The sequence below is a fragment of the Methanosarcina vacuolata Z-761 genome, assembly GCF_000969905.1.
Classification (GTDB): Archaea; Halobacteriota; Methanosarcinia; order Methanosarcinales; family Methanosarcinaceae; genus Methanosarcina; species Methanosarcina vacuolata.
Map to the genome: position 1 here is coordinate 980,414 of NZ_CP009520.1, position 230,686 is coordinate 1,211,099.

Consider the following 230,686-nt stretch of genomic DNA (forward strand, 5'->3'; position numbering starts at 1 on the left):
ATCGAACATCAACGCCTGTTACTGGCTGAACCAGACCTGATTCAACCTCTTGTTAAGTCTCTTGAAGATGTTTTACGCAAGGAGCTGATGGCTCAACAAAAGCGCTATGCAGATGAACTAAAAAAACAGAAACAGCAACTGGAAGCAGATTCCTCCTGGAAGGAACTTTCTGAGGATGAGCGCGGGCAACTACTGATCAAGTGTGACATTACAGAAGTCCCGGGAATTACTGTTGGCACACATGATGAACTTTTGAAGGCACTGAAAAAGTATCCAATCAATTCTTGGAGCGATCGGATTGATGCCCTGAGCAATCGTTTTTCCAAAGCACGAGAGCTAGCAGCCAAATCCCTTGAACCGAAAACCCAGACCATCGATCTCCCACGCCGCACCTTCAAAACCGAAGATGATATTGATGTCTGGGTTCAGGAAGTAAAAGAACAGATCAAGACAGCCCTGGGCAAGGGCCCAGTTGTGATTCGGTAATTGATTAGGGGGATTTGAGAATGAAGCCTCTTGAAAAAACATTACGAAATAAACTCGAAAAAACTGTGAAAGAAGCCAGGGATATTGCCGAAGCCGCTGCCAGGGCATCATTGGAACAGCTTGGTGTTGGTGAAGCTTCTCCTTTTGCCTATCTTTCTGAAGATCAGAAGGAACTCCGTCGTAAACTCCGTGCTCATGGTCGACAGCTTGGGGATCAGCGTAATCCTGAAACCGGAGCTCAGGAAATTAGCCAGCTTGTCGAAGAAGTAGCCTACGAACACTGGCACCGTATGTTATTCGCTCGGTTCTTGGCAGAGAATAATCTGCTCATGTATCCAGATCCAGTTGATCCTATTGCTGTGACTCTTGAGGAGTGCGAAGACATGGCAGTCGACGAAGGCGCGAAAAACGGATGGGAATTAGCTTCCCGTTACGCTGCCCGGATGCTTCCACAGATCTTCCGACCGGATTCACCTGTATTCCAACTTATTTTGCCACCAGAACATCAGCAGAAGTTGGAAAGGTTACTGGCAGATTTGCCTTATGAAGTATTCAACGCTTCCGATTCACTGGGCTGGGTTTACCAGTTCTGGCAGGCTAAGAAGAAAGACGAAGTTAACGACTCTGGGGTAAAAATAGGCTCCAGGGAACTTCCTGCTGTCACACAGCTTTTCACAGAGCCTTACATGGTTAGCTTCCTTCTGGATAATTCACTTGGCGCTTGGTGGGCAGCACATCGATTGACTAGTGAAGATTTAAGAAGTGCTGCAAGTGAAGAGGAACTCCGGCAAAAGGCATCAATACCAGGTGTGCCGTTGGACTATCTTCGTTTTGTCAAAACAGATGATGGCGTATGGACACCAGCTGCTGGAACTTTTGACGGCTGGCCGAACCATCTGAGCGAACTAAAGACTCTAGATCCATGTAGTGGATCTGGGCATTTTCTTGTTTCTTCTTTCCTTATGCTCGTGCCCATGCGTATGGAAATGGAAGGTCTCTCTGCCAAAGATGCAGTGGACGCAGTTCTCAATGATAATTTGCATGGATTGGAGATTGACCAGCGCTGTGTGGAACTGGCAGCCTTCGCCCTTGCTCTTTCTGCTTGGTGTTACCCCGGAACAGGTGGATATCGCCCGCTGCCGGAAATGAATTTGGCTTGCTCGGGCCTTACTATAAGCACTAAAAAGGAGGACTGGCTGGCACTAGCAGGAGACAACAATAACCTTTGCATGGCCCTTGAAGAACTGTACAATCAGTTCAAAAACGCTAATGTCTTGGGAAGTCTAGTCAATCCAGAGGCTGGTCTTTTCAGAGGCACACTTGTAGAAATGGAATGGGATGATATTGCTCCAATCCTTACCAAAGCGCTTTCTGGTGAAAAAGATTGCGAAAAAACGGAAATGGGTGTAGTAGCTCAGGGAATCGTAAAAGCCACCAAAATGATAAGTGATAGCTATAATTTGATATTTACAAATCCTCCATATCTAGGAGATAGAAAGCAAAGTAAAACGCTAAAGGAATTTTGTTATAAGCAGTATCCAAAGGCAAAGAATGAACTAGCAACTGTATTAATGGAGCGCAGTATAAAACTGCTATCTGAAAACGGCCTGTTTGCAGGTGTTATGCCACAAAATTGGATTTTCCTTAAAGGATCTGCCGACCTAAGAAAATACTGGCTAAAGCATATTTGTTTCAAAAACATAGCAAGAGTTGGCGGTAAGGGTTTTTCTAGTCCTCAAGCGCAAGGAGCGTACATTGCTCTAGTATTGCTGGAAAATATTAATGTAAAAAATGAAAGCCGTATAGCGTGTCTTGATGCTTATGAATATGGCACATTAGAAGATAAGGTCAGGGAACTTATTATTGGTGACATAACACAAATTAATCAACTAGATCAATTGAAAAATCCTGACGCTCGTTTGCTCTTTGATTCTCAAGCAAATGGAATACTTATTGGACAAATTGCATGTGCACCCCAAGGCATCAAGACTGGTGATGATGAAAAGTGGAGAAGACGATACTGGGAAGTTCTCTTTCCTTCAGATGATTGGCGTCCTTTCTTGTCTACTGTTGCCAAAAATACATTTTGGGGTGGGCGTTCATACGTCATTGACTGGAGTACGGGTGGACAAGGGATGATTCGGCCACGAAAAGACAATGTTGCCGTTGGAAATAAAGGTGTAGCAATAAGTCAAATGGGTCAGTTTCCTTGCACTCTTTATGCTGGCGAGCTTTACGATAGCAATATTGCTCCAATAGTACCCAAAGAAGAAGATTATATCGAAATATTATGGCGCTACTTTAGTAGCCCTGAATTTCATACAGAGTTAAGAAAAATCGACAAGAAAAGGTCGATTACAAACGCAACCTTTCTAAAAGTTCCTCTTCAAAATGTGGAAGTTCCATCCTTTGCTTTGCCTAAACCCTTCTCTGAAGACCCCACACAGTGGATATTCCATGGTCACCCAACAAAGAGTTATGAGCCTCTACAGGTAGCAGTAGTCCGTCTGATTGGCTACCGCTGGCCCGCCGAGCTGGATGCGAAGATGGAACTCTCCGATGAAGCTCGGACTTGGGTAAAAAAGTGTGACGAGTTAATTCCTTATGCCGATGAAGATGGCATTGTCTGCATCCCCCCAGTCCGTGGGGAGGCTTCTGCTGCTGATCAGCTCCTTAATCTACTGGCTGCTGCATACGGTGAGTCGTGGAGCAATGACAAGCTTTCGGAATTACTTAAACAAGCAGATCATGCAGGTAAACCATTGGAAACCTGGTTGCGTGAGAAATTCTTCACTCAACACTGTAAACTCTTCCAGCATCGGCCATTTATCTGGCACATATGGGACGGTTTAAGAGACGGTTTTGGAGCACTAGTTAACTATCACAAGTTGGACAAAAAGCTACTCGAAACACTGATTTATACCTACTTAGGAGACTGGATCAGCCGCCAGAAGCAGGATATAGCAAATGGTGTTGATGGCTCACAAGAAAAGCTTGATGCTGCTGAGGGCCTGAAGAAAAAACTTGAACTTATCCTTGAAGGTGAAGCCCCTTACGATATTTTTGTCCGCTGGAAACCCATTGAAAAGCAGCCTATTGGTTGGGATCCTGACCTTAATGATGGAGTACGTCTCAACATCCGACCATTTATGAGTGTACCTGATATGAGCAAGAAAGGTGCAGGGGTTCTCCGAGACAAGCCTAATATCAACTGGAATAAGGATAGGGGAACAGATGTTGAATCCGCTCCATGGTATAATCCCGACCCTAAAAAGCATCCCAATTATAAAGGTAAAGAAGGAGAGCGAATCAATGACTATCATCTGAGCCTGAAACAAAAGAAGGAAGCACGAGAGGCTGCAAAATGATCAAATCCGTAAATGATGATTCTGTCTCTCGACTAGATGGGATGCTAAACCTTTTGCCCTGAAGGAGAAGGAATAAATGCGTGTCATAGAACATTTTATCAAAAAAATTCGTCAGGCTGCAGTCTACAATCCAGATGTGCAGGTAGCCCCTGCCTGCATTTTATGGCCGGACATCGACAGGCAATGGGAGGCTGTGATTCCTAACCTGCAGAATGAGTTGCCTGAACTTTTTGTCCTTGGTGACTACAATCCTGAAAAACGATCAGGGCCTGCTATCTGGCTGCGCTGTGTAGTTGCAGATAAAGTTGATGATGTTGATCTGCCGTGTGACAGGACGCCTATTTTCTACCTTCCGGGCTTCAGCCGCCAGGACTTGCGAGCTGTGGAAAGCTGTCCTGACCAGCTAAAGCCTCTGGTTTCACTCCAGTACCTTGGAGTGATCTGGTCGCAGGTCAATGCCAAGGACTGGACTATCCTCGCTTTCCTCAAATCTGACCAGGGGGGCATGGGCTTGGATGTCGCTCTGGACAACGATACCAAGAACGCCATGCAAATGGCACTTTGCCCTCTGCTGGATGAAGAGGTAGAACTCCTCAAAGGTAAACGGATAGACAAGGACTACTTCAATGCCTTACTTACTGGGGGTGACCCTGTCCGTGACTTGCTTCAATGGCTTGATCATGGGGATACCTTCCGTGCTGAACATGATGAAAATGAATGGAAAGCTTTCGTGGAACTTTGCAAGTCTCAGTTCGCTTTTGATCCGGAAAAAGATGGAGTTATTGTTGGAGCGACAAAACTGGCTTGCCATGAAGGATCCTGGAGTCCTGTTTGGGATAGATACCGCGAAGCTCCAAAACGATATCCTAATATTCCTGCCCAAATACGCAAATGCAAACCGCCCAACGGGACGATTCAGTGGCACCTAGGTGGGGGCAAATTTGATGGCTGGCCACAGTGGAATGAAACCCAGGAGAGTAAACTTCGCACAGATTTGAGTACTCTAGAGAGCATGCCATCTCATGAAGCCCGTAAAAAGCTTACAGAGCTTGAAAGCCAGCATAAGTCAAGACGCAGTATGGTGTGGATGGAGTTGGGCGAAGCTCCTCTTGCACGTGCTATGGAACACCTTTCTGTTCTTGCCTCTACCACGAATACCGCTCTGGCTGCAGGTTCCGTTGACGACCTCATGGCTGGTTACACGAATGCGGGTTGGAGAGCTGACGATGCCGTGATGAAGGCTCTTGCCTGCGTGGAAAAAGAAGAGGATTTTGAGGCAATTAAAAAAGCAATTCAGTCTATTTATATTACTTGGGCTGAAGAATCCGCCAGATACCTGCAGAAGATTGTAGAAAAATCAGGATATCCAGGTGGCAGTGCATCCAGCTGCAAAACACTTCAGTACAAAGATAGGGAATGCGTCCTGTTTGTAGACGGACTTCGATTTGATACAGCTAAAAGGCTTGTGGAAATGCTTGCTTCTCAAGAATATAAGGTAGAAGAAAAAACAGTATGGTCAGCTCTTCCCAGCATTACAGCAACGGGTAAGCCTGCGGTGACCCCTGTGAGAGATAAGATAAAAGGCGAAGATTCCAATACTGACTTTGAGCCCGTTGTTGCTGAAACGGGTCAGTCCCTTAAAGGTGGTTACCATCTGAAAAAGTTGCTAATTGATGGAGGATGGGAGATTTTAGAACGCTCATCGAATGGCAATGTAAATGGTCGTGCCTGGTGTGAATTCGGCAACATTGACCATGACGGTCATGACAGGGGATGGAAACTCTCCAAGCATCTTGAGAGCACATTGAGCGAGATTCAGGACAGGGTAATTCGTCTTCTTAAAGCTGGGTGGAAGAGTGTCCATATAGTCACTGATCATGGATGGCTTCTATTGCCAGGTGGACTACCAAAAATCGATTTGCCCAGTGCACTGGTAGAAAGCAAATGGGGACGCTGCGCCTCAATCAAACCTGGTGCCACAACAAATGAAAGGCTATATCCCTGGTACTGGAATAGCAATCAGTATTTTGCTCTTGCAGATGGCATTAGTTGTTTCCGTAATGGTATGGAATATGCTCATGGTGGTTTGAGCCTCCAAGAGTGCCTAACACTGGAACTAAACGTTTCGTCTGGAGTATCGAAGGTTTCAGCTGTTTCCGTGGAACTTACGGATATAGTTTGGAAAGGGCTGAGGTGCACCATTGCCGTTGATGGAGAATTCTCTGGGTTATCACTTGATATTCGCACTCAACCAGGAGATTCGTTTTCCAGTGTGGTTCTGAAAGTAAATCCGTTGAAAGACAACGGAACAGCTTCTGTAGTTGTTGAAAGTGAAGAATTGGAAGGGGTCAGTGCAACTATCGTTCTGCTTAATTCCAATGGTGAGCTTGTGGCCCAAACTGATACAGTCATCGGTGGAGGTAAAGAATGAGTGAATTGGATCAGATAGACAGGCTGGCTGCCTCGTCTCTTGATGGATATCTGGTCAGGAAAGATCTTGTTCGGACTTTCAGTCGTCAATTTCCAGTACCTACCTACGTTGTAGAGTTCCTTCTGGGACGTTACTGCGCAAGTATAGATAATGATGAGATAGAGGAAGGACTTGAAATCGTCCAGCGGCAGTTAAATTCTCGCACCGTAAAGGCAGGAGAAGAAGAACTTTTTAAATCCAGAGCAAGGGAAAACGGTGAAGTGAAGATTATAGATCTCATTACTGCCCGCCTTGATGCTAAAACAGACTCCTATGTAGCAACATTACCTAGCCTTCAGTTAACAGATGTTAGAATCAGCTCTGAACTGGTAAATGAGCACGAAAGAATGTTGACTGGAGGGTTCTACGCTGAAATTTCTCTCAATTATGATGCAGCCATTGCCCAGGAAAGCAAGGGACGACCTTTTGGAGTTGAAAGCCTTAGGGAGATCCAGCTATCTAAGAGAGATGTACTGAATGTTATGGCAGAGGCTAGGAAAAAATTTACTACCGAAGAATGGAAGGCTTTTCTACTTCGAAGCATAGGCATCGAACCAACAGCCCTTTCTGAAAGAGTCAAGAACGCATTCCTTCTAAGGATGGTGCCTTTCGTAGAACGCAACTATAACCTTGTGGAGTTAGGGCCTCGCGGTACCGGGAAAAGTCATCTCTTCCAGCAGATTTCACCTTATGCTCATCTGATCTCCGGCGGAAAAGCTACAGTAGCAAGGATGTTTGTAAATAACTCCACTGGTCAGCGTGGACTTGTCTGTCAGTATGATGTAGTCTGTTTTGATGAAATTTCTGGCATCAGCTTCGATCAGAAGGATGGTGTCAATATCATGAAAGGATACATGGAATCTGGGGAGTTCAGCCGGGGCAAAGAGAGTATCCGTGCCGATGGAAGCATGGTCTTGGTCGGTAATTTTGAGGTAGATGTTGAGCATCAACAACATGTTAGCCATCTCTTCGGCCCCATGCCTCCGGAAATCCGAGATGACACTGCTTTCATGGATCGTATTCATGCTTATCTGCCAGGCTGGGATGTTCCCAAGATCAATAAAGAATTACTCACTGATCACTTTGGCCTAGTCAGTGATTTCCTTTCGGAGTGCTGGAGTCAGCTTCGCAATCAGAGCCGAGTTTCTCTGCTGCAGAACCGTGTTTTTTACGGAGGTGCGCTCAGCGGCCGGGATACAAATGCGGTAAACAAGACTGTTAGCGGGCTTTTGAAACTGCTCTATCCCGGAGATACCACAGAAATTCCAGAGGAGGAACTTGAATGGGCTGTCCGGATTGCTATGGAAGCAAGACGCCGTGTTAAGGAACAACAAAAGAGAATCGGTGCAGCAGAGTTTCGGAATACCCATTTCAGCTATGTTATGGGAGAAGATGGAATAGAAAAGTTCGTCTCTACACCTGAGCTTCAGAGTGAAAACAGCATCGGAGGAGATCCTTTGGAACCCGGACAGGTTTGGGCCATTAGCCCTGGCAGTATAGACGAACATCCTGGACTATACCGTATCGAAGTAAATGAAGGCCCTGGATCAGGTGTGAAAATTCTAAATAAACCGGTTCCACAGGCTTTCCGTGAGAGTGTGAACTATGCTGAACAGAATCTCTATTCTAGGTTTATGCAACTTGTAGGAGACAAAGATCCTCGCCATCATGAATTTACAGTCCAGTTACGAGCTTTTGATGTCTCAAAGTCTGGAGCAAAGCTCGGAATGCCCTCTTTAGTTGCCCTCTGTACTTCATTATTAAGGAGGAGTGTTCGTGGTGGTTTGATCATAGTTGGCGAAATTGCTTTGGGTGGTTCCATTGAGCCTATTCATAATCCCGTGACTATTGCAGAAATTGCTGTTGAAAAAGGTGCAACTGCCCTTCTTATGCCCGTTTCTTGTCGCCGTCAGCTTTTCGACCTATCTGATGATATGGCAACTAAGATTGATATTCAGTTTTACTCGGACGTTCGAGATGCTTTAGTCAAAGCTATGGTTGACTGATTTGAGGTAAATTATATGTCTAAAGATAAAAGAAAAGATGGAGATTCCTCTGAACAATTCGTGCTCATTTGAACAATTCGTGCTCATTTGAACAATTCGTGCTCATTAATACCTAAGGGAAGAGATCTTAATTGCCGCAACTAAGGTTTTTGAGGAGATACGATCTAACTTTTCCCGTTGGATTTCTTCTTCTATAACTTGCCAACTAAGGATTAAATTTCAAGAAGTATGGCTGAAAATACAGCCATTATTTGGCTTTTTGGGTGTACTTTTAAACGTAAAGCACGGATTCTGATCTGCGCTCATCTATGTTTATCCTTGGTTTATTGATAATATAGGGGGATCGATACACATTTTTTGTACTATCCAATTTTTCGCGATCATGGTCTCTTTAATTTGGAGTTCAGATACTCCTTTAAAACTACGGCGTTATTAAAATCTTCATTTTTTGCGGCGTAGAGTAGGGTCAGGTCAGTTTCTTTCGCTTTATCTATGAGTTTCTGTACATACTCTTCTTTTAGCTCCAGTTCTTCAAGATAGCATTTCCTGAACTCTTCCCATTTCTCAGGATTATGTGAAAACAGTTTTCTAAGCTCGTCCCTAGGAGCTATCTCCTTTAACCACAGATCAATCCTGACTTCATCTTTTCGAAGCCCCCTAGGCCAAAGCCTATCGACAAGTACCCTGAATCCGTCCTGGTCTGATGGCTGTTCATAAATCCTTTTCAGTCGAATCAACTACTTCCCCCCCCTTTTAATTATTTAAACATTTTCTGAGTTCATTTAGTCATTTACTCATTTTTGACTTTCTGGATGGGCTCTAAGAGAAACATCAGCTTCTTGAGTTTCAAAAACTGGATTTGTGCTTTTCAACCAATTTCTCATATACTTCCAACGTTTTTTCCGCTATGGTTTTCCAGTTGTATTTCTGTTTAAGAAGATCGTTCCCTTTTTCTCCCATCCTGTTACGACCAAGCCCTTCAAGGATATAATTTAGACCCCAGGCAATAGAAGAGGGTTCTTTATAAGCAATAATACCTGTTTTGAAGTTTTCCACAAGGGCGACTGCATCACTTGCGACTATCGGTTTACTTGCATCCCAGGCTTCAAGTACGACAATTCCGAAAGGCTCGTTCCTACTAGGAATGCAGACAAGGTCACAGGCATTAAACCAGTCTATCACAGTATTATCCGGGGCATACCCAAGAAAGTTACAGGAATTACCGATCCCAAGTTTATGAGCTTGATACTCACAATGGGCGCGCATTTCTCCTTCTCCTATGAGTACAAACTGTGCATTCTTTTTCTTCAGAACCCTTGCCGCAGCTTCTATTAGCAGGTCAGGCCCTTTCTGATATGCCATCCTTCCAGTAAAAAGCACAACTGGAAGACACGGATGAATGCCATAATGCTTTTTTATATTCCCTGGATCGACTTCTCTTTTAATCTTTCCCACATTTATGCCGTTAGGAATTTTCCAGAGTTTGTAATCGGGAATTTTGTAAATTTGCTGAATTTCTTTTTTTAATATTGTCGAAGTAATGATCACATCGGAGCATTCGTACCCTCCGAGCCATTCCCTATGCGAGATTTCCTTTGCCTCCCACCAGTCTCCATAACGATTTCCATTACGTCCCCATTCAGTGCTGTGAAAAGTCAGAACAAAGGGCAGCCCGAACTCGGCTTTTATTCTGCAGAGAACATTTACAGGATGCCAGTCGTGCCCATGCAAGACGTCAAATTCACCTGCTTTCTCTCTTACATTCAGGAACCGATTGTACATATTTTCGCACATCAGGTTCATCTGTTCCACTATCCCCCCAATTTGATCACAGGTAACTCTGTGATAGTGGACGCCAGTAATTATCTCATCATTATTTTCGTGGCCCCGTGTAAAAAGGTGAACTTCGTGTCCCTCAGCTGCAAGAGCTTCTGAAAGTTCGGATACATGGGGGGCAATTCCCCCAACACGTATGGAATACAAACTTTCCCAGGAAAACATTCCTATTCTAATTTTTTTCATAGGTTCACTTATCCCTTTTTGTCAAGGTGAGGGTCAAGGAACTAAATCCCAAACAGAATACTGTGTGCCTGGCGGAGTTTAATCCTGGTTCCCAGGTGAAGACAAATTCCTTAACTGTTCCATCAGGCCGAGAAGGTTAGCCTCACCCCATAACTCGACAATCTTACCATCTTTAATACGGAAGATCTCTATACCAGTCATAGTTATTGGTTTTCCTGTGATCGGCAGACCCATAAAATCGCCTTTATGTATACCATGGGCTGTGAAGCGAGCAGCCACATTATCTCCTTCGGCAATCATATCTTCTATTGTAACATTAAGATGCTCGAAGGCTGCTCTGCATGAGGTGATTACTTCTTTTATTCCATTTATTCCTGAAGATACAGGAAGAGGAACATGAAGAGTGAAATCAGATGATAGCAGTTCATTGGCAATATTTAGATTTCCTTTAGAGGGCCCTTCCTCAAAGAATCGACGGACTATTGCTTTATTCTCTTCTGTAGACATATTTCTCCTCTATTGTTTTATTTATCCTGTTCGTGTGATTAAATCTTACAGCAAACGTGTGGATTCAGTTTGCCTCGGGACTTTAACAACAAGTACTCTAAAGACTCCATCTCCAGGATTCAAAAGGCGATGAGGAACTTTTGCAGGACTTTCAATTAACGTATCCCTGCTGACCTCCTGTTGTTCATCCCCAATCTCAACTACGCCTTTTCCCTCCAGAATATAGAAAAAGACATCTGTTGGAGTGATATGCTTTTTTAAAGCTTCTCCTGGCTTGAGTTCTATGTGTACTGCTTGGGCATGTTCTGTATCATAAAGAGTCCGAACGCTTACATTGTGAGGATTTGGTTTTTCAGGTGAAGACTTCATCTCAATAACTTTCATATTGTTCCCTCTTTTTAACCATAATTTTATGTTATCCTGTATATTTTTACAAATTATGCTAGTGTTGCATCAATGTTTGTTGACGCAACACCAGTTTCTTCCTGAAGCTCATGCTTGATTCAGAAGCACTTTCATATCCGCTTCAACGGTTGTGTTTGGCCTGATATTGAAATTATCAACCAGCACTTTAAGAACGTTTGGAGATACACAAGCCGGAAGTGTTGGGCCTAGGGTGATGTTCTTTACTCCAAGACTCAAAAGAGCAAGCAGAACAAGCACGGCTTTTTGCTCATACCATGCTATGTTGTAGGAAACAGGGAGATCATTTATGTCCTTGAGACCGAAAGCCTCTGCAAGTTTCTGAGCTATTACTACAAGCGAGTAACAGTCGTTGCACTGCCCGGCGTCGAGAACTCTCGGGATTCCTCCTATATCTCCAAGATCCAGTTTGTTATAGCGGTATTTGGCACAGCCAGCTGTCAGAATTACTGTGTCTTTTGGCAGGGCTTTTGCAAAATCTGTGTAGTAAGCTCTTTCCTTATGTCTGCCGTCACAGCCTGCCATAACTATGAACCTGCTGATTGCTCCACTTTTTACGGCATCTACGATCTTATCTGCAACAGAAAGGGCTGCATCATGTGCGAAACCTCCAACTATTGTTCCACTTTCCAGTTGCTCGGGAGGCTTGCTCATTTTTGCCTGTTCTATAAGGGGATTAAAGTCCTTTGTGCCATCTTCTTTTTCGTATATGTGGGTAAGCCCTTCAAAACCCACGACTCCTGTAGTGTAGATCCTGTTTCTGTATGATTCCCTTGGTGGGATTATGCAGTTTGTTGTTAGCAGGATGGGGCCGTTGAATTTTTCGAACTCTTCGTTCTGTCTCCACCAGGCATTTCCGTAATTGCCTACGAAATTGTCATATTTCTTAAAGGCAGGATAAGAGTTTGCAGGCAGCATCTCACCGTGGGTATAAACATCGATTCCTGTGCCTTTCGCTTGTTCAAGGAGCTGTTCGAGATCTCGAAGGTCGTGCCCACTGATAAGTATTCCAGGCCTATCTCTTACACCTATGTTAACTACTGTTGGTTCAGGGTTTCCATATGTTTCTGTATTTGCTTTGTCAAGCAGGGCGAGGACAGCTACACCTTTCTGTCCACACTCCAGGACAAGACCGATTAGAGCTTCCACTCCTAAGCTGTCGTCTGTTGTTGCAACCAGTCCTTTTTCTATAAACTCAAAGCTTGCTTCATCTTTATATCCCAGAATATAGGCATGGTGTGCATAAGCGGCCATTCCCTTCATCCCGTAGGTAAGAAGTTCTCTAAGGGATCGGATATCTTCATCTGCAGTTGAGTGAACAGCAACATCCAAATTTCCTATGTTTTCAGGGGTAACTGTAGCCACTGCAGGCAGGTCTTTTTCGGCATCTATTATTCCCGAAGGAAGCTTTGCCTTAATGTTGTCTCTGAGCTCAAATCCTTTCTTTATAAAGGATTCAATTTCCTCCTTGTCAAAATTAGTGTTAGTAAGAGTGGCAAAGAAGCCGTCGAGAATAAAACGATCTGTTGCTTCTTCATTCAGACCTGCAGCCCTTGCTTTAAGATTATAAAAAGAGATGCTTTTGAGAACATAGATTAATCTGTCCTGAAGATCTGCAACTTCTCCTTTCTTGCCACACACTCCATTTTTCGTACAACCTATTGACTTAAAAGTTTCTTGACATTGATTACAAAACATACTTTATCACCTTTAAAACTGTTATTCAGTTTACTCCCAGTTTTTTCATCCTATCATATATAACGATTCAGTTTCTTAATCATTGAGGTGTAGTGTAATATAGTTGTAGAATGTATCTGTAAAAAATACAATAGGGAACTATTTTCTATACGATAGTGGCTCATATATAGGAGACAGTTTCGATATGGGTACTTTAATAATAAAAATTCAATTTCACAAGCTAGAGCTTGGATTTTGTTTTCTAGGCTGCAAACAGTAGAGATTTTTCTTTTTGTTGACACTTCATTCCGTCTTCAACAGTTTCCCTTATGACATTCGATCTTGTGCAGGATAGTAGCCCCGGGTAAAGGATATTTCTCCGAGCAGTCGGTACAGGGATAGAAATTCCACGTTTCGGGTTCGGATTACAAATAGCAATCTATAAGGAAAATCGAATCATTAACAATTTTTATATACATCCATAATAATGCCTTTTCAACAAGTGACCTTATATGAGTGAGAAAAAAATAGATGAGTCTTTACTCAAAAGTAAAGGATTTCTGCCTCAGAGGCAGGAAAACATGGTTTCAATGCGGGTTAGAGCTACTAGTGGCAGGATTGACGCAGAAAAGCTGCGTGCAATTGCTGATGCTGCCGAGAAATACGGACATGGATATATCCACATAACTTCAAGGCAGGGAATTGAGATTCCTTTTGTCAAACTCGAAGAGGCTGAAGAAGCAAGTTCTGAACTTGAGAAGCAGGGAGTTTTGAGAGGCTCGTCTGGAAAGCGAGTAAGAGCAGTAGTTGCCTGCCAGGGAAATGAGGTTTGCAGGTTTGGGTTGATCGACTGCCAGCAAATAGCAAACAGGATAACTGAAAAATATGTAGGAGAAACTGTTCCCAAAAAACTCAAGATTGCAGTAACTGGCTGTCCATCGGCTTGCGTAAAACCCCAGGATACCGATTTTGGAGTAATGGGTACGACAAAACCACAACTTATCTCAGAAAACTGTGTTGGCTGCAAGCGCTGTGAAAAAGCATGTAAAATGGAAGCAATAAAGGTTCTCGATGATAAAGCCAGCATAGATAGGGAAAAGTGCATCCTTTGCGGGTTATGTATAGCAGCCTGCAGGAAAGATGCGCTGAGGGCGGAAAAAACCGGATGCACAATCTTTGTCGGAGGTAAGCTGGGAAGGAAGCCTGGGCACGGGACAAAGCTTCTTGAGCTTGCTGACGAGGGGCAGCTATTTTCGATTCTAGAAAAAACCTTTGAGTATTACAGGAGAGAAGGCCTTGACGGAGAAAGGTTAGGAGATCTCTTTGACAGGCTGGGATTTGAAAAATACAGGAAAGAAGTTCTTCCCTGAAATTTCTGAGGTTTTTCCGGTAGCACTGATGAACTCATAATACTCCACCAGAGTATTGACTTTGATTCTGTAAATATTAAATTATTTTCAATGTATGTCGAGAATTTCAGTCATTATTTGACTTTTTGGGTATACTCTGAACCATAAATTAACCTACATATGTATTAAAATAATTAGATGTTTGAGGCACTCAATTTCCGTTTCTTATGAGTTCTGAGGCACGAAAATTGTCCCATCTCTATCAGGATAAAAGCTAAATCATAAAGCTAAATCATGTGCAGAAGAGATAGCTCCTAAATCCCCGAATTATTAAAAAAGATCAAAACATGCGTAATTATATACTAAAACTTCATAGCTATTTATGGGGATTTGCTCACCCCGTTACATCCCACATGCCAGGTCCGGAGAAGGTCTTTCGAGATCGTTATTCTCCATGACCAGCTTTTAATCTCCATTTCAAAAACGGATACATTTTCTCACTACTGGCATCCACTTTTGAATTTTGGTATCATCTCTTTCTGATTATTATCAGGTTGCAATCATTATTCTAAATAATTTTTTGGATTTATTCATTCTTTCTTTTTCTCCGTGACCTTTGTTTTTTCACTTTCCTCACTTTTCCTTTCATTTTCATTTTTCATCTGACTATTCAGGCAAGAAAGTGTTTAAAGGAAGCGTTTTTAATTCAGCAGGAGAAATTACTGGGATAGGTGAACTATATATGAAAATCGCAGTGTGCGGAAAAGGAGGAAGCGGAAAAAGTACGATTTCGGCGCTCCTGGCAAAGGAAATGGCAAAAACTAAAAACGTGCTTGTACTCGACATTGACGAGTCCAATTATGGGCTGCACAGCCAGCTAGGAATGGTAGCTCCTAAGGATCTTATGGAATATTTTGGAGGAAAAACCGGCTTTAAAGAAAAACAAAGGGCTGCTCCCAAAAAAACGCAGTTCCTGGAGCTTGCAGCCAGTGGGAGTACTTCAGGTCAGCCAGCTCAACAGAAGTCCCGCTTTTTCGACAAGAGATGGAGTTTTTCCGATCTCCCGCCGGAATTTGTGGAAGAAAAGGACGGAGTTAAGCTGATGGCAGTTGGCAAAATTCACAATTTCGGAGAGGGCTGTGCCTGTCCAATGGGAGTTCTGACAAGGGAATTTCTTGAAAACCTTGACCTTGGAAAAGATGATCTTGTAATCGTGGATACCGAAGCCGGCACTGAGCACTTCGGGCGTGGGGTTGACAAGGACTTTGACCTGATCCTTGTTGTTGTTGATCCTTCTTACGAGTCTTTAAGGCTTTCAAAGAAATTTGATGAATTTGGCGCACAATGCGGCTGCAAGGTTTATTTCGTGCTTAATAAGGTTGAACCGGACATAAGGGAAGAGATGCTAGCGTCGGTAAATTGCACGAATGTAGTGGCCGAAATCCCGGAAAGAAGAGAAATATTTAAGACGTCACTTAAGGGCAAAGAACTTAATTTAGAGCTAGATGAGATCAAGAATCTTGCAGAGTTTCTGAGGAAAAGTTAAATTGTTTATTCATAAGCTGGACAGTGAGCAAACTGTTACCAGCATTTAAATCTATTTTTATGTTCTGTCAAAAACTGTAACTCTCATCATTTATTATTTTTTTCTGCAATTTGAGGTCGTACAAGAAGAGAACTTCAGGGCACTTATCCGAAAGTATATTATTGATCGTGTTATTTGAATAATGCAAAAGTTTTACCTGGTTTCGGACAGCAGGTATGGTTTGTTAAACTGTCCTTATGAAACTTCAGATTTGCTGTCACCAATCGAGTAAATCACTTAAATTTGCTGATATGAATCAATAAGAATATATTTAATCTGTTATCTGAACTATATTTTTTCCTGTTTAAATACTGGAGACAATAATTATGACAATGCGTGAGTACATGCTTGGAAACGTGGCAATTGCCCGCGGGCTTCTTGAAGGTGGCGTGCAGGTTATTGCAGGCTATCCCGGGACTCCGTCGTCGGAGATTATAGATACGCTTGCAGCCCGAAAAGACCGGGATTACCATATTGAATGGTCTGTTAACGAAAAGGTGGCAATGGAGGTTGCAGTCGGAGCTGCCTGGACAGGAGTTCGTTCTGTAGTGACAATGAAACATGTCGGGCTAAATGTTGCAGCCGATCCCTTTATGACTCTAGCGTACGCAGGGACAAAGGGTGGGCTGATTGCCATCGTTGCTGATGACCCATCGTGCCACTCATCCCAGAACGAGCAGGATACGCGGCGCTATGCCCAGTTTGCCCTTGTGCCCTGTTTTGATCCCTCAACCCCCCAGGAAGCAAAGGACATGCTGCCCTATGCCTTTGAATTTTCCGAAAAGTTTGAAGTTCCTGTGATCTTCAGGCCCACAACCCGGATTTCGCACGGAAAGTCAGATATTGAGCTTGGAGAGATACCCGTCGAAAAACCGGCTCCTAATTTTGAAAAACTTCTGGACCGCTGGGTCATGCTTCCAAAGAACGCACGCCCACGCCATACACATCTCCTTTCTATCCAGCAGCCCATTGAGGATGCCCTTGCCGAATCCCCATGGAACTCCCTTGAGCTTAAACCAGATGCAAAATTCGGAGTAATAGGGGCAGGCATTGCCTCAGCGTATGCAAAAGAAGCACTTGTGGAGCTTGGACTTGATGTTTCTTACCTTAAAATCGGAGTTTATCCAGTTCCGAGAAAACTAATTCTTGAGCTGCTTGAAACCGTAGACGCCGTACTGGTGTTTGAGGAACTTGAGCCTATCGTGGAAGAACAGGTAAAGATGATTGCACAGGAAGCCGGGATTGAGGTTTCAGTGCTTGGAAAAAATAATGGTTTTGTGCCAAGAGAAGGAGAACTGGATGTAAGTGCCTTCCTTGAGGCCCTTAAGAAAACCTTCGACCTTGAGACTGAAGCTGAAACATCAGGCACATCTCTTGAACTTGCTCCTCGCCCGCCTGCTCTCTGTGCAGGCTGTTCTCACAGGGCGACTTTTTACTCAATGAAAAAGGTCTTTGGAAAAGATGCAATTTACCCCAGCGATATCGGTTGTTACACCCTCGGAATTCAGAGCGGAACTGTTGAGACCACACTCTGCATGGGCTCAAGTATCAGCGTTGCTTCAGGGCTTTACCATGCAGGAGAAAAGCGGCCTATCTGCTGTTCCATAGGAGACTCGACCTTTTTCCATTCAGGCATGAACTCGCTCCTGAACGCAATTGTTAATAAAGCGAATATCACGGTTACTATTCTGGACAACCGTATTACAGCCATGACCGGACACCAGCCAAATCCAGGCGTCGGGTATACGGCAACAGGAGAGCAAACCGTACAGGTTTCACTTGAAGAGCTCTGCAAAGCAATGGGTGCAGAATTTGTATCGGTTGTCGATCCTTATAAGCTTGAAGAAATACAGGAAGCTTTTAAGGCAGCAAAGGAATTTGAAGGCGTAGCTGTGGTTATTGCCAGGCAACCCTGCGTGATTTCAGGAAAAAGGGCAGGTATACGTCGGACCCCATATGTTGTTGATCCTGAAAAATGCGAAGGCTGCAAGCAGTGTGTTAAGTTCGGATGCCCTGCAATTGAGTTTGACGAGCAAAATAAATGTGCTGTAATTACGGCTCTTTGCAGTGGGTGCGGAGTTTGTGCCCAGATCTGCAAGTTTGATGCTATTCAGGAGGTGAAGCGATGAGCCAGGCTGAACAAAAGAAATTAGATCTCCTTATTACAGGAGTAGGAGGACAGGGTGCAATTCTTGCCTCCGACATTATAGGAAAAGCCGCAGTTACTGCAGGAATGCCTATCAGGGCTGCGGAAACTCACGGCATGGCCCAGCGTGGAGGTTCGGTTGTAAATCATATTCGGGTTGGAAATGACTACGGGTCCATGATTCCGAAAAAAGGTGCAGACCTTCTGCTTGCCCTTGAGCCTATGGAAGCAGTCAGGTATCTGGATTTCCTGAAGGACGGCGGAATTATTATAATGAATACTCAACCCATAGTTCCTGTAACTGTTACCTCAGGCCTTACGAAATATCCGGAAGTCTCAGACATTCTTGATTTTCTTTCGGAAAAATACATAGTCAAAGCCTTTAATGCAGATGACCTGGCTTACGAAGCCGGGAACAGGCTTGCAATGAATGTTGTGATGGTGGGAGCAGTCTCAGGCTATCTGCCGATTCCTAAAGAAACTCTGCTTGATAGTGTTAAAGCCCTTGTGCCGCAGAAAACAATTGAAGTGAATCTCAGGGCTTTTGAAGCGGGAAGACAAAAAGTAGAGGAAAGTTAAATCTTTCCTTTTACTCCTTTTCAGTGAAGACTTTTTACTTCTTGCAGTGAAAACTTTTTACTTCTTGCAGTGAAGAAATTGCTTATCATCCTATTTTAATCACTAAGACAGGCGTGTTAATTGCACAGATACTCATTGTAAATCTTTTTAATTCTCTATAGATTCCAATAAGCTACTAATGCTAATAGCTCTGTACATTTCTATTCAGAGCTTGAAGGATCACTCATTAAATTATATGCACAAACAGAACATATCTATCTAGAATTTTCGAAATACTTGTTAATTAATCCGGAAGCCGGAGAAGTAATTTACACTATTTAAGAATTAAAGTTTAGGAGAAAACTTTTTTATACTATTACGTTATTTGTATCTTAAACTATAACATTCTTTTAAGGCACTTGCAATACCTAAGCAGGTATCTTATCATTTAGAAAGGAAATATCATTGGTGGAAGGTGTTACTATGTTACTAAGTAGTATCTCATCTAGTATTGTCTCAAGCGCCGCTGCATCAAGCGCGGTAACTATGATCACGACTCCAGGACTTCCTCAGTATGGGGCTGCAATAGTTGTTGGACTTATAGCTCTTCTCTCTCTAAAAGAGGTATTTTCAGCATCTGAGAAGTGGAACAAATATCTGAACAATTCCTTTAATATGGCAATTATTCCTTTGTTCTTCAGCTTTGTGGCAATTGTGGCTTTTAATGTTGCAGCGATTATTTTTGTCTGATTATAGCTATTAAATAATATTATGAGCTCGTCCCAAAACCAATATTATTTCCACATCAGTAAGTGTTTCAGGATTATTTTTCAGAATCATAAGCTCTATTGATAATCCAGAATACAAATATTCAGAGAAGCAATTTTGAGTTTTGGGATCGGCTCTTATATTATTTTTTATCTTTTTTTAGATATCAGCAATTATATTTTTATTTTTTGCATATTTTTGATCAAAAAAACCTGTTTTATCTCACATTTCTCTTTTTGATACTTTTGTATAATTAAAGATCACAAAAGTATAATTATTATAGTCATTCATTAACAAAACGATCAAATACCAAGGGATTATTATCCCAAATTGGCAGGGGTTCGAAATGTGCATTTTATGTTTAATCCAAATAATTTCCATGCGTCTTCGGTTAAATGAGGAATCGTGATAATTGCACCGATTTCCTCAACTGTTATCAAATAGTTGAATAAGTTATAAGCTGGACCAGGGTATCTATTTAACGTAAATAGGCCAAAATTTAAGACGGCTTCTAATGCAAAACCGATAGCTTTCAGGCAAGAAAATTTCTTAACCGATGACCAATGAAATAATTTCTGTGTCTATTCAACTATCCATTATCAATACCAGCTCTAATTTTCCAGTGCACCAATTTTCCTATAAAATTGAAATATTAAGAAGTTGGGGAGTAGAATCTTCAACGTCGGAAGATTAATTTCCACCATACACAAAAATTTGATTTCAAATATACAGCAAACTCGCGACACTGCCAACAACTGAATACTTATACTGATTTTAAGAACGTTTCAGAATACTGTCCAGCCACTCAGATAATGTGGTAAAATCCCAAAAAGGAAAACATTGACCAAGCCGTGCAGAACAACAACAAAGGGCAGGCTTTTTGTCTTGTAGAAAGCAAAGCCCATGAAAAGTCCTACAAAACCTGTATATAAAACTTCATGGAAGGTACCATATCCCGAGTGCATGAGACCGAATAGAAGCCCTGCAATTAACACTGCTTCTTTCACACCGAGTGCATCTTCGAGCCTTGTCTGGAGGATTGACCTGAAAATAAGTTCTTCAACTAAACCTACGAAGAACACCATTATAAAAGTTAGTATAAGCAGGTTTACGATAGAAAGTTCCTTTATAAGGTAGCCTGGATGGATGGTCAGGTATTCTCCAAGCCCAAGCAGAAAGCCCAGTGGAATTGAAAGGATAATATAAACCGGAAGATTCTTTGCAGTAATCCCTATACTCTCAAAAGAAGAACGTTGATTAATTACTATAAGTGCTAGGGGAACTAAAAGAGGGCCATAGACAAAAACGAAAGTATAAAGGGTGGTATTAAAAAATACAGGCATGGAAAGATTTACCAATCTAAGGATAGGGAGAAGCATTAGAGCCTGATAAATTCTGTATACTTTGAGGTTCTTTATGATTATATCGGAAAGAGATAACGCAATTAAAACTCCGATATGTATCCAGATAGCGATTTGCATTTTACCTGCAAAGATAAGGAGTTCGGCCAGGCCTATGAATACAATAGGTATTGCAGTAAAGAGCCTGATTCTTTCTGCCTCGAATTCTTCCAGATTTATGTCTTCAAGCCCTAATTTTTTCCAGGTTTTATGTGGATAGAGCTCTTCCGGAGGACTTTCGATCAGTTCTTGTTCTTTTGAAGCCATGTGTCGATATATTAAAATAATCAGAGCTGCTGCCCCAATTCCTGCAAAAGCGTAAATAATATCGACATATTGTCCCATTTTCTGGAAAGGCCCCGAATTCTCATCGGATAAGACAAATGTGGAAAAGCCTGGTTCTTCCGTATTGTTGGAAGGTACCAGTTTCAAAACAGGCCCTGTCTGTGAGGATGAGGAATTATTTAAGTCACTACAACATGCAGGAGAAACTGCCAGTAAAACCAGACTCAGCACTGAAATAATTATTAGAAAATCTAGCTTTTTTTGTTTAGTATTAATAAATCTTTTTTTCATTGGAACTCCTTCTTTCACTCAGGGCTAACTTACTCTATTTGTGCAAACCTGCCTGATATTCCACAACCTCTTATTGTGAATAATATATAAAGTTTCGTATATAGTTCGTGTTTAGTTTCAGTCGAATACCCCGCTAGCTTGCAGGCTGTCCGACAATTACAGACAGTAATAATCGAATTCCTTTTTTTTCGATTTAAAGATCTTAAATACCTTCTTTTTGTTATCTATTTATTACCAATAGTAATTGTCGGACAGCCTGCTTGCTGCGGGGATGGAAACTTCCCCGGTAACCGTTGATGATTATATAATTATCAATTCCATTTTTCGGTTGTTAACTTCTGTTCAAACTAAACCGTTTAGGGTTACTATTTCCTTTGACGGAATTTCGAGCGGTGGCGTGAACATACCCCGTTGCTTGCAGGCTGTCCGACAATTACTTTCGGTAATAATAGAATTCCTTCTTTTTTTATTTAAAGGTCTTATTTGCTTTCTTTTTAGCACTTTTTTATTACTACCAATAATTGTCGGACAGCCTGCTTGCAGCGGGGTTCGCCAGCGCAACTTTGATTTTTAATTTAATATTCCACCAGTGTCATGAAAATTAGCTATTGGTAATCGAATAGGCTCAAAATCGTTGTATACTATTGAGAAGCTACCAAGATTATGCTCAATAATTAAATTGCCAAGATATTAGCTTGCTGTAGAGATCGAACCTTTTCCAGAAACAGTTGATGATGATATGATTTGTCAACTACATTTTCGGTGTTAACTTCTGCATAAACATAGTTGTTTATGGTTATTGTCTTCCTTAACGAAATTCAAGCAGTAGAGCGAAAATATCCTGCTGAAAGAATGAAGTATTCCAGTGTAATCTTGATTTTAAATAAATTATTTTTTACATTCTTTGACCATAAGGAGAGTCTTATTCCATACAGTTTTTTCATTTTACTCTTAATTTCCCTTCTGCCAGGTGCGGCGACTGGAATCAACTCTTGAATATATAGGAAGATCTTTTCCGATGTAAATAACTATTCTTAAACCTGCGTATGAATATTTTTAGGCTTCAACGTTTTCTGTTTTTGATTTTATTACATATTTTAAAAGATTATTCTCGGAAGTATTTTTTCCAAATTTTTAGATCAATAATATAGTTTGATATTAACTCTACTCATAGATCTTCTAAATAATGTTATTTCTGACTTAGTATTATAAAACTGTTTATTTTTCATTAACTTTATATAATATTTCTTCTAATTTGTTCATAAAAATATTACAATGGAATCTGTTTAAAGGGGTATACTACTTAGGTTACGTTACCTTTCAGATCTATACGCAAATTCACTCAAGATATTGTGTTTATGCTTAAGAGTATCTAAACCGAGCAATGAATTTAGTGACCAGTTTCTATGCTACTCCCACAAAATCACGAGATATCTATTATGACTCTAACAATAGCGGCAATGCCTGCTTATAATGAATCAAATTCAATTGCAAACATAATCCTGGAATGCAGGAAATACGTCGATGAAGTAGTTGTTGTCGATGATGGTAGTTCGGACAATACTGCCGATATTGCTGAATCCCTTGGTGCTTATGTTGTCCGCCATGAAACAAATAAAGGATATGGAGCAGCTCTAAAAAATTGTTTTGAGACTGCACGTAAGCTCGATGCATATGCAATGGTCATAATAGATTCTGATGGGCAGCATGACCCCTTTGAAATTCCTAAACTTCTGGAGCCCTTAAATAATGGTTTTGATCTAGTAATCGGTTCAAGGTTCGTCAACGGTAACGGTAAAAACGTTCCCCTTTATCGTAAGTTCGGAATGAGAATTCTAGACATTGCAACTATCATGGCAGGGGGTATCCACGTTACCGATTCACAAAGTGGCTTCCGCGCCTACGGGAAAAAAGCCATTGAATGCATAAATATAAACGGTGTTGATATGTCCGCAGGATCTGAGATTCTTCTTCAGGCTCAAGATCATCGTCTGAAACATACCGAAGTGGAAATCCATTGCAGGTACGATGTGGATGACTGTTCCAGCCAAAGCCCATTTTTACATGGATCTAAGGTTCTATTGCGGCTTTTAAGAGATATGGAATATAGAAAACCTTTATACTATTTTACTGTTCCTGGAATGCTTTTGGGTGCAATAGGGATATTTATGGGACTAAAATTTATACAGGTTTTTTACCTTGGTGGAAGCTTAAGTTTTGGACCGACGTTATTGATGATATTACTGACTATTGTTGGGATGTTTATGGCGTTTACGGGAATTATATTGCATGCTGTATCGCGGATGATCTTCGAACTAAAAAGATACAGTTATTGAATTGTTGATGGTCAATCTTTATTTGATTGATGTTTTAAAACACCTGAATGTCAGCAATTCCTTTAAGGTCCATATTGAGTCCACAATTCCTGCCTCTCTTGCAGGTGTATTTTTACATTCTACCCCTCTTTCATCTTTGTACTTTAATCCTCCATGACCTCTACAGAAGTTAAAGTGGGTACAATATAACCTCATTTGATGCTCTAACCATTCTTTGACTTTTGAAAACCCTATTGTTTTTCTTGAAACTCTGTTGTTATCCTGCCTAAAAGTCAGGTTTTGTCTTTCAAGTAAAGTTGTTGAGATTTCACTTTGTTCAATATTGTTTCCAAAGATAATCTTCTTCTTGACTTTCTTAAGTAACCCATTTATTCTTATTTTGACTACCTGTGCATACTTCAAATCATCACGGGGAAAAATTTCTGGTTTCTTTGGTCTTCCTCTTTTCCCAGTTCTTGGATACTCAATTAAAACTCCAAAATGTTTCAAAAGGGCTTCTCTATAAAAGTTCAATCCATCTGTGACAAAAAGAGGTATTTTATCCGAAAGATGTTTTTTAACTGACTCGACTAACTTATCCGCAACATACTGTTTTCTTGGTCCTATTACAAAGTCCAGTATTAGCCTACAACCTGGTGCAAAAGCTACCCACATCCATGGCCCATTATCTTCATAATCCTTCATTCTAGGAACTTTTTTTTTGAATTATTACCCATAGTTCATCCATTTCTATCTTGGGTACATCCACGTCTTTCATCATACTGTCATTTACTTTATCGCATTGTTCAGCTGCACGAGCTAACCATCGTTTTACACTGGCAGATTCTACCTCTAAAACATCGGCAATGGCTTCAATGCTCATACCTTTCATAGACATTTTTAAAGCTAAATCAATAGTTTTCTCAGCTTTCCGAAGATTATGATAAAAAGTGTCTGTATGGTCGTTGAATACTTTACCGCAATGACGGCAAAGATATCTTCTTGTTTTTTCTCCACGACTTATATATGTTCCATTTCCAGTAATATTGCCTTGGTTAGTAAGACCATAGAGCTTGCAGTTTTTGTTAGGACAGGCAACGTCAATGAATCTTGGTTTTGGACCTCTTTTTCCCATAACATAAACATATGATGTTAAAAGATATAATACCAATCAGATACAAAGTGACCATCGAATTGTTTGTTTTAATTATTTTTGTATTTTTATGATGGGTCGTTTGGCTTGGTGGAAAAAATGAGAATATATATTAATATTACGGAAGAGCCTTTGTATATCAACCGTTTTATTGAAGATATTATACAATCAAACTCTGATGAAATTGTTGGTATTAATATTGTTTCCGGGTCCTTTTTAGAAGGAAATAGCTTTAAAAGAAAGATAGAGTATGTAGCCACCATAGCTCTGATTAGTGGTCCAATCAAACTTTTAAAGAGAATTTGTATAATGGGATCTTTCTTCATTTTTGATGGAATCAAGATTTTGAGACCAAAAAATCCTCTCTCAATTTCTAAAGCTGCTAATAAGTATAATATCCCTATCACATATATCGACGATGTCAACTCTATACCATTTTTGGGCCGCCTTAAAAAATTGAATATAGATTTGATAATAAATCAGGCCAACTTAATTTTGAAGAAAGAATTTCTTGATGTGCCTAAAATTGGTTGCATAAATAGGCACAGTGCACTTTTACCTAAGTATAGGGGCCAACTTGCACCTTTTTGGGCATATCTGAACAAGGAGACTGAAACCGGAGTTAGTATTCATTTTGTTGAAGAACAAATAGATAGTGGAGACATTATAGTTCAGAAAAGAGTCCCTATAATGAAATTTGATACGTTTGATTCTCTTTTAGATAAGATTTTTTTAGTTACTCCTCACGCAATGAGAGAAGCTCTTGATATTATTAGAACTGGTAATTTTGAAGAAAAACTGATTGAAAACAACGACAATAGTTCATCCTACTATTCGATACCTAGGTTTAAGGACGCAGTAAGATTTAGAACTGTCATGATTAAAAATTGGTTATCGGGATCTGCTAATCCCAGATGAACATCTATTAAATTTGGAGGAATAATAATGGTTAATGCTCTAAGTGTTGATTTAGAGTTTTGGTATACAGCAGAGCTTGTTAAGAAATTTGTCCCTCAAAAAATAGATGATCAGGTAGTCGAATCTATAGAGCCGTTACTTTCTCTTATGGACAAATACAACACAAAAGCAACTTTTTTTGTTTTGGGTAGCTTAGCAGAAAAATATCCTGAATTAATTAAACATATTCATGATAAAGGACATGAGATTGCTTCTCATGGTTACTCACATAAGACTTTATACGATTTAGACAAAGAGAGTTTTGATGATGAAATTAAAAGATCTGTAACTATATTGAAAAAAATAACAGGAGAAAATCCTATTGGATTTCGCGCGCCTACTTTTTCGATAAACAACTCAACTAAATGGGCTTTTGAGATACTTGAGAAGTATGGGTTCAAATATGATTCAAGTATATTTCCGATAAAAACAATGTTATATGGAGAACCTACAGCACCACTACATGTATACAAACCTTCTAAACACAATGTTACTATTAACGATCCTTGTGGAAACATTATTGAATTCCCAATGACTGTTGCCAGACTAGGAATGAATATTCCTATTTGTGGTGGTTTCTATTTCCGTTTGTTTCCATCATATTTTTTTTACTTAATACTGAAAAAAATAAAAAATATAAGACCAGTTGTGATTTATATTCACCCATGGGAGACTTACATTCAAACACCACGTTTAAATTTACCATTTTTTTCAAGTTTTATCACTTATTATAATATTAAGTCCAATTTAAGCAAATTTGAATATTTGTTGAAGAATTTTGAGTTTACTACAATGAGAAATGTCTTGGAACTTTAAATTCTGTCTGTGTAATAATTATTAATATAAACAATCATCATACCTTACGCAGATGTCTTCAAAAAGGTAACATTTTCCGTGTTATCGTTTTTGGAAAATTATTCGAAAATCTGTAGTTATTGTCTCAACTGAAGCTTCGGAAATGTGTACTGGAAATTTTCAATAAAAACAAAAGGTCGAAATTGTAGGAAATTTCAAAAACACATGTTTGAACAACCGGACAATTTTCAGAAAAAACGATAGCATGAACAATTGTGAAAATTGAAAGGATATCTGCGAAAAGTGGGATCATCTGTCTAGTGTCGAGTCAACCGCAAAATGTCGTATAAAATCAATTGCAATTATTCAGAACCACTGAATCTTTGATGATTGACTCGACACTAGTTTAATATTAATGGTTTGGCGTTTATTATGAAAATTCTGATAAGTTCAATAATTGATTTAAAAAGGACACCACATAGCAGACTACATCAATTCATACTACATCTATGTAAAGATCATGAGGTAACCGTAATATGCATTAATGATTGGTGGAAGTCTAAACAAACAAGCGTTGATTTGCACTCAAAGAACAGTATCCAATTTATGGAGTCCGTAAATATAAGATATATTACTCAAAAGAAAATAAGTCCTATACTTCAGGAGACAGTTCTTAGTTACAATGCAGTAAATAAAATGAGAGATATTAAAAACTTTGATATACATCTTAACTATGGCAGTCTTTTTACAGGTTACTTTGTTTCAAGAAAAGTCTCACCTACTATCTTTGACATTATGGATGATTTGCCAGAAATGATTCAAACTTCACCACAGATTCCTTATGTTTTGAAACCTTTTGGAAAATTTCTTGGACTTTTTATTTTAAATTTAAACATTGCTAAATCTAAAAAAATAACTTATATTTCTCAGTCCTTAAAAAAAGATTATAACTTTCCTGATTTAAAATCTGAGTATGTTCCTAATGGAGTTGATACTGAACTATTTAAGCCTTGTTCTGTTGATTCATTAAGAAAGCAACTCAATATTGGTGATGATATCTTTTTAATCGGGTACGTTGGTGCTTTAAGAGAATGGGTAGATTTAGAACTTGTCTTTAAAGCGCTAAAATTATTTGATCCAAAACTGAATATCAAATTTATAGTTGTTGGTAAAGAAGCTGAGTTCTTAAAAAATAAACAGTTAGCAGACCTATGTGGCGTTTCAGAAAATGTAATATTTACAGGAGATGTCCCTTATTCAGACGTTCCGAAGTATATTTCATGTATGGACGTGTGTCTCATTCCGTTTAAGACGAGTGATGTTGCAAAAAATTCATTACCATTAAAACTTTTTGAATATATGGCTTGTGAAAAACCAGTAATCTCAGTCAGATTGCCTGCTGTTATTGATGCTGTTGGTGATAGGGTCATATATGCTTCAGATTTCCATGATTTTTATGATAACATCCTTCGTTTATATCATAATAAATTTTACAGAAACTTACTGGGTTCAGAAGGCAGAAAGTTTGTAAAAAGTCAATATGACTGGTCAGTAATATGTAAAAAATTAGACAAATTATTGGAGGCATCAATTTCATGAGAGTGTATTTTTTAAATCCTCCGTTTTTACCGAATTTTGTAAGATGCGGACGTTGGCAGGGCTGTTCTTCAAGAAGTGGAGGGTTAGATTATCCTAAATGGTTAGCTTATGCTACAGCAGTTGTAGGCCAATCTTTTAAGGATGTAAAGCTTGTTGATGCTCCTGCTAAAAAATGGGATCTAAATAAAGTTTATGAAGATGTGAAGCTTTTTCATCCAGATATTCTTGTAGTTGATAGTAATTTTTCTAGTCTAAAAAACGACATTGAGATCACAGAATATTTGAAAATAAATGTTGGGATTGATACAACTATAGTCGTAGGGCCTCCAGTATCTCAATTTCCAGATGAAATTCTTAATCACGAAGGAGTCGATTTAGTAGCAAGATTTGAATATGATTTTACAATTAAAGAAATCGCTGAAGCTATTCTTCATGGAAAAACAATTGAGGACATAAAGGGAATATCATATCGAAGAAACGGAATAATTATTCATAATCCTGATAGAGGGTATACTACTTCAAAAGACTTGGATAGCATTCCATTTGTGTCAAAAATTTATAAAGAACATCTTGATATTAAAGACTATTTTTTAAGTCAATCTCTATATCCTGAAATTCAGATATTTACAGGAAGGGGATGTCCTAACAGATGTTCTTTTTGCTCTTGGCCGGTAACATTAATGGGAAGAAAGTATCGCCATAGAAGTTCTGAAAATATTGTAGATGAATTTGAATATATAAAAAAAGATCTTCCCGAGGTTAAGGAAGTTTTCATCGAGGACGATTCTTTCACAATCGATGAAAAATTAGTTCTAGATGTGTGCAATGATCTAATCAAAAGGAAACTCAATATGGTGTGGTCTTGTAATTCTAGAGCGACACTGAACTATGAAACTATGAAACTAATGAAAAAAGCAGGTTGTAGGCTTCTTATCGTTGGTTACGAATCAGGGAGTAATGAAGTACTTCAAACTATTAAAAAAGGGGTAAATAAAGAGAGGATGATAAAATTTACTCATGACGCAAAAAAAGCTGGATTGCTTATCCATGGAGATTTTATTATCGGTATGCCAGGTGAAAAAGTAGAGACCGCTGAACAAACTCTTCAGTTCATAAAGGAATTGAAGCCAAATATATTGCAAGTAGCAGTTGCAACTCCTCTTCCAGGCACAGAATTTTATCGTTATGTTAAAGATAATGGGTATATTACTGTGGATGATTTAGGTGATAGTATCGATAATAATGGGTTTCAACGATGTATTGTCTCGTATCCAGACTTCTCTAAGAGCGATATTGAATTTTTTGTTGACAAAACTTTGAAGAATTATTATTTAACCCCTTCGTTCATTTTAGTAGCAGTTAGTAATATTTGTAGGAAGAATGGATTGCATGAACTAAAATCTATGTTTAAATCAGCTAAGACATTTATCAAATATGTAGGTCGAGAAAGATGAGAGTCGGACAATATATTACCCTATTTCCTTCCGACGATTTGACAGGTGACGAAAGAATATATGGGTCTACTAGAGCTGCTTATGAACTAACTCTTAATTTAGCCAAGAGAAATCATGAGCTTTCTGTGTTTTCTACCTCTGATACATTAAATGATAATATTGAAACTAGAAAAAATCTAAATATCTATAGATACGGCTCTCAACTGAAGCTGTTTTCTACACATTTCTCTTATAGTATTTTTTATAAACCTCAAAGATGTCATCTTGATATTGTTCATGTACACTTTGATATTCCCCCAGTTCCATTTGCAGGACTAAAACTTTCTACGGAAACAAAAACACCATTAGTTGTCACCTATCATGGAGATTGGGATGATAGTTATGGAAGTTTCTTCCGTAAAACAGGAGTTCGATTTTTTAATCGATTTTTTGTAGATAAACTTCTTACTCAAGCTGATGTCATTATTTCGCCCTCTGAAAACTATATTAAAGAATCAAACTTTTTAGTAAAATACTCAGATAAAACAGTAGTAATTCCAAACGGTGTTAATATAGAACAATTTAAAACTGTCATTTCGAAAGAAGAATGTCGAAAACTATTACATTTGCCTCTTAATTGTAAAATTATCTTATTCTTAGGTGCTTTGAATTTAAGAAAGGGTCCAGATATTTTGTTAAATGCTATGGTAAATGTCATTAAAGAATATCCCACCTCCAAACTACTTTATGTTGGAGACGGTAGTTTTAAATCAGAATTATTTACAATGACAAAAAAACTTGGACTAGAAGATTCTGTAATCTTTACAGGATACATTGCTGAGAATTTAAAACCTTTATATTACAAAGCGTCGAATTTATTTGTTGTTCCTTCTACAATAAGCACTGAGGTTTTTCCATTGGTTATCTTGGAAGCTATGGCATCGAATATTCCAATAATTGTAAGTGACCTTCTCACTTTTAAAAGTATTGTTGATGATGGTCAAAATGGATTAATAGCAAGAAAAAGTGATCCCAATGATCTTTCAATAAAAATACTTCAGTTATTGGATTATCCTAATCTTGTCAAAAAGCTGTGTCAAAATGGTCTTGAATATGCTGAAAAATATTCATGGGAAAATGTTGCTAAGGAAACTGAGAAGGTTTATAAGAATTATGTCTAAAGTTTATTTGAGGTGGTACTATAAAGATCGGTTTTCTTGGTAGTGGTTTAAACTTGTTGTCAGGGTCTTCTAAACCTATTTTCCAACTAATGATGAATCTTGAAAAAAACGGTGTCCAAACAACTATGCTCTCAGATCATTTAAGTGAAGCCACGTTAAATATTCACAACATTTTATTAAATAAATATCGTGTTAATTTAGATATTCAGCGTACGAATAACTTGAATAAGGGCCTTCTGAAAAGTAGAGAAGATGTAATACATGATATAATATCTTGGTGGAGCGATTGTGACCTACTAATTTCTACAGACTTCCTTATCCCGTGGCTTTTAAGTCATAATAATATAAAGCTAAATACTAAAATAATTTTCCTTGGTTCAAACAATATGAATTTTAAATTTAGATATCTTATTGATTCCGGTTTTCCAGCTCTTATCAATCTATATAAACCTTCGTTCTTTAGTAAATATATTTTTCGAGGTTTTCTGCTTCAGAATCTGCTAAACCGTTTTGATTTTATCTTGACAACTAGTAATTATGTCAAATCTGAAATGAAAATATTAAATTTGAATGTTCCTATTTTTTCCTTACCTATTGGTGTGGACGTAAAACAGTATTCACCTCTCAATTTAAGTGAAACCAGTTTTTTATATTTTGGGTGGGGGTCTGGTATAAGAGGGTTACAAGATGTTTTAAAATCCTTTGAAGTTTATTCTGAAGAATATGACAACTCTTATTTAAATGTCTGTCTGCAAGGTCAACATGGTCCTGAAGAATCATTTTACGCAAATATGATAAATAAATCTAGAATTAAAAATAAGATTCATGTCCATTTTTTTACTGAGAATATAGAAAGCTTAATAAAGTCTAGTACTGCGGTTATATTACCTTTTAGAATTCCATTCGGTTATTCACAACCCCCACTTGCGGTTCTGGAGAGTATGTCTTTTGGACGCGTTGTAATCTCTACAAATGTAGGCTGTATTCCTGAAATTATTTCTCATAAGTCTGATGGTTTTTTGATAAATCCTAATTCACCCAACGAAATTTTAGATGTTCTTATGAGCTTAGACAATTCTGTTGTTAACAATATCGGTTCAAAGGCTCATGAAAAAATTCATAATTTTTTTTCATGGGAAATTGTTACTCCTCAGTATATAAGATTATTCAGTGAAATATTGGAGGGTTTTTATGACTAATAACATAAATACAAAATCAAAAGAATACTATATCCAAAAAACTGTTGCTGAAGATTATGATGCAGAAAGATTCACTTCTCTAGGTGGAAAAATGTTCGATATGTTCGAAAAAAATGTGGTAATATCCAGTCTTCCACAAAATAAGAATGCAAAAATATTAGATGCAGGGGCAGGTAGCGGCAGATTTACGATTGAGATGTTGAAAAAAGGATATGTTAATGTTCACTCATGTGATTTTTCTCCTGCCATGCTAGACATAATTAAATCAAAAGTTAGTACATTTGGCTTTCAAGATCAAGTTAAAATATCTAGAGAAGATGTAACAAATCTTAGTTTTTCAGATAATTACTTTGACTATATTTCTTGTATCAGGGTTACAGTGAATCTCGACACCCTTGAAAATGTAACCAAAGCTATTCGAGAGTTTTATAGAGTTTGTAAGCCTGGAGGGGTAGTTGTTTTCGATATCGTTAATCCGATGAGTATCGCATACTTTGGATCTAAAAAGAATTCTATGATTACTATGAAAAAGGCAAAAGCAATAATAAAGTCTATCCCAGGAATAAGGGTCAAAAAAGTATTTGGAAGTAGATTTTTAAGTCAGACTGCTTTTGAAAAAACACCTGCCAGCTTAATGGGAGTTACAAATAATATAGATAAATTATTTTCTTACTTATTTCCATTTTTTTGCGTAAGGATATATTTTGTTTTAACAAAAGATTAACGCGATTACTATGAATCTCAACTCCTTTATTTTTTTGTTGATTTATTACTCATTTGCAAGGTATCTTCCTGTCTCATACAGTCCATTAAGTTTCAGTGTAGTTAAACCTTTTAGGGGTTATATATGTAAGCATATTTTCGAAAAATGTGGAACAAATGTAAATATTGAGAGCAATGTTTTCTTCGGTAGCGGGGTAAATATAAAAATTGGAAATAATTCTACGATTGGAATTAACGCTTATATCGGAGGCATTGGGAGCGGTGGAAGATTAACAATTGGCAATAACGTCATGATGGCAAGGGATGTAGTTATTTTAACTAAAACACATAATTTTGAAAATGTTTATCAACCAATGAACACACAAGGTGGTGAAAATTTTAGTGTTACTATTGGAAATGATGTTTGGATTGGCGCCAGAGTTATTATATTGCCTGATGTAGTAATTGGAGATGGTGTGATTATCGGAGCTGGAGCGGTGGTGACTAAAGATATTCCGGCGTATTCAGTTGTAGGTGGAGTTCCTGCTCATCTTATAAAAATGAGATGCTAATTTAGTTTCAGTTCCATTATATTCTTGCAGTAAAAGTAAACATTTACTCGATTAAAAAAATATATGTAACTATTCAGCCTATCAAAACATGTCTGTTGATATTGATTCTAGTGAAAGTAAGAACTCAAATAAATAACCTATAGAAGAGGACGACATGAAGTCAATTGTCAACAGTTCCATAAAATCAATTTGCAGAAATTTGTCTATTTAATTTTAACAAAGATGGCTATTGATTCTGTTTTATATGGGCTGAATAGTTACAAATATATTTAATTTGATCTTAATGCATAATCTACCTTACTATGGTTGAAAAGTCTATCTCTAACTGAAAATTTAACATAAAGTTGTGATCTATTTATTTTTATTCCTAATTTGACAGATTCTGTTAATTAATACAGTATTTTCTTACAAAAAACACATCGCATTGACATATTACTTTGTGGTAAAATAAAATATATTAAAAATCAAATTGCGGGCGGCCACCCCATCCTAAACAGGCTGTCCGACAATTACTATTGGTAATAAATAGATAACAAAAAGAAGGTATTTAAGATCTTTAAATCGAAAAAAAAGGAATTCGATTATTACTGTCTGTAATTGTCGGACAGCCTGTAAAGGATGGGGTATGCTTCGCGCCGCCCGCCCGGTTACTTGGAGAAGATGATTAAATATCCTTTAACAAGGTTTCCTTAACATAAGTGATTGAAATTTTTACCTCGGTTTCCTTCTCCGATTTACTATCTATATAATAGGAAACTATGGTTTAGATATTTAAAGAGAAAACGAAGAGGCGAGGGTTCACTTCATCTCCCAACCTGAAGGATAGGGTATTCGTGACCCTCTTCGCTCCCGTAGTAATAAATAAACACAAAAGATAAATTTGAATTGTATGAAGAAAACAGAAGCTTGAAGTCTATTTGTACATTATAAAATGTATGCTTTTGTCAAATTAGGGTTTTATGGTGTTTTATATGAAAGTTTGTATAGTTGCATTAGGTGGAGGAATTGGTGGCATGACTCAATATACATCTCAACTTGCGAATTCAATCTCAAATTTTAACTTGGATGTACATGTCATAACTCCAAAATGTACAAATGAAAATGTAAATTATTTTAATGAAAATATTTCATTTAACTATGTTCCCCAAATTAAGAAACTATTGAGTTTAAACTCATTTAGATTTGATATCTTTATAAAATGTATCTTTGATATAAATCCTGATATTATTCATATTACTATGGAACACCCTTGGTTGATTCCATATCTGTTAGTGTTTGAAAATAAATGTCCAATCGTTTCAACGATTCATGATAGCAAAAAACATCCTGGAGATTGGAGTCCTTATCCATACTTAATCTCTTTGAAATTACTTAAAAAAAAGTCAAGTAGAATTATTGTTCATAGTAAAGCCGTAAAAAATCAACTGCTTACAGAAGGAATTCCTGAAAAAAAAATTAATGTTATACCACATGGAGCTCATTCTTTTTTTTCTAAATATTGTATAAAGGATGTAGCAGAGGAAAATTGGATTTTATTTTTTGGTAGGATTGTTGACTACAAGGGAATCGAATATTTAATTAAAGCCGAACCTCTAATAACCAACCAATTTCCAAATACAAAAATTGTTATTGCCGGAAATGGTGATGTTTCAAAGTATAAAAATTTTATTTCAAATAAGGAAAAATTTATATTTATTAATGAGTATATATCCGATGAAATGACTGCACAATTATTCACCAAATCTAAGCTGGTTGTTTTGCCATACATTGAGGCATCACAATCTGGTATAATTCCTATTGCCTATTCTTTTAAAAAGCCAGTTATCACTACACAAGTTGGAGGTCTACCTGAAGTTGTTAAAGATGGGATCACTGGTTATGTAGTACCTCCTAGAAATTACGAATTATTAGCAAATGCTATTATTAATTTGTTGGGAAACGATCAGTTAAGAGTTAAGATGGGTGAAAATGCTTACATTTTCATGAATGAAAATTTATCTTGGGATCAAATTGCTTATAATATACTAGATGTATACAAAAGCGCATTAAACCAAAAATAAGTAGTTACTCCAAGTTCTAAACTTAATAATGCCTGTACTTAATTATGCCAAGTAGGACTTACACACTTGAAGAATAAAATCAATCACGGGAACGACTGTAAATTAAAATCACGTCTTAGCAGTTAATGGTCTGATACTGTTTATTCCTCAGTTCAACTGCTTAAATCCTAATCAAGTTTAAATGGGTTATAGTTTCAATTGAATTTTAGATACTTGAATATTTTTTCATGATAGATGTACTTACGTTGGTTGGTTCAATATAAGTCTAAGGATTTCAGTGAGTATTATGGAATACAATAACTCTATATCTTTGAATTGTTGGGACAAGAATAAAATATTCAAAATAATTTTTTCTATGCAACTGATGATGCTAGGATCAATAGGAATAGATCTCATTGGTTTTAATGTTCCACTCTTAAGACAAATCATTTGCACAATATATCTATTATTTGTTCCAGGCACGTTAGTTTTCATGTTTCTGAATATACGCAAAGATAATATTTTAGATGTATTTTTATATGTAATCGGGCTAAGTATTACGGTACTGTTTTTTTTAGGGTTTTTTATTAATCTTTTTTCCTCTTTTGTTGGGATTTCCAAACCAATGTCGCTTTTTCCGATTTTATGCTCCCTTATTTTATTTTCATTCTTTATGCACCTACTTTGCTTTTTTTTCAGTAGTAGGTGTTCCAAGGTTTCTTTTACATACATTAATATATTTTCGTTAAAAAATTTATCTTTGATAATCATACCATTTCTTTCTATTTTTGGGACATATTTGGTAAATTATTATAATTCTAATATTCTACTTATGATATTAATTTTTATACTTTCTATCATTATTATTTTTATTGGATGTCATAATAATATATCTGAATATCTGTATCCTTTATCTCTATTTGTAGTTGCTATCTCTCTTCTATTGCATAATTCATTAATATCTCCGTATATATCTGGCTATGATGTTCATTATGAACTTTATATATCTAACTCTGTAATGAGTAATTTTACTTGGAATCCTAAAATTCTTGATACATTTAATTCTATGCTTTCAATTTCCATCCTAATTCCTTTTTTTTCGATAGTTAGCAATATAAGTCCAGTTTGGACTATAAAAATTATTTATCCTTTTTTATTTTCTTTAGTTCCCATTGCTCTATATCAGGCATTTAATAAACAAACTAATAACAGTAAACTTTCATTTTTGGCATGTTTCTTTTTCATCTCAGTCTTTGTTTACTATACGGAAATGATCTCATTAGCTAGGCAGCAAATTGCAGAAGTGTTTTTTTCCTTGTTAATTCTTTTAATAGTTGATGAGGATCTTGATTCTATAACTCGATCATTTTTGATGGTTCTATTCAGCGCCTCTTTAGTCGTATCTCACTATGGGTTATCATATATCTATTTAGGCTCTATCCTTTTTAGTTGGTGCATTTCAGTAGTAATTAAAGCAAACCGAACCTTTTTTTCTAAGTTTTTTCATAAAATTTATATTTTTGATGCTATTCTTTCATCAAAAAGTAATTTTTTAGTACTATCACCTAATTATGTGTTATTGTTTTCAGTTTTAAGCCTCTCTTGGTATATTTTTACATCACATTCTTCGGCTTTCTCTTTATTGATAAATGTGAATAACCATATATATAACAGCATTTTTACGAATTTTTTAGATAGTAAGGTAACTGAAGGGCTATATTTAGTAACTCTAAAAACATCTTTAATTCATGATGTAACTAAGTATCTTCATATATTTACTCAAATATTTATTTCAATTGGACTATTATACATATCTATAATACCAAATAATTTATTCAATAAAGACTTTTTGTTAATTAGTTGGATATATTTCTTAATATTTATCGCAAGCATAATCATCCCTTCATTTTCAAGCTCCTTGAATACTACAAGACTATATCATATTGGACTCTTTTTTTTAGCTCCTTTTTTCATTATCGGAACCATTAAGTTTTTCAGTTCAATTGAAAAAATTATTAATCATCGGATTGACGAAAAGGTTCCAATAAAGTTCATATCAGTATTTTTGGCAATATTTTTACTCTTTAATTCTGGTTTTATTTACGAAATCACAAAAGATCATCCCACTTCAATATCTCTAAGTCAAAAAAGCATCCTGAGATTCGGTGACGAATCTGATATTATGAATTTTTACGATAATTATATTCCAGAAGAAGATCTTTTTGGAGCAACATGGCTTTCACTCCATAGAAATAATACATATAAACTATACTCCGACGATTCAGTTACGCCCTTAAAATGCAATGTATTAGTTTCTAAAGGTTGCATTAGTTATCTTAACATACATGCATTGTCAAAATTCACTACTGTGATTCCATCAGATTCTTATCTGTTCCTTAGATATGTAAATGTAAGGGAAAATCTGATTCAATATAGATCACCTAGTCTTTTTATCAAAATGCCTATTATCTGTAAAACAGATAATATTGATCTTCTTATTGACAATAATTCAAAAATATACTCCAACGGTGCTAATTACATTTTTGTGTACTGATTTCAAGTAACTCATAAGTAGATGAGAAGGAAAATACTAAAAATATTAATTCTGTAATATATCCGCCTAAGAATCTGATAGAGATTTTTTATTTCAGTCGAATACCCCGCTAGCTTGCTGCGGGGATGGAAAACTTCCTCAGTAACCGTTGTAAAATACTTGATTTTATATTGTTAATTACCTTTGTAATGTAGATGGAATTAAGACATGCAAACCATTGTGTCTACAAAATAAGATACCATATGGTTTTTTGTATAAAGTATCGTAAAAAGCGACTCAGTTTCATAATTTAGTGATTTCTCATTTTTTCTGTCCTTAAAACTTCACTTTTCTCTGCTAACTGCTCAAATAAACTGTAATAATCCTTGAGAAATGATTTCTTTGGCAGGAATGCCCAAGAATTATTCCACATCTTTAATTTTTTTCACTGAATTTTTTGATTAAAATCGATACGCTTCGCTACTTAATCCTTAACTCAGCTCTCAAAAATATCTTTTACTAAAGCTTAAATGGAGTAAATAATCTGAACAATTCCAGAAATGACTTTTGTGGTTTCTTGAGCAAATTTAATCTTCTCATTGAGTAAGTTTAATCTGATTCTCAATTCCTTTATCAGTCCTGAACTGCTTCTTGTTATCCGTTTTTAGACTTTTTGAATAATAGCTTTCAATAGGATTATTTGTCGCTGGCGCTCTTGGAAGATAATGGAACAAAGTAAGATTTAGCCAGTGTTTATTGATCATCCACAATCGTTTTTGAACAATTCAGGCAGTGTAGCGAAAGTTCTGTAAAATATGATTGACTCTATATCCTTTTTCTTCACCACAAAAAAATAGGATGTAGAGTCAATGGTTAATCTATTTTCATTTATAAAAGATTATCTTGTCGATCAGGAAGATGGAATTCGCCAGTTAATTACCTGGTTTTTAAATCTTGTCATGGAGGAGGAAGCCCTCCTCCAATCTTGTGCACAACGTTATGAGCGTACTGCTTCACGGAAAGCCAGTAGAAACGGCTACAAACCCCGAACTCTCCTTACCAAATATGGAGAACTTGAATTGTTAAAGCCTCAGTTCCGTGAATTTCCTTTTGAAACTCAAGTATTTGAAAAGTATTCCAGGGTTGAAAAGTCCATATTAGCTGCTGTAGCGGAATCTTACCTTCAAGGTGTTTCCACCCGACGGGTAGAAAAGGTCATGACTGCTTTGGGAATAGAGGGAATCTCAGCTTCTTCTGTTTCCAGAATTACTAAAGAACTTGATGAGAAAGTTGAAGAATTTCTCTCAAAGCCAATAGAACATGAAATTCCTTACCTTTTTGTTGATGCGACTTATCTTAAAGTAAGAGATGGACTCCATTATGAGAATAAAGCTCTTTTTGTAGTTGCTGGAATCAGAGATGATGGTTTACGTGAGATTCTTGGAGTAAGATTGGCAGACAGTGAAGACTCTCTATTCTGGGAAGATCTATTCGAAGACCTTAAAGAAAGAGAGTTAAGAGGCGTAAAGTTAGTTGTTTCTGATGGCCATAAAGGAATACAAAAAGCAGTAAGAGAATCCTTTATTGGATCAAGCTGGCAGATGTGTCACGTTCATCTGATAAGACAAGTTCTAAAAAAGGTTCCAAAAAAGAAACAGAAAGAAGTATCAGAGAAAATAAAAGAAGCATTGGTAGACCGTCAGAAGTTACAGGATTTGATAAGGGAACTGGATAATATGGGATATAAAAGTGCAGCTGATACTCTTGAACATTTTCAGTATGATGTAATGAACTACATGCAGTTTCCGCAGAGTCACTGGAGAAGAATAAGGACAACAAATATGATGGAGAGAACTAACAAGGAAATAAAAAGAAGAAGCAGAGTTGTGGGAGCATTTCCGAACCAAGAATCAGTATTGAGACTGGTAGTCTCAATACTGATAGACATTAATGAAGACTGGATCACAGGAAACAGGTATATAGTAATCGAGCAGTAATCAAAAAAGAAGAATTAGGGGTGTATAGAGTCAAATTTACAGAAGATTAGGCACACTGCCTCTACTTTGAAAATTAGTGGATAAAAAGTAAGTTCAATTTGTTTTTATCATTCGGAAGTCAGTCTGATCGGAACTACTGATAATATAAGCAATAACTTCAGGGTTTGAAGCACATAGAGCAAGAATCTCTTCACGTTTCATCAAGGAGAAAAAGAACTCATTTTATATCCAATTTTTCCTAGGAAAAAGGAAAAATTGTGTAGCCTTAACAAGGCTACCTGAATAGTTACAAGATTACTTATGAAAAGGTACAAGAAATCCCTTATAACAGTTTAGGTTTGACTCAACACTAGTCACTTTTTCTGTGCGATCATGAATATATCAGGTACGAAGAAAAAAATCATAGCCTTTCGTCTTGTTTTATACGGTAATAATGAAATTAATTGTTCTACAGCACACGAGTAAGTGAGATATATACTGCTAACCTTAGGTTTGATATAGACTCCAGTTAATTGAGTCAGTGTGTTAGGAATGTGAAACACTCCGTAAATATCCTTAAAACCAGCTTTTTCTAATGAATTTTTAAGTTCTTTATATGTGTATTCCTTCAAGTGCATTCCAAATGGTTTTTCACATTTAAATACTCTAGAAATATCCGCTGGACCCATATGCTTATGAGGAGTAATAAATATATATTTGCCTTCACTTGAAAGTATAGAGTTTACATTTTTGAAATGCTCAATTATATCATCAGGATGAAGATGTTCAATAACTTGGTCAGAAATCACAACATCATAAGATCCAGATTTTTCAAATTTATTTAAATGAATACCATCTGAAATACCCCATGAAAGGTTAGGTACTTCTGAAGCATATTTTCCACCTCTCTCACGTGTGATTTCGGTAGCTTTGCACTCAAAACCACAACTTGCTAAATAGGTAATTAGCTCTGCTTTACCAGATCCAATTTCGTAAATCTTTTTCGGTGGATATCCGAGAATCTCAATTATATTTTTGTATTTTATGGAAGGAGATATATTATTGTTCGAATTTGTAAACTTATTAAGCCACCATAGTTCTCTATACAAAGTAGTATAGCATCTATCAGTTATTTCCCAACGATTTTCAGAATTTGATTTTAAAATCTCGCTTGTCAAAGTTTTTTCAAGATTCCAATGTTTTAAAATCATTTCTTCTGTGATATCATCTTCTGCAGACATATGATAGTTTTTTTTATACCTATCAATAAGTTCCTGACCTCTTGGTTCCTTCATAGTTTTATCCCTTTCTGAATTTTTGCAAAAACATTTGGACTCTTCGTTGTTTTGTGTGGATGTCCTCATAATATTCTCATGAAAACCAATGCAGTCTTGAGTTGAAAATCATCTTATCCACAGGGAATGACGAAGAGCTAACATTTGTTACTCGTATAAGGGGTAATATGCAGCTTTAGTATTATAGCTAGAGGCTCTCAAATTAGACTTTTGCCTTAAAAAGTTATTCTCTTTTTCACTAACTCTAATAGGATTTGCCTTTATTCGATAGTGACAACTTTAAACAATGCTGTATACGTTGTTCTCATGTCGAAAAACAGTATTTTATACAAAGGAGTCCTCTTCGAGGACTCCTTCGAGAACTATCTTAACAGAGAAAGCACTTCAATTTGCCAATTCCTGCGCTTCCTTTGCATTGACGATATTGCAAAGCACGTCGAGCGTACTTTTTATACCAACAAAAGTTGGCACTTTAAGTACAGTGTTTCTTCTATGATAAAACTGTTTGTTGTTAAGTGTTTTAGGAATGATAAAAATATAGGCTCTTCGTCATTTCATATGGGTAGTTTGAAATCTAACTTTTTTAATTTTAAATAGATCATAGTAATAAAATACTTAGTGTTTTGATATCCTCTTGCATTTCTTTTTATTAACTGTACAATACTGTTAATACCTTCTACAACTCCGTAAGTGACCCTGGAATCAAAGTAGTTTAGAATTCCATCCCAATGACTCTTAATGGTTTTAGCAACCTTAATTATTGCCTCTAATCTGCTATGAGTTGCCCAAAAATACCACTTTTTAGATATTGTTCAGCTTCCTCTCGGCTTTTGCATTCCCATAATTTTCTAAGAGGCTGTCTTATTAAATACTACATGTAATTCTATTGTTCGCTAGTATCGTGACAATATAGTTATGAGTCACTTATATACTTTGAATTCAATATTATCTCTTATGTTAAATATAAATCTTAATGATAGTGAAGTTCTATTTCTTAAAAACTTTCGTAACTATTCAGGTAGCCTTGTTAAGGCTACACAATTTTTCCTTTTTCCTAGGAAAAATTGGATATAATATGAGTTCTTTTTCTCCTTGATGAAACGCGAAGAGATTCTTGCTCTATGTGCTTCAAACCCTGAAGTTATTGCTTATATTATAAGTCTTGAGTCTCAAATAAAAGAACTCACTGAAAGATTGACAGCCTTAGAATCTCGCTTAAATCAAAACAGTAGAAACAGCAGTAAACCTCCTTCTACTGACTATTTTTCCAAAGGAAAACCTAATCCCAAGAGTCTTCGTAAAAAGAGTGGCAAGAAACCTGGAGGTCAAGAAGGTCATTCAGGAACAACTCTTGAAATGGTTGATAATCCTGAGTAGATAATTGAACATTCTTTGAGTTGCTGCAAAGAGTGTGGACATCTTCTTGAGGATATTGAAGCTGAAGCTTATGAGAAAAGACAGATTTTTGATATTCCACCTGTAAATCTTACTGTTACGGAACACCGAAGTCAGATAAAGACCTGTCCTTACTGTGGAAGATTAAATAAAGCTGATTTTCCAGAATCCGTAAAATATCCATTTCAATATGGCCCTAATATTTTGTCCTCTGCAATTTACTTTAAAAATCACCATTTCATTCCTTACGAAAGGATTTCTGAATTGTTTAATGATGTAATGGGGATAAAAATCTGTTCTGCTACTATTATTAAAGCAGAAAGAGATTGTTTCCAGAATCTTGAAGAATTTGAAAACATAATTCGAGAAAAGGTACTAGCTTCTCCTGTTATCCATTGTGATGAAACTGGAATGAAAGTTCAAGGAAAAAGACATTGGCTTCATGTAGCTTCTACTGACAAATACACCTGTTATTTTTCTCATCCAAAAAGAGGTTCAGAAGCTATTGATGCTATGGGAATTCTTCCCGAGTTTAAAGGGGTAGCAGTTCATGATGGATGGAAACCTTACAACGGTTATAATTGTGATCATGCTCTTTGCAATGCTCATCTCCAAAGAGAACTTACTGGAATTGAGGAGAATTATAAACAGCAGTGGGCTAAAGATATGAATGAGCTGTTATCTGAAATGAAAAAGTATACCGATGAGTGTAAAGAGCAGGTTAACTATCTTGATTTTGAACAAGTTAAGGCATTAGAAAAAAGGTTCAATGCTGTAATCGCGAAAGGAATTGAAGAAAATCCACCTTCTCTAAATCCTGAAAAACAAGGAAAACGTGGTAAGAATCCAAAAACCAAAGCAAGAAATCTGCTTGATAGGTTTATAGGACATAAAGAAAAGATTCTGAGATTCCTGACAGACTTGAAAGTTCCGTTTGAGAATAATCAAGCAGAAAGAGATGTCAGGATGATGAAGCTACAGCAGAAAATATCAGGAACTTTCAGAACTGAACGGGGAGCGGAAGCTTTCTGCAGAATTAGGGCATATATTTCGACAATAAGAAAGAATGGTTTACCTGTTTTAGAGGGTATTCTCGCGGCGCTCAAAGGAGCGCCGCTAGCTAAATATACCCTGAATAGTTACAAAGAATGAACTGAATGTTTGTATCCTCTTCAAATTGAGTGGAAACCCCTCAATTTCCACTCACTGAGCTTTTTTCTCTGATGATTTGAGCTAAAGATGGCATCTCAAATATACTGCTGACTCTATCGCATATGTACTGATATGCACTTACCCCCAGTTTCTTTGCTGTCTGAATAATCGTCATAAATGTGTCATTTGCTTTTGTTCCTTCCTCTGTTATGGTTTGAAGGCTCACATCTCTTTTTCTGACCTTTGCTCTTGCTGCCAGTTCCGCTGCATTGTTATGCAGCGGAATCTCTGGCAAAATCAGTACCTTTAACAGCTGTTCCTTGTTCTCTTTCGTCTTAGCGATTCTTTCATCCAGCTGTTCATATCCTGTTTTGGTAGAAAACAACTGATCAAACTTAATGGATAATTGCTCCGCTACCTCTGAATCTGGTTTTATTCTAAACTTACAAAGCTCACCATAAAAGTCCCAGTACCTGTCCAGAAAAGCTTCCAGCTTTTCTCTATGATAAGGAACTACTGGCCTCAATTTCTTGTAGTTTCTACCATCATGAATCCAGCAAAGAGCATGATGATATGCAATTTGCCTGAATTGACGTGCATCATCACTCAAAAGTGTGGTAACCACAGGTATGTTTGTCATCTGATGATATGCCGCAATTGCACCGGCTTCAAGAACTTTCTTCTTAGTAGTTTTTCTACCATGCAAAAAAATACAATCCAGTTTTCGACGCATTTCCTCGTCACTGAATATTTTGTTTTTTAAAGAAGAGAGCTTTTCTATCCATCTTTGGGAAACATTAAACGTTTTCATCAGATCAAATGCTTCCTCATTAAAGCAGTACGTTTTTTCTTTTCCACATAAAAGCACATCTAAAATGGTTTCCCGGTTCTTATTTGGAACTGTAAAATAAGCAGCATAATAAAGATTACAAAGAATCTGAGTATAATAATTGACACCATTGACTCTTGCACCTGTATCATCAATCTGCTGATAAGGCGTAGCCTTAAGACCTTCCAGAAAAATCTCGGCTTTCTCCTGATGAAAAATATCAATATCTTTTGTCAAGATTCGAGAAATAGTGGCTTTAGATATATGGACACCAATATTTTTTAGGAATTCATGTATCTTGGGTTCTGAAACATTAGCAACATGATTAAGAGTGATTATAAGAGATTTGATCCCAGGACCAAACTCACCCTTTACGCTTTGTGGCAATTTTCCTGCGTATGTTTTATGCTCAGAAGGAGAATAAAATATTTCTATCCTGTATTTTGTGTTCTCAGGCTTTATGGATATATCCTGAATTATTACGTCTCTATAACCTTTAAGATACGCATCACTGGGTAAATTGGATCTATTAACTTTACATGTTTCAGTTCGATGAACCTCTACTTTGTCCAGTTTAGATTTAGGCTCTTTATCCTATGGAATCTTTCTTTTTCTTCTCTCTTTTTCAGAAGAAATGTCTTCATGCTTTTTAGAGCCACGAATCTTAGGTTTGGCTTTTTCACCTTTGAGTAAGTTGATTTCATCTCGAAGCTTCTGGTTCTCTGCCTTGAGGAATTCAATCTCTTCATTCTGTTTTTCAATTATAGCAAACAAAATGCGAAAAGCTTTGGCATATCTTTCATCTTTAATTTCATCAGGATTGATGTCCAGTGAAGCAAGCAATTGTTTTAAAGCTTCAAGTTCCATTTTTCTACTCCAAAATATGATAAGGGAAAATGGAACTACTATTATAGTTTTTATGTGGTCGAAAATACATTACTGCTTTCGCCCATACAATTTGAAGAGGATACGAATGTTTTGGAGGCTATTTTAACGGCGCTCAAGGGAGCGCCGTTATTAGCATGAGAATTCAAGCATTTAGCTCCAAAACATACTTTTTTACATTGGCTGAATAGTTACAAACCAGAACAGATAGCTGGATATTACAGCTCTATTATGATTTTTCAACATGCATTACTGACTTTTCGGATAGGCTCTTAGTAGGATTATCTCAAACAGAAGGGATAGAGTCTAAGCAATACGTTTTATAACTTCTTGTCGCACTTACAGAACTTTTGAGAGATTGTCTCTAGAAAATCGATTCCAACTTTTTTTTTATTTTTTCTAATAGTTTAAAATCATCTTCATCTAGAGATTTAGTAAGTGGTATTGATAGTATATATGTTACTAGGAATATTGAGTAAAATTTCCATATTGTCCATACTGTTTGAGCAATTAAAGTTCTAAACGTGTAAAAGGCAATTATCAATAAAACTGTTGTCAAAACAAATTTGATATACATTTTCGTAAATAAGTGAACCCTAAGAAACTGATATAATTTTATAGTCATATATATTTCTATAAATGTAAAGGAGACTGCTGATGCAATGGCCGCTCCAAGCATACCATATGGAGGAATTAATATCAGATTCAAAATTATGTTCATTATAGCACTAATTATAGAACAGTTCATTAAGAGACGAGATTTACCTGCTGAGAGTAATGTGTAGTAATTTAATCCAAATAACGAATTCATAATATATCCTAGAGCAAGAATTTGCAGAACGTTGCCAGCTCCGCTATATCTAGATCCATAGAGAACATTTATTATAAACTCTGGATACATAAATAACAAGGCAAACACTGGTATAGTTGCTATGAAATTCCATTTTGTTGAGCTTTCGCTAATTTTCCTGATATCTTTTATCTGATTTTTGCTATATAAGTTTGATATAATAGGTAAGTACAAAAAGCCTACCGAATTAATTCCTGTTGATAATAAGGTAGCTAAAGGATACACTGCATTGTAAGAGGCCACTATTTCAGGTGTTTTAAAATATCCAAGCATTAAGGTATCAGTCCAAGACATTATCATTATTAAAATACTCACTCCTAAAAGAGGAATGGAGTTTCTTAATAGTGTCTTTGTATTGTGGTTAATATTTACATTTTTCCAGTTAACTAAAATAGGATTTTCTTTAACAAAGTATATTATTATCATTATAAATGTACTCAAAACTGAAATCAAATAAACAGTAATCATTTTAATAAATGAAGGATTAAAGTAAACTACCACTCCAAGAAGGAAAAGATATACTATTGGTTGTAATATATTGTTAAAATAAATCTTAGTAGTAACTTTATCGAAACCTCTAAATATAGCTATAATAATATTTATTAATACAGTGAAAGGAATTGATATCGCCATAATTCTTAATATATATGAAACCTCTTGAGAATGAAAAATATCTACTGCAATATAATCTGCTACTGTAAATACCAGACTAGTTATTAAAATGCTTGCCATCAGTGTACTTATTATAGATGAATAAATTATATCTTGAACATTTTTTGTTTCATTTTTTCCTCTGAAATATGCAACATATCTTGCAGTTCCATCTTGTAATCCAAGCGTAGATATTGTCGTACAAATAGTTATTATAGTGAATGTAAGGGAATAAATTCCATATTCATTTTGAGTGGTAAATCTTATCATAATTATCCTAGATAGAAATCCTAAAAAGAGGCTTACAATTGTTCCTACAAATATCACTGTAGATCCTTTTACTATTTTTCGAAGTGATTCATCTATATTCTTTGACATAATTTACCAAATCTATGTTTGTTTTTCTATAATTTTTAAATCTATGATGCCTTCAATATTTGTTCATCTGTCAAATCTCTACATCATTTCTGCTTTGCGACGCTTTCATATTAGTTTATAATAAGTTTAGAAATATTTTCATTGGTCTTCAGTTAAGGAATTTTCTTGCCAGAAAGCTATCGATTTTGCATTAAAGACCAGCCTTCAATTTTGGCCTATTTACATGAAATCGATACCTTGTTCCATTTCACAACCTATTTAACTATCTGCCAAATGTTGAGAAAATAGACTCAATTTATCAAGATTCCTCACTTAACCGAAGACGCATGGAAATATTTTCAATTTCATAGGTATCTCTTCAAATTGTATGGGTAAAAGTAAATTTCATGTATTTGCTGAAAATTTAAGAATTTATCCAAGTCTGAGAAACAACCTCAAGCAATGCATTCAACTTTATAACTGTATGCTAAAATTGTTGTACATTTTTTTGAGTTGGAAAATTATCCATTGAATTTGAAGAGAATACTTTCGTAAGATTTTTTCGTTCCAATTAGAGTTGAACTTTTTTCTTTCTTTAATCTACTGATGAAAAGGGAGTCAATTTTTCAGGGTACTGGTAGGGCCGAAATTGTTTGTACAACGGGTTATAAATACAGGCAAGCCGTATGTGTATAATGATGCAAGGAGATTGGAACCTTCTTTACTAGTGTCATGGCAACTTAGTTATTATGATACTTCAATACATAGAAAATACTTCATCTGTAGTCCCGTTCTTAATTTAATGATCCATAACTAAATTGCTTAGACACTAGTGTTTTGACAATTTAATTATGGTGTATAGTATTTTGACATTTTTTCGTCAGCAATTTTTCGAGTAAACTTCCAGTTGATCTTACATTCATGTTCGTTTCTCCTCTTAGTCCATGAATCTACTTCATGAACCAAAGTACCCATGTTACCAATCCGCCTTCCAGTGCATTCTATATCCATGACATTAATTTCTATTTCTGCTGCATTCAGCCAACTCGCATGTTTAGGAGTATAATGGAATTCTGCATTTTTTAGAATCTTTTCTGTTTCTTCTTTTCCGAAAGCTTCTTCACGCAACTTTTCTTTGTGGGTGTTGAGATTATCCATGACCAAACGTGTAGTTTTTGTTTTCTAATTCCTTTCTACAAGTGCCTTAACAAAATGTGCAAAATCTATCTTAGTCCTTCTATTGGTAACCAAAGTCATCCTTTTTCCTGCTTTAAATTCTACTGCCATGAATATGTTTGCAGTTCCATTCCTAACATATTCATAATCATATTTTTCTGGACTTCCAGGTTTCATCGGAATGGACTTTCTCTTATCCCCAAGAATTTGCTTTGGTTTTTCGTCATACATATTAGAGGTTTTTCCGGATCATAGTCTTCTTCAAAGACTGAGAACGTCATACATTCTTTTCCTACATTCTGCGCCTATAGTTTGGATGCACCACATTCTCTTCGACTAGGGCTTATTTTTGCTTTTTTTAAAACAAGCCTGATGCTCTCTTTGTTTATTGTCTCAAAACCTTCTTTTTTCTTCAATTCTTCAGTCAGCAGTGCAAGTGTCCACTTTTTTCTTCCATCAGGAGGTGTAGTACATGCTTGAGCTATGATTTCTGCAATGTGTTTCTCTGTATATTTTATGGGTTGACCAGTCTCTTGCATCTTTCTGTCCTTTTTTAACAAAGTCTTGAAGGTATTGTTCTTCGTGATCTTTAAGTTTGATTTTCACCATTAAGAGTTATATAGCATTTAATGTATCTAAAAAACACCAAATTTAAATTGTCATGACACTAGGGGTAGGGACTTGAAGGATTCAAATTATCTGTTTCGGTAAAAGAACCTTCCTTTGTGCTTCTGTAAACCTTATCAGTAGAGAGATTACTGAACTTTTTGATCTTATTCGCAAGGGCACTCTGAAGAAGGACACTTGTTCCGAGTACATTTCCCCTCACAAAGATTGAGCCGTCATCAATTGAGCGGTCTACGTGACTTTCGGCTACAAAATGGACAACCTTATCTGCTTTTTTCATGATTTCATTTACAATCACAGAGTCACATCTATCACTTTTAATGGAAGAGTAGTTTAAATTTGCCTCAATATTTTTGAAATCTGCGGGGTTTACGACGTAGGTAAACTTATCAAGGTTTACAACTTCATAATCCAGATATTTTTTCAACATGTAACGGATAAAGTTGCTGCCTATGAATCCGCAGTCTTCTGCAACCAGAAGTCTCACTTAGGTCACCTCTTGATCAAATAGTCAAAGTCAACTGTTTGTGCTTATTGAAAATATCGAATTCTCAAAAACTTATTATGTATTTTAATACTTTAGTAGGAGTTTATCTTTCAATGAAAGTCTTTTCAATGCCAGTTTATTCCAATAGTTTGTACTGAAACTCGGCTCGGTATGTATTTTTAGCAAATAGTACCATCCATTAATTCCTGGAAACTTTTTTCCTTAAAGGGTACTTTGCCTGCTTTGAGAGTATCTACAGTACGTTTGTTTATATCAACCCCTACAAATTCATGACCACTGTTTGAGAAAATCAGGCCTCTCTGTATTATCCCGGAGCGCCACGCAAGGAACTTTGAGGATACAGCTTTCTTCCTCCACACCTCCACTGTCGGTCAGGATCATTCTTGCCCCGCTCTCGAGCTGTAAAAATTCTAGGTAGCCAAGAGGTTCAATCAGCCTTGTTCTTTTAGGGACTTCAACACCGAATTTTTTGATCATTTTCACAGTTCTAGGATGGGCTGGAAAGATGGTAGGAAGACCAAATTCTTGGTATATCTGCGAAAAGCCGTAAAGGATCCTGCCGAGGAGTTCTTTGCCGTCCACGTTTTCGGCACGGTGCGCTGTAGCTGCAAAATATTCTTTTTCCTTTAAGCCGAGTTCTTTAAGGATATTAGCTCCATTTTTAGAAATCTCAAGGTTCTGATAGGCTGCATCAACGACCGTATTTCCTGTGACAAAGATTTTTTCTTCGGGAATACCTTCATTTAGCAGGTACTTTCTTGAAGTTTCGGTAGGGGTGAATAGGTAATCAGAAATGTGGTCTGTAATGATCCTGTTTGTTTCTTCGGGCATTGTGCAGTCAAAAGATCTCAAACCTGCTTCAACATGTCCGATTTTGATCTGAAGTTTGGAAGCTGCAAGGGCCCCGGCAAGGACAGTGTTTGCATCTCCCTGGACAAGTACAATATCCGGTCTGTCTTGAATCAGAATTTCTTCGATGGCTACAAGCATTTTTCCGGTTTGTTTCCCATGTTTGCCAGCGCCGACGTCAAGATTATATTTTGCGTGTGGGAGTTTTAGCTGCTCAAAAAAGATTTTGTCCATTTCGTAGCTATAATGCTGACCTGTGTGGAGAATATAATAGTTAATGCCCTGTTTTTCACATTGCCTTATAATAGGGCTCATTTTTATAATCTCAGGCCTCGTGCCGAGAATGATTGCAATCTTCATAATTTTGCCTTGCCTGCGCCGGGTAATTTTATTTTCTTTAAAAATTTACATAGAATTGTATCAATTTTCACCCAAAAATAACTAAGGAATGATATAATATCAAGGAATTTTGTTACCATGAATGGTTATTTGGGAAATGGAACTATAAGAGCAATTCCTAGATTGAAAATTTGAAGTTATATGTTTAACATTATTCATTCTCTGACCCTTGAAAGACCATCTAAAGTTCCAAACCTGACATAAATACACTAAAATAATATCACGCAGACCCATTTTTTGTATAACTCCTCAAAAACCCCACTTGAGTTCTCGTTTATATTGCATTTTTATTACTTCAGTAGTAGTCCCCTAAATTTTTTGCTCAGAGTTATCTTACCCAGTTTATTAAATTACAGAGGTACAGGTTTTAATCTTATTTACAGATCTGAGTAGTAAATTTTAATATCATAGTAGTAAATTTAATTATGTTTTTGACTTTATATATATGTCGATTCAGTTAAAATTTTCGATATAGAAAGTAACAAATGTGTTGAAAGTTTTCTCAGTAAAATGACTAAATTTGTCAGAAATAACAGGAGTAAAATCAAAAAAGAACTCAGGATTAAATTAATCAATTACCAACCAAGTTGTGCTGATATTCCGGCAGAAGCTTTAATCCCGTATCTACTCTTTTGATTATCCTGCCGACTGTTATCAAAAGTTTTATTATTTTTGCAAGAATTTTATTATGTTTAATAACCGGCTTGATTAAATATGCCGTAAAACTTGCCTTTCAAAGATGTGTGAGTTTACGTTATCTAGAGACTTTGTTTGTGTATGCCTAATAAAAGAATAGTCCTTAAGGTAACGATTTTGTTAGGATGACAGGTATTTCTTTAACAAAATTTTTGAAAGATTTTAGTTTTCGTACCTGTAGCTTTATTACTACGGGAGCGCATAGGGTCACGAATACCCCATCCTTCACAGGCTGTCCGACAATTATCTCAGTTAATTGAGGTTTCTGCTTTGAATATATTAATGATTATATAATATTTCACTAATTTTTAGATTTATGGCGTTTATCAAATCTTCAAAGAATCAAGTTTGGACTTTACCTCCAGATATTCGAGATCTAATTCCTATAGATCATATCTGCTACTTGGTTGAATCTTTTGTAGATGAGATGGATTTCAGCGAATTTGAAACAAGGTATGAGGGTTCTGGACACCCAGCTTATCATCCGTGCATAATGTGTAAAATTTTGATTCAGTCGATGCTTGATAGAGTTCGATCATCGCGAGCAATAGCTCGCAATGTCCGAGAAAATGTAGTTTACATGTATTTGGCTGAAAACCTACAACCGGATTTTAGAACAATAAGTGACTTCAGAAAAGATAATGAAAAATTGATTACAGAACTGTTCAAAAACACAGTTAAAGCAGCTAAAGATCTAGGTATAATAGGTCTTGAGCAGTTAAGGAATGACAAAAATATAAATTCAAATATATTCATTGCCTAAAGCTAATTCTGTTTTAACTGATACAACCAGAAAGGACTTTACTTAAATGCTACGCAAAAAATACCCTGAAGAAACAGAAAAGCAAATGAAATCATTTTTTGATTCTTTGAATGAGAGAGACAGAAGGAGATACGCAGCCATAGAAACAATGAAGTTAGGTCATGGCGGACAAAAGTATATAAGTAGTGTAATGAGCTGTCATTTTCAAACTATCATGGCTGGAATTAATGAAATCACTAATGGTATAGAAACTCCAGATAACAGGATTCGAAAGCCTGGTGGAGGTAAAAAGAAAATCATCGACAATGTGGAAAATATAGATGAAGTTTTCTTTGAGATCTTAAAAGATCATACTGCTGGAAGTCCTATAGACGAAGAAATAAAATGGACAAACCTCTCCCTTAAAGATATTTCAAATGCTTTCAAATCGAGAGATATGAATATATCACCATATGTAGTAAAGCAGCTATTGAAGAAACATGGTTTTGTAGAAAGAAAAATGACTAAAGCTGTCACAATGAAAGACTGTAAAGACAGAAACAGGCAATTTGAGAGAATTAAAGAGCTGAAAGAAGAGTACTCTAACAGCGAAAATCCGATTATCAGTATAGATGTTAAAAAAAGAATTCATAGGTAATTTCTACCGAGACGGAAAATTTTATTGTACTGGACCGGTAAAAGTATATGATCATGACTTCAATACATTTTCAAATGGTGTCGTAATTCCACATGGCATATACGACGTGAAACTTAATGAAGGCTATATCACTTTAGGAACCAGTAAGGATACGAGTGAATTTTGTTGTGACTGTATTAAATACTGGTGGGAAAATTACGGCAAGGAAAATTACCCCAGTTCATATAGCATTTTGGCTTTTGCAGATGGTGGTGGAAGCAACTCAAGTAGACATTATATTTTCAAGGAAGATTTACAAAAGCTGGTAAATGAAATTGGAATTGAAATTCGAATGGCTCATTACCCACCATACACTTCGAAATATAACCCAATTGAACATAGGTTATTCTGCCATGTAACGGCTGCCTGTAAAGGTGCCGTTTTCAGCAATATTGATGTGGTTAAAAGTCTGATTGATAAGACTTCGACATCAACAGGATTGAAAGTGTTTTCGACTATCAAGGATAAAGTTTATGCGACAGCAAGAAAAGTAAGTGAAAACTTCAAGAAAAATATGAAAATTGTATTTGATGATTATTTGGGAAAATGGAATTATAGAGTAATTCCAGAAGTGAAAACTTGAAGTTATATTTCAAACGTTCCTAAGCATTGACGGATCCATAGTAAAAGCTTCTGCGTCAAAAAATAGTGTGGTTTTGGAAGAGGTCTTGAAAGTTATTGGAGAATACGTCAACAATGAATTAAAAAAAGGTATAGAAGTAGACAAACTTGAAGATGAGCATTTTGGTAATTGCCGTGGTTACGATCAATTGAATGAAAATGAAAAGTACAAAGTAAAAGCTGTAGTTGCAAGGTACATAAAGCAAGTAAATAAAGATAATTCTGATGACCGTAAAAATGAGATAAAAAACATAGTTGAAGAATCACTTGAAGAATTTAAAAAAGACGGTATTGATAAAGTAAGCTTGACCGATAAAGAATCTCGTTTTATGAAAAACAAAAAGAGAGTATTTGAACTGGCATACAATTCTCAAATAACTGTGGATCATAAACTGGGGATTATTGTTGCAAATGCTGTATCTCAAGATAGAACTGATATGTATCAATTGGAGCCACAGATTAAACTTGTGGAAGAAAATTGTGGTTTATTAAAAGAAGGCACTAAAATATGTGCAGACAGTGGATACTATAGTGGAAATAATATTCATTATTTGAATGATAAAAAATTGGATCCATACATTCCAGGGCAAAAAGAAATAGCTAAATCAAAAACAGAAAACGTTGAAGATACTATATTCGACACTAGCAATTTTCAATATGACGAAGAAAATGATGAGTTTATATGCCCTGAAAATCAAAGATTGAAGTTTTTATACGAGGGTCATGAGAAAGAAAGGAAGAAAAAGTATAGACTTTACAAGGGGACTAAATGTAAAAAATGTGAATTCGGCAAAAAGTGTACAAATAGGATGGATGGAATTAGGCATTTAAAAATAGATGAATTTTCAAAGGAAAGAAAGCAATTAGCCGATAAAATGGGGACAAAATAAGCTAAAAGAATATATGGACAAAGAAAGCAGGTAGTGGAACCTGTAATTGGGAACTATAAAGAGAATTTAGGGTTTAGAGAATTTTTAACCAGAGGACTGAAATCAGTCAGAAACGAATTTAATTTAGTGTGTACTGCAGCTAATTTAAGGAAAACATGGATTTACTCAAATAAAAACGAGATCATTGGAAAGAATATTGGAAATAGATGGAATTTTTCATTTTAAAAATTGAGTCACCACAAAAAATAGATAACAAATTTGTATAAAGAAAAAATTCTAACCTACCAACATACTACTTTATTTCATTACTATCAGTAATTGTCGGACAGCCTCTTTAGGGTGGGGTGGCCGCCCGCAATTTGATTCATATATTGCCTCAAGCGACCCTGTATCCGACATATTTTGGAGACACGCCACCAAATGCGAATTTTATCTGCAAAATATAGAAAAACGTGCCCTACAGTTTACAGGATAGCTTTTTTGGAGTCTCAATTTATGCTTTGCAAGAGATCATTCACGGAAAATTTATATTTATGGAGCTATTTATACATGACTTTCCCTAAATAACTTAATTTTATATTCATTTATACAAAAAAGGATAACTAATAAGATTATTCTCCAATTATTTTCATTGATTAAATGAATTGCAGTAAATTTATATGATAGTTTTTCATATTAGTCTCCAAAAAGTTAATATCGCAGTATATATTAGACACTTATAATATTATCGGAATTAAATGGCCTTTCAGGCTCATAGGCAAATTCACTTTAAATTGCATAATATCCAGGGGTCATCCAAATTGAGCAAAGAAAAAATAGTGGATAAGAGTGCCCAGCGCATAGTCCAAAAACAAAGTGAGTGTGTAAAGAGCACAGCCCCGCAGAATGTCACAGTGATCCTTCCTGCCTATAATGAAGAAATTTCCATAGGAAGTGTAGTCCTGCTTGCCAGATACTATGCCGACAGCGTAATCGTGGTCGATGATGGCAGTTCGGACCGGACAGCCGAGATTGCAAAAAAAGCAGGAGCTGAGGTAATTGTTCATGAGGCAAACAAAGGGAAAGGCGCAGCCCTCAAGACCGGTTTTGCAGCCGCAGACGACCTGGGCGCAGATATTATAGTTACAATGGACTCTGATGGTCAGCACAATCCTGCCGAGATCCCCAAGCTTGTTGATCCTATTATTAAAGGTGAAGCCGACATGGTCAACGGCAGCAGATACTTAAACGGCCTGGATAAAAATACGCCTTCCTACCGTCGGGTCGGCCAGACTATTCTTGACGGGGCCACCAAGCTAAATTCAGGGCTTCAGATTACCGATTCCCAGAGCGGCTTTCGTGCCTTTTCAGCCTCAACGAAAAATGTTTTCCGCTTCAAAGCTCAGGGTATGGCTATTGAAAGCGAAATGCTTGCAGATGCAGGCAAATCCGGCCTTCGTATAGCCGAAGTTGAAATTGGCGTCCGATACGACGTAGACTGTTCAACTGTAAACCCGATAAAACACGGCTTTGGAGTTCTTTTTATGATTTTAAAAGATATTGAATTCAACAAACCTCTTTACTACCTTACAGTCCCGGGATTGATTCTTGGAATAAGTGGTTTTATTATGGGCGCTTATTTTGTACAGGATTTCACGATGGGAAAAAGTTTGTATTTTGGGCCTACAATGCTCATGATTCTGTTTATTATCGTAGGAAGTTTCATGGCTTTGACAGGTATCTTACTGCATTCCATATCTACAATTTTGAAGGACGTGAAAATCGCGTAATTTCTTTATGTAAGTGGCTGGCAGTTTATAAACTTCATTTTTCAGGCAGTAGATAAATTGGAGCTTTATATTTGTTATATAATTCTCTTGAGATACCAATACTGTGCTGATTTCAGTCTAATAATTTCAGTCTAATAATTTCAGTCTAATAATTTCAGTCTAATAATTTCAGTCTAATAATTTCAGTCTAATAATTTCAGTCTAATAATTTCAGTCTAATAATTTCAGTCTAATAATTTCAGTCTAATAATTTCAGTCTAATAATTTCAGTCTAATAATTTCAGTCTAATAATTTCAGTCTAATAATTTCAGTCTAATAATGTGTTAGTTCGATCCACAATATGGCGAATACAAACGACATGATATTCTTCGAATAACATGCACAACCAATGAAAGTGTTTGCAGATGGCAGCATTTTCATGCTAAATATGGTGAATAATACTTGAGAATTTATGTTGAATTGGTTGCTAAAGTAATAAAAACTAAGATTATTAAAAAAGGTGTTAATAGCAATGATCGGTATTATTCTAGGTACACGACCGGAAATTATCAAAATGTCTCCTGTCATAACAGAATGCGAAAAACTAAACCTGAAATATTTCATACTTCACACTGGTCAGCATTATTCCTATGAAATGGATCGTATTTTTTTTGATATGCTAAATCTCCCTCAACCTGACTACAACTTAGATACAGGTTCTGGAACCCACGCTTCACAGACTGGTAAAATCATGCTGGGTATTGAAAATGTTCTCTCCATGGTACAACCTGACATTGTTCTTGTACAGGGAGATACTAATACCGTTCTTTCTGCAAGTCTTGTGGCAGCTAAATTAAATATTAAAGTTGGGCATGTTGAGGCTGGTCTCAGGAGCTTTGACCGAAATATGCCAGAAGAGATAAATCGCATTGTCTCAGACCATATTTCCGATTATCTTTTTGCTCCAACTGAAACTTCATATCAACAATTAGTAAAAGAGGGAATTGATCCTGAAAATATCTTTGTCACGGGAAATACCGTTGTCGATGCAGTATATCAAAATATCAAAATTGCAAAAAATAAAGTAGATATACTGAAAAAACTGGGCTTATTTCCTAAAAAATATATCCTTGTTACCTTTCATCGAGCTGAAAATGTAGATATTAAAGAAAGGCTGGAGGGAATTATTACAGGACTAAAATTGATTAAGGATTATTTTTCACTTCCAATAATTTTTCCTATTCATCCAAGAACTGAAAAAATGGTAAAACAGTTCGGCTTTTCTCTAGAAGGAATTAATATTATCCCCCCACAGGGATTTCTTGAGTTCCTTCAACTGGAAGCTAATGCCAAATTTGTATTAACAGATTCCGGAGGCTTACAGGAAGAAACCTGCATACTGGGAGTACCTTGCATTACTTTAAGGGATAATACTGAGCGTCCGGAAACTCTGGAAGTCGGGTCCAATGTTCTTGCAGGTGTGAACCCGCTTGTAATACTCAGCCATGCTAAGAATGCAGTTAGGGAAAAACATTGGAGTAATCCCTATGGCAATGGGACTGCGGCAAAATTAATCGTAGACATATGCAAGAATGCAATCAAGGAGAAAAATTGGAGTAATCAATATAAAGATGAAGCTACGGAAAAAATTGCTTTAGATATATGCGGAGAAGTTTCGAAATAATACCGTCAGTTAAATATTAATAAATTATTATTAAAGACCCGGAGAAAAAATATGGAAACCCAAAGAATACTTGTTACTGGTGGAGCAGGTTTCATCGGTACAAATCTTGTTAATGAATTGAAAAGTAGAGGTCACGAAGTAATCGCGGCTGATCTCTATAACACCAGGCGTGAAAATTACATTAGAGCTGATGTCAGAAACTATAGACAAGTTGAAAGAATTTTTGAACAATCAAAATTCGACTATGTCTATCATTTAGCAGCCGAATATGGCCGATGGAATGGAGAGGATTACTATGAAAATCTCTGGCAGACTAATGTGATAGGCACTAAGAATATGCTTCGGCTCCAGGAGAAACTCAAATTCCGCATGATTTTTTATTCCAGTGCAGAAGTGTATGGAGATTATAATGGGGTTATGACCGAAGATGTGATGGAAAATAACCCCATTAAAGATACTTATCAAATGAATGACTATGCCATCACTAAATGGGATGGGGAACTTATGTGTATGAACTCTGCGAAGATGTTTGGAACAGAGACTGTCAGGGTTCGTCCCGTAAATTGTTATGGTCCCTATGAACATTATACACCTTATCGAGGTTTTATTCCTAAATTTATCTATCTGGCCCTCCATAATAAACCGTACACGGTGCATGGCGGACATAAACGAATAATCGACTTCGTTGAAGATTCCTGTAATACCTGGGCAAATATTGTTGATAATTTCATTCCTGGAGAGGTCTACAATGTAGCTGGAAGGCCTGAATGGGAGAAAGATATTAAAGAATATTCAGATCTTGTGTTGAAAGCCGTAGGTATAGATGATTCCCTTGTTACTTATGAAGGGGCAGAAGAGTTTACAACAAAAGTAAAAACAATTGATTGTTCTAAAGCCATAAGAGACCTTAAACATAATCCAAAAGTTTCTCCAGAAGAGGGGATAAGCAGAACAGTAGAATGGATGAAAAAATATTACAGAATAGGTGAATAAAGTGAGAGACTATACAAGTGATTATGAAGGAAAAACTATACTTGTTACTGGAGGAGCTGGTGCTATTGGAGGAAACCTCTGCCGAAAACTCTCCGATATGAACGCACATAAGGTTATCATATTAGATGATCTCTCCTCTTCTTATGAGTGGAACATACCAGAAGCAGATAACATCTTTTTTGTTAAAGGGAGCATTTTGAATGATGAAATGCTCAAGCGGGTCTTCAAAGAAAAACCTGATTATGTATTCCATCTAGCTGCCCATTTTGCAAACCAGAATTCTGTTGACAACCCTGAGAAAGACCTCATGATCAATGGTATAGGGATTCTCAAAGTTCTTCAGTACGCTCAACTTGTTAGTGTAAAGCGGTTTGTTTATTCCTCATCCGGATGCGGAGTTTATGGGCTTGATTCCAAAATGCCATTCGAAGAACATGATATTTCAATCAGTCTTCACACACCTTATCAGGTAACGAAACTTCTTGGTGAACTGTACACCAATTACTTCCATAATCTTTACAATATGCCCATTGCAAACGCTCGCTTCTTCAACTCCTATGGGCCAGGGGAAGTTCCAGGAAAGTATAGAAATGTAATCCCCAACTTTTTCTACTGGGCGATGAAAGGACTGTCACTCCCAATTACTGGTAACGGCACAGAAACAAGAGACTGGACTTATGTAGGAGACATTGTCAATGGTCTGGTTGCCATGGGTATAGAAGAAGAAGCCATTGGTGAGGCTTTTAACCTTGGTTCAGGGATAGATCATCAGGTCATTGAAATGGCAACAATTGTCAATGGATTAACGAATAACGAAGCTGCAGTTTCTTTTAAAGAACGCAGGGACTGGGATGTAAAGACAAAACTTCTTTCCTGCGTTGATAAAGCGAATAGGGTACTTGGTTATAAACCTCAGATGAAATTTGAGGACGGCCTGAAAAATGTACATGCCTGGTTTGAAGAAAATTGGGAAAATATTGAGAAGAGTGCAGAGTTCTGATGTGTGATGCTGAATGAATATCTTAGTGCTTCAGGAAACCGATTGGATAAAAAGAGGGCCTCATCAACAGCACCATTTAATGGATAGAATGGCGTTGAAAGGCCATAAGATAAGAGTAATTGATTACGACTACCTATGGAAAGAAGACAAAGATACAGAAATAATCACCGGTCGGAAAGAGATTAACGGAGCTTACAAAATATTTAAGGAAGCTGATATTACTCTTATCAGGCCAGGAATGATTAAAGTTCCTATCCTTGATGTAGCATCTATCTTTTACTTCCATAAAAAAGAGATTAAAAAACAGATTAAAGAGTTTAATCCAGATGTAATAATTGCATTTGGCATTCTTAATGCATATATTGGTATGCAGCAGGCTAAAAAGCACAATATTCCCTTTGTATATTATCTTATAGACCATTTACATACATTGCTTCCAGGTGAACTCAAACGAAAAACCGCAGAACAGTTTGAGAAATGGACAATCAAGGGCGCAGATAAGGTATTTGTTATTAACCAGGGTTTAAGAGACTATGCTATGGAGATGGGTGGAAATAGCAATAAAATATCTGTAGTACCTGCAGGCGTTGATCTTGAAAAATTCAATCCTCAGGTAGATGGTTCATTGATCAGAGAAAAATATGGGATCAAAAAAGATGATATCTTATTGTTCTTTATGGGGTGGATATACGAGTTCTCGGGAATGAAAGAAGTTGCAGAAAGTATTTCTACCACTAAAAACGAACACTTTAAATTAATGGTAGTCGGAGAAGGAGATCTCTTCAAACCTTTACTCAAAATGAAAACTGAAAAAAAAATGGATGGAAAATTGATACTAACAGGAAAAATCCCGTTTGAAGAAATTCCGGAACATATTGCTGCTGCTGATGTTTGCCTTTTGCCAGCTTATAAAAATGAAATTATGATGAACATAGTGCCGATCAAGGTCTACGAGTATATGGCTGTAGGAAAACCTGTAATAGCCACCAACCTTCCTGGTATACAAAAGGAGTTTGGATTTAATAGTGGAATTAACTATATTGAAGACTCCGCTGATACGTTAGAAAAAGCAACATGGCTTTACAAATCACATAAAGTTGAAGATGAAGGTGAAAAAGCATACTCCTATGTTCATAATTTAAGTTGGGATAAAGTTACTGTTCAGTTTGAAAATCTCTTGAGCAATTGTTAAAAAGAAGAGAAAGATGAATATGCCAACTAACAGCCCTAAAGTCTATATTAACACAATTAATGAACAAAATCTTTTAGAAGAAATTCAAAAAGGATTAGAATTCATACAAGTAGATGAAATTATCAATAGAAATTCTGTAATTTTTATTAAACCGAATTTAACTGATTATATTCACAAACCTGGAATAACCACAACTCCACAAATGATTAAAGCAGTAATAGAAACGTTTTCTCCACGCGTAAAAAAAGTATTTGTGGGAGAATCAGATGGAGGAAACTATTCTTACTCAGCGGATACTTCTTTGAAGAACCATGGCATTTTTGACGTTGCTAGTCATTTTTCCAATGTAGAGGTTGTCAATCTTTCAAAGTTGCCTAGAAAGAAAGTTATCGAAAATGTATGTGGAAAAGAAGTGTGGGTTGATCTTCCAGACTTATTACTTAACGAAATAGATTGTCTTGTTTCAGTACCTGTCCTGAAGACTCATGCAATGACCCATGGAACTTTTAGTATTAAAAATCTATGGGGATGTTATCCTGATCCAATGAGGCTACTTTACCATAAAAACCTTGACTATAAACTGGCTCTTATCAGCAAATTAACTAAAAATAAGATTCAAATAGTCGATGGCTTCTGGGCACTGGACGGTCACGGTCCTATGGAAGGAACTCCTGTAAAAACAAATAAGATTTTAATCTCGAATAACCCTGTTGCAGTTGATTCTTCAGCAGCATACTTAATGAATCTAGATAAAAGTAAAATAAAACATCTGGGTGTAGCTGAACAATTTGGCCTGGGAATATCTGATATTAATAAAATTCAATATAATAGAGATGTGCATAGAGAGAAGTTACAAAGTTTCAAGCCTTATAAAGTAAGACTTGACTATCTTTCAGTTTTACTGTTTAAAAGCGAAATCCTTTCAAAAATTGTATTGTCTTCTCCAATTACACCTCTTATTTATAAAATCGTGAATGTTTCAAGGCCAAAAAACAAAAGGACATACTGTGCAGAGCATAATAAGGCTAAAAATGAATTCCGCGGCAGGTAAAATACTTCCATATGTGGTACTATGAAAATACTACAGGTCATTCAATTTTTTTCTTCAAACCATGGGGGTTCAGCAGTAGTTCCCTATGAATTATCAAAAAATCTTCAAAAAAGAGGGCATGAAGTTACAGTCCTGACAACTGATTTTCAACTAAATAATGATTTTATTGATTCATTAGAGGGAGTAGAAGTTATTCCTTTTCATTGTCAATTGAGTATAGGAGGCTTATTAGTTTCTCCTTCTATAAACAAGTACTTAAATGAAAATATTGCTAAATTCGATATCATCCACATGCACAACTTTAGAACTTATCAAAATATTATTGTTTATAAATATGCAAAAAAATATAATATTCCTTGCATTCTTCAGGCGCATGGCTCGGTATCTCGAATTGTCGAAAAAAAAAGTTTAAAATACATTTATGATGTGTCTTGCGGAAATCGATTGCTAAAAAGCGTATCAAATGTTATTGCTGTATCTAATGTCGAAGTTAATCAATATTTACAAATGAATGTCCCTCTTGAAAAAGTGGTTGTTATCCCAAATGGTATAGATATTGGTTCATTTTCTAACTTACCTAAAAAAGGTAGTTTTAGAGCCAAGTACCATATTAACCAGAAGCATATGATATTGTATTTAGGCAGGCTGCACGAAAGAAAAGGTATTGATTTTTTAATCAGATCATTTGCAGAGCTATTAACTGAAATGGATAATGTTATTTTGGTACTGGCAGGTCCAGATGATGGACATCTAAACAAGGCAAAATCTATAGTTGAAGAATTAAGCCTAAATGATAAAGTCAAGTTTACTGGTTTTATAAGTAGTGCTGAAAAACTCGAGGCATATATGGATGCTGATGTCCTGGTTTATCCCTCGGTTCTTGAAATATTTGGTCTTGTTCCATTCGAATCTATTACATGTGGGACTCCAGTGATCGTAACTGATGATTGTGGTTGTGGTGAATTTATAAAAAAAGCTAATTGTGGATACTTGGTAACATACGGGGATATAATTGATTTGAAATACAAAATTAGGCAGATACTTGAGAATCCTGATATTGGAAGCAAATTTGTTGAGAATGGGAATAAATATATTACAAATAATTTAACCTGGCCACTGATTTGCAAAAAAATAGAGACGCTTTATGAGGATTGTATTCATAAAAAGTGAATGTGTTACAATCCATTTCGAGACCCTCGGAAGACCCGGAAATATATTTTTAAACATATTTTTAGACAATGCTAATAGACGAAGGAGCATATATGGTTATCAAAAGAAAAAGTATTTGCGTAATCACTTTTCCACCCATGAAAGCAGGGCTTACTCCATTATCTAATCTTATTGATATTTTAACTTCTTCTTTTAAAGAAATACATCTTATTACTGGAAATGATGGTTATAATTATTTTACGAATAATAAATATATTCATTTGTATGGTATATTTCATTCCCAGGGTACTGGCAAAATTAATAGGATTAAAAATTATATCTTTACTCAGTTGAAAATAGCTCATGTACTTCTCAATATAATTGGCAAAATAGATGTATGCATCTTTTTTTTGGGAGGGGAAACGCTGACTTTGCCATTAATACCCGCAAAGCTATTTAATAAAAAAACAGTTATTATACTTTCGGGCTATTCGATAAAATACGAAAAAAATACTCTATCGAAAATAGTTGCAAAATTATGTACTATAAACTTAAATCTTGCCGATAAAATAATTTTATATTCCCCACGTCTTATTGATGAATGGAACTTAAAAAAGTATTCTCATAAAATTTTGATAGCTCCTCGACACTTTTTGAATTTTTCCAATTTTAAATTAAATACTGAGTTTACTCAAAGAAATGATTTAATCGGGTATGTGGGTCGTTTGTCTGAAGAAAAAGGCATTCTAAATTTTGTAAAGTCAATTCCTCTTCTTTTAAAGCAAAAGCCATTTCTGAATATTTTGATAATAGGTGATGGAGATTTGAAAAATAATGTTAAAAATTATCTTTCCAATAATAGTCTTGAAAACAATGTAAAACTTGTCGGATGGAGTTCGAATGAAGACCTCCCTAAATATCTAAATTTATTAAAGTTATTAGTCATACCTTCGTACACAGAAGGTTTGCCTAATGTCATGTTAGAAGCAATGGCTTGTGGCACACCTGTACTTGCAACAAAAGTAGGGGCAATACCTGACATAATTAAAGACGAAGAAACCGGTTTTTTAATGGAAAATAATTCTCCAGAGTGTATCGCAGAAAATATTATTCGTGCTTTGGAGTTTCCAAATCTTGGAAACATTGCGACTAAATCCGAAAAGTTAGTAGAAAATAATTTTACTTATGAAAAAGCAGTCGAAAGATACTCAATAATATTCAATAAGATTTGAAAAAAAGATCAGAGCCTATCTCGAAACTCAAAATCTGATGTTTTATATCATGGATTTGGAATAGTCAATCGAATACTTAATCATGGAAAATGATCCTGAAAACTCCTGATAATTGGAATAGAATAAGTTTGGAATTAGTTTTACATGTATATAAGTATAACTTTAGTTGACATTACCAACAGTTTTAAATCTCATCATAGCCGTAATAGCACGGAAATTTATATTGGTGACTTATATACTCTGATTCCTTATACATATATAAACTACTCAAATATTATATTTTATAATTAAATATTTTGCAGCATTAATTTTGCTATTAAAACAAAATGTCATTATGGCATAAAAGTCAACTGTAGTTAGTAGAAATCATTACATCTTCAGGGAGTGACTAGTATCTTGAAAATTTAGTTATTGGTCACATGTTAACTCTGAATCGCTATCTGTTGATGAAAAGCTATCAAAGATTTGCTCAATAACTAAGTTGCCATGATACTAGTATCATGGCAACTTAGTTATGATACTTCAATACATAGACAATACTTCATCTGTAGTCCCGTTCTTAATTATAATGATCCATAACTAAATTGCTTAGACACTAGTGTCAAGAAAATTTAGTTATTGGTCATTTAATGCTCATAATCATTGTGTGTTGACAAGAAGCTATTAAATATTATGCTCTATAATTAAGTTGCCATGACACTAGTGTCACGTCAACAGCAAAATGTTGTATAATATCAATTACAACTATGCAGAATCATTCAATCCTTATGAATTTACGCGACACTATATATTAGTTTAATATGTCCTGCTAATTGATATTATTATCTTACAAAAATTCATTGTTTCAGCATAGTATCTTCCAAAAAATAAAAAATTTTGAAAGTCAACAAATAAAGAAGATAAGAATTTGAACCGTATTGAGAAAGAATAAAGCACACGGACCACTACATTAAAATATGTGATTTTAACATATGTGATTTATCAAATCAGGCTATATAAAAAGAAATATTATAAATAAAGTTACTAAAAGGAACATAAACGAATGAACGAAAAATAAAATATTACGGATTTCAGTGTGGTTGTCAGATGTTTTCCAAAAATGATCATTTTAGTATTTCTAGATTTAATAAAATAATGTCAATATTTGGATTCATGTTAATACTTTCGACATTATCTATTATTATTCATAACTCTTCTGCAAATGTCTATAACTTTTCAATATATGAATCATATCCAGAATACTTTTGGGCACTTATTATTATAGCTCTCTTTATAGGTCAGATTATACTACTGAACAGTGCATTTTCTAAATCTAAAACTAATTCCTGGATAGCTGGATTTCTAATTATTATTATCTCAGACTTAATTTTGTTACTTATGCCAATTATAAAAGGTTATTTTGTAAATGGTAGGTATGATGCTTTAACTCATATTGGTTATATGGTTGATATCGGGAAATATCATAATATTGGTTCGAACCCCTATCCCATACTTCATATATGGGGTTTTGTACTAAATTATATGTCCGGTCTGAGTTATAATGATATATCTATGTTAATACCTGCTTTTCTTTCATTATTCTATATTTTTTCATGGTATTTATTAGGGAGATTAGTATTCAAAAAGAATAATATGATATTATTTATGTTATCCATGTCTTCAATATTATTATTTGGTAGTAAAAATAGCATGCTTAGTCCAAACGGAGAAACACTTCTTTTTGTTCCTTTTTTTCTTTACATTTTTTTCAAATCAAGAGTAGCCAAGAAACCTATACCCTACGAAATTTTATTAATATTAATTAGTTTTTTTGTTGTGTTTTCTCATCCATTAATATCAATTTTACTTATAATGACTCTTATAATCTCAGATTACCCAATTTTCACTACCGTTAAATGGAGGAAATCAAATTATATTGTTTTAATAATCTTATGTTGTTTTTTAATGTGGTCTTCTTATATTCCTATTTTGACTAACAATATAAAACTAATATTAGATAATATGATTTTATATGATGGAACTGGTTCCGAATTAGGAAGATATTCTAATTCTCTCAATTCTATTCATATTCCATTTTTATATATAGTTATAATAGGTTTGAGACTTTATGGTTTAGAGGTTTTGTTAGGTGTTCTTTCACTTATTTGCATATCCTTAGTATTTATATTTTGGAAAAAATATCATGTAGAAGTAGACTACTACCATAAATTTTCAATAGTAGGCTGGCTATTTTTTGTACTTCTTTCATTGTTAATCTTAATTTTTGCTGATTCATTTGGTTTTATAAGAATTTACCAATATTCTATACTTTTTTCTATTATGCTTATTCCCTTATCAATAAATATGTTATTAGAAAGAACTGAAGTAAAAGAAAAAAAACATCATTTTAAATTGTTGCCGCTATTGTCTCTTTTTTTACTACTAATTACATATTTTTCAACATATAATTTGTTTTTCGCTCCAATTAACTTAAATATAGACCAACAAACTCCAGAAAGCGAATTTTCTGGAATGGAGGTATTTTATCACGTAAAAAATAATTCACAACCTACCTTAGAACTTGGAATTACAAATTTTAGAGTTTATGACGCAGTTTATGGTGTGGCAGAAGGCAAAAAAGAAAAGATACGCTATACGAATCCCGTTATCGAGCACTTTGACTACACAAGTAACTCTTCGATAAACAGTTATTATAATGAAACATCATACCTTTTAATTAGCGATGTAGGTAGATATCAAAAACAAAAACTGTTTCCAGATCTTAAAAGCGAATGGGATTTTACTCCTAAGGATTTTAATAAATTAAACAATGATGCAGGAGTTACTAAATTTTACTCCAATAAATTCTTGGAAATGTATATAATTAACCATTAATAATATATTAATTTCAATATACTTTGTATATATCGGAATGTATTCAGGACTTACGCACTTGAAGAACAAAATCAATTACGTCAAAGACTGTGGATTAAAGTAAAGTTTTAAACAGTTGGCGGTCTAATGCTGTTGATTCTTCAGTTCAACTGCGTAAGTCCTAATATTGTTAAAAATGTTTTAATATCGTATATATATTAATGAGGGCTTTCCATTAAAATATTGTATCTAATCTCGGCAATGGCATATAATTCCGGAAAAGGTGGCCATTATTATAGTTTAAGAACAACTTCTGAAGCAATTAGTATGAAGTTTGACTGTACAATAGTTGTTATTGGAACTAAAGAATCCCCAGTGATAAATCAGTCTAAACTAAAAGTATATAACTTAGTATACAAAAACCTAGGTTTTTTTCAAGTAATGAAAGACCTGAAAAAAGTTGTTGATCTTGAGTGTCCTGATGTTATTCACAGTTTTGATGAGGATGCTTTCTTTTTTGGAAGTTTACTTAGTTTTGTTTACAAAAAACCATATATACATACGAAATGTGGGGGTGCCAATCCAAGAATAGCTCTCCCAAAAGTTAATAATTTAATACTATACTCCCAGGAAAATTTTAAATATTATCAGTCTTCAAGAAGATTTAAAAAAGCAAACATTCAGTACATTCCAAATAGAGTAGGGACAATTAATCAAAATTTTTATAAAATAAATAATCTCAAGTCTTCAATAGGCAGTGATAGCTCAAAAATCTTTTTGATAATCTCAAGGATCGATGAATCTAAAAAAAATGACATATTACAGACAATAAACCTTGTAAAAAGATTAAATATTGAGGGCGTAAAAGCTAAATTGATAATTGTCGGAGTTATTCAGGATGAAAAAACTGGTGAAGAAATTAAAACCACTGTCGATAGCAACATATATCTATTTACAGATGATGAATATGCAATCAATGCCAGTCAATTAATTGATGTTGCAGATTTTGTTGTGGGGGGAGGAAGAAGTTTTATGGAAGCTGCATCAAGAGGTAAGATAATGTTATGTCCCTTAAAGAATTCAAAGTATCCTTTACTAATTACCGAAAAAAATTTTGACAAAGCATTTAATCAGAATTTTTCAAGTAGGATAACTATTGACGACTTTGATCCAGATGAAAATTATCAACAAATATCTCAGGCATTAATAGATGAAAAGTATGCAAATGAAATTACAATATTTATAAAATCGGCTTCGAACAAGTACTTTGAGATTGACAGTCAACTCACGAAATACTACGAGATTTATAGTAAAATAAAATACAAGCCTTGTTTCAATATCTTTGATCTGACGGCCCAGTTTTTTAGACTGAAGGTATGTAATAAATTAACGTTTTAATATATATCGACCCGTGCTCTGTAGCTTTTAAACATGAAAGCAGAGAAACTTTAGTTCGATTTTGATGATACATTTTTTCCCTTAATAATTTTCAAAATTACATTTAACAGAAAATCAAAATCATTTTTATTACAAATAAATAACTCTCTTAAACTCAACTGAGTAATTCGTAGATAATAATATAAAATTGATATCGATGCAAGCGTATAACTAACGGTTGAAGCAAAAGCAGCACCACAACCTCCAAAATCTGGTATTAAAATTATATTAAGCACTATATTGATCAAAACGGCTGGTAAAAACAATTTTATAGTAATATCAGGTTTCCCTCTACCAGCCAGATCCATGTTAATAATTTTAAAAAAACTCATCATAACTATTCCAGGTAATAGTATTTTTAGCATTTTGATACTTGGAATATATTCTTCTCCATACAAAAAAGGAATTATATACCCACTTGCAAAATACAAAAATACTGATCCGAAAAGGACAACAGGGAAAATAATCCTTACCATTTTTGCAATATCTTGAGAGAATTTATTTGAATCCTTTGCGTTTGCACTATACGCAAAAATAACTAGCCCAAATGCAGCTGGTAGCTGCCATAATAATTCAGCAAAACCAACTCCTATTGTATATTGACCTATTTCTGCAACATTACTCAAGTGTTCAAGTATGATTATGTCCACTCTATAATTTAGATTCAAGATAAACAATGACAGAGCATATACAGATCCTATAGAAACCATCTTTTTAATTATTTCAGATTTACAGCATATCTTCAAAGAATATTGACTCTTAATAGACAAGACTGCATATATAGCAAGCCCCATTTTGGCAATCAGTGTGGCTAAAACTGCGCCTAATATATATAATTTTATAACAAATACAAAAAAGATAATGAGTACAAAATTAATTATAGGTACTAAATACGTTATTTTATTGAATTTATTTATTTTTTGTTTGCCGATTAAAATTCCAGTAAAGTAATTTATAGTCAGATCTGCAGGAACTGTAAGCGAAGCAAGTAATATTAACATCAGGTTATAATCTGGATTTTTAGTGTACGCAATTATTGCAACTGAAGTTAAAACTCCAATTATGCTCGATGAAATAAGTAATAATAATGTTACACCTACAATGTCTGACTCTGAATACTTTTTCCTACCAAGATAATAAACAGTTGCCTGACGCATTCCCATACTTAAAAGGCTAATCAAAATTGTAGGATAAACTAAAAGAGCCGTGAAGGCTCCTCTTCCCGCAGGTCCAAGCCATCTCGCAAGTAGTACTCCTGATACGAAACCTATAATCAATGTTAACATCTGAGTGCCAAAAACAGATATACCATCTTTTGCCAAACTGTAGTTCTTTACCATTTTATACCCTACGTTATTCAATTTTTTTTGCAGGAATTCCTACGGCGGTTGTGTTTTTAGGTACATCAGTCAGTACAACTGAATTTGCACCAATTACAGCATTTTCATGAACAGTTATTCCACCTATAACTTTTGCCCCAGAATAAATTATTGCTCCTTGTTTTATTGTGGGGTAGGACTTTGGTTCGCCTTTATGCCCATGGCTTCCAAATGTAGTTTGTTGAAAAATTGTAACTTCATCTTCAATAATTACTCCCGCTCCAATTATTACGCCTGAAGGATGAGTAAATTTTATTCTATTACCTAACTTAGCTCTATAATCTATTTCATTGCCGCCAAGAATATATTGTCTATATTTAATAAGAGGAAGAGCTCTCCTGGCCATTTTTGATTTTAGATAACAATATCTAGAAATACGATACCAAAATATCAGTTTAAAAGAAATATTCAAAGAAAAGATCACAACCTTACCCAATAAATTTTTGCCACCGTAGAAAATTAAATCTTGATTTATATCTTTCAAGCAGGTCTTTAAACTGTATTCAGGTTCATCTTTTTTCAATTATTCCAACCTCATGCAACGATCTGAGACTTCCCAGCTCTCCTAAATACTTTACTTCGCTTTCTAAACAAATTCCATAACGTTGATATACAATTTTTCGAATATATTGGGCAATAGAAATCACATCTTTAGCTGTAGCATTCCCCAAGTTTACTATAAAATTGGCATGCTTTTCCGAAATTTGAGCACCACCTATTTGATAACCTTTTAAACCTGCTTCTTCAATTAACTTTCCAGGAGGTGCAACAGTGTCGTTCATAACAGGATTACTTAAAAAAACAGATCCACAATTTGGATAATTAAGTGGAAATTTGTTCTTACGTTTATTTAGTATATTTCTCATTTCGGACTTTATTCGTTCTTTTTCTCCAATTTCACATTCTAACTCAATTTTACAAATTATATAACCAGAATCCTGAAATACTGATTTTCTGTAAGAAAAATCACATTCTTTTTGAGAAAAAGATATCAAATTATAATTCCTGTCAATAACCCATATTTTTTTGACAATATCTCCTATGCATTTTCCACCGCTTCCCCCGTTCATAAAAATAAGTCCGCCAAGAGTGCCTGGAATTCCAATAGCATGTTCAAGACCTGATAAACCATTATCTGATAATATTTTTGCAAATTTTGGAGTCCAGATACCTGCTTCTGCGCAAACCTTTTCACCTTTAATAGTATACCTGGAAAAATTATTTCCCAACTTTACAATGATTCCACGAAAACCTTCATCAGAAAAAAGTAAATTTGTTCCATTTCCTATAATGGCTGTGGGAATTTTCATTAAATCAGCGTATTGTATAATTTCGATTATCTGTTCGATATTATATGGTTCAATTAAAACGTCTGCAGGACCGCCAATACGCCAGCTACTATGTTTTGAAAGAGGCTCTTTTAAATAAATATCTCCTACATTTTTATTAATCAAATCATTTATTTTATCCATATCTCACATTTCCCCCCAATGAAATTAATTTTTCCATAAAATTGTCGTATCCTCTTTCAATCTGCCAGGCATCTGAGATCCGGGTCTCGCCTTTTGCCACCAGGCCAGCTAACGTTAATGAGATACCAGCTCGGAGATCAAGAGCTCTTACTTGAGCACCATTAAGGGGATTCCCACCGATGATTTCCAGTATATTACCATTGATATTATATTGCAAGCCCATTTTGGCCAGTTCACTTGCATAACAATATCTACCAGGAAAACGCAGGTCAATAATTTTGGAACTACCTTTTGCACAGGCGCCATAAACGGCAAATAAAGGTTGCATATCTGAATTAATTCCCGGGTAAGGGCCGGTACTAATCTCTATTGGATAGGGGGTCCCTCCTCTGACGATCAGGCTATTTTCACCAATATAGTACTTTGCTCCACTTTCACGAAGATGTATTAATGGAACTTCAAGATCTCGGAAAGGAAAATTGATAATTTCAATATCTCCACCTGTAATTACTGTAGCAATTAACCAGGTAATCGCTTCCATATTATCAGGAATTACAGAATATTTAACCCCATATAATTTTTCTACCCCTGTAATTTCTATATGTTCCTGTCCAAATACCTGGATTTTTGCACCCATCTTATTAAGAAAATTAATTAAATCTAAAATTTCAGGACGAATATGAGGGTTCCAAACTCTAGTTATACCTTCAGCCAAACATCCACATATTATTGAATTTTCAGTAGCACCTGTCGAACGAATAGGTAAGAATATATCGGTGCCTTTTAGCCCATCTTCTGCTTTGGCACAAAGCATATCATTTTCAACCCAAACTTTTGCCCCCATGTTCCTGAGAATCATTTCGTGCAAATCAAATTTTCTCTCTCCGAGATCACACCCTCCGGGAAGGGGGACTTTCGCTTCGCCTATACGGCTAACTAAAGCACCTAATACAAGTAGGGTGTTACGAATTGAACGTTTTTTCCAGTTAAGAACTGATAAGGGAGTTTCTTTCTCAGAAATGATTATTTTGTCTTCACTTATATCACAGTTTTTCCCAAGAACTTCTAGCATACCAACGTGAATTTGAGCATCAAGTAACTTAGCAGGATAATTTGTAAGTTCTATTTTTTCCTTTGTTAGCAATGATGCTGCAAGGAGCCTTAAAGCGCTATTTTTTGCTCCACTTATTTTTACTTTCCCTTGAAGTTTAGATGGTTGAATAATATATTCACATGTTGGCACATTCATTTTCATCACTTTCTTATTTAATGACCTTTTAAATCTGTTGTAGATTATTTAAATCAATTCTCATTTATGAACCACTTTGAATACATCTCAAGCCCTTCATCTATTTTGATTTTTGGTTTCCATCCGATCTCGTTCCATGCTTTTTGATAACTTGCAAGGGTATGGTCTGCATCACCTTTTACAGGAGATGTGTAGACAACTTCCGATTTGCTATTATTTATTTTTATGATTTTTTGTGCAAGTTCATTAATGCTGATAGAATGCCCACCACCAATGTTATACACACCTTCTCCTTTTTTCATAAAGATCAAATTTGCCTCAATTATATCATCAATATAAGTGAAATCCCTTGTTTTTTCACCATTTCCAAATATAGTTATAGTTTCATTATTCAAAGCTGATCTTGTAAATATGCTGATTGCAAGATCTGGTCTCATTCGTGGTCCGTAAACAGTAAAATATCTTAAAGATACACTTTTTAAACCATAAAGCTCGTCGAAAACCCGGCAATAGTGTTCTGCTAACAGTTTCGAAACTCCATAGGGAGATAAAGGTTGATTTGGATGTTCTTCATCGAAAGGGAGATATTTTACCTTTCCATATACAGAAGAAGAAGAAGCATTTATGATCTTTTTTACATTAGAGTCCATGGCCGCTTTAAGGAGATTCAAGGTTCCAGTGGCATTTACGTCGTGAGATTTCATGGGATCAGTAACCGAGGTCCTAACTCCCGCTTGAGCAGCCTCATGAAAAACATAATCTACTTCATCTAATATGCTTTTCAACAAATGTTCATCTCTTATATCTCCTTCAACGAGTTCAAAATTCTTATTTTCCATGAAAAAATGTATGTTTTTTCTTTTTATTGAAGGATCATAGTAGCTATCAAAATTGTCCAGACAGATAACCTCATTCCCCAATTTTAATAAACGGTCAATAATATGAGAGCCTATAAATCCTGCTCCACCAGTTACCAATATTTTTTCCATTTATACTCTCCCTTGCACATTTCAAAATCCAAAAATTTCCGTTTATGTTTTTATTTTTTTAAGTTTATTACTGGACATTTTTAAACCACTCTACTGTTGCAATTAATTCTTTTTTAAATTCATTTTTCGGATTATACCCGAATTCTTTAGCTTTTGATATATCTGCCAGAGAATGTTTGATATCTCCAGGTCTTGGTTCTGCATGTATTGATTTTATTTCCTTTCCCAGTATTTCATTAATGTAATCGGCTAGTTGATTAATTGTAATTCTTCTACCACATGCTATATTGAAAATTCCAGTTTTCTTAGACTCACAGGAAAGAATATTCGCATCAACAACGTTTTTGACAAAAGTGAAATCTCTGCTTTGTTCTCCGTCTCCGTATATCACGGGACTCTCATCGTTTAAAATTGAAGTTATGAAGTTTGGGATTACAGCTGCATATTGAGAATTTGGGTCCTGACGTGGGCCAAAAACGTTGAAATATCTTAAGCTGACTGTTGGAAGGCCATAAAGGTCTTGAAAAACCCTGCAGTACATTTCTCCGGTTGCTTTTGTAATTGCATATGGAGACATCGGGTTTATTGGCATATCCTCTCTTTTTGGGAGAGTTGGAGTGTCACCATATACCGAAGAGGACGACGAAAATATTACTTTCTTAATTCCAGCGTCTTTTGCAGCTATCAGAACATTCAGTGTTCCTGTGACATTCGAGTTATTTGAACTAAAAGGATCTTTCACGCTTCTTGGAACACTGGGAATTGCTGCAAGATGGAAGACATAGTCCTTGTCTTTGAAAATTTCTGTTAAGTTCAAGTCTACTATACTACCTTTTATTACAGTTAAATTTTTGTGGTCGAGTAGATGTCTTATATTTTCAATCTTACCTGTAGATTCATTATCAATAATTGTTACTTCATTATCTTCAAGTAGTTTCTCAGCAAGATGGGAACCAATGAACCCCATTCCACCTGTGACTACTACATTTTTAGTTTTCAAATAATCCCCTCTGTAAAATTGTAATTGCAAAGTTATGAAAGCTGTTGCAGTTTTCTTTTCTGGACTTCTTTTTTGATTTGCTGAATATGGCCTCTTCCAAGGGCTTTAACTTCACAGCCAAGTTCGAAATATCTTTTGATATTCTCATCCGATAGTATTCCAAAACAGTCAATAACTGCAATAGGCCCGCCTGCCATCTCTACAATAGTTTCCGGCTCAAAATTAAGATATTCCTTGTGTGGAACTGCGAGGATCAGGGCCTCTATATCTTTAATTGCTGCTGGAAAATCACTTTCGATTTTTAACTCTGCCAGACCTTCCTGGTTTCTGAAGAAATGTTTCCAGGAATGACCAGATGCTGGATATGTATCCTGGTTTTCCATCTCGTACCAGTGATCTACGTATGGATCATGAACACGAATCTCAGCGCCCATTTCAGTCAGTTTTCTGACTACAATTTCACTTCCACTGTATCTTGTATCGCCAACATCCTGCCTGTAACTGGCCCCGCAGATAAGAACATCTGCTCCGGCTATATAGTGCCCCATATTCCGAAGTGCATCTCGAGTAAGTTCGGCTACGTGAAGAGCTCTTGTGTCGTTTACATCAATTGCTGTGGGGGTGATCTTGAAGACCTCATCTCCATCCTCAAAGCCCAGAATATGCTTATAAGCCCAGTAACCCAGACCTCCGTCTTTTGGAAGGCAATAGCCTCCAATCCCTGGGCCTGGGAAGATTATATTACTGTGAGTTGGGCGCATTTTGATTGCATTAATAACTTTTATGAGATCGACACCGTTTCTTTCTGAAAAAAGACTCCATTCATTAAGGAAAGCAAGTATTGTTGCACGGTAGGAGTTTTCAATGATTTTTGCGGTTTCAGACTCAATAGGTCTATCCATTATAGTCAGAGGGTAATCTTTAGTGTTTATTACTTCACTGAGAAACTTTTCAACCTTTTCTCTTGCTTCGTCAGTACAACCTGCACAGACTCTCCAGAAGTCACGTACACTTGCCACATAATCTCTTCCAGGCATTACACGTTCAAAACTGTGTGCAAGTAACGGGGTTGAATCAATTCCACGCTTCTGGAATGCTTTTTTCAGGAGAGGAAGTGCAACGAATTCGGTAGTCCCTGGAGCAACAGTTGTTTCTATTAGCACAAGACAATTGGGGCAGATGTTTTCTCCAATTATTTTCATGGAAGCTTCAAGTGCTGCCATATCGGCTTCACCGGTCCTGACATTTCCAAGTTCACACTTTACATAATCGCACTGGATATCTACCACAACAACATCGGCAAGTTTTAGACATTCGTTTGTGTATGTAGCTACAAGCGTTTTTGTTTCAAGAACACAGCGTTTTATAATCTCATCTACTTCTTTATCTTCTGATTTAACAGGAGATTGTCCTCTGTTTAGCAGTGGTATTTTCCAGTAACTGCGAGTACTTGGTCTCTGACAACCGATTACAAATTTACTATAATTCCCGTTTTCGTCTTTCGTATCTGCAATAATAGCAGCCATTACAGCTCCAACAAACCCGACACCCATCACAACGACAATCTCTTTCCCTTCTTTACGAGCTTTGTCCACAAGACCTTTAACTCTTTTAAATTCTTCTTTGTATTCTTCAGGTTCAGGTATTGAAAATTGTTCTCCTTCCGGACTAACTGAATAATTTATAATGTTAGAAGTAAGGTCAACGGACCCACTCTTTTCACCCTGAAAGCTTTCCTGAACAGCCGAATAATTGTTTATTTGAGAAGACATCACTCATCTCTCCAAAAATTTTCAATAAAGTTAATTATTTTCTAATCAAGTTCTGTATTTTATCTGGCCTTGTGCCAAGAATAATTACAAGCTTCATATTTTTACCTTGTCTGTGCCGGAAAATCTCATTATCTCAACTAATTTTTATCGAAAAACACTTCATAGTTATTTAACTTCTTTGATTGACATTTATGCCATATCCCTTTGAGATATTTAGGATTTCTTTCTCTTGATTTATATTCTGCTTTGTTTTTATATAAATTATTTTTATGAACTCTTTTGCAATATAATTTTTAAATAAATCCTGTTATACATAAAAAAACTTTCCTAAATTGTACTAATATCAATGCTTTAAAGGTAAAATAAGAGTTATTAATGTAGAACTGTCTACCTTTGAACTTGAGTCTTCCCATAAACGGTTTAATATTTAGGAATTTTTTATAATTATGGGAGACCTGAAATATATCCTATTGACCATAATAATTCTCTTGAAAAATTTAACTGGCCCACAGAGAGACTGAAAAATAAAACAAATCCAACAAAAGTTATACTTTGTCCGAACTAGTCACAATTGCCAAAACAGTTCTTTTACCGATTATGAAGTATATAGAAAAGAGAACCTTTAAACTGACATTCCGACCATCTGCCAAATTGGAATAATAATCACTTGATGCTGGCCATTTTGCTAATGGATTACTACCATAATTATACTTTTGTGATTTGAAATTATACAAAAGTATCAAAGATCGAAATATGAATTTGAACGAAGAATTATTAAAAATAATTTAGCATGAACGTACGGAATAAAACTGGTTCTCCATACTCTTTTTTGATTTTCTGCTCCTTATCACATCTAAGCCTTGTATGGTAATTCATGGATTCGTTTAGCATGGTTTGAAAAACCAAAACTAGCGTCATGACAATTTAGTTATTGATTATATGTTAAATTTGAATCGCTATCTATTGATGTAAATCTATCAAAAATTATGCTCGATAATTAAGTTTCCATAACACTAGGACAACCTTACTACCTAATGTAATCATGCGATCGATAGTCAAAAAGGGTGAGGTGAAAAGTACTTTCATTTCTTTGTGCCTGTAATTTGAAGAATTTCATGTGTGTTTAATGAAATAATTATATATTTTCAAACTATACTACCGAAGAGTACAGATAAATGCAAATGTTCGTATCATAAAAAGACAGTGTTTCAAATTTGCTGTAAATTTCAAGTAAAGTTTTTGCGTACGATGAAGAAAATTAATCTCTTGATATGTAATTTTCTACACAATAACTTCTTGATATTTGTGATTTTACAGAAAAATTGGCACACTGCCTAAAAACCTATTCTAATTTCATAACACTTAGTATATTTATGCAAAAAGATTTAATTCTCACAAAAAACACACATGAAATCCTTCTAATCACAGGCATTAAAAATGAAAGTACTTGAAAGAACTTTCATGCTAGTATAATGAAATAAATGATAGCTACACAGAACTTATTACTAAAATTGGAGATTAGATTATGATCTCTCGGTCCTATTCAGAAATAAAAGACAAAATTACTTTAATTGATGGTATTAGTATTATTTTTATCGTACTCTTTCATGAGTTAGGCGGGATAAATCGGCCAGATTCTATATTTTTGTTAAAATATCTTGCCACATTTGGTCTAGTTTTGTTTACGTTTTCATCTGGACTTAAGATGGGGATAAATCATTCTTCAGAAATCAACGACAAATCATTTGTAAGTAAGTATTTTGTGAAGAGATTTACTCGGCTGTATAAAGCGTATATTGGGTATACACTGCTGGCATTTGTTCCTCTATATTGCATTAGTTATATCTCAATTAATTACCTTAACCTAAATTTTGAAGGTATTGCAAATTTTTGGAATAATTTAAACATAGACGGTTTATTTAAAACTCTGATTGGAAATAATATCGTTTCTTATCAATTATGGTATCTGATTGCACTAATTGTAATAACAACTATTTGTTTTACAATTATATACTATTTTCAGATTGATACTTTATTTTATTTAGGAATACCACTACTGGCATTTGACATTATGTATAAGGACACTTTAAAACTGTACCCTAGTATTTTGTTTAATATCATGATGTATATGCCAGCTTATATTTTTGGGATAGCCTATGGCTACAAGCAATTAGAACAAAATAAACTCTCTATTTCATATATTATTTCAATAGTTTTTGTCGCAATATTTACGGTCTCCATAATTTACCCACAATCGTTTGCATCTAAATATGCTATTTTATTATATGGAATAACATTTCCACCATTTATGATGTTATTTTCTAGACTACTACTAAGTTGCAAATATTTAAAAAAATCATTATTACTGTGTGGAAAATATTCATTCCAAATTTATTTATTTCATTGGCCGATTATTTTACCTGTGTTGAACAGATTTATTATTAGTATTCTCAATATCAATTATTTTTTCACTCCATATGGGGTAGCAATCCTTACAATAATTGTCTGTGTCTATGTGTACAAAGTATGTAAAATATTAAAATTAAATCAGATATTTGAGTAATAGAACCCAGGCAGTGTCTCAAATTTGCTGTAAATTTGAAGTCAAGTTTTTGAGTACTATGAACAAAATTGATTCTTCCGATTTGGAATTTTCTACCCAATAACTTATTTAGATTTCTGATTTTTCAGAAAAATTGACACACTGCCAATTTTAAATATGGAAGAGATTCACTGGAAGATATTGAGTCTCATAGGGGAGAAAATATGAAAAAATCTATCTATAATTACGTTGACCTGCCGAATCCAGGTAAAATGCCGAAAATAGATTTAAAAAAAGAGAATAAAGAACTTTACAATCCATCTGCAAAAGAAGTGTCAACTGTAGACGTTCCTGAAATGAGTTTTCTAATGATAGACGGCGAAGGCGACCCCAATACATCACAGGAATATCAGAACTCCATAGAAGCATTGTTTTCAGTATCTTATAAAATTAAATTTATCTCCAAAAAAGATAGCTCGCAGGATTATGTAGTAATGCCTCTTGAAGGACTCTGGTGGGCTGAAAATCTGGCAGATTTCAACATTCAAGATAAAAGTGGCTGGAAATGGACTGCAATGATAAGGCAGCCCGACTTCATCACGAAAGACATGATAAAAGAGGCCATACAGGAAGTAGAAAAAAAGAAAAAACTACCTGCGCTTTCCAGTATAAAATTTCAAAGCCTGCATGAAGGCTTATCAGCCCAGATAATGTACATTGGTCCATATTCACAGGAAGGCCAAACGGTAGAGAAATTACATAATTTTATTGAAGAAAAAGGATATGAGTTTAATGGCAGCCTGCCTGGTGAAAAACACCATGAGATATACATAAGTGATATGCGCAGAACAAAACCGGAAAAACTTAAAACTATCATAAGACAACCCATGAAAAGAAAAAAAGTAAAATACTGAACAGATAACAAAATTATATACAGATAACAAAATAACGAATAGATAACAAAATAATGAACAGATAACAAGAAATTAATAGAGATCGAAACTCATTGAGAACTGCTTAAGATACTTTTTTGTTTGGATTGTTCAGATTTGTGTTTTTCCTTATTTTTCAATAATTATTAAATTTCAGGAAAATTTATTCTATTATATTTATTTAGTTTCCAACTGTGTAATAGATACACATAAAGGAGCAAAATTTGTTTTTATCATAATATAATATCTGTTGAAGTTAAGTTATATACAAAATCTCAATAAGTTTTGACAATTTGAAGGAACTGAAATGTTGACTGAGGATGAAATCTTTGCCAACGAAAATTATATTCTGGATCTCTTAAATGAAGTGAAGAGAGAAGGGATCAAAGATTACATCCAGTACATTGAAAATTCCGATTTCTTTTCGGCACCTGCAAGTACAAAATATCATAGAGATTATCCTGGCGGACTTGCGGAACATAGCCTCAATTTATTAGAGCCACTGAAATTATCGAATTCCCGCCTTAAGAAAAAAGAGCAACTTCCTGAGGATTCTCTAACAATTATTGCTTTGTGTCACGACGTCTGTAAGGAAGGGTTATATGTTGGAGACTATGGAAATTATCGGGCGTTGCAAGGCCATCCTGCAAATAATAAACATTCAGGTCTTTCTATTGAAAAGATTAAGAAACACATAAAACTGACACGCATTGAGAGGGACATAATCCTGTATCATATGGGGCTGTTTTCATGCTATGAATATGGTATGGAATATACCCCAGAGGATTTGATGAGAGCTATAAAAAGACACCCTCTTATACAGATTTTTGCGGCCATTGATATGGAAGAAACCCATTGGCAAAGATAAAAATCAAGCTTTTTAAGACAAAAAACCAAGCTTTTTAAGACAAAAAATCAAGCTTTTTAAAACTAGTTTTTGAACTTTTTAATACAAGTCATATTTTAAGTTCAAAGCTCCTTTTCATAATAGAAAGGACGTACATTTAAATTCCTATCCGGCTCTTTTACGCTTTAACTCTCTTTTATACCGCATCAAGATCTACAGCCCTGATTTCAGGAAAACTTTCTACAAGCATCTGTACGGTTTCAGGATGGCAAGTGAAATAAAAAATCTGATTATCTGATGCAAGGTCCTTTATGGCTTCACATGTGCTTTTGCAGCGTTCAGGGTCAAAATTCACCAGCACGTCGTCAAAAACAATCGGGAGAGATTCCGAATGCCTGCCGAATTCCCTGATGAAACCAAAGCGCAGGGAGAGATAAAGCTGTTCAGCCGTTCCCCTACTGAGTTCCTGAATGCTCTTCTGGCGTCCGTTCCGGTCTTCAACATAGATTTCGGTAGAGTTGAGTGGGGAATAAATCCTCGTGTACCTGCCTCTGGTAATCTTTGAGAAAAAAGCCTGGGCTTCCACGATAACTGCAGGCTGCCTTTCCTTTTCATAGACTTTGACTGCTTTAGCAAGGATCTCACGGGCTAAGACTAGAGAAGCCCATTCCCTTGACTTTTCGTGAAGTTCTTCCAGCAGGCTTTCCTGCATTACTCTTGCAAGGGAACCTTCACTTCCTTGTTCGAGCTGTTCAATCTGATTTCGTATCGCTCCACGCCTGTCTATAGTATCCGAGGTCTCCTGTTCCAGTGCTTTCAGGCATTCTTCCAGACTGTGGTTTTCTTCTTTCAGGCCTGAAAGATCAGAATCTTGCAGTTCTTCTACGAAAACCCCGTAATCCTTTTCGCCTACGGAAACCCTCTGGATCTGCTGTTCAGCTTCTCTTTTTCTGTTTTCCAGTTCGGTCCGCTGAGCCCAGAGCCGGGCGTTTTCATAGAATTCTTCTCCGGTCTCTGCAGAACCGGAGTTCAGAAGAACTGCAAGCTCTTCAGCAGCTTCTTTATATTTATCCAGGGCTGCCTCAAGTTCAATTTTAAGTTCTTCAGATCTGGTTTTCAGTTGCTGCAGGTTTCTTGTCTCATCGGATGCCTTTTCAAGGTCTGAACGAAGTTTTTCAACCTGGGAGTCAAAAGAGATTCCGGAAAGTGAACGTCCACATACCTGCAATACTCCCGCTACCTTTGCTTCATAGGCTTCTATCGATGTTCTGCTGGAAGCTATCTGTTCTTCAAGTTTCCGGATTGCCCGCTGCTTGTCAAAGCACGTCCGAATTACCGAAAATATTTCAAGCACACTTTCTACTGAAAGTGAAGGGTCAAGCCCGTAAGTCCCAAGCCAGCCAGTCCACTTTTCTGCCAGTGCATCACGTGCCTTTGTCTCCTCAAGGAACCGGGTTTCCAGCTCTTCTTTTTTACGGTTAAGGCCTTCGGACTCAGCCTCAAGTTTTCTCACTCTTTCGGCCTGGTTAAATGCGAAACTCACGTCCTCCCTGAGCTTTGCGATTTCACTTTCAAGTGCAATTCCCGAAATAGGCTTTCTGCAAGCCTCCAGAATACTACAGGCTTTTTCTTCGTACTTTTTAACAGTGGCTTCTTTGAGCGTTACCTGCTTTTCCAGTTCGTTTATATTCTTTTGTTTTTCCAGGCAAGCCCTGATTGCAGAAAGGATCTCAATCACATGCTCAGGAGAGAACTCCGGGCTGAGCCCTGAAGAAGTAAGCCACCCTTTCCATTCCTGGAGAACTTCTTCCTGCTTTGCCTCTTGTGCCCGGATAGTATCTTTAAGTTCTATATAACTTGCATTTAACTTATCCAGCTTCTTCTGGAGCTTCTCCTCCCTCTGGCGCAGCTCCCAGGTAGTCTTCAACTCAACCACGACCCTCTGCAGCTCATCGGCTTTCTGTTCCCGTACTGAGGGGTCAGGAATGTCTTCAAAGCCACACTTTTTTGCACGGGTTTTCATGGATGCTTTCAGTGAATTAATCTCTCTGAACAGCTTTTCCTTTGAGTCCTTTACGTTCTGTTTTCGGGACTCAACGTCTTCCAGATGCTCTTCCCCTGCAAGGTGGACTGAGGACTTATTAGTAGCTTTTAAGAAGTATACCGCAGAAGTCGCGAAAAGGAGTAAAAATATGACAAGTCCGGAAAACATGGTGCCACTAATGCTTTCGTATACCAGGCCAATGCAGCCTGCAAGCAGAACCATTCCTGCAGGCCAGAGGGGTAGACCATCCTTATTTTCGGTTTCCCGAGGTCTTAAAGCTGCAAAAAGCATCTCTTCTTTTTCCAGGCTTTTGAGTTCGCCTTCTTTTTCCCTCAGGAGAGGGTGGGCCACCCTGAGATAACTTACAGCTTCAAGCTCCTGCTTCACCTCTTCAGGCCTGGGAAGAGTCGGGTATACCTCAAGTTTCTCTTTTAGGGCTTCGATTTCCTCACAGACGTCTTTAATTTCCCCAAGGGCAAGTTTGAGCCTGTCGCGGTATCTCTCAATTGTTTTTTCTGCTTCGTCCATTTCCCTTCGTTTTCGGAATACAGTTTCTTTTGAAGGGATTGAGTGCTCAAAAAGATCAAGGGCGTTTTCGTCCCATCCTTCCCCAAGCCCTGACAGATTTTCCCTGAGTTCTGCTTTTCTATCCTGAAGTTCCTGAGTTCCGGAAAGGAGAAACTCTTTATCAGACTGGTATTTTTCGATTCCGTTTCCAAGTTCGATAACCTGGTCTCTGTGTACGAGGAGGCTTTCTTCAAAAAGGTCGTTTTCCTGAAGGACTCTTTCAATGCTGTTAAGGACCTGCTGGAGTTCGTTTCTGGTCTCTTTTATTTTATCCTCAATTTCGTCTACTGACCTTCTCATCTGAATGACGGCTTCCTTTGCAGGAATAGAACGGTCAAAAAGCTCCAGAGCTTTCTCATCCCAGGCCGGACCAAGTTCCAGAAGAAGCTCAGAAAACCCGGCTTTTTCCTGCCTGAGGTTCATTTCCAGAGAAGGGAGCAGTTTTTCTTCAGACCTGTACTTCTCAATTCCGCTTCCCAGTTCCAGCACCGCATCTTTTTGCTTCAGAAGGCTTTCGTCAGGGGAAAGGCTTCGTTCTTTAACGGCATTTTTATCCAGGTCCTGCTGCAGCCTTGAAATGGTCTCCCTTATCTCTTCAATTCTTTCCTGGAGCCTCTTAAGCTTCTCTTCCCCTTTTTCGGGGAAACTCCCAAGCCCAGGTAAGCTTTCAAGTGCAGTTTTTGACTCACAGAGGATCTCCCAGTCTTCCCAGACGGAAAGCAGGTTTTGAATGTCGTTTAATTTTTCCCTTATATTCTGAGACTTTTCTTTTAGTTGGGCAATCTCCAGGGTTTTCTGTTCCAGTTCAAAATGAAGAGAATCGTATTTCTTCTGGGTTCCTTCAAGTTCGGTAATTTTTACTTCAGTTTTCCCTATTTCCCTGAACAGCTCATTTATAAGAGGTTTACTACCTCTAGGCCTATACAGGTTGGTTTCAATGCTGCTGATAGAGTTCATCAGTCCTGAAATCGAAACTCCAACTCCTGTGCCTGCACTGTAGAGTTTACTGTTGATGCTCTGGTCGTTCAGGGTCTCAAAACTCTGCAGTTCTTCAAGGCCAAAAGCATAGATATTTTCAAAGACATTTCTGTCTGCGTGGCCCAGCAGTTTAATAAGTTCAACTTTACCCCCTGTATTCCCATCTGGAAGCACAACCTTTACATCTTCTTTTCTGCCCGCATTTCTTTCGATGACCCATCGGTCTCCAATAGAATCGATGACTGCAAGCCTTCCCCCATGCTTTCCTCCTCCAAGTGGAGGATAGAGGTTGCAGAGCCTTGTGTTGGGAATACCGAAAAACATCCTCCGGATAAAAGTAAATAATGTCGATTTTCCTGCTTCGTTTGCTCCCGTAAAAATGACCAGGCCGGCGGGCAGGTCTTCCATCGACAAGCTGGAAAACTTGCCGAAACCATCAATATGGATGGCATTAATTTTCATTATCTTCCTCCGTGAGTAAAGCATCAAGCAGAATATTTTCAGCGCGCTGAAGCAGGTAGTTCATTTCTTCATCATCAATTCTGGCAATGTGCTTTCTCCCGTTTCTGGAATCAAAAAGAGGGGACAGGACTTCACGAAACTCATCCAGGGCTTTTTCATCGGTCTTCAAGCCCTCTACAATTTTTACCAGATCTCCCACAAAATCTTCCCTTTTCAGAAGAAGCTCTCTTTCTACGGGAAAGAGTGTATCATCCTCTATTCGGTCTACCCAGATGAACTGCCGGCCCCAGGTCTCGCCTTCCCTGAGCAAACGCAGGAGGTCTTCAAGAAATCCCTCCTGCCTGAGAATGTGATGCAGCGGTCCCCTCCCTTTAAGGGCAAAACTGCAAATCACAGACCTTCCTCCGGAATTTTCCCTTATGGCATCAAGCTGGCTTTGAAGGCTTTCTATTAGCTCCCCTTCTTTTTCCAGGCCTTCTATGGAAATTTCCCTAATATGCCAGCGCACAGAGTCGGTCTCTATGAATCTGGTAGAAATAGCTCCTCCTGAAGAAACATCCACAACAAAGCATCCACGGGCACCGTTTTCTCCGGGATGCCTGCCCTGCGGGTTTCCAGGATATATCACAACCGGAGCCTCTTTACAAACTATAGAAGGAGTATGAATGTGGCCAAGCGCCCAGTAGTCATAATTGAGCTCCCTGAGGTCCTGCAGAGTACAGGGTGCATAAGGTGCGTGCTCCGGGTTGCTTCCCACGCTGCAATGCAGCAGTCCTATAGTAAACGGCCAGTTACCTTCTTTTTTTGGAAAGTTTTTCACAAGATTTTTCATTATGTGCCGTGTTGGATAGCTCATCCCCACTATAACAGCAGCAGTTTCTCCTTCTTTTTTGAATTCCACAACTTCAGCCCTGTCCCCTTTCATGATATGTACGTTTTCGGGCCATGTAAGGCTTGCAGACCAGCCGTCAAGAGGATCGTGGTTCCCGTGGCATATAAAAACCTGAATTCCGGCGGTTTCGAGCTTCCTGAGCCCCTCTATAAACCTGACCTGAGCATAAAGACTCTTGTCGGCACTGTTATACACATCCCCCGCAATAAGCAAAAAGTCGACTTCTTCTTCCATACAGAGCTCTATAATTGCCTCATAAGCCTGAAAGGTAGCTTTCGCAAGCCTTTCCCCAAGTTCAGGATCAATTCCTGAAATTCCTGTAAATGGACTGTCAAGGTGTAAATCCGCAGCATGGACAAAACTCAAAGTCCCGGCTCTGCCAGAATTTGCCGACATTTTTGTTTTTTTCATTGGAGATACCACTAACATATTTATAATATTTATACCTCCAACTGTATATAAACCCAATTAAATATTCTGGTTTGAGGAGTTCTGGTTTGAGGGCTTTAGAAACGAATTTTAAAAATTAGTAGTAATTTTATAAGTGTTTCTTAAAAGTTAAAATCTTCAACTAAGGAGCTTACTGGAACTTCAGATTTGTACAGGTACGGTAAGACTTTAAAAACTATTCAAATTAAGAGTACGGCTTGTTTTACAGTGATGGACTTTACGTTTATTTTTTGTATGTTTTATATATAGAGATGCCTTTTATTACCTGAATTACAATCTACCTCTATGTCCAAACAGATTATGGATGCAATATCTCGGATTCTCGATACCTCTTTAATGCAAATTAATACTGAAAAATCTAAAAAAGCGCTTGAAAACCTTGCAAAAGCCGAAAAACTTTCTGAAAAGACAAAGCGACCTGACTACATATGTTCGATCCTTATGTTAAAAGGGAGAGCTTTGCTTGCCGAGAAAAGGAAGGAGGAGGCCCTGGAAGAGTTCCAGAAACTAATAGAATTTATTGTGCCCCTCTTTCAGGCTGACCCCGGAGAACCTGTGCATCAGTACTATACCTACAATTCATTTGGTTTTACTATAAAGGCACTCTCTGAGTTTGACAGTGTTTCAAAAATGGAGGAGTATTTATACAGAAATAAAAAAGATATAAATCAAATTCTTGCCACTTATGATAAGCTTATTGCCAGAGTTCCGGATAACCCGGAGTACATACATAATTACTTGAAATTTTTGGAAAATATCAGTACCTTTCACCTGAGGGCCCAGAAGACTGAAGCTGAGCCAGACCTGGTCGAAAGAATCGTGCAAAATTATGGGAAATTATTTGAACTGATATCTGGAAAACAAGAATTATTTGATAACCTGAAGATGATAACCGAACAGTTTAGAGATTATTGTCTTGTATTTGAGAACTTTGAGGAAGCAAACCGGGTCTTTGGGCAGATCGAAGAAATCTATAAAAAAATCCTCATAAAAGAACCCGGCAACAAAGTTGTTTCTTCTCAGCTTTTATCCTTATACGAAGTTTCCGGGGACCTGTACACAAAACTTGGAAATATAGAGAAAACTGAAGAAACATACCTCCGGGCTATCGACTTCCTGAACGAAAAACTCCAGAAACATCCTGGGAATAGTTCTTACATCAAGAAACAGCGCGAAATATACCTGACTCTCAGTAGGGTCTTTTATGAAGAAAATAAATATGAAAAAGCGACTCAATATGCTGAAAAATCCCTTGAAATACTCAAGGAATTAGCCGGGAAAAAACCGGAGAACCTGCGATATCAATACAAGATTTCCGACTATTTTACCGAGCTTGGGGAGCTTTTTGGAGATATCGGGAACACAGAGCGTGCAAAAGAATGCCGCATGCAGGAAATCGAAATATACAGGAATATTCATGAAAGAGACCCTGAAGACGAAATAAGTGTAGCAAATATAGCCGCCACCATCGACCAGATCGGCCACCTCTACGCAGGAAAGGGAGATACGGAAACTGCAAAACAGTACTATGAACAGGGCCTTGAAGCATTTGAAAAACTGTTTGAATCCTATCCCGAAAATACTGACCACAAAGTAAGTATCTCAAATACCCTGGATTACATCGGGAGAATGTATGATGCGGATCTTGATCTCGAAAATGCTCTAAAATACTATGAAAAATCCCTCGGAATAATCGAAAACCTGGTGCAAATGTACCCGGAAAATGACATTTACAGGGAAAATCTCATCTGTACACTGAAGGACGTTGAAGCCTTTGCTGTCAGGCAAAAACAATATGAAAGTGCAATCAAGCACCGTGAGCGCATCACAGAACTGAGCTTCCAGATTGCCAGCGAGAATCCCAAAGACCGGGACTACAAAAAAGAACTGGCTCTTTCCCACGAAGAACTTGGGATGCTTTTTGAAAAAGTAGGAAAACCGGAACTTGCAAAACAGCAGTACTCAAAATCAGCCAATGTTTACAGGAATATCCTGCAAGATAAAAACGAAGAAGATATCGTGAAAGACCTGCTGGCTATGGGATTCCAGAGGCAGGCAACTGTGTTCATGCATGACAAAAAGTATGGTCTCGCGAAAGAATACCTGGCACTTGTCCGCGATTACTATGAGGACTTATACGAAAAAGCTCCTGAAAAACCGGAAAACTGGAAAAGAGTCTGTGAAATTCGGATCCTTAACGGGATTTTACATGAAAACCTTGGGAATTACGATGTAGCTATCCCAATTTATGAATCGGTCTTCCCGATTCTGAATAAACATCTTGAGTCGGACCCCGATAACCTTGAATACCAGTCAATAATGAGTGTTTTAGAGACCCAGTTAGGCATTACATTTCATTCAACCGGCGAGTATGAGAAATCAAAAGAGGCCTTTGAAAAAAGTATTCTCCTAAACACACAAATACTTGAGGAAGGCCCTGAAAATTTCTTAAATCTTGGTGCGGCAGCAATAACATTTACAGAATATTCAAAGTTACTCACAGATATGGGCAAAGAAGAAGCAGAAGAATACGCTGCAAAAGCTAACAAAATAAAGGAGAAACTTGATAAAATGTGCGGGTCTGATGGAGTTATGACGGAAGATCAGGAGCCTGGAAAAGAAGTTTGAAATCCAAAAGAACAGATTTTCATAAAAACAAATTGCATGACAGGGTGTGTAATAACACCCTTATGTTTTTCCTGGCAGCCCATCAGTAATAAATTAATGTTTATTCAGGTTCTTCGTGTTTTTGTGTGGGTATCCCATAATATTCTCATAAAAACCAATGCGGTCTTGAATTGAAGATCATCTTATCACAGGGAATGACGAAGAGCCAAATTAAATAGAACATGAAATTTTGTTCCCTTTATGTTCTCATTGCCCTTTTTGGATTGATTTCTCCTTTTTACAAATGATTAATCAAATTAGATTAATAATCCCAAAGACATTTCTTCTTTGGCAAATGCTCAACTCGAAAAAATCAGGGAATAAGCTCTTCCAGTTCCCATACAAGGAATCCATCATCTTCCAGGTGTTTTCTGCCTTTGACTTTTCTGGCCACTATCCCTACTTTCAATTCCTGACCAGATATTCCTCTTACTAATTTTGCTTTATCGAGTGTTAACTCCAGGATCTCTCTGGCCTCGCTTTCACCCAGTTCTTTATTCTTGACCTCAATTGCCAGGACTTTTCTCCCCTGGCGATTTACTCCAAGAATATCAATCTCATCCCCCTTCCTATTCCACCAGCTCCCTATATCCGGATAATCGCTGATCGTTTTTTCAACCAGCAGTTCACGAACAATATCCTCGAATATCTTGCCTGTGTAACTCTGCCATTCCTTTCGAACCTTTTCCAGCATGGGAGAATAATTGCCTGCCATATACTGGCTGTACATAGGATATACGAAGCGACCATAGAACCTGAAGAAATTATCTTTCAGGAAATACCGTCCTCTTTTGCTTTTTTCAGGACTGTCCGTGACAGGTATCCGGTGTTCCACTACTCCCAGCAGGTCTATGAGGTCGTAAAAATATGGTGACAATGAGTTGGAAGAGACATGCGTCAGATCCGAGATCTCGCTCATCGAGCATCTTCCCTGCGATATTGCTGAGATTATCTCATAATATGTGGAGTGCTCCTTCCCAAATTCTTCAATTAGAATGTCCCTCACTTCATTTTTAAGCGGTGCAAACTCGCTGAATATCAGCTTTTCAAGGGCATCGTCAAATCCTGTGCACTGATACTTTTCAAACAGGCGATAGTAATAGACAGTCCCTCCGAAAAGGAAGTACAGATTCAGTTTTTCTTCCGGATCTTTTATGCCCATGTCACCGAGCATCTCAAATGTCTCAAGGACCGTAAAGGGTTTTATAGTCAGAATATTGTCAGCACGTTTGAAGAGTGGAGCCTGTTCCTCAATGAATATTTTTCTTATCATGCCAATCGAAGACCCGGAAACGATAAGAAAGACTCTGCAATTGTCTGGCTTCATGTCCCAGTACCGCTGAAGCTGAGTAATGAAGGATGGGTATACTTTCTGGAACCTCTGGAATTCATCAATCGCTATTATCAGGTCCCTGTCATAAGAGGTTATAAACTTGAGGAAATTCTCCGTTTCATCGACTTTTATGTAATCCGGCAGGTCCAGTTTCTCCTTTAAAAGCTGGTCGAATTCGTCCATCAGAATGTCGATGCTCTTGTTGCTGTCAACGAAAAGATAAAGTGCTTTCCTGTTCCCTGTGAACTGCTTGATCAACTCGGTTTTTCCTACCCTTCTCTTCCCTGTTATAACGAGAAAAGATGGTTTCCCCTGATCGAGCAGTTCCATAAGTTTAAGTTCTTTCTGCCGGTTGTAGAATTGCATAATGATTATTTTTGTAATCATTATATTTAAAATTATTCTTGAGGGGATTTCGGATTCATTTTAAAGCACAAAGAATGTTATGCCTGCTGTATCCTTCTCGTTTATAAGCCATTAATTCAGTTTTTACAGGCATATGAAAGGACTGTCAACTATGCCTGAATAATAACAAACAACTCCCTTCAAAGCTTCCTCTGAAAGGTTCTATATGCCTAAACTGCAAACCCTGCTTATGGACAAAAAAGTGTTTGTTGGTGTAGACGGGTGCAGAGCAGGTTGGTTTGCAGTTACACTAACAGAAACTGATAGCTTTGGTGTATTTCAGTTTCCTAAAATCTCGGATCTCTATAGCTATTTTTGTGATGGCAATACTCATGTGCGTATACTTGTGGACATCCCTATTGGTTTAGTAGATAGCAAATCCAACTGCAAGAAAAGGTTCTGCGATATAGAAGCTAGAAGCTTATTAAGACCCTACAGGCAATCCAGCGTTTTTCCAACTCCCTGTAGAGAAGCCATCTATGCAAAAAGCTACGAAAGCGCTTGTGACATCAATGAAGAAGTTACAGGCAAACGACTTACAAAACAAACATGGGGAATCGTTCCAAAAATCAGAGAAATGAATGATTTTCTTATAGCCACAGATTCTGCTAAGGAAAAAATAATAGAAATCCATCCTGAGATTTGTTTCTGGGCTCTTGCCGGAAAGCCGATGGAGCATTCTAAAAAAGAAAATGAAGGCTTTAACGAAAGAAAAAAGCTGCTGCAAGAAATTTGCACTTTTACAGATGAAATTGTGCAGAATGCACTTTCCAAATATAGACGTAAAGACGTAGCAAGAGATGATATCCTTGATGCTCTGGTCGCCTCTATAACAGCAAAGTTATCTTTTCAGAGAGGATTAAAATCTATTCCCGAAATTCCTGAAAAAGACTCTCAAGGACTTCCTATGCAGATAGTTTATACAACGATTTGATAATAGGATTCATAATGTTGGAAAATGAAACTACAAAAATCAAGTACAGAAACCTGCAAAGATTAAAATGGACTTGCAAATCAGAAGAAAGCAGAGAAAAGCAAAGAAAAAAAACTAAATGCGAGGGATGGGATTCGAACCCACGAATTCCTACGAAACTAGGCCCTCAACCTAGCGCCTTTGACCTGGCTGGGCAACCCTCGCATAGCGATATCTTACAATAAAGAATTTGAAATTCTTTACAAAAATAACTTTTAGAAACGTATGAAAATTTGAAGTTTTTAAGTTAAATGTTTTAAATTGACAGATTAAGAAATTTAGTGCGAGGGATGGGATTCGAACCCACGAATTCCTACGAAACTAGGCCCTCAACCTAGCGCCTTTGACCTGGCTGGGCAACCCTCGCATTTCGTATTAATCTGTGTCTAATCTATGTTTAATACTGTTTCATTATGATAATCCGGCGCGCTTTACGCCTTGTACTCCCTCACAATATCGTGGATAATATATAAACGTTTCGAGCCGTGAAGGTCACCGGGAATAAGTTTTGGAAGAGCACAAATAAGACAGAATGTCTCCTGCAGTACTCAGATACAAAATAATAATAAAATAATAATATGTAAGGCGTAGAGAGTCCAAAGAAATATCTACTCATTGAAATATTCCGGGCTCTATTGGGCCTTAACCTCAAAAAATTGGATATGGGCCTGTACCCGAGCTGGAGCTCAGAACTGGTCCAGAATGCTCAAAAGTTCTTCAGCTCTGCCTTTGACCACATTTGACGCATTAAGGGCAAGATCTTTGGCTGTGTAAGAACCATCGGACTCCATTGTAAACACAAAAGCGTTCTCATCGAAGCTAATGTTTATTGCGTGGATGTCACAGACCTGCTCACAGAGCTTGCAGAGTGAGCACTTCAGGATATCCTCGTCAGAAACTCTGGCACCTGATTCTTCAAACCGTATAATGCCTTTCGGACATTCGGTTGCACAGTGCCCGCATGCATCACAGTTTGTAATGGTTATAATAGGCACGTTCTTGTAGCCGCAAGCGACTCCTGCCTGCCATTTAACACTATCCCTGCCGTAGCCCATATGAGCGAGAGCCTCAAGCACAAGTTTCTGCCCTTTTTTCAGTTCAACAATCGGGATATTGAGATCAGCAGGCTGTATCTTCGGGTCAGAGGATATAAGATCCCGTGAATAAACCGTGCACGGACCTTCTGCACTCAGGGTTAAGGAAACCTCGCAGGCAGGACAGCCCTCTCCTCCGCAGACATCGCATTCTGCCTGTGGCACATACGTCTCTACATCCGTAACAAGCGGGATTAAGGACAGACGTAGAGCCAGTTGCTCATCATAGAGTACCGATGTATTGTCGTAAAGATTCACATATTCAATCGCAAGCGTTGGTACATCTGCGACCATAGCGCGCCGAATGCCGTTGGCAAAAGATGTGCTAACTTTTGAAAGCACGAATTTTGCAGATCTATCCGATAACTCCAGAATGTCTACTTCCATCGTCATATTCCTTAATTTCCCTTATATTTTAATGCATTCAAAAAGAGAATTTTAGAAGAATTTCCTGAAGAAATTCTCTGGAGAATTCTCTTAAACACGTCTTCCGCCTTTCGGGCGAGTGCCGTCGTGCGGGACAGGAGTAACATCTTCAATCCTGCCAATCCGGATTCCTGCTCTTGCAAAAGCCCTGATTGCAGCCTGAGCGCCCGGGCCCGGGCTTCTCTGCTTGTTCCCGCCAGGTGCTCTTACCCTGATATGGATACCGTGGATACCCTTATCCCTTAGCTGGTCAGCAAGCTGTCCTGCCATCTGCATGGCAGTATAAGGAGAGCTCTCATCTCTTGCAGCTTTTACAACCATACCACCGGAAGACTTTGCAATGGTCTCAGCCCCTGTGATGTCGGTTACAGTAATAATTGTGTTGTTAAACGAAGATTTGATGTGAGCTACGGCCCATTTCATGTCTGCCACGATTATCTCCTCCCTCTCTTTCTCTTTCCGCCGCCTCTTTCAGGAGGTTTCTCTCTAGCCTGTTTTGCTTCTGCAACAGCCCTTAAAGTAGTTGTGCTGTCTGCTAGGACAGATGCCACCTGCACAGGCCTTTCAGGGTGAGATTCGCTAACAAGCGGAGAGGTTCCATAGTACCCGATATGCATTTCATCTTCCTTGGAGACGAGCATTCCAGGAATTGTAGCCTTTCTACCGTTTATTGCGATATGTCCGTGAGTGATAAACTGGCGAGCCTGGATGACTGTCCTGGCGAGCCCGAGACGGAGAACCTGGGTCTGGAGTCTCCTTTCGAGAATATTTTCAGTTTTTAAGGAGAGAATGTCGTCAATGTCAGCGTCCGACTTGATGATACCATAGCGGATAAGCTTCGCAAGAATTTCCTCGGACTGGGTCTTTTGATGTCCTTCAAGTCCTCTTTCCTGAGAGTTTGCAGCGCTTGCAAGTAATGTTCTGGCTTCAGACCTGTACATCCTGAGCTTACTGGCTGCTTTCCAAACTTCTCTCTTGTTTCTGAGGCCGTATGCTTTTACAAGCTGGACTTCAGATGCCATCCTGGCTTCCTGCCAGGGGTGCTTAGGAGTCTCGAAACTTTTACTTTGTTTACCTGGATATGCCATTTAAAATCACCTGACCGGAAAATCACTTCTTCCTGCTGACACCGACAGTTGACCCGCGGCGGCCTGTAGATTTTGTTCTCTGACCTCTAACCTTAAGGCCTCTTTCATGCCTGAGTCCTCTGTAAGCGCGGACCTTCTTCAGGTTGTTAATATCTTCCCTGAAAGTCAGTAAGATATCTGTTCCAAGCAGGTGCTTGTCCTGTCCTGTTGCCAGGTCTTTTTGCCTGTTCAACATCCAGGATGGAACAATCTCCTCAAAATTCCCGATTGCGCGGTCTAGCTTTGCTACTTCTTCATCTGGCAGATATCCAAGTGTAGCAGTAGGGTCTACCCCTGCGCCCTTTGCGATAAGGATAGCTGTGCGCCTCCCTATTCCTGGGAGACCTGTAAGGGCGTACTCTACGGGTTTTGCCCCCTGCAGGTCGGTATTCATAATCCGAACAAGATGCCTTAATTCTTCATTATTCTTTTCTTCTACCATATATTCCCTCCAGGGGAATGTATACAGCATCCTGTAGCCCCTGATCGAATACCCTAAAAGAATACACGAAAAAGTCAGGAGCAGCTCTCTAAAGGAGCTTCTTTACAGCACATACTGATGAATTCATTTACATGCTGTTACCAGTATATAAGGATATCTGCGTTTATCCCTAACTGAAAGCGATGTTCGGAAGGACTAAAAGTCAATAGCAGTTATGTTGGCCGTGGCTTGATATCAGATATGCTGTAAAAATGTAGAAAAGCATCTTCACCAGCAGCAACATAGTTTTTTCAAAGAAATAAAAATAGGTCGGTTCAAAGGCAGTCCTTCATAAAACAGTAATGCTGTGACCTTAACCACCCTTCGGGAAATATTTCCCGAAGAGAGTCTTCAAGAGTAAATGTGGGACGAAGAGACATGGAGATACAGCTATAAAGGTAATCTCAGATAAAAACACCCATAAGAGAAGGAATTTAGTGCTTAACCGATGACCAATGGAAGATAAGGAGTATGAACAATGGAAGAAATAACAATCCACGAATTTGATTTTGCCCTCATCAATGAATTTTTCACAGAGCTTGACCGGCAGGGACCCGGCAGCCCCGAAGAAACCATCAGAGCATTAGGTTTTATCGACAATCTTTCAAACAAAACAAAAATCGCCGATTTAGGTTGCGGTACAGGCGCTCAAACAATGGTTCTGGCACAAAATACAGAAGCAACCATCACCGCCCTCGACCTCTACGCCGGCTCGATTGAGAAACTTAACGTAACAGCCGGAAAATTTGGTTTACAGAACAGGGTAAAAGGTATTGTCGGTTCAATGGACAATTTGCCGTTTCAGAATGACGAATTTGACCTTATATGGTCTGAGGGGGCTATTGCCAATATAGGTTTTGAAAAAGGCTTGAATCACTGGAAGAGGTTCCTCAAAAAAGATGGTTATATTGCCGTAACATATGAGTCATGGTTTACTGATGAGCGCCCCGCTGAAATTGAGAAGTGGTGGTTAGACGCAGTTCCTGAAATTAGCACAATTGGGCATAATATTTCCATCATGCAAAAAACAGGTTATATCCCTGTTGCCGCATTTACGCTGCCTGAGACTTGTTGGATAGACAATTATTTTATTCCGCAAAAAGCAAGGCAAGAGGAATTTTTGAAAAAACATGCGGGAAATAAAACCGTTGAGGATCTGATTGCACTTATGAAGCGTGAGGCAGACCTATATTCAAAATACAAACAGTATTATGGATATGTATTTTACATTGGGAAAAAGATGTAAAATAATAATGGTTTACGCCGCCACTTCTATTGGAATGTATTGAGGAAATGACACGGTTTGTGGATGGTGGTGGAAACACGACACTTAGATAATTTATAGTTAGTTTTTTCTCCTCTTCGCCATACCACTTCGGACCAACTTGGCCTGAAGTCCCGGAAAAGAGTTACCCTTATGAATAGAAAACGCAATAATATCTGACCTCTTTTTTAGTTTACATAAAGCCGCTATTACCGCAGCTTAAATGTCTTTGGTGCAAGCCTGTATGCAAGAATCAAGGCGACGGCGATATATACAATGCAAAATACTGAAATCAACGTGCCGAAAATTAGAGTCGGGACTTTCTTACCGATGGCAAAATAACAGACAAAATAAGTAAAGGAATTAACAATGGCAAAAGTGCCACTTTTTATTTCTAGATTGATATTATAGGGCTGCAAAAGATAATATAACACCATGTTGTGCACCGAAAAAAATACCGACATGGCGATAATGGAAACAAACAGCAGCACATAATTAAGTGCGTTATCCGTTCCGCCTGTAAACCATAACAGAATCGGGAGCCCGAGTGCAATTACCGAAGCGGGCATCAAGTTTATCAATAGAATGGATTTCAGCCGTTCCGTAAAGAGAAACAGAATTGCACGCGGTTGCCTGTAAAACCGGTAGGCAAGCATACTGTGGTCACAGTTCATAAACATGGCCTGGGTAATAACCTTTCCGCGATTAATAAAATACATGATGAACAGAAAATAAGGCAAAAAGGTCAGCATCATCCCGTTTATTTTCGGTTTTGCTTCCGGGAAAAGAAAACAGGCCATGATGGAAAGCACAAGCACTGCAAGGGAAATCAAGGTGATATGTTTGGCCGATTTGGTCAGCAGACTGCTGTGCCGCTTAACAAAAAGGTCGTTGAAATACTGATAACCGCTTTTGCTACTTGTTGCCTTAAAGTCTATATTATTTTGCAAAGATTTTTGAGTAGCACGTGCAGCCATATCTTTTCTGTTCATAGCAAAATTATCCGCTGTGAGAAGTTCCTTGCAAATCCTCCGGTATTCAGGGAATTTGAGTACATACGAAAAAGAAAACACAGCCATAACAGCAAAAATGACAAACAGAGCGAGAAAAACAGCTCCGTTCATGGCATAGCCGATAAACGGTGGGAGATATGCCGCAGCCAATGATACAGCAATGCCAGCCAGAGCAACCGAATTGAGCTTATTTTCATTTTTTGCATGGCCGGTTCTGACATAATCATGAAGCGCGAGGGCAGTAAAAATCAGTTTTACGGAAACAACAAAAAGCGGCATCAAAAGGCAGATAGCGGTAGGCACTCCGGAAAGCCGTCCGAGAAGCAGCGTGAAAGGCAAAAACCCGACAACGATTTTCAAAAGGAAATAGAAGTAATTCGAAAGCGTATACTCCCGCGCGTTCATTCGCATGAGAAAAATGGCATAATACTTGTCTCTGGTGGGATGAAATATGTGCGTGTTAAGGAAACCGCCCGTAATAGTGAGAAAGAAAAACATATGCATGAAGCTGTTCGCGGGGCTGCTTTTCATATGATCTTTTAGAAGAAAAATAATAATAAACAGATAGAGCAGTTTGCCAAAAAACATCGAGATGATCTCCCACAGGATGCTGACAAAATTGGCAAATATTTTCAGCCCCGGGCTTCTATAGAGCGAGACCGGCAGCAGCCTGTTGATGACAGGGATGGATTTGAGCGAATAGATGAAGCCATTAGCTTTATACGTGTTTTTCAGCCTGAAGGACATAATGAAAGCTTCAATCATACTCATCCCTCCTGAGGGCCTGAATAATTTTATTCTTAAAGGCCTCGTTGTTGAGGTCATCCTTTTCCATTTTTTCCAGAACCCCGCCGCTCAGGATTACTATCTCGTCGCATAAATCCAGCGCAAGCTCCATAATATGAGTGGAAATAATAATAATGTGGTCTTTTTTAATCTGGCGAAGCAGAGTCTTCATCTCGTCGGCGACCACAACGTCAAATGAGGTCAGCGGCTCGTCTAAAAGCAGAATGGCTGGATTTGCGATGAAGCTTACAAGCATTTGCATCTTGTTTTTCATACCATGGGAATAATCTTTCAAAAGCCTGTCGCGGTCCTCGCGTCCGATCTTTACAAAATCGAAATATTCGTCAATAGGCTTAATGTCCGGAATTTTATTCACGTTGATGTCAAGAAAGAACTTTAAAAACTCCCTCCCTGTTAAGAACTCCGGAACGACTGGTGTCGACAGAACATATCCGATATCGTCTGGATAAACTTCTCTCTTTACTCCATTTTCTTCAAAGAGAATTGAGCCGCCGTCAATCCTCAAATCCTCATTGATGCAGTTAAACAGCGTGGTTTTGCCTGAGCCATTTCTCCCGAGAAGTCCGTAAATTTCCCCCTTTTCAAAGGCAAAGCTCGCACCCCGCAAAACCTCTTTTTTGTCAAAACTTTTTACGATATTGTTCAGGATTAATTTCATTTTCAATGTTCCTTCCCTGTTTGTTTCCGATTATTTTATTTCGTTCCCGCCTGAAATCAATCGATCATCTTTCAACGGTATTCGTACCCTGACATTGTCAGATCAACTTCTTTTTTCGATAATAATTCCTGTATTATTCCATCTCTCCCATGCTTTTAAAAGATTTTTATTCACAGTTTCATTCTGCAAATCCTATCTCTTTTAATTGAGAACCTTTTCTTTTACAAACTTACAACCAGTTCCAGCAAAAATATAGGCATATTAGTCCCAGGAGCAAGAACTTATTCAACTTCAATCAAAACCTCAAGTATTTATGATCCTTTTAACCTGCTTTTTATAGGAGAAGTACTCAACACTTCAGGTACAGTGGAAATCTTCCTCTTGGTCTTTTTTTTGAAGGGATCCCAACTATGGTTCTTCAAGATAAAACTGAGTATTAGAAACTACATTCACAACAAAACCGAGATGCTGCAGATTTAAACATAATTTTGAAAAGGTTTAGAAACGTAATGTAGTGCATCGATTCCAAAGTATGTCAGAAATGAATTTTTTGAAAACCACTGAAAGCACGGAAGACACGGAAATCAGTAGTAAAGGCGTGTTTCTTCCGTGCTTTCCGTGTTTTCCGTGGTTGTAATATCCAGATAGAATCACTCTGCGACCGGCTGCGTTTTCCGTGTTACAAAATTCCATATGACTTTAAAGTAATATTTGCGTCATAAACTATGTTTATTTTCTTATTATGTGCATATTTGAGAATCGATATAGTAGAAAAGACTTAGAAACGTAATGTAGAAAAGGCTTATAGCATAATTTAATAGAGGCTTATAAACATAATTTAAAAGAGGCTTCAGAAGATACGCCGAGGGGGAGATTCGAACTCCCGAGGGGCTAGGCCCCACAAGCTTTCCAGGCTTGCGCCCTACCACTAGACTACCTCGGCACATGCATTACAAAACTTATACCTAACCTTTGGTCAAGCTTTCTTTTAGAAAGGTTGTGGTCAAGCTTCCCATTGGAAAGATTGGCATAAAGCTTATGGCACGACTTATACCATAACGGAAATAGTGATATATAAACCTTATTCTAAAAGATGAGGGTTCCAAAAATATTTTATGTGTTATGGCTTACCGCCATACTCCTTTTACTCCTTCTACTCCTTTTTATTCCAACCTCTTGGATAAGTTCCCGTCTCCATCATAATCCGGACCGGGGTAGCTGCAAGTCCGGTCGAAGCTTTGAGGAGCTCTTCTGTACTCATTTCAGCCTTTGCAAGGGCAACAAGCTCACCTTTAAGAGTAAACAACGCTGTAAGCTCTCCTTTCTTAAGGTTTGCATCTAGGCTTGTTATGCCCGGAACTGCCAGAGTAGCTCCTGAACAGACTGCATCTACTGCACTGTCCCGCAGGATAATTTTGGGAAGGTGAGATACAGCCGTTTCCATTGGCATGATTACACGCCGGATTTCGGACTCATCCCTGTCTTCCTTCCAGAATACATATGCATCTTTGAGATCCTGGAGAGTGACAAGTGTTTCCTCGGTAAACGGGCCTGCTTTTGTCCTTCTGAGTTCCTGCATATGTCCGCCGCAACCAAGAGCAAGCCCAATATCATGGCAAAGTTTCCTGATGTAAGTACCGGCTTCGCATCCTACACGAAAGAGCACAAAACTCCCTTCAATTTCAAGCACTTCAAGGTAATAGATCGTCCTTACCCTGACAACGCGTTTGACAGCTGATTTGATAGGAGGCATCTGGTAGATAGGGCCAGTAAATTCCTCACAGACCTTCCTGACTAGTTTTTGAGGCATTTCCTTATGAAGCTTCAAGAGACAGACGTATTCCTTTCCAGAAAGACGCAGAGCAGGGACCGCCTTTGTAGCCTTTCCAAGTAAGGCGGGCAAAAGCCCTGTAACCTTGGGATCAAGTGAGCCTGCATGCCCTGCCGTACCTACGCCCAGAATAGCTTTTACCCAGGCTGCAACCTCGTGGCTTGTCGGCCCCTTTGGTTTATCAATATTTACAACCCCTTTCTCGATATATTCGAGAATAGGGCGCTTTTCAGGGTAAGAACCGTAAGAGGGGTTTGTCCAGGCGCCGGATTTCCGGACCAGAGTTCTTTCAGTTTCGGACGGCAATTTGCCAGCAGGTGACATAGTTTTTCAAAAACTCCTGAATTGAATTTATAGACGTAAATATGATAGATATACAGTAACTTGTAAATAGGCATAATGAAAGCGAACCATAGTGAAAATAAACCCGAGATTTATAAATTTGAGAGTCATAAACCTGAAATTTATAAATTTGAGAGTCATAACCCAGAGATCTATAAATTAAATAGTTATAAATTAAAGAGTTATAAATCTAAGATTTATAAAAAGATTTACGGAAATTCCCATATGCATATAAAAAGGAATTCCAGCATTATTAATTCAGCATTAATTAAGAGAGAGCATATGCCGAAGACCTGTGGTTGCTGTAATATCAGTATATCACGTTCCGGCAAATAAAACTCTACGCCTTGTATAAAAATCCAGCCTTTAACATATTAAGGGAAATTACTCCGGCCCCACGATGGAATCGATAGCGGCCCTCAGAATATCAAGAATCTGGTACTGGTTCCATTTTTCAGAATCAATAACAATGTCGTAAATAGAGAGGTCATCAATATTGATATTGTAATAGTTCATATAACGGAGGGCCTCAGATTTTTCCCTCTCAACTGTTTTTTCGAGCTCTTCGTCAAAAGAAACTGATTTTTCTCGCCTCAGGATTCTTTTTACCCGTACAGGCAAGGGAGCCTTTATCCAGATTTTAAGTACATTCGGGACATCTTTAGCCATATGGCCTGCAAGCCTGCTTTCAAGGATGAGCTGTTCATGACTGTGGATAACATCCCTCTGATTTTTATCAATAGCCAGGTCAATTGAAGGGTCTTTTTCGGCCATAGCTCCGAATTCTGCCAGGCTCATTCCCTTCTCCCTGGCTATCTTCCTGAAAATTTCACCAGAGGAGATCAGTTCAAGTTCATAGTATTCTGCAAGGAGCTTTGAAACTGTTGTTGTCCCACTTCCGGGAAGCCCGCTAACCGTTATTCGCATCAGACCCCACCGATATCCAGTGCCTTTCTGATAAACTGGCTAACTCCAAGAGAACAAATGAAGTACCAGTACAACCAGTTCTGGAAGTACCAAAAAGCATGGGTTGTCAGCAACTGTTTACCCCAGAAAGGAAAAACCATCGTGGCACTCCCGTGCCCGCTGATGTAATAATAAGCCCACATGAAGAGAGGAACGGAAATGATACTGATGTAAGCCATAGGCTTGAACTGCTGCTTGGACATCTTCATCTGGTCTTCCATCATTGCCTGGCGTTGTTCTTCCAGTTTTTTAAGCATATAAGTGTTCTGAGAAAGCTGTGCCTCTCGGAATTCCTTCTGGAAAACCTTCATGCGTTCCTGGGTATTCCTCATGAGGTCCCAGTCAATTGTGTATTTCTGGATAAGGGATGCGTAAATAGCAGTAATAGATGCCATTACCAAAAGGATTAGAAAGAAATTCTCCTGTCCGATCAGAGCAAGTATGGGATTCATTAAAGTCCCTACGCCTTCCCCGACAGCCTCCCTGAAACCCTGTCCAAGGACCATAATCCCAATCATAAGGGAAAAACCGAGAGCCAGCAGGAACCGGTCTATCTGATTTTTTAATGTCTCTGAAACCAAGTTGTCCTCACCATTCAGATTCAATAGTTATTCTGAGATCTTCAAATGTAAAAGAATTCCAATAATAGAAGCTTGGCAAGCTTAAAGTATTGTAAAGTCGTGATAAATCAGCTCAATTACGGAGCCAATTTTAAATGATTACGCAGGTTGTTCTGGTTAATAAGTGTCGATGTATATATAAGTTATACTATTCAATGAAATTACGGCAAAGTACTCCCCGGAATAACAATGAAATCATATGAGGGGATAAGCAAGCGAAACCTTGCAGAGTTTAAAAAATCCGTTGTTAGAGCAGACTTTGAGCTGGTAAAAATATGTCGTAATAAGATATGAAGACCCTCAATTTGAGGGCAAAACTCAGCGTTTAAGCAAATTATAGAAAAAGCGAAACCGAAGAGACTCAAAGCCTTGAAACCCCCTGAGTAAAAATTCTTTGTTTCAGGTTAATACTTTGATTATTTCAGGTTACTACTCTGATCCTTTCAGGCTAATACTCTGATTATTTCAGGTTAATACTTTGGTTGTTTTAGATTAATACTGAGGGTTGTTTCAGATTAATACTCTGATCCTTTCAGGTTAGTACTCTGATTATTTCAGGTTAATACTCTGATCCTTTCAGGTTAGTACTCTGATTATTTCAGGTTAATATATCGGTATTTTCGGTTAATTTTTCGATCAGCGTTAAAATAGATTAAATCTGGCTCCAATAATCCCAATAATCAAAGGTATTTCCCATCCAGTTCTTCTAAAATTTTTTTTCCTTCTTCTGTCAGGATATACTTTCTCCACGTGGTTTTTTCAGGAGTCAAACACTGAATTAAGCCCTTACTCTCAAGTTCCTTTAAAGCATGGCTGATATTCTGTGTGGATCGGCTTGCCTCATGAGCAATATCCGAAGCCCTTACAAAGGGGTGCCTTTTCATGGAGTCCATCAGAATCAAACGGCGATCAACGCTGATAACCCAGTTCACCAGTTCATCGATCGAGTTTTCAGTCATATTAACTCAGCTTCTCCGTGTGTAGTTTTTGTTGATATAAATAGCCACATATTATTTAAATACAAATTATTTGAATCAAATGAATGCGAAAAAAGCAAGAACATTTCGATAAATACAATATCCGCTGATAAAATAGAAAGGTCAGAATATTAAATAAAACGGAAAAGTCAGAAGATTTACTATAATAGAAAAGTCGGAATATTTAATAAAATAGATAAGTCAGACGATTTAATAATATAAAAAGTCAGAATATTTAATAAAATAAAAAAGAAATGAAGAATTCAGGCAAATTTTGTAAGAACTGCCTTTATTACTTCAAAGACCTCATCAATATCTTTTGTACCGTCTAGAGTTACCAGAAATCCCTGCGTTGTGTAATACTCAATAAGGGGTTCGGTCTGTTTTTTATAGACATTGAGACGGTTCTTGACGGCCTCTTCTTTGTCGTCATCGCGCTGAAAAACCTTACTCCCGCAAATATCACAGACATCATCTTTTTTCGGCGGGTTAAAAGTCCTGTGATAGCTAGCACCACAATTGCACATAAGGCGGCCGCTTATTCTTTCTACCAGTTCTTCATCAGGAACTTCGAGGTTGAGAACAACATCTATGGGCTTATTGATCTCATCAAGGATGCCTGCAAGAGCGTCAGCCTGAGGTATTGTTCTTGGATATCCGTCAAGGATAAAACCTTTTTCACAGTCCTGTTCTTTCAGACGGTTCTTAATAATCCCTATAAGTACCTCATCAGGAACAAGTTCTCCTTTGTCCATATATCCCTTGGCTGCAAGCCCAAGCTCTGTTCCTTCCCTGACATTTGCCCGCAGGATATCCCCTGTGGAGATCTGCGGGATTCCATAGTTGTCAACCATTTTTTTGGCCTGGGTGCCTTTTCCGGCACCGGGGGGCCCAAAGAGTATTATATTCATTTGAAGATCCCTGTGTTTATCCTTTAGTTTGTTTACATTACATCTCTCTTATTCGAGTCCTTATAACAGCTCAAAAAGAACCTCTTACTGTTCCCCAAAGAAGGAGCGGATCATTGGGTGCATTTCCATCATCTGCTCGGAAGCTATGTCCTCATAGAGACGATATACGATACTGACAGCCAGCAAAAGTCCGGTACCACTTGTACTTCCAAGAGTACCGAGCAAGCTTGCAATCAACGTAAGAATCCCTATGAAAGCTCCACCTATTACGGTAACTTTTGGGATATAACGCTGGGTAACTTTTTCAATACTGCTAATATTCCTCCTGAAACCCGGAATCTGCATACCTGAATTGAAAATCTTCTGGGCAGTGGGTTTAGCTCCCATACCAGTTGTTTCTATCCAGAAAAGTGCAAAGATGATTCCACCTACGATAAGCATAGTAGCATCTGTAAAGACATGAAGTACAATCTGCCAGTTTGCAGGTGTGACCGCCCCATAACTTGAAAAGGACTCTTTCACAAGAGATGGAATCCAATCGTAAGGACTGTGTATTGGAGCAAGATAATACATAATCCCGTTTAGAGGCGTAGATCCATGGAACTCTCCAAAGAAAGTGATTCCACGACTGGCAAGAATAATTCCAATCATCTGGATATTAGCCTGAAGAGCTCTGACAAGAATCATCGGTAAGACTGATGCATATATCAACTTAACAGGAAAACGGCCCCTAGCTCCTCTAACCGCACTATGGGCGAGAGGGATTTCGATTCTTGTACTTTCCACGTATACCACAAGTAAGAAGATAACAACTGTGCTTAGCAGTGCAAGAATTCCTCCTCTTACCAGCATGAACACTACACCCTCACCTGAGAAGAGGTAATCTGCTCCGACGTTCTGGGCGATATAAATCCATTTTGGAATCAGCCCGACCGGGAGCCCGGAAGAATCATACTGCCAGTTAAAGATCCCTGTAACAATCTGCTGGGAGATTCCCGCAACAATGAAAAGTCCTACTCCTGACCCTATGCCCCACTTGGAAACCACTTCATCCATGAAAAGGATCAGCGCGCCTCCAATAAAGATCTGGATAAGAAGCAGGAAGGTGATTACTCCCGGGCCTACACTTAGAGCAGAAGCAAGTCCTGTATCCGGCTGGATATATCCACCAAGTAGCTGCGGCAGAGCTTCCAGTATGATCATGACAAACACAAGGAACTTCTGAGCTCCCTGAAAGAATGCCTGATCTTTGGGATCTGACAGGTCCAATTTAATGATATCTGCTCCAACAAGAAGTTGCAGGACAATCGAAGCCGTTACAATAGGCCCGATACCTAGGAGAATTAAAGATCCCGACGCGCCTGCAAAGAAGGCACGATAAGATTCAAAAAGGTCAACCGAGTCCTGGGACATCCCAAAAAGCGGTACATTTGCCAGAGCAAAGTACAGCAAAAGGACTCCCAGAGTCCACCAGAGCTTATCCTTAAAATGGACGTGTTTTTCCGGACTTGCTACTGCAGGTAACTTGTTAAAAAACGGTTCTAACGTATCCCTGAGAGTCATCGATTACACCATTCAAAATATAGTTTATTATAATATTTAAAATGTTAGATCACGTTTTACCGTAAGACATTGGTAAGTATAGTACATCTAATATGAAAAAGTTACCAAAAGAATTAAAATAAGTAATGCCAGGTGACATTACTTATTCGGCATCGATGCAACTTCCGCCAGCGGCTTCAATTTTTTCGCGGGCAGATGCGGAGAATCCTTCAGAAGTGACCACAAGGTTCTTCGTAACACGTCCGCTTCCGAGTACTTTTTCGATTTCGAGGTTTTCAAGGTTAATGTGGTACGCACCATCTTTGATTTCTGCAAGCCCTTCCTCAACAAGGTAAGGAGCAAGTTCGTCAAGTTCTCCCACATTTACTATGGAAACATCCCTGGAAATCTCAGCAGGGAGCTTGAAACCATGCTTTCCGTAGCTGTATCCCCTGAGCATAGCTCTTACAAAGTGGTGCTTACAGCCTCCGGCTTTTCCACGGCCTCCGCGGTTTCCGGCTCCACGCCTGTTTTTATGAGTCCCGCCTCCGCAGGTCCTGGATCCTCTGAACTTCTTTGTATCCATTCAAACCACCTTATCTCATTTTGTGCAGGAGTGCATTGATACCATCGCCGTGGTCTCCGAGTTCGCCGCCCTGCTTTACGGTTCTTTTAATCCCTGCATGTCCTTTTCTTGGAGGGTGAAGCCTAAAAACGGGCTTCAGTTTTGGAACGTCCTTAAGGGTAGCTTCTCCTTCAACAACAGCTTCGGCAAAAGCCTGAATTGAATCATAGGCTGTGTTTTCCCGGATGTATTCCTCAGTCAGGCGAGTATTGCCTTCGAGTCTTCCACGGTTTTCGAGGATCTCTGCAAAAGTCTTTGCATCAATTTCCCCAAAGGCAACGTAGTCCTTCACCTTCTGGACCATACCTTTGAAATGAGGATTCTCGGGCACAAACACACAATGGTTAACCTTGTGCAGACGAAGCATCTTCATTGTATCTTCAATCGTGTACCGGACATTAACCTGACCTCTCAACCTAACAATGGCATACATATCAGGCATCCTCCTTACAGTAGACTGGCAGCCTCATAACATTCACCTGGTTGAGGGCGTCAAAGGTTGCCTTTGCGAAGTTAAGAGTAGACCGGGTAGTACCGAAGGTCTTGGTCCATACGTCTTTAATTCCGGCTTTTTCCAGCACTTTAGTTGCAGTATTTCCTGCAGCGATTCCAAGGCCTCTTGGTGCCGGAATAAGAGTTACGCTTACACTGCCTGCCTTTCCGGTTACTTCATAAGGAACGGTGTGAGGCAGACCGCAGGCGCATTCCCATGAACCGCAACCTCTGCGGATATAGGAGATCTCGAGCTTTGCAGCATCAATCGCTTTACGGATAGCAGGCCCTACCTGCACATCCTTTGCCTGCCCGAGCCCTACATAGCCATTTCTGTTCCCTACGATTACGGTTGCTCTGAATTTCACACGGCGTCCGGAGTCAGTCATCCTCTGGACCATGTTAATATCGAGCACCTCGTCTTCCAGGTCAGGAAGCAGCATATCAATTATCTGAGGCTCCCTGATAGGCAGGCCTGATTTGATTGCTTCTTCCATGGAAGCAACCTGTCCTTCCATGACTAATTTTCCAAGCCTGGTTTTTGGAACCCAATCTTCATCGAATGCCATTTAATCACCTTAACTAAATTCAGCAAAGATTTTCTCTTTGGTTGCTTCAAACTGCTCTGGCAGGTCTGAGCTCTCTTCTCTATATTCAGCAATGTGCTCTCCCCGGATTCTCTCTTCCGAAGGGAAAACTTCAGGGCTGCAGGGGACTTCAAAACCCGAGTCTACTATGCCTTTAAGCGCAGCATAGACTCTGGAACCTGCAGAGGAAGCCTGAAGTCCTATATCCAGGATTCCTCCTTCATATCCCTTATTCAAGCTTTTAAGCCCGAAAAGGAGCCCTGTAAGGTATGCAGCCGTTGTGTTTCCGGTAGATCCTGTATAACCGTACTTAGCAAGCTCACTCGAAGCGGCTGAGGAATAAGTTATATCCCCCTCTGGGGTCGGAGCTATTAACTGGATTTGAACATTTCTTGCACTCTTCCTGACAACCACACGGTCCTGCCTTGAGAGCAGTAACTTGAGTCGCAGGTGGTAATTAGTGCGTCCTTCTCTTCTTCGTCTAAAAGGAACCTTATATCTTGGTCCTGTTGCCATATTTAGCTCCTCCAGGTTATTTCTTTAACAGTTTTTCAGACCCAAGGTGGGAGTTCAGGTGGGAAACGCTTCTGTATTCTCCGCCTTTTGCTTTTCTGTAAAGTCTGCAGTACACGGATTTATCAAGTGTTCCATCTGCACGCAGTTCCTTGAGCCTTCTTCTAAGAGCCCTGATCTTTTTGATCCACTGCTCCTTCTTAGGAGTGCGGGCCCCTTTCTTACCTTTTCTTGAACCTTGACCTTTGCAGTGCCCATACTTGCGCTTGGCAGCAAGAGCTCTGGCTCGGCCTCTGCTGACTCCTTTGATCGGCTTGGCTTTAATAGTGCCTTTCTCAATGAGCCCGCGAATATCTTCCCTGGTAATTGCCGATGCGATCTCTTCGGAGGCTTCCGGATTAAGCCATACCCTGTCAAGTCCGCATTCGAGAATCTTGGAGGCTAACCTTCTTTGATTGGCCAGATCTGACATTTTTATTCACTCCTTCCAGGGTTCAGTACTTTAATACCGAGTTCTCCAGCTTTTGTGATAATAACAGCTTTCTTTCTTGAGCCTACTGTCGATGCTATCCTGATAGCTTCATAAGAAGGATCAACGAGCTCAAGCTCAGCAACGCTGGAAACAAGCACATCAGAATAACCGGAAGGGTGCAATCCTTTTACTGCAGCAGGACTTCCGTACCCTACCTGGGCATGGGCACCTTTTGAGACATACTTTCGACGCTGTTTACCCTGAGAACCTCTCGGACGCCTCCAGTTGCTGTCAAGCCTCTTAAATTTATGACAGGCTGCTCTTTTAAACTGGGGCTTCTTTCCCTTCTGGACTTTTCTCACATTGAATAATCGCCTGGATTCAGAGTCCATATCAAGGGTGGAAACTGAAGTACTTTCTGATTTGAATTCTTCTGCCATCATAACCACCTCAGGGCTTCTGCACAATGTAGATTCCGTCCTGGAAAATCCTTGGGTCGAATCTCTTGATCTTGGTCTTCTGTTCAATATTTGCGGCAGTCTGCCCGACATCTTCCTTGTTGATTCCGGAAACAGTCACCTCATTTCCAGAAACCTTAACCTTTGTTTCACCAAGAATCTTTGCAACTCTTGGCTTTTTTTCTCCAAGGAAGTTTCCTATTATGAGGGTCTTACCATCAACTTTTACCTGCATAGGGAAGTGAGCGTACAGAATAGTCATCTTGCACTCAAAACCCTCATTTACGCCTTTTATAAGGTTTTTGATGTGGGAAGTAAAAGTGCCTACCATGGCTTTCTGTTCTTTCCTGGAAGATTCTGCATCTACCTCTACTTCGCCGTCCCTGACGTAGATCTTGATTCCAGGATACCATAGTTTTCTTTCTACAGTCCCCAGAGGGCCACTGGCTGTAAACACATCCTGAGAGATAGAAACGGAAATTCCTTCAGGAATCTCTATTTTTCTTGCAATTTCCTTAACCATTTCCTGTTTCCTCCATCAGTACACATAAGCAAGAAGTTGCCCACCAATCTTCTTCTCACGGGCTTCGTACTGGGACATAACTCCGCTTGAAGTAGTTATTATAAGGGCGCCAAAGTTCTTTGCCGGCAGGAACTGCTTTTCCCAGCGTTCAAAGCTGCCAGTTCCTACGGAATACCGCGGCTTGATTGCACCGCATTTGTTGACTCTTCCCACAAGGGTTACACTGTAGATTCCGGCTTTTCCATCATCGATAAACTCGAATTCTCCAATGTAGCCGAGATCTTGCATAACCTTCAACACGTTGCCAATGTTTTTTGAGGCAGGCCTGATAATACAGGAACTTTTCCCAATAACTTCGGCATTTTTAATTGTGGAAAGGGCGTTTGCAAGAGGATCAAGTAATACCATTTTAATCACCTTATGAATATTTCTCAAAACCCATATCGTGGGCAATTTCCCTGAAACAGTGCCTGCAGAGGTAAATGTCATATTTGCGGACAAGTCCCTGCTTTCTTCCACACCGCTTGCACACGTTTACTCCTTTTCCGGACTTATTTATAGTCTCCGCCATTTACATGACCTCCACGCCATAGCTATCGTTAAGGAAAGCAATGGCATCCTCAACTGTGACTCTGTGGTTAGCCGGGATCTTCCTTGTTGCAATCCTTCTCTTGCAGATTCTTTCTCCAGGGCGCTTGATAACAACTGTTACGTCCATTCCGAAAACCCCGATATTCGGGTCATATCTCATGCCCGGGAAATCAGTGTGTTCTTCAATTCCGAAAGAGACGTTTCCAAGGGAGTCAAACTGGGACCTGACAAGAGTCTTATCAACGATACCAAGGGCGGTCTCGAGAAACTGCTGGGCTCTCTGGCCTCTCAGGGTTACTTTGCAGCCGATAGGCTCGTTCTTTTTGATCGAGAAAGCCGGAAGGGTCCTCTTGGCAAAGCACCTGACAACTCCCTGCCCTGTAACAGTCTTGAGGATTTCTTCGGCATTTACTAGATGCTGGCCACTTTCTCCAACACCCATGTGGACAATTACCTTCTCAACAACGGGAGTGCGCATAACATTATTCAATTACCTCACCACCGAGCCGGATCTCAGGCTTGTCCTCGCCAATAACAATAACGTAATCTTCAATTGTTTCGAAATCGGTTTCCCCTGAAATCGCGACAGTATTGTGTCTGGAACTCTTAACTTCCTTGATTTCAGTGATCTTTCCGATTTCTCCAGAGTGCTGGCCGCCTACTACCATTGCCAGATTGCCGACCTTGAACTGCAGGTGCTTTACTATCTGCTTGTCAGGCAATGAGAGAATCAGAGAGTCCTTTGTACCGTACTCGTTAGAACCCGGAATGTTGGTCCCGTCATTCAGGTTAAGCTGAACCTTTCCTCCTTTGAGAGTAGTTTTGTTGTTGATCCTGCACAATTTGTTAACGTTTGTTGCATCCAGCTTGTGAAGTACCAGACGTCCCTTTTCGTCCTGGAACATCCTGTACGTTTCATTTATGAGAGGGAGTGTAATTACGTCAAAAAGCCCAACCGGGAACCTGAGGTCTTTTCTGGGAATCCCATCTACAAGAACTTTGCCTTCCGAGAGAATCTTTTTGCCTTCCCTGCTATTATCTACAATCTTGAGAATATCACGAATTATAATTCCGAGCGGAAGACTGCGTGCCTGACTGTGAGGCCCCGGGCGAGTGGTGGAGACCCACTTATAACCTTTTTTTCCGGCCTTCCAGCTTCTTGGAATTGATAATCTTTTCTGGTGTGTCACAAAATCACCTGCCTCACTTCTTAATACTTGATGCTCTGCGCCCGTCCTTCAGTTCCAGTTTTGTGATCATAACATTGGAGGGGTATATCGGTCTTGAGACTTCGGTACCATCCACTTTGGTGGAAATAACTCCGTCCACAGAAATTGTGCCGTACTGAAGCGAAACGGCCTGGACCTTTCCTTCAGTGCCCTTATAATCTCCACGCATGACCTTCACGGTGTCTCCCGCTATAACTGCGGCGCTTCTTGTGCCGTACTCCTTTGAGAGTGCTTCACTAAGCCTTGCGCCCATGAATTTCTGTCTGACGTGCAGAGGCGCATTATATCTTGCCTTTCTCTGCTTTCTAGGCTGTTTGGATACCATTTTCGCCACCTCAGACAATGATAGATGCTGTGGTCCCGATCTTGGGGTACCTCTCAGCTACTTCTCTTGCTATAGGACCTTTTATGTCCGTGCCTTTTGGAATTCCTTCTTCATCCGTGATTACCATGGCATTGTCCTCAAAGGACACATGCAGCCCATCCGGACGGCGGAACTCCTGTTTCTGGCGAACCACTACTGCAAGGAGTACCTGCTTTCTCATTTCTGGTGTGCCTTTTTTTACTGAGACGACGCACATGTCCCCAATTCCTGCGCAGGGCATTCTGTTCTTTACCCCTCTGTATTTCTTGACAGAAATAATCTCAACGACCTTGGCTCCGGTGTTGTCCACACAGGGAACCTTGGCACCTGCATTGAGAGCCCTTGGGATGTTGGAGCGTATGCCTTTCATTTGGGCACCTCCGCTTTAACTACCACATAGGACTTTGTTTTGCTTATACGTCTGCATTCTGCAATCGTAACGATATCCCCGACTTTTGCTGAAATGCAGGGTGGGTTGTGTGCGTGAACCTTCGAGCGTCTCTTCTCGTATCTCTGGTATTTCGGCACCAATTTCATGTATTGCCTTTCAATAACTACCGTATTGTCCATCTTGCTGCTGACCACGGTGCCCACAAGGATTTGACCTCTTACTGGAAGTGTTCCGTGGAAGGGACAGTATGAATCATTACATTCTTCTGATGGCGCCGGTATGTTCAATCCAATATCTTTTGCCATGAGTTTAGCCCCATTTGCGTAACTTTTTAATGTTCTTGATCCGATTTTCGGGTTGTGAGAGCAGCAGGTTTCCCTGAATTTTAACGAATGTATCGGATCTGCGGCCTTTTTCTGAGAGCTCGGCAGGGATTCGGAAGAGAAATTCCGAATCCGCCTTTGGAATCTTCAGTTCCCGCGACCCTGAGTTTTCTATGATTAACATATTTTTCGTTTCGTCAATCACCAGGCCGCGGATTCCTATCAATGCTGGATTAGTGGAACGAATCACCTGAATTTCGAGCCCTATCAGTTCATGGTAGATAAGGGTCGAAGGTAGAATTTCCACTTTAGATTTCATTTAGCTCATGCTGAATTGTCTTTATCCGGGCAATCGTTCTTCTGATTTCTCCGATTCTTCCCGGGTTTTCAGGAGCTCCGCCTGCGGAAGTAAGGGCACGTTCCCTGACCAGTTCACTATTCAGGGTCTCGAGTTCGTCAGCTCTTTCGTCAAGTGACATATCCCGGATTTCTTTGGATCTGAGGATTGCCATTATTCCTTAGCCTCCTTGTGAACCCTTGCCATCGGATGCCAGTAGTCATAACCCTCATGCTTGTGCTGCCAGACTCCGTTGACCTGTCTTCTAAGTTCTTCCGAACCTTCAACCTGAATGATCTCAGCCTCTTCAAAGTCTTCTGCTGCTTCAGCCTGAGGTTCTTCCTCGGCTTCTTCAGGTTCTGCAACTTCAGCTACTTCTACTGGTTTCGCAGGTGCTGCTGCAGGAGTTTTGGGTTTTGCAACGCTTTCCTTTTTAGGAACTTCGGCAGGTTTTTCAACTGGTTTTGCAGCAGGTTTTTCTGCAGGCTTTTCAACCGGTTCAGTTACAGGCTCACTTGGTTCCCTAGTAGTATATGAGTCAGGAAGGACAACGTCCGGCTGAATGATCCTGACTTTACAACCAAGGGTCCCGAGCTTTTTGACTGCTACTGCAAACCCTTCGTCTACGACCTCTTCTACAGGATGTCCGGAATGCTTTACGTACCCGTCAATAAATTTTTCAACTCTTGACCTGGCACCTGTGAGTTTACCGGAAATGACAACTTCACAGCCGAGTGCGCCTGCATTCATGACTGCCCGAAGGGTGTTGTGTCCGGCTTTCCTGAAATACCAGCCTCTCTCAATTGAAGCTGCAAGCCTTGATGCCATCATCTGAGCGTTAAGTTCAGGTTTCTTAACTTCCTGAGCGTCAATCTGCGGATTTTCAAGATTGTACTTGGTTGCTACGTCCCTGGTAAGCTTTCTGATGACCTTTCCGGCTTTCCCTATTACCATTCCAGGCTTTTCAGAATAGATAACAATTTGGGTGCCCATTGGGGTCCTGTTAAGCTCCATACCGCCGTATCCAGCTCTGTTCAGCTGTTCTGCGAAATACTCGTCCATGGAGGCTTTGACAAACCCATCATTTACGAATTTTCTCTCTATTGCCATTTAGCGCACCTCGGAAAGAATCATCTCAATATTTACAGTGTCTGTGTCTTTGGGAGTGGCCCGTCCTCTGGCTCTCGGCATAAACCCGTGAATTACCCTGCCGCGTTGAATTGCAGCATGGATAATATACATGTTTGCGGGTTCAAGGCCTTTGTATTCGGCATTGCTTTCTGCATTCTTCAAAATCTTGAGGATTTCTTTTGAAGCGTTAACAGGGTACCTGCCTGCAGCCATTGGACCTTTTCGGTGTCCAGTTCCATCGTGGTGTCTTTTGAAGGGAACTGCCTGCTTTAAAGCAACTACATCTTCTAAAAACTTTCTTGCTTCAGCAACTTTCATGCCTTTAATTTTGCAGCAGACTTCACGGGACTTTTTAGGGGAAATATGGAGTTCAGAACCCATAGCCTTAGAGGTTGTCTCAGGGTCTCCTTTAACTGAATAATTAATTCTTGCCATTCCCTCTCACCTCATTTCAGTGGCACGAACTTGCTTGAACGGGTTGCTCCCACACCGGCACTGCCGTGTGAAACTTTTGATCTTGTGGGTGCGAATTCTCCAAAACGGTGCCCGATCATTTCAGGCTGGAGGTCCACACTCACGAAACCTTTCCCATTGTGGATTTCAATAGTCTGTCCGATCATTTCCGGAAGGATGATCAGGTCTCTGTGATGAGTCCTGACCTTCTTTCCTTCCTTAAACTCATGCAGGACTTTTTTCTGCCCTTCAGTGAACCCGCGTTTAATGCTCCTGCGTTCTCTCGAAGGCAGGAGTTCTGCAAACTCTTCAAGACTCAGTTCCTGAAGTTCTGAGACGGTTTTCCCGCGGTAGGTATACTCACCCTTTCTCTTTGGTAATCTTGATGATGATTTTTTAACCATAACGAACACCCCTCATCAGCGCTTCATTCCGGTCCTTCTAGCTGCAATCAGTCCGACCTTCCTTCCGGGCGGAGCGTTTCTGCTAACCGTTGTGGGCTTGCCCGGGTGCTTCCAGGCACCTCCACCGAATGGGTGGTCACGTGGGTTCATGGCAACTCCTGAAACCCTGGGATACTTAGCAGCTCTTGTTTTCATTTTGTGGTATTTTTTCCCGGCTTTGAGCCATGGTCTGTCCACACGGCCTCCGCCTGCAACGATACCGACAACTGCTCTGCACTTCGGATTAAGCCATTTAATGTTACCTGAAGGCATTGCTACTGCAGTTCTGTTAGGTTCATGGGTTACGACAGTTGCGTATACACCAGAGGAGCGCACGAATCTGCCGCCGTCATTTGGCTTTGACTCGATATTGCAGATAAAGAAACCTTCAGGCACCTTTCCTATAGGAACTATATTTCCTGGCCTGACATCGGCATCGTCTCCACACTCGATTGTGCTCCCTACTGCAACTCCTTCTGAGGCCAGCAGGAGAAGTTCTTCCCCAGTTTCAAAGGCAACTTTTGCTATCGGAGCTGAGCGAGCAGGGTCGTGCTCGAGATTAATGACTTTCCCCTGAATCGACGTGTTCTCGTCAACACGGGGGTGCCTCAGTTCTGCCTTGTACTTGTGAGAAGGAGCTCTGTAGGTCGGAGTACCTCTACCCCTGTTTTGTGATATGATTCTTTTACCCATACATCACACCTCACATTAGTCCTATCCGGGTTGCAATCTCGTGTGCAGATTCAGGATCTTCGAATGTCAGGATTGCTTTTTTCGTGCCCTTCATGGTTGTCATGGTTCGCACGGCCTTTACCTTGAACCCGTACAGTTTTTCAACATCTTCTACGATCTGCTTTTTGTTTGACCTGGTATCCACGATAAACTGGAGCTTGTTTTCGTCAAGCAGCATCATCGCTTTTTCAGTAACAAAAGGATAATTAATGGAACTCATTGGAATGCACCTTCCAGTTTCTCAACTGCGGATTCTGTCCAGATAGTAAGGCGCCCTGCGTGAGTACCAGGTGCGAGCAGTTCGGCATTCAGTGAATCCACTGTTGCAACGTCTACTCCTGAGAGGTTTCTTGCGGCCTTCAGGATAGGCGCACTTTCTCCTGCAACAATAAGGATACTCTTTTTGTGCTTGTATTTTCTACCTCTAAGCTTTCCGCGGCCTGCCCTGATGTGTCTTCCGTATTTTGCCCTGAGCACGTCTTCGTAGACTCCGATAGCCTGCAGGAATTCTATTACCTGCTTTGTCTTATCCAGGTCTTCAAGAGCGTTTTCCGTAACAATCGGAAGCTCGGCTTCAAAGATATGGCCCCTCAGGCTTACGAGGGTCGGATCCCTGGTTGCTGCGATTGCGGAGCGGATTGCATAGCGGCGTTCTTTGGTGTTGACCTTTTCGCTTCTGTCAGCTTCCGGTTTTGGTGGGTGGGCTCTTCTTCCGCCTCTTGCGTGCGGGACTCTTGCAGCTCTGCTGCTGTTTACGAGCCTTGGAATATGGGATGCGCCTCGCCCTGAACCCCAGCCTCTTGCGGAAGTTTCCATTCCTGCATAGAGACGGGGACCATAGGGTTGAAGCCTGTTTGCCTGTGCCGCAAGCACTGCCTTTTTAATCAGGTCAGGTCGGTAATCCACGTCAAACACGTCGGGAAGCTCAATCTCCCTGACAACCTTCCCTGTAAGGTCTATTGTTTTTGCTGTAGCCATTTCACTTCACCCCTGCTTGGATTCCCTGCTTATGTGAAGGATATTCGGTTCGCCAAGGTCGGCTTTCTTTGCCCTGATCGGATCTCTGAGTCTAATAAGTCTCTTGGAAGGCCCGGGAACGCTGCCTTTGATCAGCACGTAATCCCCACGGACAAAGCCATAATTCATAAAGCCGCCTTCTGGAGTGACTTCTTCTCCATCGGATCCAATCTTAAGGATGCGCTTGTTGAACTCGGTTCTCTGGTGATATCCTGTTTGACCCATCTGCGGGACTCTCCAGGAGACGCGGCGAAGGCCAAAGCCACCAAGAGTACCAATCTGCCTGAGACTGCCCTGCCTGGAGTGTTTGCCTTTCATAAGCTGGATGCCCCAGCGCTTGACAGGGCCCTGAGTACCTTTTCCGATAGTAATCGCAGCTGTGTCAACAAGTGTTCCGGTCTTGAAAACATCGGTTATGCTTACAAGGGTGCCGAGAATGGATTTTGCGTACTCGAACTTGGTGTTGAGATCTCTGGCGCTAATTCCGGATTCCATGATATCGGGCGTCTTTTTGGGGACCCCGGTAAGGCTCTTTGGCAGAGTATAGGTAACTGCTTTAATATCGCTTACCTTTCCTTCTTCTATCATTTTACCGATATTCCCAAGGGTTTCAGCCATGTTCTCCCCTTTTGGTATAGGGATCCTGCGTTTGAGTTCAGGATCAAGGTCTGTTGCCCATACCTCAGCGATTGCCTTTTCTCCGGTGGTGTCTTCTGCATAAGCCCGGATGGCTGCAACCCTTATTGCGGGAGTTTCGATGACAGTTACAGGTACGGAGATTTCCATACCCTGGGTAAGGCTGTTCTTTGTGTCATCAACCATGATCACGTGGGTCATGCCCACCTTGTACCCTGCAAAACCCTGTAGCCTTGGTTCACCTGTAGCCTCCGGCCAGGCTCTGAACCGTGGAATGTGGCTCTTTGCCCTTTTGCGTGGACTATATGCGAGGGAACCTCGTTTTGGTCGGTGTATGCTTGCCATATTTCTACTCCGTAAATTTCAATTAAAATGCCAGCCCCTCCGGTCGGCCCAACATGAGTGGAAAAAGAAAAAAATACACTGGATTCCCCGAACGCTACCAGGTGGGGAGGGACGTATTTAGACCTGCCTGGCACGTATGCCTCGAGCAGACCAGAGCTTTATGCTCCCGGTACCCTAATTCCTTCAGGCATCTGCAATATCCGATCCTCTTCCCAGCTTGTCTAGCAGGAGCATACTCTTAAAGGATCGATTTTACGATCCTGGCAGACCCTAATCCAGGCATCTGGCACTGATTTGAAACATTCAGTAGTCTGATTTGAAACTTCAGTATATGGTAACCTGATTTTAAATTCAGTTCCCTAATTGAAACTTCATTATTCAGTGACTGCAACCGCAACTCATCGAAAACTTGAACAGCTTCGTGCGATTTTAGGCGTCTCAGGACGCCAAAAGCGGGCGTTTCAAAGCATTGGCCCTTTAACACTCATGTTGATCCGACTTTTCTCACTGGATTTATCTTCAATGCAGGAAATCTTCCGTAAAGCACGGCAGAAAACCCTATCTCCCGGAAATTTCCAGGATATTAGCATTAAGCATCACATTGATCTGATTAGATAATTTCAAGCACTAAAGTGCGTGAAACTTCCATCTTGCATGTACTTTGCCTTTACATAGCATATCTAATATATAAAGCCTTTGCAGGGCGAGAAGAGAAGTCAGAAAGAAGAATCCATCACAGGAGAGAACAAAAATAAATAGACAAAAGCGTTCGAGCTTATACTTTCTAAATCAAAGAGTTGAAATATGGGATCACAGTTGACAGAATACCATCTCTACTTATCGGCCAGCAAAAACTTATAGACCGACCTGGATGTACGTTAACAGTCGGCCTGTAAGCAATATAATAACTATTATATGCTAGCTTGTTTAGTAGACAACTTTACAGAAATAAATTTAATGGAATCTGGTAATTGAAGTTTGTATCGAATTTCCCTATTTTTTAGTCTGAATTCGAATATTTGCTCATAAGACTATGATTTCAGTTCTGCTACTACAGTCCACCGGAATTATGTAGCTATTAAAGGAGAAACGCTATTACTCTGCTCATATTCAGATATTGAGAGGCAGTGAAGAGTGCAGTAAACAGCTTTCTTCTCCATGGTTTCTAAGACAATAAATTCATTTCCACAAACAGGACAAATCTTTTTTATATAAACATTTCTTATATAACTCATTGGACATCACCACTTTTTACACTTAGCTCTGGAACTAATTTTATGAATGAATTTTAAATCATATTTTATAAAGACTAAAAATAATGAGCTATTCAAGCTGCAACCGATAACCATGAGAATGAATCGTGTATTTTTTCCGCAAATTTCATTATTATTAGTCAATTATGCCGATATGATTTCACCCAGGATCATAAATATTAAGATAACCAGGTAAATAGTTTTAAGAATCATAATTTCTAATAAATAGTACTTTTTAATTTAAAACATAAAGTGCCTCTTTTAGATGTTTTTTGATGTTTTTACCTGAAATGAGTTGTTGGACAGCCTCTAAATGTTGAAGTGTTCATGGGTCTCCGCCTGCCAATACATTTAAACTAAAATATTTTTATCAGACGCCGGTTAAGGAACTTTCTTGCCAGAGCTATCGATTTTGCATCAGAAACCAGCTTCAATTTTGGCCTGTTTACATGAAGTCGACACCCTATTTCAGCCTGCAACTTAACAAAATATTTAATAAATATTATGGAAATGGATGCAGTTGTCACGATTTCTCACGTAACCGAATACGCATGAAAAAATCTGTTCTGGTGACTAAAACTTTGGTATTTATTGCCTTTTCTGACACAGTTGCCTCAGTGCCTGTGAAATTATTACAGAAAATTTTGCTCTTTGTTGTTTTGCATGGACATCCTCATAATGTCCTCCATGAAAACTGTAGGACTTACGCACTTGAGGAACAAAACCAATTGCATCAAAGATTGTATATTAAAATCACGTTTTAGACAATTAACATTCCAATGCTGTTGATTTTTCAGTCAACTGCTTTATAGTTCTAAACCAATGCGATCTTGAACTGAAAACCGTCTTATCCGTAGGAAATGACGAAGAGCCGAAAATTTGATTATTGAAGACATTACCCCGCGGTCAAGCAGAAATCTGCAGAAAGCCTGGCTCTGGAAGTAAAACTTCTTTTTGATCCAAGTCAAATCCAGAAGGAAAATATATTAAGGGAATTTGAACTAAGAAAGAAGAGTTTAAGTAATGAAAAGTCGAGATAAGTAGACTCAAGAGTCCTAATAATATTATTGTTACTACAGGTTATTCAAAGATAAAAAAATTTGAAAAATGAAAAGACTTTACAGAATATAGTTCATTATAAAATATAAACATGTTATTAAAATTCCCTTAAAATCTTTGTAATAAAAGATATTTATCTTGATAAATTTGCAGAATAACAAATCATGCTAAAATAAAACTTCAAATCACATATAAAATGCATAAAGAAATGTAAAAACCTAAACTTACGCAGAAAAGAGGATAATTAAGGGGTGCACTTATTGAAGAAAAAAACAGGAATTTACAATGAAACATCTGGTAGAAAATGGAGATTAATCTGTATTACTTTAGTTCTAATTTTTTCAGTAATTTCAATATCAGCTACAGGTGCGGAAAGCAAAACCAATAGTCAGACAGGGGACAAAATAGTACATGAGTCAGATACTGGAGTAAGTAATGAGACAGAGGATAACTGTTTGTACTGCATAGTAGACGAAAATTATGCCGAAGTTGACTGCTTTGACTGCACAGAAAGTGGCGAAGATAATAATACCGGAGATAAGTGCTCCTACTGCATAGAAAGTGATGAAAAAAACGATACCGGGAGCAAATGTTCATCCTGCACGAAAAGTGAAGAAAAAGATGAAAACGAGGATGAATGTCTGTACTGCATAGAAGATGAAGAAAATCTTGAACAAAAATCAGGAGGAAACAGTACAGAAACCCCGGAAACAGTAGTATATAATAAGTCAAAAACCGGAACTGGAACAAGTACCAAAATCCCGGAAACAGTAATAGATAATAAGTCAAAAACCGGAACTGGAACAAGTACAGAAACCCAGAAAACAGTAGTATACAATAAGTCAAAAACTGGAAGCGGGACAAGTACAGAAACCCAGAAAACAGTAGTAGATAATAAGTCAAAAACTGGAAGCTGGACAAGTACAGAAACCCAGAAAACAGTAGTATATAATAAGTCAAAAACCGGAACTGGAACAAGTACAGAAACCCCGGAAACAGTAATAGATAATAAGTCAAAAACCGGAACCGGAACAAGTACCGAAACCCCGGAAACAGTAATAGATAATAAGTCAAAAACCGGAAGCGGAATAAGTACCGAAACCCCGGAAACAGTAGTAGACAATAAGTCAAAGACTGGAACCGGAACAAGTACCGAAACCCCGGAAACAGTAATAGATAATAAGTCAAAGACTGGAACCGGAACAAGTACCGAAACCCCGGAAACAGTAATAGATAATAAGTCAAAAACCGGAAGCGGAATAAGTACCGAAACCCCGGAAACAGTAGTAGACAATAAGTCAAAGACTGGAACCGGAACAAGTACCGAAACCCCGGAAACAGTAATAGATAATAAGTCAAAAACCGGAAGCGGAATAAGTACCGAAACCCCGGAAACAGTAATAGATAATAAGTCAAAAACCGGAAGCGGAACAAGTACAGAAACTCAGGAAACAGTAATAGATAATAAGTCAAAAACAGGGGCAGAAGGAAGTACCGAAACCCCGGAAACAGTAGTAGACAATAAGTCAAAAGCCGGAAGTGGAACAAGTACAGAAACTCAGGAAACAGTAGAAGATACTGAGCAAGGGACTGAATTAGCTAACTCTCTTTTACATTACAATGTGTATAAAATAGGAGAAAACAAAAGTACAGAAACTCAGGAAACTGTAGAAGATAATAAGTCAAAAACAGAAGCAGGAACAAGTACAGAAACCCAGGAAAACAGCGAAGAAAATGACTCAAAAAGTTCAGAAACTAATGTATCTAGCGGGTATAAACTAATAACAGTAAATAAAACAGTCGCTCAAGAAAATGAATCCGACAGTGAAGATACGGATAGCCAGGAATACAGCGAAGAAAATGACTCAACGAGTTCAAAAACTAATGTATCTAACGGGTATAAACTAATAACAGTAAATAAAACAGTTGCTCAAGAAAATGAATCCGACAGTGAAGATACGGATAGCCAGGAATACAGCGAAGAAAATGACTCAACGAGTTCAAAAACTAATGTATCTAACGGGTATAAACTAATAACAGTAAATAAAACAGTCGCTCAAGAAAATGAATCCGACAGTGAAGATACGGATAGCCAGGAATACAGCGAAAAAAATGACTCAACGAGTTCAAAAAGCGATGGATCTAACTGTAAATGCAAAATAATAACAGCAAATAAAACAGTAGTTAATGAAAATAAAACAACCAGTTCAGAAAGCAATGTATCTGACTTAAAATATAAAATAATAACAGCAAATGGAACAGTCGTCCAAAACAATACCAACGCGAAAAATGAAACAAAAACCGAAACAGTTACTGAACCGAAAAGCGTAAAAAGTTCAGAAGTGGACACTGAAACCAAAACCTCCAACGAAACTTCCAAAGGCACAGGAACTTCCAATGGCACAGGAACTTCCAACGACACCGGAACTTCCAACAACACAGGAACTTCCAGCGGCACAAATAGTGTGGAAAGTGAAGTAGTGAAATCTGAAGAAAACTGGACGAATAGTCTGAGTCAGGAAGTAAATGAAATAAAAGTATATAACTGGACAGACAGTCAGGGAAATGAGTCGGAAACACCTAAGATAAAAACAGAGAAAAATAGCTGGAACAATATTAAATTAATACTGTCATATTCCTATCCCCTTCGTTCGTTTTATACTACAAATGATAATGTGAATATAAGCTATAATGGACCTGAAGCTTTAGGACATCAGAATGTGGACATATATCTTATCAAGAAATACAGTCCGAGTTCTCCAGAAAATGGAACTTCATATAATATAAATGAGAGCACAATTAGTCTTGAGGATGTCTTAAACAATGATACAGAAGCTTATGTCAAGATACCTGCGACCCTGAACAAAGAAGGAGACCTTACTCCACTGAGGCTGGACCCTCTTCAGGCCGGTCACTACTGGATCCTTATAACTCCTGCAGAAAACGAAGAGGAAAATACAGGATCAGAAAATAAAGTTCTTTTAGCAAAATATTTTGAAGTTCTCCAATATCAACTGGAAGCCAGAGCTCCGTATGCCCTTCAAGAAGGCGAAAACCTAGAAGTCAGCCTGGATCTGAAGAATGCATCTAATGAAAATAATTATACTTACTGGGTTGTACTGATAAAAGATAGCGCCTATACAGCATTTGAAGGCACGAACCCAACTTGGAGAATGACCACCGGAATCAGGCCTATCGTGAATGGAGTTGACCTTATCAAGAGTTTGGAAACAAATTTGAGTGGACATGAATCCGAAAACGAAAAAAACGAACTTAGGCACGAGATCCAGACCCTTATAGGGAAAGATAATGGTACGATAAGCATAGGTGAGAAAAACCAGAACAACCTTTCACTGAAAAGCCTGGACCTTCCCCCAGGAAACTACCTGCTCCTTACAGGAGCATATGAAAATAATGAGGGCCTGACAGGCATATCTCAGGGAAATCTGAGGATATCCGCCGAAAACTTATCAGGATTGGGTTTGAAACCCGGCTCAGAAAATACCTTCGGTGATGAATCTTCGACGAAATTCAAAGACTCTCCGCTTATGGGAATTAAGTCTATTCTCGAAAATCCAAAATCATTCATACTCGAAGATGTCAAGCCATATATTCAGGCAAACTCATTAGCAGAAGTCTTAAGAAACCCTCCAAAACTTCCCTCCTTCCTGTTAGGATTTGCAGTAACCCTACTGATAGGATTTGCAGTACTGAGGAAAAAGAAATGAAACCCGTAAACTAAACTTAGTGAAACAGGTCGGAAAATTTCCATCCAGTTACAAAAAAATCAAAAATCTTGAAAAAAAGATCGAGAGAAAGGGTGTAGAAGGCTACAATCCTTTCTCTTTACAGCTAGATACAAAAACCTGTACACTGGATGGGTTTTACTGCAGCAATACAAGATACTAAAAAGAATAAATATATAAACCAGTTTTATTATTTGTCCTTATGTCTGTCTAGAATTTTTACAAATAAGTTAGGTGTAAGAAGTAAATCCATAATACATCGATTCATAATACATCGATTCATAATACATCGATTCATAATACATCGATTCATAATACATCGATTCATAATACATCGATTCATAATACATCGATTCATAATACATCGATTCATAATACATCGATTCATAATACATCGATTCATAATACATCGATTCATAATACATCGATTCATAATACGTCGATTCACAATGCATCGATTCATGATACATCGATTCATAATACATCGATTCATAATAGCTATTCAATGGACAATAGCCTTTCTAGTCAAGAAAACACAAAGAGGAGAGGTTTAAAAAATTGCTTCCTGAAAAAATTAAGTTAATAGAGCCCGTTTTTACATTCATTAAAAATCCAAAGAATAAGGAAAGTTTGAGACTCCTGTTTTTGCTTCCTGTTTTTCTGTTCCTGATTCTTCCTCACGGAGCAGCTGCCTCAAGCAACTGGGAACTTACTCCTCAAAATCCAGTTGTTGGGGATACAATGGAGATAAAAGGAACTGGTTTTGAGGGAGATACTGCGAAAGTACTGGTATCTTTCGAAAAAGATGTGGAAGTTCAGGATGGAGAATATGAGTATCTGCTTGAAGATGTAGTAATCCCCTCTGGTTTTGACAACAGTTTTACCGTGCAGGCTGTAGGAGCAGATGATTTGAATGTGAGAGCAAAGCTGCTCCTATGGTTAACTAAAGGTGCAGAAGCAAAAGATGGCATTGCTACCGTTTCCCATACAAATGTCCCTCCAGGAACATATGAAATAAGGATTGACGGAAAGGCAAATGGTTCCAGTGTCAAACTCAAGATAACAGCCATGCAAGAGATAGAGGTAGATTCTGATGGAAATCTCAGCTATGAATATAATACTAAGTCTATACCGGCAGGTAATTTTGAAGTAAATGTTGAGGGCATTACAAAGCAAATAGAATTACAGCCATCAGAAAGCCTTCCTTCAGAAACAAACTCCTCGGAACAGAACTTAAGTGAAGAACAAAATAACGAAAGTCTGCCTTCAGAAATGAACTACTCTGACCAGAATTCAACTGAAGGAAATGATGACGAAAGCCCTGGAGATACATCTGAAGTAAAAGCATATAACTGGACAGACAGCCAGGGAAACGAGTCGATAACACCTGAGATAAAAACAGAGAAAAATAGCTGGAACAATATGATATTCATATTGTCATATCCCTATTCCCTTCGTTCATTTTACACCGTAAATGAGAGCATAAAGTTAAGCTACTACGGACCTGAAGCTTTAGGACAACAGAATGTGGATATATACCTCATCAAGGAACACAGCCCGAGTTCTCCAGAAAATGAAATTTCAAGTCTGAATGAAAGCACAATTAGGCTTGAGAATGTCTTAAACAATGATACCGAAGCTTATGCCAAGATACCTGCAACCCTGAACAAGAACGGAGACCTTTCTCCTCTGACACTGGGCCCTCTTCAGGCCGGAAGTTACTGGACCCTTATAACCCTTCCCGGAAACGAAACGGAAAAAACAGGATCCGAAAAAGAGATCCTTTTAGCAAAATATTTTGAAGTTCTCAAATATCAAATGGAAGCTAGAGTCCCGTATACCATTCAAGAAGGCGAAAACGTAGAAGTCAACCTGGATCTGCAGAATGCACCTGATAAGGATAATTATACTTACTGGACTTTACTGATAAAGGATGGGGCCTATACAGCATCTAAAGGCACGAAATCAATCTGGATGACCACTAAAATAAGGCCTATTGTGAACGGAGTTGACCTTATCAGGAGTTTGGAAACAAATTTGAGTGGATATGAATCCGAAAATGAAAAAGATGAACTTAAGAACGAGATCCAGACCCTTATAGGAAAAGATAATGGTACAATAAGCATAGGTGAGAAAAACCAGAGTAACCTTTCCCTAAAAAGCCTGGAACTTCCCCCAGGAGACTATCTCCTCCTCTCAGGAGCCTATGAAAATAATGAAGGTCTGGCAGGTATAGCCCAGAAAAAGCTGAGAATATCCCCCGAAAATTCGTACGGATTGGACTTGAAATCCATATCCGGAAAATACCTTCGGAAGTATATCTTAGATGAAATTAAGAACCTCTCAGCTTACGGGAATTAAGTCCATTCTCGGAACCCAAAATCACTCATATCCAGATATGTCAAGCTAAGTATTCAGGCAAACTCATTAGCAGAAAATCGTGCGAAATCCTCCAAACCTTCCCTCTTCATGTTAGGATTTGCAGGAACCCTGTTGATAGGGTTTGCAGCACTGAGGAAAAAGAAGTGGAACCGATAAATTAAACCCAGAAGACCAGACTGGAAAATTTCCATTCAGCCTTAATAAAAACAGAAAAACTTGAAAAATATAAGGAGAAGGATTTAACTATCTCCATTCTTTCTCCTTAATACTTGATGTAAAACCTACAGCCTCAAATTTGCTGTATATTTGAAGTCAAGTTTTTGCGTACAATGGAGAAATTGATCCCCTTATATAGAATTTTCTACCCCGTAATTTATTAGATTTGTGATTTTACAGAAAAAATTGTGCACTGCCTAAAAACCTGTATATGGATACACATTTTTTATTGTAAGCAGTGTGGAATACTAAAAAGTAAAATATATAAACCAGTTTTATCATTCATTATTATATCTGTCTAGAATTTTTATAATTAGTCCAGATATAAGAAGTGGACCTTTAATACACTATTCAATGGACAATAGCCTTTCTAGTCAAGAAAATACCAAGAGGAGAGGTTCAAAAAATTGCTTCCTGAAGAAATTAATCCAATAAAACCAGTTTTTACATTTATCCATAATTTGAAAAATAACGAAAATTTGAGACTCCTTCTTTTGCTTTCGGTTTTCCTATTCCTTATTAGTTCTTCCGGAGCAGCTGCCTCAGGTAGCTGGGAAATTACACCCCAAAATCCCGCTTCTGGAGATACAATTGAGATAACAGGGACCGGCTTTGAGGGAGATACTGCGAAAGCGCTGGTATCCTTCGAAAAAGATGTGGAGGTCCAGGATGGAGAATACGAGTATCTGCTTGAAGATGTAATAATCCCCTCCAGCTCCTACAACAGCTTTACTGTGCAGGCAGAAGGGGTTGAGGATCTGAATGTGAGAGCAAAACTGCTCCTATGGTTAACTAAAAGCTCAGAGGCAAAAGATGGCACTGCTACCGTTATCCAGACAAACGTTCCTCCAGGAACATATAAGATCAGGATCGATGGAAAGGCAAGTGGCTCTAGTGTTAAACTCAAGATAACAGCCGTGCAAGAAGTTGAGGTAGATTCTGATGGAAGCATCAGCTATGAATATAGTACTAAGTCTATACCGGCAGGTGATTTTGAAGTAAATGTTGGGGACGTTACAAAACAGATAGAATTACAATCTTCAGAAAACCTGACTTCGGAAATGAACTCTTCGGAACAGAACACAAGTGAAGAACAAGATAACGAAAGTACTGGAGATACGGTCCAGGAAAATGTGGGAAAATCTAGTGGAAGTACACGCGGGTCGGTCTTGATATCTAGTTCTGAGAATTCTACCGGAGATAATGACTCTTCAATAATAAATAAAATTTCTTCGCTTATGAGAATTAAGTCCATTCTCGAAACTCCAAAATCATTCATATTAGAAGATGTCACGCCATACATTCAGGCAAATTCATTAGCAGAAGTCTTAAAAAACCCTCCAAAACTTCCCTCTTTCCTTTTAGGATTTGCAGGAACCCTGCTGATAGGGCTTGCTGTGCTGAGGAAAATGAAAAAATAAGAAAGTAAAACCATAATACCAGATTGGAAAATTTCCATTCAGCTTTGATAATAACAGAAAAACTTGAAAAAATAGTGAGAGAAGGGATGTAGCAGGCTATAATCCTTTCTCTTTATAGCTGAATGCAAAAACCTGTATACTGGATATGTTTTGCTGCAAACAACGCTAAATACTAAAAAGAAAAATATATAAACTAGTTTTATTATTTGTCCTATATCTGTCTAGGATTTTTATACTAAGTCCATATATAAAGAAAAATAGACCTATAATATAGCTATTCAATGGACAATAGCCTTTCTAATCAGAAAATATTAAGAGGAGAGGTTAAAGAAATTGCTTCCTGAAGAAATAGAGTTTGTAAAGCCCATTTTTACATTTATCAAAAATCCAAAGAATATGGAAAGTTTGAAGCTCCTGTTTTTACTTCCTGTTTTCCTGTTCCTGATCATTTCTCCTGGGGCAGTTGCTTCAAGTAACTGGGAACTTACTCCCCAAAATCCAGTTGTTGGGGATACAATGGAGATAAAAGGAACCGGTTTTGAGGGAGATACCGCGAAAGTGCTGGTATCCTTCGAAAAAGATGTGGAGGTTCAGGATGGAGAATATGAGTACCTGCTTGAAGATGTAGTAATCCCCTCTGGTTTTGACAACAGTTTTACCGTGAAGGCTGTAGGGGCAGATGACTTGAACGTGAGAGCAAAGCTGCTCCTATGGTTAACTAGAAGCGCAGAGGCAAAAGATGGCACTGCTACCGTTTCCCAGTCAAATGTCCCTCCAGGAACATATAAGATCAGGATCGATGGAAAGGCAAGTGGTTCTAGTGTCAAACTCAAGATAACAGCCATGCAAGAGATTGAAGTAGATTCTGATGGAAGTCTCAGCTATGAATATAATACTAAGTCTATACCAGCAGGTGGTTTTGAAGTAAACGTTGAGGGCACTAAAAAGCAAATAGAATTACAGCCATCAGAAAGCCTCTCTTCAGAAACAAACTCCTCGGAACAGAACTCAAGTGAGGGAGAAGTCGGGGAAATAACTGCGAAAATAAAAGAAGAAATAGACAATGGAAATATTTCCAGTGAAGAAAATATACTTGCCGAGAGTTTCCAGAACCTGAAATCTCAGAAGATATGGATAGCAGGAGTCTTAGCCGTATTAATATTATTTGTGGTTTATTTAAAGAGGAAAAAGTCATAATAATGTACTGAGGGATTTTAAATACGATTGTTTTTAGAATTCTTTGAAGACACTTTCGATAAACTATAAATACATATTAATAGTAGACATGTCTAATAGACAAAATATATGAATATGAATTAATTTAATTAAAAAAGAAATTCGCGGATGAAAGCTTAATAATTAATGAAGTAGATAATAGACAAAAGTAGGAATATATAGCAAAAGTCCGGGATAAAACAAATATTAATTTAGGGGTGTAACGATTGAAGAAAAAAATAGGAATAAATGGAATAGATCTCAGAAAATGTAAATTAACCGTTGCTGCTCTAATCTGCATTTTCGCACTTATTTCGGTATCAGCCGCTGTTTGCGAAAAAGGACTCTGGATTGCATCTATAGAGAAAAATGGAGATAGCGCCATTTTTGCAGATCATGATGACAGCCAAGATAATGGCGGATGGATTCAACTCACCGGAGGAAAAGAAATCCAGCTTCCACAGCCTCTTAGCTTTACTTACAGTGGGACTAATTGTGTGGAAAAAGAAGGAATTGTATTTAAAATAAATAAGGACAAAGACGAGGAACTGAAATACACATATCCATACTCCACACATCCGTTTTATACTGAAAAACAGACTGTGAAAATGGACTATAACGGTCCTGTAGCCTTTAAGAAACAAGCAGTGAATATTTATCTTGTCAAGGGGCTTGATGTGAGTTCCATGGAAAAAGCTCTTGTGGATGCAAAATGCAAGAGCCTGAATGAAATCTTAAAAGGCGTTGACTACACTAAAACATGCGCGACTCTGGACAAGTGCGGAGACCTGTCTAAACCCCTTACATTTAACTCTCTTGAGCCTGGGAGTTACGGCATCGTCATAACACTTGCGGGCGACAAAGAAGAAAACGTAACGAAAGTTCTTTCAGCCACTTGCTTTGAAGTAGTTGACTATGAACTGAAAACGACGGCCGCCAACAATATTAAGGAAGGCGACAACCTTGATGTTCAGATGAGCCTGAAAAATGCACCTGCCGGAGAGTTTACCTACGGTGCCCTGCTGATAAATGAAGAAGCCTATAAAGCTGAAATGAAAGTTGACAGCAATGGAACAATAGATGGAACCAATGTTTCCGTTAACGATGTCGACCTCAGGACCCTGGGCATAAGCTCCGTAAACAAGAGTGAACTTGCAAACGGATTCCAGACGCTTATTGGAGAAGGTAACGGTACGATAAGCATAGGCGAGAAGAACCAGAATACCCTTTCCTTGACAGCCTTTGATCTCACGCCAGGAAATTACCTCCTCTTTACAGGCGCCTATGAACCTGGCAAAGGTCTTGTAGGCATAGACCAGCAAAAACTGAAAATAAGCGCAGACGGAACCTCTCCGATATAATCGGAGACTCCGAAGCTGACAGAGATCCCGGACTCCGAAAACATATTTAAGCCGGATCTGATCTATGTTGGAATTCAGAAAAGGTTAAAACAAAGCTAAAACTCTAAAAACAGCAAAAGACAGAATAGAGTTTAAGGCTTAAAAGGCGGATTTCTTTATGAAACCGCCTTTTTTTTGATTTTTTCACCATTGTATTTTGCTTTTCTCTATTTAATTGTAAAATCCTCATCAATAGTTCCAAACTGTTCTATATTTATTTGGCATGAAAGTTCTTCCAAGTACTTTCATTTATTTGTGCCTGTGATTAGAAGAATTTCATATGCGTTTTCAGTCAATTGCCTTTCTTATTCCTTTTGCGCAGATCAATATTGATATAGCTTATTAGCGATAGAGAAAAACACTATTAAGAAAGACTACTGGAAAACAGAAATCAATATTAAGAAAAAATATTGAGCTCATCCCAAAACTTAAAATTGTTTCTCTAAATCCCATGTTCCAATAATTAACTGAGTTTCTGGCCATGAAAGAGGTATGAAACTTTACTGATTTGAGAACAAAATTGGTTTTAGGTAAGCTAATTAAGTAAATCTTTTGGAGCTATCAGTTTATTCCCATAGATGCTGCAGTAAATCCAAGATATCAGTTTATTCTCTTATATGCTGCAGTAAACCTGAGATAGAGTGAAGCAAAATTCCGGTAAAAATCATGCCCGTCCCTATAACGGTAAGAATTACCATCAAAACCGTTGGCCCGAAGGTAAGACTTCCGCCAAGATAGAAAGTCTGTAATAAATCAAGACCTACGTATAACCCTACTGAACAGAGAACAAAACCTGGAAGGGTAAACCAGTATAGAGGACTAAACTCCATGTTTATAAAATTGTTAAGTAATACCGTCAGACTGTGCTTAAAAGGACTTCTAGTCAAACCATTTACATTATAGAACTGAATTATATTTTTAAACGTAAACTAACCTCCAGGTCAATAGATCCCACTACTATTTATATATCCTGACGAATTTTCTTGAATAAGGTAGTTTTAAAATATAAATACTTTTCTAAAAGCTCGGGTATGAATAAATTAGATATTTGTGAAAAAAAGATCACTTCAAGTACTATTTTACAGAAACGCAAAATCCACAAAAAAGAGTCGGTGGGATTTCCAGGTCAAATTGGAGTTATTTTACCTGATAGCCCCACGATAAAGTTAGAATTCAGGACTAGATTATGCTCCAGGCCATCAGGGGTAATTTCATGTAAAAAGCAGGCCTGGAAAATCCATATTCTTTTTTTGGAATCCAGCAGCATTCCTGTGTCCTCCTCCGCCATATTGTTGAGCGATTTCGGCACAATCGGGCGAGTTGGGATTTCCTGAATCGGATCTCAAGCTGAATACCACCATATCCTCTACAGCCTGCCACATGACAGCAATATCATATTCAGGCTTCTTGTAGATGAACTCTCCAAGCTCGGAGATGTTTCCGGTAGTGTTTACAAGCCTGGCTTTCCAGTTATGGAAAGTACAATCCACCCCACGGTCAAAGGCTTTTTGGAGCTTGTAGTTTTGAGCTTCGAGAAGCAATTTCCCTATAGATATCATATTGTTTACGGTATCCTCATATTCCGGACCAAGAAGCACATCCCATACGGCATCATAGGGGGTTTTCACCATCAGATTAAATCCTGCGTTGAAAGCCCTGGTTTCAGGGTATTCAAACTTCCACAGGTCTTTATCTCCAATATAGGCAACAGCCGCCGGAGGGGAAGTAAGTTCAGGATGCGTAAATTCCCATGTAAGTACACAGGCTGCCTTTTCAAGAGATCGAATACCCGGAATACTGCTTGAATTCCAAAGATCCGGAAATTTCTCTACAGCGGTCTTATGATGATCAATCCATATCAGTTTAGGCCCGCAAACCTTTACAAATTCATCCATTTTATCGCTGGTAAAGTCAACAAGCCATACTTCTTCCGCTGCCTTTATTTCGCCCTCACTCCACGACTCTTTTCCATAATTTATAGCAACAAATTTTATGTCAAATTCATTTCGGTCATAGGAATTACCAGCAATAACGGCTGCACAGCATCCGTCATTATCATCATGGTGATAAATTAAAATCATGCGTTTGTCATCTGTCATTTTTGATTCCCCATTGTTTTATTGGATTTCTTTCTCATATTTTCTGCTGTGAATTTAATTTCAGAATATATTTAAAGAAAACCCGATGTGGAAGATTCTCAATTAAGTGATAATGCATTTAAATAAAAATAGTTTTAAACATCTAAGTTGATATAATTATAATATAAGCCAAAAAGGGATAAAGTTGAGTGAAAAAAAGGAGACATTAAAACCCCTGCAGGCTTAGTGCATGATTTTGTGAAAAAAACTATTTTGAAGAACAGAGGTGACATAATGAAGGGAGGCGACAAGACTAAAGAATATTGCAATATCTGTGGTCGGGAATTGCTGGAAGACGTGCTGGTCGTTGATACCAGCCAGGACATGAAACCAATAAAATTCAAGGACGTTCACGGGGATAAGTCTGATCTGATATGCATTGAGTGTGCAACTGAATCGGTTGAGAATCCGCCCTTCTTATGTTCGAGATGCGGGCAACCCGTCGAATTCGGTGAACACTTCTATGTATTAAAGAAAGGAACTATAAAACCTGGTGGCCCCAAGGTGGACTCTGAAGACATAACCGCTGAAGATAAATGTATCTGTATTATGTGTTATGAAGAGTTTCTGAACCCTGAAGAGAACGAAGAAAAAGACTAAATGGATAGTTCTGTCTCTAAACTTTGCTCTATATTCTGCCCTTATTTTTTTAATTTATGGGCAAAAATCAGGATCAAGTGCCTGAGATAATTCAACTCATGTGAAATAGAGCAGAACTGACTTTTTAGTCTTTTTATAATAGTTTTATCATTTAACTTTTTTTATTTATATCCTGAGCTTCTTCAAAGCTTTCATGCTTTGGGATATTTAGCGAAGGTTAGTATTTTTCATCTCTTTGTAGATAAAGTGAAAAAAAGTGAAAAATAAGTAAAAGAAAAGAGAAAGTAGATCAGTATTCAACCTGCTCTGTTTCTTTTATTTTCTCCTTGAACAAAGTATATGCCCAAAGCTGATAGATGATGACTATGGGCACGAATACCAATGCTCCTCCAAGCATAACGCTCAGAGTCATGTGGCTTGATGCTGCTTCAAAGATATTTATTCCGTATTCAGGAGATATAGAGGACTTAAGCATGTAAGGATAGATACTTGCAAGCCCACTTTCAACAACAAAAAGAAGCGTCAGGAGATTGCTGCAAAAAGCCGGGAATCCCCTGTCCTTTTTTGCAAAAAACACAGCAAGGACAGCTCCCACTACCGCAAGAACTGGCAATAAATACAGAGCTGGAGTAGCTGAATAGTTGATCGTAAAACCTTCGATACCCACAAAGGAATATGCCAGATAGACCAGGGCAAGTACAAGTACAATAAGAGTACTCTTCTTTGCCAGATTACCTGCTTTTGCAGCTATGGCACCTTCAGTTTTAACATTGATCCAGAGCGCACCTGAAGTAACACTCATAAGCACGAAAAGGACGCCACCTAGCAATGCATACGGACTGAAAAGTCCTAGAAGAGTACCTTCATAAACTCCTCTTGATGCGATTTCGAGCCCCTTGAAGAAGTTCGCAAATGCAACTCCCAGGACCAGAGAAATCAGCAGGCTTCCAGCGAACCATCCCAACATAAGGATCTTCTGTATCTGGGGATTCTCGTCCTTGTGGAGATATTCTATGGAAATTCCCCTTGCAATTAAGCCGATAAGCAGCAGCAGCATCGGAATATAAAGGAATGTAAACATCTTCGAGAATACCAGAGGGAACGCAGCAAATGTTCCGCCTGCAGCCAGGATGAGCCATACCTCATTACCGCCCCAGAAAGGGCCAACAGAGCTCTGGATTTGTGTCCTCTGCACCTTATCTGTGGCAATAAAGGGTGTTAGAAGACCTGCTCCAAGGGAAAAGGAATCGGCAATGAAGTAAACCCCCCATATTACACACCACAGGAAGAACCAGATAACTGCAAGCATATCATGAGTAAGGAAATCAAACATATTCACTCAACTCCTGTAGCATTAACTACGGTTTTCTTTATGAGGTATATCTCAAAGATCATCAGGATCAGATAGAATGCGCTTATAAGGGTAATACTTAACAACACATCCGATATGGGAACCGATGATATGCCATTTGCTGTCTTTAGCAGACCATATACTATCCATGGCTGCCTTCCAACCTCAGCTACAATCCAGCCAGCAGTTATGGAAATATATGGAAGAGGAATAGACCACATCATCAGCTTCAGATACTTATCTGATGTGTACAGCTTGCCTGATTTTTGAAGATATAAGCCTAAAAGAGCCTCGATAATGAATAGGGACCCCAGAATTGTCATCAGCCTGAAGCTCCAGAATATCATTTCCACGGGTGGCAATTCATCATGAGGTAGCTGGTTAAGTCCTGTTATTGTTCCACTGAAACTTCCTGTATACAGGAAACTTGCAAGACCTGGAATTCCCAGCAACTGAACACTATTTGAACCAGTGCTTGAATCAGGTATCTGTATCAGGTACATGGGTTCTCCTGAACCTGTTTCCCATATCGCATCCATTGCCGCTCCTTTAGCAGGCTGAAGCTCAGTAACATATTGTGCATAACCGTGACCAAGAACAGGAAGCACGACTGCAGTCACAAGTGCTATGGCAACTGCTATGCTGAAAGACTTCTTGAACACTTCATTGTTGTTTCCTTTAAGGAAATGATATGCACAGATCCCCATCATCAAAAATGCGGTCAACAGGTAAGCTGCAAGCAGAGTGTGTACCATCATGTACCAAACATAGCCGTTCGTTATTAGAGCAAGGAAATCTGTCATAACAACCTTACTCCCATCAGCAGCCATATTATAGCCGACTGGATGCTGCATAAAACCGTTAGCAATGATAATCCATAATGAAGAAATGTTAGTGCCCAGAGCGACCATCCACATCGAAAATGCCTTTAGTTTCTGACGGTCGCGGTTCAGGAATATCCATGCGCCAAAGAAAGTACCTTCAAGGAAGAAAGCCAGTAATGCTTCCACAGCTAAAGGCGGTCCAAAGACATCTCCCATGAATTCTGCATAGGCACCCCAGTTAGTGCCTAACTGGAAAGTCAATGTAAGACCTGATACCAGACCTATTGCAAAATTTATCTTGAATATCCTACCCCAGAAGTCGGCCATCTTTCGCCAGTTTTCATCTTTGTTCTTATAGTACATTGTTTCCATACCTGCCACTAACAATGCAAGTCCCAATGTTAGTGGAACGAACAGGAAATGGAACGCAGCTGTTATGGCAAACTGAAGCCGACTTAATAAAAGCAATTCAATCATTCATTACCCCTCGTTTTCCCTCGTTTTGTTACTTACTTCACAGGATCATATTTGCAAGCATATTTGCGTTGAAGCAAGCCGATGTCTTCCGTCCATGATTTGCAGATCATCTTCATGCTCAATCTCATCAGTGAGAATCTGAAGTAAAATGCTGTATGTCACCGGATCTATATATTTGACTATCTGAAGAATATACCATTGTACACCCGGATAACATATTGTTTCCCCTTGATGTTCTGCTCAAATTATGTTTCCTGAAACTTTTTAGATTCCTGAGACTCTTTAGATTTCTGAGATCCCTTAGATTCCCCGATACTCTTTAAATTTCTAAGATCCCTTAGATTTCCTGAGACTCCTTACACTTCTTACAGACACCATAAAAGTTAGTGCTCGTTGAAACAATAGTAAATCCTTCTATCTCCTCAGCTATCTTCATCGAGTAATCCAATAATTGTTCAGAATTGAAATCCTCCATCATTCCACATTCCCGGCAGATTAGATGGTGATGTGGAATGAAATTTGCTTCAAATCTTGAGACTCCTTTTACATTCACCTCCTCCAGTAAACCTTTCTCCGTAAGAAATTTAAGATTTTTATATACAGTAGCCTTGCTTATACGCGTCAGTTTTTTCCTGACCCCATCATAAACTTCGTCTACAGTGGGATGACCATCATGTTCGCGCAGGAAAGTAAGTATTTCGACTCTCTGGTTTGTGTATTTCATGTCAGCTTTCTCTGTGGGCTTCATTGATGTCCACCTAAATTACCTGTGAAAGCAGGTTTACTCAGATATACATGATATCTATTACTAAATGATATTTATTATTATTTAATAATTACTATTATCTTTATTATCTCTTTACTCAGAGAAGCCTTGTAATTGCTTTCTTTTTCTGGCGCCGTAGTTTGCAGTTTTCCCCACTAAAAGTACAGCTAAAGAACAGTAACGTTGGATAGAACTTGCCAGAGCAAGATTGTACGTCTTTTGAATAAAATTTACAGTTTCCTACATCCTTATTTTGAATTTAATATAATTCGTTAACTACTAAACTTCTGAACTAACCTACACTCCTGAACTAACCTACACCCCTGTGCTATATCTAAGGATTGCGGCAATTCCACCGAAAGCTATCATAAGTTGAGAACCTTCATCGAAATCTGTTGATATAAAAGCAGTCCTTGCATTGCCTATGTCAGAGAGTTCTGAGAATTCGCCAACGATATCAGTAGTATCCGTAACTTCAAGTGCAGAACCACATTCAGGGCAATTTCCAGCCGCAGGAACAGCTTCATTGGACTTCCATTTTCTTGTTCTTTTATTCTCATATCCGCAAACACTGCATTTGAGAGTTACTCTTTCAGATCGCAGGTCTTCAGAAAGTAAAAGCACATCAACTGCCTTTAGTTCCAGATTTGCCCTTACACTGTCTTCTCCATAAGATACTTTACCAGATTCAGTAGCGAGTTCTTTATAAAATAATTTCATATTTTTCTTTTGCTTAATCAAGTCAATACCCTGGAGTGTATCCTCTGCTGCATTTATTAACTCAGAAAAACCTGATTCATCCGTATACCCTGTATCGAAAAGTCCAAGAACCTTTTTCTGAAGCTCATAATGTAGAAATCCACCTTCATTGAACTCTTCTTTAGTCGGGGAATGCCCTCCTATAAGAATGCCTTTAAGTTCAGATGGCTCCACTTCAAGAAATGCCTCACTTGCAGCATTCCCTATTCTTTTGTAAAAATCATGAATCGAAATGCGTCTGAGCTGTTCAAAACGATGTGCACTCTGCCCTCCTTTTCTTTGTTTTCCAGGGACGGTGGAGTGGAGATGCTTAATAACCTCAGTTTGCCTGCCCACAAGCATACCGATAGTTGCTTCTCTTAGATCTAGAAGTATGAGCCCATAAGTACTGCACTCTCTGAGCATTTCCTCAAGGGGCTCAAGATAAAAAATGGAATCACAGTGATATATGTAATCTACAACAGGTTCCGGAGAAAAAAGAACTTCATTTACCATGCCTGTCCTGTTAGCTCCGGCACTGACAGTTCCTGCAAAATAAACTATCCCGTTTTCGGGTATTTTGTTAAGAGATCTTAACTTTGCCAACAAAAAATCAAGGGTTCCCTGTACGTTATTGCCGGTAAGTTTTGACTTAATGTTTGAAGCCTGCTCATGTTCTTCTCTCAAATGAGATATGACATCTGAAATCTGTTTCTCAGAAGGAATATAAAGGGAAATTAATTCTGTGTTATTTCCACTTTTATTTTTAAGAATCTCAAGCTTCTTTTTTAATACATATTTTTCATATGTACAGTATTCAGCCGTTTCGACTTCCTCCTATCTCATAAAAATGCAATTCAGTTGGTATGGCAAAATAAAACCGACTTAATAAAAGCAATTCAACAATCCGTTATCCCTTGTTTTTTATTTGTATCAGGAAGTCATCGAAACCCGTGGAAAAGACTCCGAGTTGTAAGTATCACCGATGACTACTATATATATACTTATATTTATATTTATAAGGGTGAATTTGCAAATACATAATGGCTTTGCACATAAAAATTATGGAAAGAACAGGGTTCATGGGCATTATATGTCCATGAACCGTTGCATGCGATCAATATTTGCACCGAAAAGAGTTGAGATCTTCCATCACAACCTTATTTTCTGGTGCCCGTTTTTGTTGATCCATCCGTTTTTTCTTGGTGGCATAAATCCATTCGCTTTGATCCGTTCGTTTTAATCTGTTCTCTTATTCGTGGGGTTACAACCTACAATTATTCCTAAACTTATTTAAAATAAATTATATGAAAAATTGGTTCTGAACAAATAATATTTCCATGTCAAATGTTTTGTTAGCAAACAACATTTAAATATTAATTATGATTTCAAATTTTCTTAGATACTCAATTGAAGATCTCATATTCCACAGTACTGATTTTCAAATTAAATATTGTCTAATAGCGTTTTTAATCAGATTCAAGTAATTTGGACTTTTAATGGCACTTAGAACCTATCCGAAAAGTATTGTGACTTACTTTGCGACTTACTTTGTTACTTACTTTATATTTACAACTAGCAGTTTCATACTCAGATTGGTATTGTATATTACAGACCGATAGTAACTTTACGATATGCATTGACTTTCGGATATGCTCATAATCTCTCCATTTTATACTCTATCGATTTACTCATGTCCTTTCGGTTGCTATTCCTTTTTAGCTGATACACTAAATTTATTGAACAACGGCGTAGACGAAAGACTTCAGGCTATCAACTATTCTGTTTTTATTTATTCCTTGAAAATAGGCTTTTTTACAATCTTCCATAGTTACATTGTATACCTGTGTAAATCCACGCTGTGTAAGGAATATATCAACTGTTCCTTCCTTGATACCGAACTTAAACGGTTCTCCCAGCTGTGATACTTGATTCCGAATGTTCCTCCCCGCCTCAAGTTTAGAACTTCCATCAACTGCAGACTGGGGAAAATAATCAAAGAGAATGCTACTGTTCTTTCCTGAGTTCTTTACAATAAAGGATAGGATTTCATCTACCACCTTTGGCTGAAGATACATTAAGAGCCCTTCCATCAGGAAAAGAGTCTTAACGTGCCGGCTATATCCCATGTCTATCAACCTTTGACCAAAGTCTTCGGTTTCTAAATCGCAAGGGACATAGACAACGTGATCTGGCAAACTGCCAAAGATAATTTTTATTTTTTCCATTTTTATATTTTGTGTAGCAGGATGGTCTACCTCAAAAGTTTTGATTTTCTCCAATCCTTCAATCCGATAGGCACGTGAATCATATCCTGCACCTAATATAACCAGTTGCTCGATACCTTCATCTATTGATTTTTTAACAAAGTCGTCAAAGAATCTGACTCTAGCAGCGATTGAGTTATTTCTTCCCGGAAAAAATTTGTCCAGCTGCTCATGCATTTTTCTTGCTTCATCTGGATGGTTAGCTCCCCACTCCAAAATCTCCGGGTTGATGAAATAGACTGCATACGGGTCATAACAGATTCGTTCGTCTTCGGGCTTCTGCGATTCAAAATGTCTGGCAAGTAAAACTCCCATGGCTGTCTTGCTGCCTGGTCCTGTTATTTCCTTAAACATTTTGTTCATATTGTTGAACTCTTTCTCTGCATTCTCAGACATTTCCATACATAATATTCTCCTTTATTCTCTGCTCATTTAAGGTCAACATTAATCAATTTTTCAAATTAAAAATCTATCTTTTGCAGAGGCAAAATTTAAAGCGACTACTGAAGATACAATTTAATCGTAAATGATTTTCAGGTCTACTTGATATAATTCCGTTTATAGTACCAGCTCAGATGCCATCACACAAGAAAGCCTATTGAGTAATTTATGGGGAAAAGTACTAGATTTTCCTGGACTGCTCTATGTTAGCTCCTAATCTGATTTTCTACAGGATTATTCTGCGTGCAGAGGTAATAGTTTATCAGCGAGGAAAAGTATGAAAAATAAAGTTCTTTTAGCATTTTTAATTTTCTTTCTTTTCGTTGCATTAGTAACAGTCGCATCGGCTGGAACAGAAACTCAGCTCACTCATGGTGAGCGATTAACATCAGGAATATCATTCTATGGAAACCATGTTTTTTGGACGGAAAGTGCTGGAAATGATGTACATGCTTATGACCTGACTACAGGAAAACGAATAGATATTGATGGTCATGCTGCAGCCGGCCGAACTCATGCACATGGAAATAAGGTCGTATGGACTGGTGATATGGGTGATGCCGTTTATATGTACGACGTTTCTACAGGTAACGAAACTATGATAGCATCTGAACGGCGTGCCCCTACTATGATAGCATCTTACCGGCATGTCCCTGATATTTATGGCAATTATATAGTCTATACTAATAGCAACTATTCTTATGGTCAAGATCACAAAAATGACGGAATTTATCTGTACGATCTCAATACTGGCAATGAGACTAAAATAGCCACTGTTCACGGATATCCTGCTATATATGATAAGACAGTTGTATGGTCTCAAGCTGACAACAGCGGTGGTTATGATATCTACATGTATGACAGATGTACTCACCAAACAAGCATAATAACAACTACAAATAGTTCAAGTTACGAGTCCCGCGGACTCGATATCTACGGAAATGTCATTGTATGGACAGAATCAGGCAATGTGTATATGTATGATATTACTACCCACAAAATAACTCCGGTTACCAAAAGTGGAAATGCAACTGATTCTGCAATCTATGGCAAACGGATAGTATATACATTAGCTATCTTTTCTGGTATTGGGGACATCTACATGTATGACATATCTACTACCAAAAAAACCCGCATAACTACCAGCACCAATGCATTTAAACCATCTATATATGGAGATAAAATCGTATATGTAGATGGCAAAAATTCGAAATATCCTGACGTAAGAGACATTTATCTATGTGACCTCAAGCTCAAAGCTGAGAGCTAAAAGCAATATTTACTGTATATCTGGCAGAATGCTACTAAGCCGCCTACATCGACTTTATTGAAAATAGACATGATATAATCACAATATAGAATAATGACCTTTATTACTTACTTTTTAATTACAGTTTTGAATTTATATCGCAGATATGACTATTATATTAATAAGACTAAACAATTCATAAGATATGCCTAACAATCTGGCTGCGCTTACATCAAACATGGAATTACTTTTATGTTTCAGAACAAATGATTCCATAGTCTCCAATGCTTTTTTGATAATATCTCAGTGTGTAAAAATGAATTTCAGAACTAAAGAAATTCAGAAATATTGGTATTCTAAAAGTGGTTAGATATGCGGGTAATTACAAAGATTTTACTGAAAATTTTAGGTTTTTTTGTTTTATTGCAAATTGCATTAAGAATTCTAAAAAGATTTTATGTATTTTCACCACCAGCATTCATGGGACCTTTTTTAGATAGTGGTTTTAGAAGAAAATTGCAACCTCCTGATAAAGTAATAAGGCGAAGCGGGATAACAGAAGGAATGCGTATTCTGGAAGTTGGATGCGGAAGCGGAGCGTTTACAACCTTCGCTGCAAAGGCCAGTGGAATTAAAGGAGAGGTATACGCTCTTGATATTCAACCAAAAATGTTAATGCAGCTAAAGAAGAAACTATCCAGACCAGAAAACAGAGATATCAAAAATATCAAGCTTGTAGAAGGAGATGTGCATAAACTACCCTTTGATGATAATTCATTCGATTTGGTGTATACGGTAACAGTTCTTCAGGAACTCCCAGACAAAAATAGGGCTTTAAAGGAGATGAAAAGAGTTATGAAACCTGGTGGAATTCTTGCAGTAACAGAATTTTTACTTGATCCAGATTACCCTTTAAAATCTACTACTATTAAGTTAGGAGAAGAAGCTGGTTTTATCCTGGATAAAGTTGCAGGAAATCTCTGGAATTATACTGTAAGATTTAAGGCACAGAAATCTATGTGAAAAAGTTTGTTTACCTGTCAAGACTCGTTTCGTTAATACAATTGGATAGTGGACAATGTTAACTTTAAAAGTTGTCAACAGCGGTTAATAATTCCCATTTTCAACGGTTTGAAATTCTCTAATTTTCAATTTTTGAGAAAAGTGTGAAGACTGCAGGTAATGCTGAAAATGGAAAAGTGGTTATTGATACGAGATAACTAATAACTTTTTCTATTATTGTATTTTACATGATTTTTGGTATTCCATCTTTACTTTAGTATATCTTGCTCTTGAGTCTCTAGCGAATAATCTGTCAATACGATCCCATACGACAACCCATAAAAATTTAGCATAAGAAAAAGGATAATTCACCCAAAAAACCAACTTCTTGAAAAGCGATAGATTTCCATAGTCTTCTACCCACATAGATTCGCTTAGAAACCCTCGCCAGAAAACAGATTTTTGCATATGTTTCCATCGCTTGAACATATGACCTATTATGAATAAGAAGGTACAAGTGATTGCAAATAGTTTTTTAGTCATATTTTTCACCTCAACGACTCATAAACTTAACAATAATAGGTTAACGGGAAAATGCATTAAAAGCAACACATTTTATAAATCGTATCTTAACCGAATACAAAATAATATTTTTTCAAAATTATACTTTTTTTCTTCCCATTTTCTTTCGTACATATCGTAAAACCCCATAGGAACAACCCAATAGAAGCATAATTTTAAAGGGTTTCTCACCTGCTTTGAGGAGTTCTTCGATTTTTTCATGATCAAATTTTGGTTTCTGACCTCTCCTTTTTGGAGGAAATTGGTGACTCATTAAGATTTCACCTCTTCATATAATTTACTGTACTTTTAAGTTTATGATAACTGGTCGTTTTATAGGTTCAACTGTAGCTGAAAAAAAGTTCTTAGCTTCCATAGACTTGACAGAACATCAAGAAGGTTGAAAGAATCACTTACCAGCCTCATATTATCCTTCCCCACAATATAAGCATATATAATAAAAATATAAAAGCTTTTCATATCAATTATTAATTTAAACTATTAATAGTTCTTGTATCTTTCAAGCAGGTAGGAGCAAAATTCAACTTTGTGCTGGCGCATCCTGCTGCAAGCAACGTGGTATGTTCGCGCTTCCGCTCCAAAAAAGATGAGAGGATCAACCTCTCATTTCACATCTAATTCTGGATTTTGCCTTTTTTACTTCCTTTTATACAGGAGCACTGCAAACAGGCTGGCTATTCCGTAATAAATCTCAAAACCTGGTGTGCTTGGAATTTCGTTTTGTTCAGTCTGTGGTTCTTTACTTGAGGTATTGTTAATTGTTTCAGGGTAATCAATCTCTATCTTCGTTACAATTTCTTCAGGTAATGGTTTCACTGTACCCGTTATTGCAAATGAAGAGAACCCTGAAGTTTTGGCTGTGAAATATAAGAATTCATTATCTTCTCCTAAAAGACTTACTGGAAATTGCTCCCATTTTTTATCGTTGTATCTATTAAGAGTAATAGAAGATTTATCGATATCTTTGTCCTTTACCCAGGATTTTTCAACCTTGAAACACACGATTGGATTTTCCATGTTCTTTGAGGTTGCAATTCCTCCATTTCCTACCCAGACATTAAAGGATCTGTAGACTTCACCGTCGGGCAGTATGGAAACCAGAGAAGATTTCTCTTTGAGCTGTTCAGTAATGGCTGTTGTCTTCCCGAAAGTTTTCTTCGAATCAAAATTCACATACACAACACAGGTTACATTTTTTGGGAAATCGAACGTTACAGATTTCCCATTTATAACAGCAGCTTGTGAAAGTTCCTTTACCTGGACATTACTTTGAAGCTCCGGAGACCCGCCTCCACCTCCTCCAACACTAGAGCTGCTATGGCCACTTCCACTACTGTCACCGCTTGAGCTCCTATGACCACTTCCACTAGTGCCACCACTTGAGTTGTTTTCTTCAAACACAATTATTGTAGCAGTTTTTGAGGCCGTATGATTTCCATTGCTTACTGTCAGGTTAATAATATAGGTTCCTGCTGCAGAGTAAGTGTGCAATGGGTTCTGCTCAGTTGAAGTGTTTTCATCTCCAAAGTTCCAATTCCTTAATATTGCGTGTTGCGACAAGTCGGTAAACTGGACTGAGAGAGGGGTATAGCCACTCGTGACACTGGCGCTGAAGTCCGCTACAGGATCTAATTGAAACACTTTCCAGATGTTAGAATAATTTCTTTCGTATCCCAAAGCCCAAAAACCTACTCCACCTAGATTTTCGGATTTTGCATATTGATATTTTAATTTAAGTGATTCATCGTCATCGTACCATACTTGATGCCATGTATCACCAGCCTTATAAAAATACCAGGGAGTATTGGAATCGGAGTCCCAAATTCTGCCATGAACCTGAGAATTATTCACCGCAGTTCCTATAAATATGGCTTGTTCCCTGGTAATATTTGCTCCTGGTTGATTGGAGTCTGTCGAATAATCATAACCATAAAAAGGCAAGCCTAATATTATTTGACTTTTATTAAAATATTTTGATGTTTCACTTATCGAGTCAATCGCATCATATCGAATTGAACTGTTATATGGTGAATTGGGAGCAGTGGTTTTACGATTACAATAATCATAACTCATGAGAAAAACGGAATCGGTATATTTTGTCAGATTTGCGTTTTTGAAGGTCGCAGCATATTTTATGCCCCAGGGAACATCGAGAGAAATATGATAAGCGGGATTCGCAGCTTTTAACGTTATATGAAGATTTGCCATTAAATTTTCAAATAAAGGAACATTTGAAGTCCCGGTGATACTGTTTATATCGGTCGGTGTTTCCAGGTCTAAATTTACTCCATCTGCACCATACATCTGTAATGAATTTGAGATATTGTTTATGAAATCTGTCTGGTGGTTTGCAATTACACTGTCCATTACATATGGGTCATTTGAATAGATACACAGTGTTACTTTTACTCCACGTTGATGTGCCTGATTCCTAATTACATAATAGTTACTCATATTTGCGGGGTCCGTAAGTGTGCCATCACTGTTTACAGTCCATTTAGAATATGAAACATGAGTTAAGGTATTCCAATCTGGTTGATAGGATTCAAGGTAAGACCAGCTGGGCCAAAAACCATATACTATAGTATTGTTAGGCGCAGCGAAATCTGCCACCTGTGCTTGTGGGGGAGTTACATTAATACTATTCGGTTTCGTCACCGTACTATTGCCAGCGTCATTTTCTCTTACATCTGGATTGGTCTCTAGATTGCGATTATCTGCATATACGATTTTATCGTTATAGATAGATGGACTAAATGCAGTAGTACTTGTTTTTATGCGGGTTTTTTCATGCGCATTAATTTGGCCGTCTGCAGCATGACCACTAATATCTGTTCGTTTTCCTGTAGTCAGGTCATAAGCATGTACGTCATTCCCAGCACTCTCTGTCCAAAAAGCGTAGTTGCCAGAGAAAGATATTTCTGATGTTAATCGCTCACCATGAATGAGCCGAGTTTCTGTTCCAGCCGATGCTATACATGAGCCAAAAATTAAAAAAAACAAGAGTGATGCGGTTAAAGGTATTGAATTCAATTTTTTCTTATTTGTCATTTATTTTCCTTCGCTCCCCAACATTTAAAAAATATATTTAGAGATTGCATTTCAATATTCTTTAAGCCTTTCCTTCTAATTTTAACCTGTATTGGCTGGATACTCAAAATATGACTATAATTCCTACTGGTTCATATGACCCCATGACTCAAATGTATCTTTGGCAGTTCATATGAACGACATATATGTTTTAAAAAGTGAGATGACTCTGGTCCAAAATCTAGTGATTTTTGTATTTTTCGATTGAAATCATGAACTTGCAGGAAGAATTCGTTCTTCAATCAAACTCAATATTTGATATCGAAAGACTTCCATCGAGAGGACGTATTTAATGGATTATAACCAATTACAAAATCTAGTGATTTTCAATTTCACGTTTATCACTGGATTTTGGTACTGAGTCAGTGAGATGACGAAGGAACAAATGTTTCGTCTTCGCCTAATAAACGGGTTCAATTTTGCCCCTATAGTTGCAGATGCAATAGTTGACCTGAGTAAAAATTTCTTTAAGAATGAGAATTCTGGGGTTTGTAATGGTCAAATTCTTTATCTTGCCATCGTAAATACAACGTGGCTTACGATACAGCAAGGAATGATATGCAATATCTTGTAAAGCTTGGTTACATTGAACTGATAAAAAGAGGCCGGAGTTATATGTACAGGTGTAAAGGAGTAAAAAATAATGGTTGATACTCTAATGTCAATTACTACCAAAAACTACCAATTCCTACCAAATTGGTAGTAACCCATTTAAAAACATAATATCTTCAGAAATAGCCAAACATAACCTACTCCGGCAGATTCCATCTTCCTGATCGAAAAATAATCTTTTATAAATGAGACAATATCAACCATTGACTCCGCATCCTGTTTTTTGTGGTGAAAGAATTGAAAGGGCTCTTCGTCGTTTCCTATGGATAAGATAATTTTCAATTCAAGACCGCATTGGTTTTTGTGAGAATATTATGAGGATAGTCACACAAAACAACGAAGAGCCAAGAGAGAGTCAATCATATTTTACAGAACTTTCTCTACACTGCCTACAGTACTATGCCTTAATGAAATTCCAAGTAAAAAATTAGGACAAAATAGAAAGAAAGTGCTTTAATCAAAAATAAAAAAAAAGCCTCGGGCGGGATTTGAACCCGCGACCTCGTCCTTACCAAGGACGCGCTATACCCCTAAGCCACCAAGGCACTGATGCTCAAAGAGCATCTCCAAAATATCACAGCAGAGATATAAAGGTTTCGAGTGAAAGCAGAAATCAGTGGGATTTTTCCCCTAACTGCTGGAAAATTTGCGAGTTTGTATTAAATAAATTGGAAATAAATTGCTTGAAAAAAGCTGTTTTATTCCAATTTTATCGCTTAAGTTGTCATTCCCTGAGGTTTCCCGTTATAACTTCCAGCGCTCATCTATAGGGAAGCGCTCGTTAATCCACATGAGGACATGGTTATTGTGGACTATCTTATAGGAGCGAGAAAGGACAGGTATGCCGTCGAAAGTTGATTCCCCTTCCAGGATTTCAAGTTCAGCCATGTCGCGTCTGGTTTCAAGGTTATGGCTGCGCAGGATTCTGCCGATCGGGATGTCAGCCCGCATGAGCTGTTCCTTCATGGTATTAGGCATGCGATCCAGAGGGGAGAGGGACCTTGCATGGACAAAAGTTGTGTTCCCTGCAGAGAGCCTGACTATTCTATCGTTTACCTCACTGCCTTCTTCTACGCCGAGAAGCGCAGCAATCGTTTTGTCAGCCTTAATGGTATACTGAGACTCAGTTGTTACATTTACCGGCTTTCGGGTCATTATTTCCAGCAGAAAGGTCACAGAGCCGTCGGTTCCGCAGCAGACCCGCAGGCAGGTGGGAATCTCAAAGCTCTTCAGTTTTTCCAGAAAATCGCCACTCAAAAAGATACCTCAAGGTAGGGGTGTCAGGTAGAAAAAATTTCAAAATAGGATTAAGTCGTCAGGAGTTTTACTCCTCACCGACTTCTTTCTTAGCATTTTTTACTCGCTCTTTTGCTGTGTAACCGGTAGCCTTATACAGGAAATCCCGGAAGGCCTTATTGGTCTGCAGGGCAGTTCCATCATCAGTTACTGTTTTATCGGAAACTGTGTCTACATAGAGCATTTTTTTCTCAATCCAGACTTTAATCTCTGACATAGCTCCATAGGAGGTTTCAAGGACTCCTTCGCTTTTGGAGATCTCCCCGGAAAAACACTCCGCCATTACAGAATAAATCCTGTCAATATCAGGCTTAAAACCGCGCTTCAATTTATACTGCTGCATTGCTATCCTCTTATAAGAGAGTTTCATCTCAGATAAAGTTTGCTCAGAATCGATCTGCTTAGAACCATTTTCCTCATATTCCCTTACATTTTCCTATATCCTTGAAATACAGTATGTTTACTTACGTTCCTGTACATCATAATAAGTAAAGGAGGCGTTACTATTTTTTCAAGTTGTACCCTAATACTTTAACTCTGCTCATATTTAACATTAGTTATTATTTGACATAGAATTAAATAATTTTTCATATATTCCGAATATACTCACATTCCGATTTTTGATACTTTTGTATAATTAAAAATCACAAAAGTATAATTATTATAGTTATCCATTAACAAAACGACCAAATATCAAGGGATTATTTTCCCAAATTGGCAGGGATTCGAAATATGCAATCTAGTGCATAGATTCCAAAGTATGTCAAAAATGAATTTTTTGAAAACCACTGAAAGCACGGAAGACACGGAAATCAGTAGTAAAGGCGTGTTTCTTCCGTGCTTTCCGTGTTTTCCGTGGTTGTAATATCCAGATAGAATCACTATGCGACAGGCTGCGTTTTCCGTGTTACAAAATTTCATGTGACTTTAAAATAATATTTGCGTCATAAACTATATTTATTTTCTTATTATGTATATATTTGAGAATCGATATACTAGGAGTACATAATACGTTTTTCATTACTTTCGCCCTCAAATTCGCATCTAATTACATCCAGAATTAGAACTTAGCTTCTTGAATTATGAAACAATTTTATAATTTAATAATTATATAGTTCGAATTAGGTATTCAGGTCTTAACAGATAATGCCAATGAGAATCAATCATAAATATGATTATACCTATCATAAGTTGATACAAAAAAGATCTGAGTAACTACCTGAGATATCTCAAAGTTTAATATCGTAATGTTTAGTTTGATTTACCTTATTAATTAGTTTGATTTACCTTATATTACTTTAACAATGTCCATTACTTTAGCAATGTCTATTACTTTAGCAATGTCTATTACTCTAACAATGCTATTACTTTAGCAATGTTCATTGCTCTAACAATGCGCAAATAAAAAACCTTTCCGCTTGACTAAACCTGCTTCTTTTTATTGAAGCTGACCAAAACTGATAGAAGATGCAAACAGAAAAATAGAAGGAAAAATAGAAGGAAAAATAAGAAGGTGACCCAAGGATGCATAAGATACTTAATCTGGAAGACTTAATTGCCTCAAAGCAACTTGAAAAGGAAAAGGAAAAAGGGAACGGATGTGAAGATCTTAATATTGAAGAACTGTATGACCTTATAATCCCCCCAGGCACGGTTGTATCTATTATTTACGATATTGTTGAAGAGTTCGGGCTTGAACCTGTTACCAGGAAGGTGTTCGTGGGTATAGCAAACAGCGAAGAAAGAGAACTCCTGGTTCTCCGTGGCCCTCTGGAGAAGGTTCAGGCTGCTGAAAAATTCCTCTATGATGAAATGAAAGACTGGATAGAAAGCCAGTAACTAATTGAACTCTCAATTCGGCTAGATTTTACAAATAACCCCAGTAAGGTTTCTCAATCCGGTAAAATCTCTTTGGGTCAGTAGCTTGAAGAAAATGGAATTCCGGATTGAAAAACAACAATGAAAATTTAATCTTTTTTGGCTCTTCGTCATCCCCTATGGATAAGATTATTTTCAATTCAAGACTGCATTGGTTTTTATGAGAATATTATGAGGATATCCACACAAAACAACGAAGAGCCTCTTTTTTGACGAAAAGTGAATATCTGAACTTTAAAAGAGAAAATATGTTAAATAGGAAAAAGGCAGAAAAGTTCCTATTATTCGGAACAGATGCCTGTAATGCTTTCCCTTGAAAAATCAAATACCGTAACTCTATCTGTTTTATTATACATATCGAGTTTTGAACCTTCCTCAATTTTTCCGATAATAGCAGCCGTAAGCCCAGCCTCTTCAAAGACCTTTCTGCATTCTTCGGCCTTTTCCAGATCAGCAGTAAACACATAGCCTGTTCCGGGATGCACTTTTAGCCACTGCTCAAAATCCACGTTTTCGGGTCTCGGGACTTTTTCAAGGTCTACGGCTGCGCCAACTCTGCTTGTTTCACAGAGCATTCCAAGCGTTCCTATGAGCCCGGGATTGCTTATGTCTTTTCCTGCAGTAACAAGTTTTCTTTTTGCAATTTCCTGGGTTACAAGATAGCTCTTTCTGAGCACTGCCGGATCTTTAAAAGATGTTGTGTCCCAGCTATAAGGGGAATTTGGCCCTATTTTTCCGTCCATATCGTAAGCGGCAATAACCAGGTCTCCAGGCCGAGCAGTATCGCTCCGGATTACGCAATCTTTCTTCACTATTCCGATAATAGCAACGGAAATGGAGTTATAATCAGTGTCAGGATGGACGTGGCCGCCTACAACCGGGACCCCGAATTTCCTGACCCCTTCAGCCAGGCCTTCCATGAGTTCCTTACAGGCTGTCTCGGAGTTAGAGGAAGCAATATCTACCATAGCAAGAGGTTTTCCCCCCATTGCTGCAATATCATTTACATTAACGACTACGGCTCCATAGCCTGCCCACCAGGGACTGGCATCCAGTAACTTTCCCCAGATCCCATCTGCTGCAAAGAGGATAACATCATCTCCTCCTATATCGATAACTGCCGCATCGTCTCCGAAATCAACGATAGCGTTCTGATATTCCGGACGAACGGCTTTGAAAACTGAAACGATATCCTCAATCTGTTTTTTTCGGGTAACCCCTTCAAAGTTTTTTATCCTTTCTGCAAGCTCTTCCAGGTTCAATGTCAGGCTTCCTTTTTTGTTTTTGAATTTATACGAGTATTTCAGTAGCATATATACGAATATTAACAGTACAAGTGCGAGTAATCAGTAGAATAAATACGGGTATTTCAGTAGTATAAATACGAGTATTTCAGTAGCATAAATACGAGTATTTCAGTAGTATAAATACAAGTAATTAGTACAAATATGAGAGCATGTCGGTAATACAAATATGAGAACATGTCGGTAATACAAATATAAGTAGTACGATTAGTACGCTATCGATGGGCTTAGATAAATTACAAAACATCTCTTATGAAAGAATCCTGAGATATTTTCGTGAGTACCTATTCGTTTATCCTTTATCTTTTTTGTTCTTTGTTTCACAGAGAAGAAGCGACAGCTTTTTATTAGGTAATTCAATCTTATTAAGGCAATTTAATATATGTATAGATATATAAAAAACCCTTACTGTTAGAATAGGAGTGAAAAAAATGGTAGCAAAAGTTAATGCCGATTCCTGTACTGGCTGTGGAACCTGTGTAGACGAATGCCCAGCAGCTGCAATTTCTCTCAGCGACGATGATATTGCAGTCGTCGATGAAAATGAATGTCTTGACTGCGGTGCATGCGAAGATGCCTGCCCGAACAACGCAATCACAATCGAGTAATTATTATAAGTGTAATTTGAAGTGCATTTTTAAATAGGTCTGAGAAGCGGAGTAATCTTACTCCGACTTTTCAGGTATTGGTCCTGAATTCTTTTATCAGGTTTTCAAGCCAGAACTTTTATTTGACCTCATTCCTGAATTCTTATTAAAAAGCTTTTTTGATTCCAGAGCTAAAAATTACTCATGCTACTAGAGAAGTAAGGCCTTGAGTTCTTTCTCTTCTCAAGCTTCCTGCTCACCGTTTTCCTTAAGGATTTTTCTTGCTTTTTCGATATCTTCTTTTGTCTGGATTTTTATGAGCTTTCTGCGTTCTTCACTCATCTGCGACATATCCTGAGCAAGTAATCCATATGCATCAGCTCTACACTGCCTGCAATGGCGCATCTGCAAGACGTAGGGTTCACATGCCTGCTGTACAGCTTTTCTTTCCTCTGCGGTAGGCGGCTCAATGTCTGCAAAAGCTCCCTGGTTAATAAGGGGCATGATATTCATTATGTATACACCGAGTTCATTGAGTTTTCTGGCAATCTCAACCACATGTTTGTCATTAATTCCCGGGACAAGTACGGTGTTTACCTTGATAACAATGCCTGCATCGACAGCCGCTTTAACGCCCTCAAGCTGGTTCTTTATCTGGATTTTTGCGCCTTCGATTCCCCTGTAGACCTTCCCGTGATAAACTACATGATCCACGATTTTTGCCTGAATTTCGGGATCAATCGCGTTTATTGTTACCGTTAATGTTGAAACTCCTACACGCAGAATGTCCTCCAGTTTTTCGGGAAGCAAGAGCCCGTTTGTACTCATGCAAAGCGTGAGTTCAGGAAATTCGTTTTTGATCAGTTCAAAGGTTTCAAAAGTCTCTTTATTGGCCAGAGGGTCACCAGGACCTGCAATTCCGACAACCTTGATAAAGGGATAATCTGTTATAATCTGCCTTGTCTTTTCAAGGGCTTCCTGTGGAGTAAGGACCTTACTTGTAACTCCTGGGCGGCTCTCGTTTACGCAGTCAAATTCCCTTACGCAGAAATTACACTGGATATTGCATGAAGGAGCCACAGCCAGGTGAATTCTCCCGTACTTATGCTGGGCTTTCTTGTCGTAGCAGGGATGTTCGGCAATTTTTCTCAGGAGCCCTTCGTCAAATTCAGGGCGGTTTGTGTTATCTATAGGATTGTCTTCTGGCAAATGTGTTCTCCTCCGTTCAGAGTTTAGAAGTACAGCAGGACCTCAGTGCAGGGGGATTTCAGAATATTTAACCCAGTTTATGATGAACCCCTTGATATACATTGTGAATTTATCTGGAATCATGAGAATTTTTAGATGCTTCCTCCGAGTTCCTACAGTTTTAAATTTAACTCAGATATAAAAATACCTTTAATTATATAAAAGTTCAGTATGATATGATGAGCTTTAAGTGAATTTATATACATTCGGTAGATTTTTCTCAAAAATCCTGGGTAAAATGGAACTAATAATTAAATGTTATCAGGATAAACATCGTCCAATCTGATCATTCCGAGAAATTATCCATTTCGCACCATTTACCTTCCCCTTCCCATACCCTTACCTGAAGGGGAAAGCCAAATCTCTCCAGGAGCCGGGAGTGAATGTGCTGGCAGAGGTGCTCGGAACTTGGAAATTCGATGATTTCATTTAACAGGGTATGGTCATATTCTTCAAGGGTTTCCTTAATTCCCTTCTTCAGGTCGTAAAAGTCGATAACCATTCCATTTTCCCTGACTTCACCTTCTACCAGGACCTCAATTTTATAAGTGTGACCGTGTACTCTTCCGCATTTTCCATGTCCAGGAAGGTAATGGGCACTATCAATATAGTCAATAACTCCCAATCTCATTTTTGTCATCTGGTACACTCCGTTTTCAATAAATGTTTTTTCAATAAATGTTTTTTCAATAAACGTTTTTTCAAGAATTTATTCACATATGGAGTTTATTTACGTCTCAGTGCGTTCTTTGTTCTTTTTAATTCTGGTTTATAAACAACCCCACATCCTGTGAGTCTGGGGGATAACTCGTGTATCTATAATTTCAAGCAGGCTTTTCTGCAGTTCCATAATATTCTGGACGGAGGCCTGTATAGATTGCGAAGGTCGCGGATTTGTAACGTCACGTCCAATAGGGGTTTCAGGCTGGAGGATCACGCAGGATACGTAAGGAGCTATAGCTTCTACGGCCGGAGTTACAGTTTCTAATTCCGTGTTGCTATCTACAACAACCTTGCAAAAGCAATCTCTTGATTGGTTTTTTCTCAGAAGCCTGAAGCACTCTACCGTATTTTCCATGTGAGTCTCCCTAGCTTCAGACCCCATACCCCGGATTAATTTGGGAAGTTTGAAATCTCCAGACACATAAGCAACCTTTTCAGTCAGCTTTCTGGCCTGCTCAGGCAAGGTCATATTGGATTCGAGGTAAAGCGGCGAGTCCAGATTCAACTTTTCTATGAAATCCGCATGTAGGAGAGGTTCTCCTCCTGTCAGGGAAACTGAATGGAGCTTTTTGAAAGGCTTCAGCATAGATTCCAGCTGGCTGATACTCACAGGATTTTTAATTTTCTCAAAAATTCCGCTCCCTTCCACCTGCTCATAGTTACAGGTTCCGGGATTTGAAAAATCCGTATCACAGTAATTGCAATTGAGATTGCAGCCAGAAAAGCGGACAAAAGCCTGCCTTGTCCCAACATACGGACCTTCTCCCTGCACAGAACAGAAGACCTCCCTTATAGGAGCAGAAGTAAAATCCGAAGCTGCCATTATATAGCCCCCAGAGGCCTGGATTTTCTCAGGTCCTTTTCTATATCCTCAAATTCGCGGACATAGGCTTCTCCTACTGCTTTCATGAAGCTTGCAACCTGTTTATCTTCTCCTATCCCTGCATCTTTCAGATTTCCGTATACATCATGAGAGACGTTGATGCCGAAGTGGATTTTCTGGGACACTGCCGAGGTACTGGCAATCGAAACTGTCAGTTTCTTTCCATCAAGGAAAAGGTCATCTCCTTCCCGTGTTGTCCGTACCCCGAGATCTGCAAGGTATTCTCTTACAAGGGCTGTGAAAAAACGCTGCCGCGCATAGATAAGTTTCAGGTCCGTAGAATCAAAATGTTCAATAATGAAACTTACCATATCTTCGGACCAGATAGATTCATTTGCCCGTCGGTCTTCCAGGTCGATCATGTGCTCGATTTTTACGTCGCAGGCACCTCTGAAAACTACAACCGAATCTTCCTGAACTCCAAAACTGTTGTAGGCCCAGAGAGAGGAAATCTGGCTCCCGTCATAATCAAATTTCTCAGGTAAAACAATGCATTTCATAGAATTCTCTCTGCAAGTTTTTGCAAGTTTTTCTGCAAGCTTCTTCTTAATTCTTTCTTAATGTACTTTGTTGGCCGACATCCTGTCCGGTTCTGTCTATTCAGATTCCAGGCATTTCTTTTCGGCTCAAATTCCAAGTCTTTCCAGAAGAGGGTCTTTTACACCTGCATTATTAAACGCACGTGCTCTGCGCACGCAGCTCTCGCATTCTCCGCAGGGAATTTCTTCTCCGTGATAGCAGCTCCAGCTGTACTCAAGAGGAGCTTTTACTTCCAGAGCCTTTCTGACGATTTCCGTTTTCCCAAGTTCAATAAGAGGAGCCAGTATTTTTACCCCGTTTTGAGTGGAGTAGGAAAAAGCCCTGTCCATTGTCTGCACATAAGCAAGGGAATTGTCAGGGAAAGTGCCTGCTTCTTCACCGTTAAAGCCCACTACAAGGTAATCACATTCCCTGCTTTCGGCAAAGCTTCCTGCGATATTGAGCATCACCCCATTTCTATTAGGGACCCAGACAGCTTTTGCTGAAGCATCTGTGATCTCTGCAGGGGCCGCTTCGCCAATATCTTCAAAAGATAAAGATGGGACTTCAACATCCCTGTTAACGAGAGAGGTGGATGTTATTTCCGAAAGCCAGTCCAGTTTTATAACCCTATGTTCAATTCCAAAGTATTCACATACCTTTCGCGAGTACTTAATTTCCCTCTCTCTGGCCCTCTGCCCATAATCAAAAGTAATAGCCATCTCTATGTCAAAATCTTCCGCTGCGATTGCGAGCGCTGCAACTGAATCAAGCCCGCTGCTCAGGAGGGTTATAGCTTTCATATTTACTCACTAATTTAATTAATTTTAACTCGAAATTTTAACTTTCTAATTAAACTCACTATTTAAACTCAACAGGAAATTTAACTGATTATTTAGACTTAACAGGAAATTTAAGTTATTATTTTAACTTCACAGGAAATTTAGCTGATTATTTAAACTTCACAGGAAATTTAACTGATTATTTAAACTTCACAGGAAATTTAACTGATTATTTTAAGCTCAATAGGGGACTAAAATTATCATTTAAACTCAATAGGGAATTTCGTGAATTTATGATTACAAGATTTTCCAGGTTCATTGACTCAGGATTATCCAGGTATATTCTTTCAGGATTCCTGTAATATTCTTCAGGGATTATCCCAATAATATCAGCACCTCATATTTAAAAGTAGCTGTATTCTTAATGGAGGTTAAAGGTCAGCCTGTGGATTTGCATTGCTTCAGATTGATTATAGGTACAAGTGAAAAAGCATTCCGAGCGCAGGTGTAGAAACATTTCCTGTTACGGTTTAATCCTAAAGTTCCTGCTATAAACTTCGATTAAAAAGGTCTGATTATAAACACTAATTTTAAAATTTCAATTCTTGAAGACGGCTCTATAAAATCTGTTTTACCAAATTCTTTTTAGCAAACCGCACTATATATTGAATAGGGAAAGCTAGTCGAAGAGGTGGGGATACTTGATTGGAATTATTTCGGACTCACACGATAACATGAATGCTATCCGGAAAGCGGTGGAATTTTTTAATGAAAAAAAGGTAAAAACCGTGCTGCACGCCGGAGATCTCATTTCTCCGTTTACCGCAAGAGCCTTTGAGGATTTGGAGTCAAAACTTTACTTTGTATTCGGAAACAATGATGGAGATAAAGTAACACTTACGAAGCGGTTTGAAGAAATCGGAGCGATTTCCTGCGGGAACTTTGGAGATCTGACAATTGACGGACTGCATATTGCCCTTCTGCACGGGACAAATGAAGCCCTGGTCAAAGCGCTTGCCATTTCAGGGGAATTTGACGTCGTAATTCGGGGCCATACTCATGATCCAGGTGTCAAAATCATTGAAGGGGTTCCTGTGATAAATCCAGGTGAAGCTTCAGGCGTGCTTTCCGGAAAGCAAACGGTTGCCCTTCTTGAAATCGCAAACCTTAACGTTGAGATAATCCAGCTTGAGCTGGACTAATTTTACTCCTCTCTTATTTTTTAGCGTGATAATTTTTTTGGCTTTTTGGTATTTTTTGGCTTTTATGATGTTTTTTGGCTTTTTGGCATTTTTTGGTGTTTTGGGACAGGCAAACTGAGCCTGATTAGCTGGCAGTAATACCGGAAATTATATCAGCTTTCTCGCCATTCCCATTTCAATCGTTTTTGAAACAGCTCATCATTAAAGGTTCTGAAACAATTTTTCATTAAAAGTTCTGAAACATTTCTCATTAAATGTTGTATTATTCATAACGATTGTATTTCCCACTAATGTTTAGCTTTCTCATTAAAGGTTGTAATATCCATGGAATCAGCAGGAACGGAATCTATAAACTCTTTACCCGGCAAGACAGATGAAACTAAAAAAACTTCCGGAAAAAGGAAAAGTACCCTCATTTTTGCCTGCTCTGGCCTTTCTAACACCGGAAAACTTACAATGCAGGCAGCATCAGCTCTTGCTTTCAGAAGGCCTGACCTTTACAGGGCTGCGGCTGCTCACAAAGGAGTTGATGCGGTTGAAGATGCCATATCAGACGGCTTTAAGATTCTTGCCCTGGACGGCTGCTCGGACCGTTGTGCCACAAAAAAGCTCGATGAAGCCGGAATGAAAGCTGACACATATCTAATGGTTACGGAACTCGGGGTCGAGAAAACAAGACCTTCGGATGTGAAGCCTGAATATGTGGAAAAAATTGTCAGAGCTATAAAAGAAGCCTGAGCCCAACTTCCCATCATTATTTTTTAATTTCTTAAATACAGTATCAGTATCCTCGCCTGAGAATAGCTATCAATTCATCTGGATGAGGCATTCGTTCTTTGATTTTTGTGCAAACAGATTCAATGTCATAATCGAGGCGCAGGTGCTCTACTTTTCCGTTTTCGGTGTCAAAAATGGCGCAGCTTGCCCGGGGATCTCCATCCCTTGGCTGTCCGACTGAACCCGGATTTATTATTTTCAAGTTTCCGAGTTTTCTGTTCATGGGGATATGAGAGTGCCCGACAACAAGAAATTCTGCTTCCAAAGGCTCCATTGCTTCGTTAATCATATTCTGGATCTCTTCGTCAGTAGTTTCGGGCTTTATGTATTCAAACATAGAGCGAGGGCTGGCATGGGTCAGATAGAGTCTTTTTCCGTCGATTTCTTCTCTAATCAGGAGGGGGAGGTTCTGAAGGTATTCCATTCCGGATTTATCAAGGATTTCCCAGGTGTATTCCCTGGTCGCAATTGAGAGATGTTTATATTTGTATCCACACTGACAGTCTACCTTGAAAGCAACTGCATTATCATGGTTTCCTCTTATTACAGGAATTTCTTTCATGCGCAGAAGGTCAATACATTTGTCTGGATCAGGCCCATAGTCAACAATATCTCCGAGACAGATGACTCTATCATGAGGAATTTCCAGAACAGTCTCTAAAGCTTCATAATTTGCATGGATGTCGGCAATCAGCAAGATTCTCATATCTTCCACTTCTCACTTCATTCACTCTATTTTGGTTTTTTTCTATTCATTCTTAAAATTTTGTTCTTTGTTTTCCCCTTTAGATTCCTTATTTTATCTCTCTATTTTATCTCTCTATTTTATCCCTCTAAATGCAACCCACGTATTCCTATTCCCATTACCAGTAAATTGGTTTCCATAGGTGGATGGTTCCAGCCATCTGGGGAGATTGTCTTTTTCTCAACGGAAATTTCAATCTGGCTTCCGCTAAGGCCGCAGTCTTGCATGTAATCCATAGCAAGCTTTTTCCCAAGTTTGGTTGCAGTATCAAGGGCTTCTGAATACGTATCAAATTTCAGCCTGCTGCCCGGGGCAAAGACCAGGAAATCCTTATCTGGGGACATGAGGCTTGCTGGTCGTATCAGGATTTCAACTCTTTTAATACCTTTTCCCACCAGGGCTCCGACTGCGTTTCCTACCTCGGCATGTTGGGGAACGATGATTTCTGCATCAATTATTTCCTTTAGCTCTTCCCTATATGCCCGTACAGGTCCTCCAAGCAGTACAACCGGAATGTCCAGCTTGAATTTAGCAGGATAGTTTCCGTCCAGGATCTTTTCAATGGATTCGTATGGAACATCTGACAGGATATAAGACAGCAAATGAAGTGCCATGCTCCTTGCAACCCGCTTTTTTACTGCAGTACATAACTCTCCTGGGGTCATATGCATAAGTCTTGCAATCTTTTCTGCGCCTATTTGTGAGGCATCAACATCCCATTCAGTGTATTCCCCAAGTACATGCAGAGCGTCAGTAGGCGTGAACCCGATTGCCTGGACGAGGCGTTTTCGGATAAGGGAATCTAACGTCTGAGGATAGACGTCTTTTTGGAGAAGGACATTGATTTCAGGTACCGATACGGGTTCTTCCCCTATGACCTTCATTACCTCAGCTTCAGTCCTGCTTAATTCTCCGGCCTGATAACCGGATCTTACAAAAAATTTTGTGGGCTGGATGTTCTCTCCCAGATCTTCTCTGAAAGGCATGGGCGTTCTTTTGAGGTTATTCAAAAAGCTCGGGTATTTTACTGCAGCTACTGCCAGTGGGATGACTCGCCTGGGCCCAAGGAAGAGTTCCTTGTTAACGGTCCAGATATGGCTATCCCCTCCTGTAGCTGTTGTCTCCATTCTGATTGCCCGGACGCGGGTTTTCCAGCCTCCGACGACGGCTCCTTCATCGTTAAGGTCGGGAACGCCCATGCAGATTGAGGAGATATCCGTGCTTGTGCCTCCGACGTCAACAACTTCACAGGTCTTTAACCCTGAAAGGAAAGAAGCTCCTACAAGACTTGCTGCAGGGCCTGAAAAGATAGTTTCAATGGGTTTTTTCAGGGCATCTCTTATCCCCACTACCGAGCCATCGCATTTAAGCATAAGGAGCCGTGCGTTAATCCCGCGTTTCGTGATCTCTGAAATAACGGACTTCACGAACTGTCTTGTGATAGGGATGAGCTGGGCATTGAGAAAAGCCGTCACCGCCCTTTCGTAAGCTCCCAGTTCCTGGGAAAGTTCATGTCCGCAAACCGCAGGCAGACCCGTAAGTTCAAGAATCAGGTCTCTGGCCCTTATTTCATGTTCAGGATTTCTTGTGCTGAAGTAAGAAGAGATTGCAAAAGCTGAAACCTTATCCTTGACTTGCAAAGCAAATTCCTCTATAGCCTTAAGATCAAGGGCAGCGACCTCTTCTCCATTATGGTTATGCCCACCGGCAGCAAAAAGCACATGTTCGGCCGGTAACTCTTTATCAACTGGATGGTCACCTATAAGGATAAGGGCTACCGGAAAACCTGTGCCTTCAAGGATGGTATTGGTGGAAAGGGTCGTTGAGACCGAAACCAGCTTTACGTTTTCTAAATATTCAGGATTGAGCCCATCAATTACGTTTTTAATGCCTTCAAAGGGGTCGGGATAGGTAGTAAGCGCTTTATTTGAGTCTATAATCTCTCCATCCGAATCCCTTACAAGCACCGCATCAGTATAAGTGCCTCCGGCATCAATCCCAAGACTGTAATGCATATTGAGAATGGCTCCTTTTTTCTTTTTCAGGAAGTGTCTTTTGACAAATCTTTCTTTTCCTGATTCACTTTCAGGAAAAATAAATAAGAATTAAAAACTGGTTTAATAAAACAATATAGTCTTAAAGTAATAATATCTAAAAATATAAATATTTACTTATTTCATAATAATTTGAAATAATTAGGAGTTATAATTCCATAGGAAATATAAAAAAGAATCTCCAGTATATCTTGTCAGAAGTTTCTTAATATTAGCTTTGCGAAACCTTCTACTTTTCTGGCTTTACTTCTTCTTTTTATTCTTTAAAGATGTCTGGATGAAAAATTCGTGATTTTTAAGGAAAACAATTAATTACCCTCATTTCCGAGAAAAGGTAATAACTTTTCAACTCGATAACAAATAAAAAGGACCCTGGTAATATGACTCCTACGACTCCTGTAAAACCTGCCCAAAACGCCACCCCTCACCTTCCTGAGGACTTTGATTCCCGGATTTCCGGAGTTCTTCCTTATTACTCCTGTTTTCATCAGGAAACTATAAATTTCGTCAAATCCATGCCGTCAATCCCAAAAGTCTGGATGGATACCGGATGCGGAACTGGATCTCTGGTTAATAAGGCAATTGAGGAATTTCCGACTACAAAGTTTCTTTTGCTTGACCCCTCAGAAGGTATGCTAAATCAGGCAAGGAAAAAACTATCATCTTGCCCTGTTAACCGGCTGGAATTCCTGAGAGCGTCTTCTACCCAGGAATTCTCTCAGGAGATAGAGGAAAAACCGGACATTATAACTGCGATACAGTGTCATCACTATCTTAACCGTGAAGGAAGAGCAAGAGCCACTGATATGTGTTACAATCTTCTAAAAGAAGGCGGAGTTTACATTACCTTCGAGAATATCAGACCGTTAACCGAAGAGGGAATTCTTGCAGGAAAAAGATACTGGCAAAATTTCCAGTTAACTCACGGCAGGACTGAGGATGAAACTAAGGAGCACCTGAAGCGTTTTGATACCGAATATTTTCCAATAACTGTTGAAGAACACCTGGAACTCCTAAGAGAAACAGGGTTCAGAACTGTGGAGTTATTCTGGTACTCTTACATGCAGGCTGGCTTTTATTGCATCAAATAACTGATTATCTAATTCTTATTCTCCTTATTCATTTCTGATTTTTCTATTACAGGATTTAAAATCACCCCAGTTAGCTGATGAACTCCACCTTATTGATAAACAAGATAATTTTTTTATTAATGAAATGATATTAATATTCATTCAGCGTCTGTTTTTGTGACGAAAAACAGAACACGTCGAAGATTCATTGGAAACATATTTTGGCGGTAAAACTTTATGGAAGATTTAATAATTTATTTACTGATTGGTGCTGCAGCAGGTATTTTAAGTGGACTATTCGGGATTGGTGGTGGGGTTATAATTATTCCTGCACTGGTTGTTTTACAGGGATTTTCTCAAATAAAAGCCCAGGGAACTTCTCTGGTCGCACTGCTTCCGCCTGTTGGCATACTTGCATTTCTTGAATACTATAAAAGGGGAAATGTTGATTTATATGCGGGTATAATCATTTGTATTGCTATGGTTATTAGTGCAAAATTCGGAGCACAATTCGCAAATATGCTCCCGATGGATGTGTTGAGAAAGGCTTTTGGTATATTTGTTATTTTAATAGGAATAAAGACCTTTTTGGGAAAATAAGAATTCTACTCCTAAGAATATCAGTAGTTATTCAGCCTACGCAAGATTCGTCTATTAATTTTGATTTCAACGTAAATCTGAAAAATAAACTAAAAAGCCTGAGTAAAAATCCGAAGTTTGAATAAAGGATTAGGGGTAAAATTATGATCTCAGAATTTCTCAGAATTTGTCGAAATTTCTGAAACTTTGTATCCCCCGAACTCTTTAAAAAGAAATGTAATTAATACGAAGAATATTTTTTCTTCGCAGTTCGTGTATCTTTTGTATAACCTTTGCTGTTCGTATTGCGAGAGTCACTGCGAGAACCATTCCAGGAATCATTTCGAGAATAACTCCGAGAGCCGTTGCGAGTGTCACCGTGAGATTCACCAGCACTTTTTGAGCTTCTTCCCTTTGATTTCTGGGCAAGCTCTATAAAGGGTTTTCGACCTCTCTTTTTGTCTTTGAAGATTTCAAGCAGGGCTGAAGCCTGAGCAAAAGGTACAGTTACGAAGGAGAAGTGTGGGAAAATTTCCGCATCTCTTATTTTAAGGTCGTTTTCTCCGGTTTCTTCCTGCATAAACTCACATAGCTTCTCAGGGGTCATGCCATCAGCTTTCCCCATTGCGATGAAAAGCCTGGTTTTACCTTTCCGGTCGACATATGAACTTCCGGAGATCTCTGTGTACATGCTTTCATCGAACATCTCTTTGAAAGAGTACTTCAGGAGGGCAGCCAGGATCTTTTCAGCCGGGTATTCTTCAAGAAGCTTCTCACTCATCTCAAGGCAGTCGCCGTACTCTTCGGTTTTTATAGTCTCTTCGAGTTCGGCTTTTACTCTTGCCCTTTTGGCTTTTATTACATCTTTTATCTCGGGAATTCGGCCTTTTTTCATTTCGGACTTTGAAGTCTTTTTTATGTAGGTGAGCCGCCTGTATTCCGTGGATGTAACGAAAGTGATCGCAGTTCCCTGCTTTCCTGCCCTACCGGTCCTCCCTATCCTGTGTACGTAGGATTCAGGGTCCTGCGGAAGGGAATAATTGATTACATGGGTCAGATCCAGAATATCGATACCTCGAGCTGCAACGTCGGTTGCCGCGAGGATGTTTATTTTTTGCTTTCTGAACCTGTTCAGTATCTTTTCCCTTTCATTCTGGGAAAGGTCGCCGTGCAGGGCATCGGCTGCATATCCTCGGTCTCCAAGCTTCTGAGCAAGTTGGGCGGTATCGGTTTTTGTTCTGCAGAACACAAGCCCGTAGAACTCGTCTTCAATATCGATAATCCTGCACAGGGCTTCAAATTTGTCGCTTTCCTTGACTTCGAAATAAATCTGCTCGGTCAGGTTTACATCAAGGTCTTCTTTCTCAATGGCAACATGCTCATAGGTCTTCATGTATTTCTTGATGATTCCAAGGATTGGCTTTGGCATTGTAGCTGAGAAGAAAAGCATTCGCTTATCAGGCCCAGTTGCCTTTAAGATTTCCTTAATATCGTCAATGAAGCCCATATTGAGCATTTCATCAGCTTCGTCCAGTACGAAGTACGCGATGTCCTCAAGGTTCAAGCTCTTTCGCTCAAGGTGATCGATTACTCTTCCGGGGGTTCCCACGACAATATCAACTCCGCTTTTCAGCACTCTGAGTTGCTGGGTCATGGACTGTCCCCCATAAATCGGGACGATATGCAGCTTTTTGTCCCCTTTAAGGGAATTGAGTTCTTCTGAAACCTGGATTGCCAGTTCTCGAGTCGGGGTCAGGACTATCGCCTGCACCTTTCCTGATTTCTCCGGAATTTTTTCTATAATGGGGGCTCCGAAAGCCGTTGTTTTTCCGGTTCCGGTCTGAGCCTGCCCTATGATATCACATTCTCCTTTCAAAAAAAGCGGGATAACTTTTTCCTGAATTGGGGTCGGTTCTTCAAACCCTTTCTTTTTAAGGGCTTTTAACATACTGTCTGAAAGCCCTAATGCCTTAAATTTTGCTAATTTTTCCATGTACTCACTCTAATATTGACATTTTTTTACAGATCGCTCAATTTGCAGGTCTGCTGCTTACATGCTCTGCCGCATACCCGGCAGTATCCTTTGCGGAAGAGGCCATTTATTGAAACCAGTACATGATACCAGCTAAAAACAGGTAAACACGTCGTATAAATGGTTGATATTCCCCGGGAATGCGAGAAGGTGCCTAAGGACCAGGGAAATTCACAACCGAGATACATTAAACTTATACAGCAAAAATTCGATTTTCTTGGATAAGTTCCGGACGCTTTTTTGAGTTCTTCCCTGTGATACAGGCAGACGAAATTATTAGATTAAATAAGATTAAGTTAGATAACCTTTGACTTAAGTAGTACCCTGTTACCCATTCCTGTATATAACCCTTTGCAACTCCTCTAATGAGGTTTTCAATAATAAAGCTTTCTATCATCCAAAGCTTTCTATCACCAAAGAGGCCCCAGAGTCAGATGCTATTGGTTTTCAGGAAAAACCGTTTGTAGGTATCAATTACAAGTATCCATTACAAGTCTCAATTACAAGTCTCAATTACAAGTCTCAATTACAAGTCTCAATTACAATACAGGTAAAGTAGTGGCTAATGCAGATATAAGAAGTAATCAAAAGACGGAAAAATTTTCAGATACCGTCTGTTCATTAATACCAGCCGTGAAAACAAAGCTCATCGGTTAACATTTCTTTAAGAAGGTTCAGCCTCTCGATAGAATTCCTTATCTGTTCGGGTTTGTCCAGTACTTCTTCACACCCGGTTTCTTCCTGTATTGTTGTGATCCTCAAAAGCTCGGCAAAGTTAACGCACTCATCCAGAAAGCTGTTGAACAGCTTGCGGGCTTTTACAAGACCATCCGAAGTTCTGAAATCGGGCTGAACAGTTTTTTCGTACTCTGCTCTCTGTTTCATTTCTGAGACCAGGAAACGGGACTCAACGTAATCCCTTTCATCCAGAAGATCCCCGAGGTTCCTGAGATCAGTCCCTATATGCTGAGTAAAGTAAGCAATTTCAAAAGCCCATTGTTTATCAAAATTAGTTTCCGGCCCTTTATTGGAAAAAGGAACTCCATTCATCAGCCAGCTCATCTCCGATTAATATTTGCCTTTTTTCATTATTAACATCTAAGAGAAAAGAATAAAAGTTTAACGTTTAACTAATTTTTCTGGCTCTATAATGTGTTTTCTGGATTTTCTTTGGGAGTAACTCACGGAGGGCATATGTCTTTAGAGTTTGTCCTGATTAAACTCAGGACTCCTTTCTCAATCAGCTTCTTTACTGCTTTTTCATTCTCTACTTCTCCAGAAAAAGCTTTCTTTTTTGCTCTCTCATAACATCTTCCAACAAGTTTGGGACTGCCTGCCACCCTTGAAATTTAGGCCCTGGCACTTATAAGGATATGTTTTAATATTGTCATGTTGATTTTTTCTTAAAATGGGTGATGGGTAAAATGCAACTGGAATACAGTGTAAGAGGAGCCGAACTTTCGGATCTGCATAAAATTATGGTGCTTTATAAGACTGTTGCAGCCCGCTCGGGTGGAATTGCAAGACATGCCGATGAGGTCACTGAAGCTTATGTCCGAAATTTCATCGAGAGATGCCATGAGACAGGAATTATTCTGACAATTGAAGACCCTTCAAACCCTGAAGCCCTGATCGCGGAAGTTCATACCTGCAGCCCGGGTATAAGGGTTTTTTCACATCTTTTCAGCGACCTTACAATAGCCGTGCACCCCGATTATCAGGATAAAGGAATAGGATCATTACTCTTCCAAACCCTCTTGCAGGAAATTGAATTAAAACATCCCGAGATTCTCAGGATTGAACTCATTACAAAGGAAAGCAATCAAAAAGCCATAAAGCTCTACAAGAAATTTGGTTTCAGGACTGAAGGCAGACTTGAAAAGCGAATTTCAGGCAAAACTGGAGAACTGGAAGCAGACATTCCTATGGCCTGGATCCGACAGGAACGAGAACCATCATTTTAAGGAAAACAAACGAAGCTAAGCTTTCTAATTCATTGGTCATCGGTTAAGGAAGTTTCTTGCCTGAAAGTTATCTATTTTGCATTAGAAACCGACCTTAAATTTTCGCTTCTTTACATGAAATTGATACTCAGTCCCAGCTCATAAGTTCTTAAAATATTTAACAAAAGTTGTGGGGATGGACGCAGTTTATCACAATTTTTCACTTAACCAAAGACGCATGGAAGAGCCTTTTATGAGCTGATATAGGAACTAAGGTAGAGAGAAATTCTTGAAATTCAGACGAAGTACAGTAGTCAACAGAAAAACAAGAATAAGAGAGAAAAGTAACAATCAGTAGAAAAATGGGAAATCAAGAGAAAAATGGGAAATCAAGAGAAAAATGGGAAATCAAGAGAAAAATGGGAAATCAAGAGAAAAATGGGAATCAAGAAAAAATGGGAAATCAAGAGAAAAACAGAAATTAAGAAAAAAATGTTTTTTCTGACTGAGTGGCTTTTGGGAACCCCATTCAAGGATTCCCTTAACTGCCATATTAGACCGGAGAGTATTCAGTATTGTTTTTCAGGCATAATATTTAAAAAATTAAAAAAAGCAGTATCAAAAAAGAATTAATTTAAAAATTAGTTCTTATTTTGAAGATGCTTCTTTTGGAGCTTTTGGCTTGTCTACTATTGGAACCGCTATCTTAATAAATTCCTTAGCACCAGTCTTTGCTCTTTCATTAGAGATTGATATACAGTCTTTAGGGCAGCCGTTAACGCATTCAGTGCACATAATGCATCTAAATACATTGAGTTCCCATGTTTTGTTGGCCTTAGTAACTGTTATTGCATCAGGTGGACATTTCTTTTGACATAATCCGCACAGAATACAGTTATCAGGGTTAAAAACAATTCTTCCTTTGAACTCCTTAAAAGGTGCCCTCACCTCGAAGGGGTAAAGTCTGGTAGCAGGTTTACGAGAAATATTTGCTATTACAAGGTTTAACATGCCCATTAATATCACCCTTCTTTTTATCTTTCAGTGCAGCTAATGCAGGGGTCTATAGTAAGTACAACTATAGGCACATCAGCGAGTTTGACGCCTGGCAGCATAAGTAACAGTGAAGGTATGTTTGCAAAGGTAGGTGTCCTTACTTTAAGTCTCTCCAGGTTTTTGGTACCATTGCCTTTCACATAGTATACAACTTCACCTCTGGGCTGCTCTGATCTCATAACCGCTTCACCGGTAGGGAAACCCTTTACACGTGTTGCAATCTCACCTTCAGGCAGCTTGGAGATAGCATTTCTTACCAGTTTGATAGCCTCGTATATCTCATCTATCCTTACTTTAGTTCTGCCGTAACAATCTCCTTCACTTGCAGTGGCTGCCTTAAAACCGAGATCCTTGTATATGTCCCAGTCTTCTGTATTTCTTACGTCAATAGCGTTTCCGCTTCCTCTAAGTGTAGGCCCAGCAGTTCCTGCCTCATATGCAAGCTGCTTTGACATTACACCCAGTCCCACAAGTCTTTTCTTTACGGTGTAGTTGTTTACAAACACCTTTTCTATATTTTTGACTTTGGGTTCCAGGTCATCAAGGGTCTTCAGGATCTGATCAATCTGTTCTTTAGTCAAATCTCTGGAAGCTCCTCCGACTTTGGACATCGAGTGTATAACTCTGTTTCCAGTGAATCTCTCTAATAGATCCAGTACGTCTTCTCTGTACTTCCAGCATTCATAAAAGAGACTTTCAAATCCGAAACCATCTGCGAACAGGCCAAGCCAGAGAAGGTGACTGTGAATTCTGCAGAGTTCACTATTTATTACTCTTAAATACTGAGCTCTTTCAGGGACTTCAACATCGAATAGTTTCTCGACTGCCCTTGAATAAGTTATACCATGGATGCCACTGCAGATTCCACAGATTCTTTCGCAAATGTACATCGTTTGATTGTAGTCCTTTGTGTCTATGAATTTCTCAAGCCCTCTGTGTACATAGCCCAGTGAGGGAAGTACTCCAACAACAACCTCGTTGTCAATCTCGAGTTTTAAAGAAACTGGCTCGGGTAAAACGGGATGCTGAGGACCAAATGGTATTACGGTTGTCATGTGATTCTCCTCTCAAACTGCTTTAAGCCAAGGGAGTTTTTGGACTGTTTGGCGTTAAGTAAAGGTGGCCCTTGTAGTCGATTGCTAAACCTTCGAAAGTCAATCCGAAAAGATCCTGGTACTCGTTCTCGATCAAAAGTGCACATAGGTAAATGCCTGACACACTCTTGGGTTTCTCACCTGGTTTCACAAAGTACCTCAGATGCTTTAGTTTGTCGTCTTTCTCGAAGATGTATATCAACTCGTGGCCTTCGTTAGCTTTCAGGCATATCATAGTAACATATCGATAGCCATCACTTTTCAAACCCTCAACAGCTTTTAGCACTTCTGGCATGCTTTTAATTTCTGTTATATTTGGAATCACATTATCAAGCATTCGATGGCACCTCGTTTCCTTTCAATTTTACTTCCTTTCCTCTGATATTCCCTTTCTTCTTTTCTTCAAGTATTGAAAGTGCTGCTACTACGCCGTCAAGTATGGCTTCAGGCCTTGGGCAGCATCCGGGAACATATGCATCTACAGGTATGACCTGGTCTACTCCACCTATCACATTATAGCAATCATGGAATATCCCACCTGTAGATGCACAGGCGCCTACAGCTAAAACGACTTTTGGATCAGGGATCTGGTTGTAAATGTTTTTAAGCACATTTACACTCTTGTAATTCACAGAGCCTGTAACCACCATTATATCAGCTTGCTTGGGAGTGCCGATGTTTAAAACACCAAATCTTTCAGCATCATATAGAGGAGTAAGACAGGCCACTACTTCAATATCACAGCCATTGCAACTGTTCACGTTTACATGTATGATCCATGGGGATTTTGCCAAACTCATAAGTGTCCCTCTTTTTAAGCTAATTTGACTCCGCTAACGTACAGGAATGCTATGTTCACAATCGAAATTATTAGCAGGACTGTCCAGCTCAGTTTGAGCATCCACTGCCAGTATACTCTTGCAGTAATGTTATCTATAACAATTATAAGCAAGTAAGCAATGATGCCTAAAAGCACACCTATTATTGGGTTTGATGCCCAGAATAAGAATATGAGTCCTGTTAAAAACACATATTCATAGAAGTGTGCAATCTCGATGGTGGCAAACCCTGGCCCTCCATATTCGGTTGTCATACCTTTAACCAGCTCCTGGTGACCATGGTGAGAGGTTGAGTAGTCAAAGGGAGACTTTTTCAATTTTATATTTAGGACAACTATCATTGCTATGAATATAAGAGGCGTATACATTAGCAGAGGGGATGACGCATCTAACAGCGCAGATAGTTTGAAAGTGCCGGTAAGCAAGTAGATTGCAAGAGCATATAAAATTAAAACTGGTTCATAGGACAGTATGGCCATTATTTCTCTTGAACTTCCTACTCTAGCGTACGGAGAACCAGTGCTCATTCCTCCTACAATTAGAGCTACCGAAGCTACTGTGTAGACGAATATTATCATCAGAAAGTCTTGTTTGAAAACTAACATAAAAAGACTCAAAATGATAAAGACGAGGTACACGATTACGTAAAAGTTTTGAGATGAATTTACAACCATGTTGTCTTTGCTGAGGAGCTTCTTAACATCATAGTATGGCTGCAAAAGAGGAGGACCTACTCTACCCTGCAGTCTTGCAGTGATTTTCCTGTCTACTCCTGAGGCTAAACAGCCGATGATAGGAGCAACAATTAAGACAAGAATAATTGTTAGAATCTCATTCATAATCCTACTCCTCCTGCTAATGCAATTACAATCAGAATTATGGAAATTGCATATCCAAATGTTGTAAGTTTACTTTCTCCAAAAATATTCTGGAGATAGATGTTGGAAACGCTGCTTTTTTCGTAGCTGCAAAGTCCATTTCTGAACATTAATCTGTCCCTTTCAAGGTTGTTTTCTCCACACATATAGTAGCTAGACATACGAGGAGTAAACATGTTTTTGGTAGCAAGATATATCAGAATAGCCAGAGCAAGCACTGCGAATATTGCTGCGTAAGTAAAGGCCCCTATTTCAGAGGCAAATTGCCCAGCCTGTCCTGTAACATTAGGAGCATTTCCGAGTAGAATTGCGACCTGGGGTTTAATTAAGTAATCATATATTGAAAATATAAAGATACTTGTACCTATTATGGATAATCCAAGAACTGATAGTGGGAAATATGTTTCCAGTTTTTTATGGGGAACTGCATTTTTATCCATGCTGGATGATAAGATTGTTCCAAGCCACTTAGAGTAATAAACTGTAGTGAGTGCACTTCCGAGTACTAGGAATACTATCACAACAGGGTTGTTTGAAGCAGCTTCCATTGATACCCATTTTGTGAGCAATACTCCGAAAGGAGGTAACAGCATGGACACCATTCCCAGAGCTGCAATGGAGGTGAGAAGAGGAGCCTTATTTATTAATCCTGACATGTCCTCTATATCTCTGCTTCCTATGGTGTGCTCAATTTCACCTGTGCACAGGAATAAGAGACCTTTTGATATAGCGTGGAACAGAATAAGCATCATCGAAGCAGCTACAGCCAGAGGTGTGCCTATCCCGGCGCTTGCGATAATTAATCCTAAATTTGCAATAGTTGAATAAGCAAGCACTCTTTTAGCGTTTCTTTGAGATAAGGCTAAAGCTGAGCAGATAACGAAAGTAAAGCTACCGTAAACTGCAATAGCTGTTCCGAGAGAGGTATTAGCAAAAGCTGGTACAAGCTTGACAATTAAAAACACACCTGCATTTACCATCGTGCTTGAGTGCAGTAAAGCAGAAACAGGAGTCGGAGCTACCATTGCACCTAAGAGCCAGCTATGGAAGGGCATCTGAGCAGATTTCGCAAAGCCTCCAATACAGAGTAAAGCAACAGGAAGTGCTAAAGCGGCCAGCGCTACTGCATCAGTTCCAGCGTAAGTTGCAATCCCGGTAAGGGAACTTATATCATATTTAGTTGCAAGCAGAATTATGCCTACAGACATAGCAACTCCGCCGACCAGGTTTAAGGCCAGAGCCCTGAAACCGTTGTTTATTCCTTCTTCATCCATGTTATATGAGATCAACACGAATGAACACAGAGTTGTTAGTTCCCAGAAAAGATACAGCCAGCCTAATGTGTCAGACATTACCAGGCCATTCATGGCTGCCAGGAAGAAGCTCATTGTAAAGTAAAATATTCTTTGCCTATTAAGATGTCTGTGCTCTTCATACTGATCCATGTATCCAGTTGCGAATAATATAATCGCTGTACCGACTATATTCACAATTAATATCATGAGCTGAGACAATTGATCAATATTAAAAGAAGCACTTTCAGCACCTGGAACATTGGCATAAGTGTAAGCAAATAAGGCTGCTGAAATTATTCCAAGTCCAAGTGTAGGCCAGTTTTTATATTTTGCTGATATAGCAAGAATAAATAGTATTACCACTACTTCGAGTACAAGGACAATGTTTTCAAACATTGCGAAATTTGGTTCTTCAACCGAAACTACTCCAGTACCGCCTAATACCAAACTAACTGATAAAACTACTCCAATTATGAAAAAAGCCCAAGCCAAGTACTTGTATAGCGATTTGGGAAGGGCTACAAATAATAACGAAAACAGTAGGGGTACTATAATTAATAGCATAACGGTGTTTTCTATCATACAGCGTATCCTCCGATCTATTAATCCTCCGATCTGTTATTCTCAACTTATAATGCTAGAATTTATGCAGCTGAAAAACAGAATCCAATATTTGGGACGTTTTTATAACCTATTTTCTATATACCCGAATGACTTAGTATATTGATTTCCCAGTTCAACTGCGCAATTCCTGAGTATATAAGAATATGGACTAATATTCCACAAATATTATAGTATTCTTATATCAAAATTACAAGAAATAATAATCTGCGAATAATGTCGATATAAATTCGACATGTTGCCAATTCTTAATATAACAAAGGCATATTTAAAGATAGTGATTTTCTTTTTACTTTTATATTACTAACGAGAATAATGGACAAAATAGCCCCCAAATATTGTTTTTTTTCTTGTTTACATTCTCGTTATGAAAATTATTGAGTGCCAATAGATACTACCAAAGAGTTCCAGTACTACTTAAGTAGTATAAATTAGCATGAACAAAGCTATATTTAAATATACTGATTTTAATTTACTTTTTTATTGCTCCTGAAACTCATTTATCGAATAACCTGTGAAAATCACAGTTTTAAATTAAAACATCAAAATAAACGATAAATAATAATATCAAATTATTACAATAATTAATATAACAAGGTGATATTTAAAGAAAGTGATTTTAACTTTCTATTTATATTAATCTTGATATTTCTAATATATTAATTTTCTTATATTTTTTATAATAATTTTAGGTCGTGGGTTTGAATCATTGAAAACCGAAAGTGAGAGAATCTCCCAAGATATTCATCAAATACGAGAGATGTACTCGCTTTTTCGAAATTGATCTATAATTCAGGGACACGACCTAATTTTAATATGTTTTTTAAATAAATTGCATTATGTACGGAAAGAGAAAATTGAACTGTAATACTTGGATAATTATACTGTAATAAATGGATAATTACAATGTACTACATGGATAGTTACAATGTACTACATGGATAGTTACAATGTACTACATGGATAATTACACTGTAATATAGAGAGGGATAATTACACTGTAATAATACATGTATAATTATACTACGAATATAGAGAAGAATTTGATAGCTTATTTCAGAAATGCTTCTAAATCAACAAATAAAGTAAAAAGATAGGAAGAAAGGAGCTTAAGTACTGATTACAACAGTATATTGAATAGATATCCTGTAAAGATTATCGAAATTGCTACGATTGAGACAAAGATTGCTATTAGCTCTTTTTTCAGCACCTTTTTAAGGATAATCATTTCAGGCAGGGAAACGGCTGTAACGGACATGAGGAACGCAAGAGAAGTTCCTATGGGAAGACCTTTTCCAATCAGGCTTTCTACGATAGGAATCATTGCCATAACATTTGAGTACAGTGGAACTCCGATCAGAACGGCAATCGGCACCGCAAGCAGGTTGTCTTTGCCTGCATATTTCTCTAAAATGCCCTCAGGTGCATATCCGTGGAAAATACCTCCTATGCTAACGCCTATGATTACATAGATCCATACCCTTCCTACGATGTCTTTTACGTTTTCAAAGGCAATACTTACTCGTTCCTTTACCGTCAACTCTTCGGGTTTTGCATTCTGCTGTCCTACTTTTATCTTATAAACAAAGTCCTCTACGTACCTCTCCAGCTTAAGGAGGCCAATTAAAGTACCTCCAAGAACTCCCAGTATAACTCCTGATATTATATAGATCAATGTTGCTTTAAGGCCGAGCGTTGCCCAGAGAGCAGCAACTGCAGCTTCATTTACAAGAGGCGAGGTTATCAGAAAGGAAAAAGTAATTCCAAGAGGTACGCCTGCCTCTACAAACCCAATAAAAATCGGAACGGATGAACACGAGCAAAAAGGAGTTACTGTTCCGAGAAGAGACGCAAGAAAGTGATACTTAATCCCTTTTTTGTTTCCAAGCACTTTACGGGTTCTTTCAGGAGTAATATAGGTCCTTAGATAAGAAATGAAAAAAATCATCACTGCAAGCAGCACGAAAATTTTCATTACATCATAAATAACGAAGTTAACACTCGCTGCAAGGCGTGTATCAGGTGCAATCCCAAAAACCTCGTATGTTACTTTGTCTGCAATCCATTGAAGAGGGTAAAATATATCGACCATTTTGGGTTCCTTCTTCCAGTTATTCACACTTTTTTTGTAATTTACACATCGGTATTATATCAATATATATTTATATAATTATTACAAGATATATATTTATCGCTTTAGTACATATAATATATGAATTAGAGTGAAATTAGATTGAGACATTGTCACACCAACATTCAATACTGGCACGAAACAATAATTAAAAGCTCAAACGTTATCAAAGTTTAATTGTAAATGCACTAATCGAGGGTTTCAAGTATGTCTAAATGCTCTATTTGCGGGAAGGATGAATCCTCACTTCTTAGAGTAAAGCACAGGAAACTTGGCACAATAAAGCTCTGTTTTGAATGCTGGGAAGTGGAAAGCAGCAACAAGAATCTTCTTCCTTCGTGTAGCAGATGCGACTGCTGCAAATGAATTCATTTTCAGATACATTGCAATTTACTTTCACTTTTCTTCACTTTATAACTCCCTCCAACCCTGCTGGCTCTGTTTCCTGAATAATAAAGATAAATCGGTCATTAAAACGACTCTGGTCCAAAATCTAGTGATTTTTGTATTTTTCGATTGAAATCATGAACTTGCAGGAAGAATTCGTTCTTCAATCAAACTCAATATTTGATATCGAAAGACTTCCATCGAGAGGCGTATTTAATGGATTATAACCAATTATAAAATCTAGTGATTTTCAATTTCACGTTTATCACTGGATTTTGGTACTGAGTCATTAAAACCGGGTTAAAATGGATAAATTAACACCTAAATTAACATCTAAATTAACACCAATAAGTTTTAGTGGTAGAAAACAGTCATAAAAAGGTTAAAAAACCTTTAAACAAGCTTAAATTTTTGTCCTCAATTTTGTGCAGAGCGGTTTTTTACAGAGTTATTGGGAAAGACTTCAAATTAAGACATAAAAGATTAAAATGGGAAATCACTCGGATTGAAGGATTTCCAGGACTTTTCCAAGAGTATCTGCCACTTCCTGGTCTTTGAGATCTTTTTCCTTGCTTTTCTTGATCCCAAGTTCTGAAATCACGATATGCCTATCAACGTTAAACCCTGCAAGTTCAAGGGTCTTGCTGGCGCAGTTTACAGGACAACCGTTAATTGCGATAATACGATCAGAAGCTTCGGCAGATTTCATAAGTCCCGGAGCTCTTGCACCGATTCCGGCAGTGCACATAAGATTTCCTATACCCTGCTTTTCAAGTTCGATTGCGATTCTGTTTGATAGTTGACCGACATTTGCTGCTCCCACACATGGGAAAATTGCCACATTTGCCGAGCCGCATGCACATTTTGTTTCTTCTGACATGTTTTTCACACTGACCTTGGATTTATCTGATAGTAACTTTAATACTGGAATTATCTGAAAGTACTTTAATACTGGAATTATCTGAAAGTACTTTAATACTGGATTTATCTGAAAGTAACTTTAACACTGGAATTATCTGAAAGTAACTTTAACACTGGATTTATCCGAAAGTAACTTTAATACTGGAATTATCTGAAAGTAATATAATACTGGAATTGTCTGAAAGTAACTTTAATACTGGAATTATCTGAAAGTAACTATAATCCTGGATTTATCTAAAAGCAACTCTAATTTTTTAGTTCTGGGCTAATGCTTCAGTCCATTTCAACAGATTTATTTTTTAATCCATTTTTTGATATCATCGACGCTTGGAACTTTACCTGCGACTTTAACATCTCCGTCAATTACAAGAGCAGGAGTGACCATAACTCCATATCCTAGAATTTTATCGAAATCCTCTACCTTGACAATTTCAGCATCTACACCTGTTTCCTTTACAGCTTTCTCTGCCATTTCTTTTGTTTTGTTGCATTTTGAACATCCTGTACCGAGTATTTCGATTTTCATTGTGTTCACCTCAAAATTTATTTCAAATATGTTTGAAGTAACCTATATAAAATTACCTATTTCAAAATAATTTGAATTAGATTCCAACCTGATCAATATTTAAATTAAATCCGGAGCGATTCAAAATCAGTGTATTATATATATTTCTTTTAATGTTTGAAGAACATGGTTGGAATTGAATCCGAGGGTATGTCCAGAAAGAAGTGCTTTATGTATACTATTCTCCTGTTTATCCTTGCAGGTATTTTCGAGATAGGAGGAGGATACCTTATGTGGATGTGGCTGCGTGAAGGCAGAGGACTGATTTTCGCACTTTCAGGAGCAGTTATTTTATTTTTATATGGAGTCGTGCCTACTTTTCAGCGCTCTTATTTCCACAGAATATATGCAACCTATGGTGGTATTTTCGTTGTCATGTCCCTTTTATGGGGCTGGATCTTCGACAAAATTCCTCCAGATACTTATGATCTTATAGGCTCCCTGGTTATTCTTATTGGAGTGTCAATCATTTACTACTGGCCAAGAGGGGATGATAATAAGTGATTGACTCAGTAGAATCTCTTGTTCTGTTTTTTCTGGCTGCACTTTTTGAAATAGGAGGAGGGTATCTAGTCTGGCTTTGGTTGAGGGAGAATAAAAGGGCAGTATTTGGGCTGCTTGGAGGTCTGACATTAGCAATCTACGGGATAATTCCAACTTTTCAGCCTGCACACTTCGGAAGGGTTTATGCTGCCTACGGAGGAATCTTCATTGTTTCATCCCTTATCTGGGGAGCTCTGATAGACAAGAAAAACCCCGACAAATATGAAATAATAGGGGCATTGATCGCACTTGCAGGTGTGCTGATAATGTTCTACATCCCTCGTTGACAAGTAATATAGAGGATAGAAAAAGTTTAGTACAGTACTTAAACCTTCCATAAATATTTATTATGAAAATATATTTATAGATAAGAGTTCTGCTTGAAGCCCAGTAAATCTTATTCTCATTTTTGAGTGAATGTAACTTCTATACTGCCAACAGGGAGAGGAACATCCATGCTTAAGATATTTAAATCGACAGATTCCGGACTGACAACTCTTGACCAGGTTGAAGACGGTGCATGGATTAATCTTGTAAATCCAAACGAGCAGGAAATTCTTTCAATTTCAAAATACCTGAATATTCCTGCTGAACATCTTAAAGCTGCACTTGATGAAGAGGAACGCTCCAGAATTGAGGTTGACGAAGGCTGTACTGTTGTATTAATAGATATACCTGTACCGAATGCTAACCTGCAGGAGGGGGGAATTTTTTATACAATTCCCCTTGGAATTATAATTAACAACAAAAACATCGTAACGGTATCTCTTCAGGAGAACTACGTTATTAATAGTTTTATCGACCAGAGAATAAAATCCTTTTATACGTTCAAAAAAACACGTTTTCTTTTACAGATCCTGTATAGAAACTCAAAGTTATATCTTCAATATCTCAGGCATATCGATAAAGCAAGTGATAAGATCGAATCCAAATTGCATAAATCCTTGAAAAATAAAGAATTAATCCAGCTTCTTGAGCTTGAAAAAAGCCTTGTATATTTTTCTACATCTTTAAAAAGTAATGAAATAGTCCTTGAGAAAATCCTGAAGTCTACTCCTGTTAAGATGTATCCTGACGATACGGATCTTCTCGAAGATGTTATTGTAGAAAATAAGCAGGCGATTGAAATGGCAAATATTTATAGCAATATCCTGACCGGAACAATGGATGCATATGCCTCGGTTATTTCCAACAACTTGAACATTGTCATGAAATTCCTTACTTCAGTAACAATCGTTCTGTCAGTCCCAACAATGGTTGCAAGTTTTTTTGGAATGAATGTTGACGTCCCTTTCGAGAATAACCCCCATGCGTTTGTGATCATTTTCATAATGACATTGTTTTTCTCGATGATTCTAGCTATATCAATGGTAAGGAAACAACTGTTCTGAGGAAAAATTGTGGGTCTTCGTTGTTTTGTGTGGATATCTTCCTAATGTCTGCATAAAAACCAATGCGTTCTTGAATTGAAAATCATCTTATCCATAGAAAATAGCGAAGAGCCAAAATTGTTTAAAGAAAGAAATATTCTGAGAAAAATACTGTTCTGAAAAATACTATTCCAGGAAAAAATACTCAAAGAAAACAATTATTCGAAGAAGATATTCAAACAAAACAATTATTCAAAGAAGCCATTCAAAGAAAATAATTCTTCGAAGAAGATATTTATAAAAAAACAATTATTCCTAGAAAACAACCGATGAAAATCTCGATTTCAAAATAAGTTCTATCTGGGTATCTGGTTTTTAATATATATCCTCCTTTCAGAGCCTTTATTTGTTAATTTCCTACTTGAAAAATCCCTGATTAAGGATTTCTGTTAAAAGGGGATAATCCTGAACGGGTGAAAAGGAAAAGGAAAAGATAAAAGATAAAAGAGTCAGAGAGGACCCCTAACTTTTTCGTTAATTGAATAACCTGTTTTTCTCAGTGAATAGTGTCGTAGGCACATTCTCCGTGCATAGAAATATCCAGGCCTATAAGCTGTTCTTCATCCGTAACCTTGACCGGAGTTACTATGTTTATTAACATCAACATAATGTAGGTAAACACAAATGCATAGACTGAAGTAGCTGCAACAACCACAACTTCTTTAATAAAGAATGCTGTGCCGCCGTAAAGCAGTCCATTGGCTCCTACCGGGTTTATAGCCGCCGAGGCAAAGACTCCAAGTAGAATTGTGCCTGTAACTCCTCCAATTCCATGGACACCCCATACATCAAGAGCGTCATCCCATTCCATCTTGTTTTTAAGATGCACGGCAAAGTAACAGACAACTGATCCGAGGATTCCCATTAGTGCAGCCACAGGCAAAGAAACAAGACCTGCTGCAGGAGTAATTGTTGCAAGGCCTGCAACTGCTCCTGTCATAAGCCCCACGAATTTTGGTTTTCCTTCCTTATACCATTCCATTGTCATCCACGTGATTGCTGCAAAAGAGGCTGCAATGTCACTGTTCAGGAACGCAAGTGAGGTAATCCCATCTACATTGAGTTCGCTTCCAGCGTTAAAGCCGTACCATCCAAACCACAGAAGAGCAGTTCCGATAGCCATTAACGGAACATTGTTTGGTTTTGTTATTTTATTGTACTTTCTTGAGCCTACGTAAAAGACCGAAGCAAGAGCTGCAAAGCCAGCTGTAGCATGGACAACGATTCCGCCTGCGAAATCAAGAACTCCCATCTGTGCGAGCAGACCGCCTCCCCAGACCATGTGAACGAAAGGATAGTAGACAAAAAGCTGCCAGAGAACAAGGAAAATAAGATAAGCCTTAAAAGTAACCCGGTTTGCAAATGCTCCCGTAATCAGAGCCGGGGTTATAATTGCAAACATCATCTGGTAAGCTACGAATACAATTTCCGGGAACCCCATATCTTTTATTATTGTAGTTGGGGTAATCCCGTGTAAAAGCATTTTGTCCAGGTTTCCTATGATTGCACCTTCTCCCCCGCTGAAGCACAGGGAATACCCGATGAGAAACCATAAAACAGTCGTCAATCCCATCGAAACAAAGCTTTGCATCATAATTCCTAAAATATTCCGCTTACAGGAAAGTCCTCCGTAGAAGAATGCCAGACCAGGAGTCATTAGCATCACAAGACTTGTCGCAAGCAGCATAAAGCCTGTCGAACCAGTATTTAACATATTATCATCCCATCTATATTTATACAATAACTAGGAAATCTCAAAGATCTTACCTTTTTCCTAGTTTCTTATACATATAAATTTCCATTTCAGATTACACGAAATTGAATTTTCAGGTAATGATGAGAGAAATCACGATTAAAGACGGGATTTATCATTGAAGAAAAGCAAGAATACAAGATATTCAGAAAAAACGATCTTGGATGATAACAAAACGATCTTGGATGATAACAAAACGATTTGGGATGATAACAAAACGATTTGGGATGATAACAAAACGATTTGGGATGATAACAAAACGATTTGGGATGATAACAAAACGATTTGGGATGATAACAAAAGAAAACGGCAGTTTCATGGAAACATCTCTCTATCCATAAAACGGAGTTTTCTTCAAAAATTCACGTTTTTGAATTCAGGTCTTGTTCTTGCCACACTTTTACTTTAATTTTTAGAGATATCACGAATTCTGGAAGTTAATCAGATTTTGGTCTTGCCATTCCTTTATACTTTCATCTTTGGGATCTTACTCTTGATTGTATGCTTGTATCGATTTTTCCTAATGTTCAAGGGTCACAGAAAAATTAAAAAAGTACAGTAAAGTTTTGCTTGTACTCAAAATCTGTACTCAAAGTCTGTGCTCAAATGTTATATGCAACTTCACCATGCTGCGTTTTGTCAAGTCCGATGTTTTCTTCACTTTCGCTGACTTTAAGCCCTATAGTCTTGTTAAGTATGAATCCAATAAGGAGGGTGCCTGCAGCTGCATAAACAATTGTGACAACAACTCCTTGAAGCTGGATTAACATTTGGCTGGAATTCCCAAGAAGGAGGCCAGTCCCTCCTACACTTGCAAATACACCTACCAGAAGTGCACCTACTATTCCACCCACGCCGTGTACTCCAAAAGCATCCAGCGAGTCATCATATCCAAGCCTTTCTTTGAGTCCTACAGCGTTGTAGCATACGAAACTTGTGATCACACCTATAGGAATTGCTGCCATTGGCGTAACAAAGCCTGCACTTGGAGTTATTGCAACAAGTCCTGCTAGAACCCCTGTTGCAAATCCCAGGGCCGTTGGATATCCTAAGTGGCGCCATTCAAGGGCCATCCAGACGAATCCCGCAGCTGCTGGAGCTACAAGCGTTGTAATGAATGCAAGGGATGCGATCTCGTTTGCAGCAAGTGAAGAACCTGCGTTAAACCCAAACCACCCGAACCAGAGAAGCCCGGTTCCAAGAAGCGTCAGAGTAACGTTGTGCGGCTTTAGTGGATCTACTCCAAAACCACGCCTCTTGCCAAGGTATGTAAGAATTGCAAGTGAGGAAATACCTGAAGTTATATGCACAACTGTGCCGCCCGCAAAGTCCAGAGCTTTCCCTGTTAGGAATCCGCCTCCCCAGACCCAGTGGCAAACAGGTGCATATACGATAATTCCCCAGAGGGCAATAAATGCAATATAAGATTTAAACTTCACACGTCCTACAATTGCACCCGAAATCAGAGCAGGTGTAATTATTGCAAACATTCCCTGAAATGCAACATATGCATAAGTCGGAATTGTGCCGGTTACTGAGTATACATCTATCCCTTTCAGGAATGCATGTCCAAGGCCACCCACAAACCAGTTGCCGTCTGCAAATGCAAGCGAGTAACCTATTAATACCCATTCCAGAGCCATGACGCCCATCGCAACAAATGAGTGCATCATGCTGCTCAGAACGTTTTTACGCTGGACAAGCCCTCCATAGAACAGCGCAAGTCCGGGAAGCATTAACAATACAAGTGCAGACGAGATTAGTACCCATACCGTGTCTGCTGCTTCAATAGCCATGTTCATCCCCTCATAGAGCGTCTGGTCCGGTTTCGCTTGTCCGAATCCGTATTACATTCTCTAAAGGAAGCACAAATATCTTGCCGCTTCCGATGTAACCGTCAGTGCCTTTTGCTCCGACAGTTATTGCTTCAATAACTGATTGCAGGAACTGATCTTCCACTGCAATTTCGATCTTCACTTTTTCAAGAAGATTTGCTTCGTGTTCAGTTGCCCTGTAAATCTCTAAATGCCCCTTTTGCGCACCATAACCGGCGACCGATGATACTGTCAGTCTATTTACCTCAAGTTTCTGAAGCTCTCTTTTGACTGCATCGAGTCTTTCCGGCCTTATCATTGCAATTATATATTTCATCACGACCACCAATAGGTGTCTTGTATCCGATTTCTTGGTATTTAAATTTACCTATCTAGGTATTGAATATTTAAGCAGTTATGTCCAGAAAACACTAAAGTGAAAGGGGCTTTTTTCTTTAATCAGAGGGTCTAGTATCAGTTTTTTGATTTCCGATCCTGTTGCTGTATGTTAAAACAGAAAGCCTGGGTATCTGGTATGAGTTCCTTTTTTCTGTTTTCAAACATTTCTGTCAGAGAGCTTTTATCTAGCGAAAGCAAATTTAGAGGTATGTTCGGAGAAATTGGAATTGTAAAAAGCGAGGCTGATGAGACTGCTCTGCAAATTCTTTCCCTTTTCAGAGACAGCATCAGTGAAATTTGCCTGAATGAACCTGAATCCATTTCAGATTATTTCAAGCCGGAGTATTCTCATTATATCATAGTCCATACTCCCCTGAATATCCGGTTCCCTGAGAAAAGAGAAGAATGGAATATGCGTTTTTGCAGGGATGCCGGAGTTTCGGTTGTTGAACGTATCGTAACCGAAACTGACAGAATTTACGTAAGAGGACTTATGGCAGTCAACGGGTCAAAGGTCTATGCTATCCTTCCTTTTATGACAATAGATGCAGAAAAAGCAAAGAGAGCAACATTTCCTGAAGACCGCATGGCCCGTGTTCGGGCAAAAGTGCTTCCTTCTGTACTTCCTGACATAAAAGGAGAAACGATCCTCGATATTGGAAGCGGCTTTGGAAGCCTTACCATAGAGCTTGCAAGAAACAATCCCGATTCGAAAGTTTACGGAATTGATCTCCATGATTCTCTTACAGGCCAGTCGCAGATGAATGCCGATGTCCTTGGCGTGCCGAATGTAAAATTCAGGACTGGAAGCGCTTATGCCCTTCCTTTTGAAGCCGGCTTGATTGATGCAGCTACCTGCTTTTTAATGCTTCACCACCTCGAAGACATCAAATTTGCCCTGTTCGAGATCAAGAGAGTGCTTAAAAACGGCGGCCTGTTAATAGCAGTTGAGCCGCTTGCAGAACACCACCACCACGGACCTCAACTCTCGAAAGCCGGATGGCAAGAGCTTTTCGAAGACGTTGGCTTCGCAGTAGAGGTTGAGAGCCAGGAAGGAGCAGCGATTATGAAAGCTGTGAAAAGAGACTAAATTCGGTAAAAGAAGAATAAGTTTGGTAAAAAGAGAATAAAACCTGCGAAAGGGGAAGAACTAAGAAAAGGCAATTCCAAAAACGGATCGGAATATTGTCCAGCATATGAATCTGGCTTTCATTATCTTTTGATCAATTTAATACATCCCAGACTCCTGTAAGATTTCCGCTGCCTCTCGATATATCAGCTAGGAAGGAATTTCGGTGAGAACCTCAGTACTTACCGTACTCCATTCCGACTTCAGACAGGAGCTTTACCATTGCTCCACCGTATAAGAAGCCGACAATGATAACAAAGTCCTACTGGCCCAAGTGTATAATAATTGGGAAGAATTTTACAGACAACTGCCCGGATTATCTTCTATCCCTTTGACTCCCTGCAGGTAAAGCCTTTCGCCTGGTCAATCGCTTTTTCTGTCAATTTCCAAGGATGATATGACCTAGATTCGGCAGGTTAACATTTCATTTTTGATTATTTTTGCGAATGGCGATTTTGAAATGATGATCCCTTATTGTGTGCAGTTGTGAGGTTTACATATGATCCAAACATAATCTCTCATACTAAACTTTATTGGAAAAATGATTCAGTGCTTATATATGTAGTGAGATTTGAGCCACACGTTAACCAGCTTTAAATCTCAGGTATATTTATCAAATGTTCAAAAACGATATCAAGAATAATATTCAAATTCCTTATGTCGACCTGCTGGATCTAGTGCATTGATTCCAAAGTATGTCAGGAATAAATTTTTTGAAAACCACTGAAAGCACAGAAAACACGGAAATAAGTAGTAAAGGCGTGTTTCTTCCGTGCTTTCCGTGTTTTCCGTGGTTGTAATATCCAGATAGAATCACTCTGCGACTGGTTGTGTTTTCCGTGTTACAGAATTCCATGTGACTTTAACATAATATTTGAGTCGTAAGCCGTAATTATTTAGCATGAAAATGCTGCCATCTGCAAGCATTTTCATTGTTTGTGCATGTTATTCAAAGAATATCATGTGCGTTTTCTTATTATGTACTTATTTGAGAATCGATACACTAGTATCGTGACAATATAGTTATGAGTCACTTATATACTTTGAATTCTATATTATATCTTATGTTAAATATTAATCTTAATGATAGTGAAGTTCTATTTCTTAAAAACTTTCTTAAAAAATGACAGAAAAATGCAAGATCTCTTGCCAGAGCACGTATTCTACTACTGGCAAATCAGGGAAAAGGAGACACTGAGATCGCTAAGATATTATGTATTGGGAGAAGCACTGCTTTAAGAATCAGAAAAAGATGTCTTGAAGAAGGTCTACAAAGTGCTTTGATAGATAAACCAAGGTCAGGTCAACCTGAAAAATATAGTGAAAGGCACGTTGCAGAAATAATAGCTCAAGCATGTACAAAACCTCTAGAAGGAAGAAATAGATGGTCACTTTCACTGCTTTGTGAAGAATTGAGGAAAAAAGAAGGCTTTGAAACGATAAACAAAGAAAGTATCAGACTTATTTTGAAAAAAAGCAAAATTAAGCCCTGACAGAAAAAGATGTGGTGCATTCAGAGAATTGATTCCGAATATAGAAAGAGAATGTACGATGTTCTTGACCTGTACGAAGAGGATTTTGACCCAAAAAGACCTCTCATATGTCTTGATGAGAAACCGAAACAACTTCTCGAATATAAGCGAAATCCCATTCCAATGAAGCCTGGAAGTCCGGAGAAGTATGATTATGAGTACATCAGGAATGGAACCGCAAACATATTTGTGGCGGTAGAATTTAAAGCAGGAAAAAGGGTGACTCGAGTCACCGAAAGCAGAAAAATGGCTGACTTTGCGCAATTCGTGAAAGATCTTGTTATCGAGGAATATTCAAAAGCTGAAGTCATCAGACTGGTTACAGATAACCTAAATATCCACAAAGAAAAATCATTCTATGAGACATTTAGCGAAGAAGAAGCAAAAAAGATACTGGAAAAAATAGAGTTCCATTACACACCAAAGCATGCGAGTTGGCTAAATGCTGCAGAAATAGAGATTAATGTGATGAATACACAATGTACAAACAGGCGAATACCTTACATAAAAACGCTTAGCAAAGAAGTAGATGCATGGATGCACAGAAGGAATATGAATAAAAAGAAAATAAACTGGAAGTTTACGAAGAAGAATGCTGATGAGAAAATGGCAAAACGTTATGTGTCATAATTAAATTGTCATGACACTAGGATATAAATTGATATACAGAAACGTATAGTAGTTTAAGTATATAATTTAATGGATGTTTTTTTAAGAAAAATCAGTGTTTGAGGGATATTGCACACTTCGTTCTCCATTGTATCTTCTCAAAGGAAGATCCTTTGCAAATTATGGAGACATTTCAGTATTATTTTTATATGTGGATTATAGACTCTTTTCATGTCGCTATCTCTACACTACATATATCTTATTCTTATTGCAATGTTGCTCGGAGCGTTGCTTCCAACAGCCGGATGTCTTCCGGAAAGTGAAGCTGTATCCGCAGACCAGAATAACATCACGATGTTAAACTTGACATACTACACAGAACAGCTACCGCCCTATAACTATATGGACAACGGTACGCTAAAAGGAATTTCCATTGATCTCCTTGAAGCGGTCACCGAGAAGATGGGAAAAAAAGTGACACGGGAAGAGATAAAACTCGTTCCCTGGACTGAGGGATATAAGACTGTTCTCACACAGAACAATACCGTACTCTTTACTACCGTGAGAGTTCCTGAACGTGAGCAGTCTTTCAAATGGGTAGGACCCATCTATACGTATACCAATGTCCTTTTCGCCAGGCCGGATAGGGGAATAACAATAGAGAGACCTGAAGATCTGAACAGGTACAGGATCGGAGTAATCGTCGACGATATCGCTGTTCAGCAGCTGCTCGATGCCGGTGTGAATGAAAGCCAGCTAGTGCAGGAGACGAATGCATCCGTAATTGTCGAAAAACTCGATAACGGCGAGATCGATCTGTGGGCTTACCCGGAGGCTGCGGGCCGGTACATCACCGAACAGGTTACCGGAAATTCGTACTCGTTCAGAGTTGTTTATACATTACCGGACCGGGAGGGCTACTATGTATTCAACAAGAACACTTCGGATTCAACTGTTATGTCTTTCCAGCAGGCCCTCGATGCCGTTAAACAGGAGAAAGACGCCACAGGCATTAGCACTTATGAGCGGATCCTCGGGAAGTATATCTCATCGATCGGCCTTTCTCAGCTCAATTATCTGACCGAAGAGTGGGCACCTTTCAATTACCAGAAGGATGAAAATGTCACCGGGATCTCTGTCGAAATACTCGAGGCAGTTTTCAAAAACATAGGAGTTAACCTCTCACGGGCAGATGTCCGCATTGTTCCCCTGGAAGAAGGTTTCCAGACCGCGCAGAACAACACAAGTACCGTGCTTTTTTCAATTGCTTGCACACCCGAACGTGAGCCTCTATATAAGTGGGCAGGACCTTTTACCAAGGCAAGTTTTATTCTTTATGCACCGGTAAGCAACAATATTACAATATCCTCTCCAGAAGATCTCAATCAGTACCGGATAGGGGTGGTACAGGGTTCAATCGAAAATAACCTACTCACCAGCCAGGGTGTAACTGCATCGCAGATTGTCAACGGCAAAACCCCAGAAGATCTCCTCCGTATGCTGGAAGAGAGCCAGATTGACCTGTGGGCAACGGGGGATCTCGCCGGGAGGAATCAGATGCTACAGACCGCAGCTGACCCCAATGCCTATGAGATCGTATATACTCTAAGCGAAAACGACCTATATTATATCTTCAGCAAGGATGTCCCGGATACACTGGTTAGTGCTTTCCAGCAGACCCTCGAAAACGTGCGAAACCAGAAGGATGCACAGGGAGTCAGTGATTATGAGCGGATCATCTACAGGAATTTAGGAGCCGGATGCGCCCAGCAGACATTTACGGATGATGCGGTAGTGAAACTCGTAAATATAACCTCTGCAGCAGTCGAGAAAAATGCCTCCGAGACTTTCCAGCGCATCAATGCAGGCGAAGCGCCGTACCGAGACGCAAAGGACCCGGCCCTTTATACTTTCGTGTATGATGAGAATCTGACCATCGTCGCTCATGCAGATAATGTTCAGGTTGTCGGTAAGAATTTCAAGGGTAAGACAGATGTTACCGGTAAACCGTTCCGTGATGAAATATTAGAAGGAGCACTAAAGAACGGGACTGGATGGGTAGATTATATCTATATGCATCCAGTCCAGATGAACCTGTACTATAAGACCACTTACTACCGGTTAACTCAGGGAAGCGACGGGAAATCCTACATTGTGTGCAGCGGCAATTACAAACGCTGCGAAAAACAGTCAGAAGGAATGCCAGTTAATAACTCCTCTGCATCTCCTGAGGAGCTCGTAGCATTTGTCGAGAAAGCTTTTGAATATGCGCATATACACGGAAAGGAAGCTGCCCTTCGTGAGTTCAACAACCAGACCGGCAAATTCGTTGACGGCGAACTCTATATCTTCGCATACGATACAAACGGCACTACGCTGGCTCTACCTTTCCAGCCCGAGATAATCGGAAATAACCGGTGGAACATTACTGACGCGAACGGCAACCTATATATCCAGAACCTGATCGACACTGCGCAATCAGGTGGAGGTTTTGTATGGTATCTCTATGCAGACCCTGCTGAGAACTTCACCGTTAAACAAAAACTCAGCTACGTGATGAAGGTAGACGATAACTGGATCATAGGGGCCGGAATTTACAATTCATCTGAGAATTCGTCAATCGTAACGGTGGGGACAGATCCCCAGATAAGAGAGAGACTGAAATCTTTCGTCGGGGAGGCTATAGACTATGCCAATGAAAGTGGAAAGGACGCCGCTATCGCAGAGTTCAATAACCAGAACGGGACGTTTATTCGCGATGGTCTCTACATCTATGCCTTCGATTATAACGGAACGACTCTGGCACTACCCTATCAGCCTGAGTTGATCGGAACAGATCTTTCCGGACTCCAGGACCCCTACGGGGTAAATTACACCAGGGTAGAGATCTTCCTGGCGCAGCAGGGAGGGGACTTCCTCTTCTACCACTACTACAACCCAGCCCGCAATATGACCCTTGAACCAAAAATGAGCTACGTCCAGAAAGTCGACGATACCTGGTGGCTTGGGGCTGGGACTTACATAGAGGACCTGAACCAGACCACCCAAACGAGATAACCAATAAAGCTATCGAAGGTATAAAAATAACAGAAGAAAATGATGCAAGAGAAGAACTCATCCAAACAGCCAACGGAATCTTTTGCATCATAATACCCCGGGCCCTTCAGTTGTCCGGGGAATTTATCTGCGTTCTGGATTTATAGGCTGAAGCGTAAAACCTGTTAAATCTCTAGATTTAATGGGATATAGATCTCCAGAGGTTCCCAAATTAAAAACTTTCCTTTTTGAAGAGAAAATGAGAAGATGCACGAACAGGCAGCTCATATTCAAAGCTTAATCCGGGAAAATAGCAGGTTAAACATTAAGCTGCTTCCTTAAGTTACAGAAATGGAAGAGGCAAAAAGGAAATGGTGGAAGTTTTAGGAATTTCATTATCCAATTTTTAAATAATAAATCCCACACTTCCAAGTTTGACCTTTTATTTTTTCAAATTAAGTGTTGGCTTACTTAACTGTAATATAACTGGTCTTTTTTACGGTGTTACTACCAGCAGCATTCTTTACCGTTAAGCTCACCGTGTATTTTCCTGCTTTAGTATACCTGTGCGTTGGATTATGGGTAGTTGAAGTGCTTTTGTCACCAAAGTTCCAGTACCAGGAAGTGGGTGATCCTGTGCTCTTATCAGTAAACTTCACATTCAAAGGATGTTTTCCAGTGGTTGGAGATGCAGAAAAAGCAGCAACAGGTTTTGTCACAGTTACAACATTTATGTACTTGGATTTTGTTGCGGTATTACTACCAGCAGCATTCTTTACTGTTAAACTCACCGTGTATTTTCCTGCTTTAGTATACTTGTGTGTTGGATTCTGGGCTGTCGAATACGTTCCATCTCCGAAACTCCATTTCCAGGAAATGGGACTATTTGCGCTCTTATCAGTAAATTTTACTGTTAATGGTGCTTTTCCTGAAGTTGGAGACGCAGAAAAAGCAGCAACAGGTTTTGTCACAGTTACAACATTTATGTACTTGGATTTTGTTGCGGTATTACTACCAGCAGCATTCTTTACTGTTAAACTCACCGTGTACTTTCCTGCCTTAGTATACTTGTGCGTTGGATTCTGGGCTGTCGAATACGTTCCATCTCCGAAACTCCATTTCCAGGAGGTGGGACTATTTGCGCTCTTATCAGCAAATTTTACTGTTAATGGTGCTTTTCCTGAGGTTGGGGATGCAGAGAAGGCAGCAACCGGGGTTTTGAATATTTTGTTTCCGCTAATTACAGCATTTTGAATATTTTTTATTATGATTCCAGAAGCGGACCTTGATGTATCCACATTTATTAAGGTGTTATTTTGTATTTTTACAGCACCATTTTTGAAAGAATTCCCATCTATATATATTCCTTCCATTCCCAGATTTGAGAAAGTATTTTTAGAAATATCTAAGTTTACCCCGTCTATCAGGAACTTCTGATACACTCCTAAGTATGAAAGATCTTTAAAAGTGTTATTGCTTATTATTATGTTCCTAAAACTCCCTTTGTTTGGAAAATCAATTCCATACGTCCCTTTATTTTGAATATTATTTCTAATTATAAGCTTGTTATCTATTCCATTTCCTCCCTTATACATGTCACCTGACATACCATTAAACGTGTTATTTTCGTAAATGTGAACCCCATCATTTAAGCTGCCACGTTTAAATATTCCTCCATATCCACCATAAATCTCATTATCAGAAAAAGTGGACTGTTGCGTGCCATCTGCAAATGCATAATGTTTTAGAAGTTGCGGGTATATCTTATTTCCAGTTACGACAAAATTAATAGTAACAGCATGAGCATCAACTACGTTAGCACCAGTGACCTCCGCCCCTATCAGAGTGTTATCGGCGATAAAAACGTCTCTATCTAAAGATTTGCGTTCATCTGAATTGCCTGTTATAGTATGCCTGCAATTCTCTATGTGATTACTGGTTATATTTACAAAAGCCGAACCGCTAGCTACATTTATACCATAGCCGCAGTTAGCATGAAGTGAATTATAAATTTCGTTATTATTAACACTCACATTAAAACAGGAATATAGACAAAGATCACCAAATCCGCTATTATTGAGATAGGAATTTGTGACTGAACTATCCTTGCAATATTGCAGAACAAGGCCATGATGAATCGTTGAACTACCTGTATCCTCTATCCTTATATTTTTTATATTTATCTGAATAGGCCTGTATACTTCAACCTGTACGGTCTCGGACAATTTGTAATCCCTAAGAAGTGGTTGATTTAAAGTAACGACATTTCCATTTACACCTTTAACAGCATACATTTCACCGGTCATTTGATCGGGATAATCCAGAGGACACCACTGAACGTTTTTCCAAATCTTAACCAGGTCGTTCTTGCGAACCTGGGAAGCATCAGTTAATATAATTTTAGATGAACCTTTTTTAGCGTTAGCAGATAGAGTTGTATTTGCGACAATTGATCCATTGAAAAAAATCTCTCTATTCACTTCTTGAGCCATTCCTCTATCCGGAGTTTGAAGGTGGAGGGTTACTTTCCCCTTGCCTATTATGTTCAGACTTTTGCCTGTCTGATATATTTCTTGTGGGAGATAATAGTCCCCTTTCTGGATAGTTATTGTATCTCCACTTTTTGAGTAATTCAGTGCTGTCTGAATGCAAGCTGAATCGTTTGCGTAATTAGGTGTATGAAAATAACCTGGTCCATCTGATCCAGCCTGTTTGTCAATTACGATATTTGCCGCCAGAGCTGAAGAGCTACTTAACACAAGAAAAAAAAGAGTTAGGGTAAATATTGTCATAAGAGTTTTTAAATTTTTCATTCGAGCATTCTCCTAAACTTGTTTAACTTAGATTGTGCCTTAAAATCAAATTTGGTTCTATAATTAGGATAAGACTTGCATACTTGAACTGAAAAAACAGTAGCGTTAAACCGTTAAATATCTAAAGTGTAAATTTAAACCATTATGCCTAATGTCTTTGATTTTATACCTCGAGTACGTAAATCATATAAAATATATTAAGGTCAATATATGCCTGAATTTCGAAAAAGTTTACATCTGAATTTAAAGTTAATATTACCCATTATCCAGTGTAGAAATGATTTGAATTTTAATACAACCTCCAAGAGCGTGTTTTAAAAATAATTTGAGCATGCAATCGAATAAAGGGCAATATTTGCCATAAATATATAAACTAAACTTTTCCGAAGTTAAGTTCACAACATTGACTTTAAGAATGTACTGGTCCTATAAACTTAGATGAATATATAAAATCAGATAGATTAAGATTCTGATCTACGATCCCTAGATTATGGATTGCTGGACTAAAATACTGAACTAGCAGGTGAAAAAAATGTCATCTAATCAAATTTAATATTCGAAGTCTAGAGACTTAGATCATGAAGATGTGTTCGAAGGATTATAACCAATTTGAAAATCTGTTCTTATCTGCAGGTTATTGGTAATCTGAAAAACGAGGTAAGAAGCCACTAAGTCTTTAGCTTAGTGGTAGTTCACGCTACAGGAAAACTGCGAGAAAGGCACATATTAAGGCAGAGAACCGCTGCAATAACTATAGCCCTTAACATAAATATTTGCATTTACTTTATAGTCACGGAAAGCACGGAAGAATTATACCCCTATTTTCTTTATTCTGTGTTTTCCACGCTTTCTGTGATTAACCTTTCACTTAAGATTGGTGAATAAATTTAAATTATGAAAAAGTTTAAATTGCGAAGAAATTTTGGTTCTTGACTATAAAAACACCGGCTTTTCCACTCATCGCACTTCGTCCGCACACTCTTCTTCCCTTCTCTTTTCGGCATATGCTGCCAATTCCGCCGGTACAGGTGCGGTGAAAGTATCGGTAGCTTCCATAATCGCATTGGTGATTCTGTCCAGCAATTCCATAGCCCCTCTGTACCCTACAGTAAGTATGCGCTGTGCACCGACTCTGTCATGTATTGGCAGGCCGACCCTTACAAGAGGGATATCCCGGGATTTTGCAATGTATCTCCCGTTGGAATTTCCGATCAGGATTTCCGGATTACATTGGCTGACTGCATCGTTAAGAGTGTCAAAATCAATTCCATTCAGAACCACAGGTTCGAGTTCCGGGTTTATTTTTTCAACTATTTGCCTGATTTTTGCTTCAAAGTCCTTGCTTTTACTTCCTGTAGCTATCAGAACCGGGTTCATCCCAAGTTCCAGCATGAAGGTTGTTAGGCTAAATACAAAATCAGGATCTCCATAAACTGCGGCTTTTACCCCATACAGGTACTTGTGCACATCAACCATAGCATCGAGTAGCCTGCCCCTTTCTTTTAGATATTTTACAGGAATCGGACAGCCTAGAATTTTGACCATCTCGGTGAAGAAACTGTCAGTATTTGAAAGCCCAACTGGGATCGGAACACTATACCCAGGCACGTCGTGTGATTCTTCCAGATATTTAACTGCTAAGTTCCTACTAACTATGCCCAGGCCCAGGCTTGCCTGACTGTTTGGCATATCAGCAATTTCGGAAAGTGGGGTACCACCCGGTGAAATTTTCGGCAGGTCTTCTCTTAGCGGAGCATCGAAAGTTTCGGAGATATCAGGCAGGAAAATATAATCGCCAGCCATAACCTCAAAGATCTCTTTGAGTTCGCGTACATCGGCAGGGGAGAGGCTTTCAACAGGGATGACGTTAAGTTTTTCATTCTGGACTTTTACGGCGCTTTCTTCCCCAGGTCTTTCCGCAAATTTCCTGACAACTGCGTCCAGGGCTTTTATATACCCGCTTACATGGCTTTCCCCATAGCTAGGAGTGGAAACCGGAATAATTATAATATCTTTCTCAGGGTCGTCTCCTATTCCTTCCTCTTCTTTAAACTCACGGATAATTGCAGGTACATCGTCTCCAATTGTTTCGGCCAGACAGGTAGTAGCAACTCCAATTACTTTCGGGTTGTACCTGTTAATCACATTTCTCAATCCTTTTTTCAGGTTTTCCCGGCCTCCGTATACTGCTCCTTTTTCACTGAGCGAGCTTGATGCAATATCCACAGGTTCCCTGAAGTGGTGGGCAAGAAGCAGACGCATATAGGTGCTGCAGCCCTGAGAACCGTGGTAGAGAACCATAGTATTCTCAATTCCCTTAAAAGCAAGGGCACTTCCCATGGGCTGGCACATAACACAGGGGTTCACAGTTGCATAGTTTCTTTTCGTCATCTCAATGCCTCCTCATACCTGACTCTCAACTGCAGCCTCGGATTTCTGGTGCAAAAATTCAGGTTTCAGGAGCATGCCTTTACACTCTTTTGCGCAATTTTCTCTGGAAATCCTTTCTTCTACTGCCACTTTCTTTATTCTGCCTGATTTCTTCTCTGATTCCATTGCTTCGGGTATCAATTCCCGCTGCCTGACGGCCTTCCATACAGGGCTGCTGATGGAAGCATCCACTTCCCTCGCAAAGTTTACAAAGCCGTCAAAACCTTCGAACTCCACCACCCTGTCGTGATTGAAGTCACAGAAAGCGATGCCCAACTTGTATGCAATAAATCTCTCCTTTACGCCTGCAACCATCAGGTCCGCTTTCTGTCTAATGAGCAGTTCGGCAAGTTCAAGGGGGTTCGCATCGTCAACAATGACCGTTCCATCCCTTACCGAATAACTGATTTGCTCGTAATCCTCTTTTTTCCCGGTCTGAGTCCCGATAATAACGACTTCCATACCAAGTTCGTCAAAACCTTTGATAAGCGTGAGAGCTTTTGCAGGCCCTCCCATGTAAATGGCGGCCTTCTTTCCTTTGACCCTTTCCCGAACTCTGGAAATTTCAGGCATGATACGGTTTATTTCAGCTTCCAGGATTTGTTCTGCCCTTTCTTTCATCTTTTCGGAACCAAAATAATCCGCAGTTCTTCGCAAGGCTAAGGAAATATCTTCAATTCCGAAGAAACTTGCATTTAAATAGGGAATTCCGTATTCCGCCTGCATCCATTTTGCAAGATAGGTCATGGACCCACTGCACTGGACAAGGTTAAGGTCAGCTTCAGCTGCTCTTGATATGGCTTTTGTGGTTGAGTCCCCTGTCAGTGAGACTATAACCTCAATTCCCATCTGCTCAAAGAGAGGCTTTACGAGCCAGACATCTCCGGCTACGTTAAAATCCCCTAAAATGTTAATCTTTGGCTTTATGGTTTCAGGAACTCTGGGGCCTTTCTTCTTAATATCCTCTTCTGAAGGCCTTTTGATCAACCTTTTTAAAGCGTCACAGGCAGCTTTGTATCCGTCGGATTTGTTGCCTTTGAATCCTTCGGATTTTACGGGAATTACAGGAATGTTGTGCTTCTGGCTTGCGGTTTTGCATACGGACTCAAGGTCGTCCCCTATAATTCCGACTATGCACGTGGAATACACAAAAACAACAGGAGGGTGATAGAGCCCTACCAGTTCGTCTATTGCGCTGGAGAGTTTTTTCTCTCCTCCGAATACCACGTCGAGCTCTTTCATATCCGTGCTGAAGCTGGTGCGGTTCGTTTCAATCCCGCTGGATTTTGCACCTCTTATGTCCCATGTATAGCCTGCGCAGCCAATTGGGCCATGGACAAGATGGACAGCATCTGTTACAGGGTTTAAGACAACCCTGGCCCCGGAATAAACGCAGGCTCGCTGACTGATAGCTCCAGCAAGAGAATTATTATCGCAGGCAAGGGGAATTTCCTGCCCCTTTTCCTGTTTTCTGGTAATATATGGCTTCCTTTCTTCGAGAGTATCCACTATTCCAATTTTCTCTTTCATTTCCTTCACTCCCCTCTGCTATGGTTTTCAGGTTTGCAGCGGCAGTTATCCAATTAACCTTTTGAAAAAGGGTTTACTCGATGGTCTCAAGTAGCCAGTCTGGAGCATCCCTGTCTTTCCTGTCAAGGAGGGTATTTCCTATACGCTCTACCAGTCTTGCAGCTCCTGCGTATCCCATGATCGGGAAGTAGTGCAGGTTTGCCCTGTCCATAATCGGGAAGCCTACCCTGACCAGGGGAACATCCTCTGCCCTTGCTATGAATTTCCCGTAGGTATTGCCGATAAGGAGATCCACGGGCTTTCTCTTGATTATCTGGTGAAGGGTAAACAGGTCTCCTCCGGAAATTACATCAGCTTCAGGGTACTCCGGACCTATGAGTTCTTCTACCTCTTTTTCGAACTCCGAATTCTGGGTTCCTGTAAGTACTACAGCAGGTTCCATACCCATTTCCATCACAAGACTGGTCAGGCCTGTAAGGATATCCGGATCCCCGTAAATAGCTACCCTTTTTCCGTGGTAGTGTGGGTGAGCATCAGTCATCATATCCACAAGCCTTCCCCTCTCATCTTCAAGTTCGGGGGGAATTGCCACATTAGCAAGTTTTGCCGCATTCATTACAAAACGGTCGGTATTCCTGATCCCTATGGGAGTAGGCCCTATTTTTGCCGGAACTTTGTAGCGGCTTTCAAGAATCTTTGCAGCCGAGCCTCCTGCCATCCTGCAGAGAGCGATTGTCCCAACAGAGTTTGCAGAATCCTCGATGTCTCCTATCGGAGTCCCACCTTTTGGATACATCCCGGGTTCTCCGGTAAGGGGAGCGTCAAAGACGTCAGTCGTGTCGGGAAACACAATACTGGAAATTCCCATTATTGAGAGTATGCGTTTCATTTCCCGTATGTCCCCAGGTTCTACAAAGCCGGGGATGAGATTTAGTTTCCCGTTTGGTTTGCTTTTTTTGGCAAAGGTGGTTACAAAGGCCTTTACCATGTTGTCATAACCGGTAATATGGGTGCCCACATAACTCGGGGTAGAAGCTGCACAGACCTTAATAGAAGGGTCTATGAGTTCTTGATCCTTTACATCTTCTAAGATAACCCCTACGTCGTCACCTATTGTTTCGGCTACGCAGGTGGTGTGAATAGCAATTACTTCGGGGTTGTAGATTTCAGTCAGGTTTACGAGAGCTTCCTTAAGGTTTGAAGCTCCTCCGAATACTGCGGTACCTTCTGAAAAACTACTGGTAGTTGCCATTGCAGCTTCTCGGTAGTGCCTGCTTAAGCACATACGCAGATAGGAGAGGCATCCCTGGGACCCGTGACTGTGTGGCATGCAGTTGTGCACACCAAGAGCTGCATAGACTGCGCCTATTGGCTGGCAGATTTTTGCAGGATTAATGGTTACTGCTTCTCTGGTTATTTCTTCACATGGGGTATAGTCAAGCATTTTTATCACCTCTTACTTTTTTACCACTCAGTCCACTTCTGCAGCTTTCCAGGGCGGGCGTATGAACTTCCAGGTAGGGCTGTGCAAAGCCATATCAATATCCCGTGCGAAGTTCAAAACTCCGGAAAAGCCTGTGTACCTTCCGCTGTAATCGTAAGAGTGGATCTGTCTTGACGGGACTCCAAGTTTCTGAGCCCAATACTTATCCTTGATTCCGGAGCAGAAGATATCGGGTTTAAGGGTCTTTACAAGAACTTCAGTCTCATGATGGTTAAGATCATCGATAACAATGGTGCCGTCTCTCGCTTCCGGGAAAAGACCTTCATATTCCATAAGTCCGATTTTCTTTTTCAGCTCTTCAATTCTTTCCGGGCTGACTGCGGGTTTTATGTTTTCGTCCCTTTCGTAGTGTACATCCTCTAGAATTGAACCAAGAGCATTCTCCTTAATCTGGGGTATGATCTGCCTGCCTTCGTAATCGTCCCTATGGGCGAACTGATAACCTGCAACAATTACTTTCATACCGAGTTCTTCGAAGAGGTTCTCATAGTGGTGACTCCTGGAGCCTCCGGAATAGATAAAGGCGGTTTTTCCCTGGAGTTTCTTTCTGTACTTCTCGATTTCGTCCTTATACTTTGCTTTTTCTTCGGCAATGGTTTCTTCAGTTTTCCTTGTAAGCTCCGGATCGTCAAAGTATTCTGCCATTTTCCGAAGGGATTTTTCAGTACCTTTCGTACCTATGTAATTGACCTTCAGCCAGGGAAGCCCATATTTTTCTTCCATCATGCGATTCGTGTAGTTTATAGAACGATGGCACAGCAAGATACTGAGCTTTGCCCTGTGAGCCTGTGCAATTTTATGGAATGAACCGTCTCCAGTGAAAGTTGAGACAATCCTGTACCCTATTTTTTCAAGGATCGGTTTGATTTCCCAGAAATCTCCCCCGATATTGTACTCTCCGAAGACATTAATATCAAAAGGAGTTGGATTTTTAAGTTCCTCGGTTCCGATCAGGTTTTCCATTAGGACATTGCTTGCGATGTGGTGTCCTGCTGACTGGCTAACTCCTTTATACCCTTCACATCTGGAAGGAACAACTTTGATCCCATATTCATTTTCAGCTTGCCTGGCAACGGCTTCTATGTCGTCTCCTATAAGCCCTACGGGGCAGGTTGCAGAGATGCTTATTGCTTCAGGTTTAAAGATTTTCATAACTTCGTCAATGGCTTTCTTTAGTTTTTTCTCACCACCAAAAACGATATCAGTTTCTCTCATATCCGTGCATACGCAGTAGTTGCTGAAGTTGTCTTCGCCTTCCTCTGCTTTTGCAAGGTTTCGCCTGGTTCCCCAGGTAAAGTATGCACAGCCTATAGGACCGTGGACGATGTGTACCATATCCTTGATTGGCCCGAAGACCACACCTTTCGAGCCTGCAAAAGCACATCCACGGTTTGTAAGGATGCCTGGAATTACCTTTTCATTGGCATCTATATGCTGTTCAGTGGAACAGTCCCTGACAACTATGTGTTTTCTTCTGTTCCTTGCAGCTTTTTCCGGGAGCACTTTTAACATTTCATCGACAAGTTTTTGTTCTTCTTCAATTCTGGCATCTATTTCTGCCCCCATTATACCAGCTCCTTATTTACAGTCGCCTCTCCGCTTTCACCAGTCCGGATACGGATTGCTTCAGTAACGTCTGAAACGAAAATCTTTCCATCTCCTGCATTTCCGGTCTGGTTAACTTCTATGATTTTTTGGACCACTTCACTTACATTTTCGTCATCCACAACGATTGTGAACATTCGTTTTGGGATGAAGCGAATACAGGTCTCAGCTTCCTTTTCCGGATCTGGCAGAGGGGGATTGAATTCATGGCAAAGCCCTCTTTGTTTTCCGCGGCCCATAACCCTTCTTACGGTAAAAGAAGGAAAGCCGCATTCAAGCAGGACATCTTTAGTTCTCTGGGCTTTGTTCATCCTGATTATCGCAGTTATCTCTTTCATAGGATTTTCCTCCGAAAATCCGGCTTTAAAGTCCTGGTTTTCCAGTCCTTATGGTATAGGCTTCTTCCACAGGGGTTACGAAGATCCTACCGTCTCCGTATTTTCCAGTCCTGGCGGACTCCATTATAGTCTTTATAGCCCTGTCTTTATGTTCGTCTTCTACCACCATTAGAAGCATGGTCTTCTGCAGTTCATCATAGTTGATGTCTGCTATATGGATCCCTTTCTGCTTCCCTCTTCCGAAGACTTCCATTTTTGTAAGAGAAATACAACCTTCTTTTTCAAGGCTCTCGATAACTTTGGTTTCCATTCCTGGTCTGATGATTGCACGTATCATCTGCATAATTTTTAACTCCTTTTCACTCAATAATTATATATTTACAGTTCCGAACTCAACCATCAGATCTCAACAATTCCGAATTCAACCATCATGGCCTCTAATTCTTCCATTGGAAGCGGAGTCGGGACAACAAGTTTGGTGTTGTTCTGGACGTTTTCGGCAAGGGTCAGGTACTCTTTTGCCTGGTCGGATTCAGGGTCAAAGTCAATTACAGTCTTTCTGTTAATTTCTGCTCTCTGGACAATGTTGTCCCTGGGCACGAAGTGAATTAGATGACTTCCAAGTTTCTTCGCGAAAGCTTCGAGGAGTTCACGTTCTCCATCTACCTTCCTGCTGTTGCAGATGATGCCTCCCAGACGGGCTCCACCCTTGGCAAACTTAGCAAGTCCTTTACAAATGTTATTTGCAGCATAGATAGCCATCAGTTCTCCACTGGCAACTATGTAAATCTCTTTTGCTTTTCCTTCGCGGATAGGCATTGCAAATCCACCGCATACGACATCACCAAGTACGTCGTAGAATACATAGTCAAGGTCCTCGGTATATGCTCCAAGGTTTTCGAGTAGCCCGATTGAAGTGATAATTCCCCTGCCTGCACATCCGACACCCGGTTCAGGTCCTCCTGATTCCACACACTTTATGCCACCAAATCCCGGCTGTAAGACAGTCTCAAGGTCAACTCCCTCATCTCCTTCACTTCTAAGTGTATCAAGTACAGTTTTCTGGTTCAGGCCGCCAAGCAGCATTCTGGTGGAATCTGCTTTTGGGTCACATCCTACAAGCAAAATTTTATTGCCCATAGTCGAAAGGGCCGCAGTCAGATTTTGCGTGGTAGTGGACTTTCCTATTCCACCTTTTCCGTAAATTGCTATCTGTCTCATTTTTTCCTTGCTCCTTAATTCTTTCTTCGGCACAGGAAGCCGGTAACCGTTGTACTATGTAATTGTATTTATATCTTTCTCTTCGTGAGATCTCTATTATAACTAATTGACTTTATTTGTGAGTTTCAGGAAAGAATTAATAAACAATTCCCTGTAAATTGCAGAGCTAAAAAGAATAACAGGAAGACCCTTTGATGATCCCTGAAGCCTCTTATGATGTAATCGTTGTTGGCGCAGGCCCTGCAGGTTCTACAGCCGCAATGTATGCTGCAAAGAAAGGCGCCTCGGTGCTTCTTCTTGATAAAAAAAGAGAAATAGGGAGCCCTATTCAGTGTGCCGGCTTCCTCCCCGATGCTTCGGAAGTCCAGGCCCTGATCCGTGAAGCCAGGCTCCCAGACACACTGAAAAACTACCCTGATTCCTGTGTGCTGCAGCGTATTGATACTCAGCGTATTGTCACTCCAAACTGTAATACAAAAGAGTTCGCTGTCAGGGGGACAGTCCTCGACCGGCGCAGGTATGACCAGTTCCTTGCCGAACAGGCAGCAAAAACAGGAGCGGAACTGATGATTAAAACCCGCGTAACGAAAATTGAGGGAACAACTGTTGAAACTTCAGGAGTCTTTGGGAAACACAGAATTAAAGCAAAAGCGATTATTGGAGCTGATGGTCCCAATTCCCTTGTAGCAAAATCAAAAGGTCTTGCCCTTAAGCCCGAATCAAGGGAAACATCGGTTGCTCTCGAATACCAGGTCAGAAATGTGGATATTGATCCCTCTTCCCTGGAAATGTATTTCGGAAAGGATTTTGTGCCTGGTGGCTATGCATGGATTTTTCCCGAAGGCCAGGACCGGGCAAATGTTGGAATCGGTATCCGAAGCGGTATGGCTGAGAAAGGTGTTTCTGCAAAAGAGTACCTGCACCGTTTTATGCGTGACCATCCGCTTGCAGGACCAAAACTGAAAAACTGCATAATTATGAACGTTATTGCAGGCATTATCCCTGTAAATGGCGCTCCTGAAAGAACCTCAACTGAAAACACGCTGATTGTAGGGGACGCAGCAGGTCATGTTTTTGCAACAAACGGGGGTGGAATTCCTCCTGCAATGATTGCGGGAAAAGTAGCGGGAGAAACTGCAGCCGAGTTTACATTCGGGATGTGCCGGCTTGAAGACTACGACCGCCGCTGGCGAGCTCAGTTCGGACCCACACTGGAAACATCGGTACAGGCAAGGAAGCTTATGGATGGGATTATGAAATCCGATACTCTGATGAATGCAGCTTTCAAACTCATTTCTCCTGAACATATGAAAGTCATGCAATGCGGTAAACTCCCAGGGCCCGTAAAAATTGGACTCCAGGCGCTGAACCGCGGAAAGAAATAATCTGGATGGAAATATGGAGAAAAGAATAAGTTGTGTGAAAAACCGGAGAAAGGAATAAGTTGTACGAAAAACCGGAGAAAGGAATAAGTTGTACGAAAAACCGGAGAAAAGAATAAGTTGTATGAAAAACCGGAGAAAAGAATAAGTTGTATGAAAAACGAAGAAAAGAAGAATAGGTGCGCAAAAGAGCGATTATTTAGTCGTGTCTCGCATACACCGTTCCAAGTTTTACCTGTAGAATAATTTCTCTACAGAACCCCAGACTCAGAGTTCAATAGCAAAGTCAAGCGGCTCTTGTAGCATTTGCAGCTTCCAGAGCAAAACTTGACAATAGAATACAGATTTCTATTGTCAAGTTTATATGATTAAAAACGTCATCAGTAAATGTAATCTGTTGCAGTTGACGGATTTATCCCACCAATAAAGTAGTGGGGATTCTCCTTCGCTGTTTTAAAATTAAGTTACTTCCTTTACATTTCTTTCTCTTCTGTAATTGATTCTCCTCCTCTTTCTCCGGCTTTTGCTTCGGATACCCTCATCTTTCTTAATTCGGTTTCTGCATCTTCTTTATTGTACTTTGCTTCCGGGTAGACAGGCCGTATCTCAAGGGCTTTATCAAAAGAGGCAATAGCTTCTTCGTATCTTCCGAGAATTACATATTCAAGTCCTCTGAGGTTCCAGACTCCTGCAAAATCAGGTTTCAGCTTCAGAACCTTATCAAAATACTCAATCTTTTTTTCGGGATCGGTTTCGCTGGTCGCAAGCCTGTACCATTCCTCTGCGGTCTTGCCCTCAATTTTCTTTTTGAATAAGCTGTCTAGAAAGCCCAATAATATCACTCCCTATTTAGAAGATTGGTCTGGAGGTAGAAATAGATGATTCTTCTTTTAGCCGAAGTAGCAAAAAGAAAATTAAATAAAAAGCTGGAATAAAAATAGTATATGTGAAATAAAAGAAGGATGTCAAACCGAAACATTAAGGATGAAATATCTAAACATAAACGGGGTCAGACGCCGGAAAATAGTATTGAAAATGCAAAATGTTAACAAATTAAGGACATTTAAAAATAAGGACATTTAAAAAAGAAAAAATTTAGGAGTTTACTGTGAAAGCATTTCTGTTTCATTAAGTAAGCTTCTAAAGTCGGAAGTAATCATCATTTTGGTAATGTTTCCTGAGGTAGTTACGTTGTAGGTTACTCCGCGTTCGGTGGAGTTTGCCTGCAGAGCCTTAATCTCATCAGTGAAGTTGGATTCGGGATTAAGGTAAAGGAACGTCTGACTGTAACTGCCGTCATCCAGTTTTTTGATATCCATGTAGCGTTGATCGGCCGGAAAAGTAGAATTATTTGTCTTTACGGTCAATTCCTGGTAGAGGCTTCCTTCAGTATTCGCCTGGCTCAGGAGGCTATTGTATTCGGTTGAAGCAGTTGCGTTTCCTTGCAGCACATCAATCACATCTTGCACGCTCTGGCGAGAACCAAGGATCACAGGGCTTCCGGCTACATTCCAAATGTCATAGGTATTATTTGTCCTTGCAAGGAGACTGTAGTTATCGTACTGGACTGCTCCCCAGGGCATTATCATTTTATGCTCCGGAATCTGGTGGAGTTCGAACCCATTACCATCAGCATAACGTGCCCCATAGCGTTTGGTTACGTCTGCCCCATATAGAGAATACATAATTGTTTGATTCCCAAAGAATTGTTCAAATGGAGTCCCTGTCGTTCTCTGAAGGTCTACATATGAAGCGCTTACTACCCCTTCAGGGGACATGTTTAACCCGTCGGCAATGGAGTTGAATTCATGGTGGACCTGTCTGCCAGGAATTTGAGAAAAAGCGATCGTATTATTTTCCTCCAGATTTCCGGAAGAAGAAGCATTATCACTCTTATCTTTATTTGAGTTACCTGAAAAGAAGATCGCACCGGCTGACAAAAGCATTGTGAATGCCAAAAAAACAGCCAGATATCTCTGGTTTTTTGTTGCTGGGTCCTTTTGTTTCATCAATGAAACCTCATTACATAAAATTAATTTTTCGGACAGTAGAAATCATGCATATGATATCTAAACATATTGTCTTAAACATTTGACCATAGAAATCATGCACCTGATATCTAAACATATCGGCTTGAACATTCTGACAGTAAAAATCACGTACTTGATATCTAAACATATCGACTTAAACATTCTGACAGTAAAAATCACGTACTTGATATCTAAACATACCGACTTAAACATACTGGTTTGAGATTTGTTAAGATAAGAACTTTTCCTGATATTTTTCTCATAAAACCGAGTACTGAATCTAAGATCTGGAATTGGGTTTAAACTGGGGTTGTTTGCCACGAATGGATAGACCGACTTTTTCACTCAAGGGTGAGGATTTTAAGCATATTTGTGCCTCCGGGTTTTCCTGAAGACGGGCCCTGGGTGAAAACAACAATGTCTCTGCTTTTAACAAATCCAAGTTCTTTGGCTTTCTCAGTAGTCTCTTTTTCCCAGCTTTCAATATTTTCTTTTACAGCAACAGGATAAACACCATAGGATAAAGAGAGGAAGCTGCAGGTTCTCGGGACGCGGCTGAAAGCAAGGATCCAGGTATCAGGCTTAAAACGCGAGATCCTGCGGGGTGTTGCTCCACTTCGGGTTGGGGTCAGTACGGCTGCAACCGGCAGTTTTTGCAGGGCTTCATGCACCTGGAGGGGTATTACCTCATCCACTGACATCTCTCTTGCTGTTATGCCCTTGAGAATAGTGTCAAGTCCCCATTTTGTCCTGGAACGCCAGTTTTCTGTGGTTTTTGCAATTTTTGCCATCATTTCAACAGCTTCCACAGGATAATTCCCAACTGCCGTCTCTTCCGAAAGCATGACAGCATCCGTGCCATCAAGGATTGCATTGGCAACATCGGTTGCTTCTGCGCGGGTAGGCCTTATATTATCAGTCATTGAGGCCAGCATTTGAGTGGCTGTAATTACCGGAATTCCAAGAAGTTTTGCGCTATAGATAAGTTCCTTCTGGACTGAAGGAACTTCCTGGATAGGTATTTCGACCCCAAGATCTCCTCTGGCAATCATGAGAGCATCGGTTTCTTTTAGAATTTCCTGGATATTCTCGACAGCCTGCCTGCGTTCGATTTTAGCAACAATATATACAGACTTTTCTTTAGCTGCAGCAAAATTCCGGACCTTACGAATATCTTCCGCACTTTCTATAAAAGAAATGCTGAAAGTGTCGATCCCCTCGCGAAGGGCAAAATCAAGAATTTCAAGATCCCTTCCCGTTATAGGATCAACTAAGATCTTTGCCCCTGGTAGATTTAGCCCTTTATGAGAATAGAGTGGACCCCCTATAAGGACCTCACAACGCACATCTTTTCCCGAAATTTCCAGGCAGCGAAGCTGGATAAACCCGTCGTTTAAGTAAATAAGGCTCCCTGGAGCCACGCTTTCCGGAAGCTGCTTGTAGCTTACAGGAATGCGTGTATCATTTCCGGCAGTCTCGTCAACCGTAAGGGTCACAGGGTTTCCTTTATGGAGCACGATAGGTTCTTTTTCCAGTTTGCCTATACGGATCTTAGGGCCTGGCAGGTCGGCGAGAATCGCAACTGTCCTGTCAAGTTCCTCTGCAACCTTGCGGACTCTCCGGATTACTTCGCCATGGCTTTCGAAACTCCCGTGGGAAAAATTGATCCTCGCCACGTTCATGCCAGCAAGTACAAGTTTCCTGATCATTTCCTCGGAAGAGGAAGCAGGGCCTATGGTGCAGACGATCTTTGTTTTATGGTCCGGAATTTGCATATTTTCACGACCTTTAATGCCCAACCTATTAATCAATGCAGCCTTAAGAATTCGTATTGATATTCTGCAGGCTTCTATAGATATTATTATTTGCCCTTATAGATATTAAGGGCATCTGCGACGCTTGCATCTTCAACTGTTATTGCATAGACAGCATTACACATGCGGACAGCTTCATCAAGAGGCTTCTGGTGAATGTTTCTTCCGGTTGCATTTCCCTGTGCTCCGGAAACATGAATCTGGTCATAGAGCTTTTTCAGGAAAGCTTCAGCTTCGTCACTGGAACCGCCTGCGCAAACGACCTTAGTACGCCCTGCAGCTTTGATAGCTTCCTTAAAGACCTCGGCAGACTTTGCCCCTTCTTTTTTCGGGTAATTGACCTTTACAAAGTCCGTACCAAGGCAGGCTCCGACTCCTGTTGCTCCTGCAATAAGGTGTGGGTCTTTTTCATCTTTTACAGCTTCACCGCGTGGGTAGATCCAGAGCACGGATAACAGTCCATGCTGGTGAGCATCATAAATTACCTGAGCGGCCTGAACAAGCATGTCAGCTTCGAATTCGCTGCCAAGATAGATTGTATATCCTACGCCAAGGATATTGAGCCCACTGTTTTCCTTAAACTCAACGACCTGGTCAATGTCATACCAGAGGTTGCTAAAAGGATCAGCCTGTGCAGTCTCGACGAGATTGGTCTTGGAGTTTACCTTTACAAGATATGGCAAGTCCCTATAGTCCATGCCGTAGCGGGCAATAAGTCCGAGCTGGGTTGCAAAAACTCCGATTTTTGACTGGGATGCTATCCTGAAAAGGTGTTCGGGATCAGCATCATCCACAGGGACCCCTTCGCCGTAAAAATCATCGTTCAGATGCTCTACTTTCTGGTCGCCTGCAAAAAGCATTAGCCTGCCGGTTCCCCGGGTCATCTCCATATAATTGTTCGCGTACGTTTCACGCATTGCTTTCGGGACATCCAGAGGTACGGTTACATCCTCTTTGTTAATTAAAACCATATGTATAAACCTCAGTTTTATTGAATCATAATTAGTTGGATGGTAGTAATACTGTTAAAGTGTATTTATGTATTATCTATAATTCTTCTTACTACCTTATCCCTCTCAGGAAATTTATAATTTTTCCGCTCAGTATTGGCGCATGTCTATTCAGGAGTCGAATTTATTAATATTCTGCTGAAAATTCGGACTCCACAAAGTGATTTATAAAAAAGAATTTGACTATGAACTGGACTCAGAAAATCTAAAATTTAATTAATAGGCAGGCGAAGATAAGATAAAATCTAAAGCCGAGTTTAGAAAAAAATTTTCAACTTCAATTGACAAAAAGCAAAACAGCAAGAGAATAATAATTTGAATTTAATTAAAAACGTAAGAGTCTTACGCCGCTTGCAGGGCTCGAACCTACGACATTCTGGTTAACAGCCAGACACTCTACCAACTGAGTTAAAGCGGCTTTTCGATAGGAAAGTTATTATTCTACTCTTGAACCTTCTTATACAAGAGATTCTTTGGATATATAGTTTATGGGCCTGACCGGATTTGAACCGGTGACCGCTCGGTTATGAGCCGAGCGCTCTAACCTGACTGAGCTACAGGCCCTTATCGATTCTATGATGTTATTAGTAGCTTATAGTATGGTTTAAATAATAAAGTTTTTGCATATGTTATATCTATTCTGGAAAGAATTGTGTAAGAAATAAGAAATGCAAAAATTTTACGCCGCTTGCAGGGCTCGAACCTACGACATTCTGGTTAACAGCCAGACACTCTACCAACTGAGTTAAAGCGGCTCATACAATCGGATGTGGTTGTTACCCACCTCATCGCGAACACTCCTAAAGCGATAATATTATTTATATATTTCGCTTTGAGGGGTTTCCACAACCATTTATGCGCCGGGAAATCTGATGAAGCAGATGTTTGTTAACTCAGAATAGTACCATCTGGTTAGAAATATTGTATTCCAGTCCGTTTATTTGGATCATATTCAATACATTAATATTCAATAATATTCAATATATTATTTTTTTTATTTGTATATTTTTTATTTGTATATTTTTCTTTTTTGCTATTTGCAACCGTTAGGTCGTCCTTTATTATTTGGTTGATATTATTCCCAAGATGCTCGTAAAGTAGTTTTTAGGTCATTTTGTTCCGATCCTCAGTGCAACTGAAGCTGACTTGCGTTTCTTGCACAAAAACGCAAGTATTTGTCATTGAATACTTAACCATGGCAATATCAACCATATAACACTGGACGACCGAAATTGCCTATAACTTCTTTTTTTAGATTATCAATTTTTATCGAATTAATAATATATATCTAAAAATTTATATGGGTCTTCGTCATTCCCTATGGATAAGATGATTTTCAATTCAAGACCGCATTGGTTTTTATGAGAATATTATGAGGATATCCACACAAAACAACGAAGAACCTTATATATTTATACTATTGGGAAACGAGGTCCAAAACCACGATTCATTAACGTTGCTTGTACGAACAAAAACTGCAAACTCTATGGTCTTACTAACCAAGGCAATGTTGTTGGAAATGGAACTTACATAAGTCGTGGAGAAAAAACAAGAAGATATCTTTGCCGCAATTGCAGTAAAGTATTCAACGACCATACAGATACTTTTTATCATAATCTTCGGAAAGCTGAGAAAACTATTGATTTAGCTTTAAAAATGTCTATGAAAGGTATGAGCATTGAAGACATTGCCGATGTTTTAGAGGTAGAATCTGCCAGTGTAAAACGATGGTTAGCTCGTGCAGCTAACCAATGCGATAAAGTAAATGACAGTATGTTGCGGATAAGTTAGTTGAGTCAGTTAAAAACATCTTTCTTATAAAATCCCTCTTTTAGGCAGGATAACAACAGAATTTCAAGAAAAACAATAGGGTTTTCAAAAACGAAAAAATGGTTAGAGTATCAAATGAGGTTATATTGCACGCATTTTACCTTCTGTAGATGTCATGGAGGATTAAGGTACAAAGATGAAAGAGGGGTTGAATGTAAAAATACACCTGCAAGAGAGGCAGGAATTGTGGACTCAATATGGACCTTAAAGGAATTGCTGACATTCAGGTGTTTTAAAACGCCAATCAAATAAAAATGGACCATCAAAAAGTTCATTGAGTGTAAATTAAAGGATTTCCACTCAATTTGAGAGGATACAAATTTTCTGCCCAGTAACTTCTTGAGATTTGTGATTTTACTGAAAAATCGGCACTTTCTTCCTTACTTATGTAGAAATCGGTATTTTTTTAGCTAAATTCTCAAAATATATATAAAATTATTTTAAATTATTACATAATATTAATTTGAAAAAATTTATATACGGGTATACAAATGTTTACACTATGGCAGATGAGAATTAACAGGATAAAAACGATAAAGCTGACATTCTAACTCCCTGCCAAATTGAGATAATAATCACTTGATACTGGTCATTTTGCTAATGGATAACCATCCTAACTATACTTTTGTGATTTAAAATTGTACAAAAGTATTATAAATCGGAATTTGGGATAGAGTTTCGATTTGTCTGCCTGCTTTCCTGCTGGATAAATTCACTTGCAAAACAGGAATATAGTCTATATTGATACCGATGGGAAAATATTATAATGAGACCAAAAATAACTTTTCAGCCTAAATAAAATAATATCAATAGCCTTCAGTAGAAGATTTAGCAAGAACTTCTTTTTGAAAGGATTTTCTTCAATTGTTGGTTATTGATTGCGTTTTTATCTTGATCAGTTATGACTCAAATTACATGTTTCACCAAAATCAGTATCGTTCAACTGATTTATTCAGGCTGAATAGTTACAACTGAAAAAGAAAAATGGAGTGTAAGGCGTTGAACAAAATTATAAAAATCATTCTTGGAATTTTTGTCTTAGTTTGTATAGTTGGTCTTTTAGTATCCGGTGGAAATAATAAGTCCGATGATAGTGCATCAAATCAGGTTCAAGAACCTGCTACAACTTCTGATTCCGCTGCTGCTACAACTTCTAATTCATCTGCTGCCACAACTTCTGAAGCCGCAACTGAACCAACACCTGAAACTTATAAAGTTGGTGACAGAGTTGTTGTCGGCGATAGGGCATATACAGTAACAGATATAAGAACTTCAAGTTCTGTAGGGGATGATTTTACAAAACAAACCGCAACCGGTATTTTTGTCATTGTAACCATGACTGTAGAAAACATTGGAAAAGAATCTGCAACGATGAGCTCTAGCGATGTAAAAATTATAGACTCTGAGGGGAGAACATTTGAAAGCGACACAGAAGCTTGGGCTGCTTTAAATGAAAATATTTTATTGAAACAGATTCAACCAGGACTTCCAGTTGTGGGGCAGACTATATTCGATGTACCAAAAGGAATTACTGCCAATCTGCAAGTATCTGAAGGGGGCTGGGGCACAGATAATAAGTTAATCTCTTTAGGTACAATTCAATAAAATTAAACTGTGAGGGTAAAATTTCCCCTCACTTTTTGGTTAGGGAATGATAAAAATATAATTTCAATTTTTAGTTCAGGAATTGGCCCATAGTTTCATTTTCCCAAATAATGATTCATGGCAACAAACTCCTTGATCCTACTTTCGGCAGCAAGCACATTCTAATATATTAATATATTTTAATTGCCATCTATTATAAGTTTAATTGAAAATCGTGGTCATGCGGATTGAATGTCTAATCCTATTTGTCATTTTTCCTTCTAGTCATAAATATATGATTCTTCGTCATTTCAAATGGGTAGTTTGAAATCTAACTTTCTTAATTTTAGATAGATCCTAATAATAAAATACAAAGTGTTTCGATACCCTCTAGCATTTCTTTTTATCAACTGTACAATACTGTTAATACCTTCCACAATTTCGTTAGTGACTCTGGAATCAAAGTAGTTTAGAATTCCATCCCAATGACTTTTAATGGCTTTAGCAACCTCAATTATTGCCTCTAATCTGCTATGAGAGTTGAATGCATCGCATGAATGTGTTTCTCAGATTTGGCTAAATTCTTAAATTTTCAGCAAATACATAAAATTTACTTTTACTCATACAATTTGAAGAGGATACGAAATCTGGGCCATGGAAAATTATTTTGAGTTTTGGGATCAGCTCAACCAAAAATTAAATATAGAGGAATTTTGTAGTCCCATTTCGATCAGGGAGGGAAAAACGACCTTGCTAAAACAATTTTCAATTATTCTTATCATTTATTTCCTTGGTGACCTGATGCAGAAAGCTTTAGGATTGCCAATTCCGGGCAATGTCCTGGGAATGCTCATTCTTTTCTTTAGCCTGTATACAGGTGTAATTAAACTCAATATGATAGACAAAATAAGTGATTTTTTACTGGAGAACATGGCTTTTTTCTTTCTTCCCGCAGGTGCCAGCTTAATAACCTGTTTTGCCTTGCTTGAAGGAAAAATGACTGATATTCTTGCAGTTTCCCTTATTTCTACCTTTATAATACTGGCTGTAACAGGGCTTACTGTGGAACTTGTTCAAAGGTTTTTCAGGAGAAAGCCGGTAAAAAGGGCCTGTCAAATAGAAAATATAGGCAATAAAGCTAATAATAACGAATCTGGAAGGAATACAAAAAGTGTGCATGCCCGTGAGAATAGAAGAGAGGAGGTGATCTGAAGTTGCAAACCGATTTTTTGAATGAGTTTGTCAATATGCCTCTGTTTGGGATCTTACTCTCTTTAGTAGCTTTCCAGATAGGCACACTATTATATAAAAAGACCCAGTTTTCTATTCTTAACCCTCTGCTTGTGGCTTCTGTACTTGTAATGGTTTTCCTGCTCTTCTTTGGAATCAATTATGAAACTTACAACCTTGGAGGAAATTATATTTCTTTCTTCCTGGGGCCTGCAACTGTGGTTCTTGCAGTACCTCTCTATAAAAAGATCCAGCTATTGAAAAGTAATGCACTTCCTATCCTTGCAGGAATAATTGCAGGCTGCATAGCCGGGATCTCAAGTATTCTTGCTCTTTCCAACCTGTTAGGGCTTGACGATACCATAAGCAGATCTCTTGCTCCCAAGTCCGTAACTACTCCTATAGGAATTGAAATCTCAAAACAGATAGGTGGCCTGCCTGCAATAACAGTAGCTGCAATCGTATTTACCGGAATTATAGGTGCTATTTTGGGCCCGTTTATCTGCCGCTGCTTCCGAATAAAAGATAAAGTTGCAGTTGGTGTCGCAATCGGCACCGCATCCCATGCGCTTGGAACAACAAGGGCAATAGAACTTGGAGAAACCGAAGGGGCAATGAGCGGACTTTCAATAGGAATCGCAGGCTTAATTACGGTTTTTCTGGTTCCCCTGCTGCTTTATGTCTTTGGGCTTATAACTTGAATGGCAAATGGCAGATTTCAAACAGATCAAAATTCATTTTCGGATGCAGATATTAAGTAAAAATTCTAAGTAAAAATTCCGGTTTCAGGGCAAAATATTACACTACAATCAATTTTTCCCGATATTTTAAATGACGTATCCGGGATCATCGGAAATCCGTGTACATTCTCATCTGCCACTGACCGTTCTGTATCTTTTTTCTTATAACCCCTTTTGCCATTTCCACATAGATTCCTCTTATCTGCGGTATGAGCATGGAGAGCCCTATTATATCGGTCAGAAAACCCGGAGTTATAAGGGCAAAGCTTCCAACTAACACAAAGAACCCATGCAGGAGCTCGTTTCCGGGCATATATCCCATGCTTGTTGCTTCCTGTATCTCGCGAAGCACGCGAAGACCCTGGGATTTTGCAAGGTAAGCGCCCAGACTTGCGGTTGTCAGAATAATAAGCACGGTGTTTAAGGCTCCGATCATTCCCCCGATCTTGATGAGCAGATAAAGCTCAATAACGGGGATGATTAGGAAAATCGAGAAGAGTTTAAAAAACATGCTAATCATTTTCAGAATTTTAAATTTATATCTTTATTGTTGATTAAGTACTTATTAACGTTTAATACATGTTAGTAATAGTTAAAATATGCTTTTAAATTTTGGCCTGCCTTATTGATGTTACATTTTCCTGCTTTTTTCGTTCTGAGATTCTATTTTCCTGATTTCTCAATTATTCTCCTCTAAAGTCGATTTACTTCCATTCCATTTCAGTTTTTCTACTGGAACTTTCTTTTCAATTCCAAACAATAATTATTATATTTTTATAAATTTTCATTTATTTTTCATCTATTCCCTGCCTTAACAGGTCTATTTCTATCATGAAAAGTTCTCTTTGTCAGGAAAGCACTGTTGCTTTAAGAGAGCAACTATTTTATTTAGCGATAAAAAGGGATAGGCTGTTATACGATTGCTATAATATTATGTTCGTGATCTAACGCACTATTTAATGAAATAATATTATACTAAAGATTGTACGCAATACTAGCGCACTAATATATTCTATAAAACGTAAAATATACTCCGGATGTTACAAAGATAGTTTCGCCTATCCCCCTAAAAAGTGTTTGTTTTTCTGAGGTGCCGGATATATGGACTTCGATGCAATTGATGACTTTGTATATAAAGTAATTGGGACTATAGGATCCGATCAGAAGAATCTGTGTTCTGCGATTGATTTTGCCCTGGATCTTGCGGAAGAAAAATCGTTTTCCCCCTATGATTTGCTTGACCTTTCGAATGCCTGTAAGCAGCAGAAAATGGTTATGGAAGAATATGTTTTCGCAAAAGCCTGCTTCATAAGGGCTTCCGGAAAGCTTCGTGAAGAAGCCTGTTTTGCGCTGGGCACTGCAGCGCAAATTCTGGGATTTTCCCTTGAGGCTGAAGCAAGCTATCTGGAGGCTCTAAAAGAAAATCCAGAAAATGGAGATGTAAGGTGTGCCTATGCCGAACTTCTTTTAGAACTTGGAAGGACAGAAGCGGCTGAGACGGAATATAAAATTGTACTTGAAGCTTCTCCAGAACATGTAAAAGCAAATACAGGATATGCTTACCTCCTGACCGAGTACGGGTATGTAAGGGAAGCTGAAGAGTGCTACTCAAGAGCGCTTACGACAGATCCTGACTATGTCCCTGCCAGAGGAGGGTATGCAAACATGCTCTTTGAGCTGGGAAGGCTCAGGGGCGCGGAAAAGGAATACAGGCTTGCAATAGAACTGGACCCTGAAGACCCAAGCCTCCACCACAATTTCGGAGTTTTACTTTCTTTTCTGGGGCGCTCTTCAGAAGCCGAAGTTGAATACAGACAAGCTCTTTCTCTTAACCCGCGACACAGGAGAACTCTTTTTAACTACGGAAATCTCCTTGCAAGAGAAGGCAGGGTTTCAGAAGCCGAAGCACAATACATGGAAGCTCTTTCCCTTGACCAGAACGATGCAAAAGTCCATTCCAATTATGCAAATCTTCTGGCCCGCTTCGGAAGAAGATACGAAGCTGAAATGGAATACAAGAAAGCACTCAGTCTGGACCCCGAGAGTGCCGAAGGACATTACAGTTATGGAAACCTTCTTTCGGAGATCGGGCGCCTTGACGAAGCTAAGAACCAGTATGAACAGGCTCTTGTCCTGAATCCCTATTATCCCCCGATTCACTACAGTTATGGCCTTCTTATGAGAAAGATGGGGCGCTTTGACGAAGCCAAAAAGGAATATACGAAAGCCATGCAGCTCGATCCGGATATCGGAAGCAAAATGACCGAAACCTGGATTATTCTGGACTAAAAAAATGTCTGGAATTTTGTCTGATCTTTCCCTAACTTATTCTGATCAAAATAACATCCAACCCGGCATTTTCTTTTTTACTTTTTATTAATCCTTTGAATATGTGCTGACATATTCGAAACAAATTACAGTAGAGTTTTTTGGTAAGCTTTTTTTTGGTAAGCTTCCTTTCATTCATACTGCTTTCCAAAGACAAAAAGTTTAATCTCTTCTTTTTCAAATAGCGCAAAAGCCGCCGCATTCCCCAGTCCAACATAGTCAGGGCAGGAAAAAAGGGAGAGCAATTTCTCATCAAACCACCATTTGTACCCATTTTCAAGGGCTGTGTGGCCTCTTATAATCCTTTTCAGGTTATTTGTCTGTAAAAAACCATCTACAATATCTGGCCCGAATTCTTTTACAGTCGAACCCCGGGTCGAAGCGGTGATTCCGGGACGTTTTGAAGGATCGTTCCAGAGATAAGAAAAAGCGAAGGCTTCTTCCTTCCTGATGCTATCAATGCTGCCGGTTCCGTTAATTCCGCCGTGTACGCAAAATGTATGCCCCGAAAGTACAGCTGCTATCGGCATTTTATCATATGTCTGGCTGGCCCTTAAAAGAAAACCCTGATCGAAACCGATTTCCTCATAAAAGCCGTAGTAGAGGTTCATATCCACAGTTTCGTGATTTCCCCTGAGTAAGAATATATGCTCAGGCTCTTCAAGCTTCAGTCGAAAAACCCTTGTAAGTACTTCGACACCTTGAGGTCCTCTATCCACATAATCTCCAAGAAAAAGAATGTTCTTACAGTTCATTTCTTGCCTTTTTTCTATTATGAATTCAAGGGCCTGAAGGTCCCCGTGAATATCTCCAATAACCATTATAGGCTCGGCGCCAATTCGAAGCACGGCTGGTTCCGACTCCAAAACTCGGTCTATTTTCGGAAGAATAAGAAGTAGTTCTTCTTTTGCGGTAATTTTTCTGGAGACCTTTCCTGATACCATGGGTTCACCTCTGTTCAAGTTCTTCTTAGAGAGCCGATCTGAAATTTTCTATATGTGCTCTCTTAGGGAAGCTAATCTAAAAGCGTTCTTTAGATACAGGGAATTTTTATGCGATAAACATTTCCAGGCTTCAAGAAGAAGTCCTTCCAGGATTCTTATGCCAGCAAATTCTCAATTTTTGTTCGTGAAGGCAGGCTTATAGTGTCAAAGTCTAAAATCAAGTATGTAAACTTAATAGCTTAAGCAGTAAAAGTTCAAGCAGTTAAAAGTTCAAGCAGTTAAAAGTTCAGGCAACTTAAATTTCAGGCAACTAGGTGGACAACAAAAAGTTCAGACAAAGAAGTTCAGACAAAGAAGTTCAGACAAAGAAGTTCAGACAAAGAAGTTCAGACAAAGAAGTTCAAACAAAGAAGTTCAGACGACAAGGCGTTTGGACAATTAAAAATCCATAAATTACATCTATTTATAAAATTCTTTATTCAGCATATACACGGAGGCAGATTTATGGAACTTGATATTAATGAGCAGGGTCCTGAAGATATGGATCTTACAGATGTTGTGCTTGAATACGATGATATTGTCTCTGCAATCTCAGTTCTGGAAAAGCGCAGAGAGGAATTGAGAACTCATATCCTCAACGCCTTCAAGGAAAAAGAGATCGATGTATTGAGAGTTGGAGATGTGGAACTCAGGCGTCAGAAGGTTGACTGGAAACTCTGGCATATCAACAGGTTAAAACCCTATCTTACGAAGAAAGGTCTCTGGGACATAGTTGAATCAGTTGACAGGAAAAATCTCAGCAGATTGATAGAAAAAGGAATCCTGACTGAAGAAGAACTTCAGGGTACATATGATGTAGAAACGCGTTACAATTTACGTGTAAAAAGAGCCTGAACAGATCGGAAGAAGTAGTCTGAAGGAGCAGGAACGAATTTTTAGGTGAAGGATCGGGTACTATACAGTGTACACGTAGGCAGGTTCCGAATGAATGAAATTAAGTAAAATCTAAATGAATAGAGAAGCCTTCAGGTGAAAACCCGAGAAAAGTAATTTTTTTTCATTTTCTCTTTTTCATTTCTTCTTTTTCATCTCTTCTTTTTCATTTTCTCTATTTCATTTTCTCTATTTCATTTTCTCTTTTTCATTTTCTCTTTTTCATTTTCTCTTTTTCATTTTCTCTTTTTCATTTTCTCTTTTCGATTCTCTATTTCTCTGAATTTCGAATATGGCAGCTTTTTTAATATATTATAAAATTGTTTTTTTAATATTTCATCTGTCGTTTTTTATTCAGATAGGGAGACGGCCAACTATATATATCCAGCCGAATAAAATCTCTTTAAAGGTAAATTTCAGGAGGTTTTTAGACATGGAGATTGATGCTGTAGACGAGCTGGTGTTTCATGTAATCGAACAGGTTGCAGCTGATAACTGTGACTTCGATAAGGTCGTTGAGTTTGTCGTTTCTTTCTCAGATGAGCATTCGCTTTCCCAGGAAATCCTGCTGAAACTTTCGTCTATTTTTGAAAAAGATTCAATGTGCAGGGAGAAATATGTAATTACCAGAGCCTGTGCTTTGTTATTCTCAGGAAAAGCCCAGGAAGACGCCCTTATGGAAGCAGGAAAAACAGCTTATTTACTGGGACTTGATGAACTTGCTGTACGGGAATTCAAAGAACTTCTCCAGCAAAACCCCAAAAATGTAGAAGCACTTTGCGGATATGGGATAGTTCTGGCGAGAGAAGGAAAAAACGATGCTGCACGGGTTCAATATGAAAAGGCTCTGGAAGTCAATCCTTCCCACGTAGATACGCTTTGCAATTACGGCTGCCTGCTTTACAGGCTCAAAAAACTGGATGAAGCTGAAGAAGTATATAACCGAGTTTTGATTCTTGATCGAGATAATGTGAGCGCCCACTGTGGATATGGGATTCTACGTTCCAAACGCGGGAAAATGACGGAAGCAAGTTACCACTATACTCGAGCTCTTGAACTTGAACCTGGTCATGTGGAATCCAATTTTCGCTATGCCCGTCTCCTTGAAGAAAAAGGAGAACCCCTTGATGCCGAGAAACATTACATAGTAGCCCTCAAAGCCAATCCTGATGACCCGCGCCCGCACCTTTTCTATGCCCGTTTGCTTGCAGAACACGGGTTTATTCACGGAGCAAGGGTGCACTTCAGGTGTGCTCTTAAACTGAACCCTGAGGATGTTGAAGCTCATTGTGAATATGCCAGCCTGCTTGCCAGATTTGGGCACAGGCACGAAGCTGAGGTGCAGTACAAAAAAGCTCTTGAGCTTGACCCCGGGCACTTCGGAACCCTGAGAGGGTATGCAGATTTGCTAAAAGAAAAAGGGCAGTATACAGCCGCCGAAGAAATTTACAGGCAGGCCGAGTTCTTTAAACGGAGCGCCTGAAAAAGGAATGCCTGATAACCGATTAATATAACTGATAACCGATTAATATAGCCTGATCGGTTCGATTCCCATTTTTTCCATAAGGCAAGCAGGGATGTCGAGTATCTCCAGGGCCGAATCTATAATAATCCCATCGGAAGTTGCCAAAACTATCTTTTTTTCAGAATTTCCTCCCTCATTTTTCAGCTCAAAGTCCGCGATTTTTGAGGTTTTTGCCTCGCCTAAAATTCCGTATTCTTTCATTTTGTGGCGAATGAAACCTGCAAGCTCTCCACTTCGGCTAATCTGGGCGTCAAGGAGAAAAACAACTGATTTTGGACCTGTTTCGGAAAGAAACTTTAGGACTGCATTGGTGGCTTCTTCGATATCTTCGGCCTGTTTTGCTTTGCTAAAATAGTAGCGTGTATCTCTTATATACCCGTCATCACAGAACCACATGGGTTCTTTTTTTAGCAGGCTGTCCACACTTAGCAGGACATTGTACCCGTCAAGGAGAAGATCCCTATCTTTTATGTCTGTGCATGATACTTTTTTATTTATTCTGGAAACTATCCTGTCCGGGGGCATGATCACTCTTGTGAGAATGTATCGTTCTTCCAGACTGAGCTGGAAGTGGTCAGCCACAAAGCGGATGGTCGCAAACTTCGGATAGCTCCACCGGAGTATGCTCCGGATATCCCGAGCAGGTTTGAGTAATTTTTCTTTGAGTAATTCCTCTTTCAGACAGGAACCAGAAAGATCGGCTGAACTTACATGCGTATCTCTCATTAATGGTTTTCTCCTTTTTGGGAAGGGAGTTCTTTAAATGAGTGAAGATATATGTTATATATACATATTTGCAGAAATAAAAATACTAATGTGATCTCAGGCCATCGGTTTGCCTCTTTGGTTTTTATTTCGGTTCTGTTCAATTTTGTCTTGATTTTCAGCTGTGGGCCAGCTCACGGTTCCAGCTGGAGGGTTTATTATGGAAATATTATGGCTGGCTCAGGAAGAAGTAACAAGTGTTATAGATATGAGTTCTGATATGCAGGTCGTAGAAAGGGCTTTCAGGCAGCATGGATTGGGCAGAGTTCAGATGCCTCCCAAGTCCTACCTTTACTATACGGCATATAACGGAGACCTGCGGACAATGCCTGCATATCTTGAGGAGGAGAATATTACTGGCGTGAAAATTGTAAATGTCCATCCCGGAAACCCAGATCGTGGGCTTCCCACGGTAATGGCGCTTATTGTCCTTATTTCTCCGGAAACAGGTGCTCCTATGGCAATTATGGACGGAACCTACCTGACTGATATCCGGACAGGAGCTGCAGGGGGAATTGCTGCAAAATACCTTGCAAGAAAGGATTCAAAGGTTATAGGCCTTGTTGGGGCCGGAAATCAGGCAAAGACCCAGTTAAAAGCTCTCTGCGAGGTTTTTGAGCCCGAACTGGTAAGGGTTACTTCCAGGACAAAGGAGAGCTCTGAACAATTTATCCGGGAAATGGCAAATATTACTCCCTGTGAAATCCGTTATGAAGAAAACATTAAGAAGGTCTGCGACTGCGATATCCTTGTTACGACCACTCCTTCCAGAAAACCTATCGTAAAGGCCCAGTGGATCAATGAAGGCACTCACATAAACGCAATAGGGGCTGATGCAGTAGGAAAAGAAGAACTTGATCCCGAACTTTTAATCAGGTCCAAGATAATTGTGGATGATATTGTCCAGGCCCTTCACTCCGGAGAAGTAAACGTTCCTCTCTCCAAGCACTATATCTCGGAAAACGATGTTCATGCCGAGCTAGGTGAGGTAATTGTCGGCCTGAAACCAGGCAGGACAAGTGATGAAGAAATTACAATCTTTGATTCAACAGGCCTTGCCATTCAGGACGTTGCAAGCGCACACCTGGTTTATGAGAGGGCTGTCAGTAAAGGGCTCGGGAAGCATGTTCTTATGTTCTAACCCCCCGAGTCCCGTCTCGGGAGGACGGGTCCGTTTCGCTCACTTCGTTCGCTCAAGCGGGGCAATTTCTAGAGATATACACGAATTTTGCTTAGGGAGAACTGTCCAAGTTGCACTTTGGGTCACATAATATAGCCTTTTGAAGAAACTGCTTGCCCGCAAGCTTTTTCAAAAAAGGCTTGAGCGAAAACCCGAGAAACGTTTGATTTTGAGGAAACTATTCTCTAACCCTATCGGCGTGATCACAAGCCTTTTGAAAAAAAGCTTGAGCGAAAAAAAACCAAGCAACGAAGTTATCGGCGTGGTCAACTGGCCCAACGGTTGCAGCCAAACGGTTACGGGTCAACGGTTGCTCTGAAGAGACAATTTTAGTTGAACATTGCTTTCCACCCGGCAAGCGGACTAATTTTTAGAGTTAAGGCTATTCGCGTCTTCGATATATCTGGTCGCTATAGAGGTTGTAGCGGATTAAAACCAGAGCTGTTGCGGGTGAGAAATGGTGAATATAAGAAGGGAGGGATTATTTTTCCCACACTTTATTTCTTTTTCGTGGTTGTAAAGTCCGAATGGGGATTCCCTTACACGATGGTCTGTAGTGTAATTAGTTAGGACATTGAAAGCTAAAAAAGAAAACAAATAGGTCACAGGTATTCCTTCCTGGTTAGAAGCGAGAGAAGTTTAACATGAATCTTTAAATTCGAAACTATAATAGAACAAATTCACAATGCATAAATAACTAGCAGTAAACCATATATTATTGAGTGGTTTCTGGAGACCGGTTATACCCCCCACGAATACTGTACTTTGTCCCCAAATATTCCAGGTTTTTAGTTCCGACTATTATTAATGTTCTCCTGAAACCACTCAATTCTTTTTTTACGGTCAATACTCTTTTTACGCACAATGCCTTTTCTAAAAAAGTTTAATCAGGTGCTCTACCTTGTACACCTGAATATTCTGGTGCCTGCAGTTTTCAGATCCTTATTTTTCAGATCCTTATTTTTCAGATCCTTGTTTTTCAGATACCTATTATTTCGTAGAGTTTTTCCATTTCAAGGTTCTGCTCAACTACATTTGCAAGTTCTTCGTAGGCATCGTTTTCGGTCATGGCGTTTTCAGGGCTGTACTCAAGTCCTTTTTTCTCGTAGAGGTATTGCATAAGAGCGTCTCTTATATTTTTATTGTCGAAGAGTCCATGCAGGTAAGTTCCGATTACCAGACCTGTCTCATCGATTGCTCCGTCATTTCCGAAGATGTTACGGGAAGAGTCGGTTATGCCCATATGGATTTCATATCCTTTTATTTCCTCTCCGTCTATTGGAGCTAGTATCGGGCCGTAAGCATTCACTTTTTTCGTGACCTGGATTGTCCTCTTTTTGTATTCTCCGAACTTTGTCCCTATGTTCAGAAGCCCCAGGCCTTCGAATTCGGCTTCGACTCCGTTTTCAACTCCGGAATCATAAATTGTCTTTCCGAGCATCTGGTAGCCGCCGCAGACCCCGAAAATTGGGATTTTTCCTTTATATGCCTGGATTTTCTCTGCCATGCCGCTTGCTTTAAGGTCGAGAAGGTCATTAACCGTGTTCTTTGTGCCCGGAATCATGATCGCATCCGGAGTTCCTAGGTCTTCGTCAAGTTCCACATAGCGGATTTTAGCAGATCCTTCCAGGGGTTCGAAGTCCGTAAAGTTCGATATTCTTGGCAGGCGGATGACTGCGATCTCGATTTCTTTTTCGTTTTTCTCGGCTTCTTTATCTTCAAGTGAGACCGAGTCTTCAGAAGGAATGTTAAGCTTAAAATAAGGAAGGACTCCAAGTACTGGAATGCCGGTCTTTTCTTCAAGTTGTTTCAGGCCTGGCTTCAGGATTTCCAGATCGCCTCTGAATTTGTTTATAATAAATCCTTTGACGTTTTTCCGTACATCTTCTGGAAGAAGTGCAATTGTACCGTAAAGGCTTGCAAAAACTCCTCCTCTCTCTATGTCTCCAACAAGGATTATGGGAGCCTGTGTAAGCCTTGCAGTGCCGATATTTACAATATCCCTTTCGTAGAGGTTAATCTCGGCGGCCCCTCCCGCTCCTTCCATGACAATGATATCATGTTCTTTGAAGAGCCTTTCAAGAGCTCCTTCAAGTACTTCATTCATTTCTGCGATGGAATCGTAGTATTGACCTGCGCTCCTGTCGGCGTAAGGTTCTCCCAGCAGGATTATCTGGGAAACGCAGTCTCCTTTGGGTTTTAGAAGAACGGGATTCATATCGGCAGTGGGCTCAGTGCCTGCGGCTTTTGCCTGAATTGCCTGGGCAATGCCTATTTCCTTTCCGTCTTTTGTAATCCAGGAATTCAGGCTCATGTTCTGAGCCTTGAAGGGGGCAACCCTGTATTCTCTTGAAAGGATTCTGCATATGGCAGTCACGACTGAACTTTTCCCAACATGGGAAGCAGTTCCCAGGATCAAGACGCTTTTCTTTTCCATTTTTACCACACCTTCTGCTCGAACGCTTCTTTTTTAAACTTACTTTTATAATTCTTATAAATTGGCTGTTATTTTTCTCCTGAGGATGAAAATCAAGTAAACTTGTTTATTTTAAATATTTCTTTTCTTATACTTCAACTAAAGAATAAATACTTTCGGATTCACCGAAGGTTTTGTTTATCTACTTTAAAAAACTGACCGGATTTCAGGCTTTTACCTTTTTTGGAGCAAGTTAAGCGCATGACAAAAAAACCACAATCTTGCAAAGCACATTCTTGATGCTACCTGGAGTAAACTTGTAACTTATACTTCCTACAAAACTGAAAACGCTGGTAGAAACGTAATACTTGTTAACCCAAAGAATACCTCTCAAATGTGCTCAGTCTGTGGTCAAATAGTCAAAAAAGGGTAGTGGGTTTGAATCATTGAAAACCGAAAGCGCAAGAATCTCTCAATATATTCATTAAATACGTGAGATGTACTCGCTTTTTCGGAATTGATCAATAACTCAGGGACACGACCCAAAAAAGAACTATCAGAGAGAACTCATAATTGTCCTTTCTGTGGATTATATGTTGACCGTGATCTTAATGCTGCTATAAATGTTCTCAGATTGGGATTACAATCTGACCGTAAAATCGGAAGATGCCCGTCACTTCAATGAGAGGAGTAGGCACCTGATGTTTACATAATAAAGCATAGCGAACAAGAGCGAACAAAAACCTTGTGCCGGAATCCTCATTAACTGATCACTGTATTATCGTTCTCTGTTAACTTATTAATTCTACTTAATATCTGAAATAAGCTGCAGGAAAAGGCTCCCATAGGGTACATCTATAACATATTTTAATTCCTAATATTTTTTAATTGAATCCCAATACAAATATTTATATTGATTGGCAGATATTTATAATGTAATGGAAAACAGTAGAGAATATCAGCTTTACCTTGAAGCTCTGGACACTGAAAGATCGGCGTGGGGAAGACGAACGGCAGTAAAGCGGCTCTGTGACTGTAAAACCGAGGAGTCTCTATACTACCTGAATGAGCTCATAGTTGACAGATATTGCATTGTGCCTGATTGGCTCAAGAAGATCGCAAGAGAGTATTACGTATCTCTATGCCTCGAATTTCTCTGAGATTAATCTTTTATAAATTTGGTTTTTTCGGGGCGTTTTTCGGAAAAACACATATAGGAGAAGTAGTAACTTCAGTAATTCACTAAAAATCCCTTCTCTATGTGTTTCGTTTTTTAATAGGAAAGATATCAGTGCATAAAAGTACCTGATAATTGCGTTTTTAGATGAGGTCTCTGGTTTAACTACAATTCTCATCCTGTATCTGACTTTCCGCAGATGTCCATTCAATTTTCACAATTTTTCTTGCTATCGTTTTTTCTGAAAATTACCCTGCTTATTCAAGCTTCATTGAAAGATTCTAACCTCTATTTCCGGAAGTTTCAGTTGAGATAATAATTGTAAATTATTGAACAAATGCACAAAAACGATAGCCGAAAAAATGTTCTTTTTTTCAAGACATCTGCGGAAAGTCGGCTGTATGAAGATTCAATAGCAAAATCTTTTTCTGTAAACTGCACTAACCCCCTGGAGACCATTTGACTTCAAAAACGACAAAATTTATATCTGCACATTCTCGTTTTTTCTTTTGCATTTAAGATACTTAACGTCAATCTCACATTCGACCCACTCTCGAAAATGAAACTTATTCATACTGCAAAAAAATTTGAAAATAAGATTTTCTGCTTCGTGAAATCACTATTCAGGAGAAGCCTCACAACATCTAATGTTGTAAGGCTTGATCCCACGTTACTGGTTAGCAGCTAATGGTTTTTCCTTAATTACTCTTTTGTCGGGATTCTCATTCTATAGAATGAACGCCAGACAAAGAACAGACCAATCAACAGGAATATGCCACCTGCATAGGGAGCTATGTTCCGGAAGGACTCGGAAATAGCGATTTCCATGGCTAACAGGCCAAACAGGGTGGTGAACTTGATGATTGGATTGAGGGCAACTGATGAAGTGTCTTTGAAAGGATCGCCTACAGTATCACCTACCACAGTGGCTTCATGTAAATCGGTACCTTTCTCCTGAAGGTCTACTTCCACTACTTTTTTTGCATTATCCCAGCATCCTCCGGCATTTGCCATAAACACGGCCTGGAACAGTCCGAATACTGCAATGGAAATCAGATAAGAGATAAAAAGCGCCACCGAATCATTTCTGGATATTGGAGCCGAGAGACAGGAAAATGCCAGAGTAAAGGAGAATATAACGATAAAAATATTGAACATGCCCTGCTGTGCATACTGGGTACAGATTTTTACCACTTCTTTTGACTTTTCCGTGGATGCCTTCTGGCTGGCGTTTTCATCAAGCTGAATATTTCTCTTGATATATTCGACTGCCCGGTAAGCTCCGGTAGTTACGGCCTGGATTGATGCTCCGGTAAACCAGTAAATTACACAGCCGCCTGCTAATAATCCGAGGATGGTATAAGGATTAAGCAGGGTCAGGATTTCTTCAGGTTGTACTCCAAGCACATTTTTAATAACAAGAATCAAGGAGAAGATCATCGTTGTAGCGCCAACCACAGCTGTACCTATTAAGACCGGTTTGGCTGTGGCTTTAAAGGTATTTCCTGCTCCGTCATTTGCTTCCAGATAATGTTTGGCTTTATCAAAATCCGGTTTGAAGTTGAATTCTTTCTGGATCTGTTCCTTTACTTTAGGAATGGTTTCTATAAGCGACAGCTCGTAAATGGATTGAGCATTATCGGTCACAGGTCCGTAACTGTCAACTGCTATGGTAACAGGGCCCATGCCCAGCATCCCGAAAGCCACCAGTCCGAATGCGAATATGGAGGGATAAATCATTATCTCGCTCAAGCCGTATCCACTGACATAATAGGCAACGAACATTAGCAAGAAGAAGACCATACCGATCCAGAATGAACTGAAGTTACCTGCAACCAGTCCGGAAAGAATGTTAAGAGACGGGCCACCTTCTCGGGAAGCTTTGACAACTTCGGCTACGTGCTTGGAATTTGGGCTGGTAAAGACTTTAGTAAATTCGGGAATTAAAGCCGCTCCCAGGGTACCGCAGCTTATTATTATTGAGAGTACAAGCCAGAGATTCTCCAACTCTGCAGGCACTCCGGACCCAGGTCCCAGAATATAATAGCTTACGGCAAAGGTTCCAATTATAGAAAAAATAGAGGTAATCCATATTAGGCTGGTCAGAGGTTGTTCAAAATCAAAATCGTCTTTGCTACTGAATCTTGCCTGGCTGAGTGCCCTGTTGATGTAGAAAGAGGCTACAGAGGTAATAATCATGAGTATACGCATGACAAAGATCCAGGTAAGCAGGATGCCGGTCAGGTCAGACTGTACAGCCAGAACTATGAAGGAAACAAGGGCAACTCCGGTCACACCATAAGTTTCGAATCCATCTGCGGTTGGCCCTACGCTGTCACCTGCATTATCTCCAGTACAGTCGGCAATAACGCCAGGATTACGCGGATCATCTTCCTTTATTCCAAATACTATTTTCATAAGGTCGGAGCCGATGTCGGCGATTTTGGTGAATATCCCGCCTGCGATACGTAAGGCGCTGGCTCCCAGAGATTCTCCGATTGCAAAGCCTATAAAGCTTGATCCGGCCAGTTCTCTAGGAACAAACAGCAGTATAATTAACATCATTATCAGCTCAACGCAGACCAGAAGCACGCCTATGCTCATCCCCGCGTCGAGAGCGATATTTAATAGTTTCAGGGGTTTTTTCTCCAGGGAGACAAATGCGGTTCTGCTGTTAGCCAGGGTATTCATACGAATTCCGTACCAGGCAACAGTGTAAGAACCCAGTATCCCTAAAATGGTCCAGGCCAGGATGAGCAATACTCCACTCAGAGGCATTTTCTGAAGGAAGCCAAAGTAAAAGGCTATACAAAGACCGATAAAAACAAATAATATACACAGCAGTTTACCCTGCTGGATAAGATAGGTTTTACAGGTCTCGTAAATTATGTCGGCCACGTCCAGCATTGACTGATGGGCCCTGATTTTTTTTACCTTCGTAAACTGGTAAAGACCAAACAGCATACCTAATATACAGACTACGATACCCCAGAGCAGCAAATTGTTTTGCTCCTGGCTTAAATTCGGAATTTTAAGATTCGCCTCACTGGCAGCTGCTATTGCCGGTGTTAGCGACATTATGGCCAGGCTAAAAAGGCTTTCTAGTGTTGCCTTGACCGCCTTATTTTTGGTTATAATCTCCATTTAGCCGATCACTTCTCTCATCACATTTTTGACAGATAAATTGGTTAAAGGTTAATCTCAATGAAAGTGTAAGCAATTATCTTTATGATTTTGTGCAGTTTGTGGGGAATTAAGGTCTTTTAAATGCGTTGAACCTATATAACTGCCATTCTCCGGTATACCTTAAAATCCAGAATATTATTTATATCCTGGAAGATGAATTAGGCTAAACTTTCCGGCTTTTTTTTGGTTTGTGTATTATAAGTCAGGGTGCGTATGTCTGCACTACTACGATGCACCTCATAACAAAGCCTTCAAAAATAAGCCTTAAGTCTATTATTTGATGTGCATTATTACTGATGCGCGTCATAATGGAATTACCCCAATCGAAAGGGCAGTACAAGGCGATTCATGACGTACTCCTTGTCGCAAAGAGTATGCTTATGCACATCACAGAAATTATAGTAGTGATAGGTAGTCATGATCAGCAAAGTTAGCTCCAAAACTAACTTATAAACGTTCATGAGTCCTGAATCTATCATTTAATCCGGCTCGCAGTTTTCTGATAATAAATTGTAAAGTAAATTGAATTTTGAATTGTTAAAGCCTGATTTTGACAAAAGCGTAATCAGTTGCTTTTATATAAGTATTTTTACCTTTGTCTGAGCGATAACCTTGAAATTATTTTTACAGTAAGTTGTTTCTTTATCAATAATATAATGTTTCCAATCTAAGAATCCAAACAAGACACAAATATATAGCATGTTGCCTGGACAATATAAAGAAGTGGAACTGTGGCAATAGGAGTTTGCTGGGAGATAAACTCTGAGTATTCTACAATTTAAAGGGTTCGTTCCACGTTTTTTCAGTTATGTCCCGATCTATGTTTTTTCAGTTAAGTTGCTACATATATAAAGATATCGACAAATCTCTGGTAAAAAAAGCAGTTCTATTTGTAAATTGCATTTTTTAAATATTTATATACCTAGTCAACAAGGTAATAAGTTTCCGAGTTCCTATACAAAACTGCAAAATCAAAATTTTTTACCAGATCATTAGACTGATCGTATTTGAGCAACCCGACTGAAGTGAGAATTCCCCTGCCTGCCCACCCGACACCTGGTTCAGGCACATCCTGCAAGTAATATTTTGTTGCTCATGGTTGCAAGGATCGCAGTCAGATTTTGCGTGGTAGTACATATTCCAATTTTACCTTTTCTATAGATTGCTATCTGTCTCATCTTTTTACCTTGGTTCTTATTTTCCCTATCAGAACGACAGGAGACCGGTAACCGTTGTACTATTTTATGTTATATATAGATTTCCAATACTTGAAATTTATATTATTGGTTCGTCGTCATTCTCTATGGATAATACTATTTTCAATTCAAGACCGCGCTGGATTTTATGGGAATATTATGAGGATCTTCACACAGGACAACGAAGAGCCATATGATTTTATAACCACTTTCCATTTATATGGAAAAAGAAAACCGTTGTACTACGTTCCCATTTCAAACAATATATTGATAAAAAACGAACATGATATCCTTTGAATAACATGCACAAAGAAATGAAAGTACCTGAAAACACTTTCATGCTAAATAAAAATGCTACTTCTAAAGCTAGTTCCAAAACTCAACCTTGCTTCTCCAAACATAATATTCGGAATAATCAAACAAACTTTGGACCTTGAAAATTAAAAATAGGAAGCATGAAAGAGTTAAAAGGACAAAAACTGCTCTCCATATTTTTCCGGCCAAACCAGAAAATAGACAGACCAAAGTTAAACAGGTCAGGAGAGGTCAGTTAACTCCCCTTACCTGCAGTAGCTGAAACTCGATCTCATCCGGGACTGTGGCTAAGAATATAAACGTATTATACCCGAGTTTTTGAACTTCTTTAATTGCATTTGCCTGAGATTCATTCAAGTCCCTTGTATCGCTTACTATGCAGAAAGACTTCCGGTTTCCTGTATTTACAAGGAAATTAAAGGCATTTCCATGAGTGTTCAGGAAAGCAACAAGATTTTTAAGTTCTTCCCAGGTGCTGCACATGTGAATGTACTTGGATCCCATATTTTCCACGTACCAGTCCCTGCTTACGTATGAGTAGGAGGCATACTGTTCATTCAGCTCATCAAAAGCTTTGAGGATTTTGTTAATATCCTTCCTCAAGTTAACCCATTTCCAGCTCTGTGTTGTGAAATAGCGGGCTGCCACTATCTCAAAAATTGCCTGTTTATCTTCATCTTCGAGTCTCATTCTTTCACTTCTTTGTTTTGTCTGTGTTTTTGCACTCAGAAAGCATCGTCCTGGGCATAACTTCTATTAAACTGTAGGGAAAGTTCGGCTTTCTCCAGTTCCCTTCCCAGATATGCGGCATGGTCCAGACGGGAGACAAGTTCCAGTTCAAGTAGCGTGTCCATAACTTCCCTGGCATTTTTTCCCACGACTGAAGCTTTCTCGTGTTCGGCTACAATCAATCCGCCGTTTCCACTCGTCCTGTCCGGTACTGTACGGATGCGGATAGGACCTGCGGGATCTACACGCCAGCCTTTCGAAAGCCTGGCTTGAATTGCATTTTCCGGAAGCGGAAAATCCGGGCGCCTGCGTTTTTCTTTAATGCAGAGTAGATCAAGCCCGAGGTCTTTTGGTGAGCTTTCTCTTATGCCGGAAAGCAGCATCATCTCGGAAGCCCTTTTCAATTCCATAATTGAACCCTGCGCCTTGTCACTGAACTCGGGGGTGAAAAGGATGCTTGCTCCTACCTCTAATCCAATTCCACATAGTATGGCATTGACTCCTATGGTATCCACATCCATAAGCTCAGTGACATTACCAGCCCCAAAGAACACGGGGACCTCAGGGTATATCCTGTGAAATTCATGAAAGCGTACAATGGATTCGGTGATATTGTGACCCACAGGATCAAGCACAGGATCGGCTATAATTTTTTCAATTCCAAGCCTGCGGGCAGCTTCGACATTCTTGATGAGGCTTTCCAGACTTCTGTCCTCGTCCGGAATTATAACAGCTGCAATCCCTGCCCTGGCAACGACCGGACCTGCAGTTTCAAGATTCGTGCTGTTGAGACTCAGGACAAGGTCTACCCCTGCTTCTACTCCTTCTCTTATCAGTTCAGGGTCGAGGGTATCTATGCTTACTGGAGTCTCTGTAATGGTTTTTGCAAGGGATACGGCTCTTTTAGCCTGCTCCGGCAGGGTGTTAAGGGTAGCCCCAAGGTCGATTATATCTGCTCCCCGGGCGATAAAAGCTTCGATTTTCGTCTGGAGGGTAGCAGCGTCCATTTCCAGAGCCCCTACAATTTCTCCCATAACCTTCATGCGAGCCTTTCCTCCGAGTTTTACATCTCTGAGTGTAAAGGGAGAGGAGGCTTCTGCTTCGTTTTTCTTTATTAACTCAAGAGCCATCTCTTTTCGAACATCAGCAAGGAGCTCACATGCAGGGACTTTTTCGGAAAACTCGATTTTTCCGGCAAAGGAAAGCACAAATCCAAGGTCATAGGCGTGCTTTGGCCCAAGCCGGATTTTACACCCCAGTTCTTCAGAAGCTTTTGAAAAATCTCCTGCCACAAGTCCTGGAAGCAGAATAAGGTCATAAACTTTCGAAAACCCAGCTTCCTGAAACGTGTTAATTAGTTTTCGAGGGGTGATGAAGGCAGCAATATCAATGTCGGCTACGAGGATATCTGCTTTTTCCCCGATTGCTTTCCTGACGGTATTTTCCGCAAGCCGCCCTGTTGCAATCAAAATATTCATGTTTTTTAGATAGAAGCGCTAATAAAAAAGAGTATCTGTTTGAAACGCATCGATAAAAAAAGTATAAGGGAATGAAAAGCCCGAAGTATTCAGCTTTGATAATCCGGGCTTTTACCTGAGCTTGATTTAATTTATAAAATCAATGATTGACTCGTCATGTTTCTTTCTAAAAGACCCTGCAGAATTCTTTAATCGGTCTGCTGTCATTCTTCCGAATCTTCTTTCCTGCATAGGATCAGCTTCGGCTCTGGACTCAAGAATTCCGCCTGCTGCCTGAGGGCCCAGGATCTGTGCAGACTGCACACCTGTCATAATGGCCATTACCCTGACCTTGCCTTCATAATCTTCTCTGATCCTTGCGCCCCATATAACATTTGCACTTGGAGAGAGTTCATAGGTGAGCATGGATGCAATTTCCTCAGCTTCCTTGAGGCTCAGGTCAGGCCCGCCGGTTACATGGACAAGACTTCCGGTTGCGCCCTTGTAGTCAACATCAAGCAGGGGATGATTTAGGGCAGTCCGCACAACTTCAGTGCTCTTGTCCTGGTTTTTTGACTCCCCTACAAGCATAACTGCAACCCCGCCGCAGCTCATGATAGTCCTTATGTCGGCGTAGTCAAGGTTTATCAGAGAGGGCACTGTGATGGTCTCTGTAATTCCCTTTACGGTTTCGGCAATTAGCTGGTCCATTACGGAAAAAGCCTGATCTATAGGAAGGTTTGGCACGTAATTAAGCAGCCTGTTATTATCAAGGACAATTACGGTATCCGCTGCCCTGCGCAGATCTTCAAGGCCTTCTTCGGCTTTGTAAATCCGAGCTCTTTCAACTCTGAAGGGACTGGAGACCATTCCTACAACGATTGCTCCCTGCTCTTTTGCTACTTCGGCAACTACAGGTGCAACTCCTGTACCGGTACCTCCGCCTAACCCTGCAGTGATGAAAACCAGGTCAACGTCCTTTAACACTTCTTCAAGTGTGCCCCTTGCAAGTTCTGCAGCTTTCTTTCCTGTCTCGGGGTAACCACCTGCTCCCAGCCCTCGCGTGAGAGTTTTTCCCACCAGGATTTTCTTGTCAGCTCTTACATTGTCAAGGTGCTGCTTATCGGTATTTATACAGACCGTTTCCGCACCTTCGATTCCCATATTATAAAGACGGTTTACAGTGTTGTTTCCGGCACCCCCGCATCCGACAATCATGATTCGCGGTTGCCCGAATTCTTCAAAATCTTCATCAGAGGAAGAATTCTTTCGATATTCTTTCTCTTTTTCGCTGAATTTCATTGCTTCCTGTACTATTGACTGCAATTCTATCCCCTCGACCGGATTTGTGTCTTATTGTTACATTTGACTCCCCACCCTTTACATCGGGGGTCACATATCTTTTCAATACTCTGAGTGGAGTTATGCGATAACCTTCAGAACCTATCAAAGATTTTCATCCGTCATCTTTAATAAGTTGGCACTCTGCCGAACTTAAATGTTTCGGACTTATTTAAATGATACTTTTAAATTGTTTATTAAGTTTAAATATGTCACCCATAA

186 protein-coding genes, 7 tRNA genes and 14 pseudogenes (1 of these 207 only partly in view) are annotated in these 230,686 nt (G+C 39.0%); 80 read left to right on the forward strand and 127 right to left on the reverse strand.

Going from position 1 to position 230,686, the window contains the following annotated elements; genetic code table 11:
* From brxC to brxL, 4 genes are all read left to right on the forward strand, one after another.
* Positions 1–486, forward strand: the 3' portion of a protein-coding gene (gene brxC / locus MSVAZ_RS04205) for a BREX system P-loop protein BrxC (protein WP_048118458.1). The gene continues 2,946 nt to the left of window position 1, outside the view; the window shows 486 of its 3,432 coding nt (coding positions 2,947–3,432); the start codon falls outside the window, past its left edge; it ends in the stop codon at positions 484–486.
* Positions 487–506: 20 nt separating this feature from the next.
* Positions 507–3,854, forward strand: coding sequence for an Eco57I restriction-modification methylase domain-containing protein (locus MSVAZ_RS04210; protein ID WP_048118461.1), 3,348 nt, complete (start codon positions 507–509; stop codon positions 3,852–3,854).
* Between the two features lie 76 nt (positions 3,855–3,930).
* On the forward strand, positions 3,931–6,285 hold the full coding sequence (gene pglZ / locus MSVAZ_RS04215; protein WP_048118462.1) for a BREX-1 system phosphatase PglZ type B: 2,355 nt from the start codon (positions 3,931–3,933) through the stop codon (positions 6,283–6,285).
* Positions 6,282–8,330 (forward strand): protease Lon-related BREX system protein BrxL, encoded by a 2,049-nt coding sequence (brxL, locus tag MSVAZ_RS04220; protein ID WP_048118465.1) that lies wholly within the window; start codon positions 6,282–6,284, stop codon positions 8,328–8,330. Before pglZ ends, brxL begins: the two co-directional genes overlap by 4 nt.
* 380 nt (positions 8,331–8,710) lie before the next feature.
* Here the strand turns inward: brxL and MSVAZ_RS04225 are convergent, their stop codons facing one another.
* The 5 genes from MSVAZ_RS04225 to hcp form a co-directional block, all read right to left on the reverse strand.
* Positions 8,711–9,067, reverse strand: coding sequence for a DUF488 domain-containing protein (locus tag MSVAZ_RS04225; RefSeq protein ID WP_048118469.1), 357 nt, complete (start codon positions 9,065–9,067; stop codon positions 8,711–8,713).
* 109 nt (positions 9,068–9,176) lie between these two features.
* Complete coding sequence (locus tag MSVAZ_RS04230) at positions 9,177–10,352, reverse strand: glycosyltransferase family 4 protein (RefSeq protein ID WP_048118471.1); 1,176 nt, start codon at positions 10,350–10,352, stop codon at positions 9,177–9,179.
* Positions 10,353–10,430: 78 nt separating this feature from the next.
* Positions 10,431–10,859 (reverse strand): ester cyclase, encoded by a 429-nt coding sequence (locus MSVAZ_RS04235; protein WP_048118473.1) that lies wholly within the window; start codon positions 10,857–10,859, stop codon positions 10,431–10,433.
* Between the two features lie 45 nt (positions 10,860–10,904).
* Positions 10,905–11,243, reverse strand: a complete 339-nt coding sequence (locus tag MSVAZ_RS04240) for a cupin domain-containing protein (protein WP_048118475.1) — start codon at positions 11,241–11,243, stop codon at positions 10,905–10,907.
* A 108-nt stretch (positions 11,244–11,351) separates the two neighbouring features.
* The gene (hcp, locus tag MSVAZ_RS04245) at positions 11,352–12,980 is read right to left on the reverse strand and encodes a hydroxylamine reductase (RefSeq protein WP_048118478.1); all 1,629 of its coding nucleotides are present in this window, start codon (positions 12,978–12,980) and stop codon (positions 11,352–11,354) included.
* A gap of 491 nt (positions 12,981–13,471) precedes the next feature.
* On the opposite strand from hcp, the gene MSVAZ_RS04250 reads away from it, so the two are divergent.
* The 5 genes from MSVAZ_RS04250 to MSVAZ_RS04270 all read left to right on the forward strand — a co-directional run bounded on the left by MSVAZ_RS04250 (position 13,472) and on the right by MSVAZ_RS04270 (position 19,347).
* Positions 13,472–14,329: a 4Fe-4S binding protein gene (locus MSVAZ_RS04250; RefSeq protein ID WP_048118481.1), complete on the forward strand. Its 858-nt coding sequence runs from the start codon at positions 13,472–13,474 to the stop codon at positions 14,327–14,329.
* Positions 14,330–15,050: 721 nt separating this feature from the next.
* Entirely contained in the window at positions 15,051–15,854 is an 804-nt protein-coding gene (locus tag MSVAZ_RS04255; RefSeq protein WP_048123679.1) for an ATP-binding protein, read from the forward strand.
* Between the two features lie 365 nt (positions 15,855–16,219).
* On the forward strand, positions 16,220–18,022 hold the full coding sequence (iorA, locus tag MSVAZ_RS04260; protein ID WP_048118483.1) for an indolepyruvate ferredoxin oxidoreductase subunit alpha: 1,803 nt from the start codon (positions 16,220–16,222) through the stop codon (positions 18,020–18,022).
* Positions 18,019–18,618, forward strand: a complete 600-nt coding sequence (locus MSVAZ_RS04265) for an indolepyruvate oxidoreductase subunit beta (protein WP_048118486.1) — start codon at positions 18,019–18,021, stop codon at positions 18,616–18,618. The genes iorA and MSVAZ_RS04265 overlap by 4 nt, the downstream gene beginning before the upstream one ends.
* Before the next feature lie 462 nt (positions 18,619–19,080).
* Positions 19,081–19,347 carry a hypothetical protein gene (locus tag MSVAZ_RS04270; RefSeq protein ID WP_048123681.1) on the forward strand — a complete coding sequence of 89 codons (267 nt, stop codon included), beginning with the start codon at positions 19,081–19,083 and terminating at the stop codon, positions 19,345–19,347.
* A gap of 803 nt (positions 19,348–20,150) precedes the next feature.
* Here MSVAZ_RS04270 and MSVAZ_RS04275 read toward each other — a convergent pair.
* A complete protein-coding gene (locus tag MSVAZ_RS04275; RefSeq protein WP_052727873.1) occupies positions 20,151–21,341 on the reverse strand; it encodes a CPBP family intramembrane glutamic endopeptidase in 1,191 nt (396 codons plus the stop codon).
* 1,439 nt (positions 21,342–22,780) lie between these two features.
* On the opposite strand from MSVAZ_RS04275, the gene MSVAZ_RS04285 reads away from it, so the two are divergent.
* Entirely contained in the window at positions 22,781–23,677 is an 897-nt protein-coding gene (locus MSVAZ_RS04285) for a glycosyltransferase family 2 protein (RefSeq protein WP_048118492.1), read from the forward strand.
* An 18-nt stretch (positions 23,678–23,695) separates the two neighbouring features.
* Here MSVAZ_RS04285 and MSVAZ_RS19205 read toward each other — a convergent pair.
* Positions 23,696–24,791, reverse strand: a protein-coding gene (locus MSVAZ_RS19205; RefSeq protein WP_157206013.1) for an IS1 family transposase whose coding sequence is annotated in 2 segments (ribosomal slippage) — positions 23,696–24,371 and positions 24,370–24,791 — 1,098 coding nt in all. Because the reading frame shifts where the segments join, the coding sequence is not laid out codon by codon here.
* Positions 24,792–24,908: 117 nt separating this feature from the next.
* Between MSVAZ_RS19205 and MSVAZ_RS04300 the strand changes: the two genes are divergently transcribed.
* The 9 genes from MSVAZ_RS04300 to MSVAZ_RS04340 all read left to right on the forward strand — a co-directional run bounded on the left by MSVAZ_RS04300 (position 24,909) and on the right by MSVAZ_RS04340 (position 35,307).
* Positions 24,909–25,727, forward strand: coding sequence for a methionyl-tRNA formyltransferase (locus MSVAZ_RS04300; RefSeq protein WP_048118501.1), 819 nt, complete (start codon positions 24,909–24,911; stop codon positions 25,725–25,727).
* 27 nt (positions 25,728–25,754) lie between these two features.
* Positions 25,755–26,582 carry a polysaccharide deacetylase family protein gene (locus MSVAZ_RS04305; protein ID WP_048118504.1) on the forward strand — a complete coding sequence of 276 codons (828 nt, stop codon included), beginning with the start codon at positions 25,755–25,757 and terminating at the stop codon, positions 26,580–26,582.
* Between the two features lie 585 nt (positions 26,583–27,167).
* Entirely contained in the window at positions 27,168–28,160 is a 993-nt protein-coding gene (locus MSVAZ_RS18700; protein ID WP_232316212.1) for a glycosyltransferase family 4 protein, read from the forward strand.
* Positions 28,157–29,614, forward strand: coding sequence for a B12-binding domain-containing radical SAM protein (locus MSVAZ_RS04315; RefSeq protein ID WP_048118506.1), 1,458 nt, complete (start codon positions 28,157–28,159; stop codon positions 29,612–29,614). The genes MSVAZ_RS18700 and MSVAZ_RS04315 overlap by 4 nt, the downstream gene beginning before the upstream one ends.
* A gap of 38 nt (positions 29,615–29,652) precedes the next feature.
* A complete protein-coding gene (locus MSVAZ_RS04320; protein WP_198146794.1) occupies positions 29,653–30,774 on the forward strand; it encodes a glycosyltransferase family 4 protein in 1,122 nt (373 codons plus the stop codon).
* A gap of 56 nt (positions 30,775–30,830) precedes the next feature.
* Positions 30,831–31,973, forward strand: coding sequence for a glycosyltransferase family 4 protein (locus tag MSVAZ_RS04325; protein ID WP_157206014.1), 1,143 nt, complete (start codon positions 30,831–30,833; stop codon positions 31,971–31,973).
* The gene (locus tag MSVAZ_RS04330) at positions 31,966–32,697 is read left to right on the forward strand and encodes a class I SAM-dependent methyltransferase (RefSeq protein ID WP_048118512.1); all 732 of its coding nucleotides are present in this window, start codon (positions 31,966–31,968) and stop codon (positions 32,695–32,697) included. The genes MSVAZ_RS04325 and MSVAZ_RS04330 overlap by 8 nt, the downstream gene beginning before the upstream one ends.
* 10 nt (positions 32,698–32,707) lie before the next feature.
* A complete protein-coding gene (locus MSVAZ_RS21490; RefSeq protein ID WP_048118516.1) occupies positions 32,708–33,247 on the forward strand; it encodes an acyltransferase in 540 nt (179 codons plus the stop codon).
* Between the two features lie 971 nt (positions 33,248–34,218).
* Positions 34,219–35,307, forward strand: a complete 1,089-nt coding sequence (locus MSVAZ_RS04340; protein ID WP_052727875.1) for a glycosyltransferase family 4 protein — start codon at positions 34,219–34,221, stop codon at positions 35,305–35,307.
* A gap of 240 nt (positions 35,308–35,547) precedes the next feature.
* Here the strand turns inward: MSVAZ_RS04340 and MSVAZ_RS20745 are convergent, their stop codons facing one another.
* The gene (locus MSVAZ_RS20745) at positions 35,548–36,057 is read right to left on the reverse strand and encodes a hypothetical protein (protein WP_048118519.1); all 510 of its coding nucleotides are present in this window, start codon (positions 36,055–36,057) and stop codon (positions 35,548–35,550) included.
* Positions 36,058–36,658: 601 nt separating this feature from the next.
* On the opposite strand from MSVAZ_RS20745, the gene MSVAZ_RS21745 reads away from it, so the two are divergent.
* Together MSVAZ_RS21745 and MSVAZ_RS19210 are read left to right on the forward strand one after the other, a co-directional pair.
* A complete protein-coding gene (locus MSVAZ_RS21745; RefSeq protein ID WP_394297485.1) occupies positions 36,659–37,840 on the forward strand; it encodes a DUF2206 domain-containing protein in 1,182 nt (393 codons plus the stop codon).
* Positions 37,841–38,034: 194 nt separating this feature from the next.
* A pseudogene (locus MSVAZ_RS19210) lies at positions 38,035–38,118 on the forward strand (IS200/IS605 family transposase); the annotation flags it as partial.
* 220 nt (positions 38,119–38,338) lie between these two features.
* On the opposite strand, the pseudogene MSVAZ_RS19215 reads toward MSVAZ_RS19210, so the two are convergent.
* A pseudogene (locus MSVAZ_RS19215) lies at positions 38,339–38,601 on the reverse strand (ISNCY family transposase); the annotation flags it as partial.
* A gap of 37 nt (positions 38,602–38,638) precedes the next feature.
* On the opposite strand from MSVAZ_RS19215, the pseudogene MSVAZ_RS04355 reads away from it, so the two are divergent.
* A pseudogene (locus MSVAZ_RS04355) lies at positions 38,639–39,816 on the forward strand (IS256 family transposase).
* A 353-nt stretch (positions 39,817–40,169) separates the two neighbouring features.
* Here the strand turns inward: MSVAZ_RS04355 and MSVAZ_RS04360 are convergent.
* Positions 40,170–41,090, reverse strand: a complete 921-nt coding sequence (locus MSVAZ_RS04360) for a class I SAM-dependent methyltransferase (protein WP_048118526.1) — start codon at positions 41,088–41,090, stop codon at positions 40,170–40,172.
* Positions 41,091–41,396: 306 nt separating this feature from the next.
* Here MSVAZ_RS04360 and MSVAZ_RS21060 point away from each other — a divergent pair.
* Positions 41,397–41,618 (forward strand): annotated as a pseudogene (locus MSVAZ_RS21060) (ISNCY family transposase); the annotation flags it as partial.
* A 26-nt stretch (positions 41,619–41,644) separates the two neighbouring features.
* Here MSVAZ_RS21060 and MSVAZ_RS19220 read toward each other — a convergent pair.
* Positions 41,645–41,925 (reverse strand): annotated as a pseudogene (locus MSVAZ_RS19220) (transposase); the annotation flags it as partial.
* 257 nt (positions 41,926–42,182) lie between these two features.
* Here MSVAZ_RS19220 and tnpC point away from each other — a divergent pair.
* Positions 42,183–43,637: pseudogene (tnpC, locus tag MSVAZ_RS04370) on the forward strand (IS66 family transposase).
* A gap of 40 nt (positions 43,638–43,677) precedes the next feature.
* On the opposite strand, the gene MSVAZ_RS04375 reads toward tnpC, so the two are convergent.
* The 7 genes and pseudogenes from MSVAZ_RS04375 to wecB (MSVAZ_RS04405) form a co-directional block, all read right to left on the reverse strand.
* Positions 43,678–44,853 (reverse strand): IS66 family transposase, encoded by a 1,176-nt coding sequence (locus MSVAZ_RS04375; protein WP_052727876.1) that lies wholly within the window; start codon positions 44,851–44,853, stop codon positions 43,678–43,680.
* 207 nt (positions 44,854–45,060) lie between these two features.
* Positions 45,061–45,333, reverse strand: coding sequence for a hypothetical protein (locus MSVAZ_RS04380; protein WP_052727877.1), 273 nt, complete (start codon positions 45,331–45,333; stop codon positions 45,061–45,063).
* Between the two features lie 382 nt (positions 45,334–45,715).
* Positions 45,716–47,230 (reverse strand): flippase, encoded by a 1,515-nt coding sequence (locus tag MSVAZ_RS04385; RefSeq protein WP_048118534.1) that lies wholly within the window; start codon positions 47,228–47,230, stop codon positions 45,716–45,718.
* 828 nt (positions 47,231–48,058) lie between these two features.
* Positions 48,059–48,994 (reverse strand): annotated as a pseudogene (locus tag MSVAZ_RS19225) (IS630 family transposase).
* Positions 48,995–49,052: 58 nt separating this feature from the next.
* On the reverse strand, positions 49,053–49,499 hold the full coding sequence (locus MSVAZ_RS04400; RefSeq protein WP_084626063.1) for a GDP-mannose 4,6-dehydratase: 447 nt from the start codon (positions 49,497–49,499) through the stop codon (positions 49,053–49,055).
* A gap of 179 nt (positions 49,500–49,678) precedes the next feature.
* Positions 49,679–49,885, reverse strand: a complete 207-nt coding sequence (locus MSVAZ_RS21750) for a hypothetical protein (protein ID WP_084626064.1) — start codon at positions 49,883–49,885, stop codon at positions 49,679–49,681.
* Positions 49,788–50,729: a non-hydrolyzing UDP-N-acetylglucosamine 2-epimerase gene (gene wecB / locus MSVAZ_RS04405; protein ID WP_084626065.1), complete on the reverse strand. Its 942-nt coding sequence runs from the start codon at positions 50,727–50,729 to the stop codon at positions 49,788–49,790. The genes MSVAZ_RS21750 and wecB (MSVAZ_RS04405) overlap by 98 nt, the downstream gene beginning before the upstream one ends.
* Positions 50,730–51,780: 1,051 nt before the next feature.
* Here wecB (MSVAZ_RS04405) and MSVAZ_RS04410 point away from each other — a divergent pair.
* The 13 genes and pseudogenes from MSVAZ_RS04410 to MSVAZ_RS04470 form a co-directional block, all read left to right on the forward strand.
* Positions 51,781–52,194: pseudogene (locus MSVAZ_RS04410) on the forward strand (transposase); the annotation flags it as partial.
* Between the two features lie 247 nt (positions 52,195–52,441).
* Positions 52,442–53,486 (forward strand): annotated as a pseudogene (locus tag MSVAZ_RS21755) (ISAzo13 family transposase).
* Positions 53,487–53,505: 19 nt separating this feature from the next.
* Positions 53,506–54,646: pseudogene (locus tag MSVAZ_RS19235) on the forward strand (transposase); the annotation flags it as partial.
* A 568-nt stretch (positions 54,647–55,214) separates the two neighbouring features.
* Positions 55,215–56,183, forward strand: a complete 969-nt coding sequence (locus MSVAZ_RS04425) for a glycosyltransferase family 2 protein (RefSeq protein ID WP_048118537.1) — start codon at positions 55,215–55,217, stop codon at positions 56,181–56,183.
* Positions 56,184–56,683: 500 nt separating this feature from the next.
* Complete coding sequence (wecB, locus tag MSVAZ_RS04430; protein ID WP_232316213.1) at positions 56,684–57,847, forward strand: non-hydrolyzing UDP-N-acetylglucosamine 2-epimerase; 1,164 nt, start codon at positions 56,684–56,686, stop codon at positions 57,845–57,847.
* Between the two features lie 51 nt (positions 57,848–57,898).
* On the forward strand, positions 57,899–58,840 hold the full coding sequence (locus tag MSVAZ_RS04435; RefSeq protein ID WP_048118541.1) for an NAD-dependent epimerase/dehydratase family protein: 942 nt from the start codon (positions 57,899–57,901) through the stop codon (positions 58,838–58,840).
* Position 58,841: 1 nt separating this feature from the next.
* On the forward strand, positions 58,842–59,840 hold the full coding sequence (locus tag MSVAZ_RS04440) for an NAD-dependent epimerase/dehydratase family protein (protein ID WP_048118544.1): 999 nt from the start codon (positions 58,842–58,844) through the stop codon (positions 59,838–59,840).
* A 25-nt stretch (positions 59,841–59,865) separates the two neighbouring features.
* Positions 59,866–61,032, forward strand: a complete 1,167-nt coding sequence (locus MSVAZ_RS04445) for a glycosyltransferase (protein ID WP_232316214.1) — start codon at positions 59,866–59,868, stop codon at positions 61,030–61,032.
* A 19-nt stretch (positions 61,033–61,051) separates the two neighbouring features.
* Positions 61,052–62,083: a DUF362 domain-containing protein gene (locus tag MSVAZ_RS04450; RefSeq protein ID WP_198146798.1), complete on the forward strand. Its 1,032-nt coding sequence runs from the start codon at positions 61,052–61,054 to the stop codon at positions 62,081–62,083.
* Positions 62,084–62,104: 21 nt separating this feature from the next.
* Positions 62,105–63,253: a glycosyltransferase family 4 protein gene (locus tag MSVAZ_RS04455; RefSeq protein WP_048118551.1), complete on the forward strand. Its 1,149-nt coding sequence runs from the start codon at positions 62,105–62,107 to the stop codon at positions 63,251–63,253.
* A gap of 68 nt (positions 63,254–63,321) precedes the next feature.
* Complete coding sequence (locus tag MSVAZ_RS04460) at positions 63,322–64,464, forward strand: glycosyltransferase family 4 protein (RefSeq protein WP_084626068.1); 1,143 nt, start codon at positions 63,322–63,324, stop codon at positions 64,462–64,464.
* A 1,086-nt stretch (positions 64,465–65,550) separates the two neighbouring features.
* Positions 65,551–67,338 (forward strand): hypothetical protein, encoded by a 1,788-nt coding sequence (locus MSVAZ_RS04465; RefSeq protein WP_048118555.1) that lies wholly within the window; start codon positions 65,551–65,553, stop codon positions 67,336–67,338.
* 240 nt (positions 67,339–67,578) lie between these two features.
* Entirely contained in the window at positions 67,579–68,715 is a 1,137-nt protein-coding gene (locus tag MSVAZ_RS04470) for a glycosyltransferase family protein (RefSeq protein WP_157206015.1), read from the forward strand.
* Between the two features lie 50 nt (positions 68,716–68,765).
* Here MSVAZ_RS04470 and MSVAZ_RS04475 read toward each other — a convergent pair whose 3' ends face one another.
* The 7 genes from MSVAZ_RS04475 to MSVAZ_RS04505 form a co-directional block, all read right to left on the reverse strand.
* The gene (locus MSVAZ_RS04475; RefSeq protein ID WP_157206016.1) at positions 68,766–70,094 is read right to left on the reverse strand and encodes an oligosaccharide flippase family protein; all 1,329 of its coding nucleotides are present in this window, start codon (positions 70,092–70,094) and stop codon (positions 68,766–68,768) included.
* A 13-nt stretch (positions 70,095–70,107) separates the two neighbouring features.
* Entirely contained in the window at positions 70,108–70,656 is a 549-nt protein-coding gene (locus tag MSVAZ_RS21495) for a serine O-acetyltransferase (RefSeq protein WP_052725336.1), read from the reverse strand.
* Complete coding sequence (murB, locus tag MSVAZ_RS04485) at positions 70,643–71,605, reverse strand: UDP-N-acetylmuramate dehydrogenase (protein WP_048118564.1); 963 nt, start codon at positions 71,603–71,605, stop codon at positions 70,643–70,645. Before murB ends, MSVAZ_RS21495 begins: the two co-directional genes overlap by 14 nt.
* Positions 71,598–72,860: a UDP-N-acetylglucosamine 1-carboxyvinyltransferase gene (locus MSVAZ_RS04490; RefSeq protein WP_231592433.1), complete on the reverse strand. Its 1,263-nt coding sequence runs from the start codon at positions 72,858–72,860 to the stop codon at positions 71,598–71,600. Before MSVAZ_RS04490 ends, murB begins: the two co-directional genes overlap by 8 nt.
* A gap of 47 nt (positions 72,861–72,907) precedes the next feature.
* Positions 72,908–73,843, reverse strand: coding sequence for an SDR family oxidoreductase (locus tag MSVAZ_RS04495; protein ID WP_048118570.1), 936 nt, complete (start codon positions 73,841–73,843; stop codon positions 72,908–72,910).
* Positions 73,844–73,910: 67 nt separating this feature from the next.
* Complete coding sequence (locus MSVAZ_RS04500) at positions 73,911–74,843, reverse strand: SDR family oxidoreductase (RefSeq protein ID WP_048118572.1); 933 nt, start codon at positions 74,841–74,843, stop codon at positions 73,911–73,913.
* Positions 74,844–74,875: 32 nt separating this feature from the next.
* Entirely contained in the window at positions 74,876–76,615 is a 1,740-nt protein-coding gene (locus MSVAZ_RS04505) for a nucleotide sugar dehydrogenase (RefSeq protein WP_084626069.1), read from the reverse strand.
* A 1,525-nt stretch (positions 76,616–78,140) separates the two neighbouring features.
* On the opposite strand from MSVAZ_RS04505, the gene MSVAZ_RS21760 reads away from it, so the two are divergent.
* From MSVAZ_RS21760 to MSVAZ_RS18705, 3 genes are all read left to right on the forward strand, one after another.
* Positions 78,141–79,178 carry an acyltransferase family protein gene (locus MSVAZ_RS21760; RefSeq protein ID WP_048118576.1) on the forward strand — a complete coding sequence of 346 codons (1,038 nt, stop codon included), beginning with the start codon at positions 78,141–78,143 and terminating at the stop codon, positions 79,176–79,178.
* A gap of 203 nt (positions 79,179–79,381) precedes the next feature.
* Positions 79,382–80,071 carry a GyrI-like domain-containing protein gene (locus MSVAZ_RS04515; RefSeq protein ID WP_232316215.1) on the forward strand — a complete coding sequence of 230 codons (690 nt, stop codon included), beginning with the start codon at positions 79,382–79,384 and terminating at the stop codon, positions 80,069–80,071.
* 325 nt (positions 80,072–80,396) lie between these two features.
* Positions 80,397–80,957: a hypothetical protein gene (locus MSVAZ_RS18705; RefSeq protein ID WP_052727879.1), complete on the forward strand. Its 561-nt coding sequence runs from the start codon at positions 80,397–80,399 to the stop codon at positions 80,955–80,957.
* 175 nt (positions 80,958–81,132) lie between these two features.
* Here the strand turns inward: MSVAZ_RS18705 and MSVAZ_RS04525 are convergent, their stop codons facing one another.
* Entirely contained in the window at positions 81,133–84,987 is a 3,855-nt protein-coding gene (locus tag MSVAZ_RS04525; RefSeq protein WP_048118579.1) for an AAA family ATPase, read from the reverse strand.
* Positions 84,977–86,290, reverse strand: coding sequence for a metallophosphoesterase family protein (locus MSVAZ_RS04530; protein ID WP_232316216.1), 1,314 nt, complete (start codon positions 86,288–86,290; stop codon positions 84,977–84,979). Before MSVAZ_RS04530 ends, MSVAZ_RS04525 begins: the two co-directional genes overlap by 11 nt.
* A gap of 324 nt (positions 86,291–86,614) precedes the next feature.
* Here MSVAZ_RS04530 and MSVAZ_RS04535 point away from each other — a divergent pair, with 324 nt between their 5' ends.
* Entirely contained in the window at positions 86,615–88,957 is a 2,343-nt protein-coding gene (locus tag MSVAZ_RS04535; RefSeq protein WP_048118582.1) for a tetratricopeptide repeat protein, read from the forward strand.
* 352 nt (positions 88,958–89,309) lie between these two features.
* On the opposite strand, the gene MSVAZ_RS04540 is transcribed toward MSVAZ_RS04535, so the two are convergent.
* Positions 89,310–90,695, reverse strand: a complete 1,386-nt coding sequence (locus MSVAZ_RS04540; RefSeq protein WP_232316217.1) for an ATP-binding protein — start codon at positions 90,693–90,695, stop codon at positions 89,310–89,312.
* Positions 90,696–90,900: 205 nt separating this feature from the next.
* On the opposite strand from MSVAZ_RS04540, the gene MSVAZ_RS04545 reads away from it, so the two are divergent.
* Entirely contained in the window at positions 90,901–91,668 is a 768-nt protein-coding gene (locus MSVAZ_RS04545) for a DUF429 domain-containing protein (protein WP_052727880.1), read from the forward strand.
* A gap of 119 nt (positions 91,669–91,787) precedes the next feature.
* On the opposite strand, the gene MSVAZ_RS04550 is transcribed toward MSVAZ_RS04545, so the two are convergent.
* The 6 genes from MSVAZ_RS04550 to MSVAZ_RS04575 form a co-directional block, all read right to left on the reverse strand.
* Positions 91,788–91,872 (reverse strand) — tRNA-Leu (locus MSVAZ_RS04550).
* Between the two features lie 117 nt (positions 91,873–91,989).
* Positions 91,990–92,074: transfer RNA gene (locus MSVAZ_RS04555), tRNA-Leu, on the reverse strand.
* 319 nt (positions 92,075–92,393) lie between these two features.
* Entirely contained in the window at positions 92,394–93,194 is an 801-nt protein-coding gene (locus MSVAZ_RS04560; RefSeq protein ID WP_048118588.1) for a DNA-directed RNA polymerase subunit D, read from the reverse strand.
* Between the two features lie 84 nt (positions 93,195–93,278).
* A complete protein-coding gene (locus MSVAZ_RS04565) occupies positions 93,279–93,659 on the reverse strand; it encodes a 30S ribosomal protein S11 (protein WP_011305118.1) in 381 nt (126 codons plus the stop codon).
* 2 nt (positions 93,660–93,661) lie between these two features.
* Positions 93,662–94,315, reverse strand: a complete 654-nt coding sequence (locus MSVAZ_RS04570) for a 30S ribosomal protein S4 (protein WP_048118591.1) — start codon at positions 94,313–94,315, stop codon at positions 93,662–93,664.
* Positions 94,316–94,337: 22 nt separating this feature from the next.
* Positions 94,338–94,826 (reverse strand): 30S ribosomal protein S13, encoded by a 489-nt coding sequence (locus MSVAZ_RS04575; protein ID WP_082091031.1) that lies wholly within the window; start codon positions 94,824–94,826, stop codon positions 94,338–94,340.
* 487 nt (positions 94,827–95,313) lie between these two features.
* Between MSVAZ_RS04575 and MSVAZ_RS04580 the strand changes: the two genes are divergently transcribed.
* The gene (locus MSVAZ_RS04580; protein WP_048118594.1) at positions 95,314–96,081 is read left to right on the forward strand and encodes a class I SAM-dependent methyltransferase; all 768 of its coding nucleotides are present in this window, start codon (positions 95,314–95,316) and stop codon (positions 96,079–96,081) included.
* A gap of 227 nt (positions 96,082–96,308) precedes the next feature.
* Here the strand turns inward: MSVAZ_RS04580 and MSVAZ_RS04585 are convergent, their stop codons facing one another.
* The 32 genes from MSVAZ_RS04585 to rpl3p all read right to left on the reverse strand — a co-directional run bounded on the left by MSVAZ_RS04585 (position 96,309) and on the right by rpl3p (position 117,428).
* Positions 96,309–97,877, reverse strand: coding sequence for a hypothetical protein (locus MSVAZ_RS04585; protein WP_048118597.1), 1,569 nt, complete (start codon positions 97,875–97,877; stop codon positions 96,309–96,311).
* On the reverse strand, positions 97,870–98,577 hold the full coding sequence (locus MSVAZ_RS04590) for an ABC transporter ATP-binding protein (RefSeq protein ID WP_048118600.1): 708 nt from the start codon (positions 98,575–98,577) through the stop codon (positions 97,870–97,872). Before MSVAZ_RS04590 ends, MSVAZ_RS04585 begins: the two co-directional genes overlap by 8 nt.
* A gap of 860 nt (positions 98,578–99,437) precedes the next feature.
* Positions 99,438–99,520, reverse strand: a tRNA-Ser gene (locus MSVAZ_RS04595).
* 210 nt (positions 99,521–99,730) lie between these two features.
* Entirely contained in the window at positions 99,731–100,732 is a 1,002-nt protein-coding gene (locus MSVAZ_RS04600) for an RNA-guided pseudouridylation complex pseudouridine synthase subunit Cbf5 (protein WP_048118603.1), read from the reverse strand.
* A gap of 402 nt (positions 100,733–101,134) precedes the next feature.
* Positions 101,135–101,677, reverse strand: coding sequence for a (d)CMP kinase (cmk, locus tag MSVAZ_RS04605; protein WP_048118607.1), 543 nt, complete (start codon positions 101,675–101,677; stop codon positions 101,135–101,137).
* The gene (locus tag MSVAZ_RS04610) at positions 101,677–102,297 is read right to left on the reverse strand and encodes a DUF106 domain-containing protein (RefSeq protein WP_048118610.1); all 621 of its coding nucleotides are present in this window, start codon (positions 102,295–102,297) and stop codon (positions 101,677–101,679) included. Before MSVAZ_RS04610 ends, cmk begins: the two co-directional genes overlap by 1 nt.
* A 719-nt stretch (positions 102,298–103,016) precedes the next feature.
* Positions 103,017–103,295, reverse strand: coding sequence for a sugar-specific transcriptional regulator TrmB (locus MSVAZ_RS04615; protein ID WP_048118613.1), 279 nt, complete (start codon positions 103,293–103,295; stop codon positions 103,017–103,019).
* A gap of 281 nt (positions 103,296–103,576) precedes the next feature.
* Positions 103,577–104,224 carry an adenylate kinase gene (locus tag MSVAZ_RS04620; RefSeq protein ID WP_048118616.1) on the reverse strand — a complete coding sequence of 216 codons (648 nt, stop codon included), beginning with the start codon at positions 104,222–104,224 and terminating at the stop codon, positions 103,577–103,579.
* Positions 104,225–104,308: 84 nt separating this feature from the next.
* The gene (secY, locus tag MSVAZ_RS04625) at positions 104,309–105,787 is read right to left on the reverse strand and encodes a preprotein translocase subunit SecY (protein WP_048118619.1); all 1,479 of its coding nucleotides are present in this window, start codon (positions 105,785–105,787) and stop codon (positions 104,309–104,311) included.
* Positions 105,788–105,929: 142 nt separating this feature from the next.
* Positions 105,930–106,352 (reverse strand): uL15m family ribosomal protein, encoded by a 423-nt coding sequence (locus MSVAZ_RS04630; RefSeq protein WP_048118622.1) that lies wholly within the window; start codon positions 106,350–106,352, stop codon positions 105,930–105,932.
* 10 nt (positions 106,353–106,362) lie between these two features.
* Positions 106,363–106,824 (reverse strand): 50S ribosomal protein L30, encoded by a 462-nt coding sequence (locus MSVAZ_RS04635; protein ID WP_048118626.1) that lies wholly within the window; start codon positions 106,822–106,824, stop codon positions 106,363–106,365.
* Position 106,825: 1 nt separating this feature from the next.
* Positions 106,826–107,452: a 30S ribosomal protein S5 gene (locus MSVAZ_RS04640; protein ID WP_048118629.1), complete on the reverse strand. Its 627-nt coding sequence runs from the start codon at positions 107,450–107,452 to the stop codon at positions 106,826–106,828.
* Between the two features lie 9 nt (positions 107,453–107,461).
* A complete protein-coding gene (locus MSVAZ_RS04645) occupies positions 107,462–107,986 on the reverse strand; it encodes a 50S ribosomal protein L18 (protein WP_048118633.1) in 525 nt (174 codons plus the stop codon).
* Positions 107,987–108,002: 16 nt separating this feature from the next.
* The gene (locus MSVAZ_RS04650) at positions 108,003–108,455 is read right to left on the reverse strand and encodes a 50S ribosomal protein L19e (protein ID WP_048118636.1); all 453 of its coding nucleotides are present in this window, start codon (positions 108,453–108,455) and stop codon (positions 108,003–108,005) included.
* 2 nt (positions 108,456–108,457) lie between these two features.
* Positions 108,458–108,895 (reverse strand): 50S ribosomal protein L32e, encoded by a 438-nt coding sequence (locus MSVAZ_RS04655; RefSeq protein WP_048123702.1) that lies wholly within the window; start codon positions 108,893–108,895, stop codon positions 108,458–108,460.
* A gap of 10 nt (positions 108,896–108,905) precedes the next feature.
* The gene (locus MSVAZ_RS04660; protein WP_048118639.1) at positions 108,906–109,436 is read right to left on the reverse strand and encodes a 50S ribosomal protein L6; all 531 of its coding nucleotides are present in this window, start codon (positions 109,434–109,436) and stop codon (positions 108,906–108,908) included.
* A 15-nt stretch (positions 109,437–109,451) separates the two neighbouring features.
* Entirely contained in the window at positions 109,452–109,844 is a 393-nt protein-coding gene (locus MSVAZ_RS04665; protein ID WP_048118642.1) for a 30S ribosomal protein S8, read from the reverse strand.
* 10 nt (positions 109,845–109,854) lie between these two features.
* Positions 109,855–110,007 (reverse strand): 30S ribosomal protein S14, encoded by a 153-nt coding sequence (locus MSVAZ_RS04670; protein WP_048118645.1) that lies wholly within the window; start codon positions 110,005–110,007, stop codon positions 109,855–109,857.
* Entirely contained in the window at positions 110,008–110,505 is a 498-nt protein-coding gene (locus tag MSVAZ_RS04675) for a 50S ribosomal protein L5 (RefSeq protein ID WP_048123703.1), read from the reverse strand.
* 4 nt (positions 110,506–110,509) lie between these two features.
* The gene (locus tag MSVAZ_RS04680; RefSeq protein ID WP_048118646.1) at positions 110,510–111,217 is read right to left on the reverse strand and encodes a 30S ribosomal protein S4e; all 708 of its coding nucleotides are present in this window, start codon (positions 111,215–111,217) and stop codon (positions 110,510–110,512) included.
* 13 nt (positions 111,218–111,230) lie between these two features.
* Entirely contained in the window at positions 111,231–111,581 is a 351-nt protein-coding gene (gene rplX, locus MSVAZ_RS04685; protein ID WP_048118649.1) for a 50S ribosomal protein L24, read from the reverse strand.
* Positions 111,582–111,591: 10 nt separating this feature from the next.
* The gene (gene rpl14p / locus MSVAZ_RS04690; RefSeq protein ID WP_048118652.1) at positions 111,592–111,990 is read right to left on the reverse strand and encodes a 50S ribosomal protein L14; all 399 of its coding nucleotides are present in this window, start codon (positions 111,988–111,990) and stop codon (positions 111,592–111,594) included.
* The gene (locus MSVAZ_RS04695) at positions 111,987–112,316 is read right to left on the reverse strand and encodes a 30S ribosomal protein S17 (RefSeq protein ID WP_048118655.1); all 330 of its coding nucleotides are present in this window, start codon (positions 112,314–112,316) and stop codon (positions 111,987–111,989) included. Before MSVAZ_RS04695 ends, rpl14p begins: the two co-directional genes overlap by 4 nt.
* A 4-nt stretch (positions 112,317–112,320) precedes the next feature.
* The gene (rnp1, locus tag MSVAZ_RS04700) at positions 112,321–112,653 is read right to left on the reverse strand and encodes a ribonuclease P protein component 1 (protein ID WP_048118658.1); all 333 of its coding nucleotides are present in this window, start codon (positions 112,651–112,653) and stop codon (positions 112,321–112,323) included.
* The gene (gene rpmC, locus MSVAZ_RS04705; protein WP_048118662.1) at positions 112,643–112,846 is read right to left on the reverse strand and encodes a 50S ribosomal protein L29; all 204 of its coding nucleotides are present in this window, start codon (positions 112,844–112,846) and stop codon (positions 112,643–112,645) included. Before rpmC ends, rnp1 begins: the two co-directional genes overlap by 11 nt.
* Positions 112,846–113,781: a 30S ribosomal protein S3 gene (locus MSVAZ_RS04710; protein ID WP_048118665.1), complete on the reverse strand. Its 936-nt coding sequence runs from the start codon at positions 113,779–113,781 to the stop codon at positions 112,846–112,848. The genes rpmC and MSVAZ_RS04710 overlap by 1 nt, the downstream gene beginning before the upstream one ends.
* Entirely contained in the window at positions 113,782–114,237 is a 456-nt protein-coding gene (locus tag MSVAZ_RS04715) for a 50S ribosomal protein L22 (protein WP_048118668.1), read from the reverse strand.
* Positions 114,238–114,248: 11 nt separating this feature from the next.
* Positions 114,249–114,659: a 30S ribosomal protein S19 gene (locus tag MSVAZ_RS04720; RefSeq protein ID WP_048118671.1), complete on the reverse strand. Its 411-nt coding sequence runs from the start codon at positions 114,657–114,659 to the stop codon at positions 114,249–114,251.
* A 15-nt stretch (positions 114,660–114,674) separates the two neighbouring features.
* Positions 114,675–115,391, reverse strand: coding sequence for a 50S ribosomal protein L2 (locus MSVAZ_RS04725; RefSeq protein ID WP_048118674.1), 717 nt, complete (start codon positions 115,389–115,391; stop codon positions 114,675–114,677).
* A 10-nt stretch (positions 115,392–115,401) separates the two neighbouring features.
* Positions 115,402–115,650 carry a 50S ribosomal protein L23 gene (locus MSVAZ_RS04730; protein ID WP_048118677.1) on the reverse strand — a complete coding sequence of 83 codons (249 nt, stop codon included), beginning with the start codon at positions 115,648–115,650 and terminating at the stop codon, positions 115,402–115,404.
* Positions 115,647–116,408 (reverse strand): 50S ribosomal protein L4, encoded by a 762-nt coding sequence (gene rpl4p, locus MSVAZ_RS04735; protein WP_048118681.1) that lies wholly within the window; start codon positions 116,406–116,408, stop codon positions 115,647–115,649. Before rpl4p ends, MSVAZ_RS04730 begins: the two co-directional genes overlap by 4 nt.
* Positions 116,409–116,414: 6 nt before the next feature.
* A complete protein-coding gene (rpl3p, locus tag MSVAZ_RS04740) occupies positions 116,415–117,428 on the reverse strand; it encodes a 50S ribosomal protein L3 (RefSeq protein WP_048118683.1) in 1,014 nt (337 codons plus the stop codon).
* Between the two features lie 57 nt (positions 117,429–117,485).
* Between rpl3p and MSVAZ_RS20035 the strand changes: the two genes are divergently transcribed.
* Complete coding sequence (locus MSVAZ_RS20035) at positions 117,486–117,653, forward strand: hypothetical protein (RefSeq protein WP_156150964.1); 168 nt, start codon at positions 117,486–117,488, stop codon at positions 117,651–117,653.
* Between the two features lie 842 nt (positions 117,654–118,495).
* Here MSVAZ_RS20035 and MSVAZ_RS20760 read toward each other — a convergent pair.
* A complete protein-coding gene (locus MSVAZ_RS20760) occupies positions 118,496–118,663 on the reverse strand; it encodes a hypothetical protein (RefSeq protein ID WP_197078830.1) in 168 nt (55 codons plus the stop codon).
* Positions 118,664–120,000: 1,337 nt separating this feature from the next.
* Here MSVAZ_RS20760 and MSVAZ_RS18710 point away from each other — a divergent pair.
* From MSVAZ_RS18710 to MSVAZ_RS04765, 5 genes are all read left to right on the forward strand, one after another.
* The gene (locus tag MSVAZ_RS18710; protein ID WP_052727882.1) at positions 120,001–123,468 is read left to right on the forward strand and encodes a TIGR04279 domain-containing protein; all 3,468 of its coding nucleotides are present in this window, start codon (positions 120,001–120,003) and stop codon (positions 123,466–123,468) included.
* Positions 123,469–124,044: 576 nt separating this feature from the next.
* Positions 124,045–125,847, forward strand: coding sequence for a TIGR04279 domain-containing protein (locus tag MSVAZ_RS19240; protein ID WP_084626071.1), 1,803 nt, complete (start codon positions 124,045–124,047; stop codon positions 125,845–125,847).
* Between the two features lie 644 nt (positions 125,848–126,491).
* Positions 126,492–127,505, forward strand: coding sequence for a hypothetical protein (locus MSVAZ_RS18715; RefSeq protein ID WP_052727883.1), 1,014 nt, complete (start codon positions 126,492–126,494; stop codon positions 127,503–127,505).
* A 333-nt stretch (positions 127,506–127,838) separates the two neighbouring features.
* On the forward strand, positions 127,839–128,702 hold the full coding sequence (locus tag MSVAZ_RS04760; RefSeq protein ID WP_052727884.1) for a hypothetical protein: 864 nt from the start codon (positions 127,839–127,841) through the stop codon (positions 128,700–128,702).
* Between the two features lie 245 nt (positions 128,703–128,947).
* Positions 128,948–130,081 carry a TIGR04279 domain-containing protein gene (locus MSVAZ_RS04765; RefSeq protein ID WP_048118684.1) on the forward strand — a complete coding sequence of 378 codons (1,134 nt, stop codon included), beginning with the start codon at positions 128,948–128,950 and terminating at the stop codon, positions 130,079–130,081.
* A gap of 644 nt (positions 130,082–130,725) precedes the next feature.
* On the opposite strand, the gene MSVAZ_RS04770 is transcribed toward MSVAZ_RS04765, so the two are convergent.
* Positions 130,726–130,950 (reverse strand): hypothetical protein, encoded by a 225-nt coding sequence (locus MSVAZ_RS04770; RefSeq protein ID WP_052725343.1) that lies wholly within the window; start codon positions 130,948–130,950, stop codon positions 130,726–130,728.
* 381 nt (positions 130,951–131,331) lie between these two features.
* Positions 131,332–132,219 (reverse strand): DHHA1 domain-containing protein, encoded by an 888-nt coding sequence (locus MSVAZ_RS04775; protein WP_048118691.1) that lies wholly within the window; start codon positions 132,217–132,219, stop codon positions 131,332–131,334.
* Positions 132,220–132,492: 273 nt separating this feature from the next.
* Here MSVAZ_RS04775 and MSVAZ_RS04780 point away from each other — a divergent pair, with 273 nt between their 5' ends.
* Positions 132,493–132,858 carry a hypothetical protein gene (locus tag MSVAZ_RS04780; protein ID WP_048123708.1) on the forward strand — a complete coding sequence of 122 codons (366 nt, stop codon included), beginning with the start codon at positions 132,493–132,495 and terminating at the stop codon, positions 132,856–132,858.
* Positions 132,859–133,147: 289 nt separating this feature from the next.
* On the opposite strand, the gene cydB is transcribed toward MSVAZ_RS04780, so the two are convergent.
* The 5 genes and pseudogenes from cydB to MSVAZ_RS04805 form a co-directional block, all read right to left on the reverse strand.
* A complete protein-coding gene (cydB, locus tag MSVAZ_RS04785; protein WP_048118694.1) occupies positions 133,148–134,191 on the reverse strand; it encodes a cytochrome d ubiquinol oxidase subunit II in 1,044 nt (347 codons plus the stop codon).
* Between the two features lie 2 nt (positions 134,192–134,193).
* Positions 134,194–135,510: a cytochrome ubiquinol oxidase subunit I gene (locus MSVAZ_RS04790; protein ID WP_048118696.1), complete on the reverse strand. Its 1,317-nt coding sequence runs from the start codon at positions 135,508–135,510 to the stop codon at positions 134,194–134,196.
* A gap of 337 nt (positions 135,511–135,847) precedes the next feature.
* The gene (locus tag MSVAZ_RS04795) at positions 135,848–136,258 is read right to left on the reverse strand and encodes a Fur family transcriptional regulator (protein WP_048118699.1); all 411 of its coding nucleotides are present in this window, start codon (positions 136,256–136,258) and stop codon (positions 135,848–135,850) included.
* Positions 136,259–136,591: 333 nt separating this feature from the next.
* A pseudogene (gene prf1, locus MSVAZ_RS04800) lies at positions 136,592–137,836 on the reverse strand (peptide chain release factor aRF-1); the annotation flags it as partial.
* A 914-nt stretch (positions 137,837–138,750) separates the two neighbouring features.
* Positions 138,751–139,644, reverse strand: a complete 894-nt coding sequence (locus tag MSVAZ_RS04805; protein ID WP_231592445.1) for an SAM-dependent methyltransferase — start codon at positions 139,642–139,644, stop codon at positions 138,751–138,753.
* Between the two features lie 355 nt (positions 139,645–139,999).
* On the opposite strand from MSVAZ_RS04805, the gene MSVAZ_RS04810 reads away from it, so the two are divergent.
* The gene (locus MSVAZ_RS04810; protein ID WP_048118704.1) at positions 140,000–140,992 is read left to right on the forward strand and encodes a hypothetical protein; all 993 of its coding nucleotides are present in this window, start codon (positions 140,000–140,002) and stop codon (positions 140,990–140,992) included.
* 351 nt (positions 140,993–141,343) lie between these two features.
* A complete protein-coding gene (locus MSVAZ_RS04815; RefSeq protein WP_232316218.1) occupies positions 141,344–141,994 on the forward strand; it encodes a class I SAM-dependent methyltransferase in 651 nt (216 codons plus the stop codon).
* Positions 141,995–143,191: 1,197 nt separating this feature from the next.
* Here the strand turns inward: MSVAZ_RS04815 and MSVAZ_RS20765 are convergent.
* The 4 genes from MSVAZ_RS20765 to MSVAZ_RS04845 all read right to left on the reverse strand — a co-directional run bounded on the left by MSVAZ_RS20765 (position 143,192) and on the right by MSVAZ_RS04845 (position 147,896).
* The gene (locus MSVAZ_RS20765; protein ID WP_052727885.1) at positions 143,192–145,606 is read right to left on the reverse strand and encodes a PGF-pre-PGF domain-containing protein; all 2,415 of its coding nucleotides are present in this window, start codon (positions 145,604–145,606) and stop codon (positions 143,192–143,194) included.
* A gap of 1,124 nt (positions 145,607–146,730) precedes the next feature.
* Positions 146,731–146,802, reverse strand: a tRNA-Thr gene (locus tag MSVAZ_RS04835).
* Positions 146,803–147,001: 199 nt separating this feature from the next.
* Positions 147,002–147,514, reverse strand: a complete 513-nt coding sequence (locus MSVAZ_RS04840; protein ID WP_082091034.1) for a chorismate--pyruvate lyase family protein — start codon at positions 147,512–147,514, stop codon at positions 147,002–147,004.
* A gap of 67 nt (positions 147,515–147,581) precedes the next feature.
* Positions 147,582–147,896, reverse strand: coding sequence for a DUF5611 family protein (locus MSVAZ_RS04845; RefSeq protein ID WP_048118713.1), 315 nt, complete (start codon positions 147,894–147,896; stop codon positions 147,582–147,584).
* A gap of 1,181 nt (positions 147,897–149,077) precedes the next feature.
* Here MSVAZ_RS04845 and MSVAZ_RS04850 point away from each other — a divergent pair.
* Positions 149,078–149,392, forward strand: coding sequence for a hypothetical protein (locus MSVAZ_RS04850; protein ID WP_048118716.1), 315 nt, complete (start codon positions 149,078–149,080; stop codon positions 149,390–149,392).
* 320 nt (positions 149,393–149,712) lie between these two features.
* Here MSVAZ_RS04850 and MSVAZ_RS04855 read toward each other — a convergent pair whose 3' ends face one another.
* A complete protein-coding gene (locus MSVAZ_RS04855; protein WP_048118719.1) occupies positions 149,713–150,693 on the reverse strand; it encodes a methanogenesis marker 2 protein in 981 nt (326 codons plus the stop codon).
* A 473-nt stretch (positions 150,694–151,166) separates the two neighbouring features.
* Here MSVAZ_RS04855 and MSVAZ_RS04860 point away from each other — a divergent pair, with 473 nt between their 5' ends.
* Complete coding sequence (locus tag MSVAZ_RS04860) at positions 151,167–151,343, forward strand: 4Fe-4S binding protein (RefSeq protein ID WP_048118722.1); 177 nt, start codon at positions 151,167–151,169, stop codon at positions 151,341–151,343.
* Between the two features lie 222 nt (positions 151,344–151,565).
* Here the strand turns inward: MSVAZ_RS04860 and nifB are convergent, their stop codons facing one another.
* From nifB to queC, 5 genes are all read right to left on the reverse strand, one after another.
* Positions 151,566–152,531: a nitrogenase cofactor biosynthesis protein NifB gene (nifB, locus tag MSVAZ_RS04865; protein ID WP_048118725.1), complete on the reverse strand. Its 966-nt coding sequence runs from the start codon at positions 152,529–152,531 to the stop codon at positions 151,566–151,568.
* Positions 152,532–152,856: 325 nt separating this feature from the next.
* Complete coding sequence (gene queD, locus MSVAZ_RS04870) at positions 152,857–153,210, reverse strand: 6-carboxytetrahydropterin synthase QueD (protein WP_048118728.1); 354 nt, start codon at positions 153,208–153,210, stop codon at positions 152,857–152,859.
* Positions 153,211–153,339: 129 nt separating this feature from the next.
* The gene (locus MSVAZ_RS04875) at positions 153,340–154,116 is read right to left on the reverse strand and encodes a 7-carboxy-7-deazaguanine synthase QueE (protein WP_048118731.1); all 777 of its coding nucleotides are present in this window, start codon (positions 154,114–154,116) and stop codon (positions 153,340–153,342) included.
* Positions 154,116–154,676 (reverse strand): DUF366 family protein, encoded by a 561-nt coding sequence (locus tag MSVAZ_RS04880; protein WP_048118734.1) that lies wholly within the window; start codon positions 154,674–154,676, stop codon positions 154,116–154,118. Before MSVAZ_RS04880 ends, MSVAZ_RS04875 begins: the two co-directional genes overlap by 1 nt.
* Positions 154,677–154,802: 126 nt before the next feature.
* Positions 154,803–155,498 (reverse strand): 7-cyano-7-deazaguanine synthase QueC, encoded by a 696-nt coding sequence (gene queC, locus MSVAZ_RS04885; RefSeq protein WP_048118736.1) that lies wholly within the window; start codon positions 155,496–155,498, stop codon positions 154,803–154,805.
* A 680-nt stretch (positions 155,499–156,178) separates the two neighbouring features.
* Here queC and MSVAZ_RS04890 point away from each other — a divergent pair.
* Entirely contained in the window at positions 156,179–156,679 is a 501-nt protein-coding gene (locus tag MSVAZ_RS04890) for a metallophosphoesterase (protein WP_048118738.1), read from the forward strand.
* Positions 156,680–157,003: 324 nt separating this feature from the next.
* Entirely contained in the window at positions 157,004–157,417 is a 414-nt protein-coding gene (locus tag MSVAZ_RS04895) for a putative zinc-binding protein (RefSeq protein WP_048118740.1), read from the forward strand.
* Between the two features lie 43 nt (positions 157,418–157,460).
* Here the strand turns inward: MSVAZ_RS04895 and MSVAZ_RS04900 are convergent, their stop codons facing one another.
* Together MSVAZ_RS04900 and MSVAZ_RS04905 are read right to left on the reverse strand one after the other, a co-directional pair.
* On the reverse strand, positions 157,461–158,162 hold the full coding sequence (locus MSVAZ_RS04900) for a metallophosphoesterase family protein (RefSeq protein ID WP_048118747.1): 702 nt from the start codon (positions 158,160–158,162) through the stop codon (positions 157,461–157,463).
* A gap of 119 nt (positions 158,163–158,281) precedes the next feature.
* A complete protein-coding gene (locus MSVAZ_RS04905; RefSeq protein ID WP_048118750.1) occupies positions 158,282–160,216 on the reverse strand; it encodes a hydantoinase/oxoprolinase N-terminal domain-containing protein in 1,935 nt (644 codons plus the stop codon).
* 419 nt (positions 160,217–160,635) lie between these two features.
* On the opposite strand from MSVAZ_RS04905, the gene MSVAZ_RS04910 reads away from it, so the two are divergent.
* Both MSVAZ_RS04910 and MSVAZ_RS04915 read left to right on the forward strand, forming a co-directional pair.
* Entirely contained in the window at positions 160,636–161,346 is a 711-nt protein-coding gene (locus MSVAZ_RS04910; RefSeq protein ID WP_048118757.1) for a class I SAM-dependent methyltransferase, read from the forward strand.
* 216 nt (positions 161,347–161,562) lie between these two features.
* A complete protein-coding gene (locus tag MSVAZ_RS04915) occupies positions 161,563–161,925 on the forward strand; it encodes a sulfite exporter TauE/SafE family protein (RefSeq protein WP_048118760.1) in 363 nt (120 codons plus the stop codon).
* A gap of 220 nt (positions 161,926–162,145) precedes the next feature.
* Here MSVAZ_RS04915 and MSVAZ_RS04920 read toward each other — a convergent pair whose 3' ends face one another.
* From MSVAZ_RS04920 to MSVAZ_RS20045, 3 genes are all read right to left on the reverse strand, one after another.
* Positions 162,146–163,897 (reverse strand): DEAD/DEAH box helicase, encoded by a 1,752-nt coding sequence (locus MSVAZ_RS04920; protein ID WP_048118762.1) that lies wholly within the window; start codon positions 163,895–163,897, stop codon positions 162,146–162,148.
* 660 nt (positions 163,898–164,557) lie between these two features.
* The gene (locus tag MSVAZ_RS04930) at positions 164,558–164,998 is read right to left on the reverse strand and encodes a hypothetical protein (RefSeq protein ID WP_232316219.1); all 441 of its coding nucleotides are present in this window, start codon (positions 164,996–164,998) and stop codon (positions 164,558–164,560) included.
* 119 nt (positions 164,999–165,117) lie between these two features.
* On the reverse strand, positions 165,118–165,276 hold the full coding sequence (locus MSVAZ_RS20045; protein ID WP_156150968.1) for a hypothetical protein: 159 nt from the start codon (positions 165,274–165,276) through the stop codon (positions 165,118–165,120).
* A gap of 84 nt (positions 165,277–165,360) precedes the next feature.
* On the opposite strand from MSVAZ_RS20045, the gene MSVAZ_RS04935 reads away from it, so the two are divergent.
* Positions 165,361–165,900, forward strand: coding sequence for a GNAT family N-acetyltransferase (locus MSVAZ_RS04935; protein ID WP_048118771.1), 540 nt, complete (start codon positions 165,361–165,363; stop codon positions 165,898–165,900).
* A 360-nt stretch (positions 165,901–166,260) separates the two neighbouring features.
* Positions 166,261–166,512, forward strand: coding sequence for a hypothetical protein (locus tag MSVAZ_RS04940; protein WP_048118774.1), 252 nt, complete (start codon positions 166,261–166,263; stop codon positions 166,510–166,512).
* Between the two features lie 15 nt (positions 166,513–166,527).
* On the opposite strand, the gene MSVAZ_RS04945 is transcribed toward MSVAZ_RS04940, so the two are convergent.
* The 7 genes from MSVAZ_RS04945 to MSVAZ_RS04975 all read right to left on the reverse strand — a co-directional run bounded on the left by MSVAZ_RS04945 (position 166,528) and on the right by MSVAZ_RS04975 (position 173,754).
* On the reverse strand, positions 166,528–166,896 hold the full coding sequence (locus MSVAZ_RS04945) for a 4Fe-4S dicluster domain-containing protein (RefSeq protein WP_048118782.1): 369 nt from the start codon (positions 166,894–166,896) through the stop codon (positions 166,528–166,530).
* A gap of 17 nt (positions 166,897–166,913) precedes the next feature.
* Complete coding sequence (locus tag MSVAZ_RS04950; RefSeq protein ID WP_048118783.1) at positions 166,914–167,990, reverse strand: hydrogenase large subunit; 1,077 nt, start codon at positions 167,988–167,990, stop codon at positions 166,914–166,916.
* Positions 167,991–168,012: 22 nt separating this feature from the next.
* Complete coding sequence (locus MSVAZ_RS04955) at positions 168,013–168,366, reverse strand: NADH-quinone oxidoreductase subunit C (RefSeq protein ID WP_232316220.1); 354 nt, start codon at positions 168,364–168,366, stop codon at positions 168,013–168,015.
* Positions 168,359–168,829, reverse strand: a complete 471-nt coding sequence (locus MSVAZ_RS04960; protein WP_048118784.1) for an NADH-quinone oxidoreductase subunit B family protein — start codon at positions 168,827–168,829, stop codon at positions 168,359–168,361. Before MSVAZ_RS04960 ends, MSVAZ_RS04955 begins: the two co-directional genes overlap by 8 nt.
* Before the next feature lie 14 nt (positions 168,830–168,843).
* Positions 168,844–169,707: a respiratory chain complex I subunit 1 family protein gene (locus MSVAZ_RS04965; RefSeq protein ID WP_048118787.1), complete on the reverse strand. Its 864-nt coding sequence runs from the start codon at positions 169,705–169,707 to the stop codon at positions 168,844–168,846.
* Positions 169,704–171,623 carry an NADH-quinone oxidoreductase subunit 5 family protein gene (locus MSVAZ_RS04970; protein ID WP_048118789.1) on the reverse strand — a complete coding sequence of 640 codons (1,920 nt, stop codon included), beginning with the start codon at positions 171,621–171,623 and terminating at the stop codon, positions 169,704–169,706. The genes MSVAZ_RS04965 and MSVAZ_RS04970 overlap by 4 nt, the downstream gene beginning before the upstream one ends.
* A gap of 1,159 nt (positions 171,624–172,782) precedes the next feature.
* Complete coding sequence (locus tag MSVAZ_RS04975; RefSeq protein ID WP_052727887.1) at positions 172,783–173,754, reverse strand: permease; 972 nt, start codon at positions 173,752–173,754, stop codon at positions 172,783–172,785.
* 246 nt (positions 173,755–174,000) lie between these two features.
* On the opposite strand from MSVAZ_RS04975, the gene MSVAZ_RS20770 reads away from it, so the two are divergent.
* On the forward strand, positions 174,001–174,159 hold the full coding sequence (locus tag MSVAZ_RS20770) for a hypothetical protein (RefSeq protein ID WP_198146800.1): 159 nt from the start codon (positions 174,001–174,003) through the stop codon (positions 174,157–174,159).
* 517 nt (positions 174,160–174,676) lie between these two features.
* Here the strand turns inward: MSVAZ_RS20770 and MSVAZ_RS04985 are convergent.
* Both MSVAZ_RS04985 and MSVAZ_RS04990 read right to left on the reverse strand, forming a co-directional pair.
* The gene (locus MSVAZ_RS04985) at positions 174,677–175,060 is read right to left on the reverse strand and encodes a putative zinc-binding protein (RefSeq protein ID WP_048118792.1); all 384 of its coding nucleotides are present in this window, start codon (positions 175,058–175,060) and stop codon (positions 174,677–174,679) included.
* 333 nt (positions 175,061–175,393) lie between these two features.
* The gene (locus MSVAZ_RS04990; protein WP_048118794.1) at positions 175,394–175,627 is read right to left on the reverse strand and encodes a thioredoxin family protein; all 234 of its coding nucleotides are present in this window, start codon (positions 175,625–175,627) and stop codon (positions 175,394–175,396) included.
* Between the two features lie 165 nt (positions 175,628–175,792).
* Between MSVAZ_RS04990 and MSVAZ_RS04995 the strand changes: the two genes are divergently transcribed.
* The 3 genes from MSVAZ_RS04995 (at position 175,793) to MSVAZ_RS05005 (ending at position 177,600) form a co-directional block, all read left to right on the forward strand.
* Positions 175,793–176,170 carry a YnfA family protein gene (locus tag MSVAZ_RS04995; RefSeq protein ID WP_198146801.1) on the forward strand — a complete coding sequence of 126 codons (378 nt, stop codon included), beginning with the start codon at positions 175,793–175,795 and terminating at the stop codon, positions 176,168–176,170.
* Positions 176,167–176,496 carry a YnfA family protein gene (locus tag MSVAZ_RS05000; RefSeq protein WP_197078835.1) on the forward strand — a complete coding sequence of 110 codons (330 nt, stop codon included), beginning with the start codon at positions 176,167–176,169 and terminating at the stop codon, positions 176,494–176,496. Before MSVAZ_RS04995 ends, MSVAZ_RS05000 begins: the two co-directional genes overlap by 4 nt.
* Before the next feature lie 168 nt (positions 176,497–176,664).
* Positions 176,665–177,600 (forward strand): magnesium transporter CorA family protein, encoded by a 936-nt coding sequence (locus MSVAZ_RS05005; protein WP_048118800.1) that lies wholly within the window; start codon positions 176,665–176,667, stop codon positions 177,598–177,600.
* Positions 177,601–178,135: 535 nt separating this feature from the next.
* On the opposite strand, the gene MSVAZ_RS05010 is transcribed toward MSVAZ_RS05005, so the two are convergent.
* Positions 178,136–179,353: an ammonium transporter gene (locus MSVAZ_RS05010; protein WP_048118803.1), complete on the reverse strand. Its 1,218-nt coding sequence runs from the start codon at positions 179,351–179,353 to the stop codon at positions 178,136–178,138.
* Positions 179,354–179,552: 199 nt separating this feature from the next.
* Here MSVAZ_RS05010 and MSVAZ_RS05015 point away from each other — a divergent pair, with 199 nt between their 5' ends.
* A complete protein-coding gene (locus tag MSVAZ_RS05015) occupies positions 179,553–179,801 on the forward strand; it encodes a hypothetical protein (RefSeq protein WP_157206019.1) in 249 nt (82 codons plus the stop codon).
* Between the two features lie 193 nt (positions 179,802–179,994).
* Here MSVAZ_RS05015 and MSVAZ_RS05020 read toward each other — a convergent pair whose 3' ends face one another.
* Together MSVAZ_RS05020 and MSVAZ_RS05025 are read right to left on the reverse strand one after the other, a co-directional pair.
* Positions 179,995–181,188 carry an ammonium transporter gene (locus tag MSVAZ_RS05020; protein ID WP_048118809.1) on the reverse strand — a complete coding sequence of 398 codons (1,194 nt, stop codon included), beginning with the start codon at positions 181,186–181,188 and terminating at the stop codon, positions 179,995–179,997.
* A gap of 10 nt (positions 181,189–181,198) precedes the next feature.
* Positions 181,199–181,543 carry a P-II family nitrogen regulator gene (locus MSVAZ_RS05025; RefSeq protein WP_048118812.1) on the reverse strand — a complete coding sequence of 115 codons (345 nt, stop codon included), beginning with the start codon at positions 181,541–181,543 and terminating at the stop codon, positions 181,199–181,201.
* A gap of 270 nt (positions 181,544–181,813) precedes the next feature.
* On the opposite strand from MSVAZ_RS05025, the gene MSVAZ_RS05030 reads away from it, so the two are divergent.
* The 3 genes and pseudogenes from MSVAZ_RS05030 (at position 181,814) to MSVAZ_RS05045 (ending at position 187,932) form a co-directional block, all read left to right on the forward strand.
* Positions 181,814–182,695 carry a class I SAM-dependent methyltransferase gene (locus MSVAZ_RS05030; protein WP_048123717.1) on the forward strand — a complete coding sequence of 294 codons (882 nt, stop codon included), beginning with the start codon at positions 181,814–181,816 and terminating at the stop codon, positions 182,693–182,695.
* 1,103 nt (positions 182,696–183,798) lie between these two features.
* Positions 183,799–184,896 (forward strand): annotated as a pseudogene (locus MSVAZ_RS19250) (IS630 family transposase).
* A 252-nt stretch (positions 184,897–185,148) separates the two neighbouring features.
* Positions 185,149–187,932: a cache domain-containing protein gene (locus MSVAZ_RS05045; protein ID WP_232316221.1), complete on the forward strand. Its 2,784-nt coding sequence runs from the start codon at positions 185,149–185,151 to the stop codon at positions 187,930–187,932.
* A gap of 446 nt (positions 187,933–188,378) precedes the next feature.
* On the opposite strand, the gene MSVAZ_RS05050 is transcribed toward MSVAZ_RS05045, so the two are convergent.
* The 8 genes from MSVAZ_RS05050 to nifH form a co-directional block, all read right to left on the reverse strand.
* The gene (locus MSVAZ_RS05050) at positions 188,379–190,724 is read right to left on the reverse strand and encodes a PKD domain-containing protein (RefSeq protein WP_052727888.1); all 2,346 of its coding nucleotides are present in this window, start codon (positions 190,722–190,724) and stop codon (positions 188,379–188,381) included.
* Between the two features lie 957 nt (positions 190,725–191,681).
* Complete coding sequence (locus MSVAZ_RS05055) at positions 191,682–193,115, reverse strand: nitrogenase component 1 (protein WP_048118820.1); 1,434 nt, start codon at positions 193,113–193,115, stop codon at positions 191,682–191,684.
* 12 nt (positions 193,116–193,127) lie between these two features.
* The gene (gene nifE, locus MSVAZ_RS05060) at positions 193,128–194,684 is read right to left on the reverse strand and encodes a nitrogenase iron-molybdenum cofactor biosynthesis protein NifE (protein ID WP_048118822.1); all 1,557 of its coding nucleotides are present in this window, start codon (positions 194,682–194,684) and stop codon (positions 193,128–193,130) included.
* Between the two features lie 73 nt (positions 194,685–194,757).
* A complete protein-coding gene (nifK, locus tag MSVAZ_RS05065) occupies positions 194,758–196,128 on the reverse strand; it encodes a nitrogenase molybdenum-iron protein subunit beta (protein WP_048118825.1) in 1,371 nt (456 codons plus the stop codon).
* 27 nt (positions 196,129–196,155) lie between these two features.
* Positions 196,156–197,754: a nitrogenase molybdenum-iron protein alpha chain gene (gene nifD, locus MSVAZ_RS05070; protein ID WP_048118827.1), complete on the reverse strand. Its 1,599-nt coding sequence runs from the start codon at positions 197,752–197,754 to the stop codon at positions 196,156–196,158.
* A complete protein-coding gene (locus MSVAZ_RS05075) occupies positions 197,754–198,131 on the reverse strand; it encodes a P-II family nitrogen regulator (RefSeq protein ID WP_048118829.1) in 378 nt (125 codons plus the stop codon). The genes nifD and MSVAZ_RS05075 overlap by 1 nt, the downstream gene beginning before the upstream one ends.
* 25 nt (positions 198,132–198,156) lie before the next feature.
* The gene (locus tag MSVAZ_RS05080) at positions 198,157–198,474 is read right to left on the reverse strand and encodes a P-II family nitrogen regulator (protein ID WP_048118837.1); all 318 of its coding nucleotides are present in this window, start codon (positions 198,472–198,474) and stop codon (positions 198,157–198,159) included.
* Positions 198,475–198,530: 56 nt separating this feature from the next.
* A complete protein-coding gene (gene nifH, locus MSVAZ_RS05085) occupies positions 198,531–199,352 on the reverse strand; it encodes a nitrogenase iron protein (protein WP_048118840.1) in 822 nt (273 codons plus the stop codon).
* Positions 199,353–199,546: 194 nt separating this feature from the next.
* Here nifH and MSVAZ_RS05090 point away from each other — a divergent pair, with 194 nt between their 5' ends.
* On the forward strand, positions 199,547–200,737 hold the full coding sequence (locus MSVAZ_RS05090) for a geranylgeranyl reductase family protein (protein ID WP_048118843.1): 1,191 nt from the start codon (positions 199,547–199,549) through the stop codon (positions 200,735–200,737).
* A gap of 470 nt (positions 200,738–201,207) precedes the next feature.
* Here the strand turns inward: MSVAZ_RS05090 and MSVAZ_RS05095 are convergent, their stop codons facing one another.
* From MSVAZ_RS05095 to MSVAZ_RS05125, 7 genes are all read right to left on the reverse strand, one after another.
* Entirely contained in the window at positions 201,208–201,567 is a 360-nt protein-coding gene (locus MSVAZ_RS05095) for a tetratricopeptide repeat protein (RefSeq protein WP_048118844.1), read from the reverse strand.
* Positions 201,568–201,837: 270 nt separating this feature from the next.
* Positions 201,838–202,743: a hypothetical protein gene (locus MSVAZ_RS05100; protein ID WP_048118845.1), complete on the reverse strand. Its 906-nt coding sequence runs from the start codon at positions 202,741–202,743 to the stop codon at positions 201,838–201,840.
* A gap of 362 nt (positions 202,744–203,105) precedes the next feature.
* Positions 203,106–204,539 carry a pyruvate kinase gene (gene pyk / locus MSVAZ_RS05105; RefSeq protein ID WP_048118848.1) on the reverse strand — a complete coding sequence of 478 codons (1,434 nt, stop codon included), beginning with the start codon at positions 204,537–204,539 and terminating at the stop codon, positions 203,106–203,108.
* Between the two features lie 86 nt (positions 204,540–204,625).
* Positions 204,626–205,549: a beta/alpha barrel domain-containing protein gene (locus MSVAZ_RS05110; protein ID WP_048118850.1), complete on the reverse strand. Its 924-nt coding sequence runs from the start codon at positions 205,547–205,549 to the stop codon at positions 204,626–204,628.
* 384 nt (positions 205,550–205,933) lie between these two features.
* A tRNA-Asn gene (locus MSVAZ_RS05115) sits at positions 205,934–206,006 on the reverse strand.
* 71 nt (positions 206,007–206,077) lie between these two features.
* Positions 206,078–206,152: transfer RNA gene (locus MSVAZ_RS05120), tRNA-Ile, on the reverse strand.
* A 118-nt stretch (positions 206,153–206,270) separates the two neighbouring features.
* Positions 206,271–206,343, reverse strand: a tRNA-Asn gene (locus tag MSVAZ_RS05125).
* A 664-nt stretch (positions 206,344–207,007) separates the two neighbouring features.
* On the opposite strand from MSVAZ_RS05125, the pseudogene MSVAZ_RS19255 reads away from it, so the two are divergent.
* Both MSVAZ_RS19255 and MSVAZ_RS05130 read left to right on the forward strand, forming a co-directional pair.
* Positions 207,008–207,670, forward strand: a pseudogene (locus tag MSVAZ_RS19255) (transposase).
* A gap of 747 nt (positions 207,671–208,417) precedes the next feature.
* Positions 208,418–209,023 (forward strand): DUF4352 domain-containing protein, encoded by a 606-nt coding sequence (locus tag MSVAZ_RS05130; protein WP_048118857.1) that lies wholly within the window; start codon positions 208,418–208,420, stop codon positions 209,021–209,023.
* Positions 209,024–209,313: 290 nt separating this feature from the next.
* Here MSVAZ_RS05130 and MSVAZ_RS19260 read toward each other — a convergent pair.
* Positions 209,314–209,541: pseudogene (locus tag MSVAZ_RS19260) on the reverse strand (transposase); the annotation flags it as partial.
* Positions 209,542–209,803: 262 nt separating this feature from the next.
* Between MSVAZ_RS19260 and MSVAZ_RS05135 the strand changes: the two are divergent.
* Together MSVAZ_RS05135 and MSVAZ_RS05140 are read left to right on the forward strand one after the other, a co-directional pair.
* Positions 209,804–210,214: a CidA/LrgA family protein gene (locus tag MSVAZ_RS05135; RefSeq protein ID WP_231592453.1), complete on the forward strand. Its 411-nt coding sequence runs from the start codon at positions 209,804–209,806 to the stop codon at positions 210,212–210,214.
* Between the two features lie 2 nt (positions 210,215–210,216).
* Complete coding sequence (locus tag MSVAZ_RS05140) at positions 210,217–210,933, forward strand: LrgB family protein (protein ID WP_048118859.1); 717 nt, start codon at positions 210,217–210,219, stop codon at positions 210,931–210,933.
* Between the two features lie 145 nt (positions 210,934–211,078).
* Here MSVAZ_RS05140 and MSVAZ_RS05145 read toward each other — a convergent pair whose 3' ends face one another.
* Entirely contained in the window at positions 211,079–211,483 is a 405-nt protein-coding gene (locus MSVAZ_RS05145; protein ID WP_048118861.1) for an FxsA family protein, read from the reverse strand.
* Between the two features lie 590 nt (positions 211,484–212,073).
* On the opposite strand from MSVAZ_RS05145, the gene MSVAZ_RS05150 reads away from it, so the two are divergent.
* A complete protein-coding gene (locus MSVAZ_RS05150) occupies positions 212,074–213,261 on the forward strand; it encodes a tetratricopeptide repeat protein (protein ID WP_048118864.1) in 1,188 nt (395 codons plus the stop codon).
* Positions 213,262–213,431: 170 nt separating this feature from the next.
* Here MSVAZ_RS05150 and MSVAZ_RS05155 read toward each other — a convergent pair whose 3' ends face one another.
* Entirely contained in the window at positions 213,432–214,244 is an 813-nt protein-coding gene (locus tag MSVAZ_RS05155; protein ID WP_048118867.1) for a serine/threonine protein phosphatase, read from the reverse strand.
* A 504-nt stretch (positions 214,245–214,748) separates the two neighbouring features.
* On the opposite strand from MSVAZ_RS05155, the gene MSVAZ_RS05160 reads away from it, so the two are divergent.
* Together MSVAZ_RS05160 and MSVAZ_RS05165 are read left to right on the forward strand one after the other, a co-directional pair.
* On the forward strand, positions 214,749–215,138 hold the full coding sequence (locus MSVAZ_RS05160) for a hypothetical protein (protein ID WP_198146802.1): 390 nt from the start codon (positions 214,749–214,751) through the stop codon (positions 215,136–215,138).
* A 472-nt stretch (positions 215,139–215,610) separates the two neighbouring features.
* Positions 215,611–216,660 carry a tetratricopeptide repeat protein gene (locus tag MSVAZ_RS05165; RefSeq protein ID WP_048118870.1) on the forward strand — a complete coding sequence of 350 codons (1,050 nt, stop codon included), beginning with the start codon at positions 215,611–215,613 and terminating at the stop codon, positions 216,658–216,660.
* Positions 216,661–216,702: 42 nt separating this feature from the next.
* On the opposite strand, the gene MSVAZ_RS05170 is transcribed toward MSVAZ_RS05165, so the two are convergent.
* Positions 216,703–217,428: a DUF434 domain-containing protein gene (locus MSVAZ_RS05170; protein ID WP_048118873.1), complete on the reverse strand. Its 726-nt coding sequence runs from the start codon at positions 217,426–217,428 to the stop codon at positions 216,703–216,705.
* Positions 217,429–217,627: 199 nt separating this feature from the next.
* On the opposite strand from MSVAZ_RS05170, the gene ala reads away from it, so the two are divergent.
* Positions 217,628–218,608: an alanine dehydrogenase gene (gene ala / locus MSVAZ_RS05175; RefSeq protein WP_048118876.1), complete on the forward strand. Its 981-nt coding sequence runs from the start codon at positions 217,628–217,630 to the stop codon at positions 218,606–218,608.
* A 1,018-nt stretch (positions 218,609–219,626) separates the two neighbouring features.
* Here ala and MSVAZ_RS05180 read toward each other — a convergent pair.
* Positions 219,627–221,084, reverse strand: coding sequence for a cobyric acid synthase (locus MSVAZ_RS05180; protein ID WP_048118880.1), 1,458 nt, complete (start codon positions 221,082–221,084; stop codon positions 219,627–219,629).
* Positions 221,085–221,355: 271 nt separating this feature from the next.
* Between MSVAZ_RS05180 and MSVAZ_RS19270 the strand changes: the two genes are divergently transcribed.
* The 3 genes from MSVAZ_RS19270 to MSVAZ_RS05185 all read left to right on the forward strand — a co-directional run bounded on the left by MSVAZ_RS19270 (position 221,356) and on the right by MSVAZ_RS05185 (position 222,223).
* On the forward strand, positions 221,356–221,496 hold the full coding sequence (locus tag MSVAZ_RS19270) for a transposase (RefSeq protein WP_255351992.1): 141 nt from the start codon (positions 221,356–221,358) through the stop codon (positions 221,494–221,496).
* Positions 221,497–221,580: 84 nt separating this feature from the next.
* Positions 221,581–221,748 (forward strand): zinc ribbon domain-containing protein, encoded by a 168-nt coding sequence (locus MSVAZ_RS19275; RefSeq protein WP_084626073.1) that lies wholly within the window; start codon positions 221,581–221,583, stop codon positions 221,746–221,748.
* A gap of 253 nt (positions 221,749–222,001) precedes the next feature.
* Positions 222,002–222,223, forward strand: a complete 222-nt coding sequence (locus MSVAZ_RS05185; RefSeq protein WP_197078837.1) for a hypothetical protein — start codon at positions 222,002–222,004, stop codon at positions 222,221–222,223.
* A 719-nt stretch (positions 222,224–222,942) separates the two neighbouring features.
* Here MSVAZ_RS05185 and MSVAZ_RS05190 read toward each other — a convergent pair.
* The 6 genes from MSVAZ_RS05190 to ftsZ all read right to left on the reverse strand — a co-directional run bounded on the left by MSVAZ_RS05190 (position 222,943) and on the right by ftsZ (position 230,449).
* On the reverse strand, positions 222,943–225,384 hold the full coding sequence (locus tag MSVAZ_RS05190; protein WP_157206020.1) for a sodium-translocating pyrophosphatase: 2,442 nt from the start codon (positions 225,382–225,384) through the stop codon (positions 222,943–222,945).
* A gap of 964 nt (positions 225,385–226,348) precedes the next feature.
* Positions 226,349–226,495, reverse strand: coding sequence for a hypothetical protein (locus tag MSVAZ_RS21075; RefSeq protein ID WP_232316222.1), 147 nt, complete (start codon positions 226,493–226,495; stop codon positions 226,349–226,351).
* A complete protein-coding gene (locus MSVAZ_RS21080) occupies positions 226,488–226,604 on the reverse strand; it encodes a hypothetical protein (protein ID WP_232316223.1) in 117 nt (38 codons plus the stop codon). Before MSVAZ_RS21080 ends, MSVAZ_RS21075 begins: the two co-directional genes overlap by 8 nt.
* 564 nt (positions 226,605–227,168) lie before the next feature.
* On the reverse strand, positions 227,169–227,627 hold the full coding sequence (locus MSVAZ_RS05200; RefSeq protein WP_048118891.1) for a hypothetical protein: 459 nt from the start codon (positions 227,625–227,627) through the stop codon (positions 227,169–227,171).
* Between the two features lie 35 nt (positions 227,628–227,662).
* Complete coding sequence (locus tag MSVAZ_RS05205; RefSeq protein ID WP_048118893.1) at positions 227,663–229,144, reverse strand: dihydropteroate synthase-like protein; 1,482 nt, start codon at positions 229,142–229,144, stop codon at positions 227,663–227,665.
* A 126-nt stretch (positions 229,145–229,270) separates the two neighbouring features.
* Entirely contained in the window at positions 229,271–230,449 is a 1,179-nt protein-coding gene (gene ftsZ / locus MSVAZ_RS05210; RefSeq protein WP_048118901.1) for a cell division protein FtsZ, read from the reverse strand.
* Positions 230,450–230,686 lie beyond the last annotated feature (237 nt).

Coding starts and splice junctions, on each gene's coding strand:
- MSVAZ_RS04210 (WP_048118461.1), top strand. CDS start 507: ATGAAGCCTCTTGAAAAAACATTACGAAATAAACTCGAAAAAACTGTG.
- pglZ (WP_048118462.1), top strand. CDS start 3,931: ATGCGTGTCATAGAACATTTTATCAAAAAAATTCGTCAGGCTGCAGTC.
- brxL (WP_048118465.1), top strand. CDS start 6,282: ATGAGTGAATTGGATCAGATAGACAGGCTGGCTGCCTCGTCTCTTGAT.
- MSVAZ_RS04230 (WP_048118471.1), bottom strand. CDS start 10,352: ATGAAAAAAATTAGAATAGGAATGTTTTCCTGGGAAAGTTTGTATTCC.
- MSVAZ_RS04235 (WP_048118473.1), bottom strand. CDS start 10,859: ATGTCTACAGAAGAGAATAAAGCAATAGTCCGTCGATTCTTTGAGGAA.
- MSVAZ_RS04240 (WP_048118475.1), bottom strand. CDS start 11,243: ATGAAAGTTATTGAGATGAAGTCTTCACCTGAAAAACCAAATCCTCAC.
- hcp (WP_048118478.1), bottom strand. CDS start 12,980: ATGTTTTGTAATCAATGTCAAGAAACTTTTAAGTCAATAGGTTGTACG.
- MSVAZ_RS04250 (WP_048118481.1), top strand. CDS start 13,472: ATGAGTGAGAAAAAAATAGATGAGTCTTTACTCAAAAGTAAAGGATTT.
- MSVAZ_RS04255 (WP_048123679.1), top strand. CDS start 15,051: ATGAAAATCGCAGTGTGCGGAAAAGGAGGAAGCGGAAAAAGTACGATT.
- iorA (WP_048118483.1), top strand. CDS start 16,220: ATGACAATGCGTGAGTACATGCTTGGAAACGTGGCAATTGCCCGCGGG.
- MSVAZ_RS04265 (WP_048118486.1), top strand. CDS start 18,019: ATGAGCCAGGCTGAACAAAAGAAATTAGATCTCCTTATTACAGGAGTA.
- MSVAZ_RS04270 (WP_048123681.1), top strand. CDS start 19,081: ATGTTACTAAGTAGTATCTCATCTAGTATTGTCTCAAGCGCCGCTGCA.
- MSVAZ_RS04275 (WP_052727873.1), bottom strand. CDS start 21,341: ATGAAAAAAAGATTTATTAATACTAAACAAAAAAAGCTAGATTTTCTA.
- MSVAZ_RS04285 (WP_048118492.1), top strand. CDS start 22,781: ATGACTCTAACAATAGCGGCAATGCCTGCTTATAATGAATCAAATTCA.
- MSVAZ_RS04300 (WP_048118501.1), top strand. CDS start 24,909: ATGAGAATATATATTAATATTACGGAAGAGCCTTTGTATATCAACCGT.
- MSVAZ_RS04305 (WP_048118504.1), top strand. CDS start 25,755: ATGGTTAATGCTCTAAGTGTTGATTTAGAGTTTTGGTATACAGCAGAG.
- MSVAZ_RS18700 (WP_232316212.1), top strand. CDS start 27,168: ATGGAGTCCGTAAATATAAGATATATTACTCAAAAGAAAATAAGTCCT.
- MSVAZ_RS04315 (WP_048118506.1), top strand. CDS start 28,157: ATGAGAGTGTATTTTTTAAATCCTCCGTTTTTACCGAATTTTGTAAGA.
- MSVAZ_RS04330 (WP_048118512.1), top strand. CDS start 31,966: ATGACTAATAACATAAATACAAAATCAAAAGAATACTATATCCAAAAA.
- MSVAZ_RS21490 (WP_048118516.1), top strand. CDS start 32,708: ATGAATCTCAACTCCTTTATTTTTTTGTTGATTTATTACTCATTTGCA.
- MSVAZ_RS04340 (WP_052727875.1), top strand. CDS start 34,219: ATGAAAGTTTGTATAGTTGCATTAGGTGGAGGAATTGGTGGCATGACT.
- MSVAZ_RS20745 (WP_048118519.1), bottom strand. CDS start 36,057: ATGATTATCAAAGATAAATTTTTTAACGAAAATATATTAATGTATGTA.
- MSVAZ_RS21745 (WP_394297485.1), top strand. CDS start 36,659: ATGGTTCTATTCAGCGCCTCTTTAGTCGTATCTCACTATGGGTTATCA.
- MSVAZ_RS04360 (WP_048118526.1), bottom strand. CDS start 41,090: ATGAAGGAACCAAGAGGTCAGGAACTTATTGATAGGTATAAAAAAAAC.
- MSVAZ_RS04380 (WP_052727877.1), bottom strand. CDS start 45,333: ATGGAACTTGAAGCTTTAAAACAATTGCTTGCTTCACTGGACATCAAT.
- MSVAZ_RS04385 (WP_048118534.1), bottom strand. CDS start 47,230: ATGTCAAAGAATATAGATGAATCACTTCGAAAAATAGTAAAAGGATCT.
- wecB (WP_084626065.1), bottom strand. CDS start 50,729: ATGAAGATTGCAATCATTCTCGGCACGAGGCCTGAGATTATAAAAATG.
- MSVAZ_RS04435 (WP_048118541.1), top strand. CDS start 57,899: ATGGAAACCCAAAGAATACTTGTTACTGGTGGAGCAGGTTTCATCGGT.
- MSVAZ_RS04450 (WP_198146798.1), top strand. CDS start 61,052: ATGCCAACTAACAGCCCTAAAGTCTATATTAACACAATTAATGAACAA.
- MSVAZ_RS04455 (WP_048118551.1), top strand. CDS start 62,105: ATGAAAATACTACAGGTCATTCAATTTTTTTCTTCAAACCATGGGGGT.
- MSVAZ_RS04460 (WP_084626068.1), top strand. CDS start 63,322: ATGCTAATAGACGAAGGAGCATATATGGTTATCAAAAGAAAAAGTATT.
- MSVAZ_RS04465 (WP_048118555.1), top strand. CDS start 65,551: ATGTTTTCCAAAAATGATCATTTTAGTATTTCTAGATTTAATAAAATA.
- MSVAZ_RS04470 (WP_157206015.1), top strand. CDS start 67,579: ATGGCATATAATTCCGGAAAAGGTGGCCATTATTATAGTTTAAGAACA.
- MSVAZ_RS04475 (WP_157206016.1), bottom strand. CDS start 70,094: ATGGTAAAGAACTACAGTTTGGCAAAAGATGGTATATCTGTTTTTGGC.
- murB (WP_048118564.1), bottom strand. CDS start 71,605: ATGGATAAAATAAATGATTTGATTAATAAAAATGTAGGAGATATTTAT.
- MSVAZ_RS04490 (WP_231592433.1), bottom strand. CDS start 72,860: ATGAAAATGAATGTGCCAACATGTGAATATATTATTCAACCATCTAAA.
- MSVAZ_RS04495 (WP_048118570.1), bottom strand. CDS start 73,843: ATGGAAAAAATATTGGTAACTGGTGGAGCAGGATTTATAGGCTCTCAT.
- MSVAZ_RS04505 (WP_084626069.1), bottom strand. CDS start 76,615: ATGTCTTCTCAAATAAACAATTATTCGGCTGTTCAGGAAAGCTTTCAG.
- MSVAZ_RS21760 (WP_048118576.1), top strand. CDS start 78,141: ATGATCTCTCGGTCCTATTCAGAAATAAAAGACAAAATTACTTTAATT.
- MSVAZ_RS04515 (WP_232316215.1), top strand. CDS start 79,382: ATGAAAAAATCTATCTATAATTACGTTGACCTGCCGAATCCAGGTAAA.
- MSVAZ_RS18705 (WP_052727879.1), top strand. CDS start 80,397: ATGTTGACTGAGGATGAAATCTTTGCCAACGAAAATTATATTCTGGAT.
- MSVAZ_RS04525 (WP_048118579.1), bottom strand. CDS start 84,987: ATGAAAATTAATGCCATCCATATTGATGGTTTCGGCAAGTTTTCCAGC.
- MSVAZ_RS04530 (WP_232316216.1), bottom strand. CDS start 86,290: ATGAAAAAAACAAAAATGTCGGCAAATTCTGGCAGAGCCGGGACTTTG.
- MSVAZ_RS04535 (WP_048118582.1), top strand. CDS start 86,615: ATGTCCAAACAGATTATGGATGCAATATCTCGGATTCTCGATACCTCT.
- MSVAZ_RS04540 (WP_232316217.1), bottom strand. CDS start 90,695: ATGCAATTCTACAACCGGCAGAAAGAACTTAAACTTATGGAACTGCTC.
- MSVAZ_RS04545 (WP_052727880.1), top strand. CDS start 90,901: ATGCCTAAACTGCAAACCCTGCTTATGGACAAAAAAGTGTTTGTTGGT.
- MSVAZ_RS04560 (WP_048118588.1), bottom strand. CDS start 93,194: ATGACGATGGAAGTAGACATTCTGGAGTTATCGGATAGATCTGCAAAA.
- MSVAZ_RS04570 (WP_048118591.1), bottom strand. CDS start 94,315: ATGGCATATCCAGGTAAACAAAGTAAAAGTTTCGAGACTCCTAAGCAC.
- MSVAZ_RS04575 (WP_082091031.1), bottom strand. CDS start 94,826: ATGCTGTATACATTCCCCTGGAGGGAATATATGGTAGAAGAAAAGAAT.
- MSVAZ_RS04580 (WP_048118594.1), top strand. CDS start 95,314: ATGGAAGAAATAACAATCCACGAATTTGATTTTGCCCTCATCAATGAA.
- MSVAZ_RS04585 (WP_048118597.1), bottom strand. CDS start 97,877: ATGATTGAAGCTTTCATTATGTCCTTCAGGCTGAAAAACACGTATAAA.
- MSVAZ_RS04590 (WP_048118600.1), bottom strand. CDS start 98,577: ATGAAATTAATCCTGAACAATATCGTAAAAAGTTTTGACAAAAAAGAG.
- MSVAZ_RS04600 (WP_048118603.1), bottom strand. CDS start 100,732: ATGTCACCTGCTGGCAAATTGCCGTCCGAAACTGAAAGAACTCTGGTC.
- cmk (WP_048118607.1), bottom strand. CDS start 101,677: ATGCGAATAACGGTTAGCGGGCTTCCCGGAAGTGGGACAACAACAGTT.
- MSVAZ_RS04615 (WP_048118613.1), bottom strand. CDS start 103,295: ATGACTGAAAACTCGATCGATGAACTGGTGAACTGGGTTATCAGCGTT.
- MSVAZ_RS04620 (WP_048118616.1), bottom strand. CDS start 104,224: ATGAATATAATACTCTTTGGGCCCCCCGGTGCCGGAAAAGGCACCCAG.
- secY (WP_048118619.1), bottom strand. CDS start 105,787: ATGACTCTCAGGGATACGTTAGAACCGTTTTTTAACAAGTTACCTGCA.
- MSVAZ_RS04630 (WP_048118622.1), bottom strand. CDS start 106,352: ATGGATACAAAGAAGTTCAGAGGATCCAGGACCTGCGGAGGCGGGACT.
- MSVAZ_RS04635 (WP_048118626.1), bottom strand. CDS start 106,824: ATGTATGCCATTGTTAGGTTGAGAGGTCAGGTTAATGTCCGGTACACG.
- MSVAZ_RS04640 (WP_048118629.1), bottom strand. CDS start 107,452: ATGGCATTCGATGAAGATTGGGTTCCAAAAACCAGGCTTGGAAAATTA.
- MSVAZ_RS04645 (WP_048118633.1), bottom strand. CDS start 107,986: ATGGCAACAGGACCAAGATATAAGGTTCCTTTTAGACGAAGAAGAGAA.
- MSVAZ_RS04650 (WP_048118636.1), bottom strand. CDS start 108,455: ATGTCAGATCTGGCCAATCAAAGAAGGTTAGCCTCCAAGATTCTCGAA.
- MSVAZ_RS04655 (WP_048123702.1), bottom strand. CDS start 108,895: ATGGCAGAAGAATTCAAATCAGAAAGTACTTCAGTTTCCACCCTTGAT.
- MSVAZ_RS04660 (WP_048118639.1), bottom strand. CDS start 109,436: ATGGTTAAGGAAATTGCAAGAAAAATAGAGATTCCTGAAGGAATTTCC.
- MSVAZ_RS04665 (WP_048118642.1), bottom strand. CDS start 109,844: ATGGTATTACTTGATCCTCTTGCAAACGCCCTTTCCACAATTAAAAAT.
- MSVAZ_RS04670 (WP_048118645.1), bottom strand. CDS start 110,007: ATGGCGGAGACTATAAATAAGTCCGGAAAAGGAGTAAACGTGTGCAAG.
- MSVAZ_RS04675 (WP_048123703.1), bottom strand. CDS start 110,505: ATGCGCACTCCCGTTGTTGAGAAGGTAATTGTCCACATGGGTGTTGGA.
- rplX (WP_048118649.1), bottom strand. CDS start 111,581: ATGGTATCCAAACAGCCTAGAAAGCAGAGAAAGGCAAGATATAATGCG.
- rpl14p (WP_048118652.1), bottom strand. CDS start 111,990: ATGAAAGGCATACGCTCCAACATCCCAAGGGCTCTCAATGCAGGTGCC.
- MSVAZ_RS04695 (WP_048118655.1), bottom strand. CDS start 112,316: ATGGCAAAAGATATTGGATTGAACATACCGGCGCCATCAGAAGAATGT.
- rnp1 (WP_048118658.1), bottom strand. CDS start 112,653: ATGAAATCTAAAGTGGAAATTCTACCTTCGACCCTTATCTACCATGAA.
- rpmC (WP_048118662.1), bottom strand. CDS start 112,846: ATGGCAATCCTCAGATCCAAAGAAATCCGGGATATGTCACTTGACGAA.
- MSVAZ_RS04710 (WP_048118665.1), bottom strand. CDS start 113,781: ATGGCAATAGAGAGAAAATTCGTAAATGATGGGTTTGTCAAAGCCTCC.
- MSVAZ_RS04715 (WP_048118668.1), bottom strand. CDS start 114,237: ATGGCAAGAATTAATTATTCAGTTAAAGGAGACCCTGAGACAACCTCT.
- MSVAZ_RS04720 (WP_048118671.1), bottom strand. CDS start 114,659: ATGGTTAAAAAATCATCATCAAGATTACCAAAGAGAAAGGGTGAGTAT.
- MSVAZ_RS04725 (WP_048118674.1), bottom strand. CDS start 115,391: ATGGGTAAAAGAATCATATCACAAAACAGGGGTAGAGGTACTCCGACC.
- MSVAZ_RS04730 (WP_048118677.1), bottom strand. CDS start 115,650: ATGAGTTCCATTAATTATCCTTTTGTTACTGAAAAAGCGATGATGCTG.
- rpl4p (WP_048118681.1), bottom strand. CDS start 116,408: ATGGCTACAGCAAAAACAATAGACCTTACAGGGAAGGTTGTCAGGGAG.
- rpl3p (WP_048118683.1), bottom strand. CDS start 117,428: ATGGCAAGCATACACCGACCAAAACGAGGTTCCCTCGCATATAGTCCA.
- MSVAZ_RS20760 (WP_197078830.1), bottom strand. CDS start 118,663: ATGAGTTATATAAGAAATGTTTATATAAAAAAGATTTGTCCTGTTTGT.
- MSVAZ_RS04770 (WP_052725343.1), bottom strand. CDS start 130,950: ATGGAGTTTAGTCCTCTATACTGGTTTACCCTTCCAGGTTTTGTTCTC.
- MSVAZ_RS04775 (WP_048118691.1), bottom strand. CDS start 132,219: ATGACAGATGACAAACGCATGATTTTAATTTATCACCATGATGATAAT.
- MSVAZ_RS04780 (WP_048123708.1), top strand. CDS start 132,493: ATGAAGGGAGGCGACAAGACTAAAGAATATTGCAATATCTGTGGTCGG.
- cydB (WP_048118694.1), bottom strand. CDS start 134,191: ATGTTTGATTTCCTTACTCATGATATGCTTGCAGTTATCTGGTTCTTC.
- MSVAZ_RS04790 (WP_048118696.1), bottom strand. CDS start 135,510: ATGATTGAATTGCTTTTATTAAGTCGGCTTCAGTTTGCCATAACAGCT.
- MSVAZ_RS04795 (WP_048118699.1), bottom strand. CDS start 136,258: ATGAAGCCCACAGAGAAAGCTGACATGAAATACACAAACCAGAGAGTC.
- MSVAZ_RS04805 (WP_231592445.1), bottom strand. CDS start 139,644: ATGAACAAAATGTTTAAGGAAATAACAGGACCAGGCAGCAAGACAGCC.
- MSVAZ_RS04810 (WP_048118704.1), top strand. CDS start 140,000: ATGAAAAATAAAGTTCTTTTAGCATTTTTAATTTTCTTTCTTTTCGTT.
- MSVAZ_RS04815 (WP_232316218.1), top strand. CDS start 141,344: ATGCGGGTAATTACAAAGATTTTACTGAAAATTTTAGGTTTTTTTGTT.
- MSVAZ_RS20765 (WP_052727885.1), bottom strand. CDS start 145,606: ATGACAAATAAGAAAAAATTGAATTCAATACCTTTAACCGCATCACTC.
- MSVAZ_RS04845 (WP_048118713.1), bottom strand. CDS start 147,896: ATGCAGCAGTATAAATTGAAGCGCGGTTTTAAGCCTGATATTGACAGG.
- MSVAZ_RS04850 (WP_048118716.1), top strand. CDS start 149,078: ATGCATAAGATACTTAATCTGGAAGACTTAATTGCCTCAAAGCAACTT.
- MSVAZ_RS04860 (WP_048118722.1), top strand. CDS start 151,167: ATGGTAGCAAAAGTTAATGCCGATTCCTGTACTGGCTGTGGAACCTGT.
- queD (WP_048118728.1), bottom strand. CDS start 153,210: ATGACAAAAATGAGATTGGGAGTTATTGACTATATTGATAGTGCCCAT.
- MSVAZ_RS04875 (WP_048118731.1), bottom strand. CDS start 154,116: ATGGCAGCTTCGGATTTTACTTCTGCTCCTATAAGGGAGGTCTTCTGT.
- MSVAZ_RS04880 (WP_048118734.1), bottom strand. CDS start 154,676: ATGAAATGCATTGTTTTACCTGAGAAATTTGATTATGACGGGAGCCAG.
- queC (WP_048118736.1), bottom strand. CDS start 155,498: ATGAAAGCTATAACCCTCCTGAGCAGCGGGCTTGATTCAGTTGCAGCG.
- MSVAZ_RS04895 (WP_048118740.1), top strand. CDS start 157,004: ATGGAATCAGCAGGAACGGAATCTATAAACTCTTTACCCGGCAAGACA.
- MSVAZ_RS04900 (WP_048118747.1), bottom strand. CDS start 158,162: ATGAGAATCTTGCTGATTGCCGACATCCATGCAAATTATGAAGCTTTA.
- MSVAZ_RS04905 (WP_048118750.1), bottom strand. CDS start 160,216: ATGCATTACAGTCTTGGGATTGATGCCGGAGGCACTTATACTGATGCG.
- MSVAZ_RS04910 (WP_048118757.1), top strand. CDS start 160,636: ATGACTCCTACGACTCCTGTAAAACCTGCCCAAAACGCCACCCCTCAC.
- MSVAZ_RS04915 (WP_048118760.1), top strand. CDS start 161,563: ATGGAAGATTTAATAATTTATTTACTGATTGGTGCTGCAGCAGGTATT.
- MSVAZ_RS04920 (WP_048118762.1), bottom strand. CDS start 163,897: ATGGAAAAATTAGCAAAATTTAAGGCATTAGGGCTTTCAGACAGTATG.
- MSVAZ_RS04930 (WP_232316219.1), bottom strand. CDS start 164,998: ATGAGCTGGCTGATGAATGGAGTTCCTTTTTCCAATAAAGGGCCGGAA.
- MSVAZ_RS04935 (WP_048118771.1), top strand. CDS start 165,361: ATGCAACTGGAATACAGTGTAAGAGGAGCCGAACTTTCGGATCTGCAT.
- MSVAZ_RS04940 (WP_048118774.1), top strand. CDS start 166,261: ATGGGAAATCAAGAGAAAAATGGGAAATCAAGAGAAAAATGGGAAATC.
- MSVAZ_RS04945 (WP_048118782.1), bottom strand. CDS start 166,896: ATGGGCATGTTAAACCTTGTAATAGCAAATATTTCTCGTAAACCTGCT.
- MSVAZ_RS04950 (WP_048118783.1), bottom strand. CDS start 167,990: ATGACAACCGTAATACCATTTGGTCCTCAGCATCCCGTTTTACCCGAG.
- MSVAZ_RS04955 (WP_232316220.1), bottom strand. CDS start 168,366: ATGCTTGATAATGTGATTCCAAATATAACAGAAATTAAAAGCATGCCA.
- MSVAZ_RS04960 (WP_048118784.1), bottom strand. CDS start 168,829: ATGAGTTTGGCAAAATCCCCATGGATCATACATGTAAACGTGAACAGT.
- MSVAZ_RS04965 (WP_048118787.1), bottom strand. CDS start 169,707: ATGAATGAGATTCTAACAATTATTCTTGTCTTAATTGTTGCTCCTATC.
- MSVAZ_RS04970 (WP_048118789.1), bottom strand. CDS start 171,623: ATGATAGAAAACACCGTTATGCTATTAATTATAGTACCCCTACTGTTT.
- MSVAZ_RS04975 (WP_052727887.1), bottom strand. CDS start 173,754: ATGGTCGATATATTTTACCCTCTTCAATGGATTGCAGACAAAGTAACA.
- MSVAZ_RS20770 (WP_198146800.1), top strand. CDS start 174,001: ATGTCTAAATGCTCTATTTGCGGGAAGGATGAATCCTCACTTCTTAGA.
- MSVAZ_RS04985 (WP_048118792.1), bottom strand. CDS start 175,060: ATGTCAGAAGAAACAAAATGTGCATGCGGCTCGGCAAATGTGGCAATT.
- MSVAZ_RS04990 (WP_048118794.1), bottom strand. CDS start 175,627: ATGAAAATCGAAATACTCGGTACAGGATGTTCAAAATGCAACAAAACA.
- MSVAZ_RS04995 (WP_198146801.1), top strand. CDS start 175,793: ATGGTTGGAATTGAATCCGAGGGTATGTCCAGAAAGAAGTGCTTTATG.
- MSVAZ_RS05005 (WP_048118800.1), top strand. CDS start 176,665: ATGCTTAAGATATTTAAATCGACAGATTCCGGACTGACAACTCTTGAC.
- MSVAZ_RS05010 (WP_048118803.1), bottom strand. CDS start 179,353: ATGTTAAATACTGGTTCGACAGGCTTTATGCTGCTTGCGACAAGTCTT.
- MSVAZ_RS05020 (WP_048118809.1), bottom strand. CDS start 181,188: ATGGCTATTGAAGCAGCAGACACGGTATGGGTACTAATCTCGTCTGCA.
- MSVAZ_RS05025 (WP_048118812.1), bottom strand. CDS start 181,543: ATGAAATATATAATTGCAATGATAAGGCCGGAAAGACTCGATGCAGTC.
- MSVAZ_RS05030 (WP_048123717.1), top strand. CDS start 181,814: ATGTTCGGAGAAATTGGAATTGTAAAAAGCGAGGCTGATGAGACTGCT.
- MSVAZ_RS05045 (WP_232316221.1), top strand. CDS start 185,149: ATGTTGCTCGGAGCGTTGCTTCCAACAGCCGGATGTCTTCCGGAAAGT.
- MSVAZ_RS05050 (WP_052727888.1), bottom strand. CDS start 190,724: ATGAAAAATTTAAAAACTCTTATGACAATATTTACCCTAACTCTTTTT.
- MSVAZ_RS05055 (WP_048118820.1), bottom strand. CDS start 193,115: ATGACGAAAAGAAACTATGCAACTGTGAACCCCTGTGTTATGTGCCAG.
- nifE (WP_048118822.1), bottom strand. CDS start 194,684: ATGAAAGAGAAAATTGGAATAGTGGATACTCTCGAAGAAAGGAAGCCA.
- nifK (WP_048118825.1), bottom strand. CDS start 196,128: ATGCTTGACTATACCCCATGTGAAGAAATAACCAGAGAAGCAGTAACC.
- nifD (WP_048118827.1), bottom strand. CDS start 197,754: ATGGGGGCAGAAATAGATGCCAGAATTGAAGAAGAACAAAAACTTGTC.
- MSVAZ_RS05075 (WP_048118829.1), bottom strand. CDS start 198,131: ATGAAAGAGATAACTGCGATAATCAGGATGAACAAAGCCCAGAGAACT.
- MSVAZ_RS05080 (WP_048118837.1), bottom strand. CDS start 198,474: ATGCAGATGATACGTGCAATCATCAGACCAGGAATGGAAACCAAAGTT.
- nifH (WP_048118840.1), bottom strand. CDS start 199,352: ATGAGACAGATAGCAATTTACGGAAAAGGTGGAATAGGAAAGTCCACT.
- MSVAZ_RS05090 (WP_048118843.1), top strand. CDS start 199,547: ATGATCCCTGAAGCCTCTTATGATGTAATCGTTGTTGGCGCAGGCCCT.
- MSVAZ_RS05100 (WP_048118845.1), bottom strand. CDS start 202,743: ATGAAACAAAAGGACCCAGCAACAAAAAACCAGAGATATCTGGCTGTT.
- pyk (WP_048118848.1), bottom strand. CDS start 204,539: ATGCAAATTCCGGACCATAAAACAAAGATCGTCTGCACCATAGGCCCT.
- MSVAZ_RS05110 (WP_048118850.1), bottom strand. CDS start 205,549: ATGGTTTTAATTAACAAAGAGGATGTAACCGTACCTCTGGATGTCCCG.
- MSVAZ_RS05135 (WP_231592453.1), top strand. CDS start 209,804: ATGCAGAAAGCTTTAGGATTGCCAATTCCGGGCAATGTCCTGGGAATG.
- MSVAZ_RS05145 (WP_048118861.1), bottom strand. CDS start 211,483: ATGTTTTTTAAACTCTTCTCGATTTTCCTAATCATCCCCGTTATTGAG.
- MSVAZ_RS05150 (WP_048118864.1), top strand. CDS start 212,074: ATGGACTTCGATGCAATTGATGACTTTGTATATAAAGTAATTGGGACT.
- MSVAZ_RS05155 (WP_048118867.1), bottom strand. CDS start 214,244: ATGGTATCAGGAAAGGTCTCCAGAAAAATTACCGCAAAAGAAGAACTA.
- MSVAZ_RS05160 (WP_198146802.1), top strand. CDS start 214,749: ATGGAACTTGATATTAATGAGCAGGGTCCTGAAGATATGGATCTTACA.
- MSVAZ_RS05165 (WP_048118870.1), top strand. CDS start 215,611: ATGGAGATTGATGCTGTAGACGAGCTGGTGTTTCATGTAATCGAACAG.
- MSVAZ_RS05170 (WP_048118873.1), bottom strand. CDS start 217,428: ATGAGAGATACGCATGTAAGTTCAGCCGATCTTTCTGGTTCCTGTCTG.
- ala (WP_048118876.1), top strand. CDS start 217,628: ATGGAAATATTATGGCTGGCTCAGGAAGAAGTAACAAGTGTTATAGAT.
- MSVAZ_RS05180 (WP_048118880.1), bottom strand. CDS start 221,084: ATGGAAAAGAAAAGCGTCTTGATCCTGGGAACTGCTTCCCATGTTGGG.
- MSVAZ_RS05185 (WP_197078837.1), top strand. CDS start 222,002: ATGGAAAACAGTAGAGAATATCAGCTTTACCTTGAAGCTCTGGACACT.
- MSVAZ_RS05190 (WP_157206020.1), bottom strand. CDS start 225,384: ATGGAGATTATAACCAAAAATAAGGCGGTCAAGGCAACACTAGAAAGC.
- MSVAZ_RS21080 (WP_232316223.1), bottom strand. CDS start 226,604: ATGAGACAGATAGCAATCTATAGAAAAGGTAAAATTGGAATATGTACT.
- MSVAZ_RS05200 (WP_048118891.1), bottom strand. CDS start 227,627: ATGAGACTCGAAGATGAAGATAAACAGGCAATTTTTGAGATAGTGGCA.
- MSVAZ_RS05205 (WP_048118893.1), bottom strand. CDS start 229,144: ATGAATATTTTGATTGCAACAGGGCGGCTTGCGGAAAATACCGTCAGG.